Origin of the sequence: Mesorhizobium sp. BR115XR7A (assembly GCF_020165315.1) — a bacterium.
Taxonomy (GTDB): Bacteria; Pseudomonadota; Alphaproteobacteria; order Rhizobiales; family Rhizobiaceae; genus Mesorhizobium; species Mesorhizobium australicum.
On the sequence record NZ_JAIUHW010000005.1, the window covers coordinates 1 to 225,696 of the forward strand.

General features: G+C 63.7%; 211 protein-coding genes, 2 tRNA genes and 1 riboswitch (1 of these 214 only partly in view). Of the genes, 100 read left to right on the top strand and 113 right to left on the bottom strand.

Going from position 1 to position 225,696, the window contains the following annotated elements:
- Positions 1–252: hypothetical protein (locus tag LB557_RS11740; RefSeq protein WP_224644085.1), on the bottom strand; the 252-nt coding region annotated here is incomplete at its 3' end.
- Positions 253–454: 202 nt separating this feature from the next.
- Between LB557_RS11740 and LB557_RS11745 the strand changes: the two genes are divergently transcribed.
- Positions 455–2,425: a M23 family metallopeptidase gene (locus LB557_RS11745; protein WP_224644084.1), complete on the top strand. Its 1,971-nt coding sequence runs from the start codon at positions 455–457 to the stop codon at positions 2,423–2,425.
- 3 nt (positions 2,426–2,428) lie between these two features.
- On the opposite strand, the gene LB557_RS11750 is transcribed toward LB557_RS11745, so the two are convergent.
- Positions 2,429–3,994: an MFS transporter gene (locus LB557_RS11750; protein ID WP_224644083.1), complete on the bottom strand. Its 1,566-nt coding sequence runs from the start codon at positions 3,992–3,994 to the stop codon at positions 2,429–2,431.
- Between the two features lie 254 nt (positions 3,995–4,248).
- On the opposite strand from LB557_RS11750, the gene LB557_RS11755 reads away from it, so the two are divergent.
- On the top strand, positions 4,249–4,881 hold the full coding sequence (locus LB557_RS11755; protein WP_224644082.1) for a TMEM175 family protein: 633 nt from the start codon (positions 4,249–4,251) through the stop codon (positions 4,879–4,881).
- Between the two features lie 52 nt (positions 4,882–4,933).
- Here the strand turns inward: LB557_RS11755 and LB557_RS11760 are convergent, their stop codons facing one another.
- The 8 genes from LB557_RS11760 to LB557_RS11795 all read right to left on the bottom strand — a co-directional run bounded on the left by LB557_RS11760 (position 4,934) and on the right by LB557_RS11795 (position 16,674).
- Complete coding sequence (locus tag LB557_RS11760; protein ID WP_224644081.1) at positions 4,934–6,418, bottom strand: L,D-transpeptidase family protein; 1,485 nt, start codon at positions 6,416–6,418, stop codon at positions 4,934–4,936.
- 147 nt (positions 6,419–6,565) lie between these two features.
- Positions 6,566–6,931, bottom strand: a complete 366-nt coding sequence (locus LB557_RS11765; RefSeq protein WP_015315606.1) for an MmcQ/YjbR family DNA-binding protein — start codon at positions 6,929–6,931, stop codon at positions 6,566–6,568.
- A gap of 60 nt (positions 6,932–6,991) precedes the next feature.
- The gene (gene clpB / locus LB557_RS11770) at positions 6,992–9,598 is read right to left on the bottom strand and encodes an ATP-dependent chaperone ClpB (protein WP_224526130.1); all 2,607 of its coding nucleotides are present in this window, start codon (positions 9,596–9,598) and stop codon (positions 6,992–6,994) included.
- Positions 9,599–9,816: 218 nt separating this feature from the next.
- Positions 9,817–10,803 carry a DUF4167 domain-containing protein gene (locus tag LB557_RS11775; RefSeq protein WP_224644080.1) on the bottom strand — a complete coding sequence of 329 codons (987 nt, stop codon included), beginning with the start codon at positions 10,801–10,803 and terminating at the stop codon, positions 9,817–9,819.
- Between the two features lie 304 nt (positions 10,804–11,107).
- Complete coding sequence (prmC, locus tag LB557_RS11780; RefSeq protein WP_224644079.1) at positions 11,108–11,986, bottom strand: peptide chain release factor N(5)-glutamine methyltransferase; 879 nt, start codon at positions 11,984–11,986, stop codon at positions 11,108–11,110.
- A complete protein-coding gene (gene prfA, locus LB557_RS11785) occupies positions 11,979–13,058 on the bottom strand; it encodes a peptide chain release factor 1 (RefSeq protein WP_224644078.1) in 1,080 nt (359 codons plus the stop codon). Before prfA ends, prmC begins: the two co-directional genes overlap by 8 nt.
- Positions 13,059–13,068: 10 nt before the next feature.
- Complete coding sequence (gene ptsP / locus LB557_RS11790) at positions 13,069–15,339, bottom strand: phosphoenolpyruvate--protein phosphotransferase (RefSeq protein WP_015315601.1); 2,271 nt, start codon at positions 15,337–15,339, stop codon at positions 13,069–13,071.
- Between the two features lie 81 nt (positions 15,340–15,420).
- On the bottom strand, positions 15,421–16,674 hold the full coding sequence (locus LB557_RS11795; protein ID WP_015315600.1) for an aspartate kinase: 1,254 nt from the start codon (positions 16,672–16,674) through the stop codon (positions 15,421–15,423).
- A 243-nt stretch (positions 16,675–16,917) separates the two neighbouring features.
- On the opposite strand from LB557_RS11795, the gene LB557_RS11800 reads away from it, so the two are divergent.
- On the top strand, positions 16,918–18,756 hold the full coding sequence (locus LB557_RS11800) for a CHASE3 domain-containing protein (protein ID WP_140875003.1): 1,839 nt from the start codon (positions 16,918–16,920) through the stop codon (positions 18,754–18,756).
- Positions 18,757–18,959: 203 nt separating this feature from the next.
- A complete protein-coding gene (gene ubiG, locus LB557_RS11805) occupies positions 18,960–19,709 on the top strand; it encodes a bifunctional 2-polyprenyl-6-hydroxyphenol methylase/3-demethylubiquinol 3-O-methyltransferase UbiG (protein WP_140616869.1) in 750 nt (249 codons plus the stop codon).
- Positions 19,710–19,785: 76 nt separating this feature from the next.
- Here the strand turns inward: ubiG and LB557_RS11810 are convergent, their stop codons facing one another.
- Positions 19,786–20,676 carry a DMT family transporter gene (locus LB557_RS11810; protein ID WP_140713103.1) on the bottom strand — a complete coding sequence of 297 codons (891 nt, stop codon included), beginning with the start codon at positions 20,674–20,676 and terminating at the stop codon, positions 19,786–19,788.
- A 100-nt stretch (positions 20,677–20,776) separates the two neighbouring features.
- Between LB557_RS11810 and LB557_RS11815 the strand changes: the two genes are divergently transcribed.
- On the top strand, positions 20,777–21,262 hold the full coding sequence (locus tag LB557_RS11815; protein ID WP_140713101.1) for a MarR family winged helix-turn-helix transcriptional regulator: 486 nt from the start codon (positions 20,777–20,779) through the stop codon (positions 21,260–21,262).
- Positions 21,263–21,266: 4 nt separating this feature from the next.
- On the opposite strand, the gene LB557_RS11820 is transcribed toward LB557_RS11815, so the two are convergent.
- The 4 genes from LB557_RS11820 to LB557_RS11835 are packed head-to-tail and all read right to left on the bottom strand — an operon-like array spanning position 21,267 to position 23,685.
- Positions 21,267–21,692 carry a DUF1178 family protein gene (locus LB557_RS11820; RefSeq protein WP_023770735.1) on the bottom strand — a complete coding sequence of 142 codons (426 nt, stop codon included), beginning with the start codon at positions 21,690–21,692 and terminating at the stop codon, positions 21,267–21,269.
- A complete protein-coding gene (locus LB557_RS11825) occupies positions 21,689–22,567 on the bottom strand; it encodes a carbon-nitrogen hydrolase family protein (protein ID WP_015315594.1) in 879 nt (292 codons plus the stop codon). Before LB557_RS11825 ends, LB557_RS11820 begins: the two co-directional genes overlap by 4 nt.
- Before the next feature lie 10 nt (positions 22,568–22,577).
- Positions 22,578–22,847: a glutaredoxin 3 gene (grxC, locus tag LB557_RS11830; protein WP_127280365.1), complete on the bottom strand. Its 270-nt coding sequence runs from the start codon at positions 22,845–22,847 to the stop codon at positions 22,578–22,580.
- 25 nt (positions 22,848–22,872) lie between these two features.
- Positions 22,873–23,685, bottom strand: coding sequence for a ComF family protein (locus tag LB557_RS11835; RefSeq protein ID WP_140713097.1), 813 nt, complete (start codon positions 23,683–23,685; stop codon positions 22,873–22,875).
- A gap of 65 nt (positions 23,686–23,750) precedes the next feature.
- Here LB557_RS11835 and LB557_RS11840 point away from each other — a divergent pair, with 65 nt between their 5' ends.
- Complete coding sequence (locus tag LB557_RS11840; protein ID WP_140713095.1) at positions 23,751–24,623, top strand: methyltransferase domain-containing protein; 873 nt, start codon at positions 23,751–23,753, stop codon at positions 24,621–24,623.
- 20 nt (positions 24,624–24,643) lie between these two features.
- On the opposite strand, the gene LB557_RS11845 is transcribed toward LB557_RS11840, so the two are convergent.
- The 5 genes from LB557_RS11845 to argJ all read right to left on the bottom strand — a co-directional run bounded on the left by LB557_RS11845 (position 24,644) and on the right by argJ (position 27,823).
- A complete protein-coding gene (locus tag LB557_RS11845; RefSeq protein ID WP_015315590.1) occupies positions 24,644–24,823 on the bottom strand; it encodes a Flp family type IVb pilin in 180 nt (59 codons plus the stop codon).
- 110 nt (positions 24,824–24,933) lie between these two features.
- On the bottom strand, positions 24,934–25,248 hold the full coding sequence (locus LB557_RS11850) for a hypothetical protein (protein ID WP_015315589.1): 315 nt from the start codon (positions 25,246–25,248) through the stop codon (positions 24,934–24,936).
- Between the two features lie 120 nt (positions 25,249–25,368).
- Positions 25,369–25,791, bottom strand: coding sequence for a (deoxy)nucleoside triphosphate pyrophosphohydrolase (locus LB557_RS11855; protein ID WP_015315588.1), 423 nt, complete (start codon positions 25,789–25,791; stop codon positions 25,369–25,371).
- An 8-nt stretch (positions 25,792–25,799) separates the two neighbouring features.
- A complete protein-coding gene (locus tag LB557_RS11860) occupies positions 25,800–26,552 on the bottom strand; it encodes a GNAT family N-acetyltransferase (protein ID WP_140824012.1) in 753 nt (250 codons plus the stop codon).
- 29 nt (positions 26,553–26,581) lie between these two features.
- Positions 26,582–27,823, bottom strand: a complete 1,242-nt coding sequence (gene argJ, locus LB557_RS11865; RefSeq protein ID WP_140823952.1) for a bifunctional glutamate N-acetyltransferase/amino-acid acetyltransferase ArgJ — start codon at positions 27,821–27,823, stop codon at positions 26,582–26,584.
- A 222-nt stretch (positions 27,824–28,045) separates the two neighbouring features.
- Here argJ and LB557_RS11870 point away from each other — a divergent pair, with 222 nt between their 5' ends.
- Positions 28,046–28,645, top strand: coding sequence for a TetR/AcrR family transcriptional regulator (locus LB557_RS11870; RefSeq protein WP_140662787.1), 600 nt, complete (start codon positions 28,046–28,048; stop codon positions 28,643–28,645).
- Positions 28,646–28,705: 60 nt separating this feature from the next.
- Here LB557_RS11870 and LB557_RS11875 read toward each other — a convergent pair whose 3' ends face one another.
- The gene (locus LB557_RS11875; RefSeq protein ID WP_140787753.1) at positions 28,706–29,641 is read right to left on the bottom strand and encodes a peptidylprolyl isomerase; all 936 of its coding nucleotides are present in this window, start codon (positions 29,639–29,641) and stop codon (positions 28,706–28,708) included.
- Between the two features lie 261 nt (positions 29,642–29,902).
- On the opposite strand from LB557_RS11875, the gene secA reads away from it, so the two are divergent.
- Positions 29,903–32,635 carry a preprotein translocase subunit SecA gene (gene secA / locus LB557_RS11880; RefSeq protein ID WP_224642079.1) on the top strand — a complete coding sequence of 911 codons (2,733 nt, stop codon included), beginning with the start codon at positions 29,903–29,905 and terminating at the stop codon, positions 32,633–32,635.
- 56 nt (positions 32,636–32,691) lie between these two features.
- Here the strand turns inward: secA and LB557_RS11885 are convergent, their stop codons facing one another.
- Positions 32,692–35,277 carry a helix-turn-helix transcriptional regulator gene (locus LB557_RS11885; RefSeq protein WP_140713085.1) on the bottom strand — a complete coding sequence of 862 codons (2,586 nt, stop codon included), beginning with the start codon at positions 35,275–35,277 and terminating at the stop codon, positions 32,692–32,694.
- Between the two features lie 213 nt (positions 35,278–35,490).
- Between LB557_RS11885 and LB557_RS11890 the strand changes: the two genes are divergently transcribed.
- The 5 genes from LB557_RS11890 (at position 35,491) to LB557_RS11910 (ending at position 39,802) form a co-directional block, all read left to right on the top strand.
- Positions 35,491–35,763: a DUF4242 domain-containing protein gene (locus LB557_RS11890; protein WP_023770749.1), complete on the top strand. Its 273-nt coding sequence runs from the start codon at positions 35,491–35,493 to the stop codon at positions 35,761–35,763.
- Positions 35,764–36,189: 426 nt separating this feature from the next.
- The gene (locus LB557_RS11895; RefSeq protein WP_140616855.1) at positions 36,190–36,687 is read left to right on the top strand and encodes a hypothetical protein; all 498 of its coding nucleotides are present in this window, start codon (positions 36,190–36,192) and stop codon (positions 36,685–36,687) included.
- Between the two features lie 58 nt (positions 36,688–36,745).
- Positions 36,746–36,943 carry a DUF1127 domain-containing protein gene (locus LB557_RS11900; RefSeq protein ID WP_140662794.1) on the top strand — a complete coding sequence of 66 codons (198 nt, stop codon included), beginning with the start codon at positions 36,746–36,748 and terminating at the stop codon, positions 36,941–36,943.
- Positions 36,944–37,121: 178 nt separating this feature from the next.
- Positions 37,122–38,522, top strand: coding sequence for an oligosaccharide flippase family protein (locus LB557_RS11905; protein WP_015315578.1), 1,401 nt, complete (start codon positions 37,122–37,124; stop codon positions 38,520–38,522).
- Positions 38,522–39,802, top strand: a complete 1,281-nt coding sequence (locus tag LB557_RS11910) for a GNAT family N-acetyltransferase (RefSeq protein ID WP_224642082.1) — start codon at positions 38,522–38,524, stop codon at positions 39,800–39,802. The genes LB557_RS11905 and LB557_RS11910 overlap by 1 nt, the downstream gene beginning before the upstream one ends.
- A 200-nt stretch (positions 39,803–40,002) precedes the next feature.
- Here LB557_RS11910 and LB557_RS11915 read toward each other — a convergent pair whose 3' ends face one another.
- Positions 40,003–41,538 carry an FAD-dependent oxidoreductase gene (locus LB557_RS11915; protein ID WP_224642084.1) on the bottom strand — a complete coding sequence of 512 codons (1,536 nt, stop codon included), beginning with the start codon at positions 41,536–41,538 and terminating at the stop codon, positions 40,003–40,005.
- A gap of 20 nt (positions 41,539–41,558) precedes the next feature.
- On the opposite strand from LB557_RS11915, the gene LB557_RS11920 reads away from it, so the two are divergent.
- The gene (locus tag LB557_RS11920; RefSeq protein WP_210161499.1) at positions 41,559–42,053 is read left to right on the top strand and encodes a MarR family transcriptional regulator; all 495 of its coding nucleotides are present in this window, start codon (positions 41,559–41,561) and stop codon (positions 42,051–42,053) included.
- Positions 42,054–42,522: 469 nt separating this feature from the next.
- On the opposite strand, the gene LB557_RS11925 is transcribed toward LB557_RS11920, so the two are convergent.
- A tRNA-Leu gene (locus tag LB557_RS11925) sits at positions 42,523–42,607 on the bottom strand.
- A 179-nt stretch (positions 42,608–42,786) separates the two neighbouring features.
- Here LB557_RS11925 and LB557_RS11930 point away from each other — a divergent pair.
- Together LB557_RS11930 and LB557_RS11935 are read left to right on the top strand one after the other, a co-directional pair.
- On the top strand, positions 42,787–43,371 hold the full coding sequence (locus LB557_RS11930) for a YqaA family protein (RefSeq protein ID WP_140720267.1): 585 nt from the start codon (positions 42,787–42,789) through the stop codon (positions 43,369–43,371).
- Between the two features lie 84 nt (positions 43,372–43,455).
- The gene (locus LB557_RS11935; RefSeq protein ID WP_140616849.1) at positions 43,456–43,974 is read left to right on the top strand and encodes a disulfide bond formation protein B; all 519 of its coding nucleotides are present in this window, start codon (positions 43,456–43,458) and stop codon (positions 43,972–43,974) included.
- Between the two features lie 162 nt (positions 43,975–44,136).
- Here the strand turns inward: LB557_RS11935 and LB557_RS11940 are convergent, their stop codons facing one another.
- Entirely contained in the window at positions 44,137–44,694 is a 558-nt protein-coding gene (locus LB557_RS11940) for an HNH endonuclease (protein WP_006328497.1), read from the bottom strand.
- A gap of 128 nt (positions 44,695–44,822) precedes the next feature.
- Positions 44,823–45,464, bottom strand: a complete 642-nt coding sequence (locus tag LB557_RS11945) for a DNA-3-methyladenine glycosylase family protein (protein ID WP_140616848.1) — start codon at positions 45,462–45,464, stop codon at positions 44,823–44,825.
- Between the two features lie 75 nt (positions 45,465–45,539).
- On the opposite strand from LB557_RS11945, the gene gluQRS reads away from it, so the two are divergent.
- Together gluQRS and LB557_RS11955 are read left to right on the top strand one after the other, a co-directional pair.
- Positions 45,540–46,415, top strand: coding sequence for a tRNA glutamyl-Q(34) synthetase GluQRS (gluQRS, locus tag LB557_RS11950; protein WP_140787747.1), 876 nt, complete (start codon positions 45,540–45,542; stop codon positions 46,413–46,415).
- A gap of 137 nt (positions 46,416–46,552) precedes the next feature.
- Positions 46,553–47,455: a DMT family transporter gene (locus LB557_RS11955; protein WP_140662803.1), complete on the top strand. Its 903-nt coding sequence runs from the start codon at positions 46,553–46,555 to the stop codon at positions 47,453–47,455.
- Here the strand turns inward: LB557_RS11955 and LB557_RS11960 are convergent.
- Entirely contained in the window at positions 47,425–48,276 is an 852-nt protein-coding gene (locus tag LB557_RS11960) for a YihY/virulence factor BrkB family protein (RefSeq protein WP_015315569.1), read from the bottom strand. The genes LB557_RS11955 and LB557_RS11960 overlap by 31 nt on opposite strands.
- Before the next feature lie 58 nt (positions 48,277–48,334).
- Between LB557_RS11960 and LB557_RS11965 the strand changes: the two genes are divergently transcribed.
- The 7 genes from LB557_RS11965 to LB557_RS11995 all read left to right on the top strand — a co-directional run bounded on the left by LB557_RS11965 (position 48,335) and on the right by LB557_RS11995 (position 53,871).
- Complete coding sequence (locus LB557_RS11965) at positions 48,335–49,201, top strand: SDR family oxidoreductase (protein WP_224642086.1); 867 nt, start codon at positions 48,335–48,337, stop codon at positions 49,199–49,201.
- 26 nt (positions 49,202–49,227) lie between these two features.
- A complete protein-coding gene (locus tag LB557_RS11970) occupies positions 49,228–49,419 on the top strand; it encodes a twin transmembrane helix small protein (protein ID WP_015315567.1) in 192 nt (63 codons plus the stop codon).
- Between the two features lie 18 nt (positions 49,420–49,437).
- Positions 49,438–50,019: a cob(I)yrinic acid a,c-diamide adenosyltransferase gene (locus tag LB557_RS11975; protein WP_015315566.1), complete on the top strand. Its 582-nt coding sequence runs from the start codon at positions 49,438–49,440 to the stop codon at positions 50,017–50,019.
- 31 nt (positions 50,020–50,050) lie between these two features.
- Positions 50,051–50,851, top strand: a complete 801-nt coding sequence (locus LB557_RS11980) for a rhomboid family intramembrane serine protease (RefSeq protein ID WP_015315565.1) — start codon at positions 50,051–50,053, stop codon at positions 50,849–50,851.
- A 233-nt stretch (positions 50,852–51,084) separates the two neighbouring features.
- Complete coding sequence (locus LB557_RS11985; protein ID WP_140787732.1) at positions 51,085–51,834, top strand: electron transfer flavoprotein subunit beta/FixA family protein; 750 nt, start codon at positions 51,085–51,087, stop codon at positions 51,832–51,834.
- A gap of 20 nt (positions 51,835–51,854) precedes the next feature.
- Positions 51,855–52,784, top strand: a complete 930-nt coding sequence (locus LB557_RS11990; RefSeq protein ID WP_140874981.1) for an electron transfer flavoprotein subunit alpha/FixB family protein — start codon at positions 51,855–51,857, stop codon at positions 52,782–52,784.
- Positions 52,785–52,992: 208 nt separating this feature from the next.
- Positions 52,993–53,871: a 3-hydroxybutyryl-CoA dehydrogenase gene (locus LB557_RS11995; RefSeq protein WP_015315562.1), complete on the top strand. Its 879-nt coding sequence runs from the start codon at positions 52,993–52,995 to the stop codon at positions 53,869–53,871.
- Positions 53,872–53,883: 12 nt separating this feature from the next.
- Here LB557_RS11995 and LB557_RS12000 read toward each other — a convergent pair whose 3' ends face one another.
- The 3 genes from LB557_RS12000 to LB557_RS12010 all read right to left on the bottom strand — a co-directional run bounded on the left by LB557_RS12000 (position 53,884) and on the right by LB557_RS12010 (position 57,222).
- Complete coding sequence (locus LB557_RS12000; protein ID WP_224642087.1) at positions 53,884–55,866, bottom strand: PAS domain S-box protein; 1,983 nt, start codon at positions 55,864–55,866, stop codon at positions 53,884–53,886.
- Between the two features lie 164 nt (positions 55,867–56,030).
- Positions 56,031–56,669: an NrsF family protein gene (locus tag LB557_RS12005; protein ID WP_224642089.1), complete on the bottom strand. Its 639-nt coding sequence runs from the start codon at positions 56,667–56,669 to the stop codon at positions 56,031–56,033.
- A gap of 1 nt (position 56,670) precedes the next feature.
- Positions 56,671–57,222: a sigma-70 family RNA polymerase sigma factor gene (locus tag LB557_RS12010; RefSeq protein WP_015315559.1), complete on the bottom strand. Its 552-nt coding sequence runs from the start codon at positions 57,220–57,222 to the stop codon at positions 56,671–56,673.
- A gap of 443 nt (positions 57,223–57,665) precedes the next feature.
- Between LB557_RS12010 and LB557_RS12015 the strand changes: the two genes are divergently transcribed.
- From LB557_RS12015 to LB557_RS12035, 5 genes are all read left to right on the top strand, one after another.
- Positions 57,666–58,715: a hypothetical protein gene (locus tag LB557_RS12015; RefSeq protein WP_140720256.1), complete on the top strand. Its 1,050-nt coding sequence runs from the start codon at positions 57,666–57,668 to the stop codon at positions 58,713–58,715.
- 9 nt (positions 58,716–58,724) lie between these two features.
- A complete protein-coding gene (locus LB557_RS12020) occupies positions 58,725–60,077 on the top strand; it encodes a hypothetical protein (protein ID WP_224642091.1) in 1,353 nt (450 codons plus the stop codon).
- Positions 60,078–60,198: 121 nt separating this feature from the next.
- The gene (locus LB557_RS12025; RefSeq protein ID WP_140787722.1) at positions 60,199–61,206 is read left to right on the top strand and encodes an iron ABC transporter substrate-binding protein; all 1,008 of its coding nucleotides are present in this window, start codon (positions 60,199–60,201) and stop codon (positions 61,204–61,206) included.
- 171 nt (positions 61,207–61,377) lie between these two features.
- Positions 61,378–62,958: an ABC transporter permease gene (locus LB557_RS12030; protein ID WP_224642093.1), complete on the top strand. Its 1,581-nt coding sequence runs from the start codon at positions 61,378–61,380 to the stop codon at positions 62,956–62,958.
- Positions 62,955–64,037: an ABC transporter ATP-binding protein gene (locus LB557_RS12035; RefSeq protein ID WP_140662822.1), complete on the top strand. Its 1,083-nt coding sequence runs from the start codon at positions 62,955–62,957 to the stop codon at positions 64,035–64,037. Before LB557_RS12030 ends, LB557_RS12035 begins: the two co-directional genes overlap by 4 nt.
- Before the next feature lie 43 nt (positions 64,038–64,080).
- Here the strand turns inward: LB557_RS12035 and LB557_RS12040 are convergent, their stop codons facing one another.
- The 5 genes from LB557_RS12040 to LB557_RS12060 form a co-directional block, all read right to left on the bottom strand.
- Entirely contained in the window at positions 64,081–64,890 is an 810-nt protein-coding gene (locus tag LB557_RS12040) for a phosphodiesterase (RefSeq protein WP_224642096.1), read from the bottom strand.
- A gap of 32 nt (positions 64,891–64,922) precedes the next feature.
- The gene (locus LB557_RS12045) at positions 64,923–66,023 is read right to left on the bottom strand and encodes a sn-glycerol-3-phosphate import ATP-binding protein UgpC (RefSeq protein WP_140720246.1); all 1,101 of its coding nucleotides are present in this window, start codon (positions 66,021–66,023) and stop codon (positions 64,923–64,925) included.
- Positions 66,024–66,037: 14 nt separating this feature from the next.
- Positions 66,038–66,952: an ABC transporter permease subunit gene (locus LB557_RS12050; RefSeq protein WP_140712884.1), complete on the bottom strand. Its 915-nt coding sequence runs from the start codon at positions 66,950–66,952 to the stop codon at positions 66,038–66,040.
- Positions 66,953–66,959: 7 nt separating this feature from the next.
- Positions 66,960–67,844, bottom strand: coding sequence for a carbohydrate ABC transporter permease (locus LB557_RS12055; protein ID WP_140787713.1), 885 nt, complete (start codon positions 67,842–67,844; stop codon positions 66,960–66,962).
- A 155-nt stretch (positions 67,845–67,999) separates the two neighbouring features.
- Entirely contained in the window at positions 68,000–69,352 is a 1,353-nt protein-coding gene (locus LB557_RS12060) for an extracellular solute-binding protein (RefSeq protein WP_224642098.1), read from the bottom strand.
- A gap of 236 nt (positions 69,353–69,588) precedes the next feature.
- Between LB557_RS12060 and LB557_RS12065 the strand changes: the two genes are divergently transcribed.
- Positions 69,589–70,623, top strand: a complete 1,035-nt coding sequence (locus tag LB557_RS12065; RefSeq protein WP_224642100.1) for an endonuclease/exonuclease/phosphatase family protein — start codon at positions 69,589–69,591, stop codon at positions 70,621–70,623.
- A gap of 162 nt (positions 70,624–70,785) precedes the next feature.
- Positions 70,786–73,239 carry an EAL domain-containing protein gene (locus tag LB557_RS12070; RefSeq protein ID WP_224642102.1) on the top strand — a complete coding sequence of 818 codons (2,454 nt, stop codon included), beginning with the start codon at positions 70,786–70,788 and terminating at the stop codon, positions 73,237–73,239.
- A 65-nt stretch (positions 73,240–73,304) separates the two neighbouring features.
- On the opposite strand, the gene tlpA is transcribed toward LB557_RS12070, so the two are convergent.
- Complete coding sequence (gene tlpA / locus LB557_RS12075; RefSeq protein ID WP_140616834.1) at positions 73,305–73,985, bottom strand: thiol:disulfide interchange protein TlpA; 681 nt, start codon at positions 73,983–73,985, stop codon at positions 73,305–73,307.
- A 34-nt stretch (positions 73,986–74,019) separates the two neighbouring features.
- On the opposite strand from tlpA, the gene argH reads away from it, so the two are divergent.
- The 3 genes from argH (at position 74,020) to lysA (ending at position 77,059) form a co-directional block, all read left to right on the top strand.
- On the top strand, positions 74,020–75,420 hold the full coding sequence (gene argH / locus LB557_RS12080; protein WP_224642104.1) for an argininosuccinate lyase: 1,401 nt from the start codon (positions 74,020–74,022) through the stop codon (positions 75,418–75,420).
- Positions 75,421–75,514: 94 nt separating this feature from the next.
- A complete protein-coding gene (locus LB557_RS12085) occupies positions 75,515–75,721 on the top strand; it encodes a lipoprotein (RefSeq protein WP_140787705.1) in 207 nt (68 codons plus the stop codon).
- Between the two features lie 69 nt (positions 75,722–75,790).
- On the top strand, positions 75,791–77,059 hold the full coding sequence (lysA, locus tag LB557_RS12090; RefSeq protein ID WP_224642106.1) for a diaminopimelate decarboxylase: 1,269 nt from the start codon (positions 75,791–75,793) through the stop codon (positions 77,057–77,059).
- A gap of 34 nt (positions 77,060–77,093) precedes the next feature.
- Here lysA and LB557_RS12095 read toward each other — a convergent pair whose 3' ends face one another.
- Positions 77,094–77,396: an ArsR/SmtB family transcription factor gene (locus tag LB557_RS12095; protein ID WP_015315541.1), complete on the bottom strand. Its 303-nt coding sequence runs from the start codon at positions 77,394–77,396 to the stop codon at positions 77,094–77,096.
- Positions 77,397–77,446: 50 nt separating this feature from the next.
- On the opposite strand from LB557_RS12095, the gene LB557_RS12100 reads away from it, so the two are divergent.
- Together LB557_RS12100 and LB557_RS12105 are read left to right on the top strand one after the other, a co-directional pair.
- Positions 77,447–78,388, top strand: a complete 942-nt coding sequence (locus LB557_RS12100) for a threonine/serine dehydratase (RefSeq protein ID WP_140720234.1) — start codon at positions 77,447–77,449, stop codon at positions 78,386–78,388.
- Between the two features lie 211 nt (positions 78,389–78,599).
- A complete protein-coding gene (locus LB557_RS12105) occupies positions 78,600–81,197 on the top strand; it encodes a TIGR02302 family protein (RefSeq protein WP_224642107.1) in 2,598 nt (865 codons plus the stop codon).
- 40 nt (positions 81,198–81,237) lie between these two features.
- On the opposite strand, the gene LB557_RS12110 is transcribed toward LB557_RS12105, so the two are convergent.
- Positions 81,238–82,095: a LysR family transcriptional regulator gene (locus LB557_RS12110; RefSeq protein WP_015315538.1), complete on the bottom strand. Its 858-nt coding sequence runs from the start codon at positions 82,093–82,095 to the stop codon at positions 81,238–81,240.
- A gap of 219 nt (positions 82,096–82,314) precedes the next feature.
- Here LB557_RS12110 and LB557_RS12115 point away from each other — a divergent pair, with 219 nt between their 5' ends.
- Complete coding sequence (locus LB557_RS12115; protein WP_140712863.1) at positions 82,315–83,262, top strand: DMT family transporter; 948 nt, start codon at positions 82,315–82,317, stop codon at positions 83,260–83,262.
- On the opposite strand, the gene LB557_RS12120 is transcribed toward LB557_RS12115, so the two are convergent.
- The 3 genes from LB557_RS12120 to LB557_RS12130 all read right to left on the bottom strand — a co-directional run bounded on the left by LB557_RS12120 (position 83,263) and on the right by LB557_RS12130 (position 85,116).
- On the bottom strand, positions 83,263–83,634 hold the full coding sequence (locus LB557_RS12120) for a response regulator (protein WP_015315536.1): 372 nt from the start codon (positions 83,632–83,634) through the stop codon (positions 83,263–83,265).
- A 119-nt stretch (positions 83,635–83,753) separates the two neighbouring features.
- Positions 83,754–84,296, bottom strand: coding sequence for a hypoxanthine phosphoribosyltransferase (gene hpt / locus LB557_RS12125; protein WP_015315535.1), 543 nt, complete (start codon positions 84,294–84,296; stop codon positions 83,754–83,756).
- Between the two features lie 175 nt (positions 84,297–84,471).
- Positions 84,472–85,116 carry a cadherin-like beta sandwich domain-containing protein gene (locus LB557_RS12130; protein WP_140712861.1) on the bottom strand — a complete coding sequence of 215 codons (645 nt, stop codon included), beginning with the start codon at positions 85,114–85,116 and terminating at the stop codon, positions 84,472–84,474.
- 189 nt (positions 85,117–85,305) lie between these two features.
- Between LB557_RS12130 and ftsE the strand changes: the two genes are divergently transcribed.
- The 3 genes from ftsE to LB557_RS12145 all read left to right on the top strand — a co-directional run bounded on the left by ftsE (position 85,306) and on the right by LB557_RS12145 (position 87,779).
- Positions 85,306–85,965 (top strand): cell division ATP-binding protein FtsE, encoded by a 660-nt coding sequence (gene ftsE, locus LB557_RS12135; RefSeq protein WP_010911739.1) that lies wholly within the window; start codon positions 85,306–85,308, stop codon positions 85,963–85,965.
- Positions 85,958–86,944, top strand: coding sequence for a cell division protein FtsX (locus LB557_RS12140; RefSeq protein ID WP_140712859.1), 987 nt, complete (start codon positions 85,958–85,960; stop codon positions 86,942–86,944). The genes ftsE and LB557_RS12140 overlap by 8 nt, the downstream gene beginning before the upstream one ends.
- A gap of 109 nt (positions 86,945–87,053) precedes the next feature.
- Positions 87,054–87,779, top strand: coding sequence for a YdcF family protein (locus tag LB557_RS12145; RefSeq protein ID WP_224642109.1), 726 nt, complete (start codon positions 87,054–87,056; stop codon positions 87,777–87,779).
- Between the two features lie 6 nt (positions 87,780–87,785).
- Here the strand turns inward: LB557_RS12145 and LB557_RS12150 are convergent, their stop codons facing one another.
- The 3 genes from LB557_RS12150 to LB557_RS12160 are packed head-to-tail and all read right to left on the bottom strand — an operon-like array spanning position 87,786 to position 89,525.
- A complete protein-coding gene (locus LB557_RS12150) occupies positions 87,786–88,418 on the bottom strand; it encodes a pyridoxamine 5'-phosphate oxidase family protein (RefSeq protein ID WP_140712857.1) in 633 nt (210 codons plus the stop codon).
- Positions 88,419–88,442: 24 nt separating this feature from the next.
- On the bottom strand, positions 88,443–88,913 hold the full coding sequence (locus LB557_RS12155; protein ID WP_224642110.1) for a DUF1348 family protein: 471 nt from the start codon (positions 88,911–88,913) through the stop codon (positions 88,443–88,445).
- A gap of 60 nt (positions 88,914–88,973) precedes the next feature.
- Complete coding sequence (locus tag LB557_RS12160) at positions 88,974–89,525, bottom strand: carboxymuconolactone decarboxylase family protein (protein WP_224642111.1); 552 nt, start codon at positions 89,523–89,525, stop codon at positions 88,974–88,976.
- A gap of 103 nt (positions 89,526–89,628) precedes the next feature.
- Here LB557_RS12160 and LB557_RS12165 point away from each other — a divergent pair, with 103 nt between their 5' ends.
- On the top strand, positions 89,629–90,534 hold the full coding sequence (locus LB557_RS12165; RefSeq protein WP_224642112.1) for a LysR family transcriptional regulator: 906 nt from the start codon (positions 89,629–89,631) through the stop codon (positions 90,532–90,534).
- Positions 90,535–90,611: 77 nt separating this feature from the next.
- A complete protein-coding gene (locus LB557_RS12170) occupies positions 90,612–91,400 on the top strand; it encodes a lysophospholipid acyltransferase family protein (RefSeq protein ID WP_015315527.1) in 789 nt (262 codons plus the stop codon).
- 66 nt (positions 91,401–91,466) lie between these two features.
- On the opposite strand, the gene LB557_RS12175 is transcribed toward LB557_RS12170, so the two are convergent.
- Positions 91,467–92,414 carry an aldo/keto reductase gene (locus LB557_RS12175; protein ID WP_140662851.1) on the bottom strand — a complete coding sequence of 316 codons (948 nt, stop codon included), beginning with the start codon at positions 92,412–92,414 and terminating at the stop codon, positions 91,467–91,469.
- Between the two features lie 123 nt (positions 92,415–92,537).
- Entirely contained in the window at positions 92,538–93,059 is a 522-nt protein-coding gene (locus tag LB557_RS12180; protein ID WP_015315525.1) for a gamma-glutamylcyclotransferase, read from the bottom strand.
- Between the two features lie 135 nt (positions 93,060–93,194).
- Here LB557_RS12180 and LB557_RS12185 point away from each other — a divergent pair, with 135 nt between their 5' ends.
- Positions 93,195–94,193 carry a DUF2125 domain-containing protein gene (locus tag LB557_RS12185; RefSeq protein ID WP_140662853.1) on the top strand — a complete coding sequence of 333 codons (999 nt, stop codon included), beginning with the start codon at positions 93,195–93,197 and terminating at the stop codon, positions 94,191–94,193.
- 3 nt (positions 94,194–94,196) lie between these two features.
- Positions 94,197–95,129 (top strand): sugar kinase, encoded by a 933-nt coding sequence (locus LB557_RS12190; protein ID WP_224642113.1) that lies wholly within the window; start codon positions 94,197–94,199, stop codon positions 95,127–95,129.
- On the opposite strand, the gene LB557_RS12195 is transcribed toward LB557_RS12190, so the two are convergent.
- On the bottom strand, positions 95,126–96,061 hold the full coding sequence (locus LB557_RS12195) for a prephenate/arogenate dehydrogenase family protein (RefSeq protein WP_181171296.1): 936 nt from the start codon (positions 96,059–96,061) through the stop codon (positions 95,126–95,128). The two genes, LB557_RS12190 and LB557_RS12195, sit on opposite strands and share 4 nt — an antisense overlap.
- A 23-nt stretch (positions 96,062–96,084) precedes the next feature.
- Entirely contained in the window at positions 96,085–97,194 is a 1,110-nt protein-coding gene (gene hisC / locus LB557_RS12200) for a histidinol-phosphate transaminase (protein WP_140874964.1), read from the bottom strand.
- 138 nt (positions 97,195–97,332) lie between these two features.
- Positions 97,333–97,410, top strand: a riboswitch (SAM riboswitch).
- A 117-nt stretch (positions 97,411–97,527) separates the two neighbouring features.
- Between hisC and metX the strand changes: the two genes are divergently transcribed.
- The 3 genes from metX to LB557_RS12215 all read left to right on the top strand — a co-directional run bounded on the left by metX (position 97,528) and on the right by LB557_RS12215 (position 100,652).
- The gene (gene metX, locus LB557_RS12205) at positions 97,528–98,697 is read left to right on the top strand and encodes a homoserine O-acetyltransferase MetX (RefSeq protein ID WP_015315520.1); all 1,170 of its coding nucleotides are present in this window, start codon (positions 97,528–97,530) and stop codon (positions 98,695–98,697) included.
- Between the two features lie 121 nt (positions 98,698–98,818).
- Positions 98,819–99,433 carry a methionine biosynthesis protein MetW gene (gene metW, locus LB557_RS12210; RefSeq protein WP_015315519.1) on the top strand — a complete coding sequence of 205 codons (615 nt, stop codon included), beginning with the start codon at positions 98,819–98,821 and terminating at the stop codon, positions 99,431–99,433.
- 283 nt (positions 99,434–99,716) lie between these two features.
- Entirely contained in the window at positions 99,717–100,652 is a 936-nt protein-coding gene (locus tag LB557_RS12215; RefSeq protein ID WP_140616813.1) for a glycosyltransferase family 2 protein, read from the top strand.
- Between the two features lie 123 nt (positions 100,653–100,775).
- Here LB557_RS12215 and LB557_RS12220 read toward each other — a convergent pair whose 3' ends face one another.
- Both LB557_RS12220 and LB557_RS12225 read right to left on the bottom strand, forming a co-directional pair.
- Positions 100,776–102,599, bottom strand: a complete 1,824-nt coding sequence (locus LB557_RS12220) for an ABC transporter ATP-binding protein/permease (protein WP_224642114.1) — start codon at positions 102,597–102,599, stop codon at positions 100,776–100,778.
- Between the two features lie 137 nt (positions 102,600–102,736).
- Positions 102,737–103,522 carry a class I SAM-dependent methyltransferase gene (locus LB557_RS12225; protein ID WP_015315516.1) on the bottom strand — a complete coding sequence of 262 codons (786 nt, stop codon included), beginning with the start codon at positions 103,520–103,522 and terminating at the stop codon, positions 102,737–102,739.
- 189 nt (positions 103,523–103,711) lie between these two features.
- Between LB557_RS12225 and gloB the strand changes: the two genes are divergently transcribed.
- Positions 103,712–104,479: a hydroxyacylglutathione hydrolase gene (gloB, locus tag LB557_RS12230; RefSeq protein WP_140720215.1), complete on the top strand. Its 768-nt coding sequence runs from the start codon at positions 103,712–103,714 to the stop codon at positions 104,477–104,479.
- 16 nt (positions 104,480–104,495) lie between these two features.
- Complete coding sequence (locus LB557_RS12235; protein WP_140720213.1) at positions 104,496–104,924, top strand: cupin domain-containing protein; 429 nt, start codon at positions 104,496–104,498, stop codon at positions 104,922–104,924.
- On the opposite strand, the gene LB557_RS12240 is transcribed toward LB557_RS12235, so the two are convergent.
- From LB557_RS12240 to LB557_RS12250, 3 genes are read right to left on the bottom strand one after another with little or no spacing between them, the layout of a single operon-like run.
- Positions 104,921–105,595 carry a lysoplasmalogenase family protein gene (locus LB557_RS12240; RefSeq protein WP_224644068.1) on the bottom strand — a complete coding sequence of 225 codons (675 nt, stop codon included), beginning with the start codon at positions 105,593–105,595 and terminating at the stop codon, positions 104,921–104,923. The two genes, LB557_RS12235 and LB557_RS12240, sit on opposite strands and share 4 nt — an antisense overlap.
- Positions 105,592–106,524, bottom strand: coding sequence for a DMT family transporter (locus LB557_RS12245; protein WP_140823981.1), 933 nt, complete (start codon positions 106,522–106,524; stop codon positions 105,592–105,594). Before LB557_RS12245 ends, LB557_RS12240 begins: the two co-directional genes overlap by 4 nt.
- Positions 106,525–106,567: 43 nt before the next feature.
- On the bottom strand, positions 106,568–107,356 hold the full coding sequence (locus LB557_RS12250) for a DUF3108 domain-containing protein (protein ID WP_015315511.1): 789 nt from the start codon (positions 107,354–107,356) through the stop codon (positions 106,568–106,570).
- Between the two features lie 257 nt (positions 107,357–107,613).
- Between LB557_RS12250 and rpmB the strand changes: the two genes are divergently transcribed.
- The 3 genes from rpmB (at position 107,614) to LB557_RS12265 (ending at position 109,435) form a co-directional block, all read left to right on the top strand.
- Complete coding sequence (gene rpmB / locus LB557_RS12255) at positions 107,614–107,910, top strand: 50S ribosomal protein L28 (RefSeq protein WP_010911765.1); 297 nt, start codon at positions 107,614–107,616, stop codon at positions 107,908–107,910.
- Between the two features lie 158 nt (positions 107,911–108,068).
- Positions 108,069–108,752 carry a queuosine precursor transporter gene (locus LB557_RS12260; protein ID WP_141906891.1) on the top strand — a complete coding sequence of 228 codons (684 nt, stop codon included), beginning with the start codon at positions 108,069–108,071 and terminating at the stop codon, positions 108,750–108,752.
- A 2-nt stretch (positions 108,753–108,754) separates the two neighbouring features.
- A complete protein-coding gene (locus LB557_RS12265; protein WP_141906890.1) occupies positions 108,755–109,435 on the top strand; it encodes a spermidine synthase in 681 nt (226 codons plus the stop codon).
- Between the two features lie 138 nt (positions 109,436–109,573).
- On the opposite strand, the gene LB557_RS12270 is transcribed toward LB557_RS12265, so the two are convergent.
- From LB557_RS12270 to LB557_RS12285, 4 genes are all read right to left on the bottom strand, one after another.
- Positions 109,574–110,596: an esterase-like activity of phytase family protein gene (locus LB557_RS12270; protein ID WP_224644069.1), complete on the bottom strand. Its 1,023-nt coding sequence runs from the start codon at positions 110,594–110,596 to the stop codon at positions 109,574–109,576.
- Entirely contained in the window at positions 110,593–112,491 is a 1,899-nt protein-coding gene (gene cobT, locus LB557_RS12275; RefSeq protein ID WP_140616805.1) for a cobaltochelatase subunit CobT, read from the bottom strand. Before cobT ends, LB557_RS12270 begins: the two co-directional genes overlap by 4 nt.
- 11 nt (positions 112,492–112,502) lie before the next feature.
- Entirely contained in the window at positions 112,503–113,489 is a 987-nt protein-coding gene (cobS, locus tag LB557_RS12280; protein ID WP_140616804.1) for a cobaltochelatase subunit CobS, read from the bottom strand.
- A 123-nt stretch (positions 113,490–113,612) separates the two neighbouring features.
- Positions 113,613–114,242 (bottom strand): J domain-containing protein, encoded by a 630-nt coding sequence (locus tag LB557_RS12285; protein ID WP_032922426.1) that lies wholly within the window; start codon positions 114,240–114,242, stop codon positions 113,613–113,615.
- A 179-nt stretch (positions 114,243–114,421) separates the two neighbouring features.
- On the opposite strand from LB557_RS12285, the gene LB557_RS12290 reads away from it, so the two are divergent.
- Positions 114,422–114,724, top strand: coding sequence for a BolA family protein (locus LB557_RS12290; protein WP_140712832.1), 303 nt, complete (start codon positions 114,422–114,424; stop codon positions 114,722–114,724).
- Positions 114,725–114,764: 40 nt separating this feature from the next.
- Here LB557_RS12290 and LB557_RS12295 read toward each other — a convergent pair whose 3' ends face one another.
- The gene (locus tag LB557_RS12295; protein WP_224644070.1) at positions 114,765–116,318 is read right to left on the bottom strand and encodes an acetolactate synthase large subunit; all 1,554 of its coding nucleotides are present in this window, start codon (positions 116,316–116,318) and stop codon (positions 114,765–114,767) included.
- A gap of 291 nt (positions 116,319–116,609) precedes the next feature.
- On the opposite strand from LB557_RS12295, the gene LB557_RS12300 reads away from it, so the two are divergent.
- Genes LB557_RS12300 through LB557_RS12310 form a run of 3 tightly spaced genes read left to right on the top strand, consistent with a single transcriptional unit; the run spans position 116,610 to position 121,446 of the window.
- Entirely contained in the window at positions 116,610–118,559 is a 1,950-nt protein-coding gene (locus LB557_RS12300; protein ID WP_041163660.1) for a PrkA family serine protein kinase, read from the top strand.
- A 19-nt stretch (positions 118,560–118,578) separates the two neighbouring features.
- Positions 118,579–119,892 (top strand): YeaH/YhbH family protein, encoded by a 1,314-nt coding sequence (locus LB557_RS12305; RefSeq protein WP_224644071.1) that lies wholly within the window; start codon positions 118,579–118,581, stop codon positions 119,890–119,892.
- 9 nt (positions 119,893–119,901) lie between these two features.
- Positions 119,902–121,446 (top strand): SpoVR family protein, encoded by a 1,545-nt coding sequence (locus LB557_RS12310; protein WP_224644072.1) that lies wholly within the window; start codon positions 119,902–119,904, stop codon positions 121,444–121,446.
- A gap of 69 nt (positions 121,447–121,515) precedes the next feature.
- Here the strand turns inward: LB557_RS12310 and LB557_RS12315 are convergent, their stop codons facing one another.
- The 4 genes from LB557_RS12315 to LB557_RS12330 form a co-directional block, all read right to left on the bottom strand.
- A complete protein-coding gene (locus LB557_RS12315) occupies positions 121,516–122,319 on the bottom strand; it encodes an alpha/beta hydrolase (protein WP_015315499.1) in 804 nt (267 codons plus the stop codon).
- Positions 122,320–122,480: 161 nt separating this feature from the next.
- Positions 122,481–123,371, bottom strand: coding sequence for an HlyC/CorC family transporter (locus LB557_RS12320; protein WP_141906886.1), 891 nt, complete (start codon positions 123,369–123,371; stop codon positions 122,481–122,483).
- Between the two features lies 1 nt (position 123,372).
- Positions 123,373–124,509, bottom strand: coding sequence for a 3-dehydroquinate synthase (gene aroB / locus LB557_RS12325; RefSeq protein ID WP_224713062.1), 1,137 nt, complete (start codon positions 124,507–124,509; stop codon positions 123,373–123,375).
- The gene (locus LB557_RS12330) at positions 124,506–125,117 is read right to left on the bottom strand and encodes a shikimate kinase (RefSeq protein ID WP_140823989.1); all 612 of its coding nucleotides are present in this window, start codon (positions 125,115–125,117) and stop codon (positions 124,506–124,508) included. Before LB557_RS12330 ends, aroB begins: the two co-directional genes overlap by 4 nt.
- 211 nt (positions 125,118–125,328) lie before the next feature.
- Between LB557_RS12330 and LB557_RS12335 the strand changes: the two genes are divergently transcribed.
- The 5 genes from LB557_RS12335 (at position 125,329) to LB557_RS12355 (ending at position 129,311) form a co-directional block, all read left to right on the top strand.
- Complete coding sequence (locus LB557_RS12335; protein WP_015315495.1) at positions 125,329–125,481, top strand: hypothetical protein; 153 nt, start codon at positions 125,329–125,331, stop codon at positions 125,479–125,481.
- 36 nt (positions 125,482–125,517) lie between these two features.
- Complete coding sequence (locus tag LB557_RS12340; protein ID WP_224643487.1) at positions 125,518–126,435, top strand: site-specific tyrosine recombinase XerD; 918 nt, start codon at positions 125,518–125,520, stop codon at positions 126,433–126,435.
- Positions 126,436–126,533: 98 nt separating this feature from the next.
- Positions 126,534–127,484, top strand: a complete 951-nt coding sequence (locus LB557_RS12345) for an acetyl-CoA carboxylase carboxyltransferase subunit alpha (protein WP_140616795.1) — start codon at positions 126,534–126,536, stop codon at positions 127,482–127,484.
- A gap of 242 nt (positions 127,485–127,726) precedes the next feature.
- Complete coding sequence (locus tag LB557_RS12350; RefSeq protein ID WP_224643488.1) at positions 127,727–129,058, top strand: murein L,D-transpeptidase family protein; 1,332 nt, start codon at positions 127,727–127,729, stop codon at positions 129,056–129,058.
- Positions 129,059–129,068: 10 nt separating this feature from the next.
- Complete coding sequence (locus tag LB557_RS12355; RefSeq protein WP_015315491.1) at positions 129,069–129,311, top strand: sulfurtransferase TusA family protein; 243 nt, start codon at positions 129,069–129,071, stop codon at positions 129,309–129,311.
- A 4-nt stretch (positions 129,312–129,315) separates the two neighbouring features.
- On the opposite strand, the gene LB557_RS12360 is transcribed toward LB557_RS12355, so the two are convergent.
- Both LB557_RS12360 and LB557_RS12365 read right to left on the bottom strand, forming a co-directional pair.
- Positions 129,316–130,437 (bottom strand): CobW family GTP-binding protein, encoded by a 1,122-nt coding sequence (locus tag LB557_RS12360; protein WP_140790717.1) that lies wholly within the window; start codon positions 130,435–130,437, stop codon positions 129,316–129,318.
- Between the two features lie 67 nt (positions 130,438–130,504).
- Positions 130,505–131,671: a D-alanyl-D-alanine carboxypeptidase family protein gene (locus LB557_RS12365; protein WP_015315489.1), complete on the bottom strand. Its 1,167-nt coding sequence runs from the start codon at positions 131,669–131,671 to the stop codon at positions 130,505–130,507.
- Positions 131,672–131,908: 237 nt separating this feature from the next.
- On the opposite strand from LB557_RS12365, the gene LB557_RS12370 reads away from it, so the two are divergent.
- Positions 131,909–133,072 carry a M20 aminoacylase family protein gene (locus LB557_RS12370; protein ID WP_140616792.1) on the top strand — a complete coding sequence of 388 codons (1,164 nt, stop codon included), beginning with the start codon at positions 131,909–131,911 and terminating at the stop codon, positions 133,070–133,072.
- Between the two features lie 86 nt (positions 133,073–133,158).
- A tRNA-Arg gene (locus LB557_RS12375) sits at positions 133,159–133,235 on the top strand.
- Positions 133,236–133,299: 64 nt separating this feature from the next.
- Here LB557_RS12375 and LB557_RS12380 read toward each other — a convergent pair.
- Complete coding sequence (locus LB557_RS12380; protein WP_224643503.1) at positions 133,300–134,190, bottom strand: LysR family transcriptional regulator; 891 nt, start codon at positions 134,188–134,190, stop codon at positions 133,300–133,302.
- 103 nt (positions 134,191–134,293) lie between these two features.
- Between LB557_RS12380 and LB557_RS12385 the strand changes: the two genes are divergently transcribed.
- Entirely contained in the window at positions 134,294–135,163 is an 870-nt protein-coding gene (locus LB557_RS12385) for an SDR family oxidoreductase (RefSeq protein WP_224643489.1), read from the top strand.
- Between the two features lie 60 nt (positions 135,164–135,223).
- On the opposite strand, the gene LB557_RS12390 is transcribed toward LB557_RS12385, so the two are convergent.
- From LB557_RS12390 to LB557_RS12430, 9 genes are all read right to left on the bottom strand, one after another.
- Positions 135,224–136,108, bottom strand: a complete 885-nt coding sequence (locus LB557_RS12390) for an MBL fold metallo-hydrolase (RefSeq protein ID WP_224526425.1) — start codon at positions 136,106–136,108, stop codon at positions 135,224–135,226.
- 238 nt (positions 136,109–136,346) lie between these two features.
- Positions 136,347–136,817: a DUF2231 domain-containing protein gene (locus LB557_RS12395; protein WP_015315484.1), complete on the bottom strand. Its 471-nt coding sequence runs from the start codon at positions 136,815–136,817 to the stop codon at positions 136,347–136,349.
- Between the two features lie 267 nt (positions 136,818–137,084).
- Positions 137,085–137,438 carry a cupin domain-containing protein gene (locus LB557_RS12400; RefSeq protein WP_015315483.1) on the bottom strand — a complete coding sequence of 118 codons (354 nt, stop codon included), beginning with the start codon at positions 137,436–137,438 and terminating at the stop codon, positions 137,085–137,087.
- Positions 137,439–137,563: 125 nt separating this feature from the next.
- Positions 137,564–138,457, bottom strand: a complete 894-nt coding sequence (locus LB557_RS12405) for a sugar phosphate isomerase/epimerase family protein (RefSeq protein ID WP_224643490.1) — start codon at positions 138,455–138,457, stop codon at positions 137,564–137,566.
- A gap of 111 nt (positions 138,458–138,568) precedes the next feature.
- On the bottom strand, positions 138,569–139,507 hold the full coding sequence (locus tag LB557_RS12410; protein ID WP_015315481.1) for an ABC transporter substrate-binding protein: 939 nt from the start codon (positions 139,505–139,507) through the stop codon (positions 138,569–138,571).
- An 80-nt stretch (positions 139,508–139,587) separates the two neighbouring features.
- Positions 139,588–140,586, bottom strand: a complete 999-nt coding sequence (locus LB557_RS12415; RefSeq protein WP_140720180.1) for an ABC transporter permease subunit — start codon at positions 140,584–140,586, stop codon at positions 139,588–139,590.
- A complete protein-coding gene (locus tag LB557_RS12420; RefSeq protein WP_224643491.1) occupies positions 140,583–142,127 on the bottom strand; it encodes a sugar ABC transporter ATP-binding protein in 1,545 nt (514 codons plus the stop codon). Before LB557_RS12420 ends, LB557_RS12415 begins: the two co-directional genes overlap by 4 nt.
- Positions 142,124–143,503 carry an FGGY-family carbohydrate kinase gene (locus tag LB557_RS12425; RefSeq protein WP_224643492.1) on the bottom strand — a complete coding sequence of 460 codons (1,380 nt, stop codon included), beginning with the start codon at positions 143,501–143,503 and terminating at the stop codon, positions 142,124–142,126. Before LB557_RS12425 ends, LB557_RS12420 begins: the two co-directional genes overlap by 4 nt.
- Positions 143,500–144,282, bottom strand: coding sequence for a DeoR/GlpR family DNA-binding transcription regulator (locus LB557_RS12430; protein WP_015315477.1), 783 nt, complete (start codon positions 144,280–144,282; stop codon positions 143,500–143,502). The genes LB557_RS12425 and LB557_RS12430 overlap by 4 nt, the downstream gene beginning before the upstream one ends.
- Positions 144,283–144,461: 179 nt before the next feature.
- On the opposite strand from LB557_RS12430, the gene LB557_RS12435 reads away from it, so the two are divergent.
- From LB557_RS12435 to LB557_RS12445, 3 genes are read left to right on the top strand one after another with little or no spacing between them, the layout of a single operon-like run.
- A complete protein-coding gene (locus LB557_RS12435; protein WP_224643493.1) occupies positions 144,462–145,502 on the top strand; it encodes a class II aldolase/adducin family protein in 1,041 nt (346 codons plus the stop codon).
- Between the two features lie 15 nt (positions 145,503–145,517).
- On the top strand, positions 145,518–146,792 hold the full coding sequence (locus tag LB557_RS12440) for an FGGY-family carbohydrate kinase (protein WP_224643494.1): 1,275 nt from the start codon (positions 145,518–145,520) through the stop codon (positions 146,790–146,792).
- Positions 146,789–147,640 (top strand): TIGR01459 family HAD-type hydrolase, encoded by an 852-nt coding sequence (locus LB557_RS12445; RefSeq protein ID WP_224643495.1) that lies wholly within the window; start codon positions 146,789–146,791, stop codon positions 147,638–147,640. The genes LB557_RS12440 and LB557_RS12445 overlap by 4 nt, the downstream gene beginning before the upstream one ends.
- Here the strand turns inward: LB557_RS12445 and LB557_RS12450 are convergent.
- Complete coding sequence (locus tag LB557_RS12450; RefSeq protein ID WP_051041246.1) at positions 147,627–148,646, bottom strand: sugar-binding transcriptional regulator; 1,020 nt, start codon at positions 148,644–148,646, stop codon at positions 147,627–147,629. The two genes, LB557_RS12445 and LB557_RS12450, sit on opposite strands and share 14 nt — an antisense overlap.
- Before the next feature lie 172 nt (positions 148,647–148,818).
- On the opposite strand from LB557_RS12450, the gene LB557_RS12455 reads away from it, so the two are divergent.
- Positions 148,819–149,619, top strand: a complete 801-nt coding sequence (locus LB557_RS12455) for a hypothetical protein (RefSeq protein ID WP_224643496.1) — start codon at positions 148,819–148,821, stop codon at positions 149,617–149,619.
- 22 nt (positions 149,620–149,641) lie between these two features.
- Here the strand turns inward: LB557_RS12455 and ptsP (LB557_RS12460) are convergent, their stop codons facing one another.
- From ptsP (LB557_RS12460) to LB557_RS12480, 5 genes are read right to left on the bottom strand one after another with little or no spacing between them, the layout of a single operon-like run.
- Positions 149,642–151,627 (bottom strand): phosphoenolpyruvate--protein phosphotransferase, encoded by a 1,986-nt coding sequence (gene ptsP / locus LB557_RS12460; protein WP_224643497.1) that lies wholly within the window; start codon positions 151,625–151,627, stop codon positions 149,642–149,644.
- Positions 151,628–151,683: 56 nt separating this feature from the next.
- Entirely contained in the window at positions 151,684–152,064 is a 381-nt protein-coding gene (locus tag LB557_RS12465; protein WP_140662903.1) for a PTS glucitol/sorbitol transporter subunit IIA, read from the bottom strand.
- 26 nt (positions 152,065–152,090) lie between these two features.
- On the bottom strand, positions 152,091–153,089 hold the full coding sequence (locus LB557_RS12470) for a PTS glucitol/sorbitol transporter subunit IIB (protein WP_015315469.1): 999 nt from the start codon (positions 153,087–153,089) through the stop codon (positions 152,091–152,093).
- Between the two features lie 16 nt (positions 153,090–153,105).
- Positions 153,106–153,873, bottom strand: a complete 768-nt coding sequence (locus tag LB557_RS12475) for a PTS glucitol/sorbitol transporter subunit IIC (RefSeq protein ID WP_140616781.1) — start codon at positions 153,871–153,873, stop codon at positions 153,106–153,108.
- A gap of 53 nt (positions 153,874–153,926) precedes the next feature.
- A complete protein-coding gene (locus LB557_RS12480) occupies positions 153,927–154,364 on the bottom strand; it encodes a transcriptional regulator GutM (protein WP_015315467.1) in 438 nt (145 codons plus the stop codon).
- A gap of 191 nt (positions 154,365–154,555) precedes the next feature.
- Between LB557_RS12480 and LB557_RS12485 the strand changes: the two genes are divergently transcribed.
- A complete protein-coding gene (locus LB557_RS12485) occupies positions 154,556–155,197 on the top strand; it encodes a hypothetical protein (RefSeq protein ID WP_140712793.1) in 642 nt (213 codons plus the stop codon).
- Positions 155,198–155,305: 108 nt separating this feature from the next.
- A complete protein-coding gene (locus LB557_RS12490) occupies positions 155,306–155,980 on the top strand; it encodes an HAD family hydrolase (RefSeq protein ID WP_224643498.1) in 675 nt (224 codons plus the stop codon).
- Positions 155,981–155,990: 10 nt separating this feature from the next.
- On the opposite strand, the gene LB557_RS12495 is transcribed toward LB557_RS12490, so the two are convergent.
- From LB557_RS12495 to LB557_RS12520, 6 genes are all read right to left on the bottom strand, one after another.
- The gene (locus LB557_RS12495; protein ID WP_224643499.1) at positions 155,991–157,124 is read right to left on the bottom strand and encodes a DUF930 domain-containing protein; all 1,134 of its coding nucleotides are present in this window, start codon (positions 157,122–157,124) and stop codon (positions 155,991–155,993) included.
- Between the two features lie 110 nt (positions 157,125–157,234).
- Positions 157,235–157,990, bottom strand: coding sequence for a 5'/3'-nucleotidase SurE (gene surE / locus LB557_RS12500; protein WP_224643500.1), 756 nt, complete (start codon positions 157,988–157,990; stop codon positions 157,235–157,237).
- Entirely contained in the window at positions 157,987–159,153 is a 1,167-nt protein-coding gene (locus LB557_RS12505; protein WP_224643504.1) for an MBL fold metallo-hydrolase, read from the bottom strand. The genes surE and LB557_RS12505 overlap by 4 nt, the downstream gene beginning before the upstream one ends.
- Positions 159,153–160,232, bottom strand: a complete 1,080-nt coding sequence (locus LB557_RS12510) for an ABC transporter ATP-binding protein (RefSeq protein WP_224643501.1) — start codon at positions 160,230–160,232, stop codon at positions 159,153–159,155. Before LB557_RS12510 ends, LB557_RS12505 begins: the two co-directional genes overlap by 1 nt.
- On the bottom strand, positions 160,220–161,923 hold the full coding sequence (locus LB557_RS12515) for an ABC transporter permease (RefSeq protein ID WP_140874910.1): 1,704 nt from the start codon (positions 161,921–161,923) through the stop codon (positions 160,220–160,222). Before LB557_RS12515 ends, LB557_RS12510 begins: the two co-directional genes overlap by 13 nt.
- Positions 161,924–162,015: 92 nt before the next feature.
- Positions 162,016–163,002 (bottom strand): ABC transporter substrate-binding protein, encoded by a 987-nt coding sequence (locus LB557_RS12520; protein ID WP_015315459.1) that lies wholly within the window; start codon positions 163,000–163,002, stop codon positions 162,016–162,018.
- Between the two features lie 260 nt (positions 163,003–163,262).
- On the opposite strand from LB557_RS12520, the gene LB557_RS12525 reads away from it, so the two are divergent.
- On the top strand, positions 163,263–164,234 hold the full coding sequence (locus tag LB557_RS12525; protein WP_224643502.1) for a sugar-binding transcriptional regulator: 972 nt from the start codon (positions 163,263–163,265) through the stop codon (positions 164,232–164,234).
- 11 nt (positions 164,235–164,245) lie between these two features.
- On the opposite strand, the gene LB557_RS12530 is transcribed toward LB557_RS12525, so the two are convergent.
- From LB557_RS12530 to LB557_RS12550, 5 genes are all read right to left on the bottom strand, one after another.
- On the bottom strand, positions 164,246–164,614 hold the full coding sequence (locus LB557_RS12530) for a hypothetical protein (RefSeq protein ID WP_015315457.1): 369 nt from the start codon (positions 164,612–164,614) through the stop codon (positions 164,246–164,248).
- 110 nt (positions 164,615–164,724) lie between these two features.
- Positions 164,725–166,128 (bottom strand): pyruvate dehydrogenase complex dihydrolipoamide acetyltransferase, encoded by a 1,404-nt coding sequence (locus LB557_RS12535; protein WP_224684002.1) that lies wholly within the window; start codon positions 166,126–166,128, stop codon positions 164,725–164,727.
- Between the two features lie 3 nt (positions 166,129–166,131).
- The gene (locus LB557_RS12540) at positions 166,132–167,130 is read right to left on the bottom strand and encodes an alpha-ketoacid dehydrogenase subunit beta (RefSeq protein WP_224643024.1); all 999 of its coding nucleotides are present in this window, start codon (positions 167,128–167,130) and stop codon (positions 166,132–166,134) included.
- Entirely contained in the window at positions 167,130–168,158 is a 1,029-nt protein-coding gene (locus LB557_RS12545; RefSeq protein ID WP_224643025.1) for a thiamine pyrophosphate-dependent dehydrogenase E1 component subunit alpha, read from the bottom strand. Before LB557_RS12545 ends, LB557_RS12540 begins: the two co-directional genes overlap by 1 nt.
- Positions 168,159–168,160: 2 nt before the next feature.
- A complete protein-coding gene (locus tag LB557_RS12550; RefSeq protein ID WP_015315453.1) occupies positions 168,161–169,489 on the bottom strand; it encodes an NAD(P)H-dependent oxidoreductase in 1,329 nt (442 codons plus the stop codon).
- Between the two features lie 283 nt (positions 169,490–169,772).
- On the opposite strand from LB557_RS12550, the gene LB557_RS12555 reads away from it, so the two are divergent.
- Together LB557_RS12555 and LB557_RS12560 are read left to right on the top strand one after the other, a co-directional pair.
- Positions 169,773–170,828, top strand: a complete 1,056-nt coding sequence (locus tag LB557_RS12555) for a phosphopantetheine-binding protein (protein ID WP_140616771.1) — start codon at positions 169,773–169,775, stop codon at positions 170,826–170,828.
- Complete coding sequence (locus LB557_RS12560; RefSeq protein WP_015315451.1) at positions 170,825–172,297, top strand: class I adenylate-forming enzyme family protein; 1,473 nt, start codon at positions 170,825–170,827, stop codon at positions 172,295–172,297. The genes LB557_RS12555 and LB557_RS12560 overlap by 4 nt, the downstream gene beginning before the upstream one ends.
- On the opposite strand, the gene LB557_RS12565 is transcribed toward LB557_RS12560, so the two are convergent.
- Positions 172,294–174,267: a tripartite tricarboxylate transporter permease gene (locus LB557_RS12565; RefSeq protein ID WP_224643026.1), complete on the bottom strand. Its 1,974-nt coding sequence runs from the start codon at positions 174,265–174,267 to the stop codon at positions 172,294–172,296. The genes LB557_RS12560 and LB557_RS12565 overlap by 4 nt on opposite strands.
- A 20-nt stretch (positions 174,268–174,287) precedes the next feature.
- Positions 174,288–175,283, bottom strand: coding sequence for a Bug family tripartite tricarboxylate transporter substrate binding protein (locus LB557_RS12570; RefSeq protein ID WP_224643027.1), 996 nt, complete (start codon positions 175,281–175,283; stop codon positions 174,288–174,290).
- A 208-nt stretch (positions 175,284–175,491) separates the two neighbouring features.
- On the opposite strand from LB557_RS12570, the gene LB557_RS12575 reads away from it, so the two are divergent.
- Positions 175,492–176,391, top strand: coding sequence for a hypothetical protein (locus LB557_RS12575; RefSeq protein WP_224713063.1), 900 nt, complete (start codon positions 175,492–175,494; stop codon positions 176,389–176,391).
- On the opposite strand, the gene LB557_RS12580 is transcribed toward LB557_RS12575, so the two are convergent.
- Together LB557_RS12580 and LB557_RS12585 are read right to left on the bottom strand one after the other, a co-directional pair.
- Positions 176,378–177,157, bottom strand: coding sequence for a phosphodiesterase (locus tag LB557_RS12580; protein WP_224643029.1), 780 nt, complete (start codon positions 177,155–177,157; stop codon positions 176,378–176,380). The genes LB557_RS12575 and LB557_RS12580 overlap by 14 nt on opposite strands.
- A gap of 66 nt (positions 177,158–177,223) precedes the next feature.
- Positions 177,224–178,012, bottom strand: coding sequence for a 3-hydroxybutyrate dehydrogenase (locus LB557_RS12585; protein WP_140662924.1), 789 nt, complete (start codon positions 178,010–178,012; stop codon positions 177,224–177,226).
- 244 nt (positions 178,013–178,256) lie between these two features.
- On the opposite strand from LB557_RS12585, the gene LB557_RS12590 reads away from it, so the two are divergent.
- The gene (locus tag LB557_RS12590) at positions 178,257–179,045 is read left to right on the top strand and encodes an acetoacetate decarboxylase (protein WP_140616765.1); all 789 of its coding nucleotides are present in this window, start codon (positions 178,257–178,259) and stop codon (positions 179,043–179,045) included.
- Positions 179,038–180,198, top strand: coding sequence for a patatin-like phospholipase family protein (locus LB557_RS12595; RefSeq protein WP_140616764.1), 1,161 nt, complete (start codon positions 179,038–179,040; stop codon positions 180,196–180,198). The genes LB557_RS12590 and LB557_RS12595 overlap by 8 nt, the downstream gene beginning before the upstream one ends.
- A gap of 59 nt (positions 180,199–180,257) precedes the next feature.
- Here LB557_RS12595 and LB557_RS12600 read toward each other — a convergent pair whose 3' ends face one another.
- From LB557_RS12600 to LB557_RS12610, 3 genes are all read right to left on the bottom strand, one after another.
- Positions 180,258–181,283: a transporter gene (locus LB557_RS12600; protein ID WP_224643030.1), complete on the bottom strand. Its 1,026-nt coding sequence runs from the start codon at positions 181,281–181,283 to the stop codon at positions 180,258–180,260.
- A gap of 89 nt (positions 181,284–181,372) precedes the next feature.
- Positions 181,373–182,983: an inorganic phosphate transporter gene (locus LB557_RS12605; protein ID WP_224643031.1), complete on the bottom strand. Its 1,611-nt coding sequence runs from the start codon at positions 182,981–182,983 to the stop codon at positions 181,373–181,375.
- Positions 182,984–183,088: 105 nt separating this feature from the next.
- The gene (locus LB557_RS12610; RefSeq protein ID WP_224643032.1) at positions 183,089–184,303 is read right to left on the bottom strand and encodes an ROK family transcriptional regulator; all 1,215 of its coding nucleotides are present in this window, start codon (positions 184,301–184,303) and stop codon (positions 183,089–183,091) included.
- Positions 184,304–184,519: 216 nt separating this feature from the next.
- On the opposite strand from LB557_RS12610, the gene LB557_RS12615 reads away from it, so the two are divergent.
- From LB557_RS12615 to LB557_RS12640, 6 genes are all read left to right on the top strand, one after another.
- The gene (locus LB557_RS12615; protein WP_224643033.1) at positions 184,520–185,758 is read left to right on the top strand and encodes an extracellular solute-binding protein; all 1,239 of its coding nucleotides are present in this window, start codon (positions 184,520–184,522) and stop codon (positions 185,756–185,758) included.
- A gap of 188 nt (positions 185,759–185,946) precedes the next feature.
- A complete protein-coding gene (locus LB557_RS12620) occupies positions 185,947–186,831 on the top strand; it encodes a carbohydrate ABC transporter permease (RefSeq protein WP_224643034.1) in 885 nt (294 codons plus the stop codon).
- Positions 186,831–187,676: a carbohydrate ABC transporter permease gene (locus LB557_RS12625; RefSeq protein ID WP_224643035.1), complete on the top strand. Its 846-nt coding sequence runs from the start codon at positions 186,831–186,833 to the stop codon at positions 187,674–187,676. Before LB557_RS12620 ends, LB557_RS12625 begins: the two co-directional genes overlap by 1 nt.
- Entirely contained in the window at positions 187,673–188,695 is a 1,023-nt protein-coding gene (locus LB557_RS12630; RefSeq protein ID WP_411970545.1) for an SIS domain-containing protein, read from the top strand. Before LB557_RS12625 ends, LB557_RS12630 begins: the two co-directional genes overlap by 4 nt.
- The gene (locus LB557_RS12635) at positions 188,695–189,633 is read left to right on the top strand and encodes a PfkB family carbohydrate kinase (RefSeq protein ID WP_224587932.1); all 939 of its coding nucleotides are present in this window, start codon (positions 188,695–188,697) and stop codon (positions 189,631–189,633) included. The genes LB557_RS12630 and LB557_RS12635 overlap by 1 nt, the downstream gene beginning before the upstream one ends.
- Positions 189,620–190,696 carry an ABC transporter ATP-binding protein gene (locus LB557_RS12640; RefSeq protein ID WP_224643036.1) on the top strand — a complete coding sequence of 359 codons (1,077 nt, stop codon included), beginning with the start codon at positions 189,620–189,622 and terminating at the stop codon, positions 190,694–190,696. The genes LB557_RS12635 and LB557_RS12640 overlap by 14 nt, the downstream gene beginning before the upstream one ends.
- A 54-nt stretch (positions 190,697–190,750) precedes the next feature.
- Here LB557_RS12640 and LB557_RS12645 read toward each other — a convergent pair whose 3' ends face one another.
- Positions 190,751–191,284, bottom strand: coding sequence for a TetR/AcrR family transcriptional regulator (locus LB557_RS12645; RefSeq protein ID WP_015315434.1), 534 nt, complete (start codon positions 191,282–191,284; stop codon positions 190,751–190,753).
- 146 nt (positions 191,285–191,430) lie between these two features.
- On the opposite strand from LB557_RS12645, the gene LB557_RS12650 reads away from it, so the two are divergent.
- Positions 191,431–192,810, top strand: a complete 1,380-nt coding sequence (locus LB557_RS12650) for an efflux RND transporter periplasmic adaptor subunit (protein ID WP_224643037.1) — start codon at positions 191,431–191,433, stop codon at positions 192,808–192,810.
- Positions 192,807–195,890 carry an efflux RND transporter permease subunit gene (locus LB557_RS12655; RefSeq protein ID WP_015315432.1) on the top strand — a complete coding sequence of 1,028 codons (3,084 nt, stop codon included), beginning with the start codon at positions 192,807–192,809 and terminating at the stop codon, positions 195,888–195,890. Before LB557_RS12650 ends, LB557_RS12655 begins: the two co-directional genes overlap by 4 nt.
- 103 nt (positions 195,891–195,993) lie before the next feature.
- Here the strand turns inward: LB557_RS12655 and LB557_RS12660 are convergent, their stop codons facing one another.
- Positions 195,994–196,449, bottom strand: a complete 456-nt coding sequence (locus LB557_RS12660) for a L,D-transpeptidase (RefSeq protein ID WP_224643038.1) — start codon at positions 196,447–196,449, stop codon at positions 195,994–195,996.
- A 175-nt stretch (positions 196,450–196,624) separates the two neighbouring features.
- Between LB557_RS12660 and LB557_RS12665 the strand changes: the two genes are divergently transcribed.
- Both LB557_RS12665 and LB557_RS12670 read left to right on the top strand, forming a co-directional pair.
- Positions 196,625–196,903: a hypothetical protein gene (locus LB557_RS12665; RefSeq protein WP_224587924.1), complete on the top strand. Its 279-nt coding sequence runs from the start codon at positions 196,625–196,627 to the stop codon at positions 196,901–196,903.
- A 255-nt stretch (positions 196,904–197,158) separates the two neighbouring features.
- Positions 197,159–197,326 carry a hypothetical protein gene (locus LB557_RS12670; RefSeq protein ID WP_015315429.1) on the top strand — a complete coding sequence of 56 codons (168 nt, stop codon included), beginning with the start codon at positions 197,159–197,161 and terminating at the stop codon, positions 197,324–197,326.
- 73 nt (positions 197,327–197,399) lie between these two features.
- Here the strand turns inward: LB557_RS12670 and LB557_RS12675 are convergent, their stop codons facing one another.
- On the bottom strand, positions 197,400–198,101 hold the full coding sequence (locus LB557_RS12675; protein ID WP_140874884.1) for a response regulator transcription factor: 702 nt from the start codon (positions 198,099–198,101) through the stop codon (positions 197,400–197,402).
- 45 nt (positions 198,102–198,146) lie between these two features.
- On the opposite strand from LB557_RS12675, the gene LB557_RS12680 reads away from it, so the two are divergent.
- Positions 198,147–198,920 (top strand): response regulator, encoded by a 774-nt coding sequence (locus LB557_RS12680; RefSeq protein WP_015315427.1) that lies wholly within the window; start codon positions 198,147–198,149, stop codon positions 198,918–198,920.
- A 76-nt stretch (positions 198,921–198,996) separates the two neighbouring features.
- A complete protein-coding gene (locus tag LB557_RS12685) occupies positions 198,997–201,084 on the top strand; it encodes a PAS domain S-box protein (protein ID WP_181173952.1) in 2,088 nt (695 codons plus the stop codon).
- 129 nt (positions 201,085–201,213) lie between these two features.
- Here the strand turns inward: LB557_RS12685 and LB557_RS12690 are convergent, their stop codons facing one another.
- Positions 201,214–201,621, bottom strand: coding sequence for a hypothetical protein (locus tag LB557_RS12690; protein ID WP_140712743.1), 408 nt, complete (start codon positions 201,619–201,621; stop codon positions 201,214–201,216).
- A 413-nt stretch (positions 201,622–202,034) separates the two neighbouring features.
- Here LB557_RS12690 and LB557_RS12695 point away from each other — a divergent pair, with 413 nt between their 5' ends.
- A complete protein-coding gene (locus LB557_RS12695) occupies positions 202,035–203,237 on the top strand; it encodes an aromatic ring-hydroxylating oxygenase subunit alpha (RefSeq protein ID WP_140616752.1) in 1,203 nt (400 codons plus the stop codon).
- A gap of 112 nt (positions 203,238–203,349) precedes the next feature.
- Here LB557_RS12695 and LB557_RS12700 read toward each other — a convergent pair whose 3' ends face one another.
- Positions 203,350–204,768 carry an aminotransferase gene (locus tag LB557_RS12700; RefSeq protein ID WP_140874882.1) on the bottom strand — a complete coding sequence of 473 codons (1,419 nt, stop codon included), beginning with the start codon at positions 204,766–204,768 and terminating at the stop codon, positions 203,350–203,352.
- Positions 204,769–205,036: 268 nt separating this feature from the next.
- Here LB557_RS12700 and LB557_RS12705 point away from each other — a divergent pair, with 268 nt between their 5' ends.
- From LB557_RS12705 to LB557_RS12715, 3 genes are read left to right on the top strand one after another with little or no spacing between them, the layout of a single operon-like run.
- Positions 205,037–205,954 carry an ABC transporter permease gene (locus LB557_RS12705; protein WP_140712737.1) on the top strand — a complete coding sequence of 306 codons (918 nt, stop codon included), beginning with the start codon at positions 205,037–205,039 and terminating at the stop codon, positions 205,952–205,954.
- On the top strand, positions 205,951–206,772 hold the full coding sequence (locus LB557_RS12710) for an ABC transporter permease (protein ID WP_140616749.1): 822 nt from the start codon (positions 205,951–205,953) through the stop codon (positions 206,770–206,772). Before LB557_RS12705 ends, LB557_RS12710 begins: the two co-directional genes overlap by 4 nt.
- Positions 206,773–206,824: 52 nt before the next feature.
- On the top strand, positions 206,825–207,898 hold the full coding sequence (locus tag LB557_RS12715) for an ABC transporter ATP-binding protein (RefSeq protein ID WP_041163306.1): 1,074 nt from the start codon (positions 206,825–206,827) through the stop codon (positions 207,896–207,898).
- Here the strand turns inward: LB557_RS12715 and LB557_RS12720 are convergent.
- Genes LB557_RS12720 through betI form a run of 3 tightly spaced genes read right to left on the bottom strand, consistent with a single transcriptional unit; the run spans position 207,862 to position 211,008 of the window.
- On the bottom strand, positions 207,862–209,172 hold the full coding sequence (locus tag LB557_RS12720; RefSeq protein WP_224643039.1) for a flavin monoamine oxidase family protein: 1,311 nt from the start codon (positions 209,170–209,172) through the stop codon (positions 207,862–207,864). The genes LB557_RS12715 and LB557_RS12720 overlap by 37 nt on opposite strands.
- Positions 209,169–210,251, bottom strand: coding sequence for an ABC transporter substrate-binding protein (locus LB557_RS12725; RefSeq protein WP_140616746.1), 1,083 nt, complete (start codon positions 210,249–210,251; stop codon positions 209,169–209,171). The genes LB557_RS12720 and LB557_RS12725 overlap by 4 nt, the downstream gene beginning before the upstream one ends.
- A 43-nt stretch (positions 210,252–210,294) precedes the next feature.
- Positions 210,295–211,008, bottom strand: coding sequence for a transcriptional regulator BetI (gene betI / locus LB557_RS12730; protein WP_411970546.1), 714 nt, complete (start codon positions 211,006–211,008; stop codon positions 210,295–210,297).
- 343 nt (positions 211,009–211,351) lie between these two features.
- Here betI and LB557_RS12735 point away from each other — a divergent pair, with 343 nt between their 5' ends.
- The 4 genes from LB557_RS12735 to LB557_RS12750 are packed head-to-tail and all read left to right on the top strand — an operon-like array spanning position 211,352 to position 216,062.
- On the top strand, positions 211,352–212,971 hold the full coding sequence (locus LB557_RS12735; protein WP_224643041.1) for a phytoene desaturase family protein: 1,620 nt from the start codon (positions 211,352–211,354) through the stop codon (positions 212,969–212,971).
- Positions 212,958–214,523 (top strand): phytoene desaturase family protein, encoded by a 1,566-nt coding sequence (locus tag LB557_RS12740; RefSeq protein WP_224643042.1) that lies wholly within the window; start codon positions 212,958–212,960, stop codon positions 214,521–214,523. The genes LB557_RS12735 and LB557_RS12740 overlap by 14 nt, the downstream gene beginning before the upstream one ends.
- A gap of 43 nt (positions 214,524–214,566) precedes the next feature.
- Positions 214,567–215,799: an aminomethyltransferase family protein gene (locus LB557_RS12745; protein ID WP_224643046.1), complete on the top strand. Its 1,233-nt coding sequence runs from the start codon at positions 214,567–214,569 to the stop codon at positions 215,797–215,799.
- A 2-nt stretch (positions 215,800–215,801) separates the two neighbouring features.
- Positions 215,802–216,062, top strand: a complete 261-nt coding sequence (locus tag LB557_RS12750) for a hypothetical protein (RefSeq protein WP_015315412.1) — start codon at positions 215,802–215,804, stop codon at positions 216,060–216,062.
- 6 nt (positions 216,063–216,068) lie between these two features.
- Here LB557_RS12750 and LB557_RS12755 read toward each other — a convergent pair whose 3' ends face one another.
- The 4 genes from LB557_RS12755 to LB557_RS12770 form a co-directional block, all read right to left on the bottom strand.
- Positions 216,069–217,127, bottom strand: a complete 1,059-nt coding sequence (locus LB557_RS12755) for a dipeptidase (RefSeq protein ID WP_140616741.1) — start codon at positions 217,125–217,127, stop codon at positions 216,069–216,071.
- Between the two features lie 147 nt (positions 217,128–217,274).
- Positions 217,275–217,574: a GNAT family N-acetyltransferase gene (locus LB557_RS12760; RefSeq protein ID WP_015315410.1), complete on the bottom strand. Its 300-nt coding sequence runs from the start codon at positions 217,572–217,574 to the stop codon at positions 217,275–217,277.
- A 2-nt stretch (positions 217,575–217,576) separates the two neighbouring features.
- Positions 217,577–218,197 (bottom strand): alpha/beta hydrolase, encoded by a 621-nt coding sequence (locus LB557_RS12765; RefSeq protein ID WP_015315409.1) that lies wholly within the window; start codon positions 218,195–218,197, stop codon positions 217,577–217,579.
- A gap of 4 nt (positions 218,198–218,201) precedes the next feature.
- The gene (locus LB557_RS12770; RefSeq protein WP_015315408.1) at positions 218,202–219,134 is read right to left on the bottom strand and encodes a VOC family protein; all 933 of its coding nucleotides are present in this window, start codon (positions 219,132–219,134) and stop codon (positions 218,202–218,204) included.
- Between the two features lie 227 nt (positions 219,135–219,361).
- Here LB557_RS12770 and LB557_RS12775 point away from each other — a divergent pair, with 227 nt between their 5' ends.
- Positions 219,362–220,921 (top strand): alkaline phosphatase family protein, encoded by a 1,560-nt coding sequence (locus LB557_RS12775; protein WP_224643043.1) that lies wholly within the window; start codon positions 219,362–219,364, stop codon positions 220,919–220,921.
- Between the two features lie 60 nt (positions 220,922–220,981).
- On the opposite strand, the gene LB557_RS12780 is transcribed toward LB557_RS12775, so the two are convergent.
- On the bottom strand, positions 220,982–222,286 hold the full coding sequence (locus LB557_RS12780) for a PRC-barrel domain-containing protein (RefSeq protein WP_015315406.1): 1,305 nt from the start codon (positions 222,284–222,286) through the stop codon (positions 220,982–220,984).
- A gap of 286 nt (positions 222,287–222,572) precedes the next feature.
- Between LB557_RS12780 and LB557_RS12785 the strand changes: the two genes are divergently transcribed.
- Entirely contained in the window at positions 222,573–223,493 is a 921-nt protein-coding gene (locus LB557_RS12785; protein WP_140616737.1) for a diacylglycerol/lipid kinase family protein, read from the top strand.
- Positions 223,494–223,522: 29 nt separating this feature from the next.
- Here the strand turns inward: LB557_RS12785 and LB557_RS12790 are convergent, their stop codons facing one another.
- Entirely contained in the window at positions 223,523–223,723 is a 201-nt protein-coding gene (locus tag LB557_RS12790) for a hypothetical protein (RefSeq protein WP_023774118.1), read from the bottom strand.
- A 145-nt stretch (positions 223,724–223,868) separates the two neighbouring features.
- On the opposite strand from LB557_RS12790, the gene LB557_RS12795 reads away from it, so the two are divergent.
- Entirely contained in the window at positions 223,869–225,401 is a 1,533-nt protein-coding gene (locus LB557_RS12795) for a sensor histidine kinase (RefSeq protein WP_224643044.1), read from the top strand.
- A 23-nt stretch (positions 225,402–225,424) separates the two neighbouring features.
- On the opposite strand, the gene LB557_RS12800 is transcribed toward LB557_RS12795, so the two are convergent.
- Positions 225,425–225,696 carry the 3' portion of a hypothetical protein gene (locus LB557_RS12800; protein WP_140720109.1) on the bottom strand. It continues 217 nt past the right edge of the window, so 272 of the gene's 489 nt are visible here — the last part of the coding sequence; its start codon lies off the right edge, out of view — the gene reads right to left on this strand; the stop codon is at positions 225,425–225,427.

Consider the following 225,696-nt stretch of genomic DNA (forward strand, 5'->3'; position numbering starts at 1 on the left):
CGGCGCACCGCCCTCGTTCGTGAGGCGTATATAGTCGCCACCAACCAAAACTGTCAACACCGTTCCCAAATGTTTTTGAACTTTTTGCGACAGAAATTTCGGGCGCGCTTTGTCGATAGCCGGCTGCCCCAGGGGAACACGGGACAACAGGAGGAGGAGGCCACGAAGGAGCCCTATTGCCGCCGCATTGCCGTTCGACACCAGGGCCAGCAAAAGAGGGCGCGAGCACAGCCGTGCAATGCCCTCTTCCAAGAGCGCCGTAAGGGCGTGCGCGAGAGCCTTGTGGATGAAGGCACGCCGCCCGCTTTTAGAAGTGCTCTATAAGATGAAGTGCACGAGGGGAATTCGACCGGGCCCTGAGGCTTCGTTGACTTAACCTGCCGTGACAGGCAAATGTCATGGCCACAACAAAAGCGACAAGCCGTTCCGCCCGGGGAAGAAGCAGCCTTTCTGGATGCCAGATACGGAAGATGTCATAGCCGAACTCGGCAATGAGCCGCCGCTTATTGCGGACGGCCGCAGCGGCCCGCCCGATCGGCGTGAGGTTTCTGCGCGCTGGCTGTCGGGAACATTCCTCACCGGTGTAACCTCGAGCGTGCTGATGGGCGTCGCGCTGTTCGCCGCTCTCGATGGTCGCCAGCAACTGGCGACCCCACCCGAGATCGCCGAACTGATCGGCCTTGCCAGCAACGGCGATTCCGGCGAAGTGGCAAAGACCACCAGGCTGGTGGCGCCGCGCCAGATCGCCAAGGCAAAGGATCGCCGCCGCATGGAAGTGTCGATGGTCACCAAGGTCGGCGACCGCGATGTCATCCACACCATGCCTTTCGTGCAGATCAAGATGGCACTCGCAGCAGGCCACACCACCAGCCGGGCCTACCCCCCTTTCGACCCGATGCAGGTGTTCGGCGACGACGGCGACGATGCATCGGCGCAGCCGGCGACAGCGTCGGCCGCCTCTGGCCAGATCTACGGCGCCAAGGTCGAAAGCGAAATGAGCCTGAAGACCGTGGATTTCCCCATCGCGACGGCTTCCTTCGACGAGAAGAGCGACCTGTCGGCCGACGAAGTCGAAAAAGTGGTACGCGAAGCCGGCACCGACCTCAGCGACGGCGCCGTGCAGGTGGCTTCGCTTCATTATGTCGATCCGCAGCGATTCGGCGAAGCCTTTGCCGAGAGCATGGCCGGCTCCTATGACGTGAAGATCGTGCCGGAAAATGTCTCCGTATCGCCACGCGCCAACGCGGACGACCAGGCACCGGCTTTCGCCGAGGAAATCATCCCCTTCACCAAGGACACCGACCTCACGGAGGCTTTCGCCGATTCGGGCTACACGGGCGATGATGCCATCGGCATGGCCGAAGCGATCGCCAAGTTGCTCAACGCGCCGGCGCTCAAGGCAGGTACCGTGCTGCGTGTTGGCCTCGAGGTCCACGGCGATGCCGCCAAGGTCGTGCGCACAAGCGTCTATGACAAGACCACGCATATCGTCACCATCGCGCTCGACGACCGCGGCCAGTACGTGCCGGCCCAGGAGCCCGAGCCCAATCCCGAATTGCTGACCGCGTTCGACGATTCGTCGGCGCCGGTAGTGGTGCGCGGCAACCTGCCCAACGTCTATGACGGCATCTACCGCGCCGCCTATTCCTACGGCATGTCCAAGGCGATGACCCAGCGGCTGATCAAGCTCCTGGCATCCGATGTCGATTTCCAGTCCCGCCTCAATCCCTCGGACCGCCTTGAAGTGCTGTTCTCGCAGCCTGATGGCGACGACCAGACCTCGGACAATTCCGAGCTTCTCTATGTCTCGGCGACCTTCGGCGGCACGACGCGCAATTTCTACCGCTTCCAGATGCAGGACGGCAGCACGGACTATTTCGACGAAGACGGCTCGAGCGCCCAGCAGTTCCTGCTGCGCAATCCCCTGCCCGCCGGAAAATTCCGCTCCGGCTTCGGCGCCCGCAAGCATCCGATCCTCGGCTATGTCCGCATGCACACAGGCGTCGACTGGGCAGCCCCGATCGGCACGCCGATCATCGCGGCCGGCAATGGCGTCATCGAGAAGGTCGGCTGGGCCGGCGGTTATGGCAAGCAGATCATCATTCGCCATGCCAATGGCTACGAGACCTCGTACAATCACCAGAGTGCCTTTGCCAAAGGTATGGAGCCGGGCATGCACGTGCGCCAGGGCCAGACCATCGGCTATCTCGGCCAGACCGGCCTGGCCACAGGCCCGCACCTGCACTACGAGTTGATCGTCAATGGCACCAAAGTCGATCCGATGCGCGTCCGTCTACCGGTCGGCAAGGTGCTGAAGGGCGACGATCTCGTCGCCTTCAAGCGCGAGCGCGAGCGCATCGACGATCTGCTGAAACAGGAAGATGGCAATTCGCTGAAGGTCGCCAGCGCCAAGATCGAAGGCTGAGACTCAGCTTTCGTCCTGCCGAGGTTCGGCACGCCGCGACCAAGGCAGCGCTTCGCCCGAAATCGTCGTCCAGGCAATGACAGCGGAAAGCAGGCATAGCAGCGCCGTCACCAAGGAGACGGCGGAAAAGGCCGCGTCGCTGGCGGCGATCCTCGCTGCATCGAGTGCCGGCGAAAGTCCTGCTGGTGGCGGTTCGCCGAAGCCAGGCACGCCGGGCGCGGCATTTACCTCCAGGCCATTGGCGTAGATCCAGGCAGCGAGCGACCCCATCGCCGCCACCGCGATCAAACCGCCGATGCGTGAGACGGCGTTGTTGATGCCGGAAGCCGCGCCGGTGTCCTTGTCTTCCACCGCCGTCATGATCGCGGTGGACAATGGCGATACGACCAACGCCATGCCGAGCCCCATCAGCGCCATCAAGGGGAAGATGCCGGTCCAGAAATGGTGAAAGCCGGCATAGGCGAGCAAGGCCAGCCCGGCGAAGGCAACCGCCACGATCAGGCTGCCGCAGGCAATGGGAAAACGGGGCCCGATCCGGTCCGACAGCTTGCCGACGGGTCCCGACAGAAGCGCGATCGCCGCCGACAGCGGCAGGAAGATGAAGCCGACCTCGGCGGTGCTCAGCCCCCAGCCTGCGATCAGCAGCATCGGCAGATAAAAAAGATTGGCTGACAGTGCGAAATAGAGAAAGAACGTCGCGACGTTGGCGCCGGCGAAAGCACCGATGCGAAACAGGCTGAGATCTATCATCGGCTCGCGCTGCCGCCGCTCGAACAGGATGAAGACGACAAGCAGCACGGCGCCGGCGGCAATGCTTGGACCGGCCATATGGCTCTCGCCGCTGGCGCTCATTGAAGTCAGCCCATAGGCGAGCGCGCCGAAGGCCAGCGTCGCAAGCGCCCCGCCGGCAAGGTCAAGGCTGCGTTTCTCCGTCGGCGCATCGGCCGGAATCTTGGCGAGTAGCAGATAGATCGAGATCAGGCCGAGCGGCAGATTGACGGCAAAGATCGCCCGCCAGATGCCGCCGCCGAAAGCCGAGAGCACCAGGCCGCCGAGCACGGGGCCGAGAGCGGTGGTCAGCGCCGAGGCCGCCGCCCAGATGCCGATCGCCCTGCCGCGTTCCTTCTTCGGATAGGCCTTGGCGATAATGGCGAGACTGCCCGGCACCATGATCGCGGCGCCGATGCCCTGGAGCGCGCGAAATGCGATCAGCACGACAGCGTTCGGCGCCAGCGCACAGGCAAGCGAGGTCACGACGAACAGCGCAATGCCGGCCACGAAAGCATGGCGCAGCCCGAACCGATCGCCTGCGGCACCGCCGGCAAGGATCAGCGCTGAGAGTGTCAGCGCATAGGCATTGGAAATCCACTGCGCCTCGGCAAGGCTGGCGCCGAGGTCGACGCGGATCGCCGGCATGGCGATCGCCAGGATCGATCCGTCGATGAAGCCGAGCGCCGAGGCCAGGATCGCCGCGATCAACACATAACGCCGCTGCGATTGCGGGCAGAACGTGCCATTCGCGACCGGAGCGGTCAGCGGAACGGCGGCGGCTTGATTGGGCGCATGCATGTCACCCTCATTAGACCGTCGGCGCGGCGGCAACAACCGGCCAGCGGCTTGTTGTCCTTGAAACCAGCCATATTGCCAGGGATCGCATCTGCCCCGATGCAAACCGCGGCAGTCATGCTAATGCATGTCGCGCAAAAGTGACCTCGGCTTTTGCGACAACGACATGCATCAGGCAAGATTTAAACCGTGTCGCAGGAATCCGTTTCGACGAGACGCGCTTTAGGTTTTCCAGGACCCGCAGGCAGGAGAAATCGATGAAGCGTCCGCTCGAAGCATCGGTTGAGGGGCGCGGCCGTATTGTCGGTATCACCGATGGCGTGTTCGCAATCGCGCTCACCCTGATCGTGCTCGAGATCAGGGTGCCGGCGCATGAGGCGATCCACTCCGAACATGATCTGCTCGCCGCCATCGCGGCACTCGCGCCACGCTTCCTCACCTATGCCTTGAGCTTTCTGACCCTGACCATCTTCTGGTTCGGCCAGCAGGCCCAGCATGGCCTGGTTGCCAAATCCGACAGACGGCTGGCCACGCTGAACCTCTGCTTTCTCGCCTTCATCGCGCTCCTGCCGTTCTCGACCGACCTTCTGGCCGATTTTCTGGAATTCAGGACCGCGGTGCTGGTTTACTGGCTCAACCTCTTGATGCTCGGCATCACGCTGTTCGTCAGCTGGCGATATGCGGAGAAGAGCGGCCTTGTCGCGGAGGACGTCGATGCGGAAACGAAACGCACGGTCTACCTGCGCATCGTCAAGGCGCAGATCCTGTGGGCCGTCGGCGCCGCACTTTGCCTGATCACCCCGTTGGCGAGCGTCGGCTTCATTCTGGTGGTGCAGTTTATCTACGCGGCAACGCCGAATGTGAAGTGGGTGCGCAGGATCATTGGCTGAGATTTATGTTGAGATACAGGTCAGGCCGGCATCGCCTGGATATCGACATACCCTACTCGACGAACTCCACCGGCACGCCCGGCGAGACCAGCTTGGCCAGTTCACGCGCGTCCCAATTGGTCAGGCGCACGCAGCCATGGCTCTCGGTCTTGCCTATCTTCGAGGGCTCCGGCGTGCCATGGATGCCGTAAGTCGGCTTGTCCAGGGCGATCCACACCGATCCGACCGGGCCATTCGGCCCAGGCGGAATGGTCAGAATCTTGTTGTTCTCGCCCTGCTTGAAGTTGATGTTGGGGTTGTAGGTGTAGTTCGGATCGAGCGCGACACGCGAGACGGCATGGATGCCGGTCGGGGACGGCGTGTCCGATGAGCCGATGGTGGCGGGGTAGGCCGCGACCAGCTTGCCCGACCCGTCATAGGCAAAGACTTCCTTCTTGCCCTTGTCGGCGACGATGCGGGCGACAGGGGTAGAAACCAGTTTGCCGAAATTCGCGACCTTGATGATCGTGCCCGGACGATTGAAGTTGCCGTCCGGATTGAGCGCCTTGAGATAGTTCTCGTCCATGTGGAAGCGCTCGGCCAGCGCCTCGGTGACGGAGGTGAAGCCCATGCGGTCGAGTTGCGCCTTCTGGCTGTAGTCTTCCGGGATCGACGCGACGTAGGGGCCGGCCGCATCCTCCGCGGTGATGGTGTAGTTGGCGAACGCGTCGCCACCGGACTGCGACAATGCGGCCTGGATGCCGACCGAATCGGTCGATTTGAGGCTGCTACCGTTGATCTGATTGTAGGCCGCCAGCGCCTTGTCGACATTCGAACCGAAGCGCCCGTCGATGACGCCAGGCGAAGCCCCGCCCCGGTCGAGCAGCACCTGCAGCGCCGCGACATCCTGGCGTGCGCCCAGCGAAAGCGACGGATCGACCGACGTCTTGCCGCCGGCCTTTGGCGGCAATGCCGCCTGGTCCGAGGGCGCTGCCTGGTCCGTCGGGTCTGCCGGCCGGACGGGGTCTATCGACGCCTCGTTCAGCGGTTGGCGCTTGATTGTACCCGGCTGCGGCGCGTCGGGATAATTGTTGTCGTAACTGCCGTCCTCCCGCGGTGCCGGCGGATAAGCATCGACTGAACCACTTCCGTCAGGATCGTATTCGTCGGCGGGCGGTGGAATGACCCGGCCTTCCTCTTCCAGCTGTCTGCGGCGGAAGCGGGCCATGTCCTGGGGATCGTCGAGATAGTAGCGGTCATCGTCGGCGGGTGCGCGGCCAAGTTCACGCATCCGGCTCTCGCGGCGCAGCGCCCGCCGGTCGAGCCGTGTCTGCGGCGGCTGGATGGCGATCACCTTGCCGGTATCCGAATCGACGATGACGCGATTGCCCCTGGCATCGTAATAAATGTCGAGATTGCCGTCCTGCGCGAGCAGAATGCCGCCGCTCCCGGACGCACGGACAGGCTGGGCGGCACCGTCATGCGTCGGCGCGGCGAACGCATTGGAAAACACCAGTCCCGCGGCAAGTGCCGAAAGGGTGAAGATAGTGCGCAGCATCGTGCGAAACTCTCCGGTCCGTATGTGCCGCCGCCGGCATTGTTCAGTTCGGCGAACCCTTCGCCAGCAAACCAGTTACCCACCATATGGTTCCAACATGAACCGGGCATGAAGATGGCGGTTTTCCGGCGCCTCAGGGAATATTGGCTAGCTTGCGCCAAGCCCCAATTCCTTGCGCGCCTGCTTCGTCAGCTTAAGGGCAACAAGGCGGTGGCTCTCGCGCAGATAGTCCTCCAGCGCACCATCATCCATGCTCTGGCTTGTCTGACGCTGGATCCACTTCATGCCGCGGGAGGCAAGATAGGGCGCGGGGCGCAGGCCCGGCTGCTCCTTGAGCACGTCATAGGCGATGTCGGAGCATTTGAAGGTGACGAAGAGCTGCCGACCCTGATCCCAGCCACCGATCGCAAACACCTTGGTCCCGACCTTCCAGACATGGGCGCCGCCCCATTGCACCACGTGGTTCGTTGCAGGCAGCGAAGCGCAGAAGCCGTTGTAATCGTCCAGCGTCATCAATCCCCCGCCAATCGCATGAAAAACGCCGCGCGCACGGTGGACGCGCGGCGTCTGAAATCAGGCCGCAACCTCGGCCGCGACGATCGCCGGCTTGGAGCGGAAATTCAGCCGGTCGGAACCGGCCGTGACCTTGACCGTCGAGCCGTCCAGTATCTCGCCGAGAAGGATCTTTTCCGCCAGCGGATCCTGCAGTTCCTTCTGCATCACCCGCTTCAGCGGCCGGGCACCATAAGCGGGGTCGTAACCCTTGGCCGCCAGCCACTCGATCGCCTCGGGATCCAGCGACAGCGTGATCTTGCGATCGGTCAGCAGGCTCTCGAGCCGCTTGAGCTGGATCTCGACGATACGGTCCATGTCCTTGCGGCGCAGCCGGTGGAACAGGATCACCTCGTCGACGCGATTGAGGAACTCAGGCCGGAACGATGCCCTGACCACGCCCATCACTTCGTCTCGTACGGCATCGACATCCTGGTCTTCGCCGAGATTGACGAGATATTCGGCGCCCAAATTAGACGTCATGATGATCAGTGTGTTGCGGAAGTCGACGGTGCGGCCCTGCCCGTCGGTGAGCCGGCCGTCATCGAGCACCTGCAACAGCACGTTGAAGACATCCGGATGCGCCTTTTCGATCTCGTCGAACAGCACGACCTGATAGGGCCGGCGCCGCACCGCTTCGGTCAGCGCACCGCCTTCCTCATAGCCGACATAGCCGGGAGGCGCGCCGATCAGCCGGGCGACGGAGTGCTTCTCCATGTATTCGGACATGTCGATGCGCACCAGCGCCGTCTCATCGTCGAACAGGAAATTGGCCAAAGCCTTGGTCAGTTCCGTCTTGCCGACGCCGGTAGGCCCGAGGAACATGAACGAGCCGATCGGCCGGTTCGGATCCTGAAGGCCCGCACGGGCACGCCGCACCGCCTTGGAAACGGCCTGCACCGCTTCGCCCTGGCCGACGACACGCTTGCCGATCTCGTCTTCCATGCGCAGCAGCTTGTCACGCTCGCCCTGCAGCATCTTGTCGACCGGAATGCCGGTCCAGCGCGACACGATATGGGCGACGTGGTCGGGCGTCACCACTTCCTCGACCATGCCGGCCTTGCCGTCCTGGGCTTCGGCCTCCTTCAGCTTCTTTTCCAGTTCCGGGATCTTGCCATAGGCAAGCTCGCCGGCGCGCTGGAACTCACCCTTGCGCTGGGCAATGGCAAGGTCGTTGCGCGCTTCGTCGAGCTGCTTCTTCAAGTCGGCCGCTAGCCCGAGCTTCTGCTTCTCGGCCTGCCACTTTGCGGTGATCTCTGTCGATTCCTCTTCCAGGCCGACAAGTTCCTTTTCCAGGCGGGCGAGCCGGTCCTTCGAGGCATCGTCCGTCTCGACCTTCAACGCTTCGCGTTCAATCTTGAGCTGCATGATGCGGCGGTCGATCTCGTCCAGCGCTTCGGGCTTGGAATCGACCTGCATCCTGAGCCGCGAGGCGGCTTCGTCGACGAGGTCGATTGCCTTGTCCGGCAGGAAGCGGTCGGCGATGTAGCGGTTGGACAATGTCGCCGCCGCCACCAGTGCCGAATCGGAGATACGCACCTTGTGGTGCTGCTCGTACTTCTCCTTCAGGCCGCGCAGGATCGAGACCGTGTCCTCCACTGTCGGCTCGTCGACGAAGACGGGCTGGAAACGGCGGGCAAGGGCGGGATCCTTCTCGACATGCTTCCTGTATTCATCGAGCGTGGTGGCGCCGACGCAGTGCAGTTCGCCGCGCGCCAGCGCGGGCTTCAGGAGATTCGACGCATCCATGGCGCCATCGGCCTTGCCGGCGCCGACCAGCGTGTGCATCTCATCGATGAACAGGATGATGTTGCCACTGGCCGAAGTGACCTCCGAAAGCACGGCCTTCAGCCGCTCCTCGAATTCGCCGCGATATTTGGCACCGGCAATCAGCGCGCCCATGTCGAGCGCCATCAACTGCTTGTCCTTCAGCGATTCCGGCACGTCGCCATTGACGATGCGCAGCGCCAGCCCTTCGGCGATCGCCGTCTTGCCGACGCCCGGCTCGCCGATCAGCACCGGGTTGTTCTTGGTGCGGCGCGACAGCACCTGGATGGTGCGTCGAATCTCGTCGTCGCGGCCAATCACGGGGTCGAGCTTGCCCGCGCGTGCGTCCGCGGTGAGGTCGCGTGCGTATTTCTTCAGCGCGTCATAACCCTGTTCGGCACTCGCCGAATCGGCGGTACGGCCCTTGCGGACGTCGTTGATGACCTGGTTCAGAGCCTGCGCGGTGACGCCGGCCTTGGCCAGGATTTCGGCGGTCTTGGCCGATTTCTCCATGGCAAGCGCCTGCAGCAGCCGCTCGACGGTGACAAAGCTGTCGCCGGCCTTCTTGGCCAGGTCTTCGGCGGTCGAGAACACCTTGGCCAGCGGCTGTGCCAGATAGAGCTGGCCATTGCCGCCCTCCACCTTGGGCATCGCCTCGAGCGCCGTCTCGACGCCGAGCTTGACATCGCGGACATTGCCGCCGGCGCGCTCGATCAACGACGCGGCCAAGCCTTCGTCATCGTCGACGAGGACTTTCAGAATGTGTTCGGGGGTGAATTGCTGGTGGTTGCGCGAGAGCGCCATGGTCTGCGCGGACTGGATAAAGCCGCGCACGCGCTCTGAGTATTTCTCAAGGTTCATATTTGTCTCCTTCCATCACCGGCCCGCTTTGCGGCACCGGATCAGATTGCGGTGACGGACCCGCCCATTCGAGCCGGATCCTGTTCAGGCCAGATATGGTGCATGGACCCTTGCCCCTCAAGATGTCGCAATATGGCAGGTGCATAATATTCCACGTCAGCCCAAACGAAAACGGCGGAGATTTCTCTCCGCCGCTCAAGGCCTTGAATGCCGTTCGCTCAGTTGTCGATGTCGGAAACCACGGGTTCGGCACCGCCGCTGTCGACCGGAGCCGCCGCTGTCTCGGCCGCATCCCCATTTTCGCTGCCGCTCTCGACCTGATCGGCATTGGTGCGCGGACGGCGCGGACGCCGTGGACGGCGGGCAGCACCGCTTTCGGCGGCCGCCTCATTGAGTTCGGCCTGAGCGGCCAGACCTGCCGGTGAAAAATTCTCGAACCGTGGAGCCGGCTCGGCCGCCGCGACCGTCTCGGGCGGCGAAGCGGCCTCTGCCTGGACTTCCGTCTGCCCCGGGGCCTCGTTGCGCTGTTGCTGTCCGCCCTGTTCGGGTGAAGCGTAGTCGCGCTGGCCGTAGCCGCCATTGGGGCGGCGATCGCGATGGCGCCCGCCACCGTTGTCGCGGCCGCCATTGTTGCGACCGTTATTGTCGCGCCCGCTGTTGTCGCGCCCGCTGTTGTCGCGATTGTCGCGACCGTTTTCCCGGTTCAGCGCAACCTCCGCCGGCATGCCCTCGATCACCGGCTGCGGACCTGCGCCATGGTTGATTACGGGAAGCTGTGGATCGGAACCGGCATTGCCGCTGCTATTGCCCGCCCCACTGTTGCCGGCTCCACTGCCGGCATTGTCGAACTCGTCGCGATCGTCATCGCCGTCCTCGTCGAACTCGTCGCGTGCCTGCTGGACGTTCTGGATCGGCATCTGCGCCTGCGCGGCGGCAATGATGCGATTGTAGTGTTCAGCGTGCTGGAGGTAGTTCTCCGCCATCACCCGGTCGCCGGAGCTGTGCGAGTCACGGGCAAGCGTGGCGTATTTTTCGGCAATCTGCTGAGCCGATCCACGGATTTTCACGTCCGGGCCGTTGCTCTCGTAATTGCGCGTAAGCGGATTCGGCCCCTTGCGGTTGTTGTTATTGTTGTTGTTATTGCCACCGCCGCCGCCATTGTTGTTGCGACCGCGCATGCGCCTGTTCTGCTGTTGTGGCCTCATTCGACTCTCTTCATCTTGAAATTTTGAAAAACTCTTCACGAACGGAGGCGCTCATGCAGCCAGCCGTTTCGTTTCTTCACCGGCGTTCGCCCGCATCGATTGCGTTGGCGCCACGTGTCATCCTGTTTCCGGTTACATCACTTGCCGGACGATTCCCGCACGAAGCTTGGGCGTCGTTTGCGCAAGAAGGCAGCTATTTCCAAGGAAAAACCGAATCGCTAAGAGCACTGCCTGCTTCGTCTCATCCGGTTAGGCGACCCTAGCCGCATTCCCCGGTATTGCCAAGCGCTTTTTTTGCACTGCGTCAAGACGTTGCTCGTTGAAAAACAAGAACCCTGTCGTTTCCGCCGAGATCGCTAAAAACCTCGCCAGCCGCGTAACCGGCTGCGCGAAATATATCGTTGACTTCGTTGCTTTGCGTGTGGCCGATCTCGACCGCAATCCTGCCTTCGGCTTCCAGAAACCTTGCCGCCTCGGCGGCGATGATCCTGTAGGGGTTCAGCCCATCCACACCGCCATCAAGGGCAAGGCGCGGGTCGAAATCGCGGACTTCGTCCTGCAGATTTCCAATCTCTTGTGTTGGTATATAGGGAGGGTTTGCGGCAATTACATGGTACCGGCCGGAAACTTTTTTAAACCAGTCTGACTGAACCGCCGTGAACCGGCCGCCGAGGCCGAATTGCCCGGCATTGCGGGCCGCCGTGGCCAGAGCGCCGGCGGAGATGTCGACACCGGTGGCGGTCGCGGCCGGCACGACGCTCAGCAGCGCCAGGGCGATCGCGCCCGTTCCGGTGCCGAGATCGAGGATGCGGCATGTGCCCTCCCGCGTGGCTATTGCCTTGACGAAGGGCAGCACCGCCTCGACCAGCGTTTCGGTGTCCGGTCGCGGCTCCAGCGTCTCCGGCGACAGCGACAAGCGCAAACCGTAGAACTCGCGATAGCCGAGGATGCGATGCACCGGCTCGCCACGGGCTCGCCGTCTCAAGGCGCCGTCGATCGCGGCGATGGCGTTCCCGTCGATCTTGCACTCCGGGTCGGCGATCGCCTGGGTGCGCGTCGTGCCGGAATAGTGCTCGACGATCAGCCGCGCATCGAGCGCGGGATCATCGATGCCGGCTGCGGCAAGCCGGGTCCGCGCGTCCCGCAGCAGCGGCCCCAGCGCCGCGGGCGGATGGTCAGCCATCGATGCCGATATCGGCCAGCAGCTTCGACTGATGATCGGCGATCAGCGCGTCGACGATTTCGTCGAGTTCACCCATCATCACCCGGTCGAGTTTGTAGAGCGTCAAGTTGATGCGATGGTCGGTGACCCGGCCCTGCGGAAAATTGTAGGTGCGGATGCGCTCGGAGCGGTCGCCGGAACCGACCTGCGACTTGCGCGACTCGGAACGCTCCTCATCCGCCTTGCTGCGCTCCATGTCATAGAGCCGGGCGCGCAGGATCTGCATGGCCTTGGCCCGGTTCTGGTGCTGCGACTTCTCCGCCTGCACCACCATGATGCCGGTCGGCAGATGGGTGATGCGGACCGCGGAATCGGTGGTGTTGACGTGCTGGCCGCCGGAGCCGGAGGCACGCATCGTGTCGATGCGGATGTCCTCGGCCCTGATGTCGATGTCGACCTCTTCGGCTTCCGGCAGCACGGCGACTGTGGCGGCTGACGTGTGGATGCGCCCGCTGGCCTCGGTGGCCGGCACGCGCTGGACGCGATGCACCCCGGATTCGAATTTCAGATGGGCGAACACACCTATACCGGAGATCGTGGCGATGATTTCCTTGAAGCCCCCGGCATCGCCGTCGCTGGCCGATACCGTTTCGAACCGCCAGCCGCGTTCGGCGGCATAGCGCTCATACATGCGAAACAGGTCGCCGGCGAAGAGTGCCGCCTCATCGCCGCCGGTGCCGGCGCGGATTTCGAGAATGGCGTTCTTGTCGTCGGCGGCATCCCTGGGCAGGAGCAGGATCTGGATGTCTTTCTGCAGCGTCTCGATGCGCTCCTCGACGCCGGGCAGATCTGCCTCGGCAAGCGCCCGCATCTCGGCGTCGGTGCCCTTGTCGGCGAGCATCGCTTCGAGGTCGGCCTGCTCGTGCTCGGCAGAGCGCAATTCCCTGACCTTGGCCACCATCTCCTGCAACTCGGCATATTCCGATGCCATCCTCACATAGGCATCCGGCGCCGGTCCAGCCGACATCTGCGCTTCGAGCATCTCGAAACGCTTGACGACTTGATCCATACGATCGCGGGGCAAATTGACCATGATGAGGGTGCTACAACGGGATCGAGCGGTCGTCGGCGAAGGCCTGCAGCAATGCCCGCATCGGCAGCCCTTGCGCCGGCGCCATCAGATTGTCGTCGAAGAAAGCCTTCAGCTCCTCCAGCGGCAGCTCCGTCAGCATGGCCTTGACCGGACCGATCGAGGCCGGCGACATCGAGATCGAGCGAAAACCGAGGCCGATCAGCGCCATCGCCGAGATCGGCTTGCCGGCGAGTTCACCGCACAGGGTGACGGGCGTATGATTGCGGGCGCCGGCGTCGGCGATCTGCTTGAGCACGCGCAGGAACGGCGCCGACAACGTATCGAAGCGGTTGGCCAGTTGCGTGTTGCCGCGGTCGACCGCCATGACGAACTGGAACAGGTCGTTCGATCCGACCGAGACGAAGTCGACCGCCTTCATCAGTTCGTCCAGCTGGAACAGCAGCGACGGCACTTCCAGCATGGCGCCCAGCTTGAGACTGGTCGGCAGGTGATGGGCGAAGCGTGAGAGATGCCGCACCTCGCGGTCGATGATTTCGCGCGCCTGGGCGATTTCGCCGAGCTCGGTCACCATCGGCAGCATCAGCTTGAGCTCGCGCCCGCCGCTGGCCTTGAGCAAGGCGCGGATCTGGGTGCGCAGCAAGCCCGGCCGATCTAGCGTCAGGCGGATCGCCCGCCAGCCGAGCGCCGGATTCTCTTCCTGGATCGCGCCCTTGAAATAGGGCAGCACCTTGTCGCCACCAATGTCGATGGTGCGGAAGGTGACCGGCTTGCCGCGCGCTGCCTCGAGCACGTCGCGGTAGAGTTTTTCCTGGGCTTCGGCGCGCGGAAAGGTCGACGCGACCATGAATTGCAGTTCCGTGCGGAACAGGCCGATGCCGGCGGCGCCCGCCTCCGCCAACTGCGGCAGGTCGACGGCAAGCCCGGCATTCATCAGCAGGTCGACCTGGACCCCGTCCCGGGTCGTCGACGGCTTCTTGCGCAGTTCGCGGTAGACCTCCTGCCGGCGCGCCCGGAACCGCACCTTCTCGGCATAGGCGGCTTCGAGATCGGATTGCGGCCGCAGATGGATCGCGCCTTCCTCGCCGTCGACGATGATGGCATCGCCGTTTTCCGCCATGGAAACGGCGCCCTTCATCTGTCCGGCGACGGGAATGCCCATGGCGCGCGCGACGATGACGACATGGCTGGTCGCCGCGCCATCCTCCAGCACCAGCCCGCGCAGCTTGTCGCGAGGATAGTCGAGCAGTTCGGCAGCGCCCATCGAGCGGGCGACGATGATGGCGTCCTTGGGCAGCGAGGCCGCGACATCCTCGGGCCCACGTCCCATCAGCTGGCGCAACAGCCGGTTGGCGAGATCGTCGAAATCGCTCATCCGCTCGCGCAGATAGGGATCGGTCATGTGCAGCATGCGGGCGCGCATGTCGCTCTGAACTTTTTCGACCGCCGCCTCGGCAGTCAGGCCGTTACGGATCGCCTCTTCCAGGCGCCGTACCCAGCCCCGGTCGTTGGCGAACATGCGGTAGGCTTCCAGCACCTGGCGGTGCTCGCCCTCGAAGGCGACATCGCGGCGCTCCAGCATGTCGTCGATGGAAAGCCGCAGAGAACCAAGCGAGGCTTCGAGCCGCCGGACCTCCTCCTCGCTGTCCTCGTTGAACAAATTGGTGACGACGATACGCGGCTCGTGCAGCACGACATGACCGAGCCCGACGCCATCGTTGAAGGACAGGCCGGTGAAGCTGACAGGCCGGCGCAGGTCGAGTTCGAGGCCAGGCCGGGTCAGCCGCGCCAGATCGCCGGTGGCGATCATCTCGGCGATGACCATGGCCGTGGTTTCCAGCGCCTCGACCTCGTCGTCGCGGTAGTGGCGCATGGTCTTGTTCTGGACGACCAGGACGCCCAGCGTGCGCCCTGCCCTGAGCACCGGCACGCCGAGGAAGGAATTGTAGATCTCCTCCCCGGTCTCCGGCAGGTAGGCGAAGGCCGGGTGTTCTTGCGCGTTGGACAGGTTGAGCGGCCTGGCACTCGCGGCAATGGTGCCGACCAGGCCTTGCCCTAGCCGCAGCTGCGCCAGATGGACGGCGTTCGGGTTCAGACCTTCGGTGGCGTAGAGCTCCAGCACCGAATCGGCGCGCAGCACGTAGAGCGAGCAGACTTCCGCGACCATGTTGGAGGCGATGTCGCGCACAATCCGGTCGAGCCGCTCCTGCGGCTCCAGCGGCTCCTGCATGAGCTCGCGGAGCCGTTTCAGCAAAACGCGCGGGCCAACGGCCGTGTCACGCATCGCGGCTTCTTCTCCAATAGACTTCTTGCCGGGGCAGTTTCCGCCGCGCCCGGCAAGTGCGCAACAGCTGATTCAGTCCTGCTACTGCTTATCCAGACCGTAGACGGAATGCAAAGTGCGAACCGCAAGTTCCGTATAGGGACCGTCGATCAGTATCGAAATCTTGATCTCGGAGGTGGTGATGGCGCGGATGTTGATCGCCTTGTCGGCCAGCGCCTTGAAGGCGGTGGCGGCGACGCCGGCATGGCTCCGCATGCCGATGCCGATGACCGAGACCTTCGACATGCCGGCTTCCGACTGCACGACATCGTAGCCGATCTCGGCTTTCAGCCGGTCGAGCACGGCCAGCGCCTTGTCGACATCGCCCGACGGCACGGTGAAGGTCATGTCGGTCAGCTTGCCGTCCTCGGAAATGTTCTGGACGATCATGTCGACATTGATGTTGGCCTCGGCCAGCGGTCCGAAAATGCCGGCGGCAACGCCCGGCCGGTCGCCGACGCGGCGCAGCGAAATCTGGGCCTCGTCCTTGGCATAGGCAATTCCGGTGACGACCTGCTGTTCCACGATCTCTTCCTCGTCGCAAATAAGCGTTCCCGGAGGATTGAGCAAATCCCCCATTCCGGGCGCATCGGGATCGTCGAAGGACGACCGCACGAAGGTACGCACCCTGTGCACCATGGCAAGCTCGACCGAACGCACCTGCAGAACCTTGGCGCCGAGCGAGGCCATTTCAAGCATTTCCTCGAACGATATCTTGGCCAGCCGCCGCGCTTTGGGCTCGATGCGCGGGTCGGTGGTGTAGACCCCATCGACGTCGGTGTAGATGTCGCAGCGGTCGGCCTTGACCGCGGCGGCGATCGCCACGGCGCTGGTATCGGAGCCGCCACGTCCGAGTGTCGCGATGCGGTTGTCCGGCCCGATGCCCTGGAAACCGGCGATGACAGCCACCTGGCCTTCGCCGAAGCGCTTGACCAGGAAGGCGCCGTCGATGTCGAGGATGCGCGCCGCGCCATGCGCGTTGTCGGTCTTGATCGGAATCTGCCAGCCCTGCCAGGAGCGCGCATGCACGCCCATGTTCTGCAAGGTGATGGCGAGAAGGCCAGCCGTGACCTGTTCGCCGGAAGCGACGACCGCGTCATATTCGCGGGCATCGTGCATCGGTGAGGCCTCGCGGGTCCAGCCGACCAGCTCGTTGGTCTTGCCGGCCATCGCCGAAACCACCACAGCCACCTCGTGACCGGCGTCGACCTCGCGTTTGACGTGACGTGCCACGTTGCGGATGCGAGCGATGTCGGCGACGGAGGTCCCGCCGAATTTCATCACGATACGCGCCATGGAAGCGAAATGCCTTTGACTGGAGCCGGCCCGCGGCCGAAAATGGAAGAAAAGCGCCCGGCTGCCGCCGGCCACTGAATGCGCGGCCTCCATAGCCAAATGAGGAAGGTTTCGCAAGGCTGACGGCGGATTGCACAACAGCACGGCATATTGCCTTCCGGCCCGGCGCCGCTTACCAAATGCTGCCCGCAGGAAATTGCTTTCGGTTCGGCATAACAGATGATTGCTCGGCTTCGGCGCGCCATGCGATTGCAATCGCTCCCGCTTGTCGCGGGCTTTGCGGTGCTGGCACTGATCGTCGGCACCCGTGCGGTGCTCGTCGAGAGCCAAAGGGCCAATCGTGCCGCCGCACGTGAGACAATCGAGTACCAGGAGCAGCTTTCCGGGCTGCTTTCATTGGCGCAGGAGGCCCAGAGTGGTCAGCGCGGCTACCTGCTGACCGGTGAAAAATCCTATCTGGAGCCTTACCGGAAGGCCGTCGAGGCAATTCCGGGACAATTGGCGCGGGTCGACAGCGCGACCGCTCCCGACGATCAGATCGCCCAGCAGATCGGCCACATCAAGGACGCGCTTTCGCAACAGCAGGCCGACCTGGCCGAAACCATAGCTCTTTACGAGCGAGGGGATGCGGCAAAGGCCCTGCAACTGGTCCGCAGTGGCCAGGGCAAGGCCGCCATGGACGAGATGCGGGCCAGCATGGACACAATCCGGCGTATCGGCGCCGCCGCGGTGGCCGCGCGCGACGAGCGTACCGACCGGGTCGAGGCCTGGTTGCGGATCGGCTCACTGGCCGCGTTGCTGGCGACTTTCCTGCTTGCCGCCTACACCATACGTCAATCCCGTCGCCGCTTCCACGAGGTGGTCGTCGCCCAGCAAGAGCTGATGCGCAAGAACATCGAACTCGGCAACGAGATCCAGACGCGTGAAAAGGCCGAATCCCAGATACGCCAGATGCAGAAGATGGAGGCTGTCGGACAGCTGACAGGCGGCATCGCCCACGACTTCAACAACATGCTGGCGGTGATCCTCAGCGCCATGAACCTTGCCCAGCGCAAGCTGAAGCGGGGCGAGCATGACATCGAAAAACTCGTCGAGGCCGCGACCGACGCGGCCAGCCGTGCCGCCAACCTGACCTCCCGCCTGCTTGCCTTCTCCCGCCTGCAGCCTCTGGCGCCGCAGGTTGTCGACATCAACGGGCTGTTGACCGGCATGTCCGATCTTCTGCGCCGCACCTTGGGTGAAGGCATCCGCATCGAGACAGTATTAGCGGGCGGCCTGTGGAAAACCCACGCCGATCCCAGCCAGATCGAGAACGCGATCCTCAATCTGGCCGTCAATTCCCGCGACGCCATGGACAATGAGGGCAAGCTGACCATTGAGACTGTCAACAGCCACCTCGACGACGGCTATGCATCGACGCACGCCGAAGTCACGCCTGGCCAATATGTGATGATCGCGGTAACCGACACCGGCGCGGGCATGTCGCCCGAGACCATCGCCAGGGCCTTCGAACCCTTCTTCACGACCAAGCCGGTCAACAAGGGCACGGGACTTGGGCTGAGCCAAGTGTTCGGCTTCGTCAAACAATCGGGCGGCCACGTCAAGATCTACTCCGAGCCCGGCGAAGGCACGACGATCAAGATCTACCTGCCCCGGTTTTTCGGAGCCGAGGAGCCGGCAGCGCCCGTCGGGCGCGACAAGAGCGCCGCCGAGGTCACTGAGACGATCCTCGTCGTCGAGGATGACCCCCGCGTGCGGGCCTCCACGACGGGTGTCATGCGCGAACTCGGCTACATCGTCATCCATGCGGGAAGCGGACCGGAGGCCCTTCAGAAGCTCGCCGCGACACCAGGCATCGCCCTGCTTTTCACCGACATCGTCATGCCGGTGATGAACGGCCGCAAGCTCGCCGAGGAAGCGCTCGCGCGCCAGCCCGAGCTGAAAGTGGTCTTCACCACCGGCTTCACCAGGAATGCCGTGGTCCACAACGGCATGCTCGATCATGACGTGCACTTCCTGGCCAAGCCGTTCACCATCGAGCAGTTGGCGGCCAAGCTGCGTGATGTTCTGGACACGAAATAAACCGGGCCTTTGATCGCCCAGCCACTTTGTCAGCAGAGGAAAATGTTGCCTTGACATTCGATGCCTCACGCCCGACTTCCTAGCGCATGACCCCGAAATCGACTTCGATTTCGGAAAGGGATCATGCGCAGAATCAAAGTGCTACAGCGTCCTTTGCGCGTCCGAAGGACGCGCGGCGCTGTAGCGTCCGAGGAGACCAACCGATGCCTGAGCCCCGACGATCGACGATCGATGCCGGAGAGGTGGAACGCTTTTCCGCCCTTGCCGCCGAATGGTGGAACCCGAACGGCAAGTTTCGTCCGCTGCACAAATTCAATCCGGTCCGGCTTTCCTATATCCGCGACCAGATCGCGGCGCGCTTCGGCCGCGACCCACGGGCGGCGCGGCCGTTCGAGGGCCTGCGCATCCTCGACATCGGCTGCGGCGGTGGCCTTTTGTGCGAGCCGATGGCGCGGCTCGGTGCCGAGGTGGTCGGAGCGGACGCGTCCGAAACAAACATCGAAGTGGCGAAACTGCATGCCGCCGAGGGCAATGTCAGCGTCGACTATCGTGCCACGACGGCGGAAGATCTCGCCGAGGCCGGTGAAAAATTCGATGTCATCCTCAACATGGAAGTGGTCGAACATGTCGCCGATATCGACCTGTTCGTCGCCAAATGCGGCGAGATGGTCAAACCCGGCGGCATCATGTTCGTGGCCACTATCAACCGCACGCTCAAGGCGCTCGGCCTCGCCATCATCGGCGCCGAATATGTGTTGCGCTGGCTGCCGCGCGGCACCCACCAATTCGGCAAGCTGGTGCGCCCGGAAGAGCTGGAAAAGGCGCTGCGCGGCGCCGGCCTGACCATCATCGACCGCACCGGCGTCTCCTACAATCCGCTTGCCGATCGCTGGGCGCGGTCGAAGGACATGGACGTCAACTACATGGTGCTGGCGGAAAAGGGATCGGTCTGAACAGCCAATCCTCAGCCAGCCGGGGCCGGAGCCCGGCGTTGATGCTGACGGCAGTGCGACGTGAGCCTCGAAGCCTTCAGGCTTTCTGGCTCTGCGCCTTGGTGGTGATGAACACGCCCACGGTGATGATGACGGCGCCGACCCAGGTCAGCAGTTGATAGTGTTCACCAAGGAAGATCGTGCCGGCAAACAGTCCGACCGCTGCCGCGACATAGCCGATCTGGCTGAGATAGACCGGACCGCCAACCGCCTGCAGCCGGAAGAAGAAAGCAAACATCGCCGATGCCGAGGCCATCTGCGCCACGACGATGAGCGGCACGGCGCCAAGCTGGACGAAGGCCTTGCCTCCGAGCAAGGTCAGGATGCCGACGAGCAGCATCGCCGCGGACGCCAGATGGCTGCCGACCGCGAGTTCGATCGGACCGGTTCCTTCCGGCCAGTCGATGGTGCGGTAGATGTTGCCGGCGGCAAGGCTGACCGGGATCAGCAGTCCCATCATCACCCAGAACAGATCGGCCGGCTGGCCGGCCTCGCCGCGCGTCACCGCCACCATGACGGCGCCGACGAAGCCGACGGCGATGCCTGATACGCCCAGCAGGTTGGGGCGCCGGACGCCGAGCAGGATCGAAAACACCAATGTGATCACCGGCGACAGCGTGAACATGATGCCGGTGTAGCCGGCGCCCAGATGCGGAATGGCCGAAAACATCAGGAGATTGGGGACGGCATAGGACACTGCCGCGGTGACGAAGAAATAGCGCAGTTTGTGCGGGGTGAGCCGGATGCGCTGACCACGCGCCAGGAGCACGCCCAAAAGCACGCCGCCAGCGCCGAGCGAGATGACAAAGGCCCAGACCATGGCTGGCACGCCGGCCGCCGTGGCGAGCTTGCCGAAGGGCAGCGTCAGGCCCAACAGGCCGCCGGTGACAACCAGCAGGCCTAGCGCCGAATCCCAGAGATATTTCATGATGGAATCCTATGGGTGGCACAGCCTCTTGGCCGGCGTTGAATACTGAGATAAGATAATGGAAAGATTCTTAACGTCAAGATACATTATGGTGAGATAGATGGACCGCGCTGGGAAAGCCATCGAGCAATGGCAGCGGGAACGGCCGGACCTGGATGTATCGCCGATGGCCGTGATCGGGCGTCTGAATGAGGTCTCCTCGCTGATAGCACGCGATCGTCTCGCCCCGCTGTTCGCCCGTTTCGGACTGCAGGCGGGAGAGTTCGATGTATTGGCGACGCTGCGCCGCTCCGGCTCGCCTTACGCGCTGACGCCGACCGCTCTCTATGAAGCGACGATGGTGACATCAGGCGCCATGACCAACCGGCTCGACCGGTTGGAAAAGGCCGGATTGATCCTGCGTGCACCGCACCCCAACGATCGGCGCGGCATCGTCGTGCGGCTGACCGAAAAGGGGCTCGCCTTGATCGACGAGGCCGTTGCGGCCCATGTGGCGAACGAGCATGAGATCCTGTCCGGCCTGACACAGACCGAACGGGAAACGCTTTCGCACCTGCTGGAAAAGTTGATCGGCAGCGTGAGCTGATCGCTCAGTTCCGGTCGTCCGGAAACACCGGGATCGGCATGAACTCGACGCCATCCTCGGCCAGGCCCTTGGCCTCCTCCAGCGTCGCCTCGCCATAGATGCCGCGCGCATCGGTTTCGCCGAAATGGATCTTGCGCGCTTCCTCGGCGAACTTGTCGCCGACATAGTCGGCGTTTTCGCGCACCTTCTCGGCCATCGCCTTCAGCTGCGCCAGCGCCTGCTTCTGCGCCTCGCCCATGGCAAGCGCTATGGTTTCCTGCTTGCGGGCCGTGGAAACGGCCGGGGCCATCAGCGCCTTCTCGACCTTGTGCGAGCCGCAGCTGGGGCAATCGACAAAACCGCGCTTCTTCTGCGTGTCGAAATCGTCATTGCTGCGAAACCAACCCTCGAACTCATGCTCGTTTTCGCAGATCAGGGAAAAGCGGATCAAGATGCGGCGCCCCTGAGACGCGGCCCCTCGCCGGTATTGATGGTGAAATCCCGCGCATTCCTGAGATTGGGGATCTTCTTGCGCGCGGCAAGCGACTGCGCCGGGTCGATCTCCGCGACAATCACCGCTGGCTCGTCATGCGCGGCTTCGGCGATGATGCGGCCCCACGGATCGACGATCAGCGAATGCCCATAGGTCTCGCGGCCGTCCTCGTGCAGGCCGCCTTGCGCGGCGGCGACGACATAGGCGCCGTTCTCAATGGCGCGTGCCCTGAGCAGCACATGCCAATGCGCTTCGCCGGTCTGGCGGGTGAAGGCCGCGGGCACGGTCAGCACCTCGGCGCCGGCCATCGCTTCGGCACGGAACAATTGCGGAAAACGCAGGTCGTAACAGACGGCAAAGCCTAGTTTCGCATCGTTGATCGGGATAACGACGGCTTCGGTCCCCGGCTCATAGGCGGCGGATTCGCGCCAGCTTTCGCCGTTATCGAGGTCGACGTCGAACATGTGGATCTTGTCGTAGGTGGCGAGCGTCGCGCCATCGGGTCCGAACAGGAGCGCGCGGTTGGCGAGCTTGCCGTCGGCGCGCAGTATGGCGGTCGAGCCAACGTGCAGGAAGATGCCAAGCTCACTGGCGAGCTTCCGCGCGGTTGCGACAACGATGTCCTTGTCCTGCGAGGTGAAGGAGGCGGCACGCGCTTCCTTGTCGCGGATCAGCGCGCCGGTCATCTCCGGCGTCTGGATATAGATCGCGCCCTGGCCCGCGGCCTCGCGCACCAGCCGCTCCATATCGGCCGCATTGCGCTCGGGGCTCTCGCCTGAACGCATCTGCACTGCCGCCGCCTTGAAAACACCCGCCGTCTTGAAAACACCCATTGTCATACCCTCAAATCGACGAGCCGTTGGCGAGCAGTTTGTCCAGTCGGCCTTCTGCCTCCAGATCATGGAGGTCGTCGCAGCCACCGACATGTGTGTCACCTATGAAAATCTGCGGAAAGGTCGTGCGCCCGTGCGCTCGCGACATCATCTCCTGGCGCAGTTCCGGGGAGAAGGAAGCGTCGTGCTCGGTATAGGCGACGCCTTTGCGCTCCAGCAACCGCTTGGCCGCCGTGCAGTAGCCGCACATCATGCGCGTATAGATCGTGACATCGACCATGACGAGTTCCGCTTCCGTTGCCGACTTATATAGTCACGGACTCGTCCGCCCGGAAGTCCCCCGGCAACACGCGGGCAAAGGTCAGCACGTCGACGGCGGCCGCACCTCCCCTTTTCAGCGCCTTGGTGGCGGCACGCACGGTGGCGCCGGTGGTGTAGACATCGTCGATCAGAAGCACCCTGCGGCCGGCAATCTCGATCTCGGCCTCTGCCGGCACGCGAAAGGCGGCGCGTACGTTTTCCTCGCGCTCCTGCCGCTCCAGTCCGACCTGCTGGCGGGTGAGTTTCACGCGCCGCATGGCGGAGGGCGCGAAAGACAGCCCGCTGAGCTCGCAAACCGCGCGCGCCAGTTCCGCCGACTGGTTGAACCGCCGCCTGAAGAAACGGCGCCAATGCAGCGGCACCGGCACCACCACATCCGCGTCGGCGATGAGCTCGGCGCCCACACGGACCATCCAGCGCGCCATCCAGGGTGCGAGATCCGTGCGGTCCTGGTATTTCAGCCCTTGCACCATCTGGCGGGCAACGCCGGAGTAGACGACCGCGGCCCGTGCCCGTTCGAAGGGAGGCGGATCCGCGATAGCCTCCGCCGACAGAAAACCATCGCCCATGTGATGGGTGAACGGCGTGCCCATCACCGGACACCAGGGCCGCTCCAGCAGCCGCAGCTTCGGCCAGCAGTCGCCGCACAACACACCGGGCTGCGAGACCTGCCGGCGGCAGCCGGCGCAGACCGGCGGAAACAGGATGCGCGCCGGCCAGCCCAGAGCCGACCGGGCAGCAGACCCGGCTAGCTTACCGATCTCGACGGACTTGATCTTGGGCATCGGATCGGCCACGTGATTGGTTGCTCGGCACCACCATACCAACCATATCAGGGCGCCGACATACAAGGATCAATCCCTTGCAGCCTATAATGGACACCTCTCTGTGGCTGGCGCACAAGCGGCGCGCGCTCATCCATCCGGTTGACGGCGCCGACTTCCTCATGCGCCGTGCCGCCGAGGATCTCGCCGACCGGCTGGGCGCCGTCGAGCGAAAGTTCGCCAAGGCGGCGGTGCTGTTTTGCCAGACATCGGCCGCGGCCGATGTCCTTGCGCGGAGCGGCAAGGTGGCGGATCTCGCCCGTGTCGAGACGGCCGCGGCTTTCCTGAACGGTGCCGCCGGCCTGATTGCGCCGCCGGAGACCGTCCCGTTCGAGCCGCAAAGTCTTGATCTGGTGGTATCGCTTTTGTCGCTGCAGGCGATGAACGACATCCCGGGCATGTTGATCCAGATCCGTCGCGCGCTGCGGCCGGACGGACTTTTTCTCGGCGCTTTCGCAGGCGCCGGCACGCTTGCGGAACTGCGCGAAAGCCTGCTTGCCGCCGAGACAGAGCTCTACGGCGGCGTCAGCCCTCGCGTCATCCCCTTCACCGACGTACGCGATGCCGGTGCGTTGCTGCAGCGCGCCGGTTTCGCGCTGCCGGTCGCCGACGTCGAGACGGTGACGGTGCGCTATGCCAACCCGTTTGCCCTGATGGCGGATCTGCGTGCCATGGGCGAAACCAACGCGCTGGCCGATCGCAGCCGGCGGCCGGGCACGCGCCAGCTGTTTGCCCGCGCCGCGGAAATCTACGCCGAACGCTTTTCCGACCCCGACGGTCGTATCAGGGCAAGCTTCTCGACGGTCTGGATGTCCGGCTGGGCGCCCGATGCATCGCAGCAAAAGCCGCTGAAACCCGGTTCAGCCAAGGTTTCGCTGAAGACTATACTGGAGGGACCTGATGGGCATTGACCTATTCGCAGGCACCAGCCTCATTGCGCAAAGGCGTTGGCAAGCCTGCTGGAGTTGTCGCTGAACAGCCAGGTCAGCGAGTTGAAGACCTGGCCGATACCGCCGATGATCGTCAACGATAGCACGGCAATGATCAGACCGTATTCGACGACCGTGGCGCCGTTTTCGTCCTCCAGAAAACGCACCAGCACTGTTTTCATGACCTCGATCCCCGTTGCCGAAACTTTTACCGCGGATCTGTTAAGAAAGGTTAACGGCAAAGGCTTAACAGGCGGTGAAGTCGCCGACCGTCGGAAATGTCCTGGCCTTGTCAGCAGTCGCCACTGCTTTTGCCATCGGAACGGATAATGCAGACGCCTCCCGGATCGGCCTGCAGCACGCTGCGGCGTACCGTATAGGTGCTGCGATGGCTGATCGAACCGGTAGCCGTCATGTCCAGGCCGGGGAAACCGTCGCGGGCCGTTTGCGAACGCGCCTGGCTGTCGAGGAAAGGGGTCGCGATCAACGCCAGCGCCACGGCGGCCGATCCGAACAGCAGCGTGAGGCGCAGGACGCCCATGCCCGCATCAGCGACACGAAAGCCGCGCTCGGGCCGGATCGAATCCCAATCCCTGTCCAGGCTCATTCTATCGCTCCCCAGCGAAATGGCGGCGGCCGCACGAAAAACGGCCATGCATCAATTTTTCATGATGAGATAAATCTTCCATTAACGCTGGCTGATATGGACGGTGGTCCAATCAAATCCTCAAAGGAGATCGATCAGGAAGGGGATCAGTGGCGCATCGGCCGGCGGCATCGGATAGTCGCGCATCTGTTTGGGCCGCACCCATTTCAGCGCCTGCCCTTCCCTCGGCTGGGCGATGCCGCGGAAGCGGCGGCAGACAAAAAGCGGCATCAGCAAGTGGAAGTCGTCATAGGAATGGCTGGCGAAGGTCAGCGGCGCCAGGCATGGGATCTCGGTCTCGATACCGATCTCCTCCTGCAGTTCACGGATAAGGCATTGTTCCGGCGTCTCGCCCGGCTCGACCTTGCCGCCGGGAAACTCCCACAGGCCGGCGAGTTGCTTGCCTTGCGGCCGCTGCGCCAGCAGCACCCGACCATCGGCATCGACCAGCGCGCAAGCGGCGACCAGAAGCAGGCGCTTGCCGCTGGATTGCACATCATTCATGTCCGATTTCACCCATGAACAGGCGGCCGGCGGTAGTGGTAGCGATAGACTTCCTCGAAGCCGAGCGCGCGGTAGAGCGCCAGCGCCGGCGCGTTGCCGGCCTCGACCTGCAGCCAGGCTTCCCGTGCGCCGCGCAGCCTCGCCCATTTCAGCGCCGACAGGATCAGGTTGCGGCCGTGGCCCTTGTTGCGCGCCGCCTTGTCGGTAGCGACCTCGAACAGGCCGGCGAGATCGCCGTCATGCACGCAGATCAGCGTCGCCAGCGGCTCCGTCCCATCCTCGAGTGCGAACAGCCCGGCTTCAGGCTGGATAGCGCCGATGATCTCCGACAGGCCCGGCCGCAGCGACACGTCCGATCCGCTGACCTTGAGCAATGCGCCGATGAAGCGGCTGATGTCCTTGAGCGGGATCTGGTCCATGGCGGCGTCGAGCTGCGCGTCGGCCAGCGGCAGCCGCATGACCAGCGATTCGTCGAACCGACTCCAGCCCTCCTTGTCGAGATGACTGGCAAGATCGGGACCCGACAATGGCGACATGCGGAACGTCAGCGGCCGGCCGTACGCGTCGAAACGGCGGCTCGCGCGGCCGATGCGGTCGGCGATGTGCTGGATGTCGCCGGGATCGAGCGGATTGACCGAGTTCAGCCGCTTGGCCGGATGACCGGCGGTCAGGCGCACCACCCAGGTGCCGTCATAGTGGATGGCGGCCGCGGGCCAGGCGCGAAAGCCGGCCGCCTCATAGCGGCGCACGGTCGCGAGCATGCTTGCGGGATGACGCGAAACCAAGGCGATCAGCTCCGGTAGTCGCCATTGATGGCGACATATTCCTTGGTGAGATCGCAGGTCCACACCGTCGCCTTGCCGCGGCCGATGCCGATATCGGCGCGGATGCGGATGTCGTCGCGCTTCATATAGGCCGAGGTCTTTTCTTCCGAATAGCTGGGGTCGCGCTCACCCTCATGCGCCAGCCTGTTGTCGCCGAACCAGATCGACAGCCGGTCGCGATCCGCGGGCTCGCCGGCCTTGCCGACGGCCATGACGACGCGGCCCCAATTGGCGTCCTCGCCGGCGACCGCCGTCTTGACCAGCGGCGAATTGGCGATCGACAGCGCGATGCGTTTGGCCGAGCGGGCCGACTTGGCCCCGGTGACGGTGACCTCGACCTGCTTGCGGGCGCCCTCGCCGTCGCGCACCACCTGCAACGCCAGCGACTTCAGCACCTTGCCGAGCGCCCGGCGGAACTGGCCAAGGCGGGCGTCCCTGGGATCGGTGATCTCGGGCGCGCCGCGCTTTGCCGCCTTGCCGGTGGCAAACAACAGCAGCGTGTCGCTGGTCGAGGTATCGCTGTCCACGGTGACAGCATTGAACGTCTTGGCCGTGCCGCGCGACAATAGGTCCTGCAGGGCAGGAGCCGCGATCGGCGCGTCGGTGGCAATGAAGGACAGCATCGTCGCCATGTCGGGCGCGATCATGCCGGCGCCTTTGGAAATGCCATTGATGGTCACATCGGCGTCGCCGAGCTTGACCGTCGCCGTCGCCACTTTCGGATACGTATCCGTGGTCATGATGGCCTTTGCCGCCTCTGTCCACAGGTCCGGCTTGCCGTCGCTGACCAGCCCGGCGAGCAGATGGCTGAACTTGGCCGTGTCGAGCGGTTCGCCAATGACGCCGGTCGAGGCCAGGAAAACCTCGCCTGCCGTGCAGCCCGCGGCCTTCGCCGCCGCTTCGCCCGTCAGAGCGGTGGATTCGCGGCCCTTCTGCCCGGTGAAGGCGTTGGCGTTGCCGGAATTGACGACCAGCACCCGCGCCTTGCCCGAGCCAAGGTTCTGGCGGCAGAAATCAACCGGCGCCGAGGGACATTTCGACCTGGTGAACACGCCGGCGACCGCGGTGCCTGCATCGAACACCATGGCCAGCAGGTCGGTGCGGCCCTTGTACTTTATCCCTGCTTCGGCGGTGGCGATGCGCACCCCTTCGATTTCTGGCATTTTGGGGTATTTCTTCGGCGCAAGCGGGGAAATCGTCGTGGACATTCAGACCTCGGGCGGGAAAATCGCAAGGGAAGGCCGGTTTGCCCGATACGGCGAGCCGGTGCAAGCGCGTTTTCGTCGCTCCCGCGGAGGGCAAACCCGTTCAGGATCAAGCTTGCATTTCAAATCTGTTGGCGTCGCCGGGGTCCGTGGCGCTATGATCTTCCACATTGGGCAGGCGGGATCACTTATCATTGCCAGCGAATTGAAACGAGGACGAAAGGCATGGCCGAGGAGGCGGATACGGCGCGCAGATCGATCGGTGCGCGGCGCAATCCCGACAGCGCGGACGCCATCCTGGAGGCGGCCGAGGCAGTGCTGGTCGAAGGCGGCTATGCCGGCTTCTCGATCGAGGCCGTGGCGCGCCGCGCGCGCGCCGGCAAGCCGACCATCTATCGCTGGTGGCCAAGCAAGGCGGCATTGCTGCTCGAAGTCTATCAGCGCCAGAAACGCGTCGATATCCCAGACAGCGGAAGCTTGGAAGAAGACCTCGTCGGCTTCCTGAAAAACCTGTTCGCGCATTGGCGCGACACGCCTTCGGGCAGCGTGTACAGGTCGCTGATTGCCGAGGCGCAATCGGATGAGACCGCCGGCGCGGCGCTCGCCGGCTATGCCACCGGGCGCCGGACTCACAACAGCCAGATCGTGGACCGCGCCAAGGCAAGGGGTGAGATTGCCGACGATATCGATTCAGAGGTGGTCGCCGATCTGATCGGGTCCTTCGCCTGGAAGCATCTTTTGACCAACCGCCTCGACGTGGATGAGGCCACGATACGAACCGCTGTTGGCTATGTCACGCGAGGCATCGTCACGCCCAGGCGCTAAAAAAACGGCAAAAAAATAGGCGCGGCGAGCAATCACTCGCCGCGCCTTCGCGATTGCGTCCTACTTGGCGCTTTCCAGCGTGTCGACGGCCTTCTTCAGATTGGCGTCGGGGATCTCGACCTTGGCGCCGCCGCGCAGCGACTTGACCAGCGCGAAATACTTGTCGCGGATGACCGCCTGCTTGGCCTGGTCCTTGACGTCGTCGAAGGCCGGCGGCTGCTTGGCGCGCTTGTCCTCGAGCTTGATGACATGCCAGCCGAACTGCGTCTGCACCGGCTCCTTGGTGTATTTGCCGACCTCGAGCGCGAAGGCCGCCTTGTCGAACTCCGGCACCATCTGGCCAGGTCCGAACCAGCCAAGATCGCCGCCATTGGACTTGCCCGAGGGATCGCTGGTGTGCTCGTTGGCGAGCTTCTGGAAATCACCGCCGCCGTCGAGCTGCTTGATGATCGCCTCGGCCTCTTCCTTCGTCTTCACGAGGATGTGACGGGCATGCACCTCGTTGACCGGCGGCGTGTTGGCGATTTCCTGGTCGTAGCGGGCGCGAACCTCGGCGTCGGTGACCTTGTCGACCACACCCTTCTCGACCATCTCGCCATGCAGGGCGCGCTGCTGCAGGAAAGCCATGCGGCGCTGGAAGTCAGGATCCTTGTCGAGACCGTCGGTGACCGCCTTGGCTGCCATGACGCGGATTTCGATGGCCGCCGAAAGTGCCGCGGCGCGGCGCTGCTCGGGCGGCAACTGCGCGAACTGCTGCGACAGCTCGCCTTCGGCAAGCACCAGATCGGCTTCGGTCAAGGGCTGGCCGTTGACGGTGGCGATCACCGTATTCGGGTCGACCGGCGCCGCGGCCGGGGCAGCCGCATCCGCCGGGGCGGCGGGGGCGGCCGGAGCGGGAGCGGTCTCCTGCGCCGTGACAGGCGACAAGCAAAGAGCCGACAGGCCGAGGGCCAGGCCAAGGCTGGCAAGCGACGCACGGCTGAACAACAAGGACATAAGGATGACTCCGGTCAGGGATTGTAGGGAGGGTGGCTTCCAGATCAGCCAGATTGTGGCGGAATTTGGCGCGACCGGCAGGGCCAGCGCGGCGTTGACATCAGTTGAGCCCCCTCTTATCTGTCCATCGACTTGGCGTCCAGAACCGTTTTCCGGGCGCTTTTTGTGTTTGCCCGTATTCAGGCGGTGCGTTCACGTGGATGTGATGGGGCCGGCCGGCGCCTGTCTCAAGATTGAGAATTCTATCGAAAGGACCATTGGATGGTCAGTCTCGGCGGTCTCGCCCGTAAGGTTTTCGGTTCCTCCAACGACCGTCGGGTCAAATCGACCCGCCCCCGTGTCGAGGCGATCAACGCCATGGAAAACGAGATGCGGGCGCTCTCCGACGCCGAGCTTGCCGGCCGCACGGAAAAATTTCGCCAGGATATCGCCAACGGCGCCAGCCTCGACGATCTGCTGATCCCAGCCTTCGCAACCGCCCGCGAGGCCGCGCGCCGCGTGCTTGGCATGCGCCCCTTCGACGTCCAGCTGATCGGCGGCATGGTGCTGCACAATGGCGGCATCGCCGAGATGCGCACCGGCGAGGGCAAGACCCTGGTCGCGACGCTGCCGGTCTATCTCAACGCGCTCGCCGGCAACGGCGTCCATGTCGTTACCGTCAACGACTACCTCGCCACCCGCGACTCCGAATGGATGGGCCGCGTCTACAAATTCCTCGGCCTCTCGGTCGGCGTCATCGTCCATGGCCTGTCGGACGAGGAGCGCCGCGTCGCCTACGCCTCCGATGTCACCTACGCCACCAACAACGAGCTCGGCTTCGACTATCTGCGCGACAACATGAAGTACGAGCGCGCCCAGATGGTGCAGCGCGGTCACAATTACGCGATCGTCGACGAGGTCGATTCCATTCTGGTCGACGAAGCGCGCACGCCGCTGATCATTTCCGGTCCGCTCGAGGACCGTTCGGAAATGTACAACACCATCGACACCTTCATCATCCAGCTGCAGCCGCAGGATTATGAGATCGACGAGAAGCAGAAGACCTCGATCTTCACCGAGGAAGGCACCGAGAAGCTGGAGAACATGCTGCGCGATGCCGACCTGCTCAAGGGCGAGTCGCTCTACGACGTCGAGAACGTCGCCATCGTCCACCACGTCAACAACGCGCTGAAGGCGCACCGGCTGTTCCAGCGCGACAAGGACTACATCGTGCGCAACGGCGAGATCGTCATCATCGACGAGTTCACCGGCCGCATGATGCCCGGCCGCCGCTATTCGGAAGGCCTGCACCAGGCGCTTGAAGCCAAGGAACACGTGGCGATCCAGCCGGAGAACCAGACGCTTGCTTCCGTCACCTTCCAGAACTACTTCCGCCTCTACAAGAAGCTTTCCGGCATGACCGGCACGGCGCTGACCGAAGCCGAGGAATTCGGCAACATCTACGGTCTCGAAGTCACCGAGATTCCGACCAACCTGCCGGTCATCCGCAAGGACGAGGACGACGAGGTCTACCGGACGGTCGAGGAGAAGTACAAGGCGATCGTCAGGGAGATCCGCGAAGCTAGCGCCAAGGGCCAGCCGACACTGGTCGGCACGACCTCGATCGAAAAGTCCGAGCAGTTGGCCGAGCGCCTGCGCAAGGAAGGCTTCACGGATTTCGAGGTTCTGAACGCCCGCCATCACGAGCGGGAAGCGGCAATTGTCGCCCAGGCGGGCAAGCCCGGCGCCATCACCATAGCCACCAACATGGCCGGCCGCGGCACCGACATCAAGCTCGGCGGCAATGCCGAGATGCGCATTGCCGAGGAGCTGGGCGACATGCCGGAAGGCCCCGAACGCGAAGCGCGCGAAAAGGAAATCAATGCCGACGTCGAGCGCCTGAAGGAAAAGGCGCTGGCCGCCGGCGGCCTCTACGTGCTCGCCACCGAGCGCCACGAGTCACGCCGTATCGACAATCAGCTCAGAGGCCGCTCTGGCCGCCAGGGCGACCCCGGCCGATCGAAATTCTTCCTGTCGCTGCAGGACGATCTGATGCGCATCTTCGGCTCCGAGCGCATGGACGGCATGCTGCAGAAGCTCGGTCTCAAGGAAGACGAGGCCATCATCCATCCCTGGATCAACAAGGCGCTGGAAAAGGCGCAGAAGAAGGTCGAGGCGCGCAACTTCGACATCCGCAAGAACCTGTTGAAATATGACGACGTCTCCAACGACCAGCGCAAGGTGGTGTTCGAGCAGCGCATCGAGCTGATGGACGGCGAGGGCCTTTCGGAGACCATCGGCGAGATGCGCGCGGGCGTCATCGACGAGATCGTCGCCAAGGCCATTCCCGAAAACGCCTATGCCGAACAGTGGGACGTCGCCGGCCTGAAGGCCGAGGTCGCCGAATTCCTCAATCTCGACCTGCCGATCGAGGATTGGGTGAAGGAAGAAGGCATCGCCGAGGACGACATTCGCGAGCGCATCTCTCAAGCCGCCGACGCCGCGGCAAAAGAACGCGCCGACCGTTTCGGTCCCGAGGTGATGAACTATGTCGAGCGCTCCGTGGTGCTGCAGACGCTCGACCATCTGTGGCGCGAGCACATCGTCAATCTCGACCATCTGCGTTCGGTCGTCGGCTTCCGCGGCTACGCCCAGCGCGATCCGCTGCAGGAATACAAGAGCGAGGCGTTCGAGCTGTTCCAGGCGATGCTCGGCAATCTGCGCCAGGCCGTCACCGCGCAGCTGATGCGCGTCGAACTGGTCCGCCAGGCCGCCGAAGCGCCGCCGCCTGAAGCGCCCGACATGTTCGGCACGCATATTGACGGCACCACCGGCGAGAATGATTTCGAAGGCGGCGGAACGGCCCTTCTGGTACGCCAGGAAAGCACCGCCATCGTCGCTCCCGAGGACCGCGACCCTAACAACCCCGCAACCTGGGGCAAGGTCGGCCGCAACGAAGCCTGCCCCTGCGGCTCCGGCAAGAAATACAAGCACTGCCACGGGACTTTCGCGTAAAGACCTGCAGGATCGGTGTTCCCCGGACTTCTGATCCGGGGGCGGCTCCCATGGTGTCAGATCAGCCCGGAATCGCGCGCCGCGGCGGTTGCCTCGCCGCGCGAAACGGCGTCCAGCTTGCCCAGCACCGCTGAGACATGATGATCGACGGTCTTCGGTGAGATGGTTAGGTGCTCGGCGATTCTCTTGTTGGAGAAACCGCGCTCGATCAGGTGCAGAACCTCCATTTGGCGAAGCGTCAGGCCAGCGTGATTGGCGCGTGTGCTCTGCCGCGGTCCCCTGGCGATGTTATGGACGCCATTCTGCCGCATGACGGCGCGGACGTGCTGGGCCACCGGCCGGGCACCGAGCCCTTCGAATATGTCCAGGGCCAGGCGCAGCGCCGGCTCGTCGCCGTACAACAGGGCGAGCGCCCGTTCGAACGGAGCGCCCAGCCGGGCCCACAGCATCGCGGCACCACGCCAGTCGCCGGTGAGCAGCAGGCGATAGGGCTCCGCCATGCCGGTCGTGTCGCCAGGATCGCTTTCAGGTGACAAGAGCAGCCGCCAGACGGCCAACTCGGCGAACATTGCCCTCGTCGGCGACAGGCTTTCGGCCAGATCGATCAGGCGAAGTGCCTCTTCGGTGTCGCCTTGCCCGAGCCATGCCAGTTCGGCCATCGACGCCGTGTAGGGGACCAGCCGCTGCAGCTCCATTCCCTTGTCTAGGAACCGCTTCATTTCGTCCAGCAAGGGCGCGGCCGGATCGCCTCGTCTTATGCGCAATTTCGCCAGCGCGACCAAGGATGGGTAGCGCACCAGGGCCGTGGTCGCACTATCGTCGATGACGTCGTGAGCCATCGCGGCCGCATCGTCCCAAAGGCCGCGTCGCAAAAGCAATTGCGCCTGCACGCCCCGCATATAGTCGCGCCAGGTCGCGAGATCATTCTCGACGCAATAGGCAATGCCCCGGTCGAGAAAGGATTGCGCCCGGACAAGGTCGAGCTGGTTCATTTCGGCGCAGGCGCAATTGGTGAAGCCGCGTGCGGCGTGCTCCTGGAAATTCTGCCCGAGCGCGATGTCAAGGCTGCGGGCGAGGTGCAGACGGCCCTTGGCCAGGTCAAGCCACTGCTCGGCGGAGCCAAGATTGTTGAGCGCATGACAGACTATCTCCGGCTTGTTCAACCGTTCGGCCAAACCGACTGCCTTGCAGCCGAGCAGCAGCGTCTCGTCGAGCTTCTCGGCCAGCATCGCCAGCTGCGAGAGATTGGAATAGGCCATGGCAAGCTCCGGACTGGCCGGCGCCTGTTCCAGCAATTCCACCGCCTGTGCCCCGAACAGGTCCGCCTGTTCTCGGTCACCCACCAGATAGGCGAAGCGCGACAGGCATCTGAGGCTGTCGCCCTCCCTGAGCGTGTCGCCCAACGCCTGCTGCAACCGCCGCGCCTGGCCCTGCGCCTCGATGGCCATATCGATGCGGCCGATCAGATGGCATTCAAAGGCATAGCCTTCGTAAAGCCTCGCCCGGTCGCCCATGGGCAGGCCGTCGGCGTGCCGCAGGGCGACCTCGTAATAGCCGGCCGCATCGCGATGCGCGCCGACGCGGGAAGCCTCGCGCGCCGCAAGCGGGGCAAGCTCGCGCACCGCTTCCAAATTCTGGGCCTCCACCGCATGGTGGACAAGTCTTGCCGTAGCCACCTCGGCGTTTTCCTGCAGTGCGGAAAGCGCGCGCTGGTTGAATTCGCGCCGATGGCTTGGGGTCAGCGCCATCTCGACGGCGCGACGGGCGATCTCGTGGCGGAAGGCATAGCCATCGCCGAGATCGTCGAGCAGGCCATTCGAGACACATTCCGCCAGTTGGCCCGCGCTGGCGACACCACAGAGGCCGCGCAGCGCCCAGACATCGGCGCGGCGTGGAAACACCGACACCGCGTCGAGCATCGAGCGCCCGCCCGGCGACAGGCGCTCGGCACGCGCCAGCACAGCGTCGCGGACGCTGGCCGGCGGGATCATCTCGCTTTCGGCAGCCAGCAACTCGGTGACGAAGAAGGCGTTGCCCGCGGTGGCGCGATAGATTGCGCTGCCGTCGCGGTTGGCGGCTTCGGCAAGCGACAACACCGCCGCTTCGCTAAGCAGCGGCACTTCGATACGCTGGACGTTGGCGGCCGGAATTTCACCGAGCACCCGACGCGCGCGCATCTGCCCTTCGCTGCGGTCGGTGCGTGCCGTGAACAGCACCAGCATATGCGTGTTGGCGATGCGTCGGCCCAGGAAACGGACGAAATCCAGGGTCGCGTCGTCGGCCCAGTGCATATCCTCGATGACCAGCAGGCCCGGCCGAGACCTCGCCTCGAAAACCTCGAGAGCGTCTGAAAACAGGGGCAGCCGCTGGCCTTGCCGGTCATCGATCGCCCGGGGCAGTGCCCACTGCGCATCCCGGGCCAGATCGTAGAGCGGTCCCAGCGGATCGGGGATCGACAGATCCTCGCAGGCGCTGCGGAATATGGAAACGTGCTGCCCAACACCGCTTACGAACGCCTCGACGAGTGCCGTCTTGCCGGCGCCGGCCTCACCCAGCAATGCCGCCACGCGGCCGCGACCGCGCGCCGCCGCCGCGAGCAGTTCCTCCAACTGATCAAGTTGCGCCTGCCGCTCCAGAAGCATCGTTACTGGCCCATGAGTATCGTCGTCTGCCCCATCCCCCAGGATACCCACGCTTCGGTATCCGCAGTGTGGCTCCAAGATCGAACGTCGAAAACATAGGGAATCGTCCCGCGAAATATGGGGAAAGGCTCCGATGCGCGCTTTCGAAGGCCATGGTTTTTCTCCGACCGCGCTCATTTCGAGCGTGAATCAATCGTAAAAGGAAGCCATTCCATGCCTCGCTATCTGATCGAACGGACATTCCCCGACGGACTCAACCTGCCGATGAACGACATCGGCGCAACGGCGCTTGGCGGCATCATCATGCGCAATGCCGAGAAGGGGGTCACCTGGGTGCAGTCCTTCGTCTCGCCCGACAAGAGCAAGAGTTTCTGCATCTACGACGCCCCCTCGCCGGAGGCCATCCGCAGCACGGCGCAGAAGAATTCCCTGCCGGTGGACAAGATCACGGAGGTGAGGGTCCTGGACCCCTACTTTTATCGCTGATCCAATGGAGCAAGGATGGAGCCATGAGCGTGAAATTGTCCTGGGCAATGATAGTGGGCGGTTTTCCCTGTTGTTCCCTCCCGAAACGGCCGCCGGCATGGCGTTCGACCCTGCACCCCACCGGCGCGGTCTCGCATCGCGGATTGTCTCCGCGCTGCTATCGCCATTGCGAGGCCGGCGCGGGCGCCTGCCTCCGCAAGACGATTATTTGAGACGGGACGTCGGTCTGCCGGAGCACGAGATGCGGCGGGACTACTGGGAATACTGGTGGTGGCACCAATGAGACCGCGGTCCGGTTAGACGGGATGGACGAGGATCGAACCCGTCCCGTACTGCCAATCCCATGCCGCGGGCGTCTGCAGCCAGGCCTGGCCTTGCTGGCCGGCCTGGGCGCCTGCGGATCATCAACAATCAATGGAGAACAAAATGAACGTCAATTTCTGGCGCCTTGCCGCGCTGTTCATCACGTCGATCGCTTCCACCGCCGCATCGGCGGGGAAGGGCAATCCGCTTGCCGACGAGGTGCGGGCGGCCAACAGCCGCTTCGCGAACGTCGCGGCGGCCACCGCCGAGGGCTATGCGCCGATTCCTTGCGCCAGTGGCATCACTGGCGGCGCCATGGGCATTCATTACGTCAATGGCGCCTATCTGAAGGACGATGCGATCGACCTCGCCAAGCCGGAGGCCGTGATGTACGAGCCGATGTCCGATGGCACGCTGAAGCTGGTGGCCGTCGAATACATCACCGCGAAGGGTCCGGCCTCGCTCGGAGGCCAGTTGTTCAACTTCAACAGCGCTCCCAACCGCTATGGCCTCGGCCCTTTCTACGAACTTCATGTCTGGGCCTGGAAGCAAAACCCGACCGGCGCCTTCGCCGACATGAACCCGAACGTCTCGTGCGACGCCATGAAAAAGGCCGACTGACGGCGCCGCCTGCCGGCCCGTGCCGGCAGGCTTTTCGCGCGCATCGCGAGGAGAAATCATGCCCGAAATCGACATCGTCCTGGCGAGGCCGCGCACCCGGCCTTCGCGCCTGATGGCCGTTATCGCTTGGCTTGCATACGGATGGCACCTGCGGCATGGCCGGCGTCGCTTGGAGGCCATGCCCGGTTTCATGCTGAAGGACATCGGTATCAGCCGTTGCGCGATCGACCATGTTGCAAGGCACGGCGAGACGTGACGCCGGTAGACCTGACTGATTGACAAACGGCGCTGCGCCTGTGTCGCCTTTGCGGCACCCTCACCCGTTCGTCGTCGCTCGACCCTCGGCTACTACGCACGCCCTCCCCCCACGCTTTCTTAAGGTGTCTTCGCTACACCAAAGCCTGAAAAGAGGCGGAAAACGGAGAGAAATCGGGGTGCGCTTTTCCGCGGCCACGACTGCCGGGCGGTTCTTGCCGCAGCGTTTGGCGCTGCGCGTGGAGCCTTTGCTTGGCCGTCTGGACGCCGTGCTGTTCACCGCCGACGAACGCGGCGAGGCCGGCCGCATGTCGGTCATCGCCTTCTCCATCCGCATCGTCAGTGCCGTCATCGCCTTCATCAGCCAGGTGCTGATGGCGCGTTGGATGGGTTCCTTCGAATACGGCATCTTCGTGCTGGTCTGGGTGACGATGGTCATCGTCGGCAACCTCGCCTGCCTCGGCTTCCACACATCGGTCATCCGCTTCATCCCCGAATACCGCGAGCGCGGCCTGATGGATGAATTGCGCGGCATCGTCGTTGCGAGCCGCCTGTTCGTGCTGATCGCCTCGACGGTCATCGCCGGGCTCGGCGCCCTCGGCGTCTGGCTGGCCGCGCCCTGGATCGAAAACTACTACGTGATACCGTTCATCCTCGGCGTCATCTGCCTGCCGATGATCGCGCTGTCGGATTTGCTGCAAGGGCTGGCGCGCGCCAATTCATGGGCATTGTTCGCGCTGTCGCCGACCTACCTGATCCGGCCGGTGCTGATCCTGCTGTTCATGGCGCTGATGCTTTGGGCGGGCTACGCCGCCGACGCGCGGACGGCGATCTTCGCCTCGATCGCCGCTACCTACGCCACCACGCTGACCCAGCTCATCGGGGTCACCCAGCGCATGGAAAGGCAAATTCCGGCCGGCCCGATGAAAGTGCATTTCGCGCAATGGTTCGTCGTCTCGCTGCCGATCTTCCTGGTCGAGAGCTTCTTCTTCCTGCTCACCAACGCCGATGTGCTGATGGTCGGCGCCTATATGGATCCCAATGACGTCGCCGTCTATTTCGCCACGGTCAAGACGCTGGCGCTGGTGCATTTCGTCTATTTCGCGGTCAAGGCCGGCGTTGCCCAGCGCTACGCGCAGTTCACCCATGGCGAGCCGCAAAAGCTTGCCGCCTTCGCCCGCGAGACGGTATCGTGGACCTTCTGGCCCTCGCTGCTGATGGCTTTCCTGGTGCTGGCGCTGGGCGAACCGATGCTGGTGCTGTTCGGCCCCGAATTCACATCGGGCTATCCGCTTCTGTTCCTGCTCGTCTTCGGCGTCGTGGCGCGCGCCGCCGTTGGCCCCTGCGAAAGCCTGCTCACCATGAGCGGCAACCAGAATGTCTGCGCCGCCGTCTATGCCATGACACTGGCCTTCAACATCGGGCTCAACGTGGTGCTGATCCCGCTTTTCGGCCTTTGGGGCGCGGCCATGGCCACCGCCTTTGCCATGATCTTCGAGGCCGGCGCGCTGTCCTTCACGGTCTGGCGCAAGCTCGGCATCGTCATGGCGATCTTCGTGCCAGCCAAAGGAGCCGCCTGATGGCCGCCATCCCTCTGCTCGAGGAAACCAGCGGCGGTCCCGCCGGCGCCATGGTGTCCGGCCTTGCCGGGCTGGCGCGCGACGCCGATCCCGCCCATATCGAGATCCTCGCCAACAACCGGCCCGAGCGCAAGCTCGCCATCTACCCGGCGTCGGCCGGCTTCGACCTGGTCGAGGAACTGGACTATCTCTGCGCCCGCACGATCGAGCCGAACGTCTTCTTCAACCCGCGTTTCCTGGCGCCGGCCATGCCCCGGCTGGAAGATCGCGAGGTGCGCCTTGCCGTGATCCGCGACGGCGATGAGTACCGCAACCGGCTGCGGCTGCTGGTGCCGATCTCGGTGGAACGGCCGGTGGTGCCGCTCGGCGTGCCGGTCATGCGCACCTGGTCGAGCCCATTCGGCCCGCTCGGCACGCCGCTGATCGACCGCGACGATCCGGTCGGCGTGGTCGAGGACTTCTTCTCGATGCTGTCGCGCCCGCATCTCAAGCTGCCGAAAGTCCTGGTCCTGCCCGACATCAGGCTCGACGGTCCGGTGTCGAGCCTGGTCGCCACCGTGGCCGAGACGCGTGGCCTGGCGCTGGTCACCACGGGCCAGACTTCACGCCCCGTGCTGGAGAGCGAACTCGACGGCGACGATTATCTCAAGGCTTCGCTGCGCGCGCACCACTATCGCGAATTCCGCCGCCTGAAGCGGCGCCTCGGCGATCTCGGCAAGCTCGAACATGTCGTGGCACGCGGCCCCGAGGAAATCCGCCACGCCATCGAGCACTTCCTGACGCTGGAGGCGTCCGGCTGGAAAGGCCGCGAGCGCACCGCCATGGCGATCGACCGCTTCCGCGCCGCCTTCGCCCGCGAGGCGGTGCACCGGCTCGCCGAACAGGACATGTGCCGCATCCATTCGCTGACGCTCGACGGCCGCACCGTCGCTTGCCTGATCGTCTTCGTCGAGGCTGGCGTCGCCTACACCTGGAAGACGGCCTATGACGAGACGCTGGCCGCCTATTCGCCGGGCACGCTGCTGATGATCGAGGTCACGAGGCAGCATCTCGACGATCCCAACATCATGATGACCGATTCCTGCGCCGTGCCCGACCACCCGGTGATGAGCCGGCTGTGGAGCGAGCGCAAGCCGGTCGGCACACTGGTGATCGGGTTGACTCGCGACGCCGACCGCCTCGCCCGCCAGGCCGCCTCGCAGCTGCATCTCTACCGCGAAACCCGCAACATGGCGCGCCTGCTGCGCAACCGGATGAAGAGTTTGCTCAGACGGCGCTAGACCTGCGCGGGGTGGGTGATGCAAAACCGTAGATTGGCGACAACCTGCCCGGTGGGTCGCGCTACTGGTAGGCCTTGCAATCCCATTCAGAAATGTCCTCTGGCATGGCGGGCCTAGGACAGTCGAACGGCCGACATGCGTTCCAGCGGCTGTCGTGTCCGGGGACGGCCTCCGCAGGCCGTCCTGATCTCGCAAGTCCGTCATGTTGGTGCAACGTCGACCCTCCCGTTTGACTGAGAGCAGGCGTTCTCGGAAGGAAGTACCTTCGCCAGATAGTCACCGACCAGGGTGGAACTCGCGGCATCGAAAGTGGCGCCAACATAGCCGTCCGGCCGGATGAGCAGGCAGCCGCCCTCGGCCAAGCTGAGCTGATTGGAGGGGTCGCGCAGTTCCGCGCCTTCGCCCACCGTGACCACTCGCAGGCCCGCGCGCGCAGCCACGATCGGCCAGTAGTCAGGGCTCGATAGAAGCAGAGTCCAGTGCGTGCCGGTCATCACGTCGAACAGACGGCGGGGCTGTCCAGCGGCGCCAGTTAGGGTCGCGTCCGGCATGCGCTCACCGGCCCGCGGGCCAATCGTCCGACCACCTCCGTCGTGAGAAAGTGATGAGTGGGGATAGCCGATGTCGAGCTGATGTGTGTCGCGGCCGCGCCGCATGCCGCCTTGTTCGCGCTGACGGTCGAGCAACTGGGTCGAAAGCCCCAGGACATCCGCCGCAACGGCGCGTCGCTCCTCCTCATAGGTGTCTAGCAGCGTTGCGGGGGCGCCGGCCAAGACTGCGGCCAATTTCCAACCGAGATTGTAGGCGTCCTGAACGCTGGTGTTGAGGCCCTGTCCGCCCGTTGGCGGATGGATATGCGCGGCGTCGCCGGCTAGCAAAACCCGTCCGACCCGGTAGCGGTCAGCCAGACGCGCGTTCATCGCGTAGGCGGATGCCCAGGCCACCGACTGAACATCGATGTCGCTACGGCCAGTCCGCTCGGCGATCATCCGCGTCAATCCATCCGCGGAAAGGTCAGGCTCGCCGTCCAGCGGGATCGGCGCCTGCAGCTGGAACAGGTCCGTGCCGGCGAGCGGGCAGATCATGACGAGCCGCTCCATGTCGCCGTCATTGAACTGGTGCCAGGCAGCGCGGTCGAGTCCGCTCAGATGGGCATCCGCCACGATAGCACGGACACCCAGCGTCTTACCGGGAAAGTCGATGCCGAGCGCACTGCGGATCGAGCTGCGGCCACCGTCAGCACCAACCAGATAGCGCGTATGGACCCGCTCCTCGCCGCCAGACGACTTGAGGCGGGCGCCGACGCCATCATCGTCCTGCTCGAAGTCGATCAATGCGGTGCCGAACTCGACACGATGGCCCAGCTCCGCGAGGCGCTCGCGCATCACGCCCTCTGTAAGGAACTGCGGGATCATGAGCGCGATGAAATAGGGGACGTCGGGCGAGGGTTCGGGCGCTTCGAAAACTGCCTTTTCGTCATAGCCGCCGTCGTTGCGATACTCCCTCATCGGCGGATAGACACCGCCGGCTGCCATGATGCGGTCGATTATGCCCAGATCCTCGAACACCTCCTGCGTGCGTGGCTGCAAGCCCTTGCCGCGCGAGCCGGCGAAGGGACGTTCCATCTGCTCAACGATGCGGAACAACACGCCTCGCCTCGCCAAGTCGATTGCAAGCGTCAGCCCGGCTGCTCCCGCGCCGCAGATCAGGACGTCAATTTCAGCTCGCTCTTCCATTTTCGGCTCCAATGTGCATAATGCACATATTAAAGGGAGCCAAGCCGGTGTCAATAAAGAAAGTGCATAACGCACATATTAAAGTGTTGTTGCCCGAGCTGCATCGCTCGCTGATTGACATCGTCACCATCATGAACCGACCCGAGCGGGATGTGGAATTGCTCACCAAGGCGGGCCTCACGCTCGAGCGTGCCCTCTTCCCGCTGCTCGTTCTTGTCGAGAGACTTGGCCCGATCGGCGTTGTCGATCTGGCTGGCCGCGTCGGTCGCGATTACACGACCGTCAGTCGACAGGTGTCACGACTGGAGGAGCTGGGACTGGTCACGCGGCGCTTGAGCGCTGCTGACAAGAGAGTTCGCGAGGCCGTTGTCACACCGCAGGGAAAAGCGGCGACGGACGCGCTGGATGCGGCGCGGGAGCAAATAGCCGTTGCGAAATTCGCCGACTGGGACCGCAAGGACTTCGACGATCTAGTCCGCTTGATGCGAATGCTCGTCGATACGATGAAGGATTAGACCATAACCAACAGCAAGTGTCGCACTTTGCAAGGATCGACCTGCGCTCTCACTCAGCAATGCGTGTGTTATACACGCGCCTGATGAAAAGTGCAGCAGGCGCGACATGTCTGCTTACGCTGCACTTTCTCGACAGAAGCGAGCGGCTGAAACCGGCGCGCGCCTTGTTGTCGCACATCACAGCGTGCCGAACGGAACGGCGAAGCGCTGGTTGGCGCGTTCGTCCGCCTTCGCCGACCGCGCCGGCGTCGATCGGGGAAAGGCCGCGGCCTGGGCAGAAATGGCCGGCCGTTTGCCGCTGCTTTCCGGCGCCGAAGAGGATCTGCTTTGCGAGGCCGGGTTCTCGGATGTCGAGCTTCTTCTATGCCGCCTTCTCGTTCCGTGGCTAAGTGGCGACGGCAAGCATGGCCTGAGCGCCTCCCGCGATAGCTGCCCCAACATGGCTAAGCTTTGCTCTGATTTTGAAGGATGGTGCCCCTAGCCGGGATCGAACCAGCACTCCTTGCGGAACTCGATTTTGAGTCGAGCGCGTCTACCAATTCCGCCATAGGGGCTCAGGCCGGGCGGCCTGGATGGGCGCGGACTATACGGTCGGAGGCCTGTTCGTCAACAGGCCAATTTCCAAACCAGCCTCTGCCGCGACCAGACGGCACCTTTCCAATTTGTAAGACCGCAGCCATTGTGCAGCGCGAAAAACCTTTCTAGAGAGACGGGCCGTTCCATAGGAGAGCCGATGCTTCGCGGACTGTACGACTGGACCCTGTCGCTGGCGGCGCGCAAATCCGCCGAATGGTGGCTGGCCTTCATCGCTTTCGTCGAGAGCTCGGTGTTCTTCATACCGGCAGACGTTCTGTTCCTGCCCATGGCGCTGGCGCGCCCCGAACGCGCCTATCGCTATGCGCTGACCGCCACCGTTGCGTCCGTGCTGGGCGGCATCGCCGGCTGGCTGATCGGCTACTATGCCTACGACACAATAGCACGGCCGATCCTGGAGCACTTCGGCGGCCTTGCCACGTTCGAGAAGTGGCAGTCTTCCGGCACCGGGCTAATGCTGGTGCTGCTCGTCACATCCGGCGTTGCGCACCTGCCGCCGATCAAGGTGGTCACTATTCTGGCCGGCGCGCTCCACATCAACCTTGTTGTCTTCATCGTCTCGGCCATCATCGCGCGCGGCGCCCGCTTCCTGCTGTTGGCGTGGCTTTTGCGCCGCTATGGCGAGCCGATCCGCGAATTCATCGAAAAGCGTCTGGGCCTGATCGTCGGCGCTGCCTCGGTCGCCCTGATTTTGCTCTATATCCTGATCAAATACGCCTTCTGAGGTTTGATGCTTAAACCGCGCAACGGTTTTGGCAGCGCGGCGAGCAGACTTTGCGGACGGCGAACACAACGGACGAAAGACGCCATGACAGCGACCATGAATGCCGATACCGGCCACCAGCGGACACGCGCGGCCCTGTTTCTCGCCGTCGCGATGGCCGCGACCGTTGGCTCGGCGCTCGGCTTCCAGCACATTGGCGGCTACATCCCCTGCCACCTCTGCCTGGAACAGCGCACGCCGTATTACATCGGCGTGCCGTTGATGGTGCTGGCGGCGATAGCGTCGATGCTGCGCGCACCCGCATGGCTGACGCGCGGCCTGTTGGCCATTGGCGGCCTCCTGATGCTGTACGGGCTCTATCTCGGCGTCTATCACTCCGGCGTCGAATGGGCCTGGTGGCAGGGTCCTGCCGATTGCACGGCGGGCGCCGGACCGGTCGACACCGGTGGCAAGGGCGTCCTCGACGCGCTCGACAAATTCGTGCCGCCCTCCTGCGACAAGGCCGCCTTGCGCATTCTCGGCCTGTCGCTGGCCGGTTGGAACGCCATCGCCAGCCTGATCCTCGCCGCCGTCGCCTTCCGTGGCGCGCTGGCCCGCGACTGATGTAGCGAACGCGCCGACTTGAGATCCTTCAAAGAATTCGGCAGGCTGGGTCGGATAAAGTGATTTTCGAGAACCGGAGCGGAGCGGCCATCAACTTCGTGAGCCCCGGAAGCGCAGACAATTTGCTCCAGACGGCCAACCTCCCGAATTCTTCGAACGAACTCAAGGCTCCAGTTCGACATCCCAGTAGAGATAATCCATCCAGCTTTCATGCAGATGGTTGGGCGGGAACAGGCGGCCGTTATTGTGCAGATCATGCACCGTCGGCTGAAACGGCTTCTGCAGCGGCCACATCTTGGCGTGAGCCGGCATCATGCCGCCCTTCCTCAGATTGCAGGGCGAACAGGCGGCCACGACATTCTCCCATGTCGTGGCGCCGCCACGGTGACGCGGGATGACATGGTCGAAGGTCAGGTCCTCGGGGGTACCGCAATACTGGCACTGGAAACGGTCGCGCAGGAAGACGTTGAAACGGGTGAAGGCCGGATGCCTGGACGGCTTCACATAGGCCTTCAGGCTAACCACGCTCGGCAGCTTCATCGAGAAGGTCGGCGAGGATACGGCGTGCTCGTATTCGGCCACGATGTTCACCCTGTCGAGGAACACCGCCTTGATGGCGTCCTGCCAGGACCAGAGCGACAAGGGGTAATAGCTGAGCGGACGGTAATCCGCATTCAGCACCAGCGCTGGAAGCCCATCCGGAGATACGGCAACCGTCACCTTGTTGACCTCCTAGTTCTAGAACCGTTCGGCGTGGATACTGTAAGCCTGACATGACAGGGATGTGAAGCGGATTGTCGCTGGCACGAAGCGCCAAAAACACATGATTTTTAGGCTTTCTTGCGGATTCAGGCCGGCGGCGCGGCGTCCCGGCCCCTGGTTTCGCGATAATAGGACCAGAAAAGCCGCGATGCGACACCTCGCCACGGGCTCCATGATTCGGCCAGCGCGATCAGTGTTTTCTCCGCTGGACGAGGGTCGATGCCGAGCGCATGGCCGACAGCGCTCTGCAGGGCGACGTCGCGCGCCGGGAAAATGTCGGGATGCCCGGCCGCAAACAACAGATACACTTCCGCCGTCCACGTACCGATACCGGGCACCGCCGTCATCCTGGCGATCGCCTCCATGGCATCGAGCGAACAGAGGTGATGCAGATCGAGCCCATCGGCCACGGCCTGGGCGACCGCGATCAGGCCGCGCTGCTTGGGCCGCGACAGGCCGGCCTCGCGAAACATGTCCTCGCCGGCGGCAAGGATCGCCCGCGGCGTCAGCGGATCGACGAGTTTCGTCAGCCGGCCGAAGATCGCATCGGCGCTCGCCCGCGACACCTGCTGCGAGACGATGATCGAGGCCAGGCTCCTGAAGCCCGGCTCCGAAAGCCTGAGCGGCACCTCGCCGGCCATGCCGCGCACTTTCCCCAGGCGCGGGTCGATGAGGCAAAGCGCGTCCAGCCCCCGCTCAACGTCGTCCAGTGTCGCGATGCGCTGCATGGTATCCTTGTCCGAAGATGTGCAGCAAGGTAGCAACCGCCAAAACCACAGCACAACCCGATTGCCGCTCGAGACATGACGCTCCTGACATTCCGCTTCGCGCCCAGCCCCAACGGCGAACTGCATCTGGGCCACGCCTATTCGGCGCTGCTCAACCAGAAGCTCGCAAATACCAGTGGCGGCCGCCTGCTGCTGCGCATCGAGGATATCGACACCACGCGCTGCACGCCGGAGTTCGAGGCGGGCATGATCGCCGATCTGAAATGGCTGGGCCTCGACTGGGAAAAGCCCGTGCGCCGCCAGTCCGAGCATTTTGCAGAATATGGAACGGTGCTCGGGCGCCTGATCCGCGAGGAACTCGTCTATCCCGCCTTCATGAGCCGCGGCGAGATACGTGCCTTCATCGCCGACGGCGAAAAGCGCGGGCGCGACTGGCCGCGCGATCCCGACGGTGTGCCGCTCTATCCCCCGGCCGACAAGGCGCTTTCGATGAAGGAACGCAACCGGCGGATTGCCGAGAATGCGCCCTTCGCCTGGCGGCTGGACGTCGGCGCCGCCATGGCGCGTGCCGGCAGGGACCTGGCATGGGCCGAATTCAGCGACGGGACGCTGTCCACGACGCGCTCCGTCGAGGCGCGTCCCCAGGATTGGGGCGACGTTATCGTGGCGCGCCGCGACATCCCGACCAGCTACCACCTCGCCGTAGTCATCGACGATGCCCTGCAAGGCGTCAGCCATGTCGTGCGCGGACAGGACCTGTTTTCCGCGACCGGGGTGCAACGCCTGCTGCAGGAGATTCTGGGATTGCAGCCACCCGCCTATTTCCATCATCGGCTGATCCTCGGGCCGGATGGGCGAAAACTGTCGAAGAGCTTCAGGGATACGGGCCTTGCCGCCTTGCGCGACGCAGGCGCCTCGCCGGAGGAAGTCAGAAGGATGATTGGGCTCTGACAGGAGAAACGCTCTCCGGACACGCCACCCGTTCAACCTCCTTGACGCATGGATCAATCGTTTCGTTTTGCGCGCGGGGTTGAACAGGACTAGAGCATCCTCACGGTCAATTCTCACCAGCGCGGCGATCCCGGAAAATGTCCAGCATCAAGCGGTTCATCCCCGCCACCTTCGTTGTCTTGTGGGCGACCGGCTTCATCGGCGCGCGTTACGCCATGCCATGGGCGGAGCCGTTCACCTTCCTCGCCGCGCGTTTCGTGCTCGCCGCCATCCTGCTGGCCGTGCTGATGCTGGTGCTGGGCTCGAAACGAGCCACCCGCGAGGAGGCTCTGCATGCCACCGGCGCCGGCGTGCTGATGCATGGCATCTATCTCGGCGCCGTCTTCTGGGCCATCCATCGAGGCATGCCGGCCGGTTTTTCGGCCCTGATCGTCGGCCTGCAGCCGCTGATCACCGCGGTGCTTGCCGGCAAGTTTCTGGGCGAGGCCATCCTGCCGCGCCACTGGCTTGGCCTCGCTATCGGGCTGGTCGGCATCGTCATCGTGCTGTGGCCGAAACTCGGGGCGCTCGGTGGCGGCGTGACGGCGGCGACACTGGCCGCCTCGCTGGTCTCGGTGCTCGGCATGAGCGCCGGCACGATCTGGCAAAAGCGTTTTGCGTCCGGAGGCGACCTCGTGGCGGCCACCATGTGGCAATATGTCGGCGGCGCTTCGCTGATGATCCTGGCTTCGCTTGCCTTCGAAACCCAAACCGTCGTCATCAATGGCGAATTGGTCTTCGCCATGGGCTGGCTGCTGCTGGTGCTGTCGCTCGGCGCCATCTTTCTCCTGATGGTGATGATCCGTGACGGCGAGATGTCGAAAGTGGCCTCGTTGTTCTACCTGGTGCCGGCGGTGACGGCCGTCATCGCCTGGGCCTTGTTCAACGAGCAGCTCAATGCGCTGCAGATCGTCGGCATGGCCATCACCACTTTCGGCGTGGGCCTGGCAACCGCCCGAACAGGCAAACTTCAGCCGACCCGGGCACGCGCCTCTAGATAACGGCTGATCGCGGCGTTGAGCTCGCCGCCGAGGATGAAGATCGCCGAGACGATGTAGAGGAAGACCACCGCGATCATGATCGAGGCGAGACCGGCATAGGTCGTCACATAGGACGAGAAATGGTCGAGATAGGTGGCGAACATGGTCGAGCCGATAAGCCATGCGGCCAGTGTGAAGATGATGCCGGGTATCAGCGAGACGAAACGGCGCTTGCCGGCCGGCAGCCAGTAATGGACGGCAAACAGTCCGCCGATGATGACGGTTGAGGCGATGACGTACCGCCACAGCGTGATCGTGCCCGTATAGGGTTTGATCCATTCGAAATGGGCTTCCGCCAGCCGCGCCAGCAGGGGCGCGAACACCAGCAGCACGCTTATCGCCAGGAACCCGGCGGTAGCGATCAGCACGAAGAAGATGCTTTGCACCCGGCGATAGATGATGCCGCGCGTTTCCGTGACCCGATAGGCGCGGTTCAGCGAGGTGCGCAGCGCCTCGATGCCGTTGGAGGCAAAGTAGGCGGCAAGCAGCACGCCATAAGTCAACAGATCACTGCGCCTGACGGTCAGCACGTTCAGCACCTCGTGCGCGATCGGCTTGGCGATCTGGTCCGGCCAGGTGTCGAAGACCAGGTGCACGGCTGTGTCGGCAAAGGCCTGGGCGCCAAGGAAGCTGCCCAGCGTCGTGGCGAAGATCAGGAATGGAAACAGCGCCATCAGCGAGGTGATCGCCAGATGGCTGGCCATCGCCCAGCCGTCATCGGTGTTGAAGTGGCCGAGCGCGTCGTAGAGCACGCGGCGCAGGGCGACAATGTTCCGCAGCAAGGACGCGCGCTCCCCTCGATTGTCTCGACGCCGCGAATATGGGAAATGAATGCGGCAAATGGCAACCCTTCGTCAAACCCCGAATTCTCCAGCTGCAGAGTTGCGCACCATCATCGTCACCGGCGCGTCTTCCGGCATAGGCGCCTATTGCACCCGTGCATTGAAGGCTGAGGGCTGGCGGGTGTTCGCAACGGCGCGCAAGCCGGAGGACATCGCTGCCCTCGAAGCCGACGGCGTCGAGGCTTTTTACCTCGACTATAGCGAACCGGACTCCATAGCCGCCCTGGTAACGGCGGTGCTCGATCGCACCGGCGGCAGGCTCGACGCGCTGTTCAACAACGGCGCCTACGCGCAGGCAGGCGCCGTCGAGGATCTGCCCGTTGCAGCGCTCAGGGAGCAGTTCGAGGCCAATTTCTTCGGCTGGCACGACCTGACCCGCCGCCTGGTTCCGGTGATGCGACGCCAGGGCCACGGCCGCCTCGTCCACTGCTCGTCGATCCTCGGTCTCGTGCCGGTGCGCTTCCGCGGCGCCTATTCGGCCTCCAAGCATGCCTTGGAGGCCCTGATGCTGTGCCAACGCCAGGAACTGGCCGGCAGCGGCATCCATGTCTCGCTGATCGAGCCGGGACCGGTGAAATCGAAGATCGCCAGCAATGGCCTGCCCTGGTTCCTCAGGAATATCGACCATGAGAATTCCGCGCATCGCGCCGACTATGCCGCGCAAGTGGAGCGCATGCGCGCCGGCGGCAGCCAATCGACGCGGAAGCCCGGGCCTGAAGTGGTCCACAAGGTGCTCCGCCATGCACTTCTGTCGCGGCGCCCGCGCCCGCACTATGTGGTAACAATGTCGGCCAGGATCGGCGCCATGCTTAAACGCATCCTGCCGGCCTCGATGCTCCACCGCCTGCTCGCCAAGCGCGCCTGAACAAGCAAAGAACTGGAAACGCAAAAATGGCCACTGCCTTCAACATCCTTGCCATTCTGGTCATGGCCGCCGTGGTGGTCGTGCTGATCAGGGGGCTCATCAACATGATGCGCGGCGGCTCCGGTGTGACCTCCAACAAGCTGATGCAGGCCCGCGTCCTGCTGCAGGCCGTGGCGCTGGCGCTGATCCTGCTGGCCGTGTATTTCACCCGCAAGTGAGGCTTTTCGGGAGGCGATGTGGTCAAGCTCAACAAGATCTACACCCGCACCGGCGATGATGGCACTACGGGCCTTGGCACTGGTGAGCGGCGGCTGAAATCCGATCTCAGGGTGGACGCCTACGGCACGGTCGACGAAGCCAATGCCTGCATCGGCATGGCTCGCGTGCATACCGAACAGAGCTACCAGGCGATCGACGCCATGCTCTCGCGCATCCAGAACGATCTCTTCGACCTCGGCGCCGACCTCGCCGTGCCTGATGACGGCAAGCCGCTTGGCTACGAGCCGTTGCGCATCGTTGCCACGCAGACCGACCGTGTCGAGCACGATATCGACGTCCTCAACAAGAAGCTCCAGCCGCTGAAATCCTTCGTGCTGAACGGCGGCACGCCGGCAGCGGCGGCGCTTCATCTCGCCCGCACGGTGGCACGGCGCGCCGAGCGGCTGATGGTCGCCCTGGCTCAGGACCCGGCCGAACACGTCAACCGCGACGGGCTGAAATACATCAACCGCGTCTCGGATTTCCTGTTTGTCGCCGCCCGGGCGGTCAATGACAACGGAAATGCCGACGTGCTATGGGTTCCCGGCAAGAACCGCTGAACGGACCAGAGGCGGGAGGGGCCGGCGACCGATGTTCATCCCGCTTTACGACACCAACAGGCTGCGCCACATCAGGCTGCAATATGTGACCATCGGTCTGATTGTCGCCAACGCCGTGATCTATTGCGCCACGGCGCTCGGCGGCGAGAACTTCACCAATGCCGCCGTGCTTGGTCTCGGCTTCATCCCGTCCGTCGTTCACGACACGGCCGAACTCGACCCCCGCTTTGTCATCATCCCCGAGAGCCTGAGCTATCTCACCTATTCCTTCCTGCATGCCGATATTTTCCATCTCGGCGGCAACATGCTGTTCCTTTGGGTTTTCGGCGACAATGTCGAGGACGCGCTCGGCCACATCCGCTACCTGATCTTCTATCTGCTGTGCGCCATCGCCGGAGCCGCCTTCCAGGGGCTGGTCGCCTGGGATTCGCAGGCGCCGCTGATCGGCGCGTCGGGTGCCATCGCCGGCGTGGTCGTCGCCTACCTGATCCTCTATCCCAGGGTGAAGGTGTGGGTGCTTGCCTTCGCCCGCATCCCTTTGCGCATTCCAGCCTTTATTCCGCTCATCCTGTGGGTGCTGTTCCAGATCGTGATGTTCGCGGCCGGCGGCGAGGATCAGATATCCTGGGCCTGCCACATCGGCGGCATCATTGCCGGCGCGGTTCTGGTGCTGGTCCTGCGCAGCCGCGGCGTGCCGCTGTTCGCACCCGCCGACGAGGATGCCGTGGTACCGAGCCCTGAACAGCCGCCGGTGGTCGGCGAACCAGCGGCGCCCCAAACGGCCGCCACCACGACGCGCTGGGGACGTGGAAATCCTTCTGGCCCAAACTGAACCGATTTGAGCGGCTTTCAGCGTATTGACGGCAGGGGTTGCCACAATTACGGAAACGTCTCCGCCGCGGCCCAAGGCGTTTAAGGAGCAGCCAGGGCGGGCAAAGACCAGAATTTCCATCCGGCCAGAATTCCGTCTGGCCGGAATTCAGTCAGGAATGTCGGCTTTCGACAACTCAGAAGGGGCGCAGGCTGCTATAGCGCGCCCAACTAGCGTGAAGAGGTGACAGGCAAATGAAGATCCTTGTGCCCGTGAAGCGGGTTGTGGACGCGAACGTCAAGGTGCGCGTGAAGGCTGATGGTTCGGCGGTGGAACTGGCCAACGTCAAGATGGCGATGAACCCGTTCGACGAGATCGCGGTGGAAGAGGCGATCCGGATCAAGGAAGCCGGCAAGGCCGAAGAGATCATCGTCGTGTCGATCGGTCCGCAGCAGGCGCAGGAAACCTTGCGCACCGCGCTCGCCATGGGCGCCGACCGCGCCATCCTGGTCAAGACCGACGAGCAGACCGAGCCGCTCGGTGTTGCCAAGGTGCTGAAGGGCGTCGTCGAGGCGGAACAGCCAGGCCTTGTCATTCTCGGCAAGCAGGCGATCGACGACGATTCCAACCAGACCGGCCAGATGCTGGCGGCCCTGCTCGGCTGGGCGCAGGGCACCTTCGCCTCCAAGGTCGTGATCGAGGGCGATCATGCCAAGGTGACGCGCGAAGTCGACGGCGGCCTGCAGACGGTGGAGCTGAAGATGCCGGTGATCGTCACCGCCGACCTTCGCCTCAACCAGCCGCGCTATGCCTCCCTGCCCAATATCATGAAGGCCAAGAAGAAGCCGCTCGACGAGAAGAGCCCGGCCGATTACGGCGCCGACGTCAAGCCACGCCTCAAGGTCATCAAGACCGAGGAGCCGAGCGGCCGCAAGGCGGGTGTCAAGGTCAAGAGCGTCGCCGAACTGGTCGACAAGCTCAAGAACGAAGCCGGCGTGCTCTGAGATCGGAAGGAACAGACAACATGGCAATTCTCCTCATCGCTGAACACGACAACGCCACCCTTTCCGACCAGACCGCCAAAGCGCTTTCGGCTGCCCTGCAGATCGGCTCGGACGTTCATGTGCTGGTGGCCGGCAAAGGCGCCAGGGCTGCCGCCGACGCAGCAGCGAAACTGAAGGGCGTGAGCAAGGTGCTGCTCGCCGAAGCCGACGAACTCGCCGAGCGCCTGGCCGAGCCGACGGCGGCACTGGTCGTCTCGCTGGCTGGCGCCTACGACACGGTCATCGCGCCGGCGACGTCGGCCGGCAAGAACATCGCGCCGCGCGTGGCGGCCCTGCTCGATGTCGCGCAGGTCTCCGAGATCATCGAAGTGGTCTCGCCCGATACCTTCAAGCGGCCGATCTATGCCGGCAACGCCATCCAGACGGTGCAGTCGAGCGACGCCAAGAAGGTCATCACCGTGCGCACCGCCTCCTTCCAGGCCGCGCCCGACGGTGGCTCGGCTTCGGTCGAGACGGTCAATGCGGCAGCCAATCCCGGCCTGTCCACCTTCGTCGAGAACAAGCTGTCGGAGACCGACCGTCCGGAGTTGACCTCGGCCAAGATCATCATCTCGGGCGGCCGCGCGCTCGGTTCCTCGGAGAAATTCCAGGAGGTCATCCTGCCGGTCGCCGACAAGCTCGGTGCCGCCGTCGGCGCCTCCCGCGCCGCCGTCGATGCCGGGTACGCGCCGAACGACTGGCAGGTCGGCCAGACCGGCAAGGTCGTCGCCCCCGATCTCTACATCGCGGTCGGCATCTCCGGCGCCATCCAGCACCTTGCCGGCATGAAGGATTCCAAGGTCATCGTCGCCATCAACAAGGACGAGGAAGCGCCGATCTTCCAGGTTGCCGACTACGGCCTCGTCGGCGACCTCTTCGTCATCCTGCCGGAGTTGCAGAAGGCGCTTTGACGCTTCCGCGCAACCGTATTAAATTGCGAAGGGTGGGGTAGACGAAGTCGCCCCACCCTTTTAGTTTGCACCGCACAATAAGCAGGCCACAAAGGCTGAAAGCAATTCCAGCAGCAGTGCGCAGGGGTTTTTGCGCCGGAATTGCGGGAAAACAAAGAGATGGGGCGGTTCGCGATCCAGCGAAAAACGCTCCGGACGGGATCGGGTAATGAGCAAGATCGAGACGATCGGCATCATTGGTGCGGGCCAGATGGGCGGCGGCATCGCCCACGTCTCCGCGCTTTCGGGCTATAAGGTGCTGATCTACGATATATCGCCCGACCGCATCGAGAAGGGCATTGCCACAATCAGCGGCAACATGGCCCGTCAGGTGGGGTCCGGCAAGCTCGACGAGAAGCTGCGCAATCAGGCCATGGCACGCATCGCGTCGGCACCGACGATGGCCGATCTCGCCGGCGCCGATCTGGTGATCGAAGCGGCGACCGAGGACGAAACCGTCAAGCGCAAGATCTATGCGCAGCTCTGTCCGCAGCTCAATCCCGAAGCGATCCTGGCGACCAACACCTCGTCGATTTCGATCACACGGCTAGCTGCCCAGACCGACCGGCCAGAGCGGTTCATCGGCATACATTTCATGAACCCGGTACCGCTGATGAAGCTGGTCGAACTGGTGCGCGGCATCGCCACCGAGGACCAGACCTTCGAGGCGGCCAAGACCTATGTGAAGCAGCTCGACAAGACGATCACCGTCTCGGAAGATTTCCCGGCCTTCATCGTCAACCGCATCCTTCTGCCGATGATCAACGAAGCGATCTACACGCTCTATGAGGGCGTCGGCTCGGTCGATGCCATCGACACCGCCATGCGGCTCGGCGCCAACCATCCGATGGGACCGCTGCAGCTTGCCGATTTCATCGGCCTGGATACCTGCCTGTCGATCATGCAGGTGCTGCATGACGGCCTGTCGGATTCGAAGTACCGGCCTTGCCCGCTGCTGGTCAAATATGTCGAGGCCGGCTGGCTCGGCCGCAAGACCGGGCGCGGCTTCTACGATTATCGCGGCGAGCATCCCGTTCCGACGCGCTGACGTGATTGCCGCTCACGAGGCCGCGGCGAGTGGCTTGGGCGGTTCTGACCTGTCATCGTCGCTGACCTTGCCGTCCGGCGCCACCGAAACGCATCCCCGGCCGGCGGCCTTGGCTGCATAGCAAGCGGCGTCGGCCCTTGCGATGATCTCGTCGACTTCGCCGCAATTGGCGCAGATCGCGGTCAACCCGATGCTGGCGCCGATCCCGTGCGGCCGGCCATCCCAGGTGAAGTTCAGGCCCGCTATCGCATCGATGATGGAACGCGCCGCGATCCTCGCGCCGGTGATGGAAGCCGATTTCAGGATCACGGCGAATTCGTCGCCACCCAGGCGCGCGACGATGTCTTCAGGACCAAGCACGCCGCGCACGGCATCAGCGACCCGCTTCAGCAGGGCGTCTCCGGCAGCGTGACCTCCCGTGTCGTTGACCAGCTTGAAATGGTCGAGGTCGATGAACATGAACTGATGGCGGCCCCCTGTCGTCGTGCCGTCCTTGCGCGCCTGATCGACCATCCCCTCCATGGCGCGGATGAAGCTCGAGCGGTTGGCAAGGCCCGTCAGTGCATCATGCGCGGCGGCATGGGCAAGCTGTCGCTGCAGGGCACGCGCATCGGTGAAGTCCTGGAAGACGATCACCAGACCGCAGAATTCGTTGCGTTCGTTGAGGATCGGCGACACGACCTGGCGGATGCTGCAGCGCGTGTCGTCGCGGCGGATGAGGACCGCGCGGCTGTTCTGGTCGGAGCGCGCCTCTTCGCCTGTCACCGGCCGCGTCATCCCGATCCTGTGGCCGGTCTCCTCGTCGACTGCCCAGTAGACATGGCTCAGCGTCTTGCCCAGCGCATCGTCACTGGAAACGCCAGTCAACTTTTCGGCCACCGGGTTCATGAAAGTGACGCGGTTCGCGGCATCGGTGCAGATGACGGCATCGCCGATCGATTGCAGCGTCACCCTCAGCCGCTCCTTCTCGTCGGCCAGCATCGCCGCCGAGACGATGAGCCGTTCTTGGGCCTGCTTTCGCCGGGTGATGTCCATCAAGCTGCCGATCGCTCTGACCAGGTGTCCGTCCGCATCGCGCTCGATGGCCTTGCCGCGGTCGAGGATCCAGATCCAGCGGCCGTCCTTGTGGCGCATCCGGAACTCGGCTTCGAAAAATTCCGTCTCGCCGGCGAGATGGGCGCGATCGGCCTCCGCGACCGTGGCGCGATCGTCTGGATGGATCATCGTCAGCCAGCGATCGGGGTCGCCATCGAGCTCGCCATCCCCGTAGCCCAGCATCTTGACCCAGGTGGAGGAATAGGTGGTGCCCCCCTTGCGCATGTCGAAATCCCAGACACCTTGACCGGCGCCGGCCAGCGCGAAGTTCCAGCGCGTTTCGGCCTCTGTGATGCGCGCCTCGGCCTGTTTGCGCGCGTCGATGTCCTCGATCTGCGAGACGAGATAGAGCGGCCGGCCGCTTTTCTCGTCGCGAATAACCGAGCCGGCAAGATGAGCCCAGACGGGTGTGCCGTCCTTCTTGAGATAACGCTTCTCGAAGTGGAAGGCATCGACGGTGCCCGCCTTCAGGCCGGCCATCGTTTCGCTGCCGATCTGCACATCGTCGGGATGCGTGAGCTGGAAGAAGGTCAGCGCCTCGATCTCGTCGCGGCTGTAGCCAAGCATGGCGGCAAAGGCCGGATTGGTCTGGAGAATACGCCCGTCGAGACCGACGATAGCGATGCCGATCGCCGAGTCCTCCATGGCCCGGCGGAACCGCTGCTCGCTGTCCGCGATCTGCCGTCGATCCTCCGAGATTCGACCGATGAACAGATAGGCCGCGAAAAGCGCGCAGACCGTCACCGCGACCGATATTTGGAGGCAAAGTCTGAGGGCTTGCGCGCCAAGGTCCAGCCCTGACAGCACAAGCGAGGCGGCCACTACGGCCAGACCGGCCACAAGCAGCGCCAGAGCTGCATGCTTGTGCCGTCCCGGCCCGATGATACCTCGCAATGTCACGATTCGTGCCACCCCCGTGGGCAATCGCTTTTTCCCGTTAAAACCCTGAAGGATCGATTTTAAGGAAAGGTTGCGCCAAGGGCATAGGCGACATGGAAAACCGGCAAACAATTGCCGGCATGATTAAGGATCGGTATTCACGGGGTGTAGGCGTGGGTATCCTGCTACCAGCGCACGAAAAACCGCCCGCCGAGCGCACCAAGCAAAGCGAGAGCCGCGATGGCGATCGTGTACCAGGTGGCAACGAAAAGCGGCGAATCGTCGAAGCAGTGCGCCGCATAGAAAGTCGCCGCCAGCGCGCCGGCAAGCAGCCCCGCGACCGCGCCGGCAAGCACCGGCCGTGTCGGCGCGCCATAGCGCAGCATCCACAGGAAGATGGCCAGCGGGCCGATGCCGATCAGCGGGATGAAGCCCATGCAGATCATCATGTTCGAGCCGATCATGCGCGTGCTCCACAGGGCCTGCGGCACCATGAAGAGCTCCAGCACCACGGCCACCGCGACCAGCAGCGGCGCCGCGATCATCGCCGCCATAGCCCGGCCTGTCGCCGCGCCCGGCGTCGACAGGGCACGGATCAGGGCAAAGGCGCTGATGGCGAGCACGATGGTGAAAACGAATTTGGACAGGAAACGCACCGTGTGCGCGGCCACCATGAAATCGGGGCGCGGCCCGATCGTCATCATGAAGACAGCGGCCGCGACCAAGGCGGCCGCGCCAGCCGCCAGCCACCAGGCCGAGCGCAATGGCATCGCCTTGCTGTGGGCATCGGCGTCGAGCGCCTTGATGAGATCGTCGGTCTTCATGTCATTCCCGCCCGAACCGCCCCTGCCCGAATCGCCTGGCTATGGCGGTAAGTCCCCGGTGCAGCGACACCCGCACCGCCGTCTCGCTGATGCCGAACTTAGCCGCCGTCTCGCCGATCGAGCGGCCCTCCACGGATACTGCTGAAACCACCGAACGCTGTGCCGGCGGCAGCCCGTCGAGCGCCCGGTTGATGTCCCGCTCGCTGACGGTTTCCGTTTCGGGCTCGGCGAACGTCTCGGCGATGTCGTCGACATCGATCTCGATGCGCCGTCCGCGCCGCCGGAACGCATCGATCAGCTTGAAACGGGCAATCGCATAGACCCAGGGCAGCACCGGCGCGTCCTGGCGCCAGGTGTGCCGTTTCACATGAATGGCCAGCAAGGTTTCCTGCACGACATCCTCGGGATCGACCCCGCCCTGCACGATCTTGCGCCTGACGAAACCGCGCACCAGCGCGGCAATCCGGTGCAGAAAGTCGGCATAGGCCTTTTCATCCCCCGCGATCGCGGCCCGCATCAGCCGGGAAAGCTCGGCCTCGTCCTTGCCGCTCACAAGAGTTCACTCCCCGATCTTCGCGCCTCGGCACTGATTTGTTACGTGGCCGGCGAAATAATGTCCAAGCCAAACTACGGGCAAATCACGAAAGTTTGCGGGATGGCTCGCTAAATTCCCGGACGGGTTCTCTGGTTCCCAGCTCATGCGTGAGGAGCGGCGCGGGACCAACCTTTGATTGACGTAAGGTAAACCCTTCTGTAGCGTCAAGGGATCGGAGGGCGGCCGAAATGGATTTCATTGAACGCATTTTTGGATTTTCTCCCGACAATGGCTCGGGAACTTTCGAGAGCAGCCTTGTCATTGCGGCCATAGTCCTTGTCGCCGCCGTCTACTTCTACAGAAGACAGGGATCACTGAAGAAATAGCCTCTGGACAACCGGCGGAGACAGGTCCGCCAGGAAAACATTACCGTTGCGTCCTCTCAGCGTGGGAAACACGACATGGCAGGATCTCTGGTCAACCACATCAGAACCGCGGCCTTGCTGTTGTTCGCCGCCGAATTCTGGAAGCGTCTGGCCGCCGGGCTGAAGGTGCTGTTTGCCACGATATGCAGGCTGCTGTGCCGGCTGGCCAAGGGCCAGCGGCTGCCCAGCCCGGCGCAGAACGACTGCTGCATCCAGCTGCCGCCCGACATCTACAAGCGCGCCGATCCTCTTCTATACGCCCAGTATTATCTGATGGCGCAGGGGCTCGCGGTCACCTGGGACAATCCCGACATCGACATTTTCGACGGCACCTTGCCGGTCAGCGGCGCGCTTCAGCCAGCACATGCATATCGCGTTCGCGTGCGCGTCTGGAACGGGTCCTATGACGCCCCAGCGGTGGGCGTCGGGGTGGCACTGTCCTACCTGTCATTCGGCGCCCAGACCATTTCCCGTCCGATCGCCAACGTCGCCATAAATCTCGGAGCCAAGGGCACGATCGATTGCCCTGCCTATGCCGAGTTCAGTTGGACCACGCCCGCCACCGGCGGCCACTACTGCCTTCAAGCACAGCTTTCCTGGGGCGATGACGCCAACCCCAGCAACAACCTTGGCCAGAAGAACGTCAACATTGCCGAGATGCGCTCACCGGCGAAGTTCGTCTTCAGCGTGCGCAACGAGGCCTCGGTCGTCCGGCGTTTCCAGATCGAGGCGGACTGCTACGCTCTGCCGAAGCTGCGGCCATGTATCCCGCCACGCGGCCAGGGTCGAGACGAGCGCACGGACACCCCACAGCCGCGGCTCGCCGAAAGCAAGGCGCGCTGGGCCGAGGCCCTCGAGGAACAGGCGTATGGCCGGTTTCCCGTGCCGGACGACTGGTCGGTCAGGATCGTCCCAAGAACGCTTTTGCTGCAGCCGCGCCAGCTGACCGAGATCGCTGTCGAAATCGAACCGAAGGACACCGCGTTCCGCGGCTCAAAGACCTTCAACGTCCACGTCTTCACGATCGGCGAGAGTGGATCGCGCACCATGACCGGCGGCGTGACGCTCACCGCCACGAAAGGCTGAGGCGCTCCGATGGCTTACAAGCACTATACGAGCTGCTTTCTCTATCCGGTCGGTGGCAAGCCCTACAACGAGGACGATCGGCTGGCTTTCCTCGCCGGCCAGGCGCTGCAGATCATCGTGATCACCGGGTTGGCGGCCGCCTTCGGCCTGCTGCTGGGGCCGGTCGGTGCGGCACTTGCCGCGGCAATCGCATTTCTGGCGTCCGCCACCGCGACGATCGACAAGGCCGCCGGGGAATGGCTCAACCACCGCCTGGTCTGCCTCGACAAGGACAATCCGAAATGCGCCGTCGGCATCGTCTCCTACAATCCGTTCCGCAGCGATCTCGGCGCCTTCGACAACGACCAGTATTTCGACGTCATACTGATGCCGCATCCGACGACAGAAATTCTCAACGCCGAGACCAACGAGGCGGCCTTGGCGGCGGCCAATCGCTACAATGCCGACGGCACCGTCGTGGCGGAATTCGCCGCCAGCGTCGCGGCCCATCCGGCCAACGATATTCTCAATGACGGCTTTCAGGGTCATGAGCTGCTGTTGCCGCGCGACGACCTGAAGACGGATCTGGGCTACGCACCGGCCGACGATCATGCCCGCTGGGGCCTGCACTGCGAGGCCGAGGGCGACTTCTGGATCAAGATGCGCCAATGGGCGCCGGCCATCGTCATCCTGCTGACGGCGGCCCTGGTCGTCACGGTGGCCGCGGCGGCTGCCGGCGCCAGTGCCGGAGCGGCTGTCGGCTGCGCCATAGGATCGTTCTTCCTGGGTGCGCTGGGCTGCGCCATCGGCTCGTTCCTGGGAGGATTGCTCGGAGCGGCCATTGGCGGCGCCATCGGCGGAGCGGCATCCTATTTCGGCGGGGTCAAGCCGGTCCTGCAGGGATTGTTCAACTGGAACCCCGGCAATGTCGAGGACGCCAATGTCGGCGACAAGGCGCTCGGTCCCATCAGGATGGGCGATCATGTCGCCGTCCTCGGCGAACATGTCTATGACGGCTACCACAAGGGCTGGCACGAGTTTCATCCGCTGATGGCGGTGGTCAAATTCGATGCGGCCGCCAGTGTCGACGCGAAACACTATCTGCAGTGGGATCCGGACTTTGCCGACACGGGCACGGTTCCGCCCAAACCGCCGGGCGAGACCACCGACCTGACCGCGCACGATATCCGTGACGGGCTTGGCAGCGCGGCGTTCCGGACGCGCTGCGACAATCTGCGCAGGACCTGGTGCGCCATGCTGAACGAAGCGTTCGATCCCGAGACCAAACGAACACAGCAGGGGCTGGACCAGCGGTGGACCATTCATCCGATGGTCGATGGCTGCATCCCGCAGGAGCAGCCACCAGCCCCGCATATCGGGTGATGCCATCGGCGTCCGACACGCGAAACCGTGATGATGCCCGTCGTCTTTCAATCTTGACTAGTGCATTCATGAATTGGTACTCGGACGCACCCCAGTGCGGGACAACCCGAGGAGTACCCTTATGAAATCCCCCCTTCTTGCCCTTGCCAGCGTAGCCGCGCTTGCAATCAGCCTCGCCGCTGGTCCGGCGACGGCCGAAGATGCCGGCATCGTCGTCTATAACGCCCAGCATGAAAGCCTGGCGAAGGAATGGGCGGAAGGGTTCACCAAGGAAACGGGGATAAAGGTCACCTTGCGCAACGGCGGTGACAGCGACTTCTCCAACCAGATCGTCGCCGAAGGTGCTGCCTCGCCCGCCGACGTGTTCCTGACGGAAAATTCGCCGGCCATGGTGCTGGTCGAAAATGCCGGCCTGTTCGCGCCAGTCGACGCCGATACGCTGGCTCAAGTCCCGCAGGACTATCAGGCCACCAGCGGCAAATGGGTGGGCGTGGCCGCGCGCAGCACCGTGTTTGCCTATAACACCACCAAGCTCAAGGCAGACCAGCTGCCCAAGTCGATGCTCGATCTCGCCGACCCGAGCTGGAAGGGGCGCTGGGCGGCTTCGCCTTCCGGCGCCGATTTCCAGGCCATCGTGAGCGCTTTGCTGCAGCTCAAGGGCGAGCCCGCCACGGCCGACTGGCTGAAGGCGATGAAGGAGAACTTCACCGCCTACAAGGGCAACAGCACCGTGATGAAGGCGGTCAATGCCGGTGAGATCGAAGGCGGCGTGATCTACCACTACTACTACTTTGGCGATCAGGCCAAAACCGGCGAAAACTCCAAGAACGTCGCGCTGCACTATTTCAAGAACCAGGATCCGGGCGCTTTCGTATCGGTTTCCGGCGGCGGCGTGCTGGCCTCGAGCAAGCATCCCAAGGAAGCCCAGGCCTTCCTGAAATGGGTGACCGGCAAGAACGGCCAGGACGTGCTGAAGAACGGAACCTCCTTCGAATACGCGGTCGGCAAGGGCGCGCAGTCCAATCCGAAGCTGGTGCCACTGGCCGACCTGCAGGCGCCGAAGGTCGATGCCACGACGCTGAACTCCAAGAAGGTCACCGATCTGATGACAGCAGCCGGCTTGCTTTAGTTGCCGTTCTTCCTAATAAGGACGTCAGATCGTGCTCCCGCGGGAATTCACCTTTCGCGGGAGCGTTTTGTTTCGAGATGCATTCGTCCATGACGACACGCTTCGTTCCTGACCGCGACCGTGGTCCCATGATTGCCGCTGCCGCGTCGCAACGGTATGGCGCCTGAACTGATGCAATCCGCGGTCGATCTCGCGCATCCCGGCCTGCCGCCCAAGATGCGTCGACGGGCGCAGCGGCGGGCGGCGCCTTGGCTTGTCGCCGCCGCCATATTTGTCTCCCTGCTGGCGCTGCTGCCGCTCGCTTTCATCATCTGGATCGCGGTGCAGACCGGCTGGGGGACGGTCTCGGCACTGGTCTTTCGGCCGCGTGTCGGCGAACTGCTGGTCAACACCGGCCTGCTCGTCCTGCTGGCGGTGCCGATCGCCATCACCTTGTCGGTGACGCTGGCCTGGCTGACGGAACGCAGCGACCTGCCCGGTGCCCGGCTCTGGTCCTGGCTCTGCGTGGCGCCGCTCGCCATCCCCGCTTTCGTGCACTCCTATGCCTGGATCACCCTGGTGCCCGGGCTGCACGGCCTGTGGGCTGGCGTGCTGGTGTCCGTGATCGCCTATTTCCCTTTCCTCTATCTGCCGGTGTCGGCGGCCCTGCGCCGTCTCGATCCCGCTCTCGAGGACGCGGCCGCGGCACTTGGCCATGGACCCTGGCGCGTGTTCTGGCGCGTCGTGCTGCCGCAGCTCAGGCTCGCAATATGCGGCGGCTCGCTGCTGGTCGGGCTGCATCTGCTGGCCGAATATGGCCTCTATGTCTTCATCCGCTTCGACACCTTCACGACCGCGATCGTCGATCAGTTCCAGTCGACCTTCAACGGCCCGGCCGCCAACATGCTGGCCGGCGTGCTGGTGACCTGCTGCTTCGTGCTGCTCGGCCTCGAAGTGCTGGTCCGCGGCGAGGAACGTTATGCCCGTGTCGGCTCGGGTGCCGCGCGATACCAGGAACGAATGAACCTCGGCCGCGCCACCCTGCCCAGCTTGCTGCTGCTCGCCGTCACCACATTGCTGGCGCTTGGCGTTCCGTTCATGACCATCGGGCGCTGGCTCGCCGCCGGCGGCGCCGATGTCTGGCGCTTCGACGAGATCGGCCTGGCACTCGGCCAGACGCTGTTCCTGTCCCTCGCTGGCGCCCTGCTTGCCACTGTCGCGGCCATGCCGATGGCCTGGATCTCTATCCGCGCGCCGGGTCCGTTGCAGCGCTTGCTCGAGGGATGCAATTACATCGTCGGCTCGCTGCCGGGCGTCGTCATCGCGCTGGCACTGGTCACCATCACCGTGCGCATCGCACTGCCGCTCTACCAGACCTTGTTCACTATCCTGGTCGCCTATGCACTGATGTTCCTGCCGCGCGCGCTGGTCAGCCTGCGTGCATCGATCGCGCAAGCGCCGGTCGAGCTCGAACGCGCCGCGTCCAGCCTCGGCCGGCGGCCGCTCAATGCGCTGTGGTCGACGACGATCCGCCTGTCGGCGCCCGGTGCGGCGGCCGGCATGGCCCTGGTGGCGCTCGGCATCATGAACGAACTGACCGCGACCCAGATGCTGGCGCCGAACGGCACCCGCACACTGGCCATGGCGTTCTGGTCCTACAGCAGCGAGATCGATTACGCCTCGGCGGCTCCTTACGCCTTCATCATGGTGGCGATGTCGCTGCCCCTGACCTGGCTGCTCTACGTCCAGTCGAAGCGGATGGCAGGACGATGAGCTTTCTCGAACTCGGTAATCTGCACAAGCACTACGGCCCGGTCGCCGCACTAGCCGGCGTCAACCTGAACGTCGCCAGCGGCAGCCGCACGGCGATCGTGGGACCTTCCGGCTGCGGCAAGACGACCTTGCTGCGGCTGATCGCCGGCTTCGAGGCGCCTGACCAAGGCCGCATCGTACTCGACGGCCAGGAGCTGGCCAATGGCGGCGCCGCTGTCCCGGCGCATCGCCGCGGCATCGGCGTGGTGGCGCAGGACGGCGCCCTGTTCCCGCATCTGACCATCTCGGACAATATCGGCTTCGGCATGGCACGGGACGACGACAGGCGCGCCGAGCGCATCGTCGAACTTGCCTACATCGTGGGACTCGACAAGGCGATCCTCAAACGCCGCCCGCACGAGCTCTCCGGCGGCCAGCAGCAGCGCGTGGCGCTGGCCCGGGCCATGGCGATGAAGCCGCGGCTGATGCTGCTCGACGAGCCGTTCTCGGCACTCGACACCGGCCTGCGCGCCTCGATGCGCAAGGCGGTGGCCGAACTTCTGGAGGCGGCCGGCATCACCACCATCCTGGTGACGCACGACCAGGCCGAGGCACTCTCCTTCGCCAGCCAGGTGGCGGTAATGCGCGATGGGAAATTTTCCCAGGTCGGCACGCCGCGCGAGCTCTATCTCAAGCCGAAGGACAGGATGATCGCCGAGTTCCTCGGCGATGCCATCATCCTGCCGGCGAGCATTTCGGGCGGCTTCGCCAGTTCGCCGCTGGGCCGCATCGCCGTCGACGCGCCGGACAGCCGTGATGTCGCCCGCATCATGCTGCGGCCGGAGCAGATCGGCCTGAAACGCACCTCGCGCGAGGGCATGTCGGGCACATCGGACATGCCGTTCGGCGAGGTAACGGAATCGGAGTTCGCCGGCTCGACATGCACGATCGCGGTGCGGCTCCTGAACAATTCCGATCCGCCCGACGCCGCGGCCATCGGCGGCACGCCGCTGATCCTGCGCAAATCCGGCATGGACGCGCCGGCGGTCGGCGAGATCGTGCGGCTGACCGTATCGGGCAAGGCGCACGTCTTCGCCTGAGCCCGACGATTTTAAGCCCTTGAACCAAAGCGAAGTGGCAAGCTCACGCCGTGATGCGTTCGCCGGTTTCGGCTGAATAGATCGGCCATTGCTCGATAAAATCGCAACCGTGCACCACCACGCACGCGTTGGCGCTGTCGATGAGGATGACGGCGTAGGACGGCGGCGCTTGTTCGACGATCTCGCTCGATCGCTCGAGGGCGAGCTCGAAGCGGGCATGCAGGCCGCGCTGCGCCGAGAACGGGATGCCGGCAACGGTGCCGGCAATGTCGCGATGCACATGGCCGAAGAAGATATGGCGGACGTTGCCATGGCCCCGCAACAAGTCGAGCAACCGCTCGGGCTGCTGAAGCGCCAGCGGATCGAGTTGAGGCAGGCCGAGCGCGACCGGCGGATGATGCAGGAACACGTAGGCGGGCCGGCCGCCCGACCGTTCCAGCCGGGCTTCGAGCCAGGCAAGCCGCCTCTCGCACAGTTCGCCCTCGATGCGCCCTTCCGCCAGGCAGTCGAGAAACAACAGCACTTCGTTGCCGGTATCGTGGACCGACTGCACGAAGCCGTTTTCGTCGACCGGAACGTCGGGAAACGCGGCGATGAGATTTGCCCGCCGGTCATGGTTGCCCGGCAGCAGCCTGTACGGCACCGACAGCGTGGTCAGGGCAGCGCGCAGATCGGCATAGCTCCGCGGCGCACCGGTCTCCGTCAGGTCGCCGGTGAAGACGCAAAGCGCGGCGTCGGCGTGATGCGCATTGATGTGCGCGATGCACTGATCCAGCCGCTGGTGCAGGTCGGCTCCATAGCGGCGCTCACCTTGCCGACCGAGATGCACGTCGGTGACCTGGATGACTTTCATGTACGTCTCTTTGGCGGCGCGCGTGCTGGAAATTAAAGCGCTGGCTCTGGCACCGAAGCCTTGAAGACATCGAGACGGGTCCCTGTCTCCGACGAGAAGAAGTGCATGTCGTCAGGCGAGATCTTCAGCCCGACGGTGCTGCCGGGCTCGGGGTGAACGGGCTCCGAGGTCATCACCGAAAACGGCGCGCCGTCGAGGTCGACATAGATCACCCGCCCCGCGCCCAATTCCTCGACCAAGTCGACAGTCGCATCGAGCGCGCCGGCCGTGCCTGGTCCCACCAGCCGGACCGCTTCCGGCCGGATGCCCATCGCCACTTTCGTGCCGACCGGCAGGCCGGCGCGAGCCATCGCCAGGCGCCGGCTGCCGCCGAGCAGCGACAATCCGTCGAGTTCGGCGGTGCCTTCGAGGATGTTCATGGCAGGCGCGCCGACGAAGGTGGCGACGAAGCGGCTGGCCGGGCGGGTGTAGATTTCACCTGGCGTGCCGACCTGTTCGACCCGTCCCCCATTCATCACCACCAGCCGGTCGGCCAATGTCATGGCCTCGACCTGGTCGTGGGTGACGAAGACGGAGGTGGCATTCAGCCGGCGATGCAGCTTGCGGATCTCCGAGCGCATCTGCACGCGCAGCTTGGCGTCGAGATTGGACAGAGGCTCGTCGAACAGGAACACCTTCGGCTCGCGGATCATGGCGCGGCCCATGGCGACGCGCTGCCTCTGGCCACCCGAAAGCGCCATCGGCTTGCGGTCGAGCAGTTGCTCGAGTTCCAGTGTGCGGGCCACCGCCTGGATGCGCTGGTTGCGCTCGGCCGAGGGAACACCGGCGACTTTCAGCGAATAGCCGATGTTCTGGGCCACGCTCATATGCGGATAAAGCGCGTAATTCTGGAACACCATGGCGCAGCCGCGCTCGCGCGGCTCGAGCTTGTTGACCACCGTGCCGTCGATGGCGATCGTGCCGTCGGAAATTTCTTCCAGCCCCGCGATCATCCTGAGCAGCGTGGACTTGCCGCAGCCGGACGGCCCGAGGATGACGACGAATTCGCCCGAGGCAAAGTCGAGATCCACGCCGTGCACGACCTGCGTCTTGGCATAGTTCTTCTTGACGCCGCGTATTGCGATGGAGGCCATTTTTTGTCTCCTTATTACTTCTCGGTGGCGATCAGGCCGCGCACGAACCAGCGCTGCATCAGCACCACGACGATCATCGGCGGCAGCATAATGATGAGAGTACCGGCCATGGCGATATGCCACTCCGGAGTGCCGCCGACATTGGGGATGAGCTGCTTGAGCTCGGTCACCGCCATCGCATGCGACTGGTCGGTGGTGATGAGCAGCGGCCATAGATACTGGTTCCATGCCCACAGGAACATGATGGTCCCGAGCGCCGCCATGTTGTTGCGCGACAGCGGCAACAGGATATCGATGAAGAAGCGCAGTGGCCCGGCGCCATCCATGCGTGCGGCTTCCGTCAATTCGTCCGGCACGGTCAGGAAGAATTGGCGATAAAGGAACGTCCCGGTCGCCGTGGCGACCAGCGGCAGAATTAGGCCGGGATAGGAGTTGAGCAGCCCAACGCTGAGCTGGACCTGCACGCCCGAAACCGTTTCGATCAGCCAGCTCAGGCCGGTCACGTCCAGGATAGCCTGATACGGCTCGAGCACGTTGGCGACCACTGCGTAGGTCGGCACGATGCGCACTTCAAGCGGCAGCATCAGAGTGATGAAGATCAGCCAGAAGATCAGCGTGCGGCCGGGAAATCGGAAGTAGACGATCGCGAAGGCGGTCAGCGCCGAGACGATCACTTTGCCTGCGGCAACGCCGGTCGCAACGATGAAGCTGTTCAGCAGCTTGGGACCAAGGTCGGCCGTCACCCAGGCGGTCTTGATGTTGATCCAGAAATCGCTGCCCGGCAGCAGCGACATCGGCACGTCGTTGACATCCCTGAGATTATGCGAGGCGGCGATCGCCACGATGGCGAACGGCGCCACGCAGAAAACGAAGCCGACGAACAAGATCAGGTGCGTGAAAAAATTGAGGAACGGGGTGCGCTCGACCATATCAGTCTCACCTGTAATGGACGCGCCGCTCGATGAAGCGGAACTGGAAAATGGTCAGCACGATGATGAGCAGCATCAGGATGATGCTCTGCGCGGCGGCACCGGAGTAATCGAGGCCTTTGAAGCCGTCGGAGTAGATCTTGTAGACCATCAGATTGGTGGCATTCGCCGGCCCACCGGACGTCATGATGTCGACGATGCCGAAGGAATCCTGGAAGCTTTCCGTGATGTTGATGACAAGCAGGAAGAAGATGGTCGGGGTGATCAGCGGAAACTGGATGTCCCAGAAGCGCCTCATGACACCAGAGCCGTCCATCGCGGCGGCTTCGATCAGGGAACGCGGGATCGCCTGGAACGCGGCGAGGAAGAAGATGAAGTTGTAGCCGACATACTTCCAGGAAAAGGCGATGATGATCGAAGCCATGGCGTCGGCGCCGTCCAGGCCGGGATCCCAGAAGCCGGGCCAGACCTGGTTGACGACGGCCATGAAGCCGGCTTCCGGCGCCAGGATGAAGCGGAATGCCAGCGCCAGGGCGGGCGCGGCGATGCCATAGGGCCAGATCAGCACCACGCGATACAGCCATGAGCCGGCTAGCTGGCGGTCGGTGAGCGCGGCGAGCACGAGCGCGACGAACATCGCAAGCCCGGTGCTGATGCCGGCAAAGACAAGGCTGGCGGTGATCGAGTTCCAGTAATCGGCGTTGGCCAGGATCGAGCGGAAATTGTCGAGACCGACCCAGATGTTGCCGCCGCCCCAGGGCTGCTGCAGCGTCAGCGACCAGTATACGGCCTGGCCGGCAGGCCAGTAGAAGAAGGTGAAGATCAGCAGGAGCTGCGGCACCGCGAAAAGAATGCCGACTGTCCAACTGCCGAAAGTGACGCGTTTTTCCATCGGTCCGCCGTTGCCGCAGGGTGGTCAGCTTAAAGCAAGCGAGAGATTAATAACGAAATGCCCGCCCGTCGACCCAGGCATGATCCCGAAAACTGGAAACCGGTCTTCGGGATCATGCTCAAATGGGTCGGCGGGCGGTCTGGGAAATCCCTGGATCAGGGCAGGGTCTTGCCTGGATATGTCTGCTGGAAGCGGTCGAGGATGGCGTCGCCGTTCTTGACCAGCGTGTCGAGACCTTCCTGCACGGTGACCTTGTTGGCGAAGATCGCCTGCATCTGGGTGCCGAACTCGGCGCGGATCTGGGTGAAATTGCCCAGGCGGATGCCGCGGGTGATTTCGGTCGGCTCGGAGGCGGTCAGGCTGGCGATCGCGACTTCGCGGCCCTTGTAAGGCGCCTTCTCGTAAAAGCCCTGGCCCTTCATGTAGTCGAAGCCCGACTTGGTCACCGGGATGTAACCGGTGTTGGTCGACCAGAACAGGGCGGTCTTCGGATCGTGGATGAAGTTGAGGAACGCGGCCGCGCCCTTGTATTCAGCATCCGACTTGCCGGAGAGAACCCACAGCGATGCGCCGCCGACGAGCGAGTTCTTGCGCTCCGTGCCGGCATAGACGGGCAGTTCGGCGACGTCCCAGTTCATGCCTTCCTTCTGCGTACGGCCAACCGTGCCGTGATCGCCGACCGAGGTCAGGATGACCTGGCAGGTGCCGGTGGCAAAGGCCTGGACCATATCCTGGCCGAGATCCTTCGACTTGATCTTGATCAGGCCGGCATCATACCACTTCTTGAGGTCGGTGACGTACTGCACGAACTTGGTCTTGTTGACTTCGAGGCGGGCGTCGAGGCCGTCATAGCCATTGTTCTTGGTAGCGATCGGCTGGTTGTGAATGGCGGAGAACTGCTCCATCAGCTGCCAGCTTTCATTGGCCGAGATGTTGATCGCCATCGGGCATTCATAGCCGGCGTCCTTCATTGCCTTGAGGTCGGCGCCGACGTCTTCCCAGGTCTTCGGCGCTTCGGTCTTGCCGATCTTGGCGAAGGCGTCCTTGTTCCAGTACATCAACGCCGTAGACGAGTTGAACGGGAAGGACAGCATCTCGCCTTTCGAGGTGGCGTAATAGCGGGCGATGCCTGGGAAATAATCGGCGTAGTCGATCTTGTAGCCATTTTCTTCCATGAGCTTGTCGGCGGGCTTGTAGGCACCCGACAGCATCATGGTGGCGGTGCCGACGTCATAGACCTGAACGACGGTGGGCTGCTTGCCGGCGCGGAAGGCGGCAATGGTGTTCTGCAAGGTGGCGTCGTAATTGCCCTGGCTGGTGCAGACGACTTCATAGTCCTTCTGCGAGGCGTTGAAGTTCTTGCACAGCGTGTCCACGACCCGGGCGAGATCGCCCGAAAGACCGAACCAGAAATCGAATTTTACCGGTTCCGCGAAGGCAGGCATCGCCAGCGCGGAGCTGAGCACGCCAGCGGCAAGGGCAGCAAAGCCCCGCTTGATGATCGTCATGATTTCTTCCCTCTTGAATGACTGTTGACAAGGGTCTTGCGCAAGTCCTTGCCCGCTCTCTTAGAGAAGGTATGTGACAGTTCTGTTGTGGCCTCCCGGGCCTGTGCACAGCTGGTCTTTCCTCCCCTCCGGCGGCTACAGCGGCATGAAAACGTCACACCGGCGCCTTAGGTAGCTAGGGCGACTTCCAAGGACGTAAAGGCCGTTATTGTTATCCGGCTAAAAGGGATGATGAAATGCTGGTGAAGCAGCTGGCGCACGTGCCCATCACCGACAGGCAGGCGATGCGCGAAGGCCCGCGCGATAGCGCCACCCATTTGCGGCATGCAGCCGCCATTCCGGCTCTTGGCCAGATCGAAATCGGCGGCAAGGCGTCGCGCGCGAACGTCGGCGAGGCCTTGAAGGTGGTGGCCTGGAACGTCGAGCGGCTCCGTCATGTCGATGCCATTGCACGAACGCTTGCCGGGCAGGCCCCCGAAATCGTGCTGTTGTCCGAGGTGGACAAGGGCATGGCACGCTCCGGCAACGGCCATCCGCTCAGCGTGCTTGCCGACCGGCTCGGCCATGCCTTCGCCTATAGTGTCGAGTTCGTCGAACTCGCTGGCGGCAACGAGGCCGAGCGCATGGCAACCGGTGAAGCCGCCAACGCGGAAGGCTTTCACGGCAATGCCGTGACCAGTGGCATGCCGCTGCTGCGACCCTTCCTGGTGCGCCTGGACGCCGCCGGCGGCTGGTTTCGGCCGGAGCGCGGCCAACCCCGCATCGGCGGACGCATGGCGATCGGCGGCCAGGTGCGCATCGGCGACCGCAGGATGACGGTCGTCTCGGTGCACCTTGAAAACCGAACCGATCCGGCTGGCAGGGCCGCTCAGACACGCAAACTCCTCGATGCAATCGACAACTATGATCCGCAAGCGCCAGTACTGCTCGGCGGCGATTTCAACACGCTGACGGCAAGCCACGAGGAGCGCCATGACGACCCACGGGCGTGGATGGCTCGGGTCATGGCCGAACCGGACCGGCTGATCCATGCCGAGCGTCACGAGCCGCTGTTCGCGGCCCTTGCCGAGCGCGGCTATGATTGGCAGGCCGCCAACAATTTGGACCTGCCCACCCAGCGTCGGCCCGCCGGCACCCCGGTTGGCCGAATCGACTGGTTCTTCACGCGCGGCCTCGCGGCCAGCGCGCCGGCGGTTCTTCCGGCGGTGTTGCCGGATGGCAGCCCAAGCTCGGATCATGACGCCCTGACAGTGACCGTCCGCCTGAAATAACCGTCGTCTTCAATCGATGCGGCTGACCTGGCCTGTGCTCTTGCGGTCAGCTTGCGCCGCAAAAGCACGCTATGGTTGCAGGCGGCTTTATCGATCCTTCAACAGCCAAGCATTAATCAGTCATATTTCTTTCTTTATTTCCTGCGGGCCAGGGGGAATAAGATGCTGACGGTCTATAACTGCATCGTGAACCAGCACGATCTGAGGCTGGTTGCACTGGCAGCGCTGATTTGTGGAATTTCCTGTTTTTCAGCCGTCAATCTTCTTCATCACATAGGTCGCTCGACGGATCGAAATCGGCTTGCCTGGCTGACGATCGCCTCCACCTCGACCGGTTTCGGCATCTGGGCAACGCACTTCATCGCCATGCTTGCCTTCACGCCGGGAATCCCCAACGCCTATGATCCCGGACTTTCAGTACTCTCGCTCGCTGGCGCGGTGGCGGTTACGGCGGCCGGCATGTGGGTCGCCACCTTGCGCGACGAGCTTGACTACCATCTGGTCGGCGGCGCCGTTCTGGGCGGCGGTATTGCCGCCATGCACTACATCGGCATGGCGGCATTCGAGGTCGAGGGCCGGATCGAATGGAACCTGCTCCTCGTCGCCGTCTCCTTGCTGGCCGGCGTGACGCTCGCGGCGCTGGCTTTGCGCGTCGTCCTGCGCGGCTCGTCGCTGCCTGCGACGCTTGCCGGTGCGGTCTTGCTGACGCTGGCAATCTGCGGCCTGCACTTCATCGCCATGGCTGCCGTCTCGATCTTCCCGGATTCCTCGATCGCCATATCCCAACACACCGTCGCACCGACCTCGCAGGCCTTCGCCGCCGCTGCGGCCACTCTGGTGATCCTGGTGCTTTCGGCCACCGCGCTGTGGATCGACCTTCGCTTCCGCCGCCAAAAGCTTGAGGTCGACCGCATGCACGGCTTAGCCAACGCCGCGGTGGAAGGCCTGATCGTCTGCGATGGCAATCGCATCGTCAGTGTCAACGACAGCATGGCCAGGCTGACCGGCATGGTCGCCACGACACTGAACGGAAGGGAACTTGGCGACCTCTTCGATGAGCGCACCGCATCCGACCTGATCAACTTCCAGGGACAGCCGTGGGAGGCGGAACTAAGCAATCGCGACGGGATGAGAATTCCCGTCGAACTGATCGCCAGAAGCATCGACTATTGCGGCAAGCCTCACAATGTCGTCGCCGTCCGCGACATTCGCGAACGCAAGAAGGCGGAACAGGAAATCCTTCGCCTCGCTCATTTCGATCCGCTGACGGGGCTCGCCAACCGCCGTAGCTTTTCCAGCCGGCTTGATACCGAAATCGCCGCCACGAGCCGAGACGCAAAAGCCGGCAAGGGCGCGAGGGGCGGGCATCTTGCGCTTCTTCTGCTCGACCTCGACCGGTTCAAGGAGGTGAACGATCTTTATGGGCATGGCGCCGGCGACGCGATGCTTCAGAAGGTGGCGAACTGTGTCTCCGGCGTTCTTCGCCACGGACAGATGCTGGCGCGCCTGGGCGGCGACGAATTCGCCATCATCGCCCCCAACCTGCCCGACCCGCAGGCGGCGAGCCGGATAGCCGACGCGGTGCTCGCCGCGATGCGCGAGGAGAACCGGCTCGCGGCGGGTGGCGGGCTGGTATCGGGGAGCATCGGCATCGCGCTCTATCCGCTGGACGCGGAAGACCAGGCCAGCCTCATCAGCCATGCGGATACCGCGCTCTATCGCGCCAAGACCGAAGGCAGGGACACCTATCGCTATTTCGAGGCGTCGATGGGCGCCGAGGCTCGCGACAAGCGCGTCATGGAGCACGAACTGCGCCAGGCAGTAGCGCGCGACGAATTCTATCTCGTCTACCAGCCGCAGAAAGAGATCAGCAGCGGCAAAATGGTCGGCTTCGAAGCCTTGATCCGTTGGCGGCATCCCGAACGCGGCGATGTTCCCCCGTCCATATTCATTCCGCTGGCGGAGGACAGCGGCGCCATAGGCCAGATCGGAGATTGGGTGCTGACGGCAGCGTGCCGGGAGGCCGCCAGTTGGGAAAATCCACTGACGGTGGCCGTCAACGTCTCCGCGGTGCAGTTGCACAATCCGAACTTCAGCCGAAAGGTGCACGAGACCTTGCTCAAGTCCGGTCTCGCGGCAGCCAGGCTGGAACTCGAAATCACCGAGACGGCGCTGGTGAAGGACATGCCGCGCGCGCTGGCGAGTTTGCGACAGGTCAAGGCGCTTGGCGTGCGCGTGGCCATGGATGATTTCGGAACCGGCTATTCCTCCCTCTCCAACCTTCGCGCCTTCCCTTTCGACAAGATCAAGATCGACGGTTCCTTCATCAAGTCCGTCGACACCAACGGCCAGGTTGCGGCGATCGTGCGCGCCGTGCTCGGGCTGGGGCGCGGCCTGGGTCTGCCGGTGCTGGCGGAGGGCGTCGAGACGCTCGGCGAGTTGAAGTTTCTCGACGCCGAGGCCTGCGAGATCGGCCAGGGCTATTATCTCGGCAAGCCGGCGCCGATCGAGGCGTTCGGAGACCTGACCGGCCACGGCAAGCGTGTTCGGGCGCGAGGCGCCGACCGCCAGGATGGCAGCCTCGTATTGCTCAAGCCGAGCGTACGCTCGGCCTAGAGCTCTTTGTTTTTACGCAATTCCGGACGGAGAACCGTTACACACTATCCTGGAGGTGCTCTGGCTCACGACCCGAGCGCCGTCTCGACCAGCCGCTTTGCATCGGGGCCCGCCCATTCGGCTGGACCGTTCATGTGGGCGATCAGGCAGCCTTCGCCGTCGATCAGCATGGTGACGGGCAGGCCGAGCGCCAGACCGCGCGTCTTGAGGTCGTTGAACAGTGTCATCGTCGAATCGCGGTAGTAGCCGAGCGTGTGCACACCGGTATCGGCGAGAAACTTCTTCGGTTTCACGTCGTCGCCGGCATCGACGTTGACGGCGACGACCTGAAAGGCGTCGCTGCCTTTCTCCTTTTGCAGCGCATCGAGCGCCGGCATTTCGGCACGGCAGGGCGCGCACCATGTGGCCCAGAGATTGAGCAGCACGGTCTTGCCGGCATGATCGGCGATCGTCATCGGCTTGCCGTCCGGACCGTGGAAGGCGAGGCTCCTCATCGACTGCGGCGGATCGGCCGGCAAAAGTGCCGCGACCTCGCCGGTGGCCGCGGCCGCGACCTTCTTGGCGCGATCGCTCTTGGCGGCGCAGGCGACATCGTCCTTGCTGTCGCCGGCGGCTGCTTGGGGCGCGGCGTTGTTGCCAGACCGGCTCTCGCTGACATATACCGCGACCGCGCCGGCCAGCGCTCCCGCCACCAGGGCGGCGAGGATCAGGCGCCGGGCCGGGAAAAATCTGTTTCCGTCTGCCATATTCTCAAACTGCTCCGAAGCACGGGTTATAGCCATGAGCGACAAGAAGACCAGCAACCAGATGTGGGGCGGACGATTTGCCTCGGGTCCGGCCGCGATCATGGAAGCGATCAACGCGTCGATCTCGTTCGACCGCAAACTCTACGGGCAGGACATAAGAGGCTCGATCGCTCATAGCGAGATGCTGGCGCAAACGGGCATTATTTCGGCGGCCGATCAAGAAAAAATCGCTCACGGTCTGAACACGATCCTGAAAGAGATCGAGGGCGGCGGCTTCGAGTTTTCGACGCGGCTGGAAGACATCCACATGAACATAGAGGCCCGCCTTGCCGATCTCATCGGTCCGGCGGCCGGCCGGCTGCACACCGCCCGTTCGCGCAACGACCAGGTGGCCGTCGATCTGAGGCTCTGGGTCAAGGACGAATGCTTTCGTGTCGCCGAGGCGTTGAAAGGCTTGATCATGGCCCTCCTGGCGCGAGCCGAGGAACATGCGGCGACCGTCATGCCGGGTTTCACCCACATGCAGGCGGCGCAGCCGGTCACTTTCGGCCATCATTGCATGGCCTATGTCGAGATGTTTTCGCGCGACCTGTCGCGCGTGCGCGACGCCATCGAACGGATGGACGAGAGCCCGCTCGGTGCCGCCGCCCTTGCCGGCACCAGCTTCCCGATCGACCGTCACCAGACCGCGAGCGCGCTCGGCTTTCGCGAGCCGATGCGCAATTCGCTGGACAGCGTCTCCGACCGCGATTTCGCGCTGGAATTCCTTGCCATGGCGGCGATCTGCGCCACCCACCTGTCGCGGCTGGCCGAGGAGATCATCATCTGGTCGACGCCACAATTCGGCTTCATCAGGCTGTCGGATAGTTTTTCCACCGGCTCCTCGATCATGCCGCAGAAGAAGAACCCCGACGCGGCCGAACTGGTTCGCGGCAAGACAGGCCGCGTCAACGGCCATCTGGTCGGCCTGCTGACGGTGATGAAGGGCATGCCTTTGACCTACGGCAAGGACATGCAGGAAGACAAGGAATCGGTGTTCGACGCGGCCGAGACGCTCGACCTGATGCTGGCCGCGATGACCGGCATGGTTGCGGACATGACGGTCAATGCCGCCGCGATGAAGAAGGCCGCCGGCTCCGGCCACGCCACCGCCACCGACCTCGCCGACTGGCTGGTGCGTACCTTGGGCCTGCCGTTCCGCGAGGCCCATCATGTCACCGGCCGCGCGGTGGCGCTGGCCGAAGACAAGAAGGTCAGCCTGGAAAAGCTTTCGCTGGAGGATCTGCAATCGATCAACCCAGGCATCACGTCCGACATATTCTCGGTGCTGGCGGTGCAGAACTCGGTCAAGAGCCGCACCAGCTTCGGCGGCACCGCACCGTCGGAAGTGAGAAAGCAGATCCGCTATTGGAAAAAGCGTCTCGCCAAGGCGTAATGCCGGATATCGCGATCAGCAATATCCGGGGTGCAATGCACCGAGAACTCGGCTAAAAGCAGCGGCGGACAGAGAGTTTCGGACGGATGGATCGATGACCGGAAGCAGGATTTTGGTGACGCTGACGCTGCTTGCGGCGCTTGCCTTCGTGACCGCCTGCGGCCGCAAGGCGGGCCTGGACACGCCCTATGAGGCGGCTGTCCAGGCACGCAAGGATGCCGAGAAGGCCCACCAGTCCGTGCCGCCGGAACCGGAAAAACCGGTCGTGGACAAGAAGTTCATTCTCGACCCGCTGATCTAGCTCCGATGAAGGCGGGATTGGTCTTTCCAAACCCGATCGCATCGTGCCTCAACTTCCGGAACCACTCTCGTGAACCATTTCGACTACCGCGACGGCGTGCTGCATGCCGAGGACGTGGCGATCCCTGACATCGCCGCACAGGTCGGCACGCCGTTCTACTGCTATTCGACGGCGACCCTGACCAGGCACTACCGCGTCTTCGTCCAGGCCTTTGCCGGGCTCGACACACTGGTCTGCTACGCGATGAAGGCCAATTCCAACCAGGCGGTGCTGAGGACCTTGGCCAAGCTCGGCGCCGGTGCCGACGTGGTCTCGGAAGGCGAATTGCGCCGGGCGCTGGCCGCCGGCGTTCCGGCCGGCAGGATCCTGTTCTCGGGCGTCGGCAAGACCGCCCGCGAAATGGACTTTGCGCTCCAAGCCGGCATTCTCTGCTTCAACGTCGAATCCGAGCCGGAACTCGAGCTGTTGTCGGCACGTGCCGTGGCGCTCGGCAAGGTGGCGCCGATCTCGCTGCGCATCAATCCCGATGTCGACGCCAAGACCCACAAGAAAATCTCAACCGGCAAGGCTGAAAACAAGTTCGGCATTCCCTGGCAGCGGGCGCGCCAGGTCTATGCCCGCGCGGCAACGCTTCCGGGCATTAAGGTCACCGGCATCGATACCCATATCGGCAGCCAGATCACCGAGTTGCAGCCCTTCGACGACGCCTTCGCCCTGCTGGTCGACCTGGTCGGAGCGCTGCGCGGCGACGGCCACGCCATCGAGCATGTCGATCTCGGCGGCGGTCTCGGCATCCCCTACCGCGTCGACAACAACCCGCCCCCCTTGCCCGACGCCTACGCCCAGATCGTCCGCAAGCATGTCACCAAATTGGGTCTCAAGGTGATGTTCGAGCCGGGCCGGCTGATCGTTGGCAATGCCGGCATCCTGGTCTCGGAAGTGATTTTCGTGAAGGAAGGCGACGCCAAGAATTTCCTCGTTGTCGACGCTGCCATGAATGACCTGATCCGGCCGACGCTCTACGATGCCTTCCACGAGATCAGGCCGGTCGTGCAGCCGCCGGCCGACGCGCCGCGCATGATGGTCGACGTGGTCGGCCAGGTCTGCGAGACCGGCGATTATCTCGGCCTCGACCGCGACCTGCCCCGGCTGATGGCGGGCGATCTCGTCGCCGTTTCCACCGCCGGCGCCTATGGCGCGGTCCAGGCCGGCACCTACAACACTCGCCTGCTGGTGCCGGAGGTGCTGGTCGACGGCGACCGTTTCCATGTCGTGCGTCCGCGCCCGACCTATGACGAGCTGATCGGGCTGGATTCGGTGCCGGACTGGCTTGCGTAAGCCGCCCTGCCGCGACGCTATAACCGGTTCTGCGCTATAACCGGTTCTGGATGAGTGCCCTTGCGTCGGCGATCCTGTCCTCGTCGCGGCGGTAGAAGGTCCATTGCCTGATGCGCTTGGTTCTGAGCAGGCCGGCCTGGACGAGCACGCGCATATGCTCGGAAAGCGTCGCCTGAGTGATGCCGAGCTTCTCGGCGATCAGCAGCGCGCAGACGCCGTCCTCGACCAGATCGCCATCCGCCTGTGCCCGGAAATGCGCACGTGGATTCTTGAGCCAGTCGAGAATCTGCAGTCTGCGCTCGTTGGCGATCGCCTTGAAGACATCAACCTCTTGCATTTAGCCATTTTGCCAAGTTACTAATTGCTGTCAATCCCAAGGAGATTTTGATGTCGCAGGGCAACGTCGTCACACGCGAACGCATCGCCGCGATGGAACCGCGCATCCGCTCCTATATCAGGCACACACCGGTTCTGCGCGTCGACATGGCCGACTTCGATCGGGGGCCATTGGCGATCGACCTCAAGCTCGAATGCCTGCAGCATTCCGGCTCGTTCAAAGCCCGCGGCGCCTTCACCAACCTCCTGGAGCGGCCGGTTCCCGAGGCCGGCGTCGTCGCCGCATCGGGCGGCAATCATGGCGCTGCCGTCGCCTACGCCGCCATGCGGCTTGGCCACAGAGCAACCATCTTCGTTCCCGAAGTGAGCCCGCAGGCCAAGCTGGACCGCATCCGGGCCTATGGCGCCGACCTCGTTGTCGGCGGCGCCCGCTATGCCGAAGCGCTGGCCGCCAGCGAACGGTTCGCCGAGGAAACCGGCGCCTTGCAGATCCACGCCTTCAACCAGGAGGAGACGCTGGTCGGCCAAGGCACTCTCGGGCTCGAAATCGAACGCGATCTGCCTGAGATCGACACGCTGCTGGTCGCCGTCGGTGGTGGCGGCCTGATCGGCGGCATCGCCGCCTGGTATGCCGGCCGCATCCGCATCGTCGCCGTAGAGCCAGAGGGTGCGCCGACGCTTCATCGCGCCTTCGAGGCCGGCCATCCGGTGGACGCGCCGGCGGAAGGCATCGCCGCCGATTCGCTGGCGCCTAAGCGGGTCGGCGAGATGATGTTCCCGATCGCCGAAGCCTTCGTCGAACGCTCCATCCTGGTCAGCGACGACGACATCATCGCCGCCCAGAAGGCGCTCTGGAACCGCGTGCGCATCATCTCGGAGCCGGGTGGTGCCGCCGCCTTTGCCGCGATCCTGTCCGGCCGCTACGCGCCGACACCGGGCGAACGGGTCGCCGTGCTGGTCTGTGGGGCCAACGCAAACCCCGCCAATTTCTGATTGCAACCATTTCGGCAGGCTTCACGTTTTCTCAAACTGCCTCGCCTTTGCCGTGTTTACTGGTATTCTTCGAGTCGTGAGGCTTGGGCTATCCCGTCCGCCTCGCCGCATGATCCCGAAAAATAGAATCCAAGTTTCGGAACAGATCATGCCCAAAGAGATAGAGCCCATTGCGGTCCTTCAGGACGGAACAGGGCTCCAGGAAGGGCCGATGACCGAACGACCCACCTTCAGCAGCAATCGCGGCCTGGCCGGACGCCTGGCCTTGAGCCGGCTGGCGACGCGGGTCTCGATGGCGATCGAGCGTGGCTGGCCGCTGCTGCTTCCGCTCATTATCGTCGTCGGCCTGTTTCTCAGCGTCTCCTGGTTCGGTATTTTTCCCCGGCTGCCGGACGTGGTGCGCATCGGCCTTATCGCCATGTTTTGCCTGGCAGGTCTGGCGGCGCTTTATCCGCTGCGCTTTTTCCGCATACCTGGCGCGGCCGAGATCGATCGCCGCATCGAAGCCGCCAACAGACTGCTGCACAGCCCGGTGCAGGTGCAGAGCGACCGGCCCAGCGGCCAGGAAAGCAGTTTCTCGCAGGCGCTCTGGCGCGAGCACCAGAAGCGAATGGCTGGAAAGCTCGACAATCTCGGCGCCGATCTGCCGCGCACGCGCGTGCCGGAGCGCGACCCGTGGGGATTGCGCGCCGTGGCGGCGCTCCTGCTGGTCACTGCCTTTGCCTTCTCCTTCGGGCCGACCGGCGGCCGGCTGACAGATGGGTTCAGCGCACATGGCACGCTCGACGCCGTACCGCCGCGCATCGACGCATGGGTGACGCCGCCGGCCTATACCGGCAAGCCGCCGATCTTCCTGACTGCCGACGCCAACCAGGCGACGCCGACTTTTCATGTCCCCGAGGGAAGCGACGTCTCCCTGCGCGTTACCGGAGGCTCGGGCGAGGAAACGCTTGCCTATGCCGACAAGGACGGCAATGCGCGCGCCATCGACCCCGCAAGCCCGCAAGCCGCCGCCAAGCCGGCAGCAAGCCCGGCGGTGTCGTCCGCCTCGCCTTCGAAGGTGCGCCAGTTCGCCAGCAAGCTGACCGGCGACGGGACGCTGACGCTGAAATCGGGGGAGGATCAGCTTGGCCGCTGGGCTTTCGCCGTCATCCCGGACAAGCCGCCGCAGATCCGCTTCGTCGGCGAGCCCAAGCGCGCCGCCAACGGCGCCTTCGAGCTCAACTATCAGATCGATGACGATTACGGCGCCGCCACCGCCAAGGCGGTCTTCGCGCTGGCCGACCCGCAGCCGCCGGGTGCGCATCCGCTCTATGGTCCGCCCGAAATGCCGCTGACACTGCCCCGCCGCGGCGGCAAGTTGAATGCCGCCAAGACCACGAAAGACCTGACCGAGCATGTCTGGGCCGGCAGCAGCATCAAGCTGACGCTGGTCGCCACCGACGACGCCGGCCACACCGCCTCAAGCGAAACCAAGACGCTCGCGATGCCCGAGCGGCCGTTCACCAACCCGCTGGCACGCGCGGTGATCGAACAGCGCCGCCTGCTTGCGCTCGACGCCAATGCCAAGCCGCGCGTGCTCGACCTGATGGAGGCCATCACGCTGCGGCCTGAAGACACGTTCGATACCATGTCCCACTACCTCGCCATCATGAGCGCAATGAGCCGGCTGAAGCTGGCGGTGAACGACGATCAATTGCGCAGCGAGGTTGCCTACCTCTGGGAGATCGCGCTTGGTATCGAGGAGGGCAACCTCTCGGCGGCCGAAAAGCGGCTGCGCCAGGCCCAGCAGGCACTGCAGGACGCCATCAAGAATGGCGCCAGCGATGCCGAGATCGAGAAGGCGATGAAGGAACTGCGCGAGGCGATGAACCAGTTCCTGCAGGAGTTCGCCGAACGCGCCAAGCAGAACCCGAACGCGCCGCAGATGCAGCAGAACGGCCAGGAGCTGCGCCAGAGCGACATCGACCGCATGATGGACCAGATCGAAAATCTGGCGAAGTCCGGCGATCGCGACAAGGCCCAGCAATTGCTGTCTCAGTTGCAGGACATGATGAACAACCTCCAGGCCGGCCGCCAGCAGCAGGGGGGCGAGCAGGACAGCCAGATGCGTCAGCAGATGGACAAGCTTGGCGAGATCCTGCGGCGGCAGCAGGAGATGATGAACGACACCTTCCGCATGGATCAGATGCAGCGCGGCGAGCGCCAGCGCGGCCGCAACCGCGACGAGCAGCTTGGCCAGAACGATGAGCAAGGTCAATCTGGCGAAAACGGCAAGCCCGGCGAGAATGGCGAGCCAAAGCCTATGACGCCGCAGGAATTCGCCGATGCGCTGAAGCAGCTGCAGGAGGGCCAGGGCCAGCTGAAGAGCGATCTGGAGCAGCTGAAGAAAGGCCTCGAGGGCATGGGCATGGAGCCCAATGAAGGATTTGGCGAGGCCGGCAAGTCCATGGGCAGCGCCGAGCAGGCGCTTGGCGAGGGCCAGGGCGACGAGGCCGTCGGCCACCAGGGCCGGGCGCTCGAGGCGCTGCGCAAGGGCGCCAAGGACATGATGAAACAGATGCAGGCCATGCAGGGCGATCAGGGCGGCAGCCAGGAAGGCGGCCGCCAGCAGGATGCCGACCGCGACCCGCTCGGCCGGCCGCGCGCCAGCCAGGGTCCCGATTTCGGGGATTCGGTGAAAGTGCCCGACGAGATCGACGTTCAGCGCGCGCGCCAGATCCTGGAAGCGATCCGCAAGCGGCTCGGCAATGCGCTCAGCCCCGACATCGAGCGCAGCTATCTGGAACGGCTGCTGGAGCTGAAATAGGAAGCGGCGAGAGGGATCAGCTTCATTTCCATGGAGCCGTCTACCTGTTGACGAACGCCTCGCGGATTGCCTCCTGCATGCCGTCGATTGCTTCGCCTGACGCATTCGGGTTGCGATGCATCACCACATTGGAGGAATCGATGTCGCCGAACCCGTCCGCGGACGTCAGCTCTCGGCAGTCCGCCGGAATGTTGCTGCGTGAGATCGGCGCGATCGCCAACCCCGAGGTGACGGCAAGCTTCAGGCCGCCATTGGTATCGCTTGTATAGGCGACGCGATAGGCAAGGCCACGCTGCTCCAGCGATTTGATGGCGAAGTCCTTACACCAGCCGGCGCGGTTGTAGAGCGCGATCGGCACCGGGCGCTCCTCATGCATGTGATGCAGGTTCGACGTCACCCAGACCGTCGGATCATGCATCAGCACTTCGCCGCCGGAAGGATCCTGCCATTCGAACACCACGCATAAATCCAGCTCGCCGGCGGCGAGCGCCGCGATCTGCGCCTCCGAATGCGCGTAGCGCACGGTGACCTCGACCTTGGTGTGGCGCTTCGAAAATGCGCCGAGCGCGCGCGACAGGATGGCATGGCCATATTCCTCCGGAATGCCTATGCGCACCGGCCCACCGAGCGGCGCCGCCGCCATCGACGCCGCCGTTTCATCGAGCAGCGAAACGATACGGCGGGCATTGACGATGAGTTCGCCGCCACGCCGCGTCAGCGCGACGCCGCGTGAACCTCGCTCGAACAGGCTGTCGCCGACCAGCTCTTCGAGCTTCTTCATCTGCATCGACACGGCCGATTGCGTGCGGCCGGCCTGCTCGGCGGCCCTCGTGAAATTGCCGGCCTCGGCTATGGCGACAAAGGTACGCAGGAGATCACTGTCGAGGGTTGGCCGCATGGCATCCATCATAAGCAGATTTGATCGCTGGCATCATTCCAATTCGTTTGCAACATGTCAAACGCCGAACGATAATCGCCTCACCCATTGGATATGCAGTCGCGAAATCGGCTGCGGACCAATCAAGAGTCCTCACTCGTGCCCGCTACCCGAAAACGGTGGCGGGTTCTTTTTGATCTGGTGAGCGTCGCCGGATCGGATGCGCGGGAGCCTGAACGGATGCAGAATAGGATGGTGCGTGGCATCCTGAGCCTGTGCCTGGGCGTGCTGGTCTTCTCGCTGCAGGATCCGCTCGTCAAAGCCGTGTCGAGCGGCTACCCGGTGACCGAGGTGATGGCGATCCGCTCGATCGTAGCCTTGCCGATCCTGATCGTTCTGGTTCACGCCGATGTCGGGCTGCGGGCAATCCTGTCGAAACGGTTCGGCCTGCTGACGATACGCGCCTTCATCCAGTTCACCTCCTACACGGTCTATTACCTGGCCATCGCCGCCCTCCCGCTGGCCGACGCCGTGGCGCTTTATTTCATGGCGCCGCTCTGCATCATGGCGATGGCCGGCCCCTATCTCGGCGAGCGCGTTTCCTGGCGGACGCTGTCGACCGTGCTGATCGGCATGCTTGGCGTTCTGGTGATGCTGCGCCCCGGCGCCGGACTGTTCGACTGGGCGGCCTTGCTGTCGCTGGGCTCGGCCGTGCTCTACGCCTTCTCGCAGCTGATGGCTCGCAAGATCGGCGATACCGAATCGTCCACTGTCATGGCCTTCTACCAGAACGGCGCCTATCTTACCGGCGCGGCCGTCGTCGCCGGCACGTTTCACCTTGCGGGCATAACCCACGCCGTCCACCCGAGCCTCGAATTCCTGGTGCGACCATGGATCTGGCCGACGCTGCCGGATTTCCTCAAGATGGCCGCCTGCGGTTTCGTCGCCTCGGCCGGCATGATCCTGCTCTCGCAAGGCTACCGGCTGTCGCCGGCCAACCGCGTCGCCACCTTCGAATACACCGGTATCCTGTGGTCGCCGCTGTGGGGTTTCCTGTTCTTCGCCGAGGTGCCCAGGTCAGCAACGGTGATCGGCGCGGCGCTCATCATCGGCGCCGGCCTGCTGGCACTCAACACCGAGCGCCGCGCCAGCCCGGCACCGGCGCTTGTCGCCAGGGATCCAGCCTGATCAGGCGAAGCAGATCAGCGCCCGTTCGACGCGAGAGCGAATCTCGGCGAGCGTGAAGGGCTTTTGCACGACATCGAGGATGATGCCGTTCAATTCATCGGCGCGCTCGCGCTGGTCGGCATAGCCGGTCATCAGCATGATCTTCATCGCGGGAAAAAGCGCGGCTGCCGCAACCGCCATCTCGATGCCGTCCATCTCGGGCATGCGTATGTCGGAGACGACGAGATCGTACCCGCCTTTTGCGGCGCGGATCAGCGAAAGCCCCTGCGCGCCATCGGCGGCGATATCGATTGCGTGGCCGGCGCGTTCGAGCGCGCGGGCTGCGAGGGTGCGGACGGACTCATCGTCCTCGACGATCAAAAGCTTTGCCATGGCCGGCATATTTGGTGGCGAAACGTTGACTTTTCCTGAAAACCAAGGCGCTCGCCCAGACTAATTTTCCTGACACCGTTAAGGCCTTTTTCAGGATTCACCGGTGCGAGGCACTCGCCTTACACATCGCCTTTCACCACACCCACGAACGGCAATTCACGGAAAGCATGCGCCACATCCATGCCATAGCCGACGACGAAATAATCGGGGCAGTCGAAGCCGACATAATCGGCATTGAGCGCGGTCTGGCGGCGCATGCGCTTGTCGAGCAGCACGGCGATGGAACAGCTTTTCGCGCCACGCGACAGCATCAGGTCGCGCGTGAAGCTCAGCGTCTTGCCCGATTCCAGAATGTCGTCGATCAACAGCACGTCACGGCCTGCAACCTCGTTGTCGATGTCGCGCAGCACCCTCACCTCGCCACTGGTTGTGCCGGCGCCATAACTGGAGATGAAGATGAACTCGACTTCCGGCGACAGGCCGACATCATGCATGGCGCGGATCAGGTCGGCGGCGAAGATGAACGAGCCTTTCAGCACCGAAATCACCAGGAGATCGTGATAATCGTGCCCGGCGATCTCCTTGGCAAGTTCGAGATTGCGCCGCGCGATCGCCGATGCCGAAAACAGGACTTCGATGTCCTTGCCGCGCACGTTTGGCATTTCTCGCCCCCTCCAGTTTTTTTCCGAAACGCCTTCACACCGAGCGTGTGTTGAGAGTCAGGTCAGACCGAGCCGAAAGCAGTGGTTTCCGAGAACCGGAGCGGAGCGTACGTGAGCACCGGAAGCGCAGGGAACCACCGTTTGCAGGCCGGCTTCACCTGAATATCGACACACGCTATTCGGCGAAGGTGACCAAAACGGTCCTTACCCCGTTCTTAGGCACGTCGAGCCGGCTGGCAAAGCCGAATCTTTCGCCCGATGCCAGCGAATGGCCAGATGTCCCCAGCGTATAGCGGGTTGTCCGGCCGTCATTGCCCGTCACCCGGATTTCGAGTGGCGGCATTGTCGCGGGCCTCGTCCCGTCATTGGCGGCCTCGCCGTCGACGAACAGCACCGGATTGGCGCCGGAGGCATCGATGCGTGACGTCACGCCTGAAATGGTCAGCGCCGACGCTCGCGCGCCGGGCAGGAACGGTGCCTGGCGCACCAGCGCATGGCCGCCCGAGACCCAGAAGGCGGCAAGGGCGGCGCCGATGCCGGCGATCCAGAAGATCGGACCGCCGCGCGAGGCCGGCGGCCGTTCCGCTGGCATTTCCGGCTTGCGCAGCATGTCCATGCCTTCGATGGCCGGGGGGACAATCGCACGCGGCAGCGGCGTCACATTTCCGACTGGTGGGGCCGGCCGCGGCAACACCATATAATCCGCATCGATGATATCAGCCGCCGGGGCGCGCAAGATCCGGTCCGCCGCGGCAATTGCCGCGGGATCGGTCATGATTTCGCCGGAAACCGGGCGCGCGGTTCGTTCGTCAGCCATCATGGCCCCAGTATTGCGCGTGTTCGCTTTTCGTTTCTTTTGCGTAAACACAAATGGTTAACGCTTCCCCACCGGAGCCCTCTTGAAGAGCCTAAACGAGCCAGGAATTAACCGCCGGTTAACCATGCCGGCCGATGGTCTTTTCACAAAACAGGCCGGTTCGCCGCGGCCAGGAAATTCAGGTCGTCGAAATTGATTCGCTTCGAAAATGTCGGCCTCCGCTATGGCATGGGTCCGGAAATCCTCCGCGACATCTCCCTGCACATACCGGAGCGCTCCTTCCAGTTCTTGAGCGGGCCTTCGGGTGCCGGCAAGACGACATTGCTGCGCCTTTTGTTCATGTCGCTGAAACCGACGCGTGGACTGATCACCATCTTCGGCAAGGACCGCTCGCGCATCTCGCGCACCGAACTGCCGCATCTGCGCCGCCGCATCGGCGTGGTGTTCCAGGACTTTCGCCTGCTCGACCACATGACCACCTATGAGAATGTCGCGCTGCCGCTGCGCGTGCGCGGGCGCGAGGAAGCGAGCTACCGCACCGATGTCACCGAGTTGTTGAAATGGGTGGGGCTGGGCGAGCGCATGCATGTGCTGCCGCCGGTCCTGTCCGGAGGCGAGAAGCAGCGCGCCGCGATCGCGCGCGCCCTGATCGAGCAACCGGAGATCCTGCTCGCCGACGAGCCGACCGGCAATGTCGATCCGCCGCTGGCGCGGCGGCTGCTGCGGCTGTTCATCGAGCTCAACCGGCTTGGCACCGCCGTTGTGATCGCCACGCATGACCTTGGCCTGATGGAGCAGGTCGACGCGCGCCGCATGATCCTGGCCGGCGGAAGGCTTGATATCTATGACTGAGCTGTCGGCCGACCATTTCGAGGAGCAGGATGCCGAGGCGGTGGAGGCGAGGCCGCGCGCGCAACGCAAGATGGCGCCGATCGTGCCGGCGCAAAACATTGCCGGCCGCGCGCTGGTGCTGGTCATCGCCATCATGACTTTCCTGTCCTGCCTGACCTTCGGCGCGGTGACCCTGGTGCGCGACACAGCCTCGGTTTGGGAAAACCAGATCTCGCGCGAGGCGACGATCCAGATCAAGCCGGCCGACGGCCTCGACATGGAGGCGGCGCTTACCCAGGCGTCACGGATCGCCGGTGAATTCCCTGGCGTGAAGTCGACCCGGATCATCGACCGCGAAGCGACCGCAAGGCTGCTGGAGCCCTGGCTGGGTTCGGGCCTCAACATCGACGACCTGCCCGTGCCGCGCCTGATCATCGTCACCATCGACGAGAGCAGCCCGCCTGACTTCGCCGCCATGCGCGCCGCGATCACGCCGAAACTGCCGAGTGCATCGCTCGACGACCACCGCACCTGGGTCGACCGGCTGGTGGCCATGGCCCGTACCACGGTGACCATAGGCGTTGCCGTTCTGGCCTTGATGCTGTCGGCGACGGTGCTGACCGTGGTGTTCGCGACCCGTGGCGCCATGGACGGCAACGGCCACATCATCGAGGTGCTGCATTTCGTCGGCGCCGAGGCGCGCTTCATCGCACGCGAATTTCGCCGGCATTTCTTGGTCACCGGCATGAAAGGCGCAGCCGCCGGCGGAGCGGCGGCGGTGCTTGTCTTCATCGTGTTTTCCTGGTGGTCGTCACGCAACATAGCAACGCCGCAGGCCGATCAGGCGACTGCTTTGTTCGGTAACTTCGCCATCGGCTCGGCGGGTTACGCAGGTGTCGTCCTGATGGTGCTGGTGATTGGCGCGCTGACGGCGGCAACCTCGCACGTCACCGTCGTTGCCTATCTCAGCGACATCGACGTTCGCCAACCCGATGCATGAAAGGACCTCGTCTTGGCTTGGACGGAAACAGGGCGATCACGGAGAAAGAATTCGCGTAACGCAAAGTGCGTCTTTTACCTATCAAAGGCCGCATTTGAGGATTAACTATATGACCATGGACGTGCGGGATTCGACCGGGACGGCTGGACAGTTGCCAGTGGTGGTTGACCGTTGGCGCGGCCGTGGCAGGGTTAGCCATCTAAGGACCGCCCTGCGCTTCTCCGCTCTCTCCCTGCTTGTGCTTGCAACAGTGTTCGCTGGCGGCTTTGGCTGGTTCGCCAGCAAGGTCAGTCATCTGACCACGCCCGCCAACCCGGCCAAGGCCGACGCCATCATCGTGCTGACCGGCGGCCAGTCGCGCCTCGACGCCGCGATGGAGCTGCTCGCATCCGGCAAGGGCGAGCGGCTCTTGATCAGCGGCGTGCACCCCTCGGCCAGCCGGCGCCAGCTTCAGGCGGCGACCGGCGGCGACAAGAAACTGTTTTCCTGCTGCGTCGACATCGATCGCGCCGCGCTCGACACGATCGGCAATGCCGAGGAAAGCGCCAAATGGGTGGAATACCATGCCTATGGCACGGTGATCCTGGTGACCAACAATTATCACATGCCGCGCAGCCTTTTGGAGATGGGCCGGCTGCTGCATGGCGCCAAGCTCGAACCCTACCCGGTGGTCAATTCCAACCTGGATAATGGCAGTTGGCTGACCAAGCCGCGCGCGGTGCGCGTGCTGTTCACCGAATACACCAAGTACCTGCTGGCGCTGGCTCGCGGGTTTATCCCGGTGAAGCCGACGCCTGAGGGAATCGCCCTGGCCGAGACCGCCGCCGGCGGCTGAGCCGCGTCATTGCTTGGCGACAGCCCCTGAAACGCCCTTGAGGCGCGCGATCTCTTGTTCAAGGTCTTGGATGCGCCGGTCGCGCTCGCCAAGCGCGGCTGCCACATCAGCCGCCTCGAAGCGCTGCGGTATATGTTGCGGGCAATTGGCATCCCATGCCGAGACGGTGAACAGGATGATCTGCTCGGGACGCGCCTTGTAGTCCGGCGGCATCAGCCTCGCCGTCAACTCGGCATCGTCCTCGACAACGCGCGCCGTACCCCAGATCTTGATGCGCTGGCGCATCATGTAGTCGATCAGGAACAGGAAGGCCCTCGGATTGTCGGCCAGATTGCCCTGCGTGATGAATTGTCTGTTGCCGGAAAAATCCGCGAAGCCGATTGTCTTCTCGTCGAGCACCTTGAGAAAGCCGGCAGGGCCGCCGCGGTGCTGGATGTAGGGCTGGCCATCGCCATTGGCCGTCGACAGGAAGATGCTGGTCTGCATTTCGATGAATGCGGCGAGGTCCGGTGTGATCGCCGACTGCCAGCCGCCGCGCTCCTCGACGCGGGCGTAGGACTGGCGCGAGCCCTTGCGCGCCTGGATCGCCTTGACCGTCGGCGTGAAGGCGACATCGCTGGTAAAGGCGTGTGCGTTCATCGAAACCTCCTTGCCTGAATGCTTCTAAAGACCGAGCTCCGACAGCGTCGGATGGCCGTCCGGCCGCCGGCCGAGCGGCCAGTGATATTTGCGCTCGGCCTCGGCGATCGGCAGGTCGTTGATGCTGGCGATGCGCAGCCGCATCAGCCCGTGCTCGTCGAACTCCCAGTTCTCGTTGCCGTAGCTGCGGAACCATGAGCCGCTGTCGTCGCGCCATTCATAGGCGAAGCGCACGGCGATGCGGTTGCCGTGAAAGGCCCAGACCTCCTTGATCAGCCGGTAGTCGAGTTCGCGGCTCCATTTGCGCGTAAGGAACGCCTGGATGGCATCGCGGCCTTGCAGGAACTCGGCGCGGTTGCGCCAACGGCTGTCCGCCGTATAGGCGAGCGCCACCCGCGCCGGATCGCGCGAGTTCCAGGCATCCTCGGCCATGCGCGCTTTCTGGGCTGACGTCTCGGCGGTGAAGGGCGGAAGCGGCGGGCGGCTCTCAGACATGGGATTTCCTCTGCGGCATGAAGGGTGGGGACCGGCGGGCACCGCCGCTCCTATCCGGATTCAGGCAGCATTGCGGGCGGAAACAACCGGAAAATCGATCTCGGTCTGGGCAACTTCATTGATATAGTTGGTCCAGACGTTCAGGGCGACATGCTGGACAATCTCGATGATCTCTCCGTCGTCATAGCCCGCGAGCCTGACAGCGGCGATATCCTCCTGGGCGATATGTCCGCGGCTTTGCGCAACCCGGGCTGCAAAACGCACCGCCGCGGCTGCCTTGGGGTCCATGGAGCCGCCATGGCGATTGGCCATCATCTCGGCATCGTCAAGGCTTGCGAGCGTCTTGCCGAGATAGGTGTGCGCGCACAGACAGTAGTTGCAGCCATTGATCTCGGCGATCGCCAGCGCGACGCGCTCGCGTGTCGGCGCCGGAAGCCGGCCCTTGGCCAGCGCGCCCATCATGCCGAGATAGCCTTCCAGCGCCGCCGGACTGTTGGCGACCATCCGAAACAGGTTCGGCACGACACCAAGCTGTTTTTCCACCACTTGCAGCATGGGCTGCGCGGCGGCGGGAGCGGCAGCGATGGACGAAGGCGTAGCGATGCGGGGCATAGAGATTTCCTGGTTGAGGTGTGCCCCCGTTATATGCAGCCTTCCATGTTGCGGATGTAGATGCCATATCTGCAACCAACCCTTCCATTTTCTGGAAGAAATGATGGATCGTCTCGAAGCCATGTCCCTTTTCGTCGCGGCGGCGGAGGGCGGCAGCCTTTCCGCCGCCGCGCGCCATTCGGACGTTCCGTTGGCAACAGTCAGCCGCAAGGTCTCCGAACTGGAGCGGTACCTGAAGACACGCCTGTTGAACCGCTCGACGCGGCGGCTGACACTGACCGACGCCGGCCATGCCTATCTCGCTGCCTGCCGCCGCATCCTCGACCAGGTCGGCGACGCCGAACGCACCGCCGGCGGCGAATACAGCGCCCCGACAGGGGAATTGATCATCACCGCGCCGATCGTCTTCGGCCGTCTTCACGTGCTGCCAGTCGTCACCGACTTCCTCGCCGCCTATCCCCTGGTGGATATCCGCCTGACGCTCGGCGACAGGATAAGCCAGTTGGCCGAGGATCATATCGACCTCGCCGTCCGTATCGGCAGGCTGCCGGATTCGCGCATGGTCGCCATCAGGGTCGGTTCGATCGGTCATGTTGTCTGCGCAAGCCCTGCCTATCTGGCAGGACGCGGCATTCCAGAAACTCCGGGAGATCTCGAGGCGCACAGCTGCATTACCTTCGAGGGCCTTGGCTCGCTTGCCACCTGGACCTTCACCGTGGACAAGGCTGATTTTGTCGTGCCGGTCCGATCAAGGCTCCGGGTCAACACCGCCGAGGCGGCGATTGATGCGGCGATCGCCGGTGTCGGAGCGACGCGGGTGCTTTCCTACCAGATCGTCGCCGCCGCACGCTCGGGAACACTGCGCCCCGTACTCAGGGATTTCGAACCCGAGCCTTGGCCGGTAAACCTGGTGCATGCGGGCCAGGGCCGGCTGCCAGTGAAACTGCGCGCCTTCCTCGACTTCGCCGCCCCCCGCCTGAGGGAACGCCTGGCGCAGGCGACCTGGTAAGACGGGCAGTATCGCACCGTTTCCTTTTTCTCCGCGCTTGGTGTAACCAACGCACACTTCCTCACCGGACCTCCCCCATGCTCTATGTCAGATCGCTGGCGTTCAATTTCGTCTTCTACGTCAATCTGATCGTCCAGATGATCCTCTGGACCCCGTACTATTTCCTGTCGCCCCGCCACCGCGCCTGGTTCGTGCCGAAATTCTGGTCGCGCACCTCGATGTGGCTCTATGACAAGATCGCCGGCACCAAAAACGACATCACCGGGCAGGAAAACCTGCCCGAGGGTTCCTTCATCCTGGCGCCCAAGCATCAGTCTTTCTGGGACGCCATCGCCTTCTTCCCCTTCCTCCAGGACCCGCTCTACATCCTCAAGCGCGAGCTGACCTGGATCCCCTTTTTCGGCTGGTACATCTTGAAGATGCGGATGATCCCGGTGCATCGCGGCAGCCGTTCCAAGGCCTTGAAGGCGGTGGTTGCGGCGACCAAGGAAGAAATGGCGCGCAACCCGCGCCAGCTGATCATCTATCCCGAGGGCACGCGCCGGGCGCCGGGCGACGAGCCGGCCTATAAATACGGCATCGTCGAAATCTATTCGCAGCTTGGCGTTCCGGTCGTGCCGGTCGCCCATGTCGCTGGCCTCTATTGGCCGCGCCGCAAGTTCCTGCGCTATCCCGGCACCGTCAAGGCGCGCTTCCTGCCGCCTATACCGCCTGGCCTAGGCAAGGACGAGTTCATGGCGCGGCTGATCGGTGAGACCGAAGCTGCCTGCGACCAGCTTCTCCTCGAGGCATCTCGCGCATCCAACCCGCCGGCCCTGCCGCCAACGGCGGTGAAACGGCTTCGGGAGCTCGGCGCGAAGGCCTGAAGCCTCCTGACCACGGGCCGTCAGCCGTACACCGCCAGCACCGTGGTCAGCACCAGCGTCGCAGCCTCAGGCGCTGGCCTTGTCGAGTTCGGCCATATCGTCCGCGGACAGCTTCAGCGACGCCGCGCGGATCAGGCTGTCCATCTGCTCAGGCTTGGTCGCACTGGCGATCGGCGCGGTGACGCCGGGCCGCGCGATAACCCAAGCAAGCGCCACTTCCGCCTGTTTGGCCGAATGCCTGGCCGACACCGCGTCCAGCGCCGCCAGGATGCGCATGCCACGCGCATTGAGGTAGTCTTTCACCCCGCCGCCGCGCTCGCTTTGGCCGAGATCGGCCTCGCTGCGGTACTTGCCGCTGAGAAAGCCCTTGGCCAAGCTGAAATAGGTGATGACGCCGATATCCTCCGCCACGCAGAGATCGCGCAGCGGGCCATCGAAGGAGGAGCGGTCATAGAGATTGTATTCCGGCTGCAGCACCTCGTAGCGCGGCAGGCCGCGCAGGCTTGCCACGTCAAGTGCCGCGCGCAACTGGCCGGCGTCGAGGTTGGAACAGCCGGCATAGCGGATCTTGCCCTTGGCGAGCAGTTTCTCATAGGCGCCGAGGGTTTCCTCATAGGGCGTGGTCGGATCCGGCCAGTGCGACAGGTAAAGGTCGATGAATTCGGTCTGCAGCCGCTTCAGCGATGCATCGACAGCCTTTTCGATATAGGCGGCCGACAGGTCCTTGTGGCCCTGCCCCATGTCTGAGCCGACCTTGGTGACCACCACGACCTTGTCGCGATTGCCACGATCCTTCATCCATTTGCCGATGATGGTTTCCGATTCACCGCCCTTGTTGCCGGGAACCCAGCGCGAATAGGCGTCGGCCGTGTCGATGGCATTGAGGCCGGCTCCGACAAAGCGATCGAGCAGATCGAAAGAAGTCTTCTCGTCGGCGGTCCAGCCGAAGACATTGCCACCCAGAACCAGCGGCGCGATGGAAAGGTCGGTGCGACCGAGACGGCGTTTCTGCAAGACGGATCTCCGTGGTGATTGGGACCGGGCGGATGCCGCCCGCTGGCTGGGTTCGGAGCCTAACCTAGGTCTTGCCGCATCGAGGTCAAAGGCCTGGCCACCCTTTTCCGCGGAGCCAGCGCTTCACAAAGTCGCTATCCGGTGCGCCACATCCTCCAGCCAGTGGTCGCGAATCTCGAGCGCTTCCAGATGCTTCAGCGTGCTCAGCACATAATCCTCGTTGTCACCGGATCGGCCGACCGCGCCGCGCACCACGGCCGCCGCCTCCGCCGCGTCCAGCGCGCCCGCATATTGCTCATGCTTGCGGTCGACGACGTAGGCCACGGCTTCCACCGTGCCACCGCCGTCGAGGCGAACCTTGAGCGTCCGCTCGAGATAGACGCTGGTGACGAGTTCGCGCTCGCGCAGATAGGCAATGACCTCGTCGCGCAATTCGCCAGGGACGCGGTACGCAAGGCCGACGCAGGAGCCGCCATGGTCGAGGCCAAGCACCAGTCCGGGCCGCTGGCGCGTGCCGCGATGCACGAAGGAATAGACGCAGAGCGAGCGGCGATAGCCATGCAGGCGGGCGCGTCGTGTCTCGACATGAGCGAAACCCGGTCGCCAGATCAGCGAACCGTAGCCGAACACCCAAAAATCGCCCATATCACCGCGCCTGATTGCAAAAAGAATGGCAGCACCGCACCGGTAACCGGTGTTTTTTCAATCCGTCTCTGTCTACCTAGTGTTCGGAACCTGAGAATCCGTCCACACCATCCATGCGTTAATGAGAGCCAAAGCATGACGTCAAGTGACGAACGCCAACCGGGTAACCGTCGCCGTCTGTGGTGGCTTGCCGCGTTCATCCTCGTGCTGTTCGCCATTTACAGCGCCGGCTGGTTCTATCTGGCCAACAGGGTCCGGTCCGAGGCCGACAAGGCGGTTGCCACGCTCAACAAGAGCGGCATCGAGGCCGGTTGCGCCAACCTCCAGGTCGGTGGCTATCCACTGAGCTTTGCCGTCTCTTGCGACAACCTCGCCTACGAGGACGACGCCAAGAGCATTGCTGCCTCGGCCGGCTCCTTCAACGCCGTCGCCCAGATCGTCCAGCCCTTGTCGCCTGTTGCCAATCTACGCGGTCCACTCCGGACCTCCGTCCCCGGCATGATGCCGCTCTGGATCGACTGGGACAATCTGCAGGCCAACGTCAAATTGTGGTACCCGCTGCCCCGGCGTGTAGCGCTGCAGGCCGAGGGCCTGTCGGGCCAGACGGACCCGGCCGACGACACCGATCCGGTGGAACTGTTCAGTGCCGGCAAGGCGTCAGGCCAATTGCAGCCCAACAACGGCGATCTCGATTATGTCGGCAGCTTTGGCGATCTCGAGATCGATGCCGACGCGATCGGCGGGCGGGTGTTGCCGGCGCTCGATGCCAGCGGCGACGTGACACTGAAGAACGGCGTGGCGCTGATCGGCACGCAGGTGAAAAGCCTGCGCGGCCAGCGGATCGAAATCCGCAACCTCGATCTGTCGTCCGGCACGGCGCGCGTCACCGTTTCCGGGCCGCTGTCAGTCGATGCCGAGGGTCTCGTCGACGCCGACCTGATGATCAGGATCAAGGATCCCAAGGCGGTGGCATCTATTCTTGCCGGCGCCATACCCGAGCAGAAGAATGCGATCGAGCAGGGTTTTGGCGCCCTGGCGCTGCTTGGCAGCGAACCGTCCATGCCGCTGAAAGTGGTCAAGGGCAAGGCTTCCCTCGGCTTCATTCCGCTGGGCAAGATCAAACCGGTCAACTAACGGATGGCGGGGCCGGCAAAGCTGCTGAGCGTCGGCGCACTGACGCTTGACACCATTCTTCGTGTCGAATCACTGCCCACGCATCAGGGAAAATTCATCGCCTCGGACGGCATCCAGATCGCCTCGGGCATGGCCACGAGCGCGGCCTGCGCCGCGCATCGCCTGGGTGCCGAGGTGTCGCTATGGGCTAGCGCCGGCGACGATCCGGTCGGCGATCTGCTGATTGCCGGGATAGAGGCCGAGGGCGTCGATTGCAGCCATGTACGCCGCGTCAGCGGCGCCCGCTCGGCACTGGCCTCGATCCTGGTCGATGCGCATGGCGAGCGGATCATCGTGCCTTTCTACGACGCGCGCGCGCAGGCCGATCCCGAGGTTTTGCCGTTCACCGACATAACGGCATTCGACACCGTACTGGCCGACGTGCGCTGGCCGGGCGCCGCGGCGCTTGCCCTTAAGACGGCGCGGGCCGCCGGCCGCCCAGCCATACTCGATGCCGATACCGCGCCCCTGGCGGTGCTGGAACGATTATTGCCGCTGGCCTCGCACATCGTCGCCTCGGAGCCGGCGGTCCGCATTATATGCGGCCACGCGCTGGATCTGGAGACCGCCTGCATCGATTTGGCGTCCCGCACCGATGCGTTCGTCGCGGTCACCGGCGGCGCGGCGGGTACCTGGTGGTTCGACCGAAGCGCCGGATCGTCCCGCCATGTCGAGGCACCGAGGGTCAAGGCGGTCGACACGCTGGCCGCCGGCGATGTCTTTCATGGCGCCTTTGCCGTCGGGCTGGCGGAAGCCATGGCGGTCGAGCACGCACTGCGCTTTGCCAGCGCGGCCGCCGCGCTCAAGTGCCTGCGCTTCGGCGGCCGGCTGGGCGCGCCGGATCGAGCGGAGACGCTCGCCATGATGGCAACGGCCTGGCCGGTTGAAATCACCTAGCTCTTTGCCGGATGCTCGACCGCCTGGCGGCCAAAATCGGGCGCGTCGATATCCTGGCCCGCCTCGATGATCGAGCGGCGCACGGCGCGGGTGCGGGTGAACAGGTCGAAGAGCTTGTCGCCGTCGCCCCAGCGGATGGCGCGCTGCAGGAACGCCAGGTCTTCCGAGAACCGCGCCAACATTTCCAGGATGGCATCCTTGTTGTGCAGGCACACGTCCCGCCACATGGTCGGATCGGAGGCAGCCAGACGCGTGAAATCGCGAAAACCGGAGGCGGAATATTTGATCACTTCCGTCTTGGTCACCGATTCCAGATCGTCGGCGGTGCCGACGATGTTGTAGGCGATGATGTGCGGCAGATGCGAGACGATGGCCAGCGTCATGTCGTGATGCTGCGGGTCCATAGTGTCGATGTTGGCGCCGCAGCGGCGCCAGAATTCCGACAGCCGTTCCAGCGCTTCCGGATCGGTGCGCGGCACCGGCGTGAAGATGCACCAGCGGTTGTCGAACAGGTCGGCAAACCCGGCATCCGGGCCGGATTTTTCGGTGCCCGCCAGCGGATGGCCAGGAATGAAATGGACGCCTTCAGGCACATGCGGCTGCATCTGCGCGATGACCGAGGCCTTTGTCGAGCCGACATCGGTGAGGATCGCCCCCTTTTTCAGCGCCGGCGCGATTTCCTCCGCTACAGCGCCGGATGAGCCGACCGGCACGGAGACAATGACCAGATCGGCATCGCGCACCGCGTCCCCGGCATCGGTGGTGTAGGAATCGCCAAGGCCCAGTTCCTCGGCTCGCTTGAGCGTTGCCGCACTGCGCGTCGAGATGGCGACATGGCGAGCCAAACCCTCGCGTCGGATGACACGGGCCAGCGACGAGCCGATCAGGCCGATGCCGACCAGCGCGATCTTTTCGAACATCGGTGATGCCATGGTGTTCCAGCTCTTTAGACGTTCTAGCTTTTCAGGAATGTCGTGAGCGCGGCGACAACGCCGCGATTGGCCTCTTCAGTGCCGACGGTCATGCGAAGCGCGTTGGGAAAGCCGTAACCTGAAACGCGCCGCAGAATATAGCCGCGCGCGCTCAGATAATCGTCAGCCGCCGCCGCGGAATGCTTCTGATCGTCGGGAAAATGAATGAGCAGGAAATTGCCGACGCTCGGCGTCACGCGCAGCCCAAGTCTGGTCATTTCGCCGCTCAGCCAGGTAAGCCAGGTCTCGTTATGCGCCACGCTACGCTCGACATGGGCACGGTCGCGGATCGCGGCGATGCCGGCCTCGATCGCTGTCGCATTGACGTTGAAGGGGCCGCGCACACGATTGATGGCGTCGACGATATGCAGGGGACCATACATCCAGCCGATGCGCGCGCCGCCGAGCCCGATCTTGGAGAAGGTGCGGGTCATCACCACGTTCTCGGCGCTGCCGGCCAGCTCGATGCCGGCTTCGTAGTCGTTGCGGCGGACATATTCGGCGTAGGCCGCGTCGAGCACCAGGAGCACGTTTCCCGGCAGTCCGGCATGAAGGCGGCGCACCTCCTGGAACGGCACATAGGTGCCGGTCGGGTTGTTGGGATTGGCCAGGAACACGATTTTCGTGCGCGGCGTGACGGCCGCCAGCATCGCGTCGATGTCGGCGCGCTCGTCGGTCTCCTTGACCACGACCGGGGTGGCACCTGCCGACTGGATGTAGATCTTGTAGACCATGAAGGCGTGTTCGGTGAACATAGCCTCGTCGCCGGGCGCGAGATAGGTCTGCGCCAACAGGCCGAGGATCTCGTCCGACCCGTTGGAGCAGATGATGTTTTGCGCGTTGAGGCCATGCACCTCGGCGATAGCCTCGCGCAACCGCTTGGCGCTGCCGTCGGGATAGATGTCGAGTTTGCCGGCGACCTCGCGCGCGGCCTCGATCGCCTTCGGCGAAGGCCCAAGCGGATTCTCGTTCGACGACAGCTTGTAGACCTTGGCCACACCGGCGGCCGCCGAGCTTTTGCCGGGCACATAGGCCTCTATGTCCATGATGCCCGCGCGCGGAGTTGGACGTGCCTGATCCGGTGTCTGGTTCATATCTTGCAAAATCCGTCGAAAACGCCTCCATCCGGAGGCCGCTGCGGAAATACAAGCCATGGCACGCAATGTCGAGAGGTGGCAGTGGTGCCAGCCGCCGCCATTGACGGCGAGGCAGGCGGGTTCTAGAAAGACGATTGACAGTTCCGTGGTGATTTGGCCGGTCGGCTTGCAGCCACGTTAAACAATTCGCTAAAGGGCCGTTTGCGTGACGTAACCGGCTTTGCGAAGGCAATGCCGGTTTTTTGTTGTCCGCGACCGGCCGGACGGACGCATCGGCGGCGGAGATCGGCAGCGATTTCCACGAGCGCACGGTGCAGCAAGAGAGACGTGATGGCCGCTCTGCGTGCAGGAAAGACCAACAACGAGGCCGACCAACCGTCGAGCCCGGTGTTACGTTTCGGACCCGACAAGCCGCTCAAGCTCGACGCCGGCACGCTGCTGTCGCCGTTCCAGATCGCCTACCAGACCTATGGCACGCTGAACGATGCCCGCTCCAATGCCATCCTCGTCTGCCACGCGCTGACGGGCGACCAGCATGTCGCCAGCACCAATCCGGTAACCGGCAAGCCCGGTTGGTGGGAAGTGCTGATCGGACCGGGCAGGATCATCGATACCAGCCGTTTCTTCGTCATCTGCTCCAATGTCATCGGCGGCTGCCTGGGTTCCACCGGCCCGGCCTCGACCAACCCGGCCACCGGTAAACCCTATGGCCTCGACCTGCCGGTCATCACCATCCGCGACATGGTGCGCGCGCAGCAGATGCTGATCGACCATTTCGGCATCGAGAAACTGTTCTGCGTGCTCGGCGGCTCGATGGGCGGCATGCAGGTTCTGGAATGGGCGTCGAGCTATCCCGAGCGCGTGTTCTCGGCGCTGCCGATCGCCACCGGGGCGCGCCATTCGTCACAGAACATCGCCTTCCACGAAGTCGGGCGGCAGGCTGTGATGGCCGATCCGGACTGGCATGGCGGCAAATATTTCGAACACGGCAAGCGCCCGGAGAAAGGGCTGGCGGTGGCGCGCATGGCCGCCCACATCACCTATCTGTCGGAAGCCGCCCTGCACCGCAAATTCGGCCGCAATTTGCAGGACCGCGAAGCGCTGACCTTCGGCTTCGATGCCGACTTCCAGATCGAGAGCTATCTGCGCCACCAGGGCATGACCTTCGTCGACCGCTTCGATGCCAACTCCTATCTCTACATGACGCGGTCGATGGATTATTTCGACCTCGCCGCCGACCATGGCGGCCGGCTGGCCGACGCCTTCGCCGGCACGAAAACCCGCTTTTGCCTGGTGTCCTTCACATCGGACTGGCTGTTCCCGACCGAAGAGAGCCGCTCCATCGTCCACGCACTCAACGCCGCTGGCGCCTCGGTATCCTTCGTCGAGATCGAGACCGATCGCGGCCACGACGCCTTCCTGCTCGACGAGCCGGAACTGTTTGCCGCCATCAACGGCTTCATCGGCTCGGCCGCGCGCGCCAGGGGGCTCAGCGCATGACCCCGAAAAGTTGCAGACGTTTCGGATCAAGGTCATGCGCCAAACAGGACGGCGAAGCCATGACCCCGAAAAGTTGCAGACGTTTCGGACCAAGGCCATGCGCCGTCCACGAGGCGAAGCCATGAGCGTCAACGGCAGCCAACGCGTCGACCTCGAGGTCGTCGCCAACCTCATCCCGCCGCAATCGCGTGTGCTCGACGTCGGCTCGGGCGACGGCTCATTGCTCGAATTGCTGCAGGACACCAAGCAGGTCGACGGTCGCGGACTCGAGCTGTCGCAGCGTGGCGTCAACGAATGCGTGGCGCGCGGTCTCAGTGTCATCCAGGGCGACGCCGACACCGATCTCGAATTCTATCCCGACAAGGGCTTTGACTTCGTTGTCCTGTCGCAGACCCTGCAGGCCACCCGCAACCCGAAGCTGGTGCTCGACGAGCTGCTCAGGATCGGCAACCGGGCAATCGTGTCTTTCCCCAATTTCGGTCACTGGCGGGTGCGCCTGTCGCTGTTCGTCAAGGGCCGCATGCCTGTGACCAGCGACCTGCCCTATTCCTGGTACGACACGCCCAACATCCACTTCTGCACGATCCGAGACTTCGTCAATTTGTGCGAAGAGCTTGGCGCGACAGTGGAGAAGGCGACCGCGCTCGACGCCAACGGCCAGAAGATCGGCCTGTCGATGCCATGGTGGTTCTGGAATTTCTTTGGCCAACAAGCAGTGTTCCTGCTGAAGCGATAATGAAATGCGCGACGCCCGCAGGCGCGACTGCCAATCCTTGAGGGTGGCCGCGCGCCTTTCAGCAGGTGCGAAAGTGTTGCAGTTGAAGCGCCATGAGCTGGAATTCATCATGCCTGGTCGGTCGAACGACGGCACGACGGGGTGACATGGCAGGTTGTTTTTTGTAGCGTCGCACCGAATCCGATGAGGCCCATCCAGGGGGAAGTCCGATCCATTTAGCCATCCCGATGATCAAAGGACCTGGCGCGAAGGGTGTTTACGCGCTGGAGGCGACCGACGTGATATGATCGGGAAGACCGAACAGGCGCCCCTCGTCACGGTGATCACGCCGACTCACAACCGGCGCGAAACGGTGCTCCGCGCCGTCGAAAGCGTGCTTTCCCAGAGCATGCCGCGATTTGAACATATCGTCGTCGACGATGGTTCGACGGACGGGACCGAGGCGGCGCTCGCCCGCATCCATGACCCCCGGCTGATCTATGTCGGCGCGAAGTGGCGCGGCGCCAATGCCGCCAGGAATGCCGGCATCGAGCTAGCCCGGGCGCCCGTGGTGACTTTTCTTGATTCGGACGATCTCTTCCTGCCGCACCGGCTCGAACGGACGCTGGCATGGTTCGACGACAATCCAGCGCTCGAAGTCCTGCTCTCCTCATATGTCTCGGTGAAGGGTGGCCGCGGCACCGCCTGCGTTAACCGCGGCGCTTTCCTGAACCCGCCAATGCTGGAGCGGGCGGTGGTCGCGCAGACGGCCTTCATAGCCGGATCGGCTATAACAGCCAGACGCGAGGCTTTGCTGGCCATCGGCGGCTATGACAGCGACATTCCCCGGATGCAGGACCGCGAGCTTCTGCTGCGCTTCGCACAGCGCTTCGGCGCGCAATTATCGGAAGATATCGACTGGACGAAGCACAATTCGCAGAATTCGATTTCAGGCCGCAGGGACGGCTATGTCGAAGCCTACGCGATCCTGATGAGTAAGCATCCGCACATCGCTCGCTCCTACCCCCATGTCCCTCCCTTTATGATCACGCGGCAGATCATCGCCGATATTCTCCGGGGGCGAATACCACAGGCATTTGCAGGATACATGGCCAACCGCTCGTCTGATGCGCTTGGTTATTCATTGCCGGAACTGATCAACGGTTATCTCCACGGCCGCCGCTGGCGGCGCGACCTCTACGACGAAGTTCGTGGCAAGTTTGGAATTCCACCGGCCTGACCGGCGACAGCTCAGCGATCGAGCACGGAGCGTTGCAGGGCGCATTCCTTCTCGTCCGGCAGCGAGATGCCGACCGCCAGGGCCTTGGCGGCCAGGCAACGGGCCGCAACGGGGGAAAAACTGCTACTTCCTGTGGTGGAGGCTTGCCGCGGCTGGCGGCGGCTCGATGGCACCCGCCCTGACGTGGGCAGGTTTCAGCGCGGGCGCGTCGGAATCCTTAACGATCGTCAGGGAACGCGGGAAGAACTGATTGTTGTGCTGGCCGCGCCCGATGTTGATGATCGCGGCGCCGGGCAGGCGCTTCTCCAGCAGCGACAGCACGCGCCGCAGCGAGGGTCCGTCGAACGCATCCATGGCTTCGTCGATGATCACCCATTTTGGCTGTCGCAAGGCGAGCCTGGCCACGCCAAGCAATCGCTGTTCGTCATCGCCCAACTCATGGTCCCAGCGTCCGACGCGGTCGAGCGACGACGACAGCCGTCCAAGACCGACCTCGGCAAGCACCGCTGAAATGTCGGCGTCGTTCGCCGGCGCATGCCCGTTCGGGTGATTGAGGACCTCGCGCAGCGTGCCGGCTGGCAAATAGGGCACACGCGGCACGAAGATGATGGTTTCCCCCGCCGGCAGGCCGATCCGCCCGCTGCCCCACGGCCACAGCCCGGCAATGGCGCGGAAGAACAGCGTCTTGCCGGCGCCCGGTTCACCGGTGATCATGACGCGCTCGCCGGCATGGATTTCGACATGCTGGTCGGCGAGCTTGGTGCATCCGTCCGGCGATGCCACCTGAAGCTTCTCGAACGTCAGGTTGCCATTGGCGTTGTCGGCGAATTCGATGCGCTTCTCCTTGTCGTGCAGCACATCGGTTTCATCGAGCGCGATGCGGAAGTCGGCGACACGCATCAGCGTGGCGCGCCAGTCGGCAATGCTGCCGATGTTGTTGATGAACCAACGCAGGGAGGAGTGGACCTGGTTGAAGGCCCCGACCGCCATCATCAGCCCGCCAAAGCTGATATCCCCCGAGAAATAGACCGGCGAGGCGACCAGGATCGGCGCCACGACCGTGATCCAGCCATAAGTATCGGTTACCCAGGACAGATTGATCTGGGCGGTGTAGATGCGCCGCATGGCGCCCAGCACCGTGCCGAGGTCGAGTTGCAGCCGTCGCTTGGCGTCATCCTCCCCACGGTACAGCGCGATGGCATCGACATTCTCGTTGACGCGCACCATCGAGGAGCGCAGCTCCGCTTCGCGCGTATAGCGGTCGCTGTTGAGGCTGATGAGCGGCCGCCCGACCAGCCAGCTCAGCCACGAGGCGGTACCGGCATAGAGGAATGCGGCCCAAACCATGTAGCCCGGTATCGCCAGCGACCAGCCGTTGACGTGGAAGACGAAGCCCGAAGACAGTTCCCACAGCACACCGACAAAGGACACGAGCAGGATGAACGACTGCAGCAGGCCGACACCAAGATCGGTCGACAGGTCCGAGAGATGCGCGGCATCCTGTTGCATGCGCTGGTCGGGATTGACGCCGATGGCGCCGGCATTGGCCAGCCGGAAGGCGCGCGCCGGCCGCATCCATTGGTCGATCAGGTCCAGCGTCAGCGCCTCGCGCAACTTCAGCCGGATCATCTGGTTGAGCCAGGTCTGGCCGATATTGAGCACCAGCAGTCCGCCGGCGATCATGGCAAAGACCATCAGCTGATGCAGGAAGGCCGCCATGTCGCGGCGCGCGAGGGCATTGTAGAAGGGCTGGTTCCAGCGGTTGAGCAAGACCTGGCCGATCGACGTCGCGATAATGACGCCCATGATGCCGAGCGACGTCCACAGCAACCACTTGCGAACCGGCGATCCGATCAGCGCCCGCTTGATCGTCGCCACCTGATCGCGCAGGCTGCTGGCGACGGCGACCGGCTGAATGGTGGCCTGATTGTCCAATTGATCAGCCATGGCCGAGGTCCTTGCGTTCAGTAGCGAAGCTGAAACCGGATGAAGGGAGCCGACGGCGGCAGCCCCTCAACCACTCCGCAAGCCCAGCACGACAGATAGGTCGGAAAGACGCGGCGCGATGCAAGTTTCCATCGCGATCACGAAGGTGTCACTTGCCGGGGCGATGCCACACCCCTTGCCTCGGCCCGCCGGCCGAGCCGTGTCGCGCCATGCGGCGACAGCACCGGCACGAAGACGCGGCGGGACGCACGCTGGGCCACCGGCACGCCTTGATAGAGCCGTTTCTGCGCTTCGACGACAATGACGCCGGAAAAGATCGGCCACAGCCTCCGGCCGGCGCGCTCCAGCACATTGTGGAAGCGCATCATGAAACGCCGCCGCGATGGCGGGAAGAACAGCGCATCCGACCAGGCGGCGGGCGTGAAATTCGCCTCACGCAGCAATTCGGTGAGCTGCCCGCGTGAGAAGGGCCGCCCATTGCCGAACGGCGTATGTTCGAAGCGCGCCCAGACACCGCGCCGGTTTGGCACGACGATGACGACGCGCCCGGCCGGCGACAGCACCCGCCAGATCTCGTTCAGCGTTTCACGCGGGTTTTCGACGTGTTCGAGCGAATGGACGAGCAGCATGCGGTCGATGCAGGAATCGACCAGTGGCAGTTCCTCGTCGAACACCAGGGCCGTCGCCGTTGGCCCGGCCGCCGGCCAGACCACGGCGCCCTGGGTCGCCGGCATGAAGGCGAAGACCCGCTCGGCGTCGGTGCCGAAGCGTTCCAGCCAGGGCAAGGTATAGCCCAGGCCGACCAGCCGCTCATTGGGCACCGCGGCCCATATCGACGACAGCGCCATGGTGATCGAGCGCTCGGCGAACCGGCCGAGCGTTGTCGAATAGAAGGAACGAAGGTCGACGATGTCGGAATGCATGTCAGGGATGTAGCCGTGATGTCAGCCGGATTCAACAAAAGGCCAAAGCGGCCGGCACGGCGGATGTCAATTTGACATCCCACGATAACATTCGCTTTGCTTGTCATCCGGGATGACATTCGCTTTCTCATCCGGGATGACATTCACGCAGCGGCGCCCTATGTCTGCGGCGGCAAATGGAGAAATGCGATGCCGGTCGAAATCGAACAGTTCATGTGCCGCACCGACAATTTCGGCGTGCTGGTGCATGACCCCGAAAGCGGCCAGACCGCGATTATCGACGCGCCCGAGGAAGCGCCGATCCTGGCCGCGATCAAGCGCACCGGCTGGACGCCGACGATGATCCTGACGACGCATCATCATATGGATCACGTCGAGGCCAATCTGGCGCTCAAGGAGCGCTTCAAGCTGCGCATCGTCGGCCCGGAGGCGGAAAAGGCCAAGATCCCCGGCATCGATGAAACCGTCGAAGAAGGCTCCGTCCTGCATCTCGGCCATGAGCGCATCGAAGTGATCGCCACGCCCGGGCATACCGCTGGCCATGTCTCCTACCATCTGCCGTTATCGAAAGTGGCGTTCACCGCGGATACGCTGTTTGCGCTGGGTTGTGGGCGGCTGTTCGAATGCAAGCCGCCGGTGATGTACGAATCGCTGAAGAAGCTCGCGGCTCTTCCCGCCGAGACGACAATCTATTGCGGCCACGAATACACGCTCGCCAATGCCCGTTTTGCACTGAGCGTCGACCCCACCAATTCGGCGTTGAAGGAGCGCGCTGCGCGGATCGAGGCGCTGCGGGTCGACAACAAGCCGACGCTGCCGACGACGATCGGCGAGGAACTGTCGACCAATCCCTTCCTGCGCTGGCACGATCCGGCAATCCGCAAGCATCTTGGCATGGAAAAGGCTGGGGATGCCGAGGTCTTCGCCGAGATCCGCAAGCGCAAGGACAATTTCTGATGCCAGCTTTCTGCCGATGACCAGTTCCGCGGAAATCATAGCAACACTCGCCCTGAACCCGCATCCGGAAGGCGGCTGGTACGCGGAAACCTTTCGCGACGAAGCCGGCGGTGCGCGCGGCCATTCGACCGCCATCTATTTCCTGCTGGAACAGCATCAGGTTTCGGCCTGGCATCGGGTCAGGGACGCCGCCGAGCTTTGGCACTTTTATGCCGGCGCGCCTCTGGCGCTGTCGATGTGGGAAGAAAGCGGCGCCATTATCGAGCAGGTGCTCGGCATCGAGCTCGCGGCGGGTGAACGGCCGCAGATCGCCGTGCCGGCGGGCTGGTGGCAATCGGCGCGCACACTGGGCGAATGGACGCTGGTCGGCTGCACGGTGGCGCCGGGTTTTGATTTCGCCGCCTTCGAACTGGCCGAGCCGGGCTGGCAGCCGAAGCCGATTTAGCCCAGCAGGAATCCCAGCGTGATCGCCAGTTGGGCGGCATAGTACAGAACCCACACGGTGAAACGCATCCAGGCGCGATGCGGCGAGACGGCCGACACTAAGAATTTCTCCATGGCGAGCAGCCCGTCCGATGCCATGAACAGCACGGCGCCACCGATCACCCAGACGTTGCTTGTCGTTAGCGCCGACATGCCCATCGCCAGGATCGCCACGACATAGACGGCAATCGGTATATGCAAGCCGGGACCAACGCGGGGCCAAAGCGCCGCCAGCATGACGATCGCGAACACCGCCATGGCCAGCGCGATCGCGCTGCGCCAGGGCTCGGCGCCAAGCAACTCCAATCCGGCACCGCTGCGCAGCAACAACGCGACATAGACGATGTGGGCGACGAGAAAACTGGCCAGTCCACCCAGAAAGGCTTTTTCGCCGTCGCGCGACAAGAAGGCATCGCCAATGGCGCTCAGCGCAAGGGCGGCGACCAGCAGCAGCGGCCCGCTTTGTATTGCGGCGAGTACGGCGAGCATCGCAACGGCAATTGTCTTTGCCGCCGAGCGGGCCAGCGTCGGCGGCATGCCAAGCGTGAAGGCATAGATCACCGCCGCCACCAGCGAAAAGATCAGCGTCGCATTGGCGTTGGCGTCGATGCCCCCAGCAAACGGCATCGTCATGCCCTGGCTTCGCCTTCGGATGCCCTGGCTCCGTCTTCGGATGCCCTGACTCCGCTCTCCGTGGCCGGCTTGCGCAGGAACAGCGATTTTGCCGCTAGCGCCGCGCCGCCGGTGATGAGCACACAGGCGGCCAGAATGCGCAGCGACGGTTCGGCGACGCCGGCCGCGATCAGCACCAGCGTCGACAGCAGCGGCGCCGCGTAGCTCGCGGCACCCAGCACCTGGATGTTGCCGCGCTTGACACCGATGTCCCAGGCATAGAAGGCCGCGCCCACCGGCATCAGGCCGAGCCCGAGCACGGCCAGCCACTGGCCGGCGCCGTCAGGCAGAACCGTTTGTTCCAGCGCCAGGTGGCAGACGAGCGACAGCACGGCGGTTGCCGCGCAGAACCAGGTGACGATGCTGGTCGGCACCGACGGGAAACGTCGAGACAGCAAGGAATAGGACGACCATAGCAGGGCGCAGACGGCGGCCATGGCGTAACCGAAGGCGTAGCGCGCATCGAAAGCCAGGCCGCCGCCCTTGGTGACGATCAGCACGGTGCCGGCAAGGCCGAGCAGCGCGCCGACGACATGGTTCCAGGCCAGCTTCTCGCCCGGCATCAGCGCCGAGCCCAGCACGATCAGCAACGGCCAGAGATAGGCAATCAGGCTCGCCTCGACCGCCGGCGCGTTGCGCAGCGCGGTGAAGTAGAAGAAGTGGTAGCCGAAGAGGCCGGCAATGCCGATCACCCAGACCTGAGGAGGGATCTTTTGGCTCCTGTCGGTGGCCGGCATGAACAGTCGCGCGACAAACCCTACGCCTGTGCCGATCGAGAAGGTGATGGCCGACAACAGGAATGGCGGCACCTTGCCGGACGCATCCGTCAGCAACGCCAGCAATGCCCACATGGCGACCGCCGAAAAGCCGATCAGTGTTGCGCGCCCCATTTTGTCTCCAGTGGCGCGCCCGTTCTGTCCCCGGTGGCGTGCCTTATTGTACCGCTTCGAACCGTCTGGCGCTGATGGTCAAGGTGCCGATCTGCGTTCCGACCGTGGCGTGGATCGGCGCATATACGCCGGTTTGGCCGAGCGGTGCAAACGTCACCATCATGCGGCTTTTGTTCTTGAGATAATTGAGCGCCTTGCGGCCCTTGCGATAACCCGCCACCGGCTCGAAACCCATCTGGCAGGTGACGGTGTCGCCCTTGTAGCCCGGCACCGAGATCGTTCCTTTCGAGGCGTAGGTCAGCGTCAGGTCGGCGCGCATCTCACCATCGTAGAACTTGACCTTGCGGCCACAGACCTGGTCGAGGCTGTCGGCATGGATGACGGTCGCCGCCATCGGATCGAGCACCGATGCCAGGTCGCCGGCGCCGAGCGGCACCCAGGCCTTGGGATCGCGCTTGCCCGGAGCGGGGATCACCCGCGTCGAGGTCACGTTGCCATTGCTAAAGCGAATGTCGATCGAAGACGCCTTCTTGCCGGAAGTGTAGTCGGCCCGAAACGCCTGCGGCACCATTTTCTGGCCCGAAATCGTGCCTTTTGACGAGATCGTGCCCCGCGTGTCGTCGAACAGCTTGGCCAGACCCGCCGCCGAGACACTGCCTTCGATCGCGTAGGCACCGTTCTCATAATGGCTGGAAAAGGTCGATCTGGCGATCGAGAGACCAAGGAACGACACCGTGTATTCGCCCTTGAACGACTGCGGCGAGGCAGCGGACGCAGCGGTCGGCAAGGCAATGACAAGCGCGGCAACAAGCGCGTGAGACGAACGAGGCATGGCGGGATCGGATCCTTGGTTTCGGCCGGAGGCGGGCGACTCCGGTCTGGCGTGTCCCTATGAGACCGCTTATACGGTGAAATCCGGCCTTAATATGAAAAGCCGGGCGCTTCCCTGCGGAAGCCGGAGCTTGACGACCCGGTGAAATGCAACTATGGAACGCCAACTTTTCCATAAGGCCGCCTGACCAGAACCGCGCGCCACCCGGCGCGGGTACAAAGGTTTGGCAGGCCCCGAGAGAACTGAAGGTTAGAACCATGTCCCGCACCTGCGAACTCACTGCCAAGGCAGTCCAGACCGGCAACAATGTGAGCCACGCCAACAACAAGACCAAGCGTCGCTTCCTGCCGAACCTCGTCAATGTGACGCTCATTTCGGAAGCGCTGAACCAGAATGTACGCCTGCGCATCTCGGCCAACGCGCTGCGTTCGGTCGAACATCGCGGCGGCCTCGACGCCTTCCTGGCCAAGGCCGACGTCAAGGAACTGTCGCAGCGCGCGCGTCTCTTGAAGAAGCAGATCGCCAAGAAGCTTGCCGAGCAGGTTGCTGCGTAACATCCAGATAAAGGCGGGGGACGACCGCCTGGCCAACCTCCTTGCTGGCCGCTGAGCATCGGATAGATCCGCAAGGTTCGACACTCCGATGCTCAAGTACCGAAGCGAGCGCTGCCTCGGCATGATGCTCCGCTGGTTCCATTACCCAGGATAAAAAAATGTCTTCTTTTTCGCGGTACCTGCCTTTCGTGGCTGCCATGGCGCTTGTCGTCGTGGCATCGAACGTCCTCGTGCAGTTTCCCATGCAAGGCCACATCGGTGGCCTGTCGCTCGCCGATGTTTTGACTTGGGGCGCTTTCACCTATCCCTTCTCTTTCCTGGTCACGGACCTCGCCAACCGCCGTTACGGGCCTGCCGTGGCGCGCCGGATCGTCTTTGTCGGCTTCATGACGGCGGTGGTCTGCTCGATCCTCGTCCCGCCCTTCCTGTTCCGCCATGGCCTGATCGAATTCGAGACATCAGCCGACCGGCTGGTGCGCATCGCGGCGGCTTCCGGAGCGGCGTTCCTGTCCGCGCAATTGCTCGATGTGACCGCGTTCAACCGTTTGCGCCGGCAGAGCTGGTGGCGGGCGCCGATCGTCGGCACGCTGGTCGGATCGGTGTTCGACACCCTCGTGTTCTTCGGCGTCGCCTTTTCAGCCGCCTTTGCCTTCGTCGGCCCAAGCGACGGTTTTGCGCTGGAGAGCGCCCCATTGATGGGCGTGTTTCATGTCGACGCCATGCGCTGGGTGTCCTGGGCGCTCGGCGACCTCAGCGTGAAACTGATCATCGCTGTCGTGGCTCTGATCCCTTACCGGCTGCTCGCCGCCCGCTGGAGCCAGCCGGCCGTTGCCGCGGCCTAGCCGTGATTCCCTGGATCCAGCTGGACTCCGCGAAAACGCCTGATGGCCGGCAGGAACTGCGGCTGAAACAGCGCGGTTCTGAATTCTCGATCATGCTTGGTACCAACGAGCTGATGAACAGCCGGCTGAGCGGCTCCGAGGAAGCGCTGGCAACACTGTCCTGCCAGCGGATTGCGGGTCATCGTCGGCCGAGAATCCTGATCGGCGGGCTCGGCATGGGTTTTACGCTGCGCGCTGCCCTCGCCGAATTGGGCGACAATGCCGAGATCGTCGTCGCGGAGCTGGTGCCGGCTGTCGTCGCCTGGGCGCGCGGCCCGATGGCCGAGATTTTTGCCGGCTCGCTCGATGATCCCCGCGTCACCATCCACGAAACCGATGTCGGTCAGCTCGTACGGTCCGCACCCATTGCCTGGGACGCGATCCTGCTCGACGTCGACAATGGCCCCGAAGGCATCGTCCACAAGGGCAATGACGCGCTCTACAGCGTGGCTGGCCTCGCCGCCGCACGCACCGCCCTAAGACCGGGTGGAGTCCTGGCCGTATGGTCGCAAGGGCCGGATGCCGGCTTCACGCGGCGGTTGAAACAGGCAGATTTCGCTGTCGAGGAAGTCAACACGCGCGCCAACGGCAAACGCGGTGCGCGCCATGTCATCTGGATCGCCACCAACAGCTCGCGGTCCTGACCAGAGCCGTCAGCAGCAGTGTTTGGATCTATCTGGACTTCTGGAGCCCCGCGCAACCCTTGGCTTGTCAGGGCAGGATTCTCGGAAATGGCCGACGCATAAAAACATCGCCAATGAGCGTCGCGAAGGGGCTGCCCCTCAATCCTGGTGCAGAATGAATTCCAGATAGAGATTGCGCTGCAGGATCGAGTGGTTGTCGTCGGAGATCAGCGACACCATCAACGCGCCGTCATCCCGGCTCCAGACATCGAGCCCTTCCATATTGTCGATCTGGTAGCCCATGTCGGCTTGCAGCAGCACCGGCCCGTCGGCGACCGCGCCCTTCTCGACGCTCTCTCCATAAATGCGCCGCAGCCGCATCTTGAGGCCCCCCGCCATCGTGAAACTGCGCTCCAGCAGCAAGAGGTCGCCATCCGGCAGGAAGGCGCCGTCGGTGATGTCGAAATCGTCGTTGCGCTTGACAGTGAAGACGCCCCTATGCGGGCCTTCGATAATGGCGGCGTAGATGTTGCCTGATTTGTCGAGGCTCTTCTCCGAGACCACGACCAGGCCGCCTTCATGCTGGCCATTGGCATTTGAATGGGTGACTGTCTCGAAGCCGCGGTTCTGCCGCAACTCCCACGCCGGCACCAGGAAATCCAGCTGCCTGAATGGCGCCTTCATGTTGTCCGGGTCGATCTTGAACTGGGAGACGCGGTGGTTGCGCTCGAAACCGACAGTGGCAATACCGTCCTTGACCGCGAGGCCTTCGGCGTCGACTTCCCATTTTTCGTCGATCGGCTGCCCGCTCTGGTTGGCCATCTGCTGCATGCGAAAATTCTGGATGCCGAGGGGGCGCCTGTCGGCGTCGCGGGCCACCGAGCCGAAGAACCAGTAACCGGTGTCGGCAACACCGATGAAATCGCTGCCGGCTTTCAGAAACCGAAAGGCCGACAACGCGCCGAAATCGCGCGATGGCGAGGTCATTTCCAGCCCACCGATGAATTCGAGCGGACCGAATTGCTTGTCGGCGCGGCCAATGTGGAATTCGGTGATCGGGCGTGCCGAGACGGCGACAGGTTCAACTGGAGCCGAGCCGGCCGAACCTGCCGGAGCCACACCGGCGAGCAGGACGATGGCGGCGAAAAGCGTTTGCCTAAACCCGCCTCGCGAAAAGATCATCCGGCGCGCCGCATGCCGCCGCGACGCGTATCCTTCGCGCTTTCCTCGGCAAACAGCGAAGCCAGCTGCTCGGTCATGGCGCCGGCCAGTTCCTCGGCATCGACGATGGTGACGGCGCGCCTGTAGTAGCGCGTGACGTCATGGCCTATGCCGATGGCCAGCAGCTCGACCGGTGAGCGCGTCTCGATCAATTCGATGACGGCGCGCAGATGCCGCTCGAGATAATTGCCCGGATTGACCGACAGCGTGGAATCGTCGACCGGCGCGCCGTCCGAGATCATCATCAGGATCTTGCGCTGTTCGGGCCGGGCAATCAGCCGGTTGTGCGCCCACAGCAGCGCCTCGCCGTCGATATTTTCCTTGAGCAGGCCTTCGCGCATCATCAGGCCAAGGTTGCGGCGTGCCCGCCGCCATGGATGATCGGCGGATTTGTAGATGATATGACGCAGGTCGTTGAGGCGGCCGGGGTTCGGCGGCTTGCCGTCCTTCAGCCACTTCTCGCGCGCCTGTCCGCCCTTCCAGGCCCGCGTGGTGAAGCCGAGGATCTCGACCGAGACGCCGCAGCGCTCCAGCGTGCGCGCCAGAATGTCGGCGCAGGTGGCGGCGACCGTGATCGGCCGGCCACGCATCGAGCCGGAATTGTCGAGCACCAGCGTCACCACCGTGTCGCGGAACTTGGTGTCGCGCTCCTGCTTGAACGACAACGGCTGCATCGGATCGATGACGACGCGCACCAGCCGCGCCGGGTCGAGATAGCCCTCTTCCAGGTCGAAATCCCAGGACCGGTTCTGCTGCGCCATCAGCCGGCGCTGCAGCCGGTTGGCGAGCCGTCCGACCACGCCCGACAGATTGGCAAGTTGCTTGTCGAGGAAGGCGCGCAGCCGGTCGAGTTCTTCCTCTTCGCAGAGCTCCTCCGCGCCGACCGTCTCGTCGAAAGCTGACGTGTAAACCTTGTAGTCGATTTCCTTCGGCAGATTGGTGAAGGGATTGTCGTTGCGCCTAGCCTCGCCGGGCGTCTCGGCATCGGCATCGTCATCATCGGACAAATCGTCGGCGGTGGCGTCGGAGGCTTCGGTCTCGGCCGCCTGCTCGTCGTCGGCCGATGCCTCGGCGTCCTCGGACTGGGACTGCTCGGAGCCGGAATCGTCTTCGCCGCCCTCCTCGCTCTGTTCCTCGCCTTGCGGCTGGTTGTCGTCATTGTCCTCGGAATCTTCGGTCTCCTGGTCGTCCCCGAGTTCCTCGGCCATTTCCATGGAGGCAAGCATCTCGCGCACGACGCGGGCGAAGGCCTGCTGGTCCTCGAGCTTTTCCGACAGGCCGTCGAGGTCGGCCTTGGCCTTCTCCTCGACCCAGGGCCGCCAGAGTTCAACCAACCGCTCGCCGCTCTTCGGCACCGGCCGGCCGGTCAGCTTTTCGCGCACCATCAGCGCCAGCGCCTCCTCGATGGGCGCGTCGGCCTTGTCCTTGACGTCGACGAGGTTGGCCTTGGTGTATTTGTCCTCCAGCATCGACCCGATATTGTCGGCGACGCCCTGCATGGCGCGGCTGCCGATCGCCTCGACGCGGGCCTGTTCGACCGCGTCGTAGATGGCACGGGCGGCCTTGCCTTCCGGCGCCAGTCTGCTGTGGATGCGCACATCATGGCAGGCGCGCTTCAACGCCATGGAATCGCCGAGCCCGCGGGTAATCGCGATGTCGGACTTCGATGCCTTCTTGGGCAATTCGGGCAGCCGCGCACGGCTGCCCGCCAGCGCCGGCCTGTCCTTGGCGAAGCCGACTTCCATTTCCTTGTCGCCGGCAATGGCGCGCATGCAGACGGTGACGGCGCGCTTGAAGCTGTCGGCTTCAGACCCCGTCTTGGACTTGTTGCGCGTATTGTCGCCCGGACCCGCCATCGAGGCTCTGCTTAGCCCAGCACCACATTGGCCGCGCTCTCGGGCAGATCCTGGCCGAAGGCGCGCTGGTAGAACTCGGCAACCACCGAACGCTCCAGCTCGTCGCACTTGTTGAGGAAGGTCAGCCGGAACGCCATGCCGACATCGCCGAATATCTCGGCATTCTCGGCCCAGGTGATGACGGTACGCGGGCTCATCACCGTCGACAGGTCGCCATTGATGAAGGCCGAGCGCGTCATGTCGGCGACGCGCACCATCTTGTTGACGATGTCCTTGCCCTTGGTGTCGCGATAATGCTTGGCTTTGGCCAGCACGATGTTCACTTCATTGTCGTGCGGCAGATAGTTCAACGTGGTAACGATCGACCAGCGGTCCATCTGCGCCTGGTTGATCTGCTGGGTGCCGTGATAAAGGCCGGTGGTGTCGCCCAGACCAACCGTATTTGCGGTCGAAAACAGCCGGAACGCCGGATGCGGGCGGATGACCCGGCTCTGGTCGAGCAGCGTCAGGCGGCCGGACGATTCCAGCACGCGCTGGATGACGAACATCACGTCCGGACGGCCGGCGTCATACTCGTCGAAGCAAAGCGCGACATTGTGCTGGTAGGCCCAAGGCAGGATGCCGTCGCGAAATTCGGTGATCTGCAGGCCGTCCTTGACCACGATCGCGTCCTTGCCGACAAGATCGATACGGCTGACATGGCTGTCGAGATTGACGCGCACGCAAGGCCAGTTGAGGCGGGCGGCGACCTGTTCGATATGGGTCGACTTGCCGGTGCCGTGATAGCCCGACACCATGACGCGGCGGTTGTAGGCAAAGCCGGCGAGGATCGCCAAGGTCGTCGCCTTGTCGAACAGATAGTCGGGATCGACATCGGGCACATGCTCGCTGGTGACCGAGTACGCTGGCACCACCATCTTGGACTCGAAGCCGAATTTCTCCTTCACCGACACCGTCGCGTCGGGCAGGTTGGCGATGTCGCGATCGACCTTGTTCATATCTCTCAACGTCTCCACGGGCGAAACGTCGCGTTTCGCCGGCAATCCATTTTGTTCGGGGGCGGTCTTAGAGCCTTTTCCAACCTTATGAAAGTTGGAAAACGACACGAACCATAGGGTCGCTCAGCACAGGCCCGCCTGTTTGAGCACGCGATAGGCCTGAAGCACATCGCGGAACCGGTCTTCCGAACCTCTGTCGCCGCCATTCGCATCCGGATGGTGACGCTTCACCAGTTCCTTATAGCGCGCCTTGATGTCCTTGCCAGTCGCCTTTGTGTCAAGGCCAAGCGTTTCCAGCGCCTTGGCCTCAAGCGGCTTGGCCTTGCGCTCGCGCGCCTCGCGCGGATCCTTCGGTCCCTTGAACAGGTCGAACGGGTCGCGCATGCGGTTGTAATAGCCTGCGCGGCCGGAGCGCATCTGCGCCATGTCGGGCGAGGACCGGGTCGAGGCGCCGTTGACGCCCATCTTCCAGGTCGGCCGGTGGCCGGTCATCGCTTCCTTCTGGAAGCGCGCCACCTCGGTGTCCGGCACGCCGGAGAAGTAGTTGAAGCCCTTGTTGTACTCACGCACATGGTCGAAGCAGAAGCGGAAATACTCGCCCTCCTTCATGCGGCCGACCGGCGCGCGATGCGTGCCCGCCTCCTTGCAGCCATCCCACTGGCAGATCGGCGCGTGCGCCTTCACCTCCGCGTCCTTGTCGGGGCGGACGCGAATCTTCTCGAAATATTTGGGATACGGCTTCATCTCACCCATTTATGGGGCGTTCGCAGATGCGAAACAAGAATTGACATTTTCGCGATGATCGCCCTAACCGCTGAATCGCGGCTTAAAGCAGGCGGATGACCGATTTTGTTGCGCGCCAACGGACCGGCGAAACCTATTTCGGGTTTTCACGGCGGCGCGCCAACCATATGTGGTGAAGGGAGAAGACGATGTCCATACAGGCGACCATGGAAGACAAGCTCAACAAGGCATTTTCGCCCGAGCGGCTGGTCATCCTCAACGAAAGCCATCTCCACGCCGGCCATCATCATGTGGAATCCGGTCACCACGCTGAGTTCGATGGTACCGGCGAGACACATTTCCGTGTCCGCATCGTCTCGGCGAATTTCGTTGGCATGAGCCGCGTTGATCGCCACCGCGCCGTCAACGAACTGCTGGCCGACGAGTTGAAGGCGGGCGTTCACGCGCTGGCTATCGAGCCCGCGGCGCCCGGCGAACAGACCCGCTGGTAAGCCAAGTCTTCGAGCTGGCCCGTAGCGCGTCTCGCGCTGCTCAGATTATCGCTTCGATCAGGAATAGCCCGCGCCGCGACAAGGCAGCATCGAGCAGCGCGTCGAACCGCTCGCAGGTGTCGGCACGCGCCGCCTCCACGCCCATGCCTTTGGCCAGCGAAACCCAGTCCAGCGCCGGATGGTCGAGGTCGAGCATGCGCCTGGCATTTTCGCCGATCGCGTTCACCCCGACATTGCGCATCTCGCCATGCAGGATCGCATAAGTGCGGTTTGAAAAGACGATCGTCACCACGTCGAGATTTTCCCGCGCCTGCGTCCACAGGCCCTGCACCGTGTACATGCCGCTGCCGTCGGCCTCCAGATTGATCACCTTGCGGCCGGGACAGGCGATCGCCGCGCCTGTCGCCAGCGGAATGCCGCCGCCGATCGACCCGCCCGTGCCCATCATGTAGTCGTGCGGCGCGGCAAAGGCCGACATCGCGAAGAAACGTCGCGCCGAGGTGACGGCCTCGTCGCAGACGATCGCGTCGCCCGGCAGCTTTTTGGCCACCGAGAGTGCAATGGCATCTTCCGTCAAGCTGCCGGTTGGCGTTGCTTCCTCGGGAAAGGCGCTTGCAACCAACGCCGGCTGCGATTGCCTGACGCCCAGTTCGTCGCCAAGCGCCTCCAGTGCCGCATGCAGATCCTGACCATGGGCGGCGAGCGTCAGCACCTGGCAATCGTCACGGACAAGCCTTCCCGGTTTTCCCGGATAGGCGAAGAAGGCGACCGGCTCCTTGCCGCCGACCAGCACAAGGACATCGATATCCCTGAGCGCTGCCGTCGCCGCGTCGACCGGATAGGGAATGCGCGTCGGCGCGACACGCCCGCGCCCGCGCTGCATACGCGCAATCAAAACCTCGCTGAACAGCCTGACATCGCAGGCCGCTGAAATCTGGCCGGCGATCTCGAGGGCATCGGCCCGCGCCGCCCGTCCCCGAACGATCATGCCGGCGCGCCCGGGAGCGGCACGGATCGCGGTAGCCACCGCTCGCACGGCGTCGATGTCGACGGCTGGCGGCGATGCGAGTTCCACCTTGCCGGGCGAAACCGGGTCGGCGTCGCCCCAGGCCGCGTCCGCCGGCAGGATCAGCGTGGTGACACCCGGCGGTGTCAGCGAGGCGCGAAAGGCCGCCTCCGTGGCCGGTTGGACATCGGCGGGCCCTCCGATGCGGCGCACCCACTTCGACATCGGCGCCGCCAGCCCCTCGATATCGCTGGTGAGCGGCGCGTCGAGCGGCAGATGGTAGGAGGCATGGTCCCCGACGATGTTGATCATCGGGCTGAAGGCGCGCCTTGCATTGTGCATGTTGGCCAGCCCATTGGCGAGGCCCGGGCCGGTGTGCAGCAGCGTCGCGGCGGGACGATCGGTCATGCGCGCATAGCCGTCGGCCGCACCCGTCACCACCCCCTCGAACAGGCCGAGCACGCAGCGCATCGACGGCTTGCGGTCGAGGGCCGCGACAAAATGCATTTCGGATGTGCCGGGATTGGCGAAGCAGACGTTCACGTCATTGGCCAACAGCACGTCGCACAGAACATCGGCGCCATTCATGCGAATTTTCTCCCATTCACGAAGAGCAATTGCACCCGCGGATATCGGCACGGCAATATCCCGCCGCCGTTTTTGGCATGATCCAGCCACGGAATGGGCGAGCGACGGTCGGCAGGATCAGGCGACCGTCGATTTCAGGAACGCTGGCGCGGCGGCGTTCGGCGCATTGCCGTCATCTCCGCCGAAATCGCGGTTGATGGACGGCCATTCGGGCCGGAGCGACGGAACAAACAATGCCTTCCCGCAGTTGAATATGCGAGCCCCATCAGAATGGCTCCGAAGGCAACGATCATGCGTGAGAACCAATCCGACGTCTTCCATCTCTTTTCGGAAATTTATGCGAACGCCGCCCAGGAAGAGATAAGTCTCCAGCAATATCTGCTCGCCTGCCGCGAGGACAAATCGATGTATGCCTCGGCGCCGGAACGAATGGTCGAGGCGATCGGCGAGCCAAACCTGGTCGACACCAGCAAGGACGAGCGGCTAGGCCGTATTTTCTCGAACCGGACCGTCAAGATATATCCCTCCTTCTCCGACTTTTACGGGATGGAAGATACGATCGAGCGCATCGCCGGGTATTTCCGCTATGCCTCCCAGGGCCTCGAGGAGCGCAAGCAGATCCTCTACCTCCTGGGTCCGGTCGGCGGCGGCAAATCCTCCTTGGCCGAACGGTTGAAGAAATTGATGGAGGAGCGCCCGATCTACACGCTCAAGGTCGGCAACCAGATCAGTCCGGTTTTCGAATCGCCGCTTGGCCTGTTCCATCCCGATCGCATGAGCGATCTCCTGGAGGACAAATACGGGATAGCCAGGCGCCGCCTGAACGGACTTATCTCGCCATGGGCGGCCAAGCGCCTCGACGAACTGTCCGGCGACATTTCCAAATTCAGCGTCGTCAAACTGATGCCGTCGCGGCTGCGCCAGATCGGCATCGCCAAGACCGAGCCTGGCGACGAGAACAACCAGGACGTCTCGGCCCTGGTTGGCAAGGTCGACATCAGGCAATTGGAAAATTTCAGCCAGTCCGACCCTGACGCCTATTCCTACAGCGGCGGGCTGAACCGAACGACGCAAGGCCTGCTCGAATTCGTCGAGATGTTCAAGGCGCCCATCAAGGTGCTGCATCCATTGCTGACGGCGACCCAGGAAGGCAGTTACAACGGCACCGAGAATTTTGGTGCCTTTCCCTACCAGGGCATCATCGTTGCCCATTCCAACGAATCCGAGTGGCAACAGTTCAAGAACAACAAGAACAATGAGGCGTTTCTCGATCGCATCCTCGTGGTCAAGGTGCCGTATTGCCTGCGCATCACCGAAGAGAGGCAGATCTACGAGAAGCTGCTGCGCGAGAGTGAATTGGCCTCCAGCCCTTGCGCGCCCGAGGTGTTGGACATCCTCAGCCGGTTCAGCGTCTCGACCCGCCTTGCCGAGCACGACAATTCGCCGCTGCACACCAAAATGCGCGCCTATGATGGTGAGAACCTCAAGGAGGTCGACCCGAGGGCGAAGTCAGTCCAGGAATATCGCGACGCCGCCGGCGTCGACGAAGGCATGACCGGCGTCAGCACGCGCTTCGCCTTCAAGATCCTGTCGCAGACGTTCAACTACGATACCAACGAGGTCGCGGCGGACCCCGTGCATCTTATGTACATCCTGGAAGAAGCGATCAAACGGGAGCAGTTTCCGAAGGAGACGGAAGCCGCCTATCTCGAATTCATCAAGTCGGAACTGGCCGCCCGTTACGCCGAGTTCATCGGCCATGAAATCCAGAAGGCCTATCTGGAATCCTATAGCGAATATGGCCAGAACCTGTTCGACCGCTACATCGCCTATGCCGATGCCTGGATCGAGGACCAGGACTACAAGGACCCCGACACCGGCCAGATCCTCAACCGCGAGGTGTTGGACAACGAACTGTCGCAGGTCGAAAAGCCGGCAGGCATCGCCAATCCGAAGGACTTCCGCAACGAGGTGGTGAAATTCACGCTGCGTGCCCGGGCACGCAACCATGGCCGCAATCCGTCATGGACGAGCTACGAGAAGCTGCGCGAGGTCATCGAAAAGCGCATGTTCGGCCAGGTCGAGGACCTCCTGCCGGTGATCAGCTTCGGCTCCAAGCAGGATAGCGTCACCGAAAAGCGGCACAATGAATTCGTCCAGCGGATGGTGGAGCGCGGCTATACGGAACGGCAGGTGCGCCGGCTGGTCGATTGGTACATGCGGGTGAACAAGGCGGGCTGAGCGCAGTCCGAATGGTTGCATGCCGATCTTTATCGACCGCCGCCTGAATCCGAAGGACAAAAGCCTTGGCAACCGCCAGCGCTTTCTCAGGCGTGCCCGCGAGGAGCTCAAGCGCAGCATTCGCGACCAGATCCGCGCTGGGCGGATCGCCGACGTGGACGCGGAGCACGTCGTGCCGATGCCCGAAAGAGGCACTGGCGAGCCGACCTTCAACGACGCCAGGGACACCGGCCGGCGCCGGCACATCCTGCCGGGCAACAGGCAATTCTCCCAAGGCGACCTGATCCCCAAGCCCGGCCAGGGCGGAGGCATGGGCGGTTCGTCACCGGGAAAAACCGCGTCCGAGGACGACTTCCGTTTCGTGCTTTCGCGCGAGGAGGTGCTGGATCTCTTTTTCGAGGATCTCGAACTGCCCGACCTGGTCAAGCTCAACCTCAAGGAGATCCTTGCCTTCAAGCCGCGCCGGGCGGGTTTCGCCGCCACCGGTTCGCCAACCAATATCAATGTCGGCCGCACGATGCGCAACAGCCACGGCCGCCGCATTGCGCTCAGGCGCCCCAAGCAAGCGGCGGTCGACGCGATCATGCAGGAACTCGCCTTGCTGGAGGCGGCGCCGCCTGATGCTCAAACGCGCGAGCGCGTCGTGGCGCTCAAAGAAGAGATCGAGCGGCTGGAGCGCCGGCGCCGGCGGATTGCCTTCGTCGACCCGGTCGACATCCGGTTCAACCGCTTCGACCAGCGCCCGGTGCCGAATGCGAAAGCGGTCATGTTCTGCCTGATGGATGTGTCAGGCTCGATGGGCGAGCGCGAGAAGGACCTGGCCAAGCGCTTCTTCGTGCTGCTGCACCTGTTCCTGAAGCGACGTTATGAACGCACCGAAATCGTCTTCATCCGCCACACGCACGAGGCGCAGGAGGTGGATGAGGAAACCTTCTTCTACTGCGCGCAAAGCGGTGGCACCGTCGTTTCCACCGCGCTCGAGGAGATGCATCGCGTCATCGAGCAGCGTTACCCCGCGAGCGAGTGGAACATCTACGCCGCCCAGGCCTCGGACGGCGACAATTTCGCCACCGACTCCGAGCGCTGCATCGCCCTGCTGAACGGCAAGCTCATGCGCCTGTGCCAGTATTTCGCCTATGTCGAGATCATCGACGAACGCGAGAGTCACATCTTCGGCGCGACTGAAAACGGGACGTCGCTCTGGCGAGCCTACAGCGCCATCGAATCGAACTGGCCGAACTTCCAGATGAGCCGCATAGCCACGGCCGCCGATATCTATCCTGTCTTTCGTCAGCTCTTCGCCAAACAGCCCGCGCTCCGGAAGAGCGCCTGAGGGGAAACCATGGCCAGGACAGCCAGCAAACCGGGTTTGCTCTTTTCCGGATCCGACTGGGATTTCCAGAAATTGTCGCACGCCTACGAGGCGATCGCGGCAATTGCCATCGAGGAACTCAAGCTGGACACCTATCCGGTGCAGATGGAAATCATTTCCTCGCAACAGATGCTCGACGCTTATTCATCGGTCGGCATGCCGCTGATGTACCGTCATTGGTCGTTCGGCAAGCATTTCCTGTACCAGGATTTTCTCTACCGCAAGGGTGGACGGGGCCTGGCTTACGAACTGGTCATCAACTCCAATCCCTGCATCGTCTACCTGATGGAGGAAAACACCATGGCCTTGCAGGCCCTGGTGACGGCGCATGCCGCGCTCGGACACAATCATTTCTTCAAGAACAATCATCTGTTCCGGCAGTGGACCGACGCCGGGGGGATTCTGAGCTATCTGGAGTTCGCCAAGGGCTACATTGCCCGATGCGAGGAGCGGCACGGACTGTCGGCCGTGGAAAGCATTCTCGACTGCGCCCACGCGCTGATGGAACAAGGCGTGTTCCGATATCACAGGCCGCCAAAGCTGTCGTCGGAGCGGCAGCGTGAAGGGCTGCGCGAGCGCCTGGAATATGAAGAACGCTCCTACAACGACTTGTGGCGCACGCTGCCTCCCTCGCAGGACAGCAGCAAGACCGAGAAGAAGGACGAAGGCTTGGCGGAGCGGAAGAAATCGCTCAACCTGCCCGAGGAAAATCTGCTCTATTTCCTCGAGAAGAACAGCCTTGTCCTGGAGCCCTGGCAGCGCGAGATCATCCGCATCGTGCGTATCGTCGCGCAGTATTTCTATCCGCAGCGGCAAACGCAGGTGATGAACGAAGGCTGCGCCACCTTCGTGCACTACACCCTCATGAACGCATTGTTCGACCGCGGCCAGATCAGCGAGGGCGCCATGCTCGAGGTCCTGCGCAACCATTCCAATGTGATCTTCCAGCCGGCCTTCGACGACCCCCGGTTCTCCGGTATCAACCCATACGCGCTCGGCCTCGACATGATGCAGGACATACAACGCATTTCGACCGCGCCGACGGCGGAGGACCGCGACTGGTTTCCCGACATCGCGGGCCGCGGTGACTGGCGCGATGTGCTCCTGGACGCCTGGGCCAACCACCGCGACGAATCCTTCATCCGCCAGCACCTCAGCCCAGCCCTGATACGGAAATGGCGGATGTTTGTCCTCGCCGATCAGGCCGACGACGCACATTACGAGGTGGCCTCGATCCACAATGAGCGCGGCTACCAAAAGATACGTGCCGCGCTGGCCCAGAGCTACGACATCGGCGCGAGCCGGCCGGATATCCAGGTGGTGGATGTCGACCTGCTCGGTAACCGGCATTTGCGGCTGCAGCACAAGGTGAAGGAGGGCGTACTGCTCGACAGTGGCAGCCGCGACGCGACCCTGCGCCATGTCCGAAGCCTCTGGGGCTATGAGGTCAGCCTCGCTTCGGTCGACGCCGAAACCGGTGCGACGCTCAGCGAACGGTCAAGCAACGACTTTTGAATTTCCGCCCGGCGGCATCGGCGGCTGCCAGGCACAACGAGTGGAACACGCCACGGACAGCCGGTGCGCTCAACCGACCGTCGATTTCAGGAACGCCAGCGCGGCAGCGGTCAGCGCGTCGCCGTCCTCGCCGAAATCGCGGTTGATCGACATGTGCGTATAGGCGGTGCCGTCGAACAGCGTCACCTCGGTGCCGCTGGCGCGCAGGCGCTCGGCAAAGGCCGTGGACTGCTTGCCGCGACCGTCGGCGCGGGAATAGGCGATGAAGGTCGGCGGATGCTTGCGGCCATCGACATAGCTCGCCGGTGACAGTGCCGCCCACTGCGAAGGATCGGAAAAGACACGCGAATAGGCCCGCACCATGCCGCCACTTCCGGCAAGGGCGGCGAGATCGTAAGCCCTTGTATCGTCGAGAAGCAGGCCAGCGACGCCGGGCAATCCGCCGCGCATGCCGGTCAGGGCGATCAGATGGCAGCCGGCCGAATGCCCCATGCCGACGATGCGGTTGGGATCGCCACCATGTTGGGCGATGTTGGTCCTGACATACGCATAGGCCTTTTCCACGTCGCCCGCCTGGGTGGCGACATCAGCCTGCGGCAGCATGCGGTAGTCGATGGAGACGAAGCAGAAGCCGTTGGCAAGCAGGAAGGCCGGCTTGGCGTTCACCTGGCTGCGTTTGCCGGTCCGCCAGGCGCCGCCATGGACGAAGAAGACCACTGGCAGGTCTTTCGCACCATCGGGCGCATAGATATCGAGCTTGGCCGGACCGTAGTCGACAGTTTCGGCGGATGGCGTATCTCGCGCCGCTCTCGTGCCGGTTGGCAACAAGGCAGCCACCGAGGCCAGGAGCAAGGTTCGCCGATCGATCGTCATCGGCGAAGAATGCATCCCGGCGGGCGGGAGTTCCAACGAAGGATTGGCAAGGCGACGGCTCGATGGCAATTCCAGGAAAAGTGCGCAGCGGTTTCCCGTCTGGAATTGCCTAAGAACAAAGAGTTAGAGCGGCTCGGAGAACCTACCAACACTGAAACGCTTTAACTGTCGCCGGCCGGCCGGATCCTGACCCTGGCAATCCGGTTCTTGTCGCGTTTCATGACGACGAAGCGCTTGCCGTGGAAGGTAAAAGCCTGCTTCTCCTCGGGGATCGATTGCGCCTCGTGGATGACGAGGCCGGCGATGGTCGTCGCCTCTTCGTCCGGCAGGTTCCAGTCGAGCGCCCGGTTGAGGTCGCGGATCGGCACCGTGCCTTCGACGACGACGGAGCCGTCCGCCTCCTGCTTGACGCCCTGGATGTCGACATCGTGCTCGTCGGCGATCTCGCCGACAATCTCCTCGATAATGTCCTCCAGCGTCACCAGCCCTTCGACCTCACCATATTCATCGACGACGACGGCAAAATGCGTCTTGCGGCGCAGGAAGGCGTTGAGCTGTTCCTGCAAGGTCGTGGTGTCGGGCACGAACCACGGTTTTGACGCGATCTTCATCACGTCGATCCGCGAGAAATCATTGCCGACTTCGTTCAGCGCGCGCAGCAGATCCTTGGCGTGCAGCACGCCGACGATGTTGTCGAGTGAACCTTTCCAAAGCGGCATGCGGGTGTGCGGGCTCTGCAGGATCTCGCGCACCACCGCTTCCGGCGCATTGTCGGCATTGACCGAGCGCATATTCGTGCGGTGGACCATGACGTCGGAAACTTCGAGCTCTTCGAGGTCGAACAGGCCGCCGACGCGGTCGCGATCCTCACGCACCACCTGGCCGTCGCGGCGAAAATCGTCGACCGCGCCGCGCAACTCGTCCTGGCTCGACCGCTGCGGCTCGATGCGCGACAGTTCATAGCCGAACATGGCAAGCAGGCGGGTGCGCACGGCAACGACCAGGATGACGAGGATGGCAAGAACGGCGAAGACGACCCAGCCAGTGTCCATCTCAGCCGGCTTTCCCGTTGCCTGGATGGTTTTCCCTGAGGAACGCCAGCACTTCCGAGGCCGGCACATCCTTGGCGATGAAGGCCTCGCCGATGCCGCGCGTCAGAATGAAGGTCAGCGCGCCGCGCGACACTTTCTTGTCCTGCGTGATGAATGAAAGCAGCGCATCCGCATCGGGCAAGTCGCCCGGAATGTCGGCCATCCGCCACGGCAGCCCGACGGCACGCAGATGCGCCTCGACGCGGGCCGCGTCGTCGGGGCTGGCGAGATTGAGCCGAGAGGAGAACCGGTACGCCAGCGCCATGCCGATGGCGACCCCCTCGCCGTGGACGAGGCGCGTCCCGTCATACTGCGTGGCGGCTTCGAGCGCGTGCCCGAACGTATGGCCGAGGTTGAGCAGAGCGCGGTCGCCGGTCTCGAACTCGTCGCGGGCAACGACATCGGCCTTGGCACGGCAGGCTTCGGCAATGGCCTCGACCCGCTCCGGTCCGCCGGCGAACACCTTTTCCCAATTCGTTTCCAGCCAGGCGAAGAAATCCGGCCGGTCGATCAGCCCGTATTTGGCAAGCTCGGCATAGCCGGCGCGAAATTCGCGGATCGGCAGCGTGTCGAGCACTTCGGTATCGGCCAGCACCAGCTTGGGCTGGAGGAAGACGCCGACGAGGTTCTTGCCGCGCGGGCTGTTGATGCCGGTCTTGCCGCCGACCGAGGAATCGACCTGCGCCAGAAGCGATGTCGGAACCTGCACGAAATTCATGCCGCGCCGCACGATCCCGGCGGCAAAACCGGTGAGATCGCCGATGACGCCGCCGCCAAGCGCGATGACGACGTCGCCGCGCTCCAGCCTGGCGGCCAGGAGGCCGTCGACAACCGCCTCGAGATGGGCAAAGCTCTTGGTTTTTTCGCCGGGCGGCATCGTAATGATCGCGGGCTGGATGCCACTCTTCTCGAGCCCGGCTCTCAGCGTATCGAGATGCGCGGCGGCGACGTTCTCGTCGGTCACCACAGCGGCGCGCGTGCCCGGCAGCCGGCGCGAAATCTCAACGCCGGCGCGCGACAGCAGGCCGGAGCCGATCAATATGTCGTAGGCGCGGTCGCCCAGACCGACTGTGACTGTGACTGGCTGATCCACGCTCATGATTCGACCTCGCCCGTCGCGGCTATCGCATCGATGCCGAAATGCCGGCAGAGCGCCTCGATCACCTCGGCCGCGATGACCTCCTTGCGATCGTCGCGGGTCGGCACGGTGACGTCAGAGGTGGCATAGACCGGATAGCGTTCCGCCATCAGCCGCTCCAGCACGGCGCGGGGATCGGCGCTTTTCAAGAGCGGCCGGTTCTGCTTCTTGGAAACGCGGTCCATCAGAAGGTCGAGCTCGGCCTTCAGCCAAACCGAGACGCCATGGGCGGCGATGGCCTCGCGCGTCTGCGCGTTCATGAAGGCACCGCCGCCGGTCGACAGAACCTGCGGGCCGTTTTCCAGCACGCGCAGGATGACACGCTGTTCCAGGGCCCTGAACTCGGTTTCGCCATAGCGCTCGAACAGCTCCGGAACCGTCATCCGCGACACGCTTTCGATCTCCTGGTCGCTGTCGATGAAGGGCAGCGAAAGCATGGTCGCCACCTTGCGGCCGATCGCCGTCTTGCCAGCGCCCATCAGCCCGACAAAGACGATGGACCGGCTGCCCAGCCGGCCAAGCAGCGCGGCATGGGTCTCGCCTGGGGGATTTGCCTGTAGCGCGTTCATCGGCTGTTTCTTCGGCCCTCTTTGCCGGCGTATCGACATGAAAAGCCGGTTTGCGTCAAGCGTGCCAAGTGCCATGGGCCGATATGGACAGAGCGACGCTTGCATCGGAAGTTGCTAACAGGGCTCCGCTTCTTCCTTGAATTGGCCGGATAGGCGTCCCATAAGGGCACAGGGTTTGGAAACGCAGAACAAGAAGACGGGCGAGAACTGAATGCCGACACTGTTTCGCTTTGTCGTGACCCTCGCGATTCTGGCCGGCATTGCCTATGGTACGATGTTCGCGCTGGTGATGTTCGTCGAGCCGAAAAAAGCCGAGATGAGCGTGCGTATTCCGCCGGAAAAGCTCAATCCGAAGAAAAACTGAACCCCAAGAAGACCGACTCGGAACCGCTTCAAGGACATGAACAGCGCCGCTCGCATCGAGGCCTTCCTGGAAATGATGAGCGCCGAGCGGGGAGCGGCGGAGAACACGCTTTCCTCCTATCGCCGGGATCTCGAGGATGCTTCCGGCGGGATCGATGGCGGACTTGCCCGCGCCGGCGCCGCCGACATCAGGGCCTATCTCGACGATATCGCCGCGCGCGGCTTCGCGCCGACCTCGCAGGCGCGCAAACTGTCGGCGATCCGCCAGTTCTTCAAGTTCCTCTACGCCGAGGGCCTGCGCGCGGATGACCCCACCGGCACGCTGGACAGCCCGAAAAAAGGCCGTCCGCTGCCCAAGACGATGAGCGAGGCCGAAACCGGCCGGCTGATCGATCGCGCCGCGCAGGAAGCCGGCGATGACAGACTCGGCCACGCCGACAGGCTGGCGGCCTTGCGCCTGCATGCGCTGGTCGAAGTGCTCTACGCCACCGGACTGCGCGTTTCCGAGCTGGTCGGCCTGCCGGTGACGGTGGCGCAGCGCGATGACCGTTTCTTCATGGTACGCGGCAAGGGCGACAAGGAACGCATGGTGCCGCTGTCGGCCAAGGCGCGTGCGGCGATGCGGAGCTGGCTTGACGCCCGGGCCAAGCTGCCCGGTTTCGCCAACAGCCCGTTCCTGTTTCCGGCGGCATCCGACAGCGGCTATCTCTCGCGCCAGGTCTTTGCCCGTGACCTGAAAGGATTGGCCGCGCGCGCCGGCATCGCCTCGGCCAAGATCTCGCCGCACGTGCTGCGCCATGCTTTCGCCAGCCATCTTCTACAGAACGGCGCCGACCTGAGAGCCGTTCAGCAACTGCTTGGCCATGCCGACATATCGACGACACAGATTTACACCCATGTGCTGGAAGAGCGGCTGGTGCGGTTGGTCAACGATCATCATCCGCTTGCCGACTAGGCCTCATATCGCTATGTGAGGACGACATTTCACCGCCCGGAGCCTTGGTTTCAACGGTTCCGCGGTCATTGCCTTCCGACGTATCGGTCCGCCCAAGCATGTACAATTACCTCGATTTCGAAAAGCCGGTGCAGGATCTTGAGCTCAAGATCCTCGAGCTCAAGAAGCTTGCCGAGAACGGCGAGGCGGTCGATGTCGCCGATGAGATCACCAGGCTCGAGAAGCGCTCGCGCGACGCGCTGCGCGAACTCTACAAGGCGCTGACGCCGTGGCAGAAGGTGCAGGTGGCGCGCCACTCCGACCGGCCGCACTGCATCGACTACATCAAGGGCCTGTTCAGCGACTTCACGCCACTCGCCGGCGACCGCAATTTCGGCGAGGACCAGGCGATCGTCGGCGGCTTTGCCCGTTTCCGCGGCGAGCCCATCGCGATTCTCGGCCAGGAAAAGGGTTCGGACACGGCGAGCCGCCTGAAGCACAATTTCGGTTCGGTGCGCCCCGAAGGCTATCGCAAGGCGGTGCGGCTGATGGAACTGGCCGACCGTTTCAAGATCCCGCTTTTGACACTGGTCGACACGGCCGGCGCCTATCCCGGCGTTGGCGCCGAGGAGCGCGGCCAGGCCGAAGCCATTGCCCGATCGACCTCGGCCTGCCTTGGCCTGAAAGTACCGTCCATCTCGGTGGTCATCGGCGAAGGCGGTTCGGGCGGCGCCATCGCGATTGCCACCGCCAACCGCGTCTACATGCTCGAACACGCCATCTATTCGGTGATTTCGCCCGAGGGTGCCGCCTCCATCCTGTGGCGCGACACGACGCGCTCCAAGGACGCGGCGACCAACATGAAGATCACCGCGCAGGATCTTTTGGAACTGAAGGTCATCGACGCCATCATCCCCGAGCCGATGGGCGGCGCCCAGCGCGCGCCCGAAACGGTGATTGCCGCGACCGGCGATCTCATCGCCAAGACGATGAAGGAATTCGCCGGCGCCAACATCGATTTCCGCGAACAGCGCCGCGAGAAATATCTGGCGATGGGCCGCAGCCTCTGACGCCGCTTGGGCGGCGGAACAGGGCTGACGGAAGCTGTCTGTCCACCCCAAATGTGGCGGCGATGAGCAGTTTCGCCACAAAAATGCCGCCCCATTCGGTTCAATGAAATCACCGCGGGAGATTGGCCGAGCTTGCGGTAAGGAATTTTCAAGGTTAACGGGCTTACGGTCCGTCAGTGTTCAGCATGCGGGTGTGGCCGTTTCGAAGCCATTGGCCCGAAAGAAAAGACATAGCCTTATCCATGTTTGTCAAGCTTGCTCGTACTGGAGTTCTTGCCGCCTCGATTGCCGTCGCGGGCTGTAATGATTCGTCGATGAAGGACTTTGCCCCGGAAGCCAACAAGCCGCTGCCCGACAAGATCCTTGCCGATATGAGAGCCAAGGGCATGGTCCGCACCTCTTCGGTAATGGCGCGCATCTTCAAGGAAGAAGGCAAGCTCGAGATCTGGAAGGCCAAGACCAACGGTCGCTACGACATGGTGGCGAGCTACGACATCTGCAAATGGTCGGGCAAGCTCGGGCCGAAATACACCGAAGGCGACCGCCAGGCGCCGGAAGGTTTTTACACGGTTCGCCCGTCGCAGATGAATCCGCGCTCGAATTACCATCTGTCGTTCAACATCGGCTTTCCCAACGCCTATGATCGTGCCAATGGCCGCACCGGCCAGAACCTGATGGTCCATGGCGCCTGCTCTTCATCGGGCTGCTATTCGATGACCGACGCCCAGATCGAGCAGATCTACGCCTTCGGCCGCGACGCCTTCCAGGGTGGCCAGACCGAGTTCCAGATCCAGGCTTTTCCGTTCCGCATGACAGCCGCCAACATGGCGCGCTACCGCAACGACCCGAATTACGAATTCTGGAAGATGCTCAAGGTCGGCTACGACAATTTCGAGGTCACCAAGGTGCCACCGAAAGTCGACGTCTGCGAGAAGCGCTACGTCTTCAACCAGGTCGCTCCCGATGGGCAGACCTTCAATCCGACCGGCCCCTGCCCGGCGACCACGCAGCCGGAGTCGCTTAAGAGCGCCTATAACGCCTATCAAAGCACCTATGACGCGGCCTTCAACAGCGCGCTCAAGGCCAGCGTGCCGCCACCCAAGCCGACGATTGCCGGCATCAAGGAAGCCAGCATCGTCTCCGACTGGTCCAAGCGCCGGGCGCGTGGCGAGCGCGTGCCGATCGATCCGCCGTCGCTCAACACCGACGGTTCGGTCACCGAGACGGCGCGCATGGGCCGCATCGATTCGCCCGCCGGTCGCAAGATGGCCGCGCTCGAGGCCGAAAAGGCCGCCAAGGAGAAGGCCGAGCGAGAGCGGGTGGCGGCCATAGAAGCGGCAAAAGCGGCGAAGGAGGCCGCCAAGGCGCAAGCGTTGGCCGAAAAGGAAGCTGCCAAGGCGCAAGCCGTGGCTGCGAAGGAAGCGGCCAAGGCCGCCAAGGAAGCTCCGGTTGCCACCGCGACCATCGCGGCTCCGGCGGAGGCCGCGCCGGCAGCCGAGACGCAGGCTGCGAGCGCCGATGAAAGCCGGGTTACGAAGCTGAAGAACAAGCTGCTCGGCATGTTCGGCGGCTGAGGTTTTTACCTTGGCCGAACTGATAGCTATCTACGACCTCAAGGGGCTGAACTGCCCTTTGCCGGTCCTCAAGGCGAAAAAGCGCCTGGCCGGGATGCAGCCCGGCAGCAGGCTCTGGCTCGAAACCACCGACCCTCTGGCTGTTATCGATATTCCTGCCTTCTGCGCCGACAGCGGACATCAATTGATCGAGACGGCGGCGATGTCCGGTGGCCATCGCTTTCTGGTCGAACGCGGCGAATACCAATCGTAGGAGGCTAACGTCCGGCGATCGCCAGCGGATTGTTTTCCAGCGCCGCGCGGTCGGGCGTGTCGACCGACGGCCGGTTGGTGAAGGCGGCGAACAGCCGGCGCACATAGTCTTCCGGCATGTCGAGCGTAATCAGCACCAGCCGCGTGCCGCGCTGGCTGTCCGGCCAGGACGGCAATCGCACCGGCGGATGCAGGATCTTCTGGACGCCATGCACGACCAAGGGCCGCGACGGATCCTCCTGCAATTCGATGACGCCCTTCATCCGTAGCAGATGCTCGCCATGTGTGGAACGCAGGAGATCGAGGAACATCTCGATGGCTGAAAACGGCACCGGCCCGTCATGCACCAGCGAATGGGTTTTTACGCGCTGATCGTGGCGATGGGCATGGTCATGCCCTTCATGGTCATGGTCATGCCCTTCATGGTCATGGTCATGGTGGTGGTGATCATGCGCGGCTTCTTCGCCGAGCCAGCGCCGCACGTCGGCGGACTTGGTCGCGGGATTGTAGAGACCGCAGTCGAACAATGCGGCCACCCCGGTTTTCGTCTCCCCGGCATCGAGCAGTCGCGCCCCGGGATTGATCTGCCGCAAGCGCGCCCTTAGCATGGCGAGGTCGCCGTGATCGGTGGCCAGATCGGCCTTGGAGAGCACGATGCGGTCGGCCACGGCGACCTGCTTGACCGCCTCGGCATGCGCATCGAGCGTAGCATTGCCGTTGACCGCATCCACCAGGGTGATGACGCCGTCGAGCCGAAAGGCCTGGACCAGCGCCGGATGGGCCATGATCGACTGCAGCACCGGCGCCGGGTCGGCCAATCCCGTGGTCTCGACGATGACGCGGCCAAGCCGGGCGATACGGCCGGTCTGCAGCCGGTCGACCAGGTCGGCCAGCGTGTCGACAAGTTCGCCGCGCACCGTGCAGCACAGGCAGCCGTCGGAAAGCTGGATGATGCCGTCGGAGGCCTGCTCGACCAGCAGGTGGTCGATCGCCACGTCACCGAACTCGTTGATGATGACCGCGGTGTCGACGAGCGCCGGATCCTTCAGGAGCCGGTTGAGCAATGTCGTCTTGCCGGCGCCGAGAAAGCCGGTTAGCACCGAGACTGGGATCGGGAAACCGCTCATCTGGTTCTGCCTTCTAATTTGGGCATGATCTCTCGCGAAAGCCGGATTTCACTTTTTGGATCGTGCTCTAATTCGCGACCTTGGCCGGCTGGTCGCCTTGGGCGGCGGCACCCACGACTTTCGGGCCCGTGCCGGCGGGTACCGGCTTGTCGGGCCGCCAGGTCGGGATTGGCACGTCGGCATATTCCTGCGCGCCCTCGTCAAGGATCGCCTTCGGCGCCGGACCCGTGGCGCCGCCAAGGCCGACGGCAACCAGTGTCGGCACATGGTCGAGCTTCTCCCGATAGGGCGATTTAGGCTGGTCCTTGGCGGCGGCCGGCGGCGGCGCCTCGGACTGCTCCGCCTTCCTCTTCTTCTTGCAGACTTCGTCATGCATGTCGTTGGGCGAGATCAGATCACCGTAGGGAGCGAGCGTGGTGACGGTGGTGGACCCGGCGGCAGGTGCGTCAAAGCCCTGATCGAGCAATTTGGCCGCGGCTTCGGCGCGGCTGACCGCCGACTTCTCGCCAAGCACGACCGCCACCAGCGTACGTCCGTTGCGGGTCGCCGACCCGATCATGTTGAAGCCCGACGGGCAGACAAAGCCGGTCTTCATGCCGTCGGCGCCGGGATACCGGCCGATCAGGAGATTGTAGTTCGGAATGGCCCTATTGCCGACCGCGAGCCCCTCGATCGAGAACCACGGCGCATATTGCGGGAACTCGCGGCGGATCGCCATCACCAGGATCGAAAGGTCGCGTGCCGTCGTGTACTGGTCGGGCGAGTAAAGGCCGTTCGGGTTGACGAAATGGGTGCCGTTCATGCCGAGCCTGGCCGCCTCGGCATTCATCCTTTCAGCGAAGGCGGCCTGCGAGCCGCCGACATTCTCGCCGACCGCCATGGCGATGTCGTTGGCCGACTTGACCAGCATCATCTTCAGCGCATTGTCGAGCCGCATCACCGAGCCGGGCTTGAAACCCATCTTGCTTGGCGGTTCGCCGGCGGAATGTTTGGTCACTTTGATCGGCGAATCGAGCTGGACTTCTCCGGCCGCGATCGCCCGGAAGGTCACATAGGCGGTCATCAGCTTGCTGAGCGAGGCCGGATACCAGCGCTTGAACGCATCCTGGTGCTGCAGGATCTGGCCGCTCTTCAGGTCGAAGACCACCACCGGATTGGCCAGCGCTGGCCCAGCCAGGACGGACAGCATGATTGCGCCAGCCGGGAATAGTTTGAGGAAATGCCTGTACCGCATGATCGAATCCGAAATCGCCTCTTGCCCTGATTGCCCCTGGCTCCGTAAGATTTCATTACGTGACCGCCAGCATAAGGATCCGACCCTCAAAAACCGGACCGCATTATTGCGGTGCTATTTACCCTATGTGACGCCAACATGGCAAAGCGCCTGACAATCACAATTGCAAGGCACCCCGGGCCCAATTGCAAACCACCAGGCTGAAGCCGGCTGCACCAATAACGAAATGGAACCATCATGCCAATCCTCAACCGCGCCGCCGAAATGCAGGACGAAGTCGCCGGCTGGCGACGGCATTTGCACCAGACGCCAGAACTGAACTTCGATGTCTTCAAGACGGCGGCCTTCGTCACCGAAAAGCTGAAAGAGTTCGGCTGCGACGATGTGGTGACCGGCCTCGGCAAGACGGGCGTCGTCGGCATCATTCGCGGCCGTCAGGGGGAAGGTCGCACAATCGGGTTGCGCGCCGACATGGATGCACTGCCGCTCAAGGAGATCACCGGCAAGCCCTACGCGTCGACCGTTCCGGGCAAGATGCATGCCTGCGGCCATGACGGCCACACCGCGATGCTGCTCGGCGCGGCGAAATATCTCGCCGAGACGCGCAATTTCACGGGCTCCGTGGCGGTGATTTTCCAGCCGGCGGAAGAAGGCGGCGGCGGCGGCAACGAGATGGTCAAGGACGGCATGATGGAGCGTTTCGACATCGCTAAAGTGTTCGGCATGCACAACATGCCCGGCCTGCCGGTCGGCCAGTTCGCCATCCGTCCGGGCCCGATCATGGCGGCGACGGCCGAATTCACCATCACCGTGAAAGGCCGGGGCGGCCATGCGGCGATGCCGCACGGCACCATCGATCCGATCGTCATCACCAGCCAGTTGGTCGGCGCCTTGCAGACGATCGCCTCGCGCAGCACCGATCCGGTCGAGGCCGTGGTGGTGTCGGTGACCAAGTTCCACGCCGGCGACGCCTACAACATCATCCCGGAATCGGCCGAGATCGCCGGCACCGTGCGCACGCTGAAGAAGGAAGTGGCCAGGAAATCGGAAGAGCGGATCCGCGCCATCTGCGCGGGACTTGCCACCGCCTATGGCGCGACGATCGAGGTCGACTACGACGCGAACTACCCAGTGACGTTCAATCATGCGGATGAGACGGTCTTCGCCAGCGATGTGGCCGCCGACGTGGCGGGCGATGCCCAGGTGCACCGCGAGATCCAGCCGGTGATGGGCGGCGAGGATTTCTCCTACATGCTGGAAGCCCGGCCTGGAGCCTTCATCTTCATCGGCAATGGCGAGACCGCCGGTCTCCACAATCCGGCCTACGACTTCAACGACGAAGCCATCCCGCACGGCATGAGCTATTGGGTGAAACTGGCGGAGACGGCGCTAGCCGCCTGAGGCCGGTCTTATAAAGCGCCGGCCGAATTGCGTTCGGCCGGCCCTCTTGGCGAAACGATCCGAAGCGGCTATGTGTCGGGCCGCGTGGTCCCGTAGCTCAGTAGGATAGAGCGGCAGATTCCTAATCTGTAGGTCACAGGTTCGATTCCTGTCGGGATCACCATGCTTTCAATTTTACGATGGCTACGTGCAGTAAGCTGCCCGGTTGGCGACCCGCTTTCTACACGTCACTTGCCGACATAGGCGGCCAATTCATCGGGCGTCCCCATCGGGAATGCCTGCTTGAGGTAGTCGAGGAACGCGGACACCCGAGCGCTTAGCAGCCGCCTGGACGGGTAGAGCGCCCACAAGGTGATGTCGCCTCCCTCGACATCACCCCAATGGGTCAGCGAGCCGTCGGCTATGTCGTGGCTGACAAGCGACACGGGGAGGCGGCCCGCACCGACCCCCGCTCGCACCGCACCCCGGACCATGATCAGCGATGACAGGGTCAGAACTGGCTGGATCGCGATAGTTGCCCGGCCAGTGGGCGTCTTCACGGCCCAGATCGGTCGATCGCCGGCCGTGCGCACGACCGCGGGAGCGGGGTGGTGCCCGGGCGGCCGCGCGAGGTCAGGGCTTGCCACGACCACCAGCCGATCGCGCAGGAAGACTCGTCCGACGAGGCTGTCATCCGGATCGGGATTGACCCTGATCACCAGATCAAATCCCTCCTCGATCATGTCGACGGAGCGGTCTTCCGTCGACACATCGAGCCTCACTTCCGGATACTTCAGGGCGAACCCGGCGGCGATCTTTCCCATCGCGGTCTGCGAAAAAACCAGTGGCGCGCTGATCCGCAACCTGCCTCGCGGCCTTTCACCTCCCGAGGAGATCGCTGCGGCTGTCTCGTCGAGTTCGGTAAGCAGCCGGCCCGCACGTTCGTATAGCGCGCGCCCTTCCTCCGTCAGCTTGAGCATGCGTGCGCCGCGTTCGAACAGGCGCAGACCAAGGCTGGCCTCAAGCTCCGCGACCCGACGCGACAGCGTCGCCTTAGGGCGAGCGGCAGCGCGGGCGGCACGCCCGAAGCCGCCGTGGCGCGCCACGATGACGAAATCAGCGAGAGCAAGCAGATCTATGTGTTCCACCAGTGATACGCTGAGTTCAAATATCACACCTATTGGCCCATGTGTGAACCACTCATATTGGGGTCGTCAAGCAACCCAACTCGGAGAAACAATCATGACTATCCTCGTTACCGGCGCCACCGGCCGTGTCGGCCGGCAGGTCGTCCAGCAGCTCGTCAAGCGCGGCGCCGATGTGCGCGTCCTCGTTCGCGACATCTCGAAGGCTGACTTTCCGGCCGTTGTAGAGGTCGTGCAAGGCGAGCTGCTCGATATCGACTCGCTGCGCAAAGCGTTTGCCGGCGTCAACACACTGTTCCTGCTCAACGCGGTGTCGGGGGACGAATTCACCCAGGCGCTCATCACCCTGAACATTGCCCGCGAGTCGGGCGTCGAGCGGGTTGTCTACCTGTCGGTGATCCACAGCGATCGTTTCGTCAACGTGCCGCATTTCGCCGTGAAGTCCGGCGCGGAGCGGATGATCGAACAGATGGGCTTCAGCGCCACTATCCTGCGCCCGGCCTACTTCATCGACAATGAACTCATGATCAAGGATGTCATCTTCAACCATGGGATCTATCCGATGCCGATCGGAGCCAAGGGCATCGCCATGGTCGACGCCCGCGACATTGCCGAGGTCGCAGCCGTCGAGCTGGTCCGTCGTGACCAGGCCCCGGGCAAGCTGCCGATCGAAATCATCAATCTGGTCGGCCCCGATACGCTGACTGGCTCAGATGTAGCGGCGATCTGGTCGGATGTCCTGGGCCGCCCGATTGCCTATGGCGGCGATGATCCTACCGGGTTCGAGCAGAATCTGGCGAACATCATGCTCAAGTGGATGGCCTATGAAATGCGCCTGATGGCCGAGCGCTATGTCGCCGACGGCATGCTTCCTGGGGCCGGCGACGTCGAGCGTTTGACAGGGATCCTGGGCCGCCCGCTGCACTCCTATCGCAACTTCGCGACTGAGCTTGCAGCATCGGTCTGAGGCCAACCGCATTCGCACTCAGCCTCAAGCAGCTGACAGTTCTATGGCTGGAATCAATCCCTACTTGGGCTTGTCGCTCGGCGTCCATTTGAAGTGGTCGCCGTCTTTCTCGATCTGCCCAATACCGGGGAACGGAAAGTGCGGTGCGAAGATCATCTCGTGGTCCTTGGCCAGCGTGGCCAAGGTCTTGGCCCTGTTCTGCTCACCTTCCGGCTTGTCGCCGTCGAAGGCCACGGCCCAGTCCGGCTTGGCGAGCGAGATGATTGAGCTGTGCACCGTGTCGCCAATATCGAACAGCCGTTCTTTTCCGGACTTTATCTGATAGCCGACATGACCGGGTGTGTGTCCCTTGAGCGCTACCGAGGTGATGCCAGGCGCGACCTGGGCGCCGGCCTTGAACGGTTTCACATGGTCGGCGATGACCTTGACGATATCGGCCGCATCCTTGTTGGACTTGGCAAAATCCCACTCCACGTCAGACATCCTTATCGTGGCGTTGGGAAAAGCCAGTTTGTCGTCCTTGACCAGCCCTCCAATGTGGTCGGGATGAGAATGGGTGATCAATATCTCGCTGACGTCAGCGGGTTTGATGCCGGCCTTGGCTAGGCTGTCCTGCAGCGCGCCGCCGACACCCGTGTCGATCAACACGACACTGGTCTTCGATTTGACCAGTAGGGCGTCGACGCTCAGCGTGATGGTATCGGTCGGCGCTCCCGCCGCCTTGAGCAGCTCGCCGACTTCCGCGGGGCTGTGATCGAGGCCGAAGGTCTTGCCGTCGTTGGGCTTGACGAACTGGGCGTCGTGCAGGGCGACGATGTCGAGTGTGCCAAGTTTGAATGACTTGGCATCCGGCTGCTGCGCCGGCATCTGCGCCATTGCCAGCCCCTGATGGAGCAGCACCAAAGTCGTTGTGGCCAACAGCCTGGTGGAATTGAACCTTGTCATGCGGGTATCCTCTGGCCGCGGAGGCGCGATCGGTCGGAAGACAGCTGGTGCGGCGGACAATTCCGGGGTCGGGCCGAATTCCGGGGCCGGGCCGATCGCAAATGCGCTAGGGATATAGGTCTCGGGCACGGTCCGGCAATGGCGACCCGTGGCCGATAGCCGCTTGGGCATGGCGCATAGCCCAGAGGGCCCTGTTCGTCCTCAAAAGCATCCCGAGCACCGAAGAATAGGCCGCGCCTCAGTGTCGGCTTACTTCGCCGGGACCATCGGCGACGCCCACGCGATGACGGTAGACCATTTCCCAGCCCTTCCAGCCCGTGAACAGAAGAATGAGAACCACGATCAGCGAGAGGACCAGGCCGGTGGGTACCACCGCCGTCTCGCCATGGGCATAGCGAGAGTACCAGTTGTAGAGTTCGATCAGGACGACGAGCACATTGCCGCCGGCGTGGAGCCACGCGTCACGCAAATTGCGGATTTGAACATCGCCCAGGACATCGGTCAGCCCGGCAAGAGCTGCCAAGGCGGCCATTATCAGGCCCGCCCCAAGCAGCCAGAGACTGGCGCTCACCCATCCCGGATTGCCTGTTCGCCAGAAGATCAGGTCGCAAACGAAGGTGGCGACGAAGAAAGCGATCGGGAAGGGGATCAGCATGGGATGGATCGGGTGGCCGCCAATGCTTGCCGTGCTTTGCGGGTTGCGGGCCATGGTAATGCCTCCAAAGGCAGTCGCGCGCGACTGCGGTGCATCTCTGAAAGACAGTGTGACGTAAAACGCCGGCTGCAGCTGAATGTTCCACAACCCAAAGCGGCAGAGCTCCGAAGCGGAAAGGCGCGCGGGAACAAACCGGTCAGGTGGCGGAGCTGGTTGAGTGAAGTCGTGGGCGCATAGCTTGCCGTAATAGGCGCAAAGCAATCCGTACTTACCCGCCATGGCGAATCATGGCGGGCTTGCTTCGGCTGTGATCGGGCCGGCTCAGCCGACCCGCACGACAAAATGCTTGGTCACCGGCTCGATGATCTTCCAGGTGCCCTTGAAATCGGCTTCCACCACGAAGGCGTCGCCGGGGCCGACCTCGACCGGCGTGCCGCCGTCGGGCGTGATGATGATGCGGCCGGCGATCATGTGCACGAACTCATAATCGGTGTAGGTCGCATGATAGGTGCCTGGCGACGCACGCCAGGTTCCCGATATCACCTTGCCATCCGAAGTCGTGTGCTGGACGGCGGTCTGCATGGTCGGTTGGCCCTCGACCGCGATCCAGCCAGGCAGATCGCCGGCTTCCGCGTGCTCGACCGCGCCGAATTTCAGGATGGTCTTGTTCGTCATGCCGGGCTCCGTTTGCTTCATGTGTGCTGCGGGTCGGATAGCCGATGCACATGACGGGGGCAATGCCGTGCCATGCGAAACAGGCACGGCCGCACATTCGGGCTGACCGGCGCGAGCTGGAGTGGTTATGGCTTGTGCCGTGCCGAGACCAGCTCTGCCTTGCGTTGCGCCGTTTCCAGCCCAAGGCCGATGAAGGCACGCGCGTGCTTGGCGAGCGCCATGTTGTCGGTCCACAGATTGCGCCAGATCGCCGTCTTCTTCGACAGGTTCTCGTCGACAATCTCCGAGGAGAAGGATTCGAAGCTGAGATCGTCGGCATAGCCGATTGCGGTCAGCGCATCGAAAATCCCCGCGAAATCGATGTTGCCGGTGCCGAGGAAGCCGCGATGGCTCTCGCCGATATGGACATAGCCGATCTTGGCGGCGGCGTGGCGGACGGCGAGCCCGACATCGGCTTCCTCGATGTTCATGTGGAACGTGTCGAGATGCAGGAAGATGTTGTCCGACCCCGTGTCCTCGATGAAGGCCAACCCTTGCGCGGCGGTGTTGAGCAGGTTGCTTTCGAAGCGGTTGACGATTTCGAGGTTGAGCGTGACGCCGGCTGCCTTCGCCGTCTCGGCGACCTTTGCCAGCGTTGCCGCGCTGCGGTTCCATTGATCGCGTGTCGGTGCCTCGATCTGCAGGCCATGGCTGGTCGAAAGAATGCCGGCGACCTTGCTGCCGCCAAGGTCGCGCGTCAGCGCGACGGTGTCGCTGAGGATCTCGACGCCGCGCGCGGCGATCGCCTTGTCGGCGCTCGAAATATCGCCGTCACCAGGCAATCCGATGCTGATCGCGACGCCGAGACCAAGATCGGCGATGCGTTTGGCAAGCCCGTCAATATCGACATTGGCGGGGTCGAGATAAGAGAATTCGATCAGGTCGAAACCGGCCTCCCTGGTATTGGCCAGCGTGCGTTCGAGTTCGCCCTGCGCCGAGCTTGCCGACCAGACGAAGGAATGGATTCCGATGCGCGACATGATCGTCTCCGGTTAAAGCAATTCTCCGTCCGGAATTGCGTAAAACAAAGAGTTAAGCGGCGAGGAGAATGGTGCGGCCGGATCGCTCCGGCCACACCGGCCTTGGGAGGCTTAGCGGGCCGCGGTCCAGCCCTTGTAGTCCTTCAGGTTCTCGGCCGTGATCAGCTTCGGGTCGAGCAGTACGGTGGCCTCGGCCGGCTTCTTGCCGGCGAGCAGGTCGGCCGCCATGGTGAGCGACTGGCCGGCCATCACATAGGGATCCTGCGAGGCCGAGGCCTTGATCATCGATTTGCCGGAAGAAAGTTCCTTCTCGATATCCGGCGCCCCGTCGACCGCGGTGAAGATGAACTCCGAACGGTTGAGCTGCTTGGCGGCGAGCTCCGCGCCGATCGCCGTCGGATCGTTGATGGCGAACACCGCGTCGATCTTGTCGAAACGGGTGAGCAGCGACTGGAACACTTTCAAGCCGCCATCGCGGGAGCCTTCGGCGTTCTGGTCGTCGGACAGGATCTTGATGTCGGGATGCTGGGCAAGCACGTTCTTGCAGCCTTTCACCCGTTCCAGGATCGACGACGACGCCGGCCCGTTGAGGATGACGTAGTCGCCCTTGCCGCCGGTGTGGTCGACCAGGTATTGGCAGGCTTCCTCGCCGGCCTTGACGTTGTTGGTCATCACCGTGACGTCGGCACCGGGCGCCGAAACGTCGAAGGCCGCGACGATGATGCCGGCTGCCTGCGCCTTCTTCACCGCCGGAGCGATCGCCTTGGCATCGACCGCGTTCAGCATGATCACGTCAACGCCGGCGGCGATGAAGGAATCGACCTGCGAGACCTGCTTGTTGAGGTCGTAGTCGGCCGATACCGACGTCACCTCGACCTTCGGATTGATCTTCCTGGCCGCGTCCTCGATGCCCTTGATAGTGGCGACAAAGAAGGGGTTGCCGAGCAGGCCGACCGAGATGCCGACCTTGTTGAGGTCCTTGGCCGATGCCGGCGCGATGGCGACGGCCGCAAGGGCGGCGCCGCAGAGCAGTTTGGCGATGGTCTTCATTACGCTTACTTCCTCCTGATGCCCCGCGCCTCTCACGGTGCGTTACACAAGCCGGTCGTTGATGCCGGCGACTAGGTCACTCACGTTCTTGCCCCTGCCTGGAGCCGGTAGCGGTCGAGGGCGACCGCCACGATGATGACCAATCCCTTGATGATGTACTGCCAGATGTCAGAGACACCGGCCAAGATGAGGCCGTTGGAGAGCACCGCGATGATCAGGCCGCCGATCAGCGTGCCCCAGATCGAGCCGACGCCGCCGACGAAACTGGTGCCGCCGAGAATGACGGCGGCGATGGCGTCGAGTTCGTAGCTTTGCCCGAGCTGCAGGCCGTTGGCGGCGTAGAGCCTTGCCGCCGACATGGCGCCGCCAAGGCCGGCCAGCAGGCCGGAAACGCCATAGACGAAGAGCAGCACCAGCGGCACCTTGATGCCGGTCAGTCGAGCTGCCTCGGCATTGCCGCCGACCGCATAAATCCAGGTGCCGAGCACCGTGCGCTTCAGCACCAGCCAGGACAGCACCACCACCGACAGGGCGATGACGACGAGCCAGGGAATGCCGAGTACCGAGCCATTGCCGATGAAGTCGAACGGCAGGTCGGAGTTGAACACCGTCGTGTCCTGCCCGAGCAGGCGGGCAATGCCGCGCACGGCTGTCAGCGAACCCAGCGTGACGATGAACGGCGGCAGCCTGATATAGGCGATGAGCAGCCCGTTGATGAGCCCGAAGCCGAGCCCCGCCAGAATGGCCGCCGGCACGCCGAGCAGGCCCCAGTCCGGCACCAGCGACACCAGCACCGCCACCATCGCGGCCGCTGCGAGGATAGAGCCGACCGACAGGTCGATGCCGCCGGTCAGGATGACGAATGTCATGCCGGCGGCAAGCACGATGTTGATCGACGATTGCTGCGTGACGATGAGCAGGTTGGTGCCGGTGAGGAAGCGCGGGTTGATGAACTGGAAGCCGGCCGCCAGCAGCACCAGCACGGGCAGCATGCCAAGGGCGGCAAATGTGGTGCGCAGCCGCCGGCTCCTGACCGCCGCCTGATCCACACTCTTCGTCGCGGTCGTCCTGTCTGTCATCGCTGAGACGCTCCCGTCGCAAGTTCCATGATCGCTTCCTGACGAAGCGGCTCGCCTTCGGATGCCGTCACCTCGCCTGATATGGCGCCGTCGCGCATCACCAGCACGCGGTCGGCGACGCCGATCACCTCGGGCAATTCGCTTGATATCATCAGGATGGCGATGCCCTTGTTGGCGAGATTGTCGATCAGCCGGTAGATTTCCGATTTGGCCCCGACATCGACGCCGCGGGTCGGCTCGTCGAGGATGACGACCTTCGGCTCGGTCTCCAGAAGGCGCGCGAGCAGCACCTTCTGCTGGTTGCCGCCCGACAGCGAGCCGGCATTGGCCTGCGCCGAGCTGGTGCGGATCGACAGGTCGGCAATGGCCTTTGCCGCACGCCTGTCGGCGGCCGTGAAATCGCGAAGGCCGCCGGCTCGCGCGTCCCTGACAAGTACGCCCATGCTGATGTTGTCCGAAATGGACATATCGAGGAACAGGCCGAGTTCCTTGCGGTCCTCGGTGAGGTAGGCGATGCCGGCATCGAGCGCCTCGCGCGGCGAGCCGATGGTTATGGGCTTGCCGTCGAGCTCCATCGTGCCGGCGCTCCGTTTGTCGGCACCGAAGATCAGCCGGGCAAGCTCCGTGCGGCCCGAGCCGACGAGGCCCGCCAATGCCAGCACCTCGCCGTGATGAAGATCGAACGAACAGTTCTTCAGCAGGTGCGCGTCGGACATGCCGCGCACCGAGAGCGCGATGGCGCGTTTTCCGTCTGGAGGGCGATGATCCTTCTTGTAGAAGGCGGAGAGATCGCGGCCGACCATCATCGACACCAGGCGCGAGGCATTGAGGTCGGCGCGCACGAGCGTACCGACATAGCCGCTGTCGCGCAGCACGCTGACGCGGTCGGCAAGTTGGTAGACTTCCTCCATGCGGTGGCTGATGTAGATGATGGCGATGCCTTGCGCCTTCAGCGTCGCGATCACCTCGAACAGACGGTCGGTCTCGCGCGAGGTGAGCGATGTGGTCGGCTCGTCCATGACGATGATGCGCGCATTGGTCGACAGCGCCCGTGCGATCTCGACCAGTTGGCGCTCGCCGAGCGACAGGCCTGAAACCAGTGCACGCGCCGAGAAGGAGACACCGAGCCGATCGACGATCTCTGCGGCGCGCCGGTTGCACTGGTCGCGGTCGACGATGCCGAAACGGCGCGGCTCGTTGCCGAGGAAGATGTTCTGCGCCACGGTCAGATTGGGCGCCAACGACAGTTCCTGATAGATCACCGCGATGCCGGCAGCACGCGCCTTGATCGGATCGCCCGTCGCGGCGGGCGCGCCATCGATCAGGATCTCGCCGCCGGGATCCGGCCGATAGGCGCCGGACAGCACCTTCATCAGCGTCGACTTGCCGGCGCCGTTCTCGCCCATCAGCGCATGCAGTTCGCCGGCGTGGACGCTGAGCGAGACGTCCTGCAGGGCACGGATCGCGCCGAAGGTCTTCGAGATGTGGCGCATCTCCAGCACCGGCTGGCGCGCCGCTAGCGTCCGCACCGCCGCGCTCATCGTGCACCACCCGCCGCCTTGGCGGCGGCACCATGCCCGGCAATGAGATCGCGCCAGGCGTCGCGATAGCCGGCAAGCCCGCCGAATCGTGTCGCCTGCACCGGCTCCGGCAGCTCGGCGGCGAAGTCGCGCCCCACGCTCTCGAAGGCGAGCGCGGCGGCACCCGTGGCGCTGCCTTCGAGCGAAGCACCTTGCAGGAAACGCTGGCCGGGACGCAGCTGCGCCAGCAACCCGGCGAGCAAGCCGCCAGTGTTCAGCCCGCCATCGACGATGACGGTATTGTCGGAATGGATGAGGTCGAGGCAGAGATCGATCATTAGCGCCACATAGAGCAGCGCCACGGCAGCGCGTTCACCGGCATCGGGCATGCGCCCGGCCAACCGGCCGGGGCGATCCGGCATCGGCCCGCCCGCCGCGAAGCTCGGCAGCGCCATGAGGCCGGCATCGATCGCCTGTTGGATCGAGCGATGCGGGATCGCGCCTTGCCAGTCGCAGCTTATGACGGCGAATTCGCGCCCGCCCATGAAGCGGATGGTCGGCACTGGACCACCGTCGACATCGACATTGACCAGCATGTCGCGCTCACGGTCGAGCGCTTCGAGCGGACAGTCGGGGTTGAGCACGACGACCCAGGTGCCGGTCGACACGACAGTCAGCGGGCCGAGCTCCTGGCGACGATAGGCATGCAGCGCCGCATTGGAGTCGTGAACGCCGTTGCGGATGGCGACCGGGCGCCCGGCACCACCGAAGCGCTGCTCGCCGATGACGGCGCCGGCACGTTCGAAAGCCGGCATCTGGCCACGCCAGCCCTCGGCGTCGACCAGCGAGGAGAAATCACGTTTGCGCGGGGCCCACAAATGCGAATGGCAGCCGAGATAGGAGACCTCGCAGACCGGCCGGCCGCCAAGGCGCCAGCTCCAGTATTGGGGATAGCCGAGGATCCATTTCGCCGCCGCGAACGCGTCGGGATCGACTTCCTGCAGCCATAGCATGTGACGGCCATAGTTGAAGCCGAGCGGCAGGCGGGGAGAGAACGTCTCGCCGAAATCCGGGATGCGGCGGTCGATCCGCGCGGCAATTTCGGCCGGTGGCTCCTGTTCGTAGTCGAGGATCGGATGGGTCAGCGCCTTGTCGTCGACAAGAGCGAAGGTACAGCCATGGCCCGACACCATCACCCCTTCGACACGATGGTTTTCGACCGCGTCGGCGACGGCACCGAACGCCCAGCCATGGAGGGCGGCCTCGTCGAGCACGCTGAAGCCGCCTTGGCGCGCCCATTTCGGTTGCGTCCGGCGCTCGTCGAGAATGCGTCCGTCCTGGCCGAAGACGAACAGCTTCGAATTGGTCTTGCCGAAGTCGAGAACTGCCACGTTCACGCGAGGGCTCCCGAGGTTGAAGCGATCCGCACCATGACGCCGGCGTCCTCCAGCATGCGCGCATCGGCATCGGAGAGCCCGTCATCGGTCACCAGCGTGCCGATGCGCGACAGCGGCAGCGCGACGTTGCGCGCGTGGATCGACAGCTTGCGGCTGTCGGCCAGCACCACGATCTGGTCGGCGCACAGGCTGAGCTCGACGATGGACCGCACCAGCAGCGGATGCGATTCCAGCAGCCCTTCCTGGTTGAGCCCTTGTGTGCCGAGAAAGAATTTCGAGGCATAGAAGGACGTCGCCTGGGTCGGCGAATGGATGATGCCGGGTTCACGGTGCAGGTCGCCGCCGGCAACCGTCAGGCTGCAATGGCCATGGTCGCTGAGATAGGCCGCGAGCGGCATCGAATTGGTGTAGAGCCGGATGTTGCGGTCGGCAAGCTTGACGCCGAGATGGAAGCAGGTCGAGCCGCCATGGACGATGACCGCGTCGCCATCGCGCACCATGGTCGCGGCGACCGCCGCGATCTGCCGTTTGGCCTCGACGGCAAGGTCGCGGTTCTCGTCATAGGGCCGGGCATAGGCGACGCCCGCATGCGAGGCGCCATCGAGCGCCGAAATGCCGCCATAGACCTTGCGGGCCTCACCGGCCTCGTCGATCCGGTCGATATCGCGCCTGACCGTCGCCGCCGAAACGCCGAGCCGCTCCTGCAACTCGCGCACGGAGGCAAACGGGCGATCCCGCAGCAATTCGACGATCTGACGCTGGCGGCCGAGGTCGCTCAACCTTTCCTCCCTGACGCCATTTCTATGGCAATTGGTGCAACTTACTCAACATTAGTTGGATTGCAAGCTGCTTTTGACGATAGTAGATCACTATTGACGCAGATCACTCACATCTGCGATACCAACGCCAACACCGGTCCCGACGATGGGATTTTGTGCAAGCGTTGGAGAAAAGGGCCATGGCAACCCAAGCTGATGCACAGGAACTGGCTGCCTTGCGGGCGCTTTCGGCCAGCATCGGGCTGAACCCGCATATGACGCAGGCGGCGGGCGGAAACACCTCGCTGAAGGCCGGCGACACGCTGTGGATCAAGGCTTCGGGCACCTGGCTGAAGGACGCGCTCAGCGACGACATCATGGTGCCGGTGGCGATGGCGCCGTTGCTGGAGGCCGTCGACCGGCGCGACCCGGCCGCCGACAAGCCACAGGCTTTCGCCATCGAAGACCTCAATCCGCGTGGCCTGCGTCCGTCGATCGAGACCACGGTGCATGCCTTGATGCCGCAACGCGTGGTTCTGCACGTCCACTGCGTCGACACGATTTCGCTGGCCGTGCAAGCCGATGCCGAGGCCGAGGTCGCCAAGCGGCTGGGCGGCATCGAATGGGCCTGGGTGCCCTATTTCCGGCCGGGCCTGCCGCTCGCCCGTGGCATTGCCGAGAGATTGCGACCCGGCGTCGACGTACTGATCCTTGGCAATCACGGACTGGTGGTCGCCGCGGAAACCGTCCCCGACGCACAGGCCTTGCTGCACCGCGTCCGGTCGCTGCTGGCGCGGCCGGCGCGCGCGACCGCCGCACCCGACATCGCCGCCCTGACGACGCTAGCCGGCGACTACCGGTTACCGGCGGATATCGAAGCGCATGCTGTCGCGATCGATGCGGAAAGCCTGCACATGGCCGAGGCCGGCAGTCTCTATCCGGACCATGTCATATTCCTTGGCCAGGGCTCGGTCCTGGCGAGGCCGGGCGAGGACGTGGCCGGCGTCGTCGCGCGGCTCGGCGCGGCGCCACCGGCGATCCTGTTTCCCGGCGCCGGCGTGCTGATGCGCGGCGACGCCAGCGCCGGTGCCGACGCCATGCAGCGTTGCCTAGCCGACGTGACCGCGCGCGTCGATGGCAAGGCGCGGCTGAACTATCTCACGGCCGCCGAGAATGACGAACTGGTCAACTGGGACGCCGAGCAGTATCGCCAGAAGCTCAACGCCGCCGGCACGGCCTGACAAGGAACGGACGACATGACGCCACTTGTCGTCGGCATCGACATCGGCACCTCCGGCGCCCGCGCGGTCGCCATGCGCCGGGATTTTTCCATTGCCGCCCAATCTGCCGTGCCTCTCGACAGGTTCGGCCCGAACCCCCGCGATCCCCGCACATGGTGGCAAGCGGTCCAGGCGGCGCTGGCCGGGCTGCTTTCAAGCATAGACCGTGCCACGGTCCGCGCCATCGCCGTCGACGGTACATCGGGCACGCTGCTGCCGGTCGACACTGATGGGCGGCCCCTGGCCGAGCCGCTGATGTACAACGACAAGGTCGATGACGGAGACATCCTGGCCATTGTCGCCCGCGAGGCGCCGGAAACGAGCGCCGCCCACGGGCCGACTTCAGGCCTCGCCAAGGCGCTCCGATTCCAGCGTCTGCCTGGCGCGGCGGCCGTGCTGCACCAGGCCGACTGGATCGCCGGCAACCTGTCCGGACGCTTCGACGTCAGCGACGAGAACAATGCGCTCAAGACCGGCTATGACGTCGAGGCCCGCCGCTGGCCGGATTGGATCGCGGCCACCGGCATGCGCATGAATTTACTGCCTGATGCCGTCGAGCCGGGCGAGGTCAGCGGCACGCTTACCACGGCCGCCGCCGCGCTTTTCGGCCTGCAGCGCGATGTGGTTGTGGTTGCCGGCACCACGGACGGCTGCGCCTCATTCCTGGCGACGGGCGCTACGGCAGCCGGCGACGGCGTCACCGCATTGGGTTCCTCGCTGACCATCAAGATCCTGTCCGACCGGCCGATCTCGGCGCCGCGCTTCGGCATCTACAGCCATCGTCTTGGCGACACCTGGCTGGCCGGCGGCGCATCGAATTCCGGTGGCAAGGTGCTGGCGCGGCATTTTCCGCTCGCGCGGATCATCGAGCTCAGTGCCATGATCGATCCCGCAACGGAGACCGGCCTCGACTATTATCCGCTCGCCACATCGGGCGAACGGTTCCCCATCGCCGATCCGGCGCTCCCCCCGCGCCTCGTCCCGCGCCCGGCGGATGATGCCGACTATCTCAAGGCGATGTTCGAAGGCATGGCCGCGATCGAAGCGCTCGGCTATCGCCGGCTTGGCGAGCTCGGCGCGCCGGCGCTGACTTCGGTGCGCAGCGTCGGCGGCGGCGCGGCAAATCCAGCGTGGAGCGCGATCCGGCAGCGTAAGCTCGGCGTTGCGTTCTTGCCGGCTTTGTCGGACGAGGCCGCTGCCGGAGCGGCGCGCCTGGCGTTGAAGGGTGCGAACGAGGTGGGGCTGCTATGAGCGGGAAACTGGCTGAACGCCTCGACGGCATCGGACCGCTGGAGGAGCGCTACCAGGTCTTCCTGGTCGACCAGTTCGGCGTGCTGCATGACGGCTCGGCCCCCTATCCCGGTGCGGTGGTGGCCTTGGCGGCACTGAAGCGCGCCGGAAAGACCGTGGTGCTGGTCTCCAACTCCGGCAGGCGCGCCAAGCCCAACGAAGATCGTTTGCTGAGGCTCGGCTTCGAGCCCGGAAGCTGGGATCATTTCGTTTCCTCCGGCGAGGTGGCGTGGCGATCCTTCCACGAAATGGCGGCGACCGGAGCGTTGCGGCCCGGCACGAACTGCCTGTTGATCAGCCGCGATAATGACCGCACAGCGATCGAGGGCCTGCCTTTTGTATTGACCGGAACCGGCGATACCGCCAACCTGGTACTGATCGCGGCCAGCGAGGGCGACCGCTACGACCTCGAGCATTATCGCCGCTTGCTGGCCCCGGCGGCGGCGCGAAAAGTGCCATGCTTCTGCACCAATCCCGACAAGATCATGCTGACGGCGGTCGGGCCCCGCTTCGGCGCCGGCGAGATCGCCGATCTTTACGAGAGCCTGGGCGGCAGCGTCACCCGCATCGGCAAGCCCGGCCCGGCGATCTTCGAAGCGGCGCTCGCGCTCGCCGGCGAACCGAAGCGCGGCAGCGTGGTCTGCGTCGGCGACAGCGTCGAACACGATATTGCAGGCGGCAATGGCGTCGGCATCGCGACGGCACTGGTGACGGGTGGGATATTGGCCGACACGCCTGACCTCGCTGCTGTCTTCGATGAGCATAAGGCCTGGCCGGACTATACGATGGGGTCCTTCAGCTTTCGCTGACCGCCGCCAGAATCCGCCTTGCACTCTCCTCGTCGGTGATCAGGATTGTGGGCGCAATCAGGTTCATTGCGCCGAGCAGGGCGTCGGTCTTCTCCGCGCCGCCGGAGGTCAGAATGCGGATTGGCGCCTTGCGCAGCCGGTCGACATCCACCGACATCACATGGTTGTTGACGGGATGGTCGACCAGATCACCATTGCGGTCGTAGAAGTGGAACAGGAGGTCCCCGACGGCGCCGCGCGCCAGCAGCGCCTCCCGGTCCGCTTCCCTGAGGAAGCCGCCGCGCGAGAAGGTGGTGGCCGAAGCGATCCCGCCGACACTCAGCAGAACGGCGTCGAGCGCGTCGGCCATTTCAAAAACCTCCTGCAGGCCGCAGCGTTCGATCAGCGCGATCTTGGTCTCGACGCTGTCGACGACGGCTGGCGTCGGCATCAGATAGCCGTCGCCCTGGAAGATCTGGGCGAAGCGCCAGGCGAACTCGGCCGGGTTGACCCGGCGCGCGACGCCGACGCCGCCAAGCAGCGAAATCACCTTGAAATCGGTCAGCGATTTGGCGCTGATGAACGGCAAGGTGTGGAACAGCGTATTGCCCCAGCCGACACCGACCTGCATGCCGGATTTCATAGCGTCGGACAGGAACATGCCGGTCTTGGCGGCTATTGCCGGGATCGGATCGGCACTGGCCGCCGTCAGCGGCGCCACCAGCGCCTGCTGGAGGCCGAAGGTCTTTTCCAGCGCGCGCTCCAGCCGCACGATCTCTAGAAGCTCGCTCTCGATGGTGATCTTGACCTCGTTGCGCGACCGCGCCTCCGCCAGCATGCGCACGATGGTGACGCGGCCGACGCCGAGCACATCGGCGATCTCGTTCTGCGTCATCTGCTCGACGAAATACATCCAGGCGGCGCGGATCCTGAGGCGGTCCGTGCGGCTCTCGCTGACGATCTGCTCGGTCGCTTCCGCTCCTGCCCGCCTTTCGTCGGTCCGCCTTTCCTCGGGCCGTCTTTCCACGATTTGTCGTCCCCTGGCCAATCATCCCTCCCCCGCGGCGGACGAGTGCGCCGTCGCCGATTCTGCATGCTGGTCTAGTATCGCCTATTGATCTACCAATCGATAGGAACAATGTAGAGTCGGTGGTGCCCGTCGCAGGTGGCGCCGCACGGCACATTCGAGGCTAACCGCGATGCTCCGACAAATCTCCGAAGATGTCCGCGTCAACCTCAAGGACCGGCTGCGGGAAGTCCGCGACATCATCCGCCAGAGCCGCCATGACGGCGCCAGCGAGGCCAGCCTGCTGCGCGAAGCAACCAGCCATCTGCCGCCATTTCCGGGCAAAGGCATCGAAGGCCTGCTCAGCCATGCCGCGAGTGCCGTCGACGAAGCGCTGTCGATCGCCGAATCCTTCGTCCCGCGCGAGCGCCCGATAAGGGTGGACGGGACGACCGTAAAAGGCCTCGCCACCTATTTCCCGGCCGGTGACGAAGACCAGCAATTGAGCGCCGAGCGCCTGTTCCGGCGCGACATGTACTATCTGACCAAGGCGGTGCTTGCCGGGCTGAAGATCGACCACGCCCGTATCCATGAAGCCGGGTTCGCCGCCGTCCACGCGGCCATGCGCAAGCGCCATGGCGAATTGTTGGCTGCGCTGGCCGCGCCGGGTGCCGGACTGCAGGCCATCGCGGCCATCTGCGCGGCACTGCTGGTCGAGTTGCTCAACCAGCGTCCGGTCCGCTTTGGCGAAGCCGCGCCGGAAACGAGCGCTGCCGGCGGCCAGGCGCTCGACGTAAGCTGCCTGGCGCCGGTCGTCCTGGCCTGCGGCCTGGCGACCACCGGTCGTGACGGCGCGCCGGAGCCCGACATGCTGGAAATCGCGATTCTGGCGGCCGACATACGTCATGAGCGCATTGCCCAAGCCTGCGCCAAGGCGAGCCCGGTCGATGAATTGGCACCTGTGTTCGCCACCTTGCTTGCGCATCTGCCGTAAGCTCCAGCGGCGATTGCGGGAACTACTCCCCGGCTGCCATCGCCGTGATCGTCTTCTTGACGCGCTGGATCGAGGCCGGGCTCATCGACAGCTCGGTCAGGCCCATCTCCAGGAAGGCCGGAATGAGATCCGGCCGGCCCGCCGCTTCGCCGCACATGCCTACCATGATGCCGGCGGCGACGCCGGCCTTGGCCGTCAGCTCGATCGCCGACATGACCGCCGGATTGGTGACGTCGTTGAGCTTCGCAACGGTCGGGTTGAGCCGATCGGCCGCCATGATGTACTGGGTCAGGTCGTTGGTGCCGATCGAGAAGAAAGCCACTTCCTTGGCCAGTGCCGGGGCGATCAGCACGGCGGCCGGGGTTTCGATCATCACGCCGAGATCGAACGTCGCATGCGGCACGCCTTCGGCCTTGAGTTCAGCGGCGCATTCGGCGACAAGAACGCGCGTCTGCCGCACCTCGCCAACATCGGAGACCATCGGCAGCATCACCTTGATGTTGCCGTGCACGGCGGCCCTCAGCAGCGCCCTGAGCTGGCGCTTGAAGATATCGGGCCGGTCGAGGCACATGCGGATGCCGCGCCACCCGAGGAAGGGGTTCTCCTCGTCGGGGAACTCGATGCCGGCAATCGGCTTGTCGCCGCCGATGTCGAGCGTGCGCACGATGACCGGATAGGGTGCGAAGGCCTTGGCCAGCGCCGCATAGGTCTCGGCCTGCATGTCCTCCGACGGAAGGTGCATATGGCGCATGAACAGGAGCTCGGTGCGGAACAGGCCGACACCCATGGCGCCGGCCTCTTGCGCTGCCTCGATCTCTTCCAGCGAGCCGATATTGGCCGCGACCTCGATGACCCTGCCGTCCGCCAGCTTCGGCGTCACCGTCTTGAAAGCCGCCAGGCCGGCACGCTCCTTCGCCGCCGCTTCGACACGACCGGCGAAATCGGCGCGCGTCGCCGCGTCGGGGTCGATGATCACCTGGCCGCTGTTGCCGTCGAGCGCCACCTCTTGCGCCGTGCGCAAGAGGTGGATCCGGTCGCCAAGGCCGAGCACCGCCGGAATGCCATGCGAGCGGGCGATGATGGCGATGTGCGAGGTGGCGCCGCCATGGCCGCACACCACGCCGCCGATGCGTTTCAGCGGCGCCCGCGCCAGATCCCAGGCGCCGATATCGTCGGCGATCAGGATCGCACCTTGCGGGATGTTTTCGAGACTGACGTCGTCCTGGCCAAGCAGCACCAGGCTGATCTGCCGTCCGACCGCATGGACATCGTCCGCCCGCGCATTGAGATAATGATCGTCGACGGCGCTGAAATCGGCGGCGATGGTGGAGGCGGCGGTGATCGTGGCCGAGACCGCGTCGTTGCCGCCCTTGATTGCCTTCTCGGCCTCGCCGGTCAGGCTGTCGTCGGCGGCGATATCTCTCAGTGCCGCGACGATGCCGCGGTCACCGGCCGACAGACCATCCTGTGCCAAAGCCCGGTCCATGCGGGCCTGGACGGCGGCGACGGCGGCGCGAAACCTGTCGATCTCGCCGGCGATCTCATCGGCCTGCAGCATGCGGCCCTGCCCGGCGATGTCGGGCGGGAAATGTGCAAAAGCCGGCCCGATGGCGACGCCCTCGCTTGCGGCGACACCGCGCAAACCACTGCTTGCTTCGCCTGATGCGGCCGTCGCGGACCGGGGCGCTGCCGCAGGCGCCGCTTCCTTGCCCTGGTCATTGGCTGGAGCGTGGGAGTCTTCATCGTCGAGACCCGCCTTTGGGTTCTCGAGATAGCCGATCAGAGCCTCGATCGCCTCGATGGCGTCGGCGCCGTTCGCCCGCACGGTGACTTCCTGGTTTTCCTTGACCGCCAGCAGCATCAGCTTGACCGAGCTCTTGGCACTGACCGCCTTGCCGTCCTTGACCAGTTCGACGTCGGATTCGAAAGCCTTGGCGAGCTTGACGAAGCGCGTGGCGGGACGGGCGTGCAAACCTTCATGCACTCTGACGATGGTCGAGCGTTCCATGGCAAATACTCTGCTTTTTTGGGCGCCAAAGCCAGACTGGCTGGGCGCGAATGCTTTCAGGCGGCGATGGTGATGATCGCGCCTGTCTTCAGCGCAGCCACGAGGGCTTGCGTATCGACCTGCGATGCGCAGATCTCGCCCGGCCTTTCGGCCTCGCTGGCGCCGTTGAACGAGATGACGACGTGGCCCATCTCGAGCACCTTGCTCCAGGCGCTGGAGCCGACGGCGGTTATGACAGCCGAAACCGGGCCAAGGGTGATCGACGCGCCCTTTTCAGGCGCGCCGTCGCTAGGTCCGATCTCGGCCTTGTGGAGCACCGAGACCTCGGCAAGCTCCGGTGGCGAGCCATCCGCGAACAGGATGACCACGCCGCCCTCGGCGAGGTCCGCCACTTCGGGTCCTATTGCCGTGACCCGTGTCTTGAGAAGAACCGACATATGGCGAACCTCGTTATTTCTGGTGTTTAGAACACGATCAGGGAGACGACCCAGGCGATCAGCACCGAGACCGGACCCATGATCTGGCGGCTGATGAGCACCGCCGGCACGCCGATTTCGATGGTTTTCGGCTTGGCTTCACCCAGTGCGAGGCCGACGGGAACGAAGTCGCAGCCCACCTGGGTGTTGTAGGCAAACAGAGCCGGCAGCGCCATCGCCGGAGAGATCGTGCCGTTGGCAATCTGCGGGCCGATGATGGCGACGCCGATAACCTGCGCGATAACAGCGCCTGGCCCCAGGATGGGCGACAGGAACGGCAGGCCGCAAATAGCCGAGATGATCAGCAGGCCGACGATATTGTTGGCCAGCGGACCCATCGGCTGCGCCAGCACGTCACCGACGCCGGTATACAGGATCAGACCGATGAGCATGGTCACGAAGGCCATGAACGGCAGCACGTTGCGGATGACCTGGTCGATGGTGCGGCGGCCGGCGTTGAAGAAAATGCCGACGACACGCCCCATGACCCGGCCGATCGTGCTGATGAAACCGATCAGGCCACCCTCGCTGGGCAGCGCCGTCGGCGTCGCTGTGTTGTTGGTCGAACCCATCGATGCTGCTCCCCCTGCAGTCGTGACCGCCTCGGACCCGTCCGCCATTGTGACGTCGGCCGGCTTGACGCCCGAAACATAGATATCCTCGGTGATGAACTGGGCGAGCGGCCCGGACTGTCCGACCGGCGTCAGGTTGACGGTCGGGATACGCTTGCGCGGATAGACGCCGCATCGTGCGGTGCCGCCGCAGTCGACGACGACAACCGCCATTTCGCTTTCGATCGGCGGCGCCTTGAAGCCGTCGACGGCTTCAGCGCCGGTCATATCGGCGATGAGCTGCGCCACCGGATGAATGCCACCACCGGTGACGGAAACAACCTTGCTGCGCTGTTCGGTCGGCTCGATCACAAGCGGACCGCCCCACCCTGTTTTGCCCCGGGTGATCCGTACGGCTTTGTATGTCTTGGCCATGATGTCCTCCCCGCCCTTACAGCTCGACGCCCTGGCGGCGTGCCATGATGGCGGTGATGCGCTCGGTCAGCATGCCCTTGAGCAGGATGACGACGAGGCCGACGATGGCGTACCAGATGGCAACCTTGACATGGTAGCCGGCGGCGATGACGCCGCGCTTCTCGAGATCGAGCAAGGCCACGAGCATGCCTCCCCAGACGAAATATTCGCCAGGGTTGATGTGCGGAAAGAGGCCGAGCGGCGGATGCACGTAGGACACGGCCGCGTCATAGAAGGCCGGCTTGTGCTTTTCTTCCAGGAACGAGCCGAAGGTGTAAGCCATCGGGTTGGTGAGGAAGAACACCGCCAGCAGCGGCAGCACGGTGTAGCGGGTCAGCGCGATGCGGCCAGCGCCACGCGCCAGACCGTGGACCCGCTCTTCGCCGACCAGTTCGGTGACGGCGTAAAAGGCGGTCATCAGCACCACAAGCGTCGGGATGATGCCGGTGACAAAGCCGGCGAAAACCTCGCCGCCCTTCTGGAAAATGCCGATGAAGTACTTGCCGATGGCAGTCAGCCAGCCAAGCTGCTCTTCCTGCTGCACGTTTTTCAGCTGCTCCTTCAGCTGATCGGCGGTGACCGGCCCGCTGTCGGTCTGCGCCTGCGCCAGGACCACGAGATGATCGGAAGCATGCTCGACGGCGAGCTTGCCATGCAATGCAGCATCCGAGACCATGGCACCCGCGACATGCAAATTGTGCACGGCCATGTCGGCATGCTGCGCCAACAACGAAAATACAGACATTTCTCCTCCTTATGCCGGCCCGCCGGTTGATCCCAGTCGGCGCACGGCCTCCTCTATGCCCTTGCTACATTCAAGCCGGCCAAACCCGGCTTCTTCCCCGGCTCCGACCGTGCTTTGTCGATCTGTTCGATCGCCCGCTTCACGGCCTCGGCCACACCGGGTTCCCCCTCCCCCATGATCGCAGGGTTGGACCGGAGTCGATCGAGGGGAACGCCCTCGAATTCTTCATGTCGCTTGAATTTGGTGAACACGGAACGGCCGCTCATCACCATCATGCGGCGCACGATCAAGTCGGGCGTAACCACGACCAGCGCGATCGTTCCCTTGGCAAATCGGCCGCGAAAATTGCCGGCTCCGACGAAGCCGTCCTTGTACTGGTCGGTGACGCCCCGGAAGACATCCGAATAGTGCCGCATCTGCAGCCAGACGCCGAGCGACTGCAACGCCCACACAATAACCAGCAGAAGCAGTCCCCACTGCCAAATCGCCATTCGGTTCTCCTCCCGAAGCCTCAGTCGAGGCGCACCTTGGACCGGCGCGCGACAACAGCAAAGTGAGAACATTTGTTTCCGCGAATGTCAATATGTATGATATTGACCTCAACCACGGTCATCCACAGGGCCGCCGCGCGATTACGGCGGGGGCACGATTGTGCTAACCTGGGGGAAACGGGATACAGGAAATGGAACTGCCCTTCAGGGATGAACTGGCCCTCATGCCCGACCTGCGCCACCGGCTGCGGCAGTTGCGCTGGTTCCGCGCCACCTTCCGCGGCAGCGCCAAGGTGGTCTCGGACACATTCGGCGTACGCTTCGAAATCGACGAGGCGAAGCTGACCCGGGCTTTTCTCGACTGGGTCGAGGTCATGGAAGCGCAGAAGCGCTTTGCCGCGATCGACCGCGCCGATTTCATCGTCTTTGCCGCCGGCCTCGTGCTGCGCGAACTGATCAAACAGGCGCCGGCAAGAGAAATCTCCGGCCTCACCCAGCTCATCGAAACGGATCAGAATGCCGGCACGCTGGACATCATCCGTTTCTGGCCGGAAGGCTTTCTCTACACCAACTACTGTGTCTCGGTGATTTCGGCGATCTACGAGCAGGAGTTTGGCTCGGCGCCCAGTATCGACAAATGCGCCGACGACCTGCGCACCTGGTGGTCCTATCGCGAGAACGTCACCGAAATACCGGCCTATGCCGTGGCTTTCCTCGACCGCTTCCTGGGGGCGGAACCGAACTGGATCACGCCCGATCGCGCACAGTCGCGGCAGGCCATGCAGCGGGCGCTGGGGTCCTCCCGCGCCAGCGACGTCTTGCGCCAGCTTTGAATCGGCCTCTATTACCTCCTATCCACGAGGCCGAGCGTGCCCGCTATTGAACATTTGACTTTTTGTCGATAGCGATGTGCGAATTCTGACAGAGGCCGGGAGAAACGCGTGGCGCCGTCAAGACTGATCATTTTCGATTGCGACGGCGTTCTCGTCGACAGCGAGCCGCTGGCCGCCAAGGCCTATGAACGTGTCTACGATAAGCATGGCATGCCGGGCGTTCACGGCGGCATCATCGCCCAGTGCGTCGGCATGAAACAGGCCGACATCATCGTCAGGATCAAGGAGTTGACCGGCCATCAGTTTCCCGCGTCGGCCGACGACGATATCTGGGCCGAGACCAAGGTGCTTTTCACCGAAGAGTTGAAGCCAACGCCTGGAATAGGCTCGTTTCTAGAAACGCTTGCCGGCGACCGCTGCGTTGCCTCCTCATCCTCCATCGAGCGTATAAACCACAGTCTGGCGGTGACCGGATTGGCACGCTTCTTCGGCGATGCGATCTACAGTTCCTCGATGGTCAAGAACGGCAAGCCAGCGCCGGACATCTTCCTTTTCGCGGCTGCCAGGATGGGCGCCAAACCAGCCGACTGCATCGTCATCGAGGATTCGCCTTTCGGCATCCAGGGCGCGGTCGCCGCCGGCATGACGGCGATCGGCTATACCGGCGGCGGCCATACCTATGCCGAGCATGCCGCACGGCTGACGGCGGCCGGTGCCGATCTCGTCTGCGCCGACTGGCATGAAGTTAGCCGGCAATTGGCTGGACTTGGTGTGCCAGCCTAAGTGGGAGAGGCTAAAGAGGATGGTTTGGCGGCCATTCGCTGCGTGGAATCTCGGAGCCCACACGGAAGCCGAACGACAGGACCCTGGTCGCATCGGCATCCACCTCGCATCGGAAGCTCAGTTGGTACCATGTGGTTGTCGTGCTGAAGGCCGCTTCGGGGCGGTCGAGAACATTGCCGGCTTTCAGCGGGATCGTCGGCAGCCATTTGGGAGAATAGTCGGCACCCTGCAGCTCCTGGTCCAGCACGTTGGCGCAAAGGGTCGCAACGCGCTGACTGCGAGGTACGCCGCTCATGGAACTCGTGGCCAACGCGTCGCCGGTAGCGCCCTGCGAGTAGAGTTTCCGAACCCCCGGAAGACCGGAATACATCGGTGATCCAGCACCTGCGTCGTTCGTGGAATTTGAGGCGGTGGCTTTTCCGGCCCGGGATTTCAGGGCTTTTTCGGACTTGAACTTCATCGTCTTGACGACTTTGGCCTTGGGCTTTTCGGTCGCGGCCCCGGTCTTGGCGTCGCTCTCGGCTGTCGACGGCTTTGGCTCTACGGCTGCTTGCTGATCGGCGGCTTTTGGCGCAGCCTGCTGTTGATCAGCGTCCTCCGTGACCTGCTTTTCCTCGCTCGGCGTGGGCTTGGCTGCAGTCGGCTCGGTTGGCGGATTCTCATCGGCTTTGCTCGCATCCGGCCGCTGCTCCGCGTTTGCCGTCGCTGCAGGCTTGTTCTCGGCGGACTTGGGCACGACCGGAGGCTTCGAGGCGTCATCCTTTGCAGGCGACGGCGCATTGTCCTTGGCCGCCCCCCCATCCAGGGATTTCTTCGGTCCGGTATCTTTGTCGCCATACTGAAAAACGCGCTTCAAAGCGGTGTCATCAGGTTGTTTGCGCGGCTGTTCAGGTGGCTTTTCAACCTTCTGCTCGGGGGGCTTATCAGCCTTAGGTTCCGGCGGCTTCTCGGCTTTGAGCGGCTGCGGTTTTGGCTTGTCGGGCGGAGGCACGAGCGCGACGCTTATCGGTTGCTCCTGCTGGGGCTCTTGTGAGGCTTTTGACAGGCCGTAGATGAAGAACGATGCGACAAGCGCATGCAGGACCAGCGATGCGGCCAAGGCCCACAGCAGATTCCGGCGCCATTCGCGTGTCTCATCCTTCATCTCTTCCGATGTGGAATGAAATAGCGGCGGCTTCAAGCATAAGCACCGGATTGACGCCATTTAGCCGCTGACAGCTTGGTGATCTGGAGGATGCCGCGCAGGGAGATCGGCTAGCTTTGCCGCCAGCGTGGGATTCCGTCCAGAAATCCCTCGTCCAGCCGCGTTTCCCCAAACCAGTTCAGCCGGTTGATGCTGACGAAACCCGCATCGATCGCGGCGTTTTCATCCCCCGGTTCGCTTGCATGGGCTCGGCCACGCGGCACCGTGATGATCGTGCGATCCCCGGCGCTTTCCACCACCTCGGCCGTGCGGCCGATCTTGTCGCGGCCGATGCGCGGCTGGCGGATTTCGGCCGGCAGCGCGGTCGGCAAGTTGACGCTCAGCCAATGGCCCTCTGTCGCCCAATCGGCACGCGCTTGCCAGAGCGAGGCGATCAGCTTGCCAAGCCATTCGTCGTCGGCAGCGCCGAAGTCAGGATTTTTCACGCGCGAAAAGCCGATCGCGGGTATGCCCCAGAAAGTCGCTTCGCGGGCAATACCCAGTGTGCCGGAATAGGCGATATCCTCGGCGACGTTGCGGCCGTCATTGATGCCCGACAATACGAGGTCAGGCTTCGGTTCATCGGCGAATAGCCAAGTCATGGCGCTCACCACGCAATCGGCGGGCGTGCCCGAGCATGCATACCAGTTCGGCTTGACGCGCCGCATCGTCAGCGGCCCGGCGATGGTCAGCGACGAGCCGGCGGCGGTGCGCTTGCCGTCCGGCGCGACCACCCAGACATCGTCGTTCAACCCGAGGGCGGCATTGACGAGACGGGCAAGACCCGGCGCTTCGATGCCGTCATCGTTGCAGATCAGGATTCTCATGATGCGCTTCCTTGCCCCACCGTGATGCGTTGGCCGGTACGGCATTGCGTGAGCAACGACGGAATATGGCTCTTCAAGTCGCCAAGAAGATCGGGGGCGCAGGAATGGCCCAGCGCCGGGGGGCGTCCCGCCTTCTCCCAGATGCCGACATTGCCCGACAGTGTCGGGTGGGTGGGCATGCGTATCCAGTCCGCCCGGCCGGCCTTGTGCATGAGATCGCCCGGAGAGCCCAAAGGCAGATGCCCGGTGAGCAGCACCGGAAACCCGGCATCGCCGGCGCGAGGCAAAAGGCGCGACGACGGGCCAGCCTCGCCCATGCCGTCATTGGCCAGCAGGGGCAGCGAAGGCAGCGGGTCGGCATCGCTCCAGTCGGCCGCGCTTCGCAGGCGGGCAAGCAAAAACTCGGAAATGCCCGGCAACAGGGACGCGGTCGCGCCGATCTGCGCTTCCAGCGACGAACGCATGCCGGCATGGACGGCGAACGACCCCGGCAAGGCCGCGATCAGTTCCAGCGATCGGCCAGACAGCGGCGTCGGCAGGAGGCATCCCTGCGGATGCCGCGCCACCCATTCGGAAATTTCCTGCGCCCGGGCAGCCCCCGGCATGGGATCCGCGCCGTAGGAGGCATCGAGGACCAGGAGATCGCAATGCGGGATCGTGTCCATGACGAACACATTGCTGTCAGGCACCACATCGGCCGAATAGGCGATGCGGCTTGTCCCGTCGTCGACGGCGAACCAGACCCCGCCGACGACATGACCTGAACGTCCCGTGCTGACTACGAAATTGCCGCTAGTGAGTGTGTCGCCTGGTTCGAAGAGTTCGATGCGGTTTTCAGGCAAGGGAAATCGCCTGAAATCCTCCGGCTCGGCATAGGCGGCAAGCGTGGCCGGCGCCTCGGCACGGGTCTCCGCCGTCATGAAGATCGGGCCGCTATAGCCCCGCGACAACAGCCAGCTCAGCGCGCCGACATGATCCTCATGGGCATGCGAAACAAAAACAGCATCGATGTCGTCGCTCGACCCGTTGAGCGCTGGATAGTATTCCGCCCCGGAAGCGCCGACCTTGATGCCGACATCGAGCAGGATGCGATCGTCGCCGCTGTTGACGGCGAGGCTGGTGCGGCCCTTTTCTCCGAAGCCGCCGGCAAGGTCCAGTATCATCACGAGGCTGTCCCCGCCGCCGGGATCAGCCAGCCGGATTTTATGCGCAGGCGCGCTTGCGCCCCGTTCTCCAGCACAACCGGATCGGGTTGCTCGAAATGCAAGGTGAGGTCGGGACCAGCGGTCGGCGCGAATTCAATCCGCGCCGCGCCGCCCTGGTAGATCGCCCGCTTGACGAGACCATCGAAGCCCGAGGCATCGGCCGAAAGCTCGATATCGGCGGGGCGGCAGCAGATCTTGGCGCCGGCGCGCGGCCGCTCGCCAGGCCGGCAACGGACCACCAGCTCGGTTCCGAGAACCCGGACCTTGCAATGGCCGTTGTCCTCGCTGGCCAACACGTCCGCCGGAAGCAGAATGCCTTGCGAAATGAAGGAGGCCACCATCTCATTTGCCGGCTTATGATAGAGTTCACGCGGGGTGGCGAGCTGCGCCATGCGTCCATGGTCCATCACCGCGATGCGGTCGGCCAGCGCCATCGCCTCGGCCTGGTCATGGGTTATGTAGACGATGGTCGTGCCGGTGCGCTTGTGGAAGGCGGCGAACTCGTCCTCCATCGAGGCCCTGAGATGGACGTCGAGATTGGCGAGTGGCTCGTCGAACAGCACCAGCGAAGGTGTCGCCACCAGGCAACGCGCCAAGGCCACCCGCTGGCGCTGGCCGCCGGAAAGATTGGCGGGCCGGCGCTCGCCCAGACCCTGAAGATTGACAAGGGCAAGCGCGTCTTCCACTTTTTGGCGCGCAACCGCCTTGTCGAGCTTGGCCACCTTTAGCGCATAGCCGATATTCTCGGCGACGCTCATATGCGGCCACAGCGCGTAATTCTGGAAGACGATGCCGACGCGCCGCTTTTCCGGCGCGACGCTGCCGCCGCTGTTCGACACGACATCGCTGCCGATGCGGATTTCGCCCGAGGTCACCTTTTCGAAACCGGCGACCAGCCGCAGCAATGTCGTCTTGCCACAGCCGGAGGGGCCGAGCACCGCCAGAAATTCGCCGTCAGCGACATCGATCGAAACGTCCTTGACCGCATCGAACTCGGCGAAGCTCTTGGTCACATGGTCCAGGGTCAATCGCGCCATGGCAGAACTCCGCTCGGAAGATGAGGGGCAAGCAGGTTGGTCACCAGCATCAGCACGAAGGTGACCGCGACCGTGATGACCGACATCGCCGCCGCGTAGTTGGAATCGCCGCCCTGCTCGAAGGAAAACATGACAACGCCGATGGTCTCCGAGCCCGACGACCACAGCAGCGCCGAGACGGTGAGTTCGCTGAGCGCCGTCATGAAGATCAGCAGGCCGCCGGCGATCGCCGCCGGCGCGACCAGCGGAAAGACGATGGTGCGCATGCGCGTGAACAGGCCGGCGCCCGCAACTTGTGCGGCTTCTTCGAGTGCCCGATCGATCTGGTGATAGCCGCTGATGGTCGGCCGCAAGGCCAGCACCAGGAAGCGGGCGAGATAGGCATAGAGGATGATCCAGACGGTGTTGTAGAGCTGGACGCCGGTCAGCGGGATGGGGCGCAGGAACAAGAGCAGCGAGGCGATCGCCAGCACCACGCCGGGCAAGGCATACGGCAGTTCGACTGAAAGATTGAGCAGCCGCACCCAGCGCTGCTTGCCCCAAGCGATGAGATAGCCGATCGGCACGGCGACGAGGACCGCGAAGAAAGCGGCAGCGATCGACAGCCAGAAACTGTTGAAGAAGGCGCGGCTGGCGGCATCATGCTCGAACAGCACGAAACGGTAATTGTCGAGCGTCGCCGTCTTGGCGGTGAGCGCGATGCCGTAGCCCGGCACCAGCGACGTCAGCACCAGCCCGAACAGCGGCAGGACCAGCACCAGCACGATGAGCAGCCACATGCCGGCCTGGACGACCGGCCGCCAGCGGCCCAGTTCATAAGGTTCGGCCGGCAGCGATGTCGAGGAGATGCGGTAGTCGCGGCGGCGGCTCATCACCTCCTGGGCAAGGATGCCGGCCATGGCGATGATGCCGATCAGCACCGACAGGAACGCGGTCTCGCCGAGTACCGCCGGGCCCCCGCCGGCCAGCTTCTGATAGATGAGCGTCGGCAGCACCAGGTAGTTGGCGGGGATGCCGAGAAAGGCCGGAATGCCGAAATTGCCGACGCAGGAGACGAAAGCAAGCGCGGCCGCCGCCATGATCGACGGCGTCATCAAGGGCAGCACGATGGTGATCAGTACGGTGAACCAATTCGCACCGCCGGCGCGCGCCGCTTCGACCAGTTCGCGCGGCAGCTTGCGCAGGCCAGCACGCACCAGCAGGAAGACCAGCGGCCCGTATTGGACGCCAAGCAGCAGGATGATGCCCGAGGTCGAGTAGAGCGGGTTCTTCGTGCCGAGCGGCGGCGCCGCCCCGAAAAGCTTGAGGAATGGGCTGGCAGGGCCGAACAGTTGCAGCCAGGCCAGCGCCGTCACCTGTGGCGCGATCATCAGCGGCATGACGTAGCAGAGCACCAGGGCGCTTCGGCCGCGTATGTCGGTCAGCGATACAAGCACGGCCACCGACGTTCCCGACAGCACCGCCAGAAGAGTGCCGCCGATGCCGACGACCAGCGTATGCCATGTCGCGATCCAGGTTGCCGGGCTTCTCAGCCCGGCCTCCACAGCCACCGTCGACAAGACACCGCCGGGTGCCACGATCTCCTTGACGAGGCGCAGCATGGGCAGCAGCGAAAGCAGGACGATGACGACGGCCACCACCGCCGTCAGGACCATTTCCTGGCCCCGGCTCTCCCTGATACGTGTCGGCATGATTGCGTTTCCTGGGATCGGTCAGCGGGGCGGCCGGGCTCACCGGAACTGACGAGATGCCGTCGAGACGGCATCTCGCGGGGATCGACGGCTCAGCCGCCGAACAGGTCCTGGAACTTCGCCTTGTCGGCGTCGGTCTCGGCGACGATCGCCTTGGTGTCGAACGGCATCACCTTGACCTTGACGCCTTCCGGCAGCCAGTCGGGACGACCGACCGAGGCGCGTGCCGGCAGGTAACCCATCGACAGCGCCAGCTTCTGGCCTTCATCGGACAGAATGAAGTCGACGAATTTTTTCGCACCGTCGACGTTCTTGGCGGTCTTCATGATGGCCACCGGTTCGGTCACGGCGGGCACGCCCTCCGAGGGGAACACGAATTCGACGGGCGAACCCTTCTTCTTGGCGTTCATCGCCATGAAATCGACGAGGATGCCATAGGGCTTCTCGCCCGACGCCACCGACTTCAGCACCGCGCCATTGCCGCGCACGCTGACGGTGTTGTTGGTCTTCAGCTTCTGGAAGAAATCCCAGCCATAATTGCTGTCGCCGGCGAAGCCCGAAAGCAGGTAGGCGGCGGCACCGGAATAGAGCGGGCTCGGCATGACCAGGCCATCGGCATAGGCCGGCTTGGCGAGGTCCGCCCAATGCTGCGGCTTTTCGGCGGCAGCGGTGTTGTAGACGATGCCGGTAGTGATCAGCTTGCTGCCGAAATAAGTCTTGTCGGCGTCATAGGCATCCGCCTCGATGCCGTCGAGCTTGGCCTCGGGATAGGCCAGCAGCCGGTCGTCCTTCTTCAGCAGTTCCATCGACACCGCGTCGGCGATCAGCAGCACGTCGGGCTGCGGGCTGCCTGCGGCGAACTCGGCCGCCATCTTGGTCAGGATGTCGCTGGTTCCGGAGCGATAGATGGTGACGTCGATGCCGGGCTGTGCCTTCTTGAAGGCATCCACGGTCTTGGCTGCGTCTGCCTCGGGCTGGGATGTGTAGAGCGTCAGTGTTTCGGCATTTGCCACGCCGGCAAACAAAGTTGCCGCGAGCGCCAGCTGACTGGCCAGCAGCTGGATGAATAGCGTCTTCATGAGACCTCCTGTCTTGTCTGTGCATGACCGGTCTGGCCCCTGGCCAGCACCCCGTCTCTTCCTCCCTGCACGGCGCATATGACTGGTGGATGACACAGCGCGTGAAACCAACAAAATATGTTCATATGTACGATGTCAATTACAAATGATCACAGCTGTGCGATAATCGGCCTGCCGCGAACCCGGCATCCGATTGACGTAAGAGCGGCCTTGCCCGGATGAGGACAACCGTCGGCCATGACACATGAGGGACGACATCCATGCCCACGCAAAAGCCCGTACCGGCTCGCCTGCCGATGGTCTCGTCGGACCTCAGCGTCAAGACGGCATGGCTCTATTATGTCGAGGGCTTCACGCAGGAGCAGATTGCCGAAAAGCTCGATGTCTCCAGGGTGAAGGTCATGCGTACGCTGGCCGCCTGTACCGCCGAGGGCATCGTCGTTACCATGATCAACGCGCCGACAGCCGAACAGGTGGCGCTTGAGCGGGAACTGGAAAAACGCTGGGGCCTCAACGCCGCCGTCGTCATCCCGACACCTTCGGTTCACGACCATCTGGAGAAGGCCATCGGCCACGCCGTGGCGGCCTATCTCGGCGAGCAGATGCAGGATGGCATGACGCTGGCGATCGGCGGTGGCGCCACACTGCATGCCAGCCTGGGTTTCCTCGCCCGCCGGCACTTGAAGCGCGCCTCGGTGGTGGCGCTTGTCGGCAGCCTGCCGCATTCGCAATGGATCAACCCGTCGATCGTGGCCGCCAAGGTCGCCGATGTGTTCGAGGTGGACAGCTATCAGATCACGGCGCCGGTGATGGTGGACGACCCCTCGCTGCGCGATCTCCTGTGGGCGCAGCCGACGCTGCAGGATGTGCGCCGGCGCGCCGCGGCGGCCGACATCGCATTGCTCACCGTCGGCGACATGTCGCCCGATGCCACCATCTTCCGGCATGGCATCGTGCCGTCATCGCTGATTACACCCTTGAAGGCAAAAGGCGCGGTCGCCAACATGCTATGCTATTTCGTCGATGCCGCCGGCAGGCTCGTCGACCACGAAGTCAACGGGCGCGTCATGGCGATCGATCTCGATGTTGTCGCCCATGTGCCGAATGTCGTGCTGGCCGCCGGCGGAAAGCGCAAGGTGGCGGCAATCCTCGCCGCGCTCAAGGCTGTCAACACCAATGTGCTGATCACCGACAGCGACACCGCTATGGCGCTGCTGGCCAAGGCCGGCTGAGATGCCTGGGTTTAAATCAACCCGCGCTCGCGCAAAAAATCCTCGACGCCGACATGGGTCATGGATTCGAATTCGGCGATCGCTTCGGCCACGCGTCTGCGCTGCCCCGCCAGCAGGGTGAACACCTGCTTCATCTCGCCCGAAACGCCAAAACGGCTCCAGCGCTCGGCGATATGCGCGGGCAGGCCGATATCACTGCAGAACGCATCGAGGCTGTCATAACCGAGGCTGACAACAAGCTGCCTTGTCTCTTCCGCCGACATGCGTGGCTCGAAAGCATGATCGTGCAGGCGCTGCGCCACCAGCTTGATGTCGGAAGGCGACGCGCCCATGACCCTGCCGAACAAGGTTTTGACGTCAGACGGGTCGAATGCAGGCATGTTGGCCTCCCTTGGTCGCGATCACCAGAGAACATGGGTCAAGGTTCGGAGCCTGACAAGTCGTTTCATCATAAGCCGGCGCATCATTGGCGCCGGCTTACTGCAGGAGCCTAGACCAGCATGCCCATCGGATTCTCGATCAGCTTCTTGAAGGCGACCAGCAGTTCGGCTCCCAGCGCGCCATCAACCGCACGATGGTCAGTCGACAGCGTCACCGACATCACGGTGGCTATTCTGATCTCGCCGTTCCTGACCACCGCCCGCTCCTCGCCGGCGCCGACCGCCAGGATCGTCGCATGCGGCGGGTTGATGACGGCGGCAAAGTCCTTGATGCCGAACATGCCGAGATTGGAGACGGCGGTCGTGCCGCCTTGATATTCCTCCGGCTTCAGCTTGCGGCTGCGCGCGCGGCTGGCCAGGTCCTTCATCTCGTTGGAGATGACCGACAGCGTCTTTTCATCGGCATGCCGGATGATCGGCGTGATCAGGCCACCGGGGATCGAAACGGCGACGCCGACATCGGCATGCCTGTGCATGACCATGGCGCTCTCGGTCCATGAGGCATTGGCATCCGGCACCGCCTTCAAGGCCATCGCCATCGCCTTGATGACCATGTCGTTAACCGACAGCTTGTAGACGGGCGCCTCACCCTTGTCGGTCTTTTTCACCGGTGCCGCGGCATTGAGCTGAGTGCGCAAAGCCAGCAGCGCGTCGAGTTCGCAGTCGAGCGTCAGATAGAAATGCGGGATGGAGGTTTTTGCTTCGACCAGACGCCGCGCGATGGTCTTGCGCATATTGTCGTGCGGGACGAGTTCGTAGGAGCCTTGCTCGAACAGGCGCAACACATCCCCCTCCCCCTTGAGGGGAGGGTGGCCGGCCGCAGGCCGGTCGGGTGGGGTCGGTTGGACCGGACTCGGCGCAAAAGCGGTGCCTCCTGAGGCGACCCCCTCCGTCCGCTTCGCGGACACCTCCCCCTCGAGGGGGGAGGAGAGTACCGCATCGATATCCGCCTTTACGACGCGGCCATGTGGGCCTGTGCCTGATATGCCGGAGAGATTCAGTCCTGCTTCACGAGCCAATCGACGCGCCAAGGGTGTAGCGCGGGTTTTCCCCTCCCCCTCGAGGGGAGGGTGGCCGGCCAATGGCCGGTCGGGTGGGGTCGGTTCGACCGGACTCAACGCGAGGGCGGTGCCTTCTGAGGCAACCCCCTCTGTCGACTTCGTCGACATCTCCCCCTCAAGGGGTGAGATTGGCGCCTTGTCCTTATAAGCCTCGCCGTCAGCATAAATCCAAGCCACCGCCGATCCGACCGCGATATCGACTCCTTCCTTGCCGGTCACGTCGCGCAACACACCACTGGCCGGAGCGTCGATCTCCATCGCGGCCTTGTCGGTCTCGATCTCGAACAGCACGTCGCCCTTCTTGACCGTGGCGCCTTCCTCGGCGAACCAGCGCGAAATCTGTCCGGTCGCCATATCCATGTCGACCTTGGGAAGAATGACTTCGGTCGGCATGGATCAGCGAACCCCTTTGACGAGGTCGCGCGCGGCGGTGACGATGTCGGGAACCTGCGGCACCGTCGCTTTTTCCAGCTCCGGATTGTAGGGGATCGGCGTTTCCGCACCGCCCAGCCGCACGATCGGCGCATCGAGATAGTCGAACGCCTCGCTTTCGGCGATCATGGCGCTGACCTCGGCGCCGATGCCCAGCGTCTTGACCGCCTCATAGACGCACATCAGCCGCGAGGTCTTCTTGACGCTGTCGATAACGGTCTGCTTGTCCATCGGCCGAATGGTCCGGAGGTCCACGACTTCGACGTCGATGCCGTCGGCCTCCAGTGCGGCGGCGGCGTCGAGCGCCTTCTGCACCATGATCGAGGTGGCGACGATGGTGAGATCACGGCCCTCGCGGCGGATATCTGCCTTGCCGATCGGCACGGTGTAATAGCCTTCGGGCACCGGGCCCTTCATCTTGTAGAGCAGCTTGTGCTCGAAGATCATCACCGGATCGGGATCGGCGACCGCAGCCAGAAGCATGCCTTTGGCATCATGGGGCGTCGACGGCTGGATAACCTTCAGGCCCGGCACATGGCCAAGCCAAGCTTCCAGGCTCTGGCTGTGCTGCGCGGCGGCACCGGTACCGGAGCCGGCGGGAAAGCGCATCACGACGGGCACCGAAACCTCGCCGCCCAGCATGAAGCGCATCTTGGCAGCCTGGTTGACGATCTGCTCCATCGCCAGCGTGGCGAAATCGGAGAACTGGAATTCGAAGATCGGCCGCATGCCGGTCAGCGCGGCGCCGACAGCGACCCCCGCGCCGCCCAGTTCGGAAATCGGCGTGTCCAGCACCCGGTCCGCGCCGTAACGATCGACGAGGTCGCCGGTCACCTGGAAGGCGCCGCCATAGACGCCGATGTCCTCGCCCATCAGGAAGACGCGCTCGTCCATGTCCATGGCGATCGCCATGGCTTCCTGGATCGCCTGGGCGTAGCTTAGTTCACGCACCATCGCGTCCATCACGCCTGCTCCGTATACACGTAATTGCCGGTCTCGCTGACGTCAGGCGACGGGCTCGCCTTGGCGAACTCGATGCCGTCGGCGATCTCCCGCGCCACCACCTCGCGGATGGCTTCGATGCCCTTGTCGTCGATGAATCCGAATTCCCGCAATTCGTTCTCGAACAGTGTGATCGGATCGCGGTTCGACATCCAGTCCTCGATCTCTTCCTTGGTCCGATAGCGATTGCGGTCGCTCTTGGAATGGCCGCGATGGCGATAGGTCTTGGACTCGATCAGCGTCGGCCCCTCACCCGCTCGTGCCCGCTCGACCGCCTTGTACGAAGCCTCGGCAACCTCGGAAAAGATGTTGCCGTTGACGATGACGCCCGGCATCGAATAGGCGGCGGCGCGGTCGGCGATGTTCTTGACCGCGGTGGACCGGGCAGTCGACGTCGACATGCCGTAGCCATTGTTCTCGCAGACGAAAATAACGGGCAGTTTCCAGACCGCCGCCATGTTGAGCGCCTCGTGGAAGGCGCCTTCATTGTTGGCTCCGTCGCCGAAGAAGGAGACGACAACCTTGCCGGTCTTCATCATCTTGGCGGAGAGCGCGGCGCCGACGGCGATCGGAATGCCGCCGCCGACAATGCCATTGGCGCCGAGATTTCCCTTGGCGACATCGGCGATGTGCATCGAACCGCCGCGGCCCTTGCAATAGCCGGTGGTCTTGCCGAAGAATTCCGCGAACATGCGCTTCACCTCGGCGCCCTTGGCGATGCAGTGGCCGTGGCCGCGATGGGTCGAGGTGATCTGGTCGTCCTCGCCAAGCGGCATGCAGATGCCCATGGCGCTCGCCTCCTGGCCGATCGACAGATGCATGGTGCCGTGGATGAGGCCGCGCGTGTAGCTTTCTTCCGCGCCCTCCTCGAAGCGGCGGATCAGGTACATCTTGTAGAGCACCTGCTTCAGCTGCTCGGCGCTGTACTGGCGATAGACGAAGGGCAGGTTGGCGCGGCTGTCCGCGACGGCTTTGCTGGCTCTGGCCATGGTTACGCCTCCACGGTTCCGTAGACGAGCTTGTCCTGACGGGCGCGCAGTTCGGCGATCTTGGACCCCGCTGCCGGGGCGGCATTGGCGTAGGTGATGAGCTCACCCTTCTTGATCGGCGCCGTAACCGACCCGCCCTGCAGCAAGCCGCAGGGAATGGCCCTCGCGGCATGCGCTTCCGGTGCAGTCATGATCCACGCGCGGTAGCAATATTCGCCGATCGCATCGAGCTTCTCGCCGGGCTGCATGTCCTTCTTGGCCACGGCGGCCACTTCAGCTACCGGCTTGGCCAGCGGCACCATGTCGGCCTTGCCGTAGAGCACGACGCGGGCGCAGGTCAGCGGCACTTCGAGCGAGGTCAGGTGATAGGGACGATGGAAGGTGAAGTACGGGCCCTTGCCCATCTTCAAATCTTCCATGCGCTCCGAAATGCGCGGATGCGACATGTCGGCGACGACGAAGACACCGGGTGCGACACCCTTGCCGATCGAATAGTCGACGACACCGACCCTCGACAGCACGCCGCCATCCTTCTGCGGTACCAGCACCTTGTTCAATTCGCCGAGCGTCGCGGCCGGGCCATGCATGCCGGCTTTGTCGGGCACCAGCCCGGTGGCGTTGGCGATCGCCGCCATCTCGACCATGGTCTTGGAGCCGTCGACGAACTCCACCAGCATGCGCACATTCATGTGCCGGCGCCTGGCCTCTTCCTCATAGGCGGGCGGCGTGGCGTCGATGTTGAGCGGATTGTTCTTGCCCTTGCCGGCGGCGACGATCGGGTGGCCCATGGCCGAAACGAATTCGATTAGCTCCATGCAGGAGGAGGGTTCGTCGCCGGCGCCGAGCGAATAGGTGACGCCGAGCCGGTCGGCTTCGCTCTTGAGATAGGCGCCGATGGTGACGTCGGCCTCGACATTCATCATCACCAGATGCTTGCCGTGCTCCATGGCGCGCAAGCCGATTTCGGCGCCGACGGCGGGAACGCCGGTGGCATCGATGACGACGTCGATGAGATCGTTGTTGATGACCAGGCTGGCGTCGTTGGTCACCGCCACCTTGCCGGCCTCCATGGCTGCCGTCATCGCCGAGGCGTTCGACACCTCGCGCGCATGGCCGGTTTCCTGGAAGGCGATATCCACCGCTTTGCTGGCGGCGGGCAGGTTCAGCTCGGAGATCGCGCCGATCTCTATGCCCGACATATGGGCGACGCGGGTGACGATGTCGGTTCCCATCTCGCCCGAGCCGATCAGCCCGATGCGGATCGGCTTGCCCGATTTGCCGCGTTCCTCGAGATCGCGGGCAAGGCCCGTCAACGAAACATTGGACGCCATACCGCTCATTCCTCCCATAATGCAGGCTTGTTCAATTGCCTGACGGGTATTGAACATCTGTATTTCTGTCAAGACTAATGTCCAAATCTGCGTGCTTTTGCAACACTTACACAACTGGACAAAAGGCCGTTGCGGAGCCGGCAAATCGCGACTTTCCGCGTTGCCGTGGCGAGACAAGCACGCCAGCGGCGGCTCGACGCGCGGCGCACAGGACACTTGTTAGGGGCACTCACCCTGCGTAAAAGCGTTAGCAGTGAACATCCGTCGGTTAGGGGCTTTTCCGATGAACGTCCAACAACGGGTTAGACCTGTGCCACCGCCGGGCGATGGACCGGCCCATGCGATTGCCGGCATCTTCGCCGCGGAATTGAAGGTGCCGGCCGTCGGCTTCGACGACAATTTCTTCGATCTCGGCGGCGATTCGCTGATGGCGGAGACTCTAGTGCTTGCCGTGCAGAAGCGGTTCGGCGTGAGATTGCAGACTTCCGTCCTGCTCGAAGCGCAGACACCGCGCGAATTCGGCCGGTTGATCGCATCGCTGGTGCCGGAGCATCCGGCCCGTGAGCTGATCGTGCCGGTGTCCGGCAGCGTCGGCCAGGAGCCGATCGCGATGATCCACGGCATCACCGGCTCGGCCTTGTTCGCCAATCGCTTCAGCAGGCGTCTGAAAGAGAAATACGCGATCATGGCGGTGCGCGGCATGGGCACGGAACTCGGCGAGACGCCCTATTCCACCATGGCCGAAATTGGCACCAACTATTTTGAAGCCTTCACCTCGGTAACAGGCAGGCACCCCGAAGTCATCGGCGGCATATGCGTGGGTGGCCTGCTCGCGATCGAGGTCGGCCGGCTGAGCCATGAGGCAACGGGCAAGCGGCCGGCAATCGTGCTCATTGATCCGCCATCGCCAGGTTCGGCCTGGCTGAAGCCGATGCCCGACGATCGCCTCACCGAGAGGAGGCGGCGCGATATCGTGCGCAAGGTGGTCTACTGGCGCCTGTTGCGAGACACGCTGAAGGCGGTCGGTCTCGGACAGACACGCCTGGGGCGCCATCTGCGCAAGAAGGCATACAAGAGCGCGCTGCTGCAGGCCGCAGCCGGTTTTGTGCCCTCGTCCTACCCCTGCGACATCCTCATCCTCGCCAGTTCCGAATGGGGAGCCACCACCGTGAAGGACTACAAGGGCTGGGCGTCTAACGAGGCCAGCGTGAAAACGGTCGTCATGCCGGGTACGCACAACAAATTCCGCAAGGCCAACATGGACGCGATCGACGCGGAGATCTTGACGTTCCTCTCCGCCCGAAGCGAGGCCCCACGCGAAAACCCGCATCGTCAATGAGTTTTGGTTGGCAGATACTGGAGGCCTTCGCTGCCCATGGCGACAAGGTCGCGATGGTCAGCGGCCGGTCTGATATCACCTATTCCCAGGCCCTGACGCAGAGCGGACATCTTGCAGCCAATTTCGGCGCATCGGGCATCCGACCGGGCGACCGCGTCGGCCTCGCCATGCTCGACAACATCGACGTGATCCTTTCGATCCTCGCCTGCTGGAAAATCGGCGCGACCCCTGTTGTCGTCGACTTTCGAACTCCCAGGAGTCAGCGAGCCAGGCAGGCCCGCGACTTCGATCTGAGAATGGTTTTTGAAAGCCGCGCCATGCCGGGCGATGAGGTCTATCCGAACGCCCTTTTCGAGGCTGGCTGGAAATCGGCTTCGGCGCCGGGATCCGACGTCCGCCCCCCGGCGAGCGATGCCGTCCCGGCCTTTTTGATCTTTTCGTCCGGCACGACGGGCGATCCAAAGGCCTACACCCAGTCGCATGAGGCACTCGCCAGGCGCATCGCGGCGCGCCGCGGCGTGGTGGAGGGAACCGCAAAACGATTCCTGACGCCGATGGCCCTGTCATACTCGGCAATGCGTCACCAAGTCTTCGGCTATCTGCTTTACGGGGGAATCGTTCGGTTCTTTCCTCCCTTGTTCACCCCCTCGGAGCTCATCGAGGCGCTGCTCTCGTTCCAGGCAAGCGGCACGGCGCTGGCGCCATCAGTCATTGCCCGGATGGTCAAGGAGGTGGGCGAACGCGCAACCCACCTGCTTCCCCAACTTTCCGTTCTCTACAGCGTAGGCGGACCGGCCAGAGGCGAAGACAAGATCGCTGCCTACCGCTATCTCTCCTCTGGATACCGGATAAGCTACTCATCGAGCCTTACCGGCATCATATCCTCGCTATGGGGTAAGGATATTCTGGCAAAGCCCGAAAGCGCAGGCCGTCCGGTCGCCGGCGCACAGGTCGAAATCCTCGGTGCCGATGGCCGCGTGTTGCCGCAAGGTGAGCGCGGGCTGATCAAGGCATGGACGCCGACCATGGCATCCGCGGTCCTGATGCCCGGCAACCGCCTGTTCGTCGATCCGCAGATCATGAGCTCCGACTGGGGCATCCCCGGTGATATCGGATTTCTGGACGCCGACGGATTTATCACGATCGTCGATCGGGAGGCCGATATGATCGTTCGCGGCGGCGTCAGTGTCGCGCCGCAGGAGCTTGAAAAACTGATCCGCACCCATGCCAAGGTGCAGGACGTCGCCGTGGCCGGCTTTCCAGATGAGACCATGGGGCAGGAAATCGCCGCCTTCATCGTCTCCGACCGCGGAACCGTCGAGGAATTCCAGGCTTTCATGCGCACCAACATCGCGCCCGACCGGCGGCCGCGCGAGATCAGGCTGGTCGCCTCGTTGCCTTACAGCGGCAACGGCAAGCTGCTACGCCGCCAACTGGTCGAAACGCTGGCGCCGCATAAGGGTTCTTAGAAAATTCCGCTAATGCCTGTGAGCCACGGAGTCGGCCAGGGCTGGGATGCCAGCATGTCGAAGACCGAATAGACGAAGGCCGTCGCGGCGGCAGCGATCACCAGGGATGACCGCCTCGACTTCGTCCCAAGCACCGTGATGCTGCCGGCAACGAAGATGAAGGTCGCTGCCAAGTGACCGACCAACAGGATGAGAAAGGCGAGGGCCAGGCAAAGGCCGATGATCGCGAGATTGCCTTTCATGGTGGGTTCCGAAACCGGAGACCATTCGCCTGGTATCGCGGCAGGCGCGGATAGGACAGGCATGGCCCGCCTGCGCCATCGCAGCGACGCCTGCACTGTGGTCACCAGCGAAAACACCATCAGGAATCCAGCCGTGATGACCGGGAAAATGGCGGCCTCGAAGGGAAAACCGGTCACGGCCGTCACCAACGCCGCGAACGCCAGCAATGTCATGGTGGCACCTGCGACAATGTCGGGCAGCGCGGGGGGCAGCGGCCCGCCGGGATTTCTGGCCCTGATCCACGACAGCGTCTGCCTGACGAGACCGACCACGGCCAGTCCAAGCAGGATGAGCACCAGCGGCTGGGCAAGCCACGACCAGCCGGAAATCTGATAGGCGAGAAAGAAATAGTTCTCGAGGCTCGGGCCGAGCACGAATCCCAATGAAAAGGCCGAGCGCGGCCAGTTGAGTTCCTTCATCGCCATGCCAACGGCGCCGACGCCGATGACCAGCGCGAAATCGAAGGCGCTCATATTGGTCTGGTATGCACCAACCACGATGAAGGTGACCACCAGCGGCACCAGTATGGCGGCCGGAACCTGCGCGACGCGCGCCAGAGGCCGGGTCAGCACAAGGCAGGTCACCGCGCCTACGATATTTGCCACGGCGATGCTGAACACCATCGACATGGTGAGCGCGGCATTCTTGCCCAGCATGTCGGGGCCGGGAACGAGCCCATGGACGACAAAGGCGCCGAGCAGGATGCTCATCGAGGCCGAACCCGGCACGCCGAAGGCGATGGTCGGGATGAGCGAGCCGCCTTCCTTGGCATTGTTGGCGCTCTCGGGCGCGATGACGCCCCTGACATTGCCTTCGCCGAATTTCGGTCCCGAGCCAGGCCGCCGTGACGCATGGCCATAGGCGATCCAGTCCAGCACCGCGATGCCGACACCGGGAACTGCGCCCAGCAGCGAACCGATGCTGCTGCATCGCAGCACCAGCGGCCACTCCCGCAGCGTGTCCCTGATGCCTTGCCACATGCCCGCATAGGTCGGTCGCTCCGCATTGCCCTGGATGGAACCGCGCAACAGGAGCGAAGCCAGCTCCGGTAGGCCGAACAGGCCGAGAAACACCAGGGCCACCGGCAGACCGTCCCAGAGATAGATTTCACCAAAGGTCCACCGGTCGATGCCGGCGATCTTATCGATGCCGACAAATGAGGCGAGCATGCCGAACATGGCCGCGGCCAGCCCCTTCAGCGGCTGGCTCCCGGCCAGCATCGCGACGATGGAGAGCCCGAAGGCGCAGATGGCGAAGAAGTCCGGCGTCTTTAGATAGAGGACAAGCGGTCGCATGATGGGAATAGCCGCGGCAAGCACCAGAGCGCCGAACACGCCGCCAATCATCGACGCCGAATAGGAGGCGCCGAAGGCGCGCGCGGCTTCGCCTTTCTTGGCCAAGGCATGGCCGTCGAGCACCGTCGCCGCCGCTCCGACCGAGCCCGGAACCCCAAACAGGATGGCCGGGATCGTATCGGAGGTGGTATTGACCGATCCCATACCGAGCAGGAGCGCGAAGGCGGCATAGGCGTCCATGTTGTAGGTCATCGGGATGAGCAGGGCCATCGCGAACAGCCCGCCAATGCCCGGGACAACGCCGACGACGAGGCCGACGAAAACGCCGGTCACCAGCATCAGCATGCGAAACGGCTGGGCCATCTCGACGACGGCGGTGAGTATTAGATCCACCGTTGAGCCTCGCCGGGAATCTACTTCACCAGATTTCTGGCGGTCTCGAACACATCCGGATCCACCTTCAACTGCTCCGAGACAAGCCGGCTTATGTCTTCGCCGCTGGTGGCGTTGACGGTCATTTCGCTAAGCTTTCCGATGTCGGCCAGGAACGCCTTATCCCTGACCATCTCCATATATCCCTTGCGCAGCGTTTCGACCGTCTCCTTGGGCGTGCCCGGCGGGACAACCAACGGATGATGGAACTGCAAAGCCGTCTCGATCAGCGCGGCCGCTTCCCGGACCTTCGGGTTGTCGATCCTAGCAGTGAACTTCTCCTGGCCTGCAACGATGCCCTGGCCGAAGGTACCAATGAGGTTGAGCGCATCGCGGTTTTCGGAGATGTTGTAACTGGAGACTCCGCACATTCCGGCGATCTCGCCTCGCTGCATCGCCAGTTCGATATCGGCTGTGCCTTCAAAGCCGGTGACGACCTTGAACTTTGCCTTCAAGCCGTTCTTGACCAGCGCCGCGAAAATATAGGTCACGCTGCTCTTGCCGGTCGCCCCAATCAGGAAATCGGACTGCAGGAACTTGTCCATCGTGTCGATGCCGGAACTCTTGGCCGTCAGGCAATAGGCCGGCTCGTTGACGAGCGAGCCAATCCATTGCAGGGCAAGCGGATCGAAATTGGCGTTCTGGGGATCGAGCACCGGCGCATATGACATGGCTTCGCTGACGGAAGCGATGACGCTGCCGTCGGCCGGCTCGCTGCCCAACACCATCTTGGTGAGCTTCAGGCTGCCGCCCCCGGGCACATTCTGGACGACTATATCCGGATTGCCGGGAAGGAACCGGCCGAAGTGGCGAGCGATCAGCCGCGATGTCTGGTCATAGCCCCCGCCGGGGCCATAGCCGACCTTGATCGTGATTGTCTTGAATTCGACCGCTTGCGCCCGGGCGCCCGTGGCAAAGATAATGCTGGCGGCAACGAAGGGAATGGCGCGCAATGCGCGGAAGATCGCAACCAACATATCAACCCCGTGCAGAACCCGGATGGCGTTTTAGCGCTACGATGTCGCGATTGATAGCGCCCGCGACCAGATCAGGTTGAAATATAGCATGCGTGTACGACAAGCCGGTGGTCGCAAAAATTCTGGCGGCTCCAGGCCGGGGTTGTGGGAAGATGAGCTTCGCCTTATGGGAGCATGCATCCGATTTGGAGCAATGGCGAAGTTTGTAATGAGCTGGAAGCCGGCCAAGGGCCTTGTTGATCTGCTGAACCACAACTGGCCTGTCAGAAAGGCCAAGGCTTTTCGCAACGCCTTGATTGAGCGTGATTTTCGCGGGCGCGGCGTTCCCGAAGGCCTGAAATTCACCGAGGAGCTGCTGCAAACCGGTTCCCGGCGCTTCTGCTTTGTCATAGCCTTCAACACGCCCTGGGTCATCGATGCGCTCACCCGAGCCTGGCAATTGTACTCCTCGGGGATGACGCTGGTGGTCATCGACAATTCATCCGATCGATCGGCAAGGGTGCGTATCGCGGACATCTGCCGGGCGCGAAAAATCGCTTATTTCGGTCTGCCCCGGAACCGGGAGAGCCATCCCAACCGATCGCACGGGATATCCATGAACTGGATCTTCCACAACATCGTTCGGCCTTTGCGGCCGGAGCTTTTCGGATTTCTGGATCACGACTGCTTTCCGACCGTCCCCGTGGACATCGCCGCGACGATGGAGGGAAAAATCGTCCACGGCTCAAAGCGCCCAGCGCAAGCGGACCCCGAGGCCTGGTTCATGTGGGCTGGGTTCTGCTTCTTCCGCTTCAGCGCCGTGCAAGGACTGGACCTGGACTTCACACCGCGTTTTGTCAGCGGAATGGACACCGGCGGCGGAAACTGGAGCCTGCTGTATCGCGGACTTGGCGAGAACGATGTTTCCGATGCGCAAAAGACGGCAGCCGATCTCGATGTTGATGGGATGGAAGCGGACCATCGGATGCTGGGCGGCGCCTTTTTCCACGTCGGCGGCGCCTCGCACAGAAAATTGGTCATGACCCCACACTATCGGCGGCTGATCTCCGATCATGTGTGGGAGACCCATCTTGGCGGCGGCGAAAGCCGCCTCGTCAAGGACCCTTGACCGGCTCGCGGCGGCCAGCCTCAAAATCGTGGAAATGGACGACCACTCCATCCGCATCGATGAAGATGACGGCATAGGCGGGCGGCTCGTGGCCCAGCCGCCAGCTGTCCGAAAAATCGAGGGCGCTCTGATGATTGGTGCTGCGCAGCGTGCTGACCGGTATGCCGCGCCAGCTGCCGGCGATCAGCCTGTGGACATGGCCGGCAAAGATGTGGCCGACATTGCCGTGGCGCCGGAGAATGTCATGGAAGGCATCGGCGTCGGCGAGCCTGACCTCGTCGAGCACCGGCATGTGAATGCGGGACGGCGGGTGGTGCATGAAGAGGAAGACCGGCCTGTCGCGCGCTTCGTGCAGCTTCTCGTCCAGCCAGTCGAGACGGGCCGCGCACAGCCTGCCCTCGACATGTCCGCTGTCCAGCGTGTCGAGCAGGATCAGGCGGCCATCGCTGCCATCGAAAACGCTCTGGACAAACCCGCGCTCGGCCGGCGCTTCCGGGAACATTTCGAGAAAAAGCGCCCTGTCGTCGTGGTTGCCGAGCATCAGCCGGCAAGGCGGCACGAACCGCGCCAGCGCCTCTCGCAACGCCGCATAGGCCGCGCGCTCGCCATCATTGCTCAGGTCGCCTGATATCACCACCAGGTCGGCATCGGCATGGTTCCTGCCGATATCCGCCAGGCAGGCTTCCAGCCGCGCGAGCGGATCCGAACCGTAGAGATAACCACCGAGCGCCATCAGATGCGGATCGGAGAGCTGGATGATTTTCATGGGCCGCGCACTGCCTTCCCGCCGGCGCCCTGGCGTTGGCCTGAAGGCGGCATGTTTCGACCAATTTTACTGTGCCGTCCAGCCGCCATCCATCGGTAACGTCGTGCCGGTGATCTGCCTGGCCGCATCCGAGCACAGGAACAATGCCAGTGCCGCAAGCTCCTCGACAGTAACGAATTCCTTGGTCGGCTGCGCGGCCAGCAGCACGTCGTGCTTGACCTGTTCCTCGGTCATGCCCCGCGCCTTCATCGTGTCGGGGATCTGCTTTTCGACCAGCGGCGTCCAGACATAGCCAGGCGCGATCGCGTTCACGGTGATGCCGTCCTGCGCGACTTCCAGCGCCACCGTCTTGGTCAGGCCTGATATGCCGTGCTTGGCCGAGACATAGGCCGACTTGAACGGCGAGGCGACCAGCGCGTGCGCGGAAGCCGTGTTGATGATGCGGCCCCATTTGCGTGCCTTCATGCCGGGCACCACCGCCTTGATGGCGTAGAAGGCGGCCAAAAGGTTGATGCGGATGATGGCTTCCCATTTGTCGTCGGGAAACTCCTCGATCGGCGCCACATGCTGGATGCCCGCATTGTTGACCAGTATGTCGAGGCTGCCGAGCGCCTCTTCCGCGTCATGGATCATGGCGGTGACCGCGGCGCCATCCATCATGTTGGCATCGGAATAGCGGCACTTGACGCCGAAATCCTTCTCGATGCCGGCGCGCTCCCGCTCGATGGCGGCAGCATCGCCAAGACCGTTGATGGTGACGTTGGCGCCCTCGGCGGCAAAGGCGCGGGCGATTGCCAGGCCGATACCGCTGGTCGAGCCGGTGACGAGGGCATTCTTCGAAGACAGGGAACCCATGGGAGATCTCGCGCGAGGTGGGAGGGAACATGACGATATAATTGTGCGTCGCAGCATGACAATGGCAGAGCCATATGTCGATGCGATTACAGCCAGACGACAACGCCTGCTTGTCCTCGCCCGGTTCGGAAACCATGGTCGTTAGGCTGACACGGCACTGTCATGGTGCCGTGCAACATAACCGTTGCGCATTCGCGCGGTCCTTCCTGAATGAATTCGTCCGACAGAACCTTGGGGCACCAGCATGGAAATCGCCGATGTCGTGAAGCGCGCCTATGCGATGCCGCTCACCAATCCCTCATTCCCGCCGGGTCCCTATCGCTTCTTCGACCGCGAATACATCATCATCACCTATCGCACGACACGCGAGGCGCTCGAGGCCGTCGTGCCGGCGCCGCTGGAAATCGACGAGCCGCTGGTCAAGTACGAATTCATCCGCATGCCGGACTCCACCGGCTTCGGCGACTACACCGAGACCGGTCAGGTCATCCCGGTGCGCTACAAGGGCCAGCATGGCGGCTACGTCCATTCGATGTATCTCGACGATGACGCGCCGATTGCCGGCGGTCGCGAGCTGTGGGGGTTTCCAAAGAAGCTCGCCAATCCCAAGATCGTCCATGAAGGCGAGGTGATCGTCGGCACGCTGCACTATGGCAGCGTTCTGTGCGCCACCGGCACGATGGGCTACAAGCATCGTGAGGCTGATCATGACCAGGTGCTCGCCTCGCTCGCCGCCCCCAATTTCCTGATCAAGATCATCCCCCATGTCGACGGCACGCCGCGCATCTGCGAGCTGGTCCGCTACTACCTCACCGATATCACGCTGAAGGAAGCATGGACGGCGCCCGCCGCGCTCGATCTGCGGCCCCATGTCATGGCCGACGTGGCGAAGCTGCCCGTGCTCGACATCGTGTCGGCGGTTCACTTCAAGGCCGATCTGACGCTCGGCCTGGGCGAAGTCGTGCATGATTACCTCGCTGACCACAGCCGATCCGCTGCCAGCGCAACCCAGCTGGAGAAAGTCAGTGCTTGATCGTAACCGCAACAAGGCAGCCGCCGCCACCATCGAGGAAATCACGGCGCAGTATGACCGTATCGCGCTGGTCTTTCAGGGCGGCGGCGCGCTCGGCGCCTATCAGGCAGGGGTCTATCAGGCGCTGGCCGATGCCGGCTGCGAGCCGACCTGGCTATCCGGCGTCTCCATCGGCGCCATCAATGCCGCGATCATCGCAGGCAACGAGCCGAGCCGCCGGCTGCAGCGGCTGGAACAGTTCTGGCAGACGATTTCCGGCCGCAAGATCTGGTCCTATACGCCCGAAGGCGACATCTACCGCGATATTCGCAACCAGACCTCATCGTTGATGACGATGACGATGGGCCAGCCCGGCTTCTTCAAGCCGCGCAATCCCAATCCCTGGTTCCAGCTGTCGGGCGCCGAAGGCGCCACCAGCTTCTACGACACCGCCGAATTGAAGGACACGCTGGAGAGCCTGATCGACTTCGACGTGCTGAATGACGGCAAGAAGCGGCTGAGCGTCGGCGCGGTCAATGTCAGGACCGGTAACTTCGTCTATTTCGACACCGAAAAGGTGCGTATCGAGCCGGAGCATATCATGGCCAGCGGTGCGCTGCCGCCGGCCTTTCCTTCGATCCGCATCGAGGGCGAGTACTATTGGGATGGTGGCATCGTCTCCAACACGCCGCTGCAATACCTGCTCGACCAGGAAGAGGACCGTTCCTCGCTGGTCTTCCAGGTCGATCTGTTCAGCGCCCGCGGCGTGCTGCCGCGCGGCATGGCCGACGTGCTGTCGCGCCACAAGGACATCATGTATTCGAGCCGCACGCGGCAGAACACCGACAATTTCGAGCGCATCCATGCGCTGAAGATGAAGCTGCTCGATGCGCTGAAGCGCGTGCCGTCGGAGCAGCTAAGGGAAGGCGAGCAGGAGTTGATCGCCGACTATTCCAACGCCGGCGTCGTCAACATCGTCCACCTGATCTACCAGCATAAAGGCTATGAGGGCCACGCCAAGGACTATGAGTTTTCGGGCACCTCGATGCGCGAGCATTGGGAAATGGGCCTCGAGGACACGGAGCGCACGCTGCGTCACAAGAAGTGGCTGATGCTGCCGACCAATGCCGACGGCGTCACCATCCACGACCTGCATCGCGAAGATCCGACCTGAGCGACCCAAGAGCGGTTTTCCGCTTCCTCGGAACGCAGAGCCGCTCTGTCTATTTTGGCTCAGAACCTAAGATTGGCGCCGGCTCTCAGCAGGAGCCAGTAGAACAGGCCGGTCGCGCCCGCCGCGATCAACAGCGCCAGTTCGAATCCGCCCGGCGTTTGCGTAAGCGGCAGCCCGGCGGTGTTCATGCCGAACATGCCGACGATCAGCGAGCCCGGCAGAAGCAGCGCGCTCATCACAGCCAGCGCCTTAAGGCTGCGGTTGGATTCGTCCGCGAGCTCGGCGGCGACCTCCTCCTGCAACAGCCGTGCACGGTCGTTGACCATGACGACTTCGCGGTCGAGCCTTTCCAGCCGCATGGTAAGCCGGCGCAGGATCTCGTGCGCCCCCGCCGACAGCTTCCAGTCCGAGCGGTCCTCGTCCTGGAAAAGTGCCGCCAGCGCCGAGATCGGGCGGTGCAGGGAGACCGCCAGACGGCGAACATCTTTCAGCCGCCGCCTTTCGTCGGCAAGCCGCTCGGTCACTAGGTGATCTTCCACTTCGTCGAGCCGCTTGGTGGCGGCTGCGAGCCGCAGGCTGGTGCTGCTGCAGAACGCCAGCACGATCGCCTCGAAAAGTTCGAAGGCGGTGGCGGGCCGCAGCCCCGCGGCCAGCGCCTCGTGCACCTCCTCGACCGCTGCCAGCGAATGGCGGCGGCCGGTCACCAGCAGCCGCTCCGAGACCGCGAAGCGCAATCTGCCGATGGTGGTCGACTGACGCGCGATTTCGCTGTGCAGGTCGGCGGAAATGCCATGGACGACACCATCCTCATGCGCCAGCGCGGGGCTGTCCTCATGGCCTTCGAGGATTGCATGGGCAGAGGCCGGCAAGGCGCAGGCGTGGCTGACCCAGGAATGGGCGCGCTGGTCGACGAGATCGACATGCAGCCAGACCCAGCCTTCACGCATCGCCAGTGCCGCGCCGATATCGCGCGGAGCAAGCGCCACCGGGGTTTTGCCTGGCAAGCCGTGATAGGCCCAGACCAGGCCAGGCGCCGGATGCTGGTCGTCGACGGCAAGCAAGGCCAGATGCGATGCGTCGTTCATGACTGCCGCCCGAAATCGTCGCGAACCTCTCGCCGGAAAACGAGACGGCGCCAACGTGGCGCCGTCGGTAGTGTTGTCGCTTCTGACGCTCAGAACACCTGGCGGAAGAGGATGAACAGCACGAAAGCCAGCGTGATCGAGCAGGGCAGGGTCAGCACCCAGGCGAGCAGCAGGTTGCGCACCGTCGACCATTGCAGGCCCGAGCCGTTGGCCGCCATGGTTCCGGCGACGCCGGACGACAGCACATGGGTCGTCGACACCGGCAGACCCAGACGGTCGGCCATGCCGATGGTGACCATCGCCACGAGTTCGGCGGCAGCGCCCTGGCCATAGGTCAGGTGGCTCTTGCCGATCTTCTCGCCGACCGTGACGACGATGCGTTTCCAGCCGACCATGGTGCCCAGGCCAAGCGCCAGGGCCACCGCGACCTTCACCCAGATCGGGATGAACTTCGTCGCGTTGTCGACGGCCTTGTGATAGTCGGTCACCGCCTTGAGATCGGCGGCCTCCATCGGCAGCAACTGCTTCTTGTCGATCAGTTTCAGCGCCTCGCCGATCAGATAGATGTCGTTGCGGGCGTTGCTGACCAGATCGGTCGGCACGGTGTCGACCGAAGCGTAAGGCTGCAGCTCGGCCGTCGTGTTGTGGATGTAGCTTTGCAGAGCGACGGTCGTCTTGTCGCTCCAGCTCCGGGTGCGCACGGCATCCTGCACGGCAGCCTTGGCATCCTTCGCATCGGCGACGGTGACACCAGGCTTCACATATTTGCCCAGCGCGGTCTCCACGCCGACCGAAGCCGACTTGTAGGCTTCGAGATAGTTGATATCGGGGGTGCGGTTGAGCGCATAGGCTGTCGGCACCACGCCGATCAGGATCAGCATGATCAGGCCCATGCCCTTCTGGCCGTCATTGGAGCCATGCGCGAAGCTGACGCCGGTGCAGGTGAAGATCAGCAGCGCGCGGATCCACCAGGGCGGCGGGGCATTGCCTTTCGGCGCCTCATAGAGCGCCGGATTGCGGACGAGAAGCTTCATCGCGTAGAGCAGGATCGCCGCGGCGAAGAAGCCGATGATCGGCGACACCAGCAGGGTCACGCCGACATTGGTCGCCTGCGACCAGTCGACGCCGCTGGTGGCGCTGCCGGCAGGTGCCATGAACTGGTTGGCGAGGCCGACGCCGATGATCGAACCGACCATCGTGTGCGAGCTCGACGCCGGCAGGCCGAGGAACCAGGTGCCGAGGTTCCACAGGATGGCGGCCACCAGCAGTGCGAACACCATGGCAAAGCCGGAGGAAGAACCGACCTGCAGGATCAGCTCGACCGGCAGCAGCGACAGGATGCCGAAGGCGACCGCGCCGCTGGAAGTGAGAACCCCGAGGAAATTGAAGGCGCCCGACCACATGACGGCGAACTCCGCCGGCAGCGAGCGTGTGTAGATGACGGTCGCCACCGCATTGGCGGTGTCATGGAACCCGTTGACGAATTCGAAGCCGAGCGCGATCAGCAGGGCGATGCCGAGCAGGATCCACGGCACCGTCTTGGCCACCGCCAGATCCTGGCTCAGTGCATAGCCGACATAGACCACGCCGACCAGCACCAGCGCACCGAAGACCGGCAGGAACCACTTCGCGCCGCCCGAACTATCCAGCGGATGATCCGGCCTTGGGATGCCCGCCTCGCTAGAAACTATGTCCACCATGTCCCACTCCTATTGCATTGCAGCAAAGAACTGGAAAAGACGCTATGTCCGGACGATGAACCCTGTGTGACGCCGGGAGAGGCCTGGCCTTACGCGCGGTCTCCTTCAGGCGGGACCGGAGCGTGTCTTCAGGATCGCCGAGAACAGCGGATCGAAGGCGCGGCTGATCGGCGCCGCCGCGGCTCCCAGCGCGATCGACCAGGGATCGGTGGTGCCGAGCTGCAGGCGTGGCAAGGTCCGGCCTGGCCGGTCGGCGATCGACGAAAGCAGCGGATGCATGGCCTCGACAAGCCGGCGCGCCAGCGCTTCCGGCGCGCCGCTGGTCAGGATGACTGTCTGTGGGTCGAAGATGGTTTCGATGAGATGCACGCTCCAGCGCAGATCATGGGCCGCGCCCTCGATCCAGCGCATGATCTTCACATCACCCGCCGCGGCCAGCGCGCCGATCTTTCCGTAGAGGTCCTCGTCGGCGGGATCGAGGTCAAGATGCTGGTAGAGCGAGGCGAGCGACGCGCGATGTTCCAGCGGCGTCGAGCCCGGACCGGCCGGCGACAGCAACGCCATGCCGATTTCGCCGGCATTGCCATGGCCGCCGCTGTACAGTTCGCCGTTGAGGATCAGTCCGGCGCCAATGCCATAGCCGACATAAAGACACACTGCGTGGTCGACGCCGTGCGCGGCGCCGACGATGCGCTCGGCCGTCGCACAGGCGGCGGCATCGTTCTGCAGGCCGACATTCAGTCCCGTGCCCTTGGCCAGCATGTCCAGCAGCGGAAACTTCTGCCAGGCCGGCATCATCCATTTGTCATCCGAATTCTTCAGCCCGAATGGTCCGGGCATGGCGACACCCAGACCGACGAGGCGTTTTTCCGACTGCGAGGAGATACCGGCCAGTTCGCGCCGGACGCCATCGATCAGGCCGAGGATCACCTCGACGCCCCTGGACGGCTCATCGAAAGGCAGGTTCGCCTCGGCCCGGGCCAGCACGCGGCCCATCAGATCGACCGCGACCGCCCGCGTCAGGTGACGGTCGATCTGAAGGCCGATAGCGAAAGCGCCTTCAGGCACCAGCCTGTAGGGGGTCGACGGTTGCCCCCTGCCCTTGCGCACCGCATCGAGCGCAACGACGAGGCCGTCGCGTTCCAGGTCCTCGATGATGTTGGAAACCGCCTGCTTGGTAAGCTGCGTCGCCCGCGCCAAATCGGCCCGCGACAGCGCGCCATTGAGACGCAGCGCCTCGACCATGACACGGCGGTTGTGCGCGCTCGTGCCTTCCTGGTTGGTGCCGCTCTTGGCACGAATCGGGCTGATGTCGTCCACCGGCGTTTCCCCTCTTGACACCATTAAAATATTGATCGACTAATTAAGTCAAGCGAGTTGACTTAATGTAACCGAGCACCGCAAAACAAGATGGCCAAGGCTTCCGCCTGCCGCCACTGGTCAGCCGGCACCATCAGGTCACGCGACATGGATCCGGGAAGACGACGCCAAACGTCTGGCAGCGCCGGCCCGTCAACGCTGCAATGGGAGAAGAAAATGCTTAAGACGATCACCAAGACACTGGTCGGCGTGGTTTTTGCCGGAGGACTGTTCGTCCCCCACGCTTTCGCCGAGACGACGCTCAACGCGCTTTTCATGGCGCAGGCCGCCTACAGCGAGGCCGACGTGCGTGCGATGACGGATGCCTTCACCAAGGCCAACCCGGACGTCAAGGTCAATCTCGAATTCGTGCCCTATGAGGGCCTGCACGACAAGACCGTGCTCGCCCAGGGGTCGGGCGGAGGCTATGACGTCGTCCTGTTCGACGTCATCTGGCCGGCCGAATACGCCACCAACAAGGTGCTGGTCGATGTTTCTTCCAAGATCACCGACGACATGAAGAAGGGCGTGTTGCCCGGCGCCTGGACCACGGTGCAGTATGACGGCAAGTCCTATGGCATGCCGTGGATTCTCGACACCAAATACCTGTTTTACAACAAGGATATCCTGGAAAAGGCCGGCATCAAGGCCCCGCCGAAGACCTGGGAAGAACTCGGCGCACAGGCCAAGATCATCCAGGACAAGGGCCTGCTGAAGACGCCGATCGCGTGGAGCTGGTCGCAGGCGGAAGCGGCCATCTGCGACTACACCACGCTGGTCAGCGCCTATGGCGGCGACTTCCTCAAGGACGGCAAGCCGGACTTCCAGAATGGCGGCGGCCTGCTGGCCCTGAAATACATGGTCGACAGCTACAAGTCGGGTCTCACCAATCCCAATTCCAAGGAATTCCTTGAAGAGGACGTGCGCAAGGTTTTCGAGAACGGCGATGCCGCCTTCGCGCTGAACTGGACCTACATGTACAACATGGCCAACGACCCGAAGGACTCGAAGGTGGCCGGCAAGGTCGGCGTCGTGCCGGCGCCGGGCGTTGCCGGCACCAGCGAGGTGTCGGCCGTCAACGGTTCGATGGGTCTCGGCGTCACCGCGGTCTCGAAGCATCCCGACGAAGCCTGGAAGTACATCACCTTCATGACCTCGCAGGCGACGCAGAACCAGTACGCCAAGCTCTCGCTGCCGATCTGGGCCTCGTCCTATGACGACCCTACGGTCACCAAGGGCCAGGAAGAACTGATCGCCGCCGCCAAGCTCGGCCTGGCCGCCATGTATCCGCGTCCGACCACGCCCAAGTACCAGGAGCTGTCGACCGCGCTGCAGCAGGCAATCCAGGAATCGCTGCTCGGTACGTCTTCGCCGGAAGACGCCCTGAAGACCGCCGCGCAGAACAGCGGCCTCTGAGACAAGCCAGTCGTTCGATACGGGCGGCACTACAGCGTTGCGTCCCCTTATGACGCGCAAAAGACGCTGTAGCACTTTCTATCTTGCGCATGATCCTTTCCGGAAATCGGTCTCCGATTTCCGGGGTCATGCGCGAGTGCCGCCCGTGCTATGTCCAGATCACAGATGAGAGAAGAGAGGCTGCTCTGATGTCGAGCACCTGGATGACGACCCGCGCATGGTTTTTGATGCTGCCGTTGCTCGTGGTCATGGTCGCCGTCATCGGCTGGCCGCTGGTCGATACGGTCGGGCTCTCCTTCACCGATGCCAAGCTGGTCGGCACGGCTGGCGATTTTGTCGGCTTCGACAATTACTCCAGCATGCTGTCGAGCACCAACTTCTCGCGCACACTGATCACCACGACCCTGTTCGCGATTATTTCGGTTGCCGCCGAAATGGTGATCGGCGTCCTCGCCGCCCTGCTGCTCAATCAGGAGTTTCGTGGGCGCGCGCTCCTGCGCGCCCTGATGATCCTGCCCTGGGCATTGCCGACAGTGGTCAACGCTACGCTGTGGCGGCTGATCTACAATCCCGAATATGGCGCGCTGAATGCCGCCTTGACGCAGTTGCACCTCATCGACGCCTATCGGTCCTGGCTCGGCGAGCCGGGAACGGCGCTGGTTGCCCTCATCGTTGCGGACTGCTGGAAGAACTTTCCGCTGGTGGCGCTGATCGCGCTCGCCGCCCTCCAAGCGGTGCCGCGTGACATCACCGCCGCCTCGCTGGTTGATGCAGCAGGACCGTTCAACCGTTTCCGCTTCGTCATCCTGCCCTATCTTGCCGGCCCGCTGATGGTGGCGCTGGTGCTGCGCACCATCGAGGCCTTCAAGGTCTTCGATATCATTTGGGTGATGACACGCGGCGGTCCGGCAAACACCACGCGAACACTCTCGATCCTCGTCTACCAGGAAGCGTTCTCCTTCCAGCGCGCCGGTTCGGGCGCGTCGCTGGCGCTGATCGTCACCTTGCTCGTCACGCTGCTCGCCGTCGCCTACGCCGCCCTGGTGCGAAAGACCGCCGGGAGCGCCGCCTGATGGAGCGCAAGAGCCTCGCCTTCACCGTCTTCATTTATGGCTGCGCGCTGCTGCTTGCCGCCATCATCCTGGCGCCTATCGCCTGGCTGTTCATCATGAGCATTTCGCCGGCCGCCGATCTTGCGGCCAAGCCGCTGCGCTGGTGGCCGCAGGCAGCCGACTTCTCCCGCTACCGGCAATTGCTGTCGACGGCCGAAAACAGCGCCGGCGCCGCCTTCACCTCGTCGCTGCGCAACAGTCTTGAGATCGCCGCCATGGCGACGCTGGCGGCACTCGCCTTGGCCATCCCCGCCGGCTGGGCGGTTTCGCGCACACCCGCGATCGGCTGGTCGCTGTCGATGGTCATCGCCACCTACATGCTGCCGCCGGTGGCGCTCGCCGTGCCGCTCTATATGGGCCTGTCGCATCTTGGCCTGCTCAACAATGTCTTCGGCCTGGCGCTGGTGTATCTCACCATGCTGGCGCCCTTCACCACCTGGCTGATGAAATCCGGCTTCGATTCCATCCCGCGCGAGATCGAGGCGGCGGCGATGATCGACGGCGCCGGCCTATTCCAGACACTGCGCATCATCACATTGCCGCTGGCCGCGCCCGTGATGGCGACATCGGCGTTGTTCGCCGTGCTGCTGGCCTGGGACGAATTCTTCTACGCGCTGCTGTTTACCTCCGACCAGCGCGCCAAGACGCTCACCGTCGCCATCGCCGATTTGGCCGGCGGCCGTGTTTCCGACTATGGATTGATCGCCACGGCCGGCGTGCTGGCCGCCTTGCCGCCGGTGCTGATCGGTCTCGTCATGCAGCGGGCACTGATCTCGGGCCTGACCAGCGGCGGTGTGAAAGGATGACCATGACTGTAACAGGAACTCGGCCGGCCGGACTGACCGCCATCGACCGCGAAATGGCGCGCCAGCACGCCGATGCGCGTGCTTCGTTCGAGAACAACGCTGCCATGGCGGCAGACGTCGCCGCTTCGATCAGGAAGAGCGGCCGCCTGCTTCTGCTTGGCATGGGCGGCTCGCACGCGGTCGGCCGTGCCGTCGAGCCGCTCTATCGTGCACTCGGCATCGATGCGCTGGCGCTGCCACTGTCCGAGCAGCTCGGCCAGCCATTGCCGCTGGCGGACCGGACGGTGCTTGTGACTTCGCAATCCGGCGAGAGCGCCGAAGTCGTCCGATGGTTTGCGCAGGCCGGCGGCAGCTCGGACGTTTTCGGCCTGACGCTCGAAGGCGGTTCATTTCTCGCCCGCACCGCGCCTTGCCTGGTCGGCGCCGGCGGCACGGAGCTGGCTTTCGCCGCGACCCGCAGCCTGACCGTGACCCTGGCCCTGCACCTGGCCATCCTCGCGGCTCTGGGCGAGGATCCGGCTCCTGCCCTTGCCATGCTCGAGGCTCCGCAGGATTGCGATATCGCCCAAGCACTCGTCGCGCTTGGCAAGGTGGCCACGATCGTCACCTCCGGCCGCCGCCTGCAGGGCGTGGCCGAAGCCCTGGCGCTTGGCTTGACCGAACTGTCGCGGCTGCCCTGCTTTTCGCTCGAAGGCGGCCAGTTGCGGCACGGGCCGATGGAGATGCTTGGCCCGCAGATCGGTGTTGTCCTGTTTCGCGGCGCCGACCCGACTTCGGAGCTGGTGACCGCGATGGCACTTTCGGTGGTCGAAACCGGCGCGCCGCTGGTCATCTTCGACGCGTCCGGACAAGCGCCGGTCGCCGGGGCCGTCACGCTCACGTTCAAACCAGCCGCGGGGATGGCCGCTATCCTCGCAATGCTGCCGGTGGCACAGCGCCTGATGATCGCCTTCGCGGACGGTCGCGTCGACAATGCGGGCACGCCGGTGCGCACCACCAAGATCACCAGGAGCGAGTGATGCGCCCGCTGGCGGTGATCGGCAACGTCAATGTCGACCTGATCGTCGGCCCGGTCGCGCCATGGCCGAAGGCGGGAACCGAGACGGTCGTCGACCATGACGAATTGCGCGTCGGCGGCCAGGCCGGCAACACCGGGCTCGCCTGGCAAGCGCTGGGCGTCGACTTTGCGATTGCCGCCAATGTCGGTGACGACCAGTTCGGCCGCTGGCTTGGTGAGGCTTTTGGCGTCCGCGCCGCGAAATGGGCTATCCGGCCCGAAGGCACGACATTGTCGGTCGGGATGACCCACCCCGATGGCGAACGGACCTTCTTCACCACACGCGGGCACTTGCCACGCTTCGGCCTCGCCGATGTCTTGTCGGTTCTCGACGGCCCCGCACTCTCCGGTGGCTACGCCCTGCTCTGCGGCTCCTTCCTGACGGAAGACCTCACGCGCGACTACAATGCTTTTTTCGACTGGGCCGACAGCCACGGCGTTGCTGTGGCACTCGATACAGGCTGGCCGATCGATGGCTGGACCGCGGCCAATTGCGCCGCGACGAGGACATGGCTGTCGCGCTGCGCGCTGGCGCTGTTCAACGAGGTTGAGACGGTGACCCTGGCGGGGTTGCCAAGTCCGGCGGAAGCGGCGCGTGAAATCCGATCCAGCATGAGGCAAGGCGCGACCTTCGTCGTCAAGCGCGGGCCACGAGGCGCCATCGCCATCGGCCCGGACGGCACTCTCGTCGAAGCCGCCGCGCCCGACGTCAGGGTGGTCGACACGATCGGTGCCGGCGACGTCTTCAATGCCGCCTTCCTGGCCGCATTGGCACAGGAACGGCCGCTGTCCGCTTGCCTCCGCGCCGCTACGCACGTCGCCTCGCGCGCCATTTCCACCTTGCCCCGCAACTATGGCGGGCCGATGCAGTTTGAGGGTCCCATGCATGAGCGCGCTTGAAATCCGCGGCATCCGCAAGAGCTACGGCAGCGTCGAGACGCTGAAAGGCATCGACATCGCGCTGCAGAGCGGTGAATTCCTGGTGCTGCTCGGCTCGTCGGGTTGCGGAAAATCGACGCTTCTCAACATCATCGCCGGCCTTGCCGAGGCGACCAGCGGCGACGTCCTGATCGGTGGCCGCTCGATCCTCGGCGTGCACCCCAAGAACCGCGATATCGCCATGGTCTTCCAGTCTTACGCGCTCTATCCGAACCTGACCGTGCGCCGCAACATCGGCTTTGGACTGGAGATGCGCGGCGTCGCGGCCGACGAGCGCGACAGGGCGGTGAACGAAGCGGCAAGGCTGCTGCAGATCGAGGCTCTGCTCGATCGCAAGCCGATTCAGCTTTCCGGCGGCCAGCGCCAGCGCGTCGCCATCGGCAGGGCCCTGGTGCGCAAGCCGCAGGTCTTCCTGTTCGACGAGCCGCTGTCCAATCTCGACGCCAAACTGCGCCTGGAAATGCGCACCGAATTGAAACGCCTGCACCAAATGCTGCGGACGACCGTCGTCTACGTCACCCATGACCAGATCGAGGCGATGACGCTGGCCAGCCGCATCGCCGTCATGCGCGACGGCAGGATCGAGCAGCTCGGCACTCCCGAGGAGATCTATAACGACCCGGCGACACTCTACGTCGCCGGCTTTGTCGGCGCGCCGTCGATGAACATGCTGCAGGCCACCGTCACCGACGGCAAGCTGGCCATTGCCGGATCCGATGTATGGATCCCCGTGCCGGCACGCTATGCGAGTGCGGCACGTGAGGGTGCACAAATGGTCGTCGGCATCAGGCCGGAAGCGCTGCGTGCGGCGACCGGAGCCGCCGCGGAGCTATCACTGCCCGTCGAGATCGAGGTCGTCGAACTGACCGGCCCCGAGCTGGTCACCACGGCGCGGATCGGCACGCAACGGCTGACGGCCAGCTTGCCGCCGCGGGCCCAATTCGCCAAGGGCGAACAGCGCAGCCTCGCCTTCGACGAGGCCGCGCTTCGCTTGTTGGATCCTTCGACGGGCAAGGCCCTGTAAGCGCCGTCGATTGAACGATCGCGGCAGCGTCGTCCTCCTCGCGCGCAGGCAAGCCTATTTGGCGATATCGAGAAGTGACGACACCAGCAGGTCCCGTTCGTCCTTTGACAGCACGTCGGAATCGAACAGGTTCATGCTGCGCAGTCCTTCGATGGCGAGATAGCAGACCAGAAGCGATTTGAGGTCCGGCGCCTCGCCCTTCAACCGCTCGAAAAGCTGCCGCTTGAATGTTTTGATCGGCATCATGAAATCGGGATCCTCGGCGATCGCCGAGAATATCCAGGATGCCGACGGCTGCTTCTCCTCGCAATCCTCGGCTGACAGCCTGATATAGACGGCGAGGGGATTTTTGCCCTTGTCGTTGCTGTTGGCGGATTCCAGCGCTTGCTCGAAATCGCGCAGATAGCCTTCGACCAGGCCTTGCATCAATTTCGCCTTGGTGGGGAAGTTGTAGAGCAGCCCGCCCTTCGACACGCCGGCGCGGTTGGCAACGGCATCGAGCGACAGGCTGCCGGGCCCGGATTCCCGGGCAACATCAGCCGCCGCGGCGAGAATCTTCTCGCGCGAGTTCGGTCGTTGGGCTCTCATGGCGCCTCCCATCGCAAGCTTAGGCCCAATTGACAAGACCGTCCAGACGGTACAGTAAGACCGCCACTATTTGAAATCGGGACCCGCAGTCGATATGTGTCCCGATGTCCGCGCTTCGCGCCGGATTTTCGACTGAGGGGACTTCCTTGTTCAAGCGCATACTCCGTGTCTTTATCGTTATTGTGGTCCTTGCCGTGCTCGTCATCGTGGTCGGCGGGATAGTCGGTTTCAACTTCCTGCGCGACAACGGCATCAAGCAGTATTTCGCCACCATGAAGCCGCCGGCGGCGACCGTGTCGACAACCATCGCCAAGCCGTCGAACTGGACACCGGGCGTCGAGGCGATCGGTACGGTGCGGGCCGTGCGCGGTGTCGACCTGACGGTCGAGACCGCCGGCATCGTCAAGGAAATCGCCTTCCATGCCAACCAGAAGGTGGCGGCCAACGCAGTGCTGCTGCAACTCGACGACGCCGTCGAGCGCGCTGATCTCGATGCGCAGAAGGCGCAGGCGGCACTCGATCAGACCACGCTGACCCGCGCCGTCGAACTGACAAGGCGTGGTGTTGGCTCCGACTCGACGCTGGACACGGCGCGTGCGGCGGCCTCCGCTTCGGCGTCCCAGGTGACCAGGCTGCAGGCCGTGCTCGACCAGAAGCAGCTTACCGCACCTTTCGCCGGCACGGTCGGCATTCCGAGGATCGACCTCGGCCAGTATCTGGCACCCGGCACCGCGGTGGTGACGCTGCAGGACCTCGACACGATGCGGGTCGACTTCTCGGTTCCCGAACAGCAGCTGCCGCTGCTCAAGATTGGCCAGACGGTCCGCCTGGGCCTTGGCGGCAGCGACGACATGCCCTTTGCCGGCGCCATTCGCGGCATCGACCCCAAGATCGACCCCTCCAGCCGGCTGGTGAACATCCGGGCGGAAGTTGCCAATCCCGAAGGCAAATTGACCCCAGGTCAGTTCGTGCAGGTGCGTGTCGAACTGCCCGAGGAGCAGAACGTGCTGTCACTGCCGCAGACGGCACTGACCACCAGCCTCTATGGCGACTACATATTCGTGGTGCAGCCGGCGAAGCCCGCCGGGGCAGCCCCGGCGCAGCCAGCCAAGCCGGACGAAAAGCCGGCGGCGGCCACCGACAAGCCCGCGGATGCCAAGCCTGCGGATGCCAAGGCGGCAGACGCCAAGCCGGCCGACGCAATGAAGCCCGCCGCCGATGCCATGAAGCCGGCCGCTGACGCAGCCAAGCCAGCGGACAAGGCCGCTGCCGATGCCGCCAAGCCAGCAGCGGCCGATCCGGCCAAGCCGGCGGCGGAAGGCGACAAACCGGCGCTTGTGCTGTCACAGGTCTTCGTCAAGCCGGGCCGCCGCAATCAAGGCATGGTCGAGATCGTCGAAGGGCTGAAGGCCGGCGACGAGGTCGTCACCGCGGGCCAGAACCGCCTCTTCAACGGCATGACCGTCAACGTCGACAACACGATCGACCCGACCAAATCGGCGAACAAGCAGGCCGACCAGCAATGAGCTTTTCCGATCTCTTCATCCGCCGGCCCGTCCTTTCGACGGTTCTTGCCTGCATGATCCTGCTGCTCGGTTTCCAGGGCATCTTCAACCTGTCGATCCGGCAGTATCCGAAGGTCGACGAGACCGCGATCACAATCACGACAGCCTATCCGGGCGCCAGCGCCGACCTGATCCAGGGCTTCATTTCCGCCCCGATCGCGCGCGCCGTCGCCTCGACCGAGAACATCGACTACGTAACCTCGTCCAGCCGTCCGTCCTCCAGCACCGTGACGGTGCAGATGAAGCTCGGTTCCAACCCAGACGTCGCGTTGACCGAAGTGCTGTCCAAGGTTCAGGGCGTACGCGGCACCTTGCCGGACGCCTCCAAGGACCCGGTCATCGTCAAGGGTACGGGTCAGCAGTTCGCGATGATGTACATCTCGATGCAGAATCCGAACATGACCAAGGAGCAGCTGACCGAGTATATCGAGCGCGTCATCAGGCCCCGCATGTCGACGGTCGAAGGCGTCGCCGACGTGCAGATCTTCGGCGCCCAGGAATACTCGATGCGCGTCTGGATCGACCCGGTCAGGCTTGCCGCGCGCGGCGTGACGGCGGCCGAAGTGCTGGCGGCGATCAACAATTCCAACTTCCTGTCGGCGCCCGGCAACACCCAGAACGAATATGTCGTCTCGTCGATCACCGTGCGCTCGACGCTGCAGACACCGGAAGCCTTCGCCGCACTGCCATTGCGCTCGACCGACGGCAATGTCGTGCGCCTGCGCGACGTCGCCCGCGTCGAACTGGCCGCCGCGAACACCGACACCAGGGTTTCCTTCAACGGCAAGCCCGGCACCTTCCTCGCCATCTTCCCGACCCCGGCAGCCAATCCGCTGACAACGGCGGCGGCACTCACCAAGCTGGTCCCGCAGATTCAGGAGACGCTGCCGAAGGGCATGACGATCGAAGTCGTCTACGACGCGACCGGACAGATCAGCGCCTCGATCGACGAAGTGTTCAAGACCATCGGCGAGGCGGTCGCCATCGTCGTTGTCGTCATCCTCCTCTTCCTGGGTTCGTTCCGCTCGGTGCTGATGCCGATCATCACCATCCCGCTGTCGCTGATCGGCGTCTGCTTCCTTTTGTTCGCGGTAGGCTATTCGATCAACCTTCTGTCGCTGCTGGCTATGGTGCTGGCGATCGGCCTTGTGGTCGACGACGCCATCGTGGTGGTGGAAAATATCCACCGCCACATGGAAGAGGATCACATGCCACCCATGCAGGCGGCCTTCAGCGGCATGCGCGAGATCGCGTCGGCCATCGTCGCCATGACCATGACGCTGGCCGCCGTGTTCGCGCCGCTGGCCTTCACCGGCGGCCTGACCGGCGCCCTGTTCCGCGAATTCGCGGTGACGCTCGCCGGATCGGTGGTGCTGTCTGGCATCATTGCCATCACCATCACGCCGATGATGTCGGCGCGCCTCCTGAAGCCCGGCAATGCCGGCCGTTTCCAGCGTATCGTCGACGGCACTTTCGCGCGCGTCGAGCATGTCTACGAGCGCGCCGTCACCGGATCTCTGAACTATCGCCCGCTGACGCTGCTCATCGTGCTGGCACTTGTCGGTGTGACCGGCTTCATGTTCACCAAAACCTCGACGGAACTGGCGCCGGAAGAGGATCAGGGCTTCCTGCTCTCGCTGGTGACGGGGCCGCGCTATGCGACCTCCGATTACACCGAGACTTACGTCAATCAGATCCTGGGCCTGGTGAAGGACATTCCCGAGACCCGGGCGCAGTTCTCGGCCGTCGCCTTCGGCGGCACGACCAACAGCGCCTTCGTCGGTTTTGCCTTCAAGGATTGGGCGGAGCGGAAGCGCAATTCGAAGGAGCTGCAGGCCGACATTACGGCTCGTATCGCCAAGGTGGCGGGTGTCCAGGCCTTCGTCTTCGCGCCGCCGACTCTGCCGGGCTCTGGCGGCGGCTTGCCGATTTCCATGGTGGTGCGCTCGACCGGCGATTCCGCTCAGGTCTACGAGGAAGCCGAGAAAATCAAGAACAAGGCGCAGGCCTCGGGCCGCTTCATCGTCGTGCAGAATTCGATGGCCTATGACGCACCGCAGGTGACGGTGACCATCGATCGCGACCGCGCCGCCGCGCTCAACCTGCCGATCGCCGATATCGGCCGGACGCTGACGCTGCTGGTCGGCGGTGCCGAAGTGGCGCAATTCGACCGCGACTCCAACTCCTATGACATCATCCCGCAGGTGCCGCAGGAATTCCGCGACAACCCTGAAAAGCTCGGCGAATACTTCGTGCGCAGCGTGACGGGAGAGATGGTGCCGTTGTCGGCCGTGGTGACGATTTCGAACAATGCGTCGCCGGCGGCGATCGAGCAGTTCAACCAGCTGAATTCGTCGACGATCTCGGCGCTGCCGCTGCCCGGCGTCACCACGGGCGACGGTTTGAAAGTGCTCGAGGACATCGCCAGGGAGAGCCTGCCCGACACTTTCTTCATCGATTATTCCGGTCAGTCCCGGCAGGAGAAGGAACAGGGCAACACGATCCTGATCGCTTTCGGCGCGGCCGTCATCGTCATCTACCTGGTGCTGGCGGCGCAGTTCGAAAGCTTCCGCGATCCGCTGATCATCATGATGGCGGTGCCACTGTCGATCTTCGGCGCGATCGTGCCGCTCAATCTGGGCCTCGGCACACTCAACATCTATACCCAGGTCGGACTGATCACGCTGATCGGCCTGATCACCAAGCACGGCATCCTGCTGGTCGAATTCGCCAACCAGCAGCGAGAACTGCATGGCATGCGGCGGCGTGACGCCATCATCGCCTCGGCCAAGGTGCGCCTGCGGCCGATCCTGATGACGACGGCGGCGATGGCGCTGGGCGTGGTGCCGCTGATCGTTTCCAGCGGCGCCGGTGCCGCGGCCCGCTATTCGATGGGCCTGGTCATCTTCACCGGCATCCTGGTCGGCACCATGTTCACACTCTTCGTCGTACCGATGTTCTATACCTTCATCGCCAGCAAGGACCTGCCGCATCTGGCGGAAAAGCCGGATCCCAAGCTGATGCCGGCGCTGCCGAGCTGAGGCACGGGGCGCAAGACACAAAAAGAGGCCGGGATTTCTCCGGCCTTTTTTTGGCGATCGCTCCAGCAACTCCGGCACATGGCCGAATGCGGCAACCTGCCTGCTACTTGACGATGACGATGCTGGTGTTGGCCGCTCCGAACGTCTCGACGAGCTGGTAGAAATCGGCGGCGTTGTCCGGGTGCAGCCGTACGCAGCCATGCGAGGCGGGCTGGCCGAGGCGCTTGATGGCATAGGTGGCGTGGACCGCGTAGCCGCCGCTGAAAAACACCGAATGTGGCATCGGCGCGTTGTCGTATTTCTTCGAATACCACATCTCATGCATGCGCGTCGGCTTGAACGAGCCGGTCGGCGTCACGTGCGCCCTGTCGCCAGTGGAAACCTTCCAGGCGAAAGTCGGCCGGCCGTCGACCGAGACTTCCATGACCTGCTGCAACAGCGAAACGCGGGCAACGATGCTGTTGGCGGCATGGGCGGCGTTGGCGCCGAACAGAAGTGCACTGCCCATGAGCGCGGCGGCGGTGATGTTGATGAACTTTGCGGAAATGGTGGTGTGCATGATGTCCCCTCTCTCTGCCGGTCCGGCCGGCTCCAATTCGATGAGGCGGCTTATCCCGGCGGCATGTTTCGGAAAGATTTCGCGAAATGCTCGTTTGTGTTTCGAATGTGTTTCCATTGGTTAACAGGGTAATCACCCTGTTTGAGTGCGCTCCATTCTGGACACGGGGCCAAGGATGAAGGACACAGGCATTCACCCTGAAACGAAAGTTCGAGTTGTCTCCTACATGAAAGAGTTTGTCTCAATCCGAAACCAATCTGCAACAAAGTGCGGTTTTGGGCGGCATGATCCGGATACCGACCGGATGCAAAAGTTGACGCAACGAAAGCAGACGGCAACGACCAAGGGAACGAAAACGAACATACGCTCCTGGCTCTCCAGGATCAGCATCACGGCGGCGGCTGTCGGCGGCGGCACCATTGCCGGCGGCCCTGTGCGCGGCTGGCAGCGATGAGTTCGAGCGAGATTTCGACCCTACGTCGCCCTGTCTGCGCCACGGTCTGGATCGTTTCCAGCCTGCGCATCGCCCAGTTGAAGGCCCTCTGGCGGGTTGGCCTTCGGCTGCTGGCATTGCGCGGCCCCTCCGGCAACTTGCTGCCGAGAGGACCGAAGGCCCGCGCCGCGACGGGGGGCTCCGTGGGCGGCGCGGGCACTTCGGGAGTTCCTGAAGCGACCCGCTACACAGTCATCTTTTTGGGGAATTCAGATCATGAAGACAAAATTCGCGGCTTCCGTGCTTTCCGCACTGCTCTATGCGCAGGGCCTGCTCGGCTTTGCCGCACTCGCCAGCGTGCTGCTCAAGGAACGCGCTCACGCAAGCGAGTTCGCCGTCGGCGGCGAAATGGCCTCGGGCCCGTCATTGCTGGTGGTGCGCTGAACCTCGCGGGCATCGGCGCGGGAAAATGGAAAGTCCGATGCTCATCCGACGAACCAGCAGGAAAACACAGCCGTCAGTCGGCGAATTGCCGTGGCGGATCGAACCTGTAGCCGGCGCCGCGTATGGTGGTGATGGTCTCGGTGTCGAGCTTGCGGCGCAGTCGCACGATGCGCGAGTCGATCGAGCGATCGAAGGCGTCGGCATTCTCGGCCGGTGCGGCTGCGATAATGTCGTCCCGCGTCAGTACCTTGCGCGGGCTCGCCAGGAACAGCCTGAGGAGCGCCACCTGGCCGGGCGAGAGCTGCTCCTGCGTACCGGAGCGATGCATGACCATCGCCGATCTCAGGTCGACGGTTGCGTTCTCCAGCACGATCAGCTCCTGGGTACCCCTGCCGCGCCGCGAAAGCAGGCCACCGACACGCGCGGCGAGTTCCCTGACATTGAGCGGACTTTCGACGACGTCGGCGGCGCCGAGCTCGAGCGCCAACACCTTGTCGAGGAGATCGGCCGGCCGGCATATCAGGATGAAATCCGGTCCATGCTCCCCACCCCCAGTTTGGCCGCCAAAACGCCTGAGCAGATCCCGCCCTTCCGCCTGGCTGAGGCTGTCCCCGACGACGACAACGTCGATGCCGCCGCCCGCCAGCAGCGATTCCGCCTCCCAAGGCTGCCGCGCCCGGCGCACGTCGTGGCCGCGCCGCTCGAGATGGTCGGCAAGCTCGCTCGCGACGACCTCGGCGACGGAAACAAGCGCAATGACGGCTCGTGCGGCCATGTTTTCCAACCGTTCCCTGGCAACCGGATATGAGTGCTGGACATCATGTTTATACCCAATCTACTTTCCACTGAAAGTGGGAGCGAGAGCATCGTGCGGGCAAGAATTGTCATCGTCGAGGATGAGCCCGACCTCAGGGACGCGGTCGCCGAATATCTCGGCGCCGCCGGCTATGATGTTTCGACCGCTGAAACCGCGGCCGCCGCGCGCGGCCTGATCGAGACGCAGTCCTTCCATCTGGCTATCCTCGACATCGCCATGCCGGGCGAGGATGGCTTGTCGCTCGGCCGCTGGCTGCGCTCGAAAATGCCGATCGGCATCATCTATGCGACCGCTGCCGGCACCGCGCTCGACCGCATCGTCGGACTGGAACTCGGCGCCGACGACTATATCGTCAAGCCGTATGAACTGCGCGAGGTGCTGGCCAGGGTGCGCAGCGTGCTGCGCCGTGTTCCCCAGCCGACGGAGCCGCGGGACAGGAAAGCCAGCACGGATCGCCGCTCCGTCGCTTTCGGCCCCTTCCAGGCCGATCTCGACGGGAGGATGGTCACCGGCGCCAACGGCACGGTGATCGACATGGCCAAGAGCGAATTCGACGTGCTGGAGGTTTTCCTGACCCGCGCCAACCGGCTGCTGACCAGGGCTGCGATCTCCGAGGCGATCGGCTTCACCGAGGATCCGGAATCGTCGCGCGCCGTCGATATCCGCATCATGCGCCTGCGCAAGAAGATCGAGACGGACCCGGCCAACCCGAAATTCCTGCGCACGGTGCGTGGCGAAGGCTATATTTTCTCGCTGCCGGCCGGCGACGGCAGCTGAGCGTCAGACCGAGGAAGTCCGCTCCGCAGCCGTTGCCAGCCGATCGATTGGCGTGACTCTGGACTAATGGCTGACAATGATGGGCGACACGGCAAGCACGGACATGCAGGGTTTCAGGCAGGGCGCGGCGATGGCCGCCGTGCGTGTCGTGCGCCGGCTGCGCGAGGCCGGCGACTGGCAGCGCGAAATGGACGGCATACTGGAGACGCTATGCCACGCCATGGAGTGCCAGCGCGGCATCCTGTTCCGCCTGCGCGAATTGCCCGGCCAGGGTTTCGCCCAGTCGGTCGCTGCCTACTGGATCGATCCTGACTTCGGCGGCGAACTGGCCTCACCGACCGTCATCATGCAGTCAATCGTCAATTCGGATCCGCTGCTTGAGCGGCTGGCCGAGGATGAGCGGCAGGGCAAGATTTTCGCCGGCCATACGCGCGACCTCGAAGGATTCCTGAGGGCCGATTTCGAGAAGCAGAACATCAAGTCGTTCCTGTCGGTGTCGGTCTTCGCGCACGGCCATTTGTGGGGGACGCTGGCCGTCAATGACTGCGTCGAAGAGCGGGAATGGACCGACGAGGAGGAGGCGACGCTGCACATCATCGCCCTCGCCATAGGCGACGCCATCGAACACTCCCCCTCGGACGCCCATGCCAGCGAAGTGATCCGCCGCACCATGCTGCAGGCCTCGCTCGACGCCATTATCGTCATCGACGAGGCCGGGTCGATCATCGAATTCAATCCGGCCGCCGAGAAGATGTTCGGCTTCCTGCGCAGCGATATCCTCGGCAAGGACCTGCTCGACACGGTCGTTCCTGAATATTACCGCAAGGGCTATGCCTCGGGCGCCGACTACATGTCCGGCCGCGGCGCCCCGATGGTCGGCCAGCGACTCGAGACCGTGACGCAGAATGCCGCCGGCGAGGTGTTTCCGATCGAACTGACGGCGACCGAGATGCGGGTCGCCGACCGCCGCCTGATCTTTGGCTCGATCCGCGACCTGCGCGACAGGCTGCGGGCAGAGGAAGAGATCAACCGGCAGCGCGAGAAGCTGCACCAGAACGAGAAGATGGCGGCGATGGGCTCGCTGCTTGCCGGCGTCTCGCACGAACTCAACAATCCGCTGGCCGTCGTCGTGGCCCAGTCGACGCTGCTGCATGAATTCGCCTCGGATCCGCAGACCAAGGTCCGGGCCGAAAAGGTTCGTGCCGCCGCCGAGCGCTGCGGGCGCATCGTCAAAAGCTTCCTGTCGATGGTCCGCCTCCATCCGGCGGCGCAGGCCGAGACCGATCTCAACCAGGTGATCCGCGCCGCTCTCGAAGTGACCGCCTACGGCGCGCGATCGAGCGGCATCGTCATCGATACCGATTTCGCGCCGGGTCCGCTGCTCGCCATGGCCGATGCCGACCACGTGACACAGGTGGCGGCCAATTTCCTCATCAACAGCCAGCATGCCCTGGCCGGCGTCGCCGGCGACCGCCTGATCAAGGTGCGGAGCTTCCGCAGCGATCGGGGCAATCCCGGCTTCTCGGTCGAGGACAACGGGCCCGGCATTCCCGAAGCCATCCGTTCGCGCATTTTCGAATCCTATTTCACCACCAAGCCGGTCGGCGTCGGCACCGGCATTGGCCTGTCGATCTCGAAATCGATCATCGAACGGCACAACGGCAATGTCTGGTTCGAGGAGGTGTTGCCGAGAGGCGCGCGTTTCGTCGTCCAGTTGCCGGCGATCTCGGCGGGCATCGCCGCCGCCGGCGAAAGCCAGCCGCGATCGAGCGGCCTGCGCCATGCGCTGATCATCGATGACGAGCCTGACGTCGCCGGTTCCCTGTCCGATATTCTCGAACTGATGGGCATCAAGTCGCGGATCGCGCCGCTCTGGGAATCGGGCGCCGCCACCTTGGGTGGCCACATGCCCCCCGATATCGTCTTTTCGGATCTGCGCATGCCCGGCATATCAGGCATTTCGATCTACCGCGAACTGCTCGCCGAACGGCCCGACCTGGCGCAGCGTTTCGTGCTCGTCACCGGCGACCTGATCGGCGCGAAGGCGGAAGTCGAAGCCTTGCCGGCGCAGCAGCGGCCACAGATCCTCGAAAAACCGTTCAGCACGCTGGATGTACGCAGCGTGCTTTCGACCATCGCCGAGCAGGCCGCGTTGAAAGCATAAAAAAGGCTCCCGGCCGACATCGCGGCGGGAGCCGAAGCGAGCGCGAGAAGCGCTCGGGGAGGTAGGGCATGATCCCCAAACGGGAACCGGTTTCGGGATCATGCCCCGGCAGAAACGCAGAGGCAGAAATCAGAAGATGTTGGGCGTGCTGGTCAGCGGCGCGGCGTTGGCGATCATGCGGATCGCGCGGGTCTTGTGCGTTCCGGACTCCTCGGCAATGGCGCGCAGGCAATCCACGCTCTCGGCGCCCCAGGCCTGCCCCCTGCAGGCGAAATCGATTGTCGGCATAGGCAGGCGGGCGGTCGTGGTCGTGGTCGGCGCGCCTTCGATGACGTTGGCGGGCGGGTTCAACGAAGCGAAGGCTGGGCCGACCGTCGGCGTGAACGCCATGCCGGCGAAGGCGCAAGCAGCCAGCGCCATGAACATTCCCATCGGGTGGTCGCTGGCGCGCTGGCGAAGGGCCAGCTTCGGGCGGCGGCCAGCGCGCTCTGGAGCTTGAAAGCGGTTGCCGCTGGTGATCTGGACTTTCGCATGCATCATCATCCCCTTCGTTGATTTTCTTTTTGCGATTAAACGAATTTAATCGCGCCTTGTAACGGTGCAAAGGTGACGAGAGCTTGGCAATGTAACCGGATTGAAACATCGATACGGGCAAAACCGGGCAGCGTCGGTCATTGGCTGTTTTGGCCCGGGGGGTGGCGGTTGCAAGACGTGCACGACCGGTAGCCGCGTGAACGATTGGCGGCGCGAGCCAGCGATCGGGGGCAGTTACGGAACTCTGGCTAAGATCCGGATTTTCCGGGGTTTTCGAAGCCCGCAACGGCGCGGGATTCCCATGGAACCAGCGCCGACATTTTCGCTGCGGAACAGTCACATTTCCACAAGCCATTGCATTTCAATGCAAAATATGATTATATTGAATGCATATTCAATAAAAGAAGAGACGTTTTATGAACCCGCACCTCCGTGACGTGGCAATCCCGAACGATTGGGACCGGCGGGGACTGCCGGGCTGGAGCTACCATTCCGACGCCCTTCTCGAACTGGAGAAGGAGCATGTGTTCCGCAATCATTGGCAAATCGTCGGGCATGTCTGCGACATCCCTGACGCCGGCGATTACCTCACCATGGATGTCATTGGCGAACGCGCCCTGATCGTGCGCGGCAAGGACGGCGTGGTACGCGGTTTCAACAACATGTGCCGCCATCGCGGCAGCCGCGTCGTCGCCGACAGCCAGGGCAATTGCAAGAACGCGCTGATCTGTCCGTTTCACGGCTGGGTCTACAATCTCGACGGCACGCTGCGCGGCGCCGCCCGCCCGCGCTCCTTCCCCGACCTCGACAAGACCGAGTTCGGCCTGATGCCGCTCGACCTCGAAATCTGGATGGGCTTCATCTTCATCCGCTTCCGCAATGGCGGGCCACAGCCCTCCGTCGCCGAGCTGCTGAGGCCAATCGAACCCGAATTCGCGCATTACAAGGCCGCCGACATGGTGCCTTCCTGGGGCATTTGGACCCAGAAGACGCCGGTCAACTGGAAGTCGGTGCGCGACGTCGACAATGAAGGCTATCATGTCGCCATGGCGCATCCGGCCTTGCAGGATCTCTATGGCGCCACCTATTTCGACGAGCCCTTCGTCAACGGCGTCTCACGCTCCTTCGCCACCTACAACCCGCATGCCGGCCGCCGCTGGAGCGTGAAGAACTACGTCAAGATCGCGCCGGAGCCGACGCATCTGCCTGACCATCTCAGGAAGGCCTGGGTCTATTACGGCATCTTCCCCAACGCCGTTCTGTCGGTGATGCCGGAATCAGTGCAGTTCTATCAGGAGTTCCCGCTGTCGACGGGTGAGACGCTGCTGCGCGGCGCCATCTATCGCTACCGCGACGAGAGCCGAGAGCAGGCCGCCGCCCGCTACCTCTCCTTCCGCATCGATCGCGACACCATGTCGGAAGATGTGCAGCTCTCGGTCTGGTCGAACGAATCCATGCTGTCCGAGGCTTTCGAGGGCTTTTATCTCTCCGACCTCGAATATGGCGTGCGCACCCACCACGACCACCTGCGCCAGCAGGTTCCGGTGCTCGGCCTGGAAACAGCGCCGGAAGAAAAGGACATGTGGAATTTGAACGACGCGCTGCGGAGCCGGGCGTAACAACCCTGCTGATTGGCGAAGCCGCCGATGACAGCGCCCCTCTCCCCGTCAGCGCTGCTCCTCATCCGCCTTCGAGCACCTTCTCCCCGTAAAAACGGGGAGAAGGAGAAACTCACCCCTGCCACACACCCTCTTTCCTGAGATCTTCCATCGTGCGTGAAATACCCTCGCGCAGGATGCCGACCATGTCGTCGATCTGCTCGCGCGTGATGACGAGCGGCGGCGACATAACGCACATGTTGATCAGCGGCCGCACCAGCAGGCCAAGCTCGTGGCAGTGGGCGTCGATGCGTTTGCCGACATCCTTGTCGAGCTGCAGCGGATCCTTGCTTTCGCGATCGGCGACGCATTCGACACAGCCCATCAGCCCGACGCCGCGCACTTCGCCGACCAGCGGCAGCTCTTCCAGCGTCTTCAATTGCGCCTGGAAATAGGGCGCGACCGCCTGCGTGTGAGCAAGCACGCTCTCTTCCAGCAGGTCGAGATTCTTCAAGGCCACGGCACAGCCGACCGGATGGCTGGTGTAGGTCAGGCCATGGCCGAACATCGCGTCGGGATGGTTGGAACGGCGTAATTCCTCCAGCAGCCGCTCCGAGATGATGACGCCGCCAAGCGGGAAATAACCCGAGGTGACGCCCTTCGCGAAAGTGATCATGTCGGGGTCGATGCCGAACACGTCGCCCGAGGCAAAGACATGGCCCAGACGTCCGAAGCCCGTCACCACCTCGTCGGAGATATAAAGAATATCCTTGGCGCGGCAGATCTCGCGGATGCGCCTGAGGTAGCCGTCCGGCGGAATGATGACGCCACCGGACGCCTGTATGGGTTCGCCGACGAACGCGCCTATTCTGTCGGCGCCGACACGCGCGACCGTGTCGCGGAACTGGTCGACAAGGAAATCGGTGAAGGCGGCGATGCTCATGCCTTTCGGCCGGCGGAACGGGTCGGGGGAGGCGAGCTTGACCACCAGTTCGTCGGCGCCATCCATCCAGTCGCGGTCGCGCGGGCGGCCGTTGAGCGAGGCCGAGAGATAGGTTGAGCCATGATAGGCGCCGCCACGGCTTAGGATCAGCTTCTTTTCCGGCCGGCCGCGCACATTGTTGTAAAACTGCATGAAGCGCAGCGCCGTCTCGACCGCCGAGGAACCGCCCGTGGTGTAGAAGACGTGGCTGAGGTCGCCTGGGGCATGGCCGGCGATGCGCTTGGCAAGCTCCGCCGACGGCGCGTTCATCGTGTACCAGGGCGTGTTGTAGGACAGCGCCATCGCCTGGTCGTACATCACCTTGGCGAGTTCCTCGCGACGATGCCCGACATTGACGCACCACATGCCGGCCGGGCCGTCGATCAGCCGCTTGCCGGTGCTGTCGGTAATGTAGATGCCATCGCCCTCGCCGATCAGCGCGCGCGCCTCCGAACCGACGGAGCCGGCGTAGGGCCAGGGCTGGATGAGATGACGCCTGGCCAGCTCGACCGCATCGTCGCCGCCAGAACCAGCCGTTTCGCGTGCCTTCAGATCCCTCACAGCCGCCATTATCGCCTCCACATCATCCCCGAATTTTCCGGGCATCAATCCGGTCCGCCACGGCCGAAATCGCCGCCCCGCTCGCATGATTTTGAATGTCCGTTCAATCAATATTGCAGAATTAGCGCTTGATTTCAATCCGCGGATGCGCGCATGATGAAAGAAAGCCGGCAAGGGGAACAATAGCCGGCGCCAGCCCAATGGGATGCCGTATGGCGGGACAGTCCAGGCCAGCAATCGAGATCACACCCGGAGCCAGTCCCCCCGGAGTCTGGCAATGACGGTGGCTGCGGAAGGGTCGCCCCCGTTGGGCCTGACGCGGGCCAGACGAAATGCCCTTCTGCAATCCGAGCCTGTACAAGGCTTTGCCCTGATCAGCCCGACCTTTCTCTACGCTCTCATCCTTCTGGTCCTGCCGATCCTGGTGGTCATCGCCCATTCCTTCTGGACGCAGCACTACCTGACCATCGACCGCACCTTCACGCTGGAAAACTATCGCGTCGCACTGACCGAGCCGATCTACCGCGATCTGTTGTGGCGCTCGCTCTACATCTCGCTGACGGTCAGCCTGTTCACCGTCGTCCTCGCCTACCCGATCGCCTATTTCATTTCCTTCCATGGCGGCCGTCACAAGAGCCTGTGGCTGTTCCTCATAACCATCCCGTTCTGGACCAGCTATCTCTTGCGCGTGATGTCGTGGAAGGTCATCCTGGGCTATAACGGCGTCTTGAATTCCGGCCTGATGGGTCTGGGCATCATCGACGAACCGTCGACCGCCCTGCTCTACAATTCGAGCGCCGTCATCATCACGCTCACCCATGCCTGGGCGGCCTTCGCCATCCTGCCGATTTTCGTGTCCCTGGAGAAGGTCGACCGCACGCTGGTCGAAGCGGCCACCGACCTTGGCGATGGACCCTTCCGGTCGTTCCTGCGCGTGACCTTGCCGCTGTCGGCGCCAGGCATCATTTCCGCGGCGCTGATCGTCATGATCCCGACTGTCGGCGACTATGTCACGCCAAAGCTCGTCGGCGGCAAGGATGGCGTCATGATCGCCAATGCCATCCAAGCGCAGTTCGGCAAAGCCGCCAACTGGCCGCTCGGTGCCGCACTTTCCGTCACCACCATGCTGATCGTCTCTCTGATGGCCGGCGGCACGGTGCTGATCATCCGCGGCTTGCAAAGGATGGCGCGATGAAGGCGCGGCGCTTCCTGCCGGGCGGCTGGCTGTCGGCCTATGCGTTCCTCTATATCGTCTTCCTCTATCTGCCCGTCATCTTCCTGCCGATCTTCTCGGTCAACACGGCGGCGACGCCGAAATTCCCGCTGACCGGCTTCACCCTGCAATGGTACGAAGACCTGCCGCGCACGCCGGCGCTGCTCGATGCCGCCTGGAACAGCCTGATCGTCGGCGTCTCGGCAGCCATCCTCTCCACCGTACTCGGCATCCTCGCCGCCCGCTCGATCACCCGCTACCGCTATCCCGGCCGCCGCGCCATCAACGGTCTGATCATGGCCCCGCTTGTGCTGCCCGAAGTGATCGTCGCCATCTCGATGCTGCTGGTGATGCTGCAGTTGGGCCTCGGTCTTTCGCTGTTCACTGTCGTGCTCGGCCACGTCCTGGTCTGCATTCCCTATTCGATGACGGTGCTGACTTCCGGCTTCGAGGGTTTCGACCGCAGCCTCGAGGAAGCCTCCGCCGATCTCGGCGAAAGCGCCTTCGGCACTTTCCGGCGTGTAACGCTGCCGATGGTGGCGCCGGCGATCATTTCCAGCCTTCTGGTCTGCTTCACCATCTCGCTGGACGAATTCATCATCGCCTTCTTCCTCACCGGCACCGAGGCGACGCTGCCGATCTACATCTGGGGCCAGTTGCGTTTCGCCTCGAAACTGCCCGGCGTGCTGGCGCTGGGCACGCTGCTTTTGGTTGCCTCTTTCCTGTTGATGACAATTGCTGAAATCCTGCGTCGCCGCGCGGCCAGACGCACCCAGAACGAGGGAGGCCTCTATGCCTGAGCAGCCGCGGATCGAGCGCCCTCACGCGGACAGGATCCAATCCGAAAGATCGATGATCGAGATCCGCAATGTCACCCGCAGCTATGGGGCGTTCAAGGCGCTGGACGACGCCTCCCTGACCATCAGGGAAGGCGAGTTCTTCTCGCTGCTCGGCCCGTCGGGCTGCGGCAAGACCACGCTTTTGCGCATGATCGCCGGCTTCGACAATCCGACCAGCGGTTCGATCGCGGTTGGCGGCCAGCCCATGGAAGGCATACCGGCTAACCGCCGGCCGACCAACATGGTGTTCCAGAGCTACGCGATCTTCCCGCACCTCAATGTCGAGCAGAACGTCGCCTACGGGCTGAAGCGGTTGAAGCTGCAGGGTGACGAAGAGAAGCGCCGGGTCGAGGAGGCGCTGGCGCAGGTCTCGCTCACCGGCCTCGGCAAGCGGCTTGCCACGGAGCTTTCCGGCGGCCAGCGGCAGCGCGTCGCGCTCGCCCGCGCCCTGGTGATGCGACCTAAGGTGCTTTTGCTCGACGAGCCGCTGTCGGCGCTCGACAAGAAGCTGCGCGAGCAGATGCAGGTCGAACTGCGCCGCCTGCAGCAGGCCGTCGGCATTACCTTCGTCCTGGTCACCCACGATCAGTATGAAGCGCTCGCAATGTCCGATCGCATCGCCGTGATGTTCGGCGGCAAGATCGCGCAGGTCGCCTCCCCGAAGGAAATCTACCAGCGCCCGGTAAACCGCCAGGTCGCCGACTTCCTTGGCGGCATGAATTTCGTCAAGGCCGAGATCGTCGAGGAGAACGGCGCCTCGCTGATCGTCGACACGCTGGGTTTCGGCCGTATCAAGACCGACAAGCCGAAGGCTTTCGTGCGCAATGGCGGCGGCGCGACGCTCGGCATCCGACCGGAGCGCCTGCGCGTGCTGTGGGACAACGCGACAGCCAAGTTCGAGGTCGCCGGCAAGGTGGTGGAACGCCACTATTTCGGCGAGATCACCCATCTGATCGTCGAAATCCCTGGCCTGGAGAAGCCGCTCTCGGTGACCGAGACCAACGATTTCGGCGCCGATGACATTCCAGTCGGCACCTCGATCCGCCTCGCCTATGATCCGGAAGCGTTGGTCGCGATGGCCGACTGAACTCCGGCGATGATCCTGCGCGCCGCGATACGCCCGGCCACGATCGCGCCCTCGACATAGCCCGGGAATGACGGCGCCAATTCCGACGACGCGAAATGCACCGGCGGTGCGCCGGCAAGAACGGTGGCCTCGGCACCCCTCGCCGACACATCGACGATCAGGTCGCTATAGGCACCGCCGCTCCAGCGATCATGCGTCCAGTCACGGCGGTTGAAATCGAGAACATCCGCCGCCTCCGGACCGAGCGCCTCCACAAGCTCCGTCGTCACCTGCGTCCGCAGATCCGACTCGCCGAGTTCGTGCCAGCGCAGCGCCAGCGGTCCGCCAACGAAGACGACAAGCGCCGCATGATCGGGATCCCTGCTGGCGTCGCAGGCAAACAGCCCCGGCAGATCGCGCCACATCACCATCCCGCTCAAATCCCGCTCGCGCCAGAACGGCTTGGGATAGCGCACCAGGACCTTGATCACCGCGCCGCTTTCCCAGGCGCCGAGCGCCGCTTCCAGGGCTGCCGGCAAGGCGGGCGTAAAATCGAGCTTCGCGGCTGTCGCCGGCGGCACGGCGACCAGAACTTCTCGCGCTTCGATCACGCTATTGCTCGAGACGACACGAACCCCTGGCGGACCGTATTCGATGCGGGTGACAGGTTCACCGAGCCTCACCCGGCCGCCGAGGTCCTCCGCCAGATCATCGGCCAACGACTGCATGGTCTCGCGTAGGGAATATTGCAGCTCCGGCACCTCATTGGTGATACGCCGGTCATTGTCGATCAGATACCAGAGCGGCACCCTCTCCAATGCCAGGCACCACAGGCCCTCGATCATCGACCGGAAGGCCGCCTTGACCTCGCCCACGTCATCCTGCCGCTCCAGCCACTCGGCAACGGTCAATCCCGCAATGGCGGGATCGTTGGGCTCGATGCTGTTCATGCGTTCGCGGATCGCCATCGAGGCGTGATAGGTCCGTTCGGCCCGGCCGACCGACATTGACGGGCAAGTGATGAAATCGCCCTCGACATAAGTCTCGACGAAGGTCTTGCCGCGAGCCTGGGCCAGTTCCATCAGCTGCGGCATGTCCTCGCACAGGAACTGGCCGCCGCTGTCGATGCGCTCGCCAAGCCCGTTCCACATAGCCTCGACCCGCCCACCGACGCGGTCGCGTGCCTCGAGCAGCAGGAAGCCGACGCCGGCCCTCTTCAGCTCGAGCGCCGCCGACAGCCCGGTGAAGCCGGCGCCGACGATGACGACGTCGGTTCTTTCTGTCTTGTCGTTCAATAGCCAGCCTTGATCTTCTCGAACTCGGCGATCATCTTGAGCTTGAGATCTGACGGGAGCGGCTGCTGGAACAGCGTCTTGTCGACGAATTTCTGCACGTCGTCATAGCCCTTTTCCTTCAGGATGGCCTGATCGACGCCGGCCATGCCCTTGGCGTTGGCCTGGCCGTAGCCCCAGTCCTTGACCAGCACCTTGGCGGTCTCCGGATCGTTGACCGCGTTGAGATAGTCATAAGCCTTGTCGGTATTGCCGGGCGCATCCTTGAACAGCACGTAGCCGCACACCCAGGTCGAGATGCCTTCCGCCGTGTCCTTCTTAGACTTGATCGGCACGCCGGCAGCGACCGACTGTACGGTCGCATCGTTCCAGGCCCAGGCGAGATCGACTTCGCCACCGCTCAGAAGCTGGACGACGTCGGTGGTATCAGTCCAGTAGGAGCGCACGTTCTTGTGCACCTGGCGCAGGAAGTCGGAAGCCTGCTTGAACTGGTCGTCGGTCATCTTGGTCCAGTCCTTCAGGCCGATGGCGAGGCTCGCCAGCGCATAGGCATCGTCGACATTGTCGCCGATCGAAACCCGGCCCTTGAACTTCGGATCGGCGAACGCCTTCAGCGACTGCACGTCCTTCTCGTCGATCTTGGAGGAGTTGTAGGTGAGCTGCGTGTTGCCCCAGTCCCAAGGCATGAACCAGGCTTTCCCGTCCTCGGTCGTGGCGAGATTTTTCATCGCCATGATGCCGGGATTGAGGTCTTTCCAGCCCGTGATCTTCGAGGTATCGAGCGGTTGCAGCAGGCCCGCCTCGCGCCACTTCGTCACGCTCTGCGAGCAGGGATGGCCAAGGTCGGCCTTGAAGCCGGAACGGACCTTTTCGAACGCCTCGTCCTCGTCGCCGAAGAAGGCAAAGGTCGGCGAATCGCCGTTCTTCTCGACATATTTCGGGTGGAAGCTCGGATCCTCATAGCCTGACCAGTCGAACACGATCAGATCCTTGTCGGCCGCGATCGCCAGCGCCGCAGCCGAAGCCGCCAGTGTTCCCGCCAGCGCGAGCGTCAGCGTCAGGCGTCTTGTCAGTGTCTTCATTGCCGTTCCATCCTCTGCGGTTTTCTTATGGTTTCGTCTTTTCTTATGATCTCGTTGGGCCGGCGGCCTTCAGCGGGTAGTGTTTCGGAAAAGCCGCCGACAGGAATTCATTGGCCGCCTGCAAGGCGGTCTCGCGCGTGGTGTCCTCGGTTCCCATCATCAACCGCAGCCACAAGCCTTCCAGCATGGCGCTGAGCGCCAGCGCCATGACCTGCGGCTCATAGGCGTAGTCGCCGCTCTGTTTCAGAGCCGCGCACAGGTCGATGAATATATTCTGGTAAACGGCATCCCGCGCGCTGCTCAGCGCCTGGTAGGTCGGCCGCGACTTGGCCTCTCCCCAGAAGGCGCACCATGCGGCAAGCTTGCGCTTGTTGCAGATGGAGCGGTCGAAATCGGCCGCGACGAGGACTTGGAGTTGCCGCGCGGGGTCGTCTCCTGCCTTTTGCAAGGCATTGCGCCAGTGCGCGGAATACTCGTCGTACATATATTGCAGCGTCGCGACGAGCAGCTTTTCCTTGCTCTCGAAATGGAAATTGACAATGCCGCGCGACAGGCCGGCGCCGTCGGCGACATCGGCCATCGTCGTTTCCGAATAGCCGCGCTTGGCGAGCGAATCGATCGTCGCCTCGATGAGCTGAAGCTGCCTGACCTCCTTCGAGGCCTTGCGCCCGCGCTTCTCGGATTCGGCTTTCCGCGCCGGTTCAAGAAGCGCGTCCCTGGCGTCTGCCGTTTTCATGCGTGTGATGGTCTCCAGCATCGCCGGCTATCCCTTTGCATCCGGCTTCCAACCGCGAAGATGAGTGGGACGGTGCTCGCACTGTCAAGCACCTTCTGCATGGCCTCCCAGCTCATGATGGCGGCCTCGTCATATTCCGGGGTGGCGTCTGCCATTCAAATCATCAGCCTCGGTTCCCAATAGACGGATTACTGGGTTCGAACGTCGGCAAAGCGTAACTCATGTCCGGAAAAACGCAACATCGTTTGTTGAACATTCATTCAGAATGGCTGGACACAATGGCTGGTGCCGTGCCAAATTCCACGCATTAGGGGACAGATCACGCAGAAATGAAGAGCGGGACGCAGATGAGCACTGGGCCACAATGAAAGCTTGGGATGCGATCATCATCGGCGGCGGACACAACGGCCTGGTCAACGCCTGTTACCTGCAGCGCGCCGGCCTCGACGTGCTGGTTGCGGAGAAGAACGACTGGGTCGGAGGCGCCGCCACAAGCAGGGAACTGACGCCGGGCTTCCTCTACTCCAACTGCTCCTACGTCTGCTCGCTGTTCCGACCCGAGATCATGCGCGATCTGGAGCTCCCCCGCTTCGGCCTGCAAGTCATCTCCTATGAGGGCGGCGCGGTGTTCACCCGGGATGGAGATTACCTCGCCAACTATCGCGACCACGACGCGCACCGGCGGGAATTCGCTCGTTTCTCCAAAAGGGACGCCGAGGCCTATGACCGCTACGCCCGCGACGTGACGCGGCAGTGCCGCTTCATCCAGCCGCTGTTGATGCGCACCGCGCCGGATCCCACCAGTCTGCGCCCGCGCGACCTCGGCGAACTGCTCTATCTCGGCAAGAAATTCGCGGGTCTCTCCGCCGAGGAAATGGCGCTGACGCTGCGCTTCTGGACCATGTCGATCTCGGAGTTCCTCGACGAATATTTCGAGACCGACGTCATCAAGGCGAACTTCGCCCTGTCCGGCATCATCGGCACGGCACTCGGGCCGATGTCGCCTGGCACCGCTTACGTGCTGCTGCACCACTATATGGGCGAGGTCGACGGATCGGTCGGCGCCTGGGGCTATGCGCGCGGCGGCATGGGCGCCGTGACCAAGGCGCTGGGCGCCTCGTTCAAGGCCTCGGGTGGAACCATACGCACCGGCGCCGAGGTCGACCATGTGCTGGTGAGCCGTGGCAAGGCCAGGGGCGTCGTGCTGGCCGGCGGCGAGGAGGTTTACGGCAAGCTGGTCGTCTCCAATGCCGACGTGAAGCGCACCTTCCTGAAGCTGGTCGAGGAGAAGGAACTGCCCGACATCTTCCTGCGCCGGGTGAAGAACTTCAAGATTCGCGGATCCTCCGGAAAGGTCAACATAGCACTCGATTCGCTGCCGGAATTCCCGGCGCTGCCGAAGGATTCGCCGGTCTATCGCGGCGACATGCATTTCACCGACTCGATGGAGCGCATGGAGCGCGCCTATGACGACTGGAAGGCCGGCCGCTGGTCCGCCGATCCGTTCCTCGACATGGTCATCCCGACGACGCTCGACCCGACCATGGCGCCGCCAGGGAAGCATTTCATGAGCTGCTTCGTGCAGTACGCTCCGCCCAAGATCGCTGGTCGCGAGTGGACGGACGTCGATCGTGACGGTTTTGCTGAAAGCGTGATTGCGCAGATATCGGACTATTCACCCGGGTTCCGCGACCGCATCGTCCATATGGAGGTGCGCACGCCACGCGAGATCGAGGCCGAGGTCGGCCTCACCGAAGGCAACATCTTTCAGGGCGAGCTGACCTTCGACCAGCTGCTGTTCAACCGCCCGGTGCCCGGTTACGCGCAGTATCGGTCGCCGGTCGGCGGCCTCTATATGTGCGGCTCCTCAACCCATCCCGGCGGCGGCGTCATGGGTGCGCCCGGCCGCAACGCAGCCGCCGAAATCCTGCGCGATCTCGCAAAATCCACCTCGCATATGAGCCCCGCCCATGACGTCATTTGATGCCATCGTCATCGGCGGCGGCCACAACGGGCTTGTCGCTGGCGCCACGCTGGCGAAGGCCGGCCGCAAGGTGCTGGTGCTGGAAGCAGGAGCCGAACCCGGCGGCGCCGCGCGGACCGAGGAATTTGCGCCCGGTTTTCGCGCTTCGTCCATCGCGCATGTGTTGAACCGGCTGCATCCCGATGTGGTGAAAACGCTGGAGCTGGAAAAGCACGGGCTGCAGATCGCCCGCGCCGACTTCCTGCCGTCGGTCGCATTGTCGAAAGATGGACCGCCGCTTGTCCTGCATGGCGCTTATGGCGAGGTGCTGACCGGCGCCAGTTCGTCGGAACAGTCCGCCTGGAAGGAATTGCGCGCACAACTGCTGCGCTATGCCGGCATCCTGAAGCCCTTCCTGTCGCGCCGGCCGCCCGATCTTGGCGGCATGTCGCTGCTGGAGGCCGCTTCGCTCGGCCAGACCGCGGTGGCGCTGAAGAAACTTGGCAAGGAAGACATGCGCGACTTCCTGCGCGTGCTTTTGATGAATGTTGCCGACCTGCTTGACGAACAGCTCGCCGATATCAGGCTGAAGGGGCTGCTCGCCTTCGACGCCACGCTCGGCAGCCATCTCGGCCCGCGCTCGCCGACCTCGCTGCTCGGCCTCTATTATCGTCTGGCCGGAGAGAGCGGCGGTGCTGCCGGAGCGCAATTGCTGCCAAAGGGCGGCATGGGCGCGGTGGTCGCCGCCATCCGCGCAGCTGCCGAAAAGGCTGGCGTCACGATCCGCGCATCGGTGCCCGTCGCCAGGATCATTGTCGAGAAGGACCGCGCCGTCGGCGTTGCCCTCGACAATGGCGAGGAGCTTCGCGCCCGAACGATCGTCTCGGCCATCAATCCGACGACCACCTTCCTCGACCTCGTCGGACCGCGCGAGATCGACACCGGCTTCGTGCGCAAAGTGAAAAACATCCGCATGAGGGGCGATGCCGCCAAGCTCCATCTGGCGCTCGACCGGCCGCCGCGGTTTGCCGGTGTCGACGCCGCCGGCCATAAGGGCCGACTGGTGATCGCGTCCTCTCCCGACCACGTCGAACGTGCCTTCAATCCATCCAAATATGGCGAGTTCTCGCCCGAGCCGGTGATGGAAATCACGCTGCCCAGTCTCGCCGATCCGTCGCTCGCGCCCGACGGCGCCTGCGTGCTGTCCGCCGTGGTGCAATACGCGCCCTATCGGTTGAAAGAGAGCTGGGATGCCGGCAAGCCGAAATTCCTCGAGGCAATCATGGCCCAGTTGGAAGCCTATGCGCCTGGCATCGGCAAGACGGTGATTCATGCCGAACTGCTCACCCCTGCGGACATCGAGAAGCGCTACCGCATGCCGGGCGGCCATTGGCACCACGGTGAATTGCAGGCCGATCAGATGCTGATCTCGCGTCCCGTGTCCGGCTGGTCGGGCTACGACACGCCGCTCGACGGGCTGTTCCTGGCCGGCGCGGGTTCGCATCCTGGTGGCGGAGTTTCCGGTGCGCCAGGATTGAATGCCGCGCGGCGCGTCATTGCGATGAAGGGGTGACTTGATGTCTCAACTGGCCGACGCTGCACTCCATGGCGCCATCATGACCCATCAAGCCTCCATTCCGTTGACAGCCCGCATCGCAGCCCAATCTCACTTCCGCACGCTGCGCCTCGGCACGCCGTTCCAGCCGCGCATCGATGCGCTGGCCAAGACCCAGGACTGGTACAATTGGGCCGGTTACCGCGCGCCGCATTCGCTTTGGGACGAGGAGCTCGAATATTTCGCCATCCGCAGCCAGGCAGCACTCTTCGACATCTCGCCGATGACCAAATACCGGATCGAAGGACCGGATGCCCAGACCTTCCTCGACCGCGTCACCTTGCGCGACGTCACCAAGCTCAGGACCGGCCGCGTTCATTACACCGCTTGGTGTGACGACGAGGGTTTTGTGCTGGACGACGGGACGCTGTTCCGACTTTCGCCGACCCGCTTCCGGCTGTGTTCGCAGGAGCGGCATCTGCCGTGGCTGCTGGACAGCGCCCTTGGTTTCGACGTCCTCGTCGAGGAAGAGACCGAGGCCGTCGCCGGGCTCGCCTTGCAGGGGCCCACATCCTTCGCTGTGCTGCGCGACGCCGGTTTTGCCGGTGTCGAGAGGCTGAAAATATTCGACCTTGCCGAATTCCCGCACGACGGCGGCACGGCCATAATTTCACGCACCGGCTTTACCGGCGATCTCGGTTACGAACTGTTCGTTCCGGCCGAAAAGGCGCTGAGCCTGTGGGACCGGCTGATGACAGCTGGGGAACTGCGCGGCATTAGGGCGATCGGCTACACCGCCCTCAACCGTGCCCGTCTCGAGGCTGGGCTGATCGTCGCCAATGCCGATTTCACCACAGCCGAACATGCCATCCGCGCCGACCGCCCGCGCATGCCCGACGAGATCGGGCTCGGCTTCATGATCGATCTGGAGAAGGGCCATTTCAATGGCCGCCGCGCCATCCTCGAGGCCCGCGCCAAAAGCAAGCTTCGGCATGTCCTCGTCGGACTGGAGATCGAAGGCAACATCCCGGCCGAACACGCGATCGTCTATCACAGAAAGAGCCAGGAGGTCGGCCTGGTCAGCGCCGCCATGTGGTCGCCGATGGCCAAGCGCAACATCGCCATCGCCTCGCTGGCGCGGCCCTATGGTGATACTGTCGTGGAAGATCTCTGGGTCGAGATCTACGCCATGCGCGAGCTGCAGTACCAGAAGCTGATGAAACGGGCCAAGGTGGTGGCGCGCCCCTTCATCAAGCTCGACCGGCGTACCGCCAATCCGCCGGCGGATTTCTGACCATGACCGAGGAAGCGGGCAAGCAGCAGGAAGAAGGTGAAGCCGCCGAACAGTGGGAGCTGGTCAACACGCCGCTCGGCGAGAAATGGTCTGGCCGCACGCGCTATGCCGCCGCCATGTTCTTCTACAAGCGCGGCGAGATGAGCGCCGAGACGCTGGAGGTCTATCGCATTTGCGCTCGGCTCGATGCGGAAAACCCGCTGCCGATCATTCGCGATCGCGGCGTCGGCAAGGACTGGCTGAAGCGCATGGGCTTCGAATAAGGCGTCCTAACCTATCGTTCTTTCCAGCATGCTTAGCCAGTTGCGGTAGGCAATCTTTTCGATCAGCGCCCGGCCAAAACCGCGCGCCGCCAGCGCATCGATGAGTTTCGGCAGACCGGCGACGTCGCCGATGACGGCCGGGATCATGGCGCCGTCGAAATCCGAACCGAGACCGACGCCATCCTCGCCCAAAGCCTGCAGCAGGGAATCGATATGGCGCACCATGATGTCGAGGCTGGTATCGGCATTCATGCGGCCGTCCTCGCGCAGGAAGCCGGTGGCGAAGTTCAACCCGACCATGCCGCCGGAGTCGCGGATCGCGCCGAGCTGCCAGTCGGTGAGGTTGCGCGAATGGCCGCAGATCGCATGCACGTTGGAATGGGTGGCGACCAGCGGCGCATCGCTAAGCGCTGCGACGTCGCGAAAACCCTTCTCGTTGAGATGCGAGAGATCGATCATGATCCTCAGTTCATTGCAGGCCTTGACCAGCGCCTTGCCGGCATCGGTCAGGCCCGGACCGGTATCCGGCGAGGACGGAAAGCGGAACGGCACGCCGTGACCGAACGCATTGGGCCGGCTCCAGACGATGCCGAGCGAGCGCAGGCCCGCGGCATGCAGCACGTCGAGCATGGTGAGTTCGGGATCGATCGCCTCGACGCCTTCGATGTGGAACACCGCGGCAATCGTGCCTTGCGCCATGGCATTGCGCACATCGCCGGCGCTGCGGCAGATCGCCAATGCACCGGCACGCTCCAGCCGGAACAGGATGGACGCCATCGCGATCGTCGAGTTGAGCGCATCGGCGCGCGGCACCTCGGGCGGCAGCGGTTCGCTGTCGCTCGGCGCCGAAGGCACGGCGCTGCGCCGCGCTTTCTCGACCGGCGGCGGGAAGATGGCGAACATGCCGCCGGCGAATCCGCCGGCCCTGGCGCGCGGCAAGTCGATATGGCCGCCCGATTTCCCTTCGATGAACAGCTTCTCGACGTCCGCGTCTTTCGCCTGGTGCAAACGCAGCAGCGTGTCGTTGTGGCCGTCAAAGACGGGGACGAGGTCTGTTTCGGTCATATGGGGGATCATTCGGTCTGTTTGTCGGCAGGGCGATATATCATATCTAGGCAAGATGTGCCGCCGGGGCAAATTACAAAGCCAACAGGACGGCAATGGCCGCCCGTTTAGCTCTGTTCCTACACATCCGCTTTGTGCTTGCGGAACCTACTGCTTCAGCACATCCGCCCATTCCGGGTGACGGCGGAACTGGGCGTTGGCGAACGGGCAGAGCGGGATGATCTTCTTGCCTGCTGCCCGCGCGTCCTCGACGGCGCGGGTGACGAGCCGAAGCCCGGCGCCCTGGCCGCGAAAGGCGTCCGGCACTTCGGTGTGATCGATGATCAGCTGGTGCTCGCCGATCTTGGTGAAGGTCATCTCCGCCTCGGCACCGCCTGCACCGCGCAGGACGTAGCGACCCTTGGAGCCGCGATCTTCAAGTTCGATCTCTGGCAATTGATCGGGCATCTCTACACTCCTTGGGCGATGGTGGCGAAAAGCCGCCGCGCCGCTTCGATTTCGTTTGGCCGCACCTCGTGCCCGCCTTCGTGCCACTCCACTGTGACATCGGCTCCGTCGGCGCGCAAATAGGCTTCGAGCCGCGCCGTCAGGTTCGGCGGGCAGATCGGATCGCGCCTGCCGGCAGTCACCAGGATGTGACGACCGGCAAGGCTGCCCTTCACCTGCGGCTCGAACGGGATCAGCGGATGCATCAGCACTGTGGCGTCGAACAGGTCAGGGGTTTCGAACACCAGCGAAGCCAGGACGTTGGCGCCATTGGAATAGCCGAGGCCGAGCACGGCCGATGGCTTCGCCGCCTCGACATGGGCCTGGACAAAGCCCGCCATCTTGGCCGTGGCCCGCGCCAGGTCGTCCATGTCATAGACGCCCTCGCCGGTGCGGCGGAAGAAGCGCGCGGCACCTTGCTCCGACACATCGCCGCGCGGCGAGACGATGGTGGCCTGGTGCGCGAGATCGCGCCCCAGCGAGACAAGCTGGCTCTCGTCGCCGCCTGTGCCATGGAAGACGAAAAGCAGCGGACCACCCGGCGAACCAGGCAGCACCTTGTGGGCGTAAGCGTCCTTGCTCATCGTCTCAACCCTCCAGCTTCTGCAGATGCTGTTCGAGATACGGCCGCAGATGCTGATGCTGCGTCGGCAGCTTCAGCGCCTCGCCGAGATGGGCGGTGTCCTCGTCCTTGTCGAAACCCGGCTCATTGGTGGCGACTTCGAACAGCACGCCGCCCGGCGTGCGGAAATAGATCGCCCAGAAATAATCGCGGTCGATCACCGGCGTCACCCCATAGCCCGTATCCATCAGCGCCTTGCGCACTTCGAGCTGCTTGGCGCGATTCTCGACGGCGAAGGCGACATGATGAACGGAGCCGGCGCCGAGATCGGCGAAGGGTGCGGTCGGCAGCGTTTCGATATCGACGAAATCGGCGCCATTGCCGTTCTTGACGGCGAGCCGCCTGACATTGCCTGACTTGTCGACCTCCTCGTAACCCATGAACTTCAACAGCTCCTCGGTGGCGCCGCCATCCTTCAGCCTCAGCGAAACCGAGTGAAAGCCGCGGATCGCCTCGTCCGCGGCAATACCGCCCTTCACCCACGGCGCTCTGCCGTCGGTCTTGTCCTCGACCAGTGCAAAGCCATCGCCATCCGGACCGGCAAATGCGAGCCGCTTCTCGCCAAAGCTTTCCTCGCGGGCGACATTGGTTACGCCTTCGTCGATGAAGCGTTTTTCCCAAGAGGCGAGCGTGCCTTCCGGCACGGAATAGACCGTGGTGCCGACTTCGCCGACGCCAGGACGGCCCTTGCCGATGTTGGGAAACGGGAAATAGGTCATCACCGAACCGGGTGTGCCGGCCTCATCGCCATAATAGAGATGGTAGACGTCGGGCGCGTCGAAATTGACGGTCTTTTTGACCCGGCGCAGGCCGAGCTTGTGGGTGAAGAAATCATTGTTCTGCCGTGCATCCCTGGCCATCGAGGTGACGTGATGCAGGCCCTTGATTTGGTCGAGCATGGTCTCTGCTCCTTCCCTTGGTGTTTGTGCGGCCCTCGCCGCTCTCCACGCCAATATGAGGATACGAGCGAGTATGGCAAAGGCGGCAAACACAGGATGGACTGTGCCTTAAAAGTGAACAATCGAAAGATCCTTGTTCACCGTTTAGCAAACAGCCCTGGTCTTGCGCGGTGGATGGAATCGGTTCCATGTGCGCATTCGAACGTGCTGGAGAGGGGTAAGCGCAAGTGACTGGAAAAGGCAGGCGGCCAAATGTCCTTCTCATCACTTGCGACCAGTGGCGCGGCGATTGCCTGTCGGCTGTCGGCCATCCCCAGGTGAAGACGCCGAATGCCGATGCGCTGGCCGCCGACGGCGTGCTTTTCAAGCGCCATTACGGCGGCGCGGCGCCTTGCTCACCGGCCCGTGCCTGCCTCTACACCGGCCTCTATCAGATGAACAATCGTGTCTGCCGCAACGGCACGCCGCTCGACGCCCGCCATGGCAATATTGCGCTCGCCGCGCGCAGCGTCGGTTACGATCCGACCTTGTTCGGCTATACCGATGTGTCGCTCGATCCGCGCCAGCTTGCACCGGCCGATCCGCGGTTGCACAGCTATGAGGGTGTTCTGCCCGGCTTCACGGCGCGCCAATTGCTGCCCGAACATCAGAAGCAGTGGCTGTCCTGGCTGAAGCAGCAAGGCATCGATGCCGGCGCTGGAAGTCCTGACATTCATCGTCCGGTGGGCGAGGTCGACGGTGCGGTGACCGAAGCGCCACCCGTCTACTCCAGGGACCAGACGCCGACGGCCTTCCTTGCCGGCGAGTTCATCCGCTGGCTGGGCGAGCAGGACGAGGCCACGCAGTGGTTTGCGCATCTTTCCTTTATCAGCCCGCATCCGCCCTTCATCGTACCGGAACCGTACAACATTCAATACGATCCCGCGGACGGCCCCGCTTTTCACCGCGCGGAAAGTTGGCGTGCCGAATCTCAGGGCCACCCCTACGTCGCCTATGATCTCGATCGCCAAAAACGAGCGAAGTTCCGCCCCGGCGCCACGGGGAAAGTGCACGACTGGAGCGAGGATGATTTCCGCCGCATCCGAGCGATCTATTACGGCATGATCTCGGAGGTGGACGCGCAGCTCGGCCGCCTGTGGCAAGCGCTGAAGACCGAAGCCGCGTGGGACAACACCATCATCGTGCTCACCTCCGACCATGCCGAAATGATGGGCGACCACTTCATGCTGGGCAAGGGCGGCTATTTCGACGGCAGCTACCATATCCCGCTGATCATCCGCGATCCACGCCACCGCAAGGCTGCCGGCAGCGCTGTCGATCGCTTCACCGAAGCGGTGGACATTTTGCCTACGCTCATCGACCTGCTCGGCGTGGCTCCCGAACCGCACCTTGACGGATGCTCGCTGAAACCCTTCCTGAGCGGTGGAACGCCCGCCATTTGGCGCGACGCCGCGCACTGGGAGTTCGACTTTCGCTCGATCGCCGGCGGTGAAGCCGAACGGCACTTCGGCATCACCTCGCGCCAGTGCAACCTCGCTGTCATCCGCACGAAGAAATTCAAGTACGTGCATTTTGGCGGCGGCCTGCCGCCGCTGCTTTTCGATATGGAGGACGACCCTGGCGAATTGAAGAACCTCGCCGGCAGCCCAGCACATCGTTCCACCCGGCTGGAATTCGCCGAAAGGCTGCTCGCCTGGCGGGCCGAACATCTCGACCAGTCGCTTGCCCTCTTGGAACTGACGGAAAACGGAGTGGCTGGATATTCCACGTCGCAAGCAGGGCGGTAGGGGATTACCCTACCGCCCTGTATCCTTCCCTATCGAAGTATCCTTGTCTGTCGAAGTATTCTACCGGACGATCAGACGCTGCTCGTCGCGCTTCTGGGCGTAGGAGCCCTTGTCGTAAGCCGCTTGCTTCTCGAGCTGCTCCTTGGTGAAGGTCGTATAAAGATATTTCTTACCGTTCTTGTCGGTCATGAACTTCAAATTATCCATGCCGACCGCGACCTCCTTCTCGCCAATGCCGAGGAAGCCGCCGACATCGACGATCACGGCGTCGGGTTTCTTGTCGGGGGTCAGCACCACATCGCCGATCTCACCGACCTTGGCGTCGTTGGCGCCATAGACCGTCGTGCCCTTCAGGTCGTCGCCCCTGATCTCTCCAACCGGCATCTCGGTAAGCTTGGACTTGTCGATGGCCGCGGTCTGTGTCTGGTCAGGAGCCGTGGCGTCAGCCGGCGCCGCCGCGGTCTTGTCCGCCGGAGCGGCGGCGGGAGCTGTCGCGGCGGACGGCGCCGCTGCGGGCGCGGTTGGCGCCGGTTCATTGGATGCCGTCGTTGCCGGCGCCGGATCATAGGCCTTGCGGTTGAAATCCGGCTGCGCCTGCAGCTCTTCCTTGGTGGTCTGCGCCACCAGCCAGCGGTCGCCGTTCTTCTGTGCCCACTGCGCCTTGGCGAAATCATAAGCCACGTTCTTTTCGCCCATGCCCAGGAACCCGCCGACGCCAATAATCAGCGACTGCGCCTTGCCTTCCTTGGTCAGCACGATGTCGTTCACATCGCCGATCTTCTGGGCGTCATCGCCGGTGCCGTTGTAGACATTTTCACCGATGATGTTTGTGGCCAGGTTGCCATCAGCCTGTTTGACCGGCTCGGCGTTCGTGGACTGCTGTGCGGTGTCGGTCGATGTGGCCGGCGCTTGTGCGGTCGTTGCTGCGGCCGGGGCCGGCGCGTAAGCCTTGCTGTCGAACTCCGGATGCGCCTTCAGTTCGTCCTTGGTGGTCTGCGCCACCAGCCAGCGATCGCCGTTCTTCTCGGCCCATTGCAGCTTGTCGTAGTCGAAGGCGACATTCTTGGTTCCCACGCCAAGGAAACCGCCGACGCCGATGACGACGGATTTCGCCATGCCGTCCTTGTCGAAGACCACGTCAGTGACCTTGCCGATATTCTCGGCATTGTCGCCAGTGCCATTGTAGACGGTTTCGCCGATGATGTTGGTGACGATGCTGCCTTCAGCGCGCGGTACCGGCGCCGTCGCGGCCGGCTCCTGGGCGGCGGGCTGGTTCGCGGGGGCTGGGGTTGCAGCGCTCTGCGCGAAGGCGCCGGTTGCAACCATTGTCGCAAGGGCGGTCGTCGCTAAAAGGGTGCGGATCATGATAGTCTCTCCTCGTGCCTGATTTCGTCATGCCGCGCCCGGTTGAATCCCTCGCTGGGGATCGGACGCGACATCTCTGCAGGTTCACAACGTCGTGACCATGCTGTTGTTCCGACAAAAACCGCGATGGCCGAAGCCAAAACCCAAGAAGCGGATCTGACTGCCCATTGCCGAAAACCTGGGTCTGGCCGGAGTTTCCGCCCTGCCGGAACTATTCCCGGTTTGACGCGTTTCAGCCGTCGGCTGGGGTACCCCGGCCGGTTTGAAGTGAGCAGCGGAGCGGGGCATGAAATTCGCAGCGGTGCTGAACCGGGACGGCGGCACCTTGCGCACCACCGATCTCGCCGCCTTTTCGGACCGGATGCGTCAGACGCTGGAATCGGCGGGCCACTCTCTCAGCATCGACATCGTTGCCGGCAAGGACGTCGTGGACACCCTCGACAGCGCTGCGTCGCGCCGCACCGTCGATGTCGTGCTCGCCGGAGGCGGTGACGGCACCATCTCGGCCGCGGCCGCCAGGCTGATGGGCAGGAAAAAGGCGCTCGCCATATTGCCGGCCGGCACCATGAACCTGTTTGCGCGCGGCCTTGGTATTCCGCAGTCGCTCGATGCGGCGCTGAAATCCTTTGCCGACGGCGAAATCATCGCAGTCGACATGGCTACGGCCAATGGCCAGCCTTTCGTTCATCAGTTCTCGATCGGCATGCATGCCAAGATGGTGCAGCTGCGCCAGGGCATGGAATTCGGCTCACGCCTGGGCAAGATCGGCGCTTCCGCCAAGGCAGCGTGGGCAACGATCAAGAACCCGCCGGCAATGAAGGTCACGCTCGGCATCGGTGAAGCGGAGATGACTGCCCGCATATCCGGCCTCGGCGTGACCAACAATCTCTTCGGCGAAGGTCACCTGCCCTATGCCGACAATCCGGCCGGTGGCGTGCTCGGCATTTACGTCACGGTAGCGCAGCAGCGCGCCGAACTGGTCAAGTTTTTGTTCAACGTGGCGCGCGGCAAGTGGCGTGACAACGAACATGTCGAAATCCACCAGGCCGACAGGGTGACCCTCAAAATCCATTCCGGCGGCAGGAAATTCCGCGCCGTCATGGACGGCGAACTGGTCAGGCTCGATCGTGAGACGACGATCGAAATCAAACCTGGAGCGCTCAATGTGCTGGTGCCGGCCAGCGTCGCCCAGGTGAAGGCCGCCTGATGCTGTGTGAAGTCATCAAGGGACTGACTTCAGCCGGAGGGCGCCGGACTGGTGCTCGGCGGCGTGGGGACATGTTGCTCGTCGCTGTTCGGCGCCTTGATCAACACGCCGTAGATCTCGGCGACGCCCCAGGCGACGAGCACCAGGAGCAGTCCGGCGATCAGGATTCGGAACCCATGCCAGCCCCACCGCCCCTGACGCGCTTTGTTTTCGGGAATGTTCCTGGCCATGGCGGGTCCTCGTCTGGTTTCGCGTCGGCTGACGCGATCGGCAAATCACGCTCGGGTAACGGTCCCTCGCAAGGATGGTTCCGGCTGCAGGGCTGTCCCGGGCCGGCGACGGTGAGGACATCAAGGCAAGCCACGGGAACTTGGTTTGAATAGCAGGGTGGAAACAGCAGCCGATCTGCCGGCCGAGGTTGCGCGCGCCGTGCAGGACGAGCACCGGCTGGCCGTGTTGCACTGGCTTGAGATGCTTGATACGGCGCCCGACCCGGATTTCGACCGCATCGGCGGCTTTGCCGCCGCCGTGATGCGCGCGCCGATCGCGCTGGTCACACTTGTCGACCTCGATCGGCAATGGTTCAAATCCTGTTCTGGCATGGAAGAAACACAGATTACGACAGCCATCTCCTTCTGTGCGCACGCCATCGCCGCTGGCGATGAGCCGATGGTGGTGACGGACGCAGCAGCCGACCAGCGTTTCCATGCCAATCCGCTGGTGACCGGCAAGCATCATGTGCGCTTCTATGCCGGCGTCCCGATCATTGTCGCGGGAGCGCGGATCGGAACCCTTTGCGTCATGCACCGCAAGCCGGGTGCCCACCCGTCCCGCTCCAGGCTCGACCAGTTGAAAACGCTCGCCGGCCTCGCCGGCAGCCTATTCACCCTGAAGCACGCGACCCGCACCGGCGCTGTCGCCGAAGCCGCGCTCGCGCGCGAGGAAAAGCGGCGCGCCGTCGCCCTCGATGCTGCTTCGCTGGCAAGTTGGGCCTGGGACGTCCGCACCGACGTCATCGACTGCGACGTCCGATTGCCGGAATTGTTCAACCTGCCGCGCTCGACAAGGTTGCGGGCCCGCGACGTTCTGACAGCCATCGATCCCCGCGACGTCCACCAGACCGAAACCAGCTTTCGTGATGCCTTGACCGGCAGTGACGACTATTTTGGCGAATACCGGGTGAATGGCTTCCATCCACCGCGATGGGTGGCCACGCGCGGCCGTGTCATCGAGCGCGATAGCGAAGGCAAGCCGACGCTGATTTTCGGCGTCAACTACGACATTTCGGAACGCAAGCTCGGTGACGAACGGCAACGGCTCCTGCTGCGTGAACTCAACCACCGGGTCAAGAACACGCTGGCGACGGTCCAGGCGCTGGCGACACAGACCGTGCGCCATGCCCGCCAGCCGAGCGAATTCCTCGAAGCCTTCAGCGCGCGGCTTCAGGCCCTGGGTATCGCCCATGGTCTGCTGTCCGACCGCGAGTGGCGCGGTATCGGCATCCGCGAACTCGTCCAGATCGAGATCAGGCCTTTCGACAACGCCGCCCAGCCGCGGCTGGCAATCTCGGGCGCCGATCTGCTGCTGTCGCCCGATCAGGCCGTCGGCCTCGGGCTGATCTTGCACGAATTGGCCAGCAACGCGCTGCAGTATGGGTCACTGTCGGTTGCGTCAGGCAAGGTTGATCTCGACTGGAAAGCGCAAGGCAAGAATGGTGACAGGCGCTTGGTGTTCACCTGGCGCGAAAGCGGCGGTCCTGAAGTCGCGCCGCCCGAGCGGCAAGGCTTCGGCTCGATCCTCATCCGGCGCAGCCTGGCCAAGGTCATTTCGAGCGAAGTAACCCATGAATTCCGGCGCGATGGGGTCTTCGCCGAAATATCGATGCCGCTGGAAGATCTGTCGAGATGACGTGAGCATGGCCGCCGGCGCGACTACCCCTCGCCGGCATCCGGGTGGTGGTCGGTGTCGGACTTCACATTCTCGCGGTAGATGGCATAGGCCGCGAGTGCCACGGCCGGACCAAGAATAACCCCGAGCCCACCTTTTCCCTTGAGCCCACCTTTGAGCCCACCTTTGAGCAATGCCGGAAGCACAGCGAGCGCGGCCGTAATGCCGATCGCTTTCATGTCGGTCTTGCGCCGCCTAGCCTCGCGGCGCATCCGCGTGCCCGACATCAGCCGATGGGTCAAAAGAACAAGGCCTG

What these genes read in the sequence shown, in the direction of transcription:
- LB557_RS11745 (WP_224644084.1), top strand. Translation starts at nt 455, where the DNA reads ATGCCAGATACGGAAGATGTCATAGCCGAACTCGGCAATGAGCCGCCG.
- LB557_RS11750 (WP_224644083.1), bottom strand. Translation starts at nt 3,994, where the DNA reads ATGCATGCGCCCAATCAAGCCGCCGCCGTTCCGCTGACCGCTCCGGTC.
- LB557_RS11755 (WP_224644082.1), top strand. Translation starts at nt 4,249, where the DNA reads ATGAAGCGTCCGCTCGAAGCATCGGTTGAGGGGCGCGGCCGTATTGTC.
- LB557_RS11760 (WP_224644081.1), bottom strand. Translation starts at nt 6,418, where the DNA reads ATGCTGCGCACTATCTTCACCCTTTCGGCACTTGCCGCGGGACTGGTG.
- LB557_RS11765 (WP_015315606.1), bottom strand. Translation starts at nt 6,931, where the DNA reads ATGACGCTGGACGATTACAACGGCTTCTGCGCTTCGCTGCCTGCAACG.
- clpB (WP_224526130.1), bottom strand. Translation starts at nt 9,598, where the DNA reads ATGAACCTTGAGAAATACTCAGAGCGCGTGCGCGGCTTTATCCAGTCC.
- LB557_RS11775 (WP_224644080.1), bottom strand. Translation starts at nt 10,803, where the DNA reads ATGAGGCCACAACAGCAGAACAGGCGCATGCGCGGTCGCAACAACAAT.
- prmC (WP_224644079.1), bottom strand. Translation starts at nt 11,986, where the DNA reads ATGGCTGACCATCCGCCCGCGGCGCTGGGGCCGCTGCTGCGGGACGCG.
- prfA (WP_224644078.1), bottom strand. Translation starts at nt 13,058, where the DNA reads ATGGTCAATTTGCCCCGCGATCGTATGGATCAAGTCGTCAAGCGTTTC.
- ptsP (WP_015315601.1), bottom strand. Translation starts at nt 15,339, where the DNA reads ATGCGTGACACGGCCGTTGGCCCGCGCGTTTTGCTGAAACGGCTCCGC.
- LB557_RS11795 (WP_015315600.1), bottom strand. Translation starts at nt 16,674, where the DNA reads ATGGCGCGTATCGTGATGAAATTCGGCGGGACCTCCGTCGCCGACATC.
- LB557_RS11800 (WP_140875003.1), top strand. Translation starts at nt 16,918, where the DNA reads ATGCGATTGCAATCGCTCCCGCTTGTCGCGGGCTTTGCGGTGCTGGCA.
- ubiG (WP_140616869.1), top strand. Translation starts at nt 18,960, where the DNA reads ATGCCTGAGCCCCGACGATCGACGATCGATGCCGGAGAGGTGGAACGC.
- LB557_RS11810 (WP_140713103.1), bottom strand. Translation starts at nt 20,676, where the DNA reads ATGAAATATCTCTGGGATTCGGCGCTAGGCCTGCTGGTTGTCACCGGC.
- LB557_RS11815 (WP_140713101.1), top strand. Translation starts at nt 20,777, where the DNA reads ATGGACCGCGCTGGGAAAGCCATCGAGCAATGGCAGCGGGAACGGCCG.
- LB557_RS11825 (WP_015315594.1), bottom strand. Translation starts at nt 22,567, where the DNA reads ATGGGTGTTTTCAAGACGGCGGGTGTTTTCAAGGCGGCGGCAGTGCAG.
- grxC (WP_127280365.1), bottom strand. Translation starts at nt 22,847, where the DNA reads ATGGTCGATGTCACGATCTATACGCGCATGATGTGCGGCTACTGCACG.
- LB557_RS11845 (WP_015315590.1), bottom strand. Translation starts at nt 24,823, where the DNA reads ATGAAAACAGTGCTGGTGCGTTTTCTGGAGGACGAAAACGGCGCCACG.
- LB557_RS11850 (WP_015315589.1), bottom strand. Translation starts at nt 25,248, where the DNA reads ATGAGCCTGGACAGGGATTGGGATTCGATCCGGCCCGAGCGCGGCTTT.
- LB557_RS11855 (WP_015315588.1), bottom strand. Translation starts at nt 25,791, where the DNA reads ATGAATGATGTGCAATCCAGCGGCAAGCGCCTGCTTCTGGTCGCCGCT.
- LB557_RS11860 (WP_140824012.1), bottom strand. Translation starts at nt 26,552, where the DNA reads ATGCTCGCGACCGTGCGCCGCTATGAGGCGGCCGGCTTTCGCGCCTGG.
- argJ (WP_140823952.1), bottom strand. Translation starts at nt 27,823, where the DNA reads ATGTCCACGACGATTTCCCCGCTTGCGCCGAAGAAATACCCCAAAATG.
- LB557_RS11870 (WP_140662787.1), top strand. Translation starts at nt 28,046, where the DNA reads ATGGCCGAGGAGGCGGATACGGCGCGCAGATCGATCGGTGCGCGGCGC.
- LB557_RS11875 (WP_140787753.1), bottom strand. Translation starts at nt 29,641, where the DNA reads ATGTCCTTGTTGTTCAGCCGTGCGTCGCTTGCCAGCCTTGGCCTGGCC.
- secA (WP_224642079.1), top strand. Translation starts at nt 29,903, where the DNA reads ATGGTCAGTCTCGGCGGTCTCGCCCGTAAGGTTTTCGGTTCCTCCAAC.
- LB557_RS11885 (WP_140713085.1), bottom strand. Translation starts at nt 35,277, where the DNA reads ATGCTTCTGGAGCGGCAGGCGCAACTTGATCAGTTGGAGGAACTGCTC.
- LB557_RS11890 (WP_023770749.1), top strand. Translation starts at nt 35,491, where the DNA reads ATGCCTCGCTATCTGATCGAACGGACATTCCCCGACGGACTCAACCTG.
- LB557_RS11895 (WP_140616855.1), top strand. Translation starts at nt 36,190, where the DNA reads ATGAACGTCAATTTCTGGCGCCTTGCCGCGCTGTTCATCACGTCGATC.
- LB557_RS11900 (WP_140662794.1), top strand. Translation starts at nt 36,746, where the DNA reads ATGCCCGAAATCGACATCGTCCTGGCGAGGCCGCGCACCCGGCCTTCG.
- LB557_RS11910 (WP_224642082.1), top strand. Translation starts at nt 38,522, where the DNA reads ATGGCCGCCATCCCTCTGCTCGAGGAAACCAGCGGCGGTCCCGCCGGC.
- LB557_RS11915 (WP_224642084.1), bottom strand. Translation starts at nt 41,538, where the DNA reads ATGGAAGAGCGAGCTGAAATTGACGTCCTGATCTGCGGCGCGGGAGCA.
- LB557_RS11920 (WP_210161499.1), top strand. Translation starts at nt 41,559, where the DNA reads ATGCACATATTAAAGGGAGCCAAGCCGGTGTCAATAAAGAAAGTGCAT.
- LB557_RS11930 (WP_140720267.1), top strand. Translation starts at nt 42,787, where the DNA reads ATGCTTCGCGGACTGTACGACTGGACCCTGTCGCTGGCGGCGCGCAAA.
- LB557_RS11935 (WP_140616849.1), top strand. Translation starts at nt 43,456, where the DNA reads ATGACAGCGACCATGAATGCCGATACCGGCCACCAGCGGACACGCGCG.
- LB557_RS11945 (WP_140616848.1), bottom strand. Translation starts at nt 45,464, where the DNA reads ATGCAGCGCATCGCGACACTGGACGACGTTGAGCGGGGGCTGGACGCG.
- gluQRS (WP_140787747.1), top strand. Translation starts at nt 45,540, where the DNA reads ATGACGCTCCTGACATTCCGCTTCGCGCCCAGCCCCAACGGCGAACTG.
- LB557_RS11955 (WP_140662803.1), top strand. Translation starts at nt 46,553, where the DNA reads ATGTCCAGCATCAAGCGGTTCATCCCCGCCACCTTCGTTGTCTTGTGG.
- LB557_RS11965 (WP_224642086.1), top strand. Translation starts at nt 48,335, where the DNA reads ATGGCAACCCTTCGTCAAACCCCGAATTCTCCAGCTGCAGAGTTGCGC.
- LB557_RS11970 (WP_015315567.1), top strand. Translation starts at nt 49,228, where the DNA reads ATGGCCACTGCCTTCAACATCCTTGCCATTCTGGTCATGGCCGCCGTG.
- LB557_RS11980 (WP_015315565.1), top strand. Translation starts at nt 50,051, where the DNA reads ATGTTCATCCCGCTTTACGACACCAACAGGCTGCGCCACATCAGGCTG.
- LB557_RS11985 (WP_140787732.1), top strand. Translation starts at nt 51,085, where the DNA reads ATGAAGATCCTTGTGCCCGTGAAGCGGGTTGTGGACGCGAACGTCAAG.
- LB557_RS11990 (WP_140874981.1), top strand. Translation starts at nt 51,855, where the DNA reads ATGGCAATTCTCCTCATCGCTGAACACGACAACGCCACCCTTTCCGAC.
- LB557_RS11995 (WP_015315562.1), top strand. Translation starts at nt 52,993, where the DNA reads ATGAGCAAGATCGAGACGATCGGCATCATTGGTGCGGGCCAGATGGGC.
- LB557_RS12005 (WP_224642089.1), bottom strand. Translation starts at nt 56,669, where the DNA reads ATGAAGACCGACGATCTCATCAAGGCGCTCGACGCCGATGCCCACAGC.
- LB557_RS12015 (WP_140720256.1), top strand. Translation starts at nt 57,666, where the DNA reads ATGGCAGGATCTCTGGTCAACCACATCAGAACCGCGGCCTTGCTGTTG.
- LB557_RS12020 (WP_224642091.1), top strand. Translation starts at nt 58,725, where the DNA reads ATGGCTTACAAGCACTATACGAGCTGCTTTCTCTATCCGGTCGGTGGC.
- LB557_RS12025 (WP_140787722.1), top strand. Translation starts at nt 60,199, where the DNA reads ATGAAATCCCCCCTTCTTGCCCTTGCCAGCGTAGCCGCGCTTGCAATC.
- LB557_RS12030 (WP_224642093.1), top strand. Translation starts at nt 61,378, where the DNA reads ATGCAATCCGCGGTCGATCTCGCGCATCCCGGCCTGCCGCCCAAGATG.
- LB557_RS12035 (WP_140662822.1), top strand. Translation starts at nt 62,955, where the DNA reads ATGAGCTTTCTCGAACTCGGTAATCTGCACAAGCACTACGGCCCGGTC.
- LB557_RS12040 (WP_224642096.1), bottom strand. Translation starts at nt 64,890, where the DNA reads ATGAAAGTCATCCAGGTCACCGACGTGCATCTCGGTCGGCAAGGTGAG.
- LB557_RS12045 (WP_140720246.1), bottom strand. Translation starts at nt 66,023, where the DNA reads ATGGCCTCCATCGCAATACGCGGCGTCAAGAAGAACTATGCCAAGACG.
- LB557_RS12050 (WP_140712884.1), bottom strand. Translation starts at nt 66,952, where the DNA reads ATGGTCGAGCGCACCCCGTTCCTCAATTTTTTCACGCACCTGATCTTG.
- LB557_RS12055 (WP_140787713.1), bottom strand. Translation starts at nt 67,844, where the DNA reads ATGGAAAAACGCGTCACTTTCGGCAGTTGGACAGTCGGCATTCTTTTC.
- LB557_RS12060 (WP_224642098.1), bottom strand. Translation starts at nt 69,352, where the DNA reads ATGACGATCATCAAGCGGGGCTTTGCTGCCCTTGCCGCTGGCGTGCTC.
- LB557_RS12065 (WP_224642100.1), top strand. Translation starts at nt 69,589, where the DNA reads ATGCTGGTGAAGCAGCTGGCGCACGTGCCCATCACCGACAGGCAGGCG.
- LB557_RS12070 (WP_224642102.1), top strand. Translation starts at nt 70,786, where the DNA reads ATGCTGACGGTCTATAACTGCATCGTGAACCAGCACGATCTGAGGCTG.
- tlpA (WP_140616834.1), bottom strand. Translation starts at nt 73,985, where the DNA reads ATGGCAGACGGAAACAGATTTTTCCCGGCCCGGCGCCTGATCCTCGCC.
- argH (WP_224642104.1), top strand. Translation starts at nt 74,020, where the DNA reads ATGAGCGACAAGAAGACCAGCAACCAGATGTGGGGCGGACGATTTGCC.
- LB557_RS12085 (WP_140787705.1), top strand. Translation starts at nt 75,515, where the DNA reads ATGACCGGAAGCAGGATTTTGGTGACGCTGACGCTGCTTGCGGCGCTT.
- LB557_RS12095 (WP_015315541.1), bottom strand. Translation starts at nt 77,396, where the DNA reads ATGCAAGAGGTTGATGTCTTCAAGGCGATCGCCAACGAGCGCAGACTG.
- LB557_RS12100 (WP_140720234.1), top strand. Translation starts at nt 77,447, where the DNA reads ATGTCGCAGGGCAACGTCGTCACACGCGAACGCATCGCCGCGATGGAA.
- LB557_RS12105 (WP_224642107.1), top strand. Translation starts at nt 78,600, where the DNA reads ATGACCGAACGACCCACCTTCAGCAGCAATCGCGGCCTGGCCGGACGC.
- LB557_RS12110 (WP_015315538.1), bottom strand. Translation starts at nt 82,095, where the DNA reads ATGCGGCCAACCCTCGACAGTGATCTCCTGCGTACCTTTGTCGCCATA.
- LB557_RS12115 (WP_140712863.1), top strand. Translation starts at nt 82,315, where the DNA reads ATGCAGAATAGGATGGTGCGTGGCATCCTGAGCCTGTGCCTGGGCGTG.
- LB557_RS12120 (WP_015315536.1), bottom strand. Translation starts at nt 83,634, where the DNA reads ATGGCAAAGCTTTTGATCGTCGAGGACGATGAGTCCGTCCGCACCCTC.
- hpt (WP_015315535.1), bottom strand. Translation starts at nt 84,296, where the DNA reads ATGCCAAACGTGCGCGGCAAGGACATCGAAGTCCTGTTTTCGGCATCG.
- LB557_RS12130 (WP_140712861.1), bottom strand. Translation starts at nt 85,116, where the DNA reads ATGATGGCTGACGAACGAACCGCGCGCCCGGTTTCCGGCGAAATCATG.
- LB557_RS12140 (WP_140712859.1), top strand. Translation starts at nt 85,958, where the DNA reads ATGACTGAGCTGTCGGCCGACCATTTCGAGGAGCAGGATGCCGAGGCG.
- LB557_RS12145 (WP_224642109.1), top strand. Translation starts at nt 87,054, where the DNA reads ATGACCATGGACGTGCGGGATTCGACCGGGACGGCTGGACAGTTGCCA.
- LB557_RS12150 (WP_140712857.1), bottom strand. Translation starts at nt 88,418, where the DNA reads ATGAACGCACACGCCTTTACCAGCGATGTCGCCTTCACGCCGACGGTC.
- LB557_RS12155 (WP_224642110.1), bottom strand. Translation starts at nt 88,913, where the DNA reads ATGTCTGAGAGCCGCCCGCCGCTTCCGCCCTTCACCGCCGAGACGTCA.
- LB557_RS12160 (WP_224642111.1), bottom strand. Translation starts at nt 89,525, where the DNA reads ATGCCCCGCATCGCTACGCCTTCGTCCATCGCTGCCGCTCCCGCCGCC.
- LB557_RS12165 (WP_224642112.1), top strand. Translation starts at nt 89,629, where the DNA reads ATGGATCGTCTCGAAGCCATGTCCCTTTTCGTCGCGGCGGCGGAGGGC.
- LB557_RS12170 (WP_015315527.1), top strand. Translation starts at nt 90,612, where the DNA reads ATGCTCTATGTCAGATCGCTGGCGTTCAATTTCGTCTTCTACGTCAAT.
- LB557_RS12180 (WP_015315525.1), bottom strand. Translation starts at nt 93,059, where the DNA reads ATGGGCGATTTTTGGGTGTTCGGCTACGGTTCGCTGATCTGGCGACCG.
- LB557_RS12185 (WP_140662853.1), top strand. Translation starts at nt 93,195, where the DNA reads ATGACGTCAAGTGACGAACGCCAACCGGGTAACCGTCGCCGTCTGTGG.
- LB557_RS12190 (WP_224642113.1), top strand. Translation starts at nt 94,197, where the DNA reads ATGGCGGGGCCGGCAAAGCTGCTGAGCGTCGGCGCACTGACGCTTGAC.
- LB557_RS12195 (WP_181171296.1), bottom strand. Translation starts at nt 96,061, where the DNA reads ATGGCATCACCGATGTTCGAAAAGATCGCGCTGGTCGGCATCGGCCTG.
- hisC (WP_140874964.1), bottom strand. Translation starts at nt 97,194, where the DNA reads ATGAACCAGACACCGGATCAGGCACGTCCAACTCCGCGCGCGGGCATC.
- metX (WP_015315520.1), top strand. Translation starts at nt 97,528, where the DNA reads ATGGCCGCTCTGCGTGCAGGAAAGACCAACAACGAGGCCGACCAACCG.
- metW (WP_015315519.1), top strand. Translation starts at nt 98,819, where the DNA reads ATGAGCGTCAACGGCAGCCAACGCGTCGACCTCGAGGTCGTCGCCAAC.
- LB557_RS12215 (WP_140616813.1), top strand. Translation starts at nt 99,717, where the DNA reads ATGATCGGGAAGACCGAACAGGCGCCCCTCGTCACGGTGATCACGCCG.
- LB557_RS12220 (WP_224642114.1), bottom strand. Translation starts at nt 102,599, where the DNA reads ATGGCTGATCAATTGGACAATCAGGCCACCATTCAGCCGGTCGCCGTC.
- LB557_RS12225 (WP_015315516.1), bottom strand. Translation starts at nt 103,522, where the DNA reads ATGCATTCCGACATCGTCGACCTTCGTTCCTTCTATTCGACAACGCTC.
- gloB (WP_140720215.1), top strand. Translation starts at nt 103,712, where the DNA reads ATGCCGGTCGAAATCGAACAGTTCATGTGCCGCACCGACAATTTCGGC.
- LB557_RS12235 (WP_140720213.1), top strand. Translation starts at nt 104,496, where the DNA reads ATGACCAGTTCCGCGGAAATCATAGCAACACTCGCCCTGAACCCGCAT.
- LB557_RS12240 (WP_224644068.1), bottom strand. Translation starts at nt 105,595, where the DNA reads ATGACGATGCCGTTTGCTGGGGGCATCGACGCCAACGCCAATGCGACG.
- LB557_RS12245 (WP_140823981.1), bottom strand. Translation starts at nt 106,524, where the DNA reads ATGGGGCGCGCAACACTGATCGGCTTTTCGGCGGTCGCCATGTGGGCA.
- LB557_RS12250 (WP_015315511.1), bottom strand. Translation starts at nt 107,356, where the DNA reads ATGCCTCGTTCGTCTCACGCGCTTGTTGCCGCGCTTGTCATTGCCTTG.
- rpmB (WP_010911765.1), top strand. Translation starts at nt 107,614, where the DNA reads ATGTCCCGCACCTGCGAACTCACTGCCAAGGCAGTCCAGACCGGCAAC.
- LB557_RS12260 (WP_141906891.1), top strand. Translation starts at nt 108,069, where the DNA reads ATGTCTTCTTTTTCGCGGTACCTGCCTTTCGTGGCTGCCATGGCGCTT.
- LB557_RS12270 (WP_224644069.1), bottom strand. Translation starts at nt 110,596, where the DNA reads ATGATCTTTTCGCGAGGCGGGTTTAGGCAAACGCTTTTCGCCGCCATC.
- cobT (WP_140616805.1), bottom strand. Translation starts at nt 112,491, where the DNA reads ATGGCGGGTCCGGGCGACAATACGCGCAACAAGTCCAAGACGGGGTCT.
- cobS (WP_140616804.1), bottom strand. Translation starts at nt 113,489, where the DNA reads ATGAACAAGGTCGATCGCGACATCGCCAACCTGCCCGACGCGACGGTG.
- LB557_RS12285 (WP_032922426.1), bottom strand. Translation starts at nt 114,242, where the DNA reads ATGGGTGAGATGAAGCCGTATCCCAAATATTTCGAGAAGATTCGCGTC.
- LB557_RS12290 (WP_140712832.1), top strand. Translation starts at nt 114,422, where the DNA reads ATGTCCATACAGGCGACCATGGAAGACAAGCTCAACAAGGCATTTTCG.
- LB557_RS12295 (WP_224644070.1), bottom strand. Translation starts at nt 116,318, where the DNA reads ATGAATGGCGCCGATGTTCTGTGCGACGTGCTGTTGGCCAATGACGTG.
- LB557_RS12300 (WP_041163660.1), top strand. Translation starts at nt 116,610, where the DNA reads ATGCGTGAGAACCAATCCGACGTCTTCCATCTCTTTTCGGAAATTTAT.
- LB557_RS12305 (WP_224644071.1), top strand. Translation starts at nt 118,579, where the DNA reads ATGCCGATCTTTATCGACCGCCGCCTGAATCCGAAGGACAAAAGCCTT.
- LB557_RS12310 (WP_224644072.1), top strand. Translation starts at nt 119,902, where the DNA reads ATGGCCAGGACAGCCAGCAAACCGGGTTTGCTCTTTTCCGGATCCGAC.
- LB557_RS12315 (WP_015315499.1), bottom strand. Translation starts at nt 122,319, where the DNA reads ATGACGATCGATCGGCGAACCTTGCTCCTGGCCTCGGTGGCTGCCTTG.
- LB557_RS12320 (WP_141906886.1), bottom strand. Translation starts at nt 123,371, where the DNA reads ATGGACACTGGCTGGGTCGTCTTCGCCGTTCTTGCCATCCTCGTCATC.
- aroB (WP_224713062.1), bottom strand. Translation starts at nt 124,509, where the DNA reads ATGAGCGTGGATCAGCCAGTCACAGTCACAGTCGGTCTGGGCGACCGC.
- LB557_RS12330 (WP_140823989.1), bottom strand. Translation starts at nt 125,117, where the DNA reads ATGAACGCGCTACAGGCAAATCCCCCAGGCGAGACCCATGCCGCGCTG.
- LB557_RS12335 (WP_015315495.1), top strand. Translation starts at nt 125,329, where the DNA reads ATGCCGACACTGTTTCGCTTTGTCGTGACCCTCGCGATTCTGGCCGGC.
- LB557_RS12340 (WP_224643487.1), top strand. Translation starts at nt 125,518, where the DNA reads ATGAACAGCGCCGCTCGCATCGAGGCCTTCCTGGAAATGATGAGCGCC.
- LB557_RS12345 (WP_140616795.1), top strand. Translation starts at nt 126,534, where the DNA reads ATGTACAATTACCTCGATTTCGAAAAGCCGGTGCAGGATCTTGAGCTC.
- LB557_RS12350 (WP_224643488.1), top strand. Translation starts at nt 127,727, where the DNA reads ATGTTTGTCAAGCTTGCTCGTACTGGAGTTCTTGCCGCCTCGATTGCC.
- LB557_RS12360 (WP_140790717.1), bottom strand. Translation starts at nt 130,437, where the DNA reads ATGAGCGGTTTCCCGATCCCAGTCTCGGTGCTAACCGGCTTTCTCGGC.
- LB557_RS12365 (WP_015315489.1), bottom strand. Translation starts at nt 131,671, where the DNA reads ATGCGGTACAGGCATTTCCTCAAACTATTCCCGGCTGGCGCAATCATG.
- LB557_RS12370 (WP_140616792.1), top strand. Translation starts at nt 131,909, where the DNA reads ATGCCAATCCTCAACCGCGCCGCCGAAATGCAGGACGAAGTCGCCGGC.
- LB557_RS12385 (WP_224643489.1), top strand. Translation starts at nt 134,294, where the DNA reads ATGACTATCCTCGTTACCGGCGCCACCGGCCGTGTCGGCCGGCAGGTC.
- LB557_RS12390 (WP_224526425.1), bottom strand. Translation starts at nt 136,108, where the DNA reads ATGACAAGGTTCAATTCCACCAGGCTGTTGGCCACAACGACTTTGGTG.
- LB557_RS12395 (WP_015315484.1), bottom strand. Translation starts at nt 136,817, where the DNA reads ATGGCCCGCAACCCGCAAAGCACGGCAAGCATTGGCGGCCACCCGATC.
- LB557_RS12400 (WP_015315483.1), bottom strand. Translation starts at nt 137,438, where the DNA reads ATGACGAACAAGACCATCCTGAAATTCGGCGCGGTCGAGCACGCGGAA.
- LB557_RS12405 (WP_224643490.1), bottom strand. Translation starts at nt 138,457, where the DNA reads ATGTCGCGCATCGGAATCCATTCCTTCGTCTGGTCGGCAAGCTCGGCG.
- LB557_RS12410 (WP_015315481.1), bottom strand. Translation starts at nt 139,507, where the DNA reads ATGAAGACCATCGCCAAACTGCTCTGCGGCGCCGCCCTTGCGGCCGTC.
- LB557_RS12415 (WP_140720180.1), bottom strand. Translation starts at nt 140,586, where the DNA reads ATGACAGACAGGACGACCGCGACGAAGAGTGTGGATCAGGCGGCGGTC.
- LB557_RS12420 (WP_224643491.1), bottom strand. Translation starts at nt 142,127, where the DNA reads ATGAGCGCGGCGGTGCGGACGCTAGCGGCGCGCCAGCCGGTGCTGGAG.
- LB557_RS12435 (WP_224643493.1), top strand. Translation starts at nt 144,462, where the DNA reads ATGGCAACCCAAGCTGATGCACAGGAACTGGCTGCCTTGCGGGCGCTT.
- LB557_RS12440 (WP_224643494.1), top strand. Translation starts at nt 145,518, where the DNA reads ATGACGCCACTTGTCGTCGGCATCGACATCGGCACCTCCGGCGCCCGC.
- LB557_RS12445 (WP_224643495.1), top strand. Translation starts at nt 146,789, where the DNA reads ATGAGCGGGAAACTGGCTGAACGCCTCGACGGCATCGGACCGCTGGAG.
- LB557_RS12455 (WP_224643496.1), top strand. Translation starts at nt 148,819, where the DNA reads ATGCTCCGACAAATCTCCGAAGATGTCCGCGTCAACCTCAAGGACCGG.
- ptsP (WP_224643497.1), bottom strand. Translation starts at nt 151,627, where the DNA reads ATGGAACGCTCGACCATCGTCAGAGTGCATGAAGGTTTGCACGCCCGT.
- LB557_RS12465 (WP_140662903.1), bottom strand. Translation starts at nt 152,064, where the DNA reads ATGTCGGTTCTTCTCAAGACACGGGTCACGGCAATAGGACCCGAAGTG.
- LB557_RS12470 (WP_015315469.1), bottom strand. Translation starts at nt 153,089, where the DNA reads ATGGCCAAGACATACAAAGCCGTACGGATCACCCGGGGCAAAACAGGG.
- LB557_RS12475 (WP_140616781.1), bottom strand. Translation starts at nt 153,873, where the DNA reads ATGTCTGTATTTTCGTTGTTGGCGCAGCATGCCGACATGGCCGTGCAC.
- LB557_RS12480 (WP_015315467.1), bottom strand. Translation starts at nt 154,364, where the DNA reads ATGGCGATTTGGCAGTGGGGACTGCTTCTGCTGGTTATTGTGTGGGCG.
- LB557_RS12485 (WP_140712793.1), top strand. Translation starts at nt 154,556, where the DNA reads ATGGAACTGCCCTTCAGGGATGAACTGGCCCTCATGCCCGACCTGCGC.
- LB557_RS12495 (WP_224643499.1), bottom strand. Translation starts at nt 157,124, where the DNA reads ATGAAGGATGAGACACGCGAATGGCGCCGGAATCTGCTGTGGGCCTTG.
- surE (WP_224643500.1), bottom strand. Translation starts at nt 157,990, where the DNA reads ATGAGAATCCTGATCTGCAACGATGACGGCATCGAAGCGCCGGGTCTT.
- LB557_RS12505 (WP_224643504.1), bottom strand. Translation starts at nt 159,153, where the DNA reads ATGATACTGGACCTTGCCGGCGGCTTCGGAGAAAAGGGCCGCACCAGC.
- LB557_RS12510 (WP_224643501.1), bottom strand. Translation starts at nt 160,232, where the DNA reads ATGGCGCGATTGACCCTGGACCATGTGACCAAGAGCTTCGCCGAGTTC.
- LB557_RS12515 (WP_140874910.1), bottom strand. Translation starts at nt 161,923, where the DNA reads ATGCCGACACGTATCAGGGAGAGCCGGGGCCAGGAAATGGTCCTGACG.
- LB557_RS12520 (WP_015315459.1), bottom strand. Translation starts at nt 163,002, where the DNA reads ATGAAGACGCTATTCATCCAGCTGCTGGCCAGTCAGCTGGCGCTCGCG.
- LB557_RS12525 (WP_224643502.1), top strand. Translation starts at nt 163,263, where the DNA reads ATGCCCACGCAAAAGCCCGTACCGGCTCGCCTGCCGATGGTCTCGTCG.
- LB557_RS12530 (WP_015315457.1), bottom strand. Translation starts at nt 164,614, where the DNA reads ATGCCTGCATTCGACCCGTCTGACGTCAAAACCTTGTTCGGCAGGGTC.
- LB557_RS12535 (WP_224684002.1), bottom strand. Translation starts at nt 166,128, where the DNA reads ATGCCGACCGAAGTCATTCTTCCCAAGGTCGACATGGATATGGCGACC.
- LB557_RS12540 (WP_224643024.1), bottom strand. Translation starts at nt 167,130, where the DNA reads ATGGACGCGATGGTGCGTGAACTAAGCTACGCCCAGGCGATCCAGGAA.
- LB557_RS12545 (WP_224643025.1), bottom strand. Translation starts at nt 168,158, where the DNA reads ATGGCCAGAGCCAGCAAAGCCGTCGCGGACAGCCGCGCCAACCTGCCC.
- LB557_RS12550 (WP_015315453.1), bottom strand. Translation starts at nt 169,489, where the DNA reads ATGGCGTCCAATGTTTCGTTGACGGGCCTTGCCCGCGATCTCGAGGAA.
- LB557_RS12555 (WP_140616771.1), top strand. Translation starts at nt 169,773, where the DNA reads ATGAACGTCCAACAACGGGTTAGACCTGTGCCACCGCCGGGCGATGGA.
- LB557_RS12560 (WP_015315451.1), top strand. Translation starts at nt 170,825, where the DNA reads ATGAGTTTTGGTTGGCAGATACTGGAGGCCTTCGCTGCCCATGGCGAC.
- LB557_RS12570 (WP_224643027.1), bottom strand. Translation starts at nt 175,283, where the DNA reads ATGTTGGTTGCGATCTTCCGCGCATTGCGCGCCATTCCCTTCGTTGCC.
- LB557_RS12575 (WP_224713063.1), top strand. Translation starts at nt 175,492, where the DNA reads ATGAGCTGGAAGCCGGCCAAGGGCCTTGTTGATCTGCTGAACCACAAC.
- LB557_RS12580 (WP_224643029.1), bottom strand. Translation starts at nt 177,157, where the DNA reads ATGAAAATCATCCAGCTCTCCGATCCGCATCTGATGGCGCTCGGTGGT.
- LB557_RS12585 (WP_140662924.1), bottom strand. Translation starts at nt 178,012, where the DNA reads ATGGGTTCCCTGTCTTCGAAGAATGCCCTCGTCACCGGCTCGACCAGC.
- LB557_RS12590 (WP_140616765.1), top strand. Translation starts at nt 178,257, where the DNA reads ATGGAAATCGCCGATGTCGTGAAGCGCGCCTATGCGATGCCGCTCACC.
- LB557_RS12600 (WP_224643030.1), bottom strand. Translation starts at nt 181,283, where the DNA reads ATGAACGACGCATCGCATCTGGCCTTGCTTGCCGTCGACGACCAGCAT.
- LB557_RS12605 (WP_224643031.1), bottom strand. Translation starts at nt 182,983, where the DNA reads ATGGTGGACATAGTTTCTAGCGAGGCGGGCATCCCAAGGCCGGATCAT.
- LB557_RS12615 (WP_224643033.1), top strand. Translation starts at nt 184,520, where the DNA reads ATGCTTAAGACGATCACCAAGACACTGGTCGGCGTGGTTTTTGCCGGA.
- LB557_RS12620 (WP_224643034.1), top strand. Translation starts at nt 185,947, where the DNA reads ATGTCGAGCACCTGGATGACGACCCGCGCATGGTTTTTGATGCTGCCG.
- LB557_RS12625 (WP_224643035.1), top strand. Translation starts at nt 186,831, where the DNA reads ATGGAGCGCAAGAGCCTCGCCTTCACCGTCTTCATTTATGGCTGCGCG.
- LB557_RS12630 (WP_411970545.1), top strand. Translation starts at nt 187,673, where the DNA reads ATGACCATGACTGTAACAGGAACTCGGCCGGCCGGACTGACCGCCATC.
- LB557_RS12635 (WP_224587932.1), top strand. Translation starts at nt 188,695, where the DNA reads ATGCGCCCGCTGGCGGTGATCGGCAACGTCAATGTCGACCTGATCGTC.
- LB557_RS12640 (WP_224643036.1), top strand. Translation starts at nt 189,620, where the DNA reads ATGAGCGCGCTTGAAATCCGCGGCATCCGCAAGAGCTACGGCAGCGTC.
- LB557_RS12645 (WP_015315434.1), bottom strand. Translation starts at nt 191,284, where the DNA reads ATGAGAGCCCAACGACCGAACTCGCGCGAGAAGATTCTCGCCGCGGCG.
- LB557_RS12655 (WP_015315432.1), top strand. Translation starts at nt 192,807, where the DNA reads ATGAGCTTTTCCGATCTCTTCATCCGCCGGCCCGTCCTTTCGACGGTT.
- LB557_RS12660 (WP_224643038.1), bottom strand. Translation starts at nt 196,449, where the DNA reads ATGCACACCACCATTTCCGCAAAGTTCATCAACATCACCGCCGCCGCG.
- LB557_RS12665 (WP_224587924.1), top strand. Translation starts at nt 196,625, where the DNA reads ATGAAGGACACAGGCATTCACCCTGAAACGAAAGTTCGAGTTGTCTCC.
- LB557_RS12670 (WP_015315429.1), top strand. Translation starts at nt 197,159, where the DNA reads ATGAAGACAAAATTCGCGGCTTCCGTGCTTTCCGCACTGCTCTATGCG.
- LB557_RS12675 (WP_140874884.1), bottom strand. Translation starts at nt 198,101, where the DNA reads ATGGCCGCACGAGCCGTCATTGCGCTTGTTTCCGTCGCCGAGGTCGTC.
- LB557_RS12680 (WP_015315427.1), top strand. Translation starts at nt 198,147, where the DNA reads ATGTTTATACCCAATCTACTTTCCACTGAAAGTGGGAGCGAGAGCATC.
- LB557_RS12685 (WP_181173952.1), top strand. Translation starts at nt 198,997, where the DNA reads ATGATGGGCGACACGGCAAGCACGGACATGCAGGGTTTCAGGCAGGGC.
- LB557_RS12690 (WP_140712743.1), bottom strand. Translation starts at nt 201,621, where the DNA reads ATGCATGCGAAAGTCCAGATCACCAGCGGCAACCGCTTTCAAGCTCCA.
- LB557_RS12695 (WP_140616752.1), top strand. Translation starts at nt 202,035, where the DNA reads ATGAACCCGCACCTCCGTGACGTGGCAATCCCGAACGATTGGGACCGG.
- LB557_RS12700 (WP_140874882.1), bottom strand. Translation starts at nt 204,768, where the DNA reads ATGGCGGCTGTGAGGGATCTGAAGGCACGCGAAACGGCTGGTTCTGGC.
- LB557_RS12705 (WP_140712737.1), top strand. Translation starts at nt 205,037, where the DNA reads ATGACGGTGGCTGCGGAAGGGTCGCCCCCGTTGGGCCTGACGCGGGCC.
- LB557_RS12710 (WP_140616749.1), top strand. Translation starts at nt 205,951, where the DNA reads ATGAAGGCGCGGCGCTTCCTGCCGGGCGGCTGGCTGTCGGCCTATGCG.
- LB557_RS12715 (WP_041163306.1), top strand. Translation starts at nt 206,825, where the DNA reads ATGATCGAGATCCGCAATGTCACCCGCAGCTATGGGGCGTTCAAGGCG.
- LB557_RS12725 (WP_140616746.1), bottom strand. Translation starts at nt 210,251, where the DNA reads ATGAAGACACTGACAAGACGCCTGACGCTGACGCTCGCGCTGGCGGGA.
- betI (WP_411970546.1), bottom strand. Translation starts at nt 211,008, where the DNA reads ATGCTGGAGACCATCACACGCATGAAAACGGCAGACGCCAGGGACGCG.
- LB557_RS12735 (WP_224643041.1), top strand. Translation starts at nt 211,352, where the DNA reads ATGAAAGCTTGGGATGCGATCATCATCGGCGGCGGACACAACGGCCTG.
- LB557_RS12740 (WP_224643042.1), top strand. Translation starts at nt 212,958, where the DNA reads ATGACGTCATTTGATGCCATCGTCATCGGCGGCGGCCACAACGGGCTT.
- LB557_RS12745 (WP_224643046.1), top strand. Translation starts at nt 214,567, where the DNA reads ATGACCCATCAAGCCTCCATTCCGTTGACAGCCCGCATCGCAGCCCAA.
- LB557_RS12750 (WP_015315412.1), top strand. Translation starts at nt 215,802, where the DNA reads ATGACCGAGGAAGCGGGCAAGCAGCAGGAAGAAGGTGAAGCCGCCGAA.
- LB557_RS12755 (WP_140616741.1), bottom strand. Translation starts at nt 217,127, where the DNA reads ATGACCGAAACAGACCTCGTCCCCGTCTTTGACGGCCACAACGACACG.
- LB557_RS12760 (WP_015315410.1), bottom strand. Translation starts at nt 217,574, where the DNA reads ATGCCCGATCAATTGCCAGAGATCGAACTTGAAGATCGCGGCTCCAAG.
- LB557_RS12765 (WP_015315409.1), bottom strand. Translation starts at nt 218,197, where the DNA reads ATGAGCAAGGACGCTTACGCCCACAAGGTGCTGCCTGGTTCGCCGGGT.
- LB557_RS12770 (WP_015315408.1), bottom strand. Translation starts at nt 219,134, where the DNA reads ATGCTCGACCAAATCAAGGGCCTGCATCACGTCACCTCGATGGCCAGG.
- LB557_RS12780 (WP_015315406.1), bottom strand. Translation starts at nt 222,286, where the DNA reads ATGATCCGCACCCTTTTAGCGACGACCGCCCTTGCGACAATGGTTGCA.
- LB557_RS12785 (WP_140616737.1), top strand. Translation starts at nt 222,573, where the DNA reads ATGAAATTCGCAGCGGTGCTGAACCGGGACGGCGGCACCTTGCGCACC.
- LB557_RS12790 (WP_023774118.1), bottom strand. Translation starts at nt 223,723, where the DNA reads ATGGCCAGGAACATTCCCGAAAACAAAGCGCGTCAGGGGCGGTGGGGC.